Source organism: Priestia sp. VA7 (assembly GCF_055710015.1).
The window spans coordinates 922747-1153432 of sequence record NZ_JBVQPN010000002.1 but is presented as its reverse complement, the minus strand read 5'-3'; the positions used below and the strand labels follow the sequence as shown (position 1 = coordinate 1153432).

The following is a 230686-nucleotide window of genomic DNA, read 5'->3' as shown; positions in this document are numbered from 1 at the left end:
CTTTTCATATGGTCCATAAGACGTCCAGGAGTTGCTGAGATAATATGAGGCCTTTTCTTAAGGGCCTTGATTTGACGATTAATGTCCTGCCCCCCATAAATAGGTAATGTTTTAACTCCTTTTACCTGTCCAATTCGATTTAACTCTTCAGCTACTTGAATCGCCAGTTCACGCGTCGGCGCTAGCACAATCCCCTGAATTGCTTCTTCAGAAAGCTCAACTCGTTCTATAAGGGGGATACCAAAAGCTGTTGTCTTGCCAGTACCTGTTTGAGCTTGACCAATTAGATCTTTACCCGTCATAGCTATCGGAATAGCTTCAGCCTGAATCGGTGTAGCCTCTTCAAACCCCAAGTTATGAATGGCCTTTTCAATGTCCTTGCTTAAATGGAAATCAGAAAAATTTTTCAACTATTTCGTGCTCCTTCTCTTACTTAATTCAGAAATGAGAAAGGTACTCTTTAACCAGAGATTCTGCTTATTCATTCCTGTGTATGGTAAATCAGTGTTACTATCCACGAATATCTTGTTCTAACATATCTGTACAAGACGAACTCATGCCTTATTTTATCCGCGCTTACGTGTATTTATAAATTCTTATAGTACCTGTAAAGAGTAATGTAATTTAGAAAGATATGGTTCCTACTATTTCTTTTTTAAAAGGTATACTACTTAGGAGGAAGGATGATGTAGTTATGTATTATAACCATAGGAAGAAAGATCAAGAACCCTTACCAAAAGAACAAACAATGATTTGGGAATGTAAGTCAGAAGAGTGTAATGGTTGGATGAGAAAAAACTTCTCTTATGAAAATCGACAAAAGTGTCCTTTATGTGGCCATAAAATGAGAGTTGAAAAACGACTTTTAGATGCGTCACCTAATCCCCATCAAAAATAATTTATGGCTGCCTTTTGGATAAATCCCTAAAAAATTTCTGGCACTTCTTTAACTGAAATTAAACTTCTTACCAAAAAAACACGCGATATTTGCTTTATATTTCTAATATGTGGTATAACTAGTCCATACCTTGTACCGTTCGTTTTATCTAGAAACCAGACTTAAAACTCTGGTTTTTCTATTATATCTAGATTTTAAAAGTAGATATAATACGCTTTTTGCTAGCTAACGGAATCAAAAGTAAAAAAAGACTCCCAGGTGGAGTCTTTTTTACTCATTTTAATTATGCTACTTTATGAACGTTAGCAGCTTGTGCTCCACGTTGGCCTTGTTCGATATCAAACGTTACTTTTTGACCTTCGTCTAACGATTTAAAGCCTTCACTTTGAATAGAGCTGAAATGTACGAATACATCGTCTCCTCCTTCGATTTCGATAAAACCGAACCCTTTGTCTGCATTAAACCATTTCACTGTACCTTGTTCCATAATATTGCCTCCTAGTGTAGAATACTCCACACTTATATTACTACCCTTGTCCAACTATACTATCTTAAGATGAAAATTTCTATGGAAGAGATTTCTCTTCTCTTAATCCTACACCGAACAAAAATAATTAACTTAATCGTAACATATAAAACCGAATATAGCAAATACAGGAAAAATGACCCTTTCAAGCGTGAAATCCTATTGTAAAAAGATTAATTTAAGATCTACTAGGAGTAAATAAATTCAATTGACTTTCCACATATGTAGCTTACATACAAAATAGTAAGCGTGTTAAGAGACCTGCTGTTTTTGTGTAGATGAAATTTTTTATAAAATGGATATCTTGGGTACAATACAGGGTATATACGTGGTAGAGGGGGGATCGTTTGAGACTGAAGGATGGAGACTTTTATACAGATAGTAGAAACGGTAAGGTATATAGATTAAATGAAGATGACAAGGGCAGCTGGTATGTGAGTACACATGAAGATAATGATAAACTGTCTAGAACATCGGGGCGTGATATGATGAAATTGTTAAAGAGTTTTTATACCAAAATGAACAAAAGTTGAACATTCATAGCTCTGAAAAACTACCGGCCCTCGTCATCATTTAGAGGAGGTAGTTTTTTATTCGCAATATATTTAAAAAATAGTGGCTCAAAACCTGTTGGTAAGATACAGGCTTACAAGCACCATTACATAGCTAGGACTACAATAATCCTAATGCTTTAATCAAACTGATTTTTTCCCACACACTTTTTCCTTTTATTAAGAAAATACATTCACACATGTATGACAGTTGTCATACTAGTTACTTGACGTTTATATCTTTTGTTACCAGCTACTATGTTCTACTATAAATGTAAAGAAGAGTTGTATATTAAATATGGTAAAGATGTAAGGAGGAACACATGAGCAAACAAAAAACGACTGAATTAAGAAAAAATGTAGCACCTTTTGAAAAATCCAATACGAAATCGAGTATAAAGCAATTAATAAACACATTCCTACCGTTTTTACTACTTTGGTTTCTAGCTTGTAAAAGTTTGTCCGTTTCTTATTGGCTAACCCTGCCATTAGCTATTGTTACAGCCGGGTTCGTCGTCCGAATCTTCATTATTTTCCATGATTGTTGTCATCAATCATTTTTCAAAAGCCGCAAAGCAAATAATATCCTTGGTACAATCAGTGGGGTTATAACCATGTTTCCGTATGAACAGTGGAAACGAAGCCACTCGATTCATCATGCCACGAGCAGCAACTTAGATAAACGAGGAACTGGTGATGTGTGGGTCATGACAGTTGATGAATATGTTGCAGCTTCCTACTGGGGCCGGTTGGCTTACCGAGTTTACCGCAATCCAATTGTTATGTTTGGATTAGGTCCCATCTATCTTTTCTTCGTTTCTAACCGTTTGAACCGAAAAGACGCGAAACGAAAGGAACGTTTGAACACATATTTAACCAATTTCTCAATTGTTGCAGTGTATGCACTTTTATGTTGGGGCATTGGTTGGCAAGCTTTTCTGCTCGTTCAAGCTCCCATCCTCTTTGTAGCAGGATCACTTGGAATTTGGCTATTTTACGTACAGCATCAATTTGAGGATTCCTACTTTGAAAACGAAAAGGAGTGGGATTACGTGAAGGCTGCGGTTGATGGTAGCTCCTATTACAAGCTTCCTAAAGTTTTACAATGGGTAACAGGTAATATTGGTTTCCATCATGTACATCATTTGGCTCCAAGAGTTCCAAACTATAATTTAGAAAAGGCGCATGAGTCTACGCCACCATTACAGAAAGCAACAACCATTACACTAAGCACAAGCTTGAAGTCTCTTCGTTTTCGACTTTTAGATCAACAAAATAAACGTTTTGTAAGCTTCAAAGAAATTAAGCATCTACTAGACAATGAAAAATCGCGTGTGAATTTGAATAACAAAAGACCAAACCTCGATAAAAATTGAATATCCATACGATAAAATCATTCAATTTTAATAAAAAAATACCTGGATTAGCTGAACTATAACCCGAATAAGGGTCACTACATAAAAAGTGTCCCTTATTCGGGCTTTTTCAATTGAGCACTTTGTCAGATTTTCTTACTATTAAATCATTTCTTTTCGTCTTTTAGTATCATCACTCAGGAAGTTCTGGTTTTTGTACCAAGAGTGGAGGAGATAGTTGAAAAAGTACCGAGATATTGCTATTATAACTATTGTTTTTGCAAAAGACCCTGAAGGGAATCTTATCGAAATTCAAAATTGGAGAAAATAAATAGGATATACTTATTTTGTACGGGAACCATTGTAAATAGTGAAGTTGTTTTATTACCTAAAATTTCCTAGATAAGGTATAGTTAAAGCGATCCAATACAAAAGAAAGAAGTGCTAACATGCGTAAGCATACAAAATCATTTGAAGATCTAGTAAAAGAGAATAAAGAAGAATTGCTTAAAGATAAACAAGCAATTGAAAAGCTTGAAAAACTTATAGAAAAACGCCATGAAAATATAAAGCTAGCTTAACACAGCTAGCTTTATTTGTAGTTTATAGAGCTAGTTAACATAAAGCGAATTCTCAAAATTAAAGAGTTAATTAAAATGACTTTTACTACCTTGGGAACAATCTAATTATCTTAAAAAACTAATTATGTATCCATTATTTTAAATGTTAAAAATTACAATCGTATAATAAATAGCACCTTGAGCAAACTAATCCAGAGGTCAATATATGATTTCAAAAACAACTTCTAATTACTCACTACTCACAGAAAAAACTACTGGAGCATGGTCAGTAGTTTTTCTGTTTTTATGCTGTACATGTTTAGTTAACATAAGGTTAATAAAGTATAGAATCTCCTCAATAGGGCAGACTGCTAAAGTTCGTTGGATCATATACAATACCTGTTGTATAATTTCTTGTTGCAGTTGCAGACTTCCTAACAAGTCTGTTTCTTTTTATTTAATAATTATAAAAATGAATAATAAATAACATCATGAGCAGACTACTCATGATGTTACAAAACATCGTCCTAACAACAAATGTGTGTAGAGAAAACTACCTTAGTTAAAGGTAGTTTTTTCTCTTTTTAGGCCGTATATGGTATACAAAGTTAGTTAACATAATCAATGTTACCGGAATTAATGACTTTTGTTACCTTTGAAATCATCCAATTATCTTGCATACTTAATTACGTACTCTTTTTTAAAATGATAAAATAGTTAAAACAACTTTTTTACAGAAGTTAAGCCTGGAGGACAGACTACAATGGATAATCTACACTTTCTAGGAGAGAAAATTTTAGAAAAAAAATATGAAATTGCAAAAATGGTACACGTACATAGAAGGGCTGACCTTAAAGAAGTAAAAGACGTTAATCTTACAGATGAAGAGATTATTGAGTTGAGAGCAAACTTCATCAGCTATTTTGGACGGGCTATCATGGAAAAGCTCGATCAAAAAACACTGTTAGATCAGATAGTGAAATGGGGAAAGCAATCAGGAGAATTTGCATCAAATTTAGGGGTTTCTCTTAATGAGGCCTTAGAAGATACAACCTATTATCGAACATTCATATGGGAAATACTTAAAGAAGAAATAAAAAAGAATAATATGTCAATAGATACAGTATTTGAATTAAGCTCAATTATTGATCCCTTATTAGATAAAGCTGTTTTTGCTTTTAGTTTAACTTATGTGAATATTCATCATGAAACATTAAAAAAAGCAAAGAGTGCTTTCCTTGAATTATCAGTACCTGTAGTTCCAATTACAAAAGGCATTGCTGTACTCCCTCTTGTTGGAGAGGTAGATCCGGAAAGAGCCACGCTTTTATTAGAAGAAACATTAGAGAAAGCAAATATACTACAGCTATCACACTTGCTATTCGACCTCTCTGGCGTGATGATTGTAGATACCATGGTTGCCCATCAAATTTTTAAAATTGTAGAGGCGTTAGGTCTTCTTGGGGTAAAAACGATACTAATTGGTATCCGACCTGAAGTTGCTCAAACAATGATCCAACTTGGAATTGATTTTAGCAAAATAACTATAAAAGCAAACCTAGAACAAGCACTTCTTGGTTTAAATTTAACCATAGATTCCTTAGAGGACAAAGACTCTTGAGAGGATAGATATTCTTCAATATACAGCTTTTTATACATTGTTCATATGATAGCCTTTTACTATTCAAACGCACAAAAATGCCTGTTAAAAAAGCATTCTTAGGTAGTAAATAAATTTAGTGACAGCAAAAAAACATTAGATATAGAAGCTATCTAATGTTTTTTGCTGTAGTGTTATTTTGAGATTTTTCTTCTAGAAACTGTTTAAATTCTTCTTTGCTCACATTTAAATTCATTGCGTCTTTAACTAACCTCATCCACTCTTCTGGTAGAACTGCTGTAGACTTCTTCATAATTGAACACCTTCCCACATAAATAATTATTTATCATTCACCTGTTGTTTTCAACTTAAAATCTTGTTTTATAGTGACCAACCACTATATTACAACTAAATAGTTAATCCTCTTTACTTTAATCGACCATAGGTAGCTGTTGAAACAGTAGGTTTGGATCTGATTCTCTAATGGTTTAAAAGAGGCTGCCTTTAAGTGTTACATACTTAGAGAACAGCCTCTAAGTTATTATTATGGGATGGCATAAACCTCGACAGTGAAGCTTTCTCCATCGGTGTTTTCCGGTCTAGCGACGTAGAAATCTTCGCTCGTTTTGATTTCTGTCTCAGATCCGTCTGTAAGGTCATTAAAGATCGTTTCGTCAATGCCGAAGCTGATGTCTTTCATGACATCGAATTTCGCATTAGTAGGACCATCGACGATTTTCCATTGTAACTTGGTCGCATAAGAAGGAATGTTCCCGATCGTGAAGTTATCACTTGATCGGTTATCCTGTCCGTCCTGAGGCTGGCCTTCCGATCGGATCGTCGCTATTTTCTCAGGGGCTTCAACCTGCACATTGAAAGTATCCCCATCTAGAATCCTGTCATAGGCGTACCAGGCACCAAGCCATGTCCCTGCAGCACCGTTCGATTCGCTTGAAATCATTCTTACTGAAAAATTATCCGATCCATTGGTCGCCGAACCTTCCCAGGTGGAAGCAAACGGATATTCGTCACACTGTTTGCCGGTCCGATCCTCATCTCCGAATTCCCTGTCACAAGTCCTTCTTGTCTTGTTCCTATTGCGATTATATCCATCCTGATGACGTTTCGTATACATCCGTGTCAGTGTGCTGTCTCCCACAGCTCCCGGTATTTTCTTTCCAACCATTTGAGGCTTCGTCTGATCTGGATGATCCATCGCAAACTTCCAATGTTGTCCAGCTTCGGCTAACATCGAAAATTCTGGCTTTGTGACCGGAACATTGAAGATTGGTGTGGCTTTACTGAATACGGCTCCTTGCCAGAAATATTGATCAGGGAAAGCAAACATATATTTTGCAGAATCGTAACGAACGGTCTGTTTAATACCATCAATGCTCTTTTTGAATTTCCTTGGCGCATGTGTAAGGGTAAGTTTTGGCCAAAATTCCATGTACCCTAACTGATCAGGGTTTGCGTCAGTTGGTGGAGGTGCTTCTGATGTGAAAATTTCTGTGCTGAAGTTTGTGTTTTTCCATTGGGCGATTGTTCGTTCCGTCGGCGGAAAGTCAGGATCCTCTTTACAGTCACCTGCGTTCACCTTGGATTCACATACCATATCAATTTTCAACTTGGCTCCATTCAAGGATGGATGAGTAACGAGGATATCATCAAGTGTATAATAGACCCTCATTTTTCGGCTTTGGTTGGAGCCATAACCTATTTCAGTGAATTGAAATTGAACGCCTTCGTAAAAACAGAACCCACCAATGCATTTTGTTGGGACTTGATATGTGGCGACGTGGGACCAACAGAAGGAATACCGGTTCTTAATATACCCTGTTTCTGAACTGCTGTCTGGACTTCTCTGGCATTCTTCCGTAGTAAGGATATGGTCATAGTCGAAATCAGGGGGTGTCCATCCGGCTGCTGTCTTAATCGGAGGCGCTATGTTCGCTCTGTATGTTGTGTCACTTTGCTGGTCTTCCTCCATCAATTTATCTAATGTCTGGATGCCTTCTTTTTTCTGGATCTGATCTTGCTTGATCCCAATCTCTTCAACTGACTTGCCTTGCTTCATAAGTTTAGTTGCCTTTTCAATCTTCTCCTTGTTGTTTGGGAGCCAATAACCCCCGCCATTTGAATCAGACTGCGCTTGTGCCGGTGAAATCATTCCTGTAACCAAAAACAAAAAAAGTACAGATAAAACGATACGTCTATAAAACCTGGACATCTTATCCCTCCCTTATTTTTGATTTGGAATAAAATGTTGTCTTAGAAACAACTAGAGGAATTTTCTTTGCAAACAATAAACTAGGTTCATTACTTCGATGGCATCCAAATCGATGATAGGATACTACAAAAAAATTTTTCCCACAATATACTCTAAGGAAAATGAAACCAAAAACCTACAATAATTACCATGTTGGATAGCGTACTAGGAAAAATGGGTCATATAAAGAATTCTTTTATTTATAAAAATTCTCCACAATCGGGTGCCATTTTGGAACAACACAGACAGCTTGTTCAGCTAATTACATATATAGAATATTTGACTCTACTATCCTTCCTAATTTATCATTTTGTAAGTATACTAATCGCTTAATCGATTAGTATTAGAGTAAATAAATGAAGTGAAAGGAGAACAAAATTGAATCACAATGAACAGTTACGTACCTTTTTACTGGATAACGCTAAACGCCTAACGGAAGAATGGTACGATTCATTAGATAAAAAAAAGGCTGTAGGAGTTTATGCTTCTACTGATCCTGAAGTTATTCAAACCTTAAAAGAACAAGATTATGAATTTCGTCTATATATCTGTAATGTATTCGTAAGCAATACTGTGATTGTATAGAAGAGTTCGTAAGTACATATGAAGGATTTATTGATCCTAAACTGATAAACGCATGGAATGAAAATGTCATTCGAATTTTTGACATTACCATATTAAACTTTATAACAGCAGCTCAGGAAACCTCCTCCCTTCAATTAAAAGCACAACAAGAAATGATTCATGAATTAAGTTCACCGGTCATCACCATAAAAAAAGATATCGCGCTTTTGCCACTGGTTGGAGATATTGATACTACAAGAGCAAAAATAATCTTAGAGAGTACGTTACAGCAATGTGGTGATAAACGTATTGCTCACCTTTACATTGACCTATCAGGGGTTGTTACTGTTGACACAATGGTTGCGCATCAAATATTTCAATTAATTGATGCCCTTGGTCTACTTGGAGTGAAGTCTACCTTATCTGGTATTAGACCAGAAGTTGCCCAAACAGCTATTCAACTTGGTCTTTCATTTGAAAATATAAGAATTAAATCGAACCTTGCTCAAGCACTAGACTCTGATATTCAAATATCTCTCCAGTAAAAATTGGTCAAACGTCCTTCGCTCTTGGTTTGTCATGCTGGAAATAGATTTATTCTTATTACAGACTCTCTAACAAACTCTTTTCTGCATTTTATGTTTTTTTTATATAAAATAATTATGTTTTATTTCTTAATCGAAAGGGTAATGTATTAATCTGGATTGGAATTTTACAAGAAACAGTTTTTTTGATCTGTTTCTTTTTTTTATGATTATAAAACGAATAATTAATGATAGTTTAAAAAACTACTCAAGAAGTTCTAAGGCTTTCAATGCATTGGATGATATTGGAGTAAAATCTACTGTATAAGCAGTAGGTTTTTCTGTTTTCAGGCTGTATATGCTATAAAACTTTAGTTAGCATAGTGGGCATTATAAGAAACCAAATCCTTTATATATTAAGAATTTGGTTTCTGTGTTTATCAAAAAATGATTAATATGTTTATTTAATAACAAAAATCAAATTGAGTCAGTTTGGTTAGGAAAATAAAAATATGCAGCAACCATTATCATGTTAGTAGGATATCATTTAATAAAGCTAGCTCTACTTTGAAAGGGTCGTTAATTTTTCTAAGCTCACAATAACCAGAACTATAAATATGAATAATCTTAAATCTTTTACCACGATATAAAACTTCTTTATTAATTGACATACCTTCCCTCCAGATTCACTATCATAGTTTACTCAACATATTAATCATTTTTTTTATTCAAAATTCATCTGGAATAAAATCAAGTTACTTTTCCCTTTCTTGTATATTTCAAAACATAAATTTAAACAAAATTTAAAATACACTCAATTTTTTATGTATATACATATTTTTTACTACCTAGGGCAAATTAATCAAGATACAACAAAGCGTCAACACAACATTTCAATCACTGTTAGAAAAAGGCTGCCTCTTTGACTAGAAGAGGTAGTCTTTTTTCAGCATTTATATAAAAAAAGCAGAGATTCTAACCATGTTTTGATATAGGGTCTTTGTTTTTTTGTAATAAAAAGTATTTAATATATATATTACAAATAATCCTTCATAATACATATAGAAATATACACTAGACTACGTATAATTAATGCCATAAGAATTACTAAAAAAGAGGTAACTATAATGTTAAAAAACAAGCCGGAAAACCTACAAATGTTTAAGTTGGACTAATCAGTATTAAAAAATAATAAAATAGTTAATGGCTTTGCCCTGATAAAATCTGTTAAGGATACAGATAAAATTGTAAAATTAGCTAAATTAGATATATCTACAAAGGAAAGAGCATTCATTCAAGATGTGAAAATCTTAAAAATTAAGATCTTTTGATCTTAGACATATAACTTAAATACATAAGAAAAACCACTGATTAGGCCCAGTGGCTTTTCTCTTTTTACATATACAAAGTAAACTTAGTTTAAAGCGTTAGAAAAGACAGATTTTCACGAATGAGTTGTTAACCGTCGGAAATTTTGAAGGGCATCAAAACCTGCCTTAGTTCCGTTACCAACTAAAACTAAAGCAGTACATACTCCAAATGTTGCTAGATTTGAATGAGCAATCAATTGGGCAGAACAGATACGAATATTACTTCTTGCAAACTCAACGGCTTTTACCTCATATTTGAAATCACTACCTTTATAATTACCATAAGAGTGTCTCATTCTAGGTAGATCTCCTCCGTTATCTAAAAACATGTTAGTTGAACCAGAATAAGATTTCATATGTAAATTTATAAGCTTGTCTAAATCTTGACTACACTTAATTGTTCTTTTATCTAAAAATCCATAATTACTACCTAGATCAATTAATTCTTTTCTTTTTTTCACAATACACTTTAGTAAGTCTTCTTTTTGACCTACTGGATGAACTATCATTGACATAGTTTCTTCTCACCTCATCGAAATTTTTCAGTCTCTAGGAAATTTAGTAGGTCCATAATAAAAAGATAGAGCCAACAAAAGATATTATGAGCAATATAAGTTAAAATGAAAACGGTTTCTACAAAACATATCAAAAAATCACAATAAAATACAAAAATTGCAGACATTAATGAGTTATCTGTCCGAAAAAAGTGTACTTTCTAGTAGTAAGATGTCCTACTTATAATTCAGCATAAAGAGTGGGTTTTTCACCATATTTATAATAAGGATAAATTGCAACTATTAAGTAACAGTAACCTAAAGGTGGTGAGCTTTTATGAAAAACAGAGATAAAAGACGAAAAAAGAAACGTGATTTTTTAAAGGAGTACTTAAAAAATAAGTTAGGAAATTGGAAGCCTAGACTTGGCAAAGAACCTACCTCTAACTCTAAGACGACGACTCATGAAAATAGAAACCTTGATTAGATAATATGTAGGTGTAGGTATTCAGAAGTTTTTCACCATGAAAAATAGTCCCCTTTAGAAGTCTAGCTCTAGAGGAGACGGGGACTTGCTTATTAATGAGAGAATTCAATACCGATTTTAACTGTTCACTCGTTGTAGAATCTAAGATTTCGATTTTATTATTGATTTTGGTTCCTACAGCACCAATTCGTAAAGTGCTTTCTTTTGGGATTTTCGCTTCAATCATCTCTAATGTAAGTAAAATGGACTCGTGAGCTTTATCTCCACCTGAACTACGTGAAGAAGCACTAATAACAGCTACTGGTTTATTCACAAATTCTCCCGAGGATACAATCCAATCAAGAGCATTTTTTAGGGACCCTGGAACTCCCCTAGCGTATTCTGGTGTACATATTATTACACCATCAGCTAATTTCAGTTGGTTACGTAAGTCCTTAACAGGGTCAGGAGGACTATCAGTATCTATTTCAGGGTTAAAATGAGGAAGAAGTCCCAATCCTTCATAAAATTGAAAATCAATATTTTCAGGTCTTAGATTAGAAATAGCATACAGAACATTTGTATTGGAAGAATTTTTACGCAAACTCCCTGAGATTGCGAGTATCTTTATTCTGTTTTTATTCATGGTATCACCCTATTCCCTCATTATTTATACGGTTTTCATCATATTATTTAAAATATCATAAACCAATGGGAAAGCAATAAAACCATCATCTTCTAGAAAATGACCACCCTTTTCAACTGGATAAAATGATGTATCTAATTGGTTTGATAAACTTTGACTTAATTGAAAAGGAACAATATAGTCGTTTTTTGCAGCAATAACAGCACGTGAGTTAGTTGCAGAAATTATTTTTTGATAATCCACTTCTTTAACTGTAAAAGGATCTAGTGAAGATAAAGATGATAATCGTTCAGAAAAGCCAGAAACAAGAATAAATCCTCCAAACCCTGGTAACGGATTTAATTTTTCTAGATAGTTCAATAGCGTGATAGATCCTAAGCTATGTGCTACAAAATAAGTGTTGTCATCTAAATTCTTTATTTTATTAGCCAATGTTTCCAACCATTCTTCTTTCTTGGGATCGGACGAATTTGGCATGTGAAGAACCGAAACTTGATGATTATCTGCTATTAATTTTTCTTTTAGCCACGGAAACCAATGATTAGATGGTGAGGCTCCATATCCATGGATAATATATACTTGTTTTCTCATTGCTAATCCCCTTTTCTTTTTATAGATGTAAAACCAGTATATTACTAATCTAGACCGATATGGTAGGATAAGCATTTGAATGAGCAGTTAAAAGAATCTTTTAAACGAAGATCTTTTTCAGTGCCGACAATCTGAATTATGTTAAAATTTACTATATTGGATTTGATTTTACTTTTCAAGGAGGAAATGCATATGGTTGGAATCGCAAAAACCCCTGAACCACCTTATTTTGCAGTGATTTTTGCTTCGCAGAGAACTGAAGGAGATAAGGGATATGGAGTAATGGCAGATAAAATGGTAGAACTCGCTTCTAACCAGAAAGGATTTTTAGGAGTAGAAAGTGCCAGAGATAAAGATTTAGGAATCACAGTTTCATATTGGGATTCTTTAGAGTCGATAAAAGCTTGGAAAGAAAACTCAGCTCATATTGCACCACAAAACAAAGGGAAAACGGAATGGTATAAAAATTTTTCTTTTAGAGTTTGTAAAGTTGAAAGACATAGCTTTTTTGAGATGTAATTATTTTTTAGGTATAAAATATGGGAACGTCCGATTTGGATGTTCCCGTTCTTATTCCAATAAAGCCCTCCATAATGAAATAACTGTAAAGCTAATGAAGCTTTTTTAAAAGCTGCGTTTCGCTGCCCAAGCTCCTTGCATTTTACTTAGGAATACAATTTGCCCAATATGATATGCGTTGTGCATTGCTAAACTCTTCAGTTCAAGCACTAATGATCGTTCTCCAGGGATCTGTCTATACAAATCTTCATGTTCTGATTTTGCTAGTATTTTTTCAAGTTCACGATGAACATAAAAGTATTCTTGCTTTGTTTCCTTCCAATTTTGAACCGTCTCAGTTGGTAATCGAAATGTAGATCCATTATCTTCTGCCTGTGGTTCATTCTCTGTTTCACCAAGAAATCGCATCAGAAGTCTCTTTTCATAGAAAAGTAAATGACAAACTAATTCCCAAATGGAATTCATTGTCCCATCAGCTGGTTTCCAAACTGCCTGTTCAAGAGTAATATCCTCTAGCACTTTTTCAAGTGGTGGAAACCAGTCTTCTTCATCTAAGCAGCTTGCCCATTGTTGTAACAAAAGTGTCTTTGCATCCATTTTCTATTCCCTCCAATTTAATTTAATTCCTTTAAACTGGCCCTTTAACGGAACAATGGGAGTTCCATTATTCTGAAAATTCCGATAAGATTAGTTTATCATAAGTCGCGTTAACTGAGAAAGAACAACTGTCAAAAACCATTCCCCAAAAACGATGGTTTTTGACTAAGTTTAAATTCTATAGATAAACAAGAACCTACAATCATTACAACAGCATACTTCTTTTTAGTATGAGCGTATTTTAGAGATAATTCTTTTACATAATGATGATCCAGTAACAGAGGTTCTTTACTAAGTACCTTATATTGATGTCCTCCTAACAAAACCGCAGAAACGAGAGCGCCCACTCCTATAGTAGCAATTAGAATAATTAAAAATGTAGAAAGTTCTTTGTTTGGATCGAACAACCAATAAGGTATGGTCGATAGGATGAGCAAACTAACTCCCAAAGATACATATTTGTGTGTTTTCCCTTGAAAGGCTAAAAATCCTTCAGCCATTTCCTTACTTACATAATAGCCTTTTTCAGTGTTGCTTTCTTGTACGACTGTATCTTTTAACAAATAATCAATTGAGACTTCAAATATATTTCCTAACAACAACAGCTTTTCAGTCTCCGGAAAGCCCTGGCCATTTTCCCACTTGCTAATCGCCTGTCTTGATGTATTTACCTTTTCAGCTAAAGCTTCTTGTGAGAGACCTTTTTCTTTTCTTAATTTAAAAAGTTTTTCACCAAACGTCATATAGTAATGACCTCCTATCTTTTATTAGGTTAATCATCTCAAATACAACGCTCTTTTTCCATCTTATTACAGATGAACATTGTCAACTTACAGTTGCAATACTGTTATATAGGCAATTTTATATATTATTTCTTAAATAACCTACATAAAATGAGTTAACATAATTACAGTTACCGGTATCAATTCTTAATACAAAAACTGACTTTCTTTAATTATAATTAATAGTAAAATAATGTATATAAAAGGAGGGTTACAATGTATTCACCGGAAGAAGCCTTATTGGCTAGTTCTTTTTATTTTGTATTCATTGTTCTATCTTTTATAATCAGTTTCTTTATTGGAAAGATACTGATTATGAAATCTAATAGATCAATAGGAGAAGTTCAAGCAATTTCTCTCTTTATCCATCTCGTTTTGTTCGGAACAAATTTTAGATATTGGTGGTGGAGCCACTCTATGTCTATTCTTAATATATTCGAATTTTTAGCAACTACATTTATAAGTGTACTTATTTTTATTATCAGCGAATTCATTCTTTATTATTGGTTAAAAAAGCGCTATAAAATGAACCTACATAGAGATGCCTAAACCTAAAAAGTAAAAAATTAACTATATATACCATATAAATTTTTCGTTTACATAACAGGTATTATAAGAAGCCAAATCCTTACAAAGAGTTTGGCTTCTTATAATATCCATTACGTAAACTAAGGTTGTATATGATATATATTAAGTAAAATCTAAATTGCATAATTAATTTTTATTCTTGAACTATGTATTGAGCAGTTGGAGAACTAATTAAAGTACTGATGCCATTAGGATAATAAGGCATAAGTTTATCTGCAGTCTTTAAATCAACCCATTCCACCTTCAGGATGTTTTCTTCCAGAGGAATTTGGTTTGGCTCTTGGATGATTTGCCCTTTAAATACTATAAAAAGAATGTGATTATTATTTATAAATGCTTCATTCAAACTAACGATACCATCTACTTTGATATCATATCCCGTTTCTTCTTTTGTTTCTCGGATTGCTGCTTATTCTAGAGTTTCTCCTTTCTCTACCCCTCCACCTGGAAGGGACCATGTATTATTTCTGTTTAATACCACTAAGATTTTCTCTTTATCTTTGTCTAATAATAGACTGTAAGCTACATCTATCCGATTGAAATCCATTATATCTCCTCCTTTACCATTTCTATATATATATTATAAGTTAATGATTTCTACATTTGGTAAAATTATAGTGGAGGAGATGAAAAAATATGATTATATCTGCAATGGTTGCTGTAGGAAAAGGAAATGTAATTGGAAAGGATAACGATATTCCTTGGAGGCTCCCAAATGACTGGAAGTATCTAAGGAAAGTTACTATGGGGCATTCAATTATTTTAGGTAGGAAAAATTATGAATCTATTGGAAAACCTTTAGATGGACGTAAAAATATCATCATGACTACAAATGAAAATTATAAAGCTCAAGATTGTCATATAGCATATTCAATTGAACATGCTCTTTCCATGTGTGAAGGAGAAGAAGTATTTATCCTTGGCGGAGAAGAAATTTATCGCCAGTTCTTACCCTATACTCATAAATTATACATAACTAGGATCAATCATTATTTTAAGGGTGATCGCTTTTTTCCAGAAGTTGATCTCTCCCTATGGAAAGAGTTATCGGTTGAGAAAGGTACTGAGGATGAAAACAATCATTATGAACATTACTTTCATGTGTATGAAAAGGTAAACTAACTAAATTTGAAAAGATACCGATACAACTAATACATTACTTTAATTGATTTTGTATCTCATATCCATCAATAGTTTACAAATTTCACAAAACGAATAATACTTATATTGGAAGTTGTATAAGACATAAAAGGGGATTTAATTAATGAACAAAGTAATGGATTATTACTCAACATTTGACGAGTGGGGACGTCTAGATAGGGAACCGTTAGAGTTTCAAATTAACTGGCATTATATACAAAAGTATCTACCGGAAAACGGATGTATTTTAGATAATGGGGCTGGCCCAGGTAAATATGCAATGAAACTAGCCGAGAAAGGATTTCAGGTAACGCTAACTGATCTCACTCCTAAATTAGTAAAAGTAGCTGAAAATAAAGCAAAAGAGCTTGATCTTTTTAATCAATTTAATGGATTTCATATTATGGATGCAAAGGATTTAAATTTATTAAAAGACAAAGAATTCGACGCTTCCTTGATGATGGGGCCAATGTATCATCTACAGAATGAACAAGATCGTGATGCTGCTGTTAAAGAACTATATCGTGTGACAAAAAATGAAGGAGTTGTATTTGTTGCCTTTATGTCTAGAATTAGGCATACTCTCTCATCATTATTACATCCAGAAATGTGGAAACCAAATAATACAATTGATAACATCGAAGAGTTTATTGCTACTGGAGACTTTAATCATCAGGATGAAGGAAGATTTACAGGAGCTTATTACTTTGATATACAAGAAATTAATCCTTTTATGGAATCTAATGGATTTGAAACTCTAAGTGTAGTGGGATCATCTAGTATTGGTTCCCTTTTATCTAAAGAACAATGGGATTACTGGACAAATAAGGGACAAGCCGAAGTTGATCGATTAATTGAATTATTAAAGAAAACAGCAACCGACCCTTATACTTTAGGCATTTCATCACATTTACTTTATATTGGTAGAAAAAAGGATAACTAAATAGTTGTCCTTTTTTTCTACCGGTAACGGTGATTATGTTAACTGAGATCGTATGTGATATGCAGCTAAAAAACAGAAAAAACTACCCTGGTGTGTGATAGGGTAGTTTTTTCTGCTACATTATTTAACCAAAGGACTGAAGCCTCACGGCGTCTTGAGTAGTTTGCTCAAAAACAGAATTTATAATCCAATAAGAGTTGTATTCTTTAATTAAGGATTAACAACATGAATTACTTGAAGGTGATTTTTCATTTGGCCCAACGTTATCCTCAATCTTATGAACTTCGCTATCTGATTTTGTATAGAAGAATTCCCATTCGTTTCCGTCAGGATCTGTTACCCAAAACTTATCTTGCACAGCGTAGCAGCAAGTCGTATCCGTTTCTTCACGAGCAAAGAAGCCCTCTTTTTCTAATCGTGTTTTATGAGAAGATATTTCTTCCTGAGTATCTACTTGGAATCCAAAATGATTAACTTAGTTTCCACGTACCTCGTCACGTATATTTAATGTGAAGTTTAATCTTGGTTCATCTAATAAGAATTTTGCATAATCCTCTTTAACCTTTACAGGGCTAGCACCAAATACTTTTTGATAAAATTCAATGGATGCCTCTAGATTGGTTACATTAATTCCTACATGAACATATTTCATTTAAAATTCCTCCTTCGTCTTATACATACTATTAACTTGAATTCCTTAGATTAAGAGCATGAACAGCTTTTACTCGTATCTTTTCTAAATAAACAGCAAAGCTCTTCAGAAAGAATATGATTCACTTCTTTATCATTTAGATCGTAATAGCTCCATGTTCCTTTTGTTTCTTTAACAATGAGATTTGCATCTAATAAAATTTTTAAGTGATATGAGAGCTTAGATTGAGACATTCCAAAGAACTCAGTTAAATCACATACGCATGTCTGCCCTCGCTGACAAAGCTCATACATAATTTCTAATCTTTTTTGATCGGCAAGAGCTTTAAATTTTTTTTCATATTGCTTAAATGTTTGCTTTACCTCGTTGACTTTTTCCACCGTCATTCTCCTTAATCAATTTTTTTTGATTTAAAATTCAAAACTTTTGTATGCTTTTTCAAAGTTGATGTATGTAGTCTTCCCTCTTAACATAGGATCTTGATGAAAAAAGCGCTGAAAAATAAGATTTCTTGCTTCCTTATGATTCATACCTTGAGTATTCATAACTAAATAAAAATACGATTGAAAGTACTTAACAGATAAGTTTCCAGAGTTGTTGACTCTCACTGTTATAACCCTCATTTCTTATTAATCAATTTTTTTTGATGTATTCATCATATCTGGAAAATTTAGATAAATCAAGGAATTAATCAACTTTTTTTGATTAATGTTTAAAATGTATATTTTTGTTGAGTATATAATAAAATACTTATATAATTATATTTAAAGATAAGGAGGCGAGTCATAATGGATGTAAAAGCGCAGGTAGAAGTGGAAAAAGCAGTACAGATACTGAAGTTGCTTGGAGATAAGACAAGATTGTCAATGATGAAGCTGCTCCAAAATAACGAGTGCTGTGTTTGTGAGCTAGTTGAAATTTATAAAGCAAGTCAACCGGCTATTAGCCAACACTTGCGTAAATTAAGAGATATCGAACTTGTAAGTGAAAGACGAAAAGGACATTGGATCTTCTATTCCTTAAATAAAGAAAACAGCTATTATCAGTTTGTCCTTGATATACTCGATTCTTTACCAAGCGAAGATGAACGATTAAAAGAACTAGAAAAGCAAGGTTTACGTATTAATTGTTGCTAATAATAGGAGGTCTGTAAAGTGGTATCAGTTATAGTAGCCTCCCTCATCTTCTTAGTGACATTAATTTTTGTCATTTGGCAGCCAAAGAACTTGTCTATTGGTTGGTCAGCATGTGGAGGCGCAGTATTAGCTCTTTTAGCAGGTGTGGTTGATTTCCATGACGTGCTGGATGTAACTCAAATTGTATGGAATGCAACATTAACGTTTATTGCAGTTATTATTATTTCCTTAATTTTAGATGAAATTGGATTTTTCGAGTGGGCAGCTTTACATATGGCGCGTACTGCAGGAGGCAATGGCGTTCGCATGTTCGTTTATGTATCCCTCCTTGGAGCTGTAGTAGCAGCATTATTCGCAAATGATGGAGCAGCCTTAATTCTAACACCTATTGTACTTGCCATGGTACGAGCACTTAAATTTGAAGATAAAATGGTCTTTCCTTTTATTATCGCCAGTGGATTCATTGCAGATACAACATCGTTACCTCTTGTGGTAAGTAACTTGGTCAACATTGTATCAGCTGATTTCTTTGGTATTCGCTTTTCTGAATTTGCATCACGTATGATTGTGCCAGATCTGTTCTCACTTTTGGCAAGTATTGCTGTCTTATATTTGTACTTTCGTAAAAGCATCCCTAAGAAATACAATCTAGATGATTTACAGAAACCGGTTGAAGCCATTAAAGATAAGAAAATGTTCCGTTTATCAGGAATCGTTTTATTCATTTTAGTTCTTGGTTACTTTATTGGTGAGTTTTTCGATATTCCTGTTTCTATTATCGCAGGTATTATTGCGATTTTATTCTTAGGAATAGCAAGAAAGAGTCCCGCTGTTCACACTAAAAAAGTGTTAGCAGGAGCTCCGTGGGCGATTGTTTTCTTTTCGATTGGTATGTATGTTGTTGTCTATGGATTACGTAATGTAGGGATAACTAAAGTATTAGCAAGCCTCATTCAAGCAACGGCTGACCATGGATTATTTGCTGCAACCATTGGCATGGGATTCATTGCAGCCATACTTTCATCGATTATGAACAACATGCCAACCGTGATGATTGATGCTTTGGCCATTGATGCAACTTCTGCAACAGGTACAATTAAAGAAGCCTTAATTTATGCAAATGTCATTGGTTCGGACTTAGGACCAAAAATTACACCTATTGGCTCTCTAGCCACTCTCTTATGGCTCCACGTTCTTTCGACAAAAGGAGTTAAGATTTCTTGGGGAACCTATTTTAAAACAGGTATTATCTTAACCATCCCAACATTGTTTATTACGCTTGTTGGTTTATATATTTGGTTATCAATTATTTCTTAACACATCATAAAGGAGATTTTACACATGTCTAAAAAAACACTTTATTTCTTATGTACAGGTAACTCTTGCCGTAGTCAAATGGCTGAAGGATGGGCAAAAAAATATCTAAATAATGATGAATGGGATGTACGCAGTGCAGGATTAGAAGCTCATGGATTAAATCCTAACGCTGTAAAAGCAATGAAAGAAGCTGGTGTTGATATTTCAAATCAAACATCTGATGTCATTGATCCTGAAATTCTAAATAATGCGGATTTGGTCGTTACATTATGCGGCCATGCAGCAGATCACTGCCCAGTAACGCCTCCCCACGTGAAGCGTGAACACTGGGGATTTGATGACCCAGCAAAAGCTGAAGGAACAGAAGAAGAAAAATGGGCGTTTTTCCAGCGTGTACGTGATGAAATCGCTGAACGTATTCAACGTTTTGCTGAAACAGGTAAATAATTAATCAAGAAGCAGTCTATTTGTGTAGACTGCTTTATTTCTTCCTGAAATCTGTTTTATAGTAACTAGGAATGTAAGATATACTTTAGTAGTCTAACCAGATTTGTAGATTCATATACATACAAATTTAAAAATGCAGATTGTAATCGATTCTACTTATATAACAGTAAAAGCATACACTTACTTTTTATAAATATAAGATATTCTTTTAGCTAGTTTGTAGAAAAACTTTCGCCTTTACAATTAGATGCGTTTATTGTATGATTACACAACAGGAACATTTGTTCGATACTAAGGGTTTAGAGATGAATAAAGAAACACCAAAACAAACTAAGACAATTAAACATAAAATTTTCTCGCACGGAGCAAAAACATTTGAGCCAACTCTTATTCTTTATCGAAATACCTTGGCGTTTATTGTAAACGTAATAACAATCGGAGGTTTCAAATTATGAATGATAAAAAAGCAGCACTAGATATGGCTCTAAAACAAATTGAAAAACAATTTGGTACAGGATCCATTATTAAAATGGGAGAAGGCACACATACAAAAGTTGAGGCATCTAGCTCAGGCTCATTAGCTTTAGATATAGCTCTTGGAATTAATGGCTATCCCAAAGGAAGAATTATGGAAGTTTACGGGCCCGAAAGTTCAGGTAAAACAACCGTTTCCTTACACGCAATTGCAGAAGTACAAAAAAATGGAGGTCGCGCTGCCTTTATTGATGCTGAACACGCACTGGATCCAGTTTATGCAAGAAAACTAGGTGTAGATATTGATGAGTTACTGTTATCTCAACCAGATACTGGTGAACAGGCACTTGAAATTGCTGAAGCATTAGTTAGAAGTGGTGCTGTAGATATTATTGTTGTTGACTCAGTAGCAGCATTAGTTCCGCAAAAAGAAATTGAAGGAGAAATGGGAGATTCTCACGTAGGTTTACAAGCTCGTTTGATGTCTCAAGCTCTTCGTAAACTATCTGGAGCAATCAATAAGTCTAAAACCATTGCTATCTTCATCAACCAAATCAGGGAGAAAGTAGGCGTTATGTTTGGAAACCCGGAAACAACGCCAGGTGGAAGAGCACTAAAATTCTATTCTTCCGTTCGTCTTGAGGTTCGCCGCGCTGAACAACTTAAATTAGGGAATGACATAGTTGGGAATAAAACAAGAATTAAAGTAGTCAAAAATAAGATGGCACCTCCTTTCCGCATTGCTGAAGTAGATATTATGTATGGAGAAGGTATCTCAAAAGAAGGAGAAATCTTAGACATTGGTTCTGAAGTAGATATTGTTCAAAAGTCTGGATCTTGGTTTTCATATAATGAGGAGCGTTTAGGACAGGGACGAGAAAACGCTAAGATTTTCTTAAAAGAAAACCCTGAAATTAGAGAAGAAATTAGAAAAAGAATTATTGATTTCAAATATGGTGATAATATTAATAACGATAATGTTATAGATAACGATAGCGAAAACGAAAACCAATAAAGGCATAAAACACCTTTCTCACGGCTTGAACTGCACCCCATTATTAGATAAAAAAACTCTAATGATGGGGGTGTTTTTATGTCAAGGCTATTGAGTTGTACCTAAATAAACACTACTCATATAGAGAAACAGCATGAATCTTCTTGCAATCCATTGGTATACTTACAACGAACGCACCTTTCTCTTTGTTTCAATGAAATAAAAAGTATAATCAGCAGATAGTGAAGTGAATAATTTTTCGGCCTTAAATAGAATCCCAGCGAGCAACTAAATAAAGAATATCTTCTAAAAAGAAATTTTCATTAAAAAAGCCTAGGTGATACGATAGTAGAACTTTCTATTTCTTTCCCCTTCCATATCCATCGATTCGCTTTATCTCTACTTTTATTTAGGTACACATTATGATTAAGTTGATTATATTTATTTGAGTAATGAAGATTGGCCAGAAGCAAATTAGATTTTACTGAAACCATAACATTATTGTTAATAGTATTATGAGTTGCATGATATTGCATCAGTAATTGGCCACCATCCATGTTCATCATATCATTTCCATATAAAATATTATGTTCAATAAGAGTATTTATCGTCCCTCCACGTTTTTTATCATAGCCTCCAATTGAAATTCCTGTAAAACGATTCTTATAAATCATATTTCGTATAACTTGAACATTGCTAGTTTGTTTACCATAGTGTTCACTTGCGATTTCTATTCCTAGATCGTTATGACTTGAAACGTTATGCTCAATAATAACATCTTTTCCTCCGTCTATGTAGATTCCCCCAGCGGAGTATTCATGTTTGTAAGCAGGATTTGAATAACTGCTGACGTTGTAAATATGGTTCTCACTAATGAGTCCTCCACGAGCTCGGTCATATTTCTCAATAGGAGCTACTTTTTCAAAGCCAATTACGTCAATCCCAATATTATCAACGTTTCGAATTGTATTGGCATTGACGATAAAATCTTTAACATTTCCATTTAGAGTTAGTGCTTCACTAAAACCTAAGGTCAAGTTTTCAAGTAGGTTTCGCGATATTTCAATGTTTTCTAACGAACGCGGCGCTTTGGATCCATAAAAAGCTATTCCATGAGCGTTTCCATTTTTATGTGCAGTTTTAATATCGAAAATATGATTATTAATAATTCGAAGGTGCTTTCCACTTCCTTCTACTAAAATACCACATGGTGTATTTTGTGCCTTAGAAGTAGACGAATGACCTATATTCAAACCTTGAATTGTTATGTAGCTCTTATTTTTTATGCTAACTAGCCCTCCATCTGTAGAACGGCTTTTTATTTTTTCTCCACTAATAAGAGGCTTTTCACTTTTATAGTTCCTGAAGATAATAGGCTTTTGTTTAGTACCTGAATGGCTAATAATTAATTGTTCATAGTAGATACCGCCTCTGATGTAAACGATAGTTCCGGGCTGAGCTACTTCACTTGCCTTTCTTAATGTTCTAAAAGGTTTGCTTTTAGTACCCAGGTTTTTGTCATCCCCTGTAGGAGAAACATAAATTTCATGATGTATTATAGGAACTGCTGAAGGTTGATTAGCTGCCTCAACCCTTTGGTTTATACAGCATAGTAAAATAAAAAGAATACCAACTGCTTTTTTCATAAGATCCTCCTTAAAGTTAATGAATTTCACTTGCGAGATTTTTAAATTATACTATGGTTCTTTTAATAAGGATGTAAAACATCGCACCATGTCTTGTTATTTTTTAAAACTACAGCAACTTTTACATTTAAAACGGAAAGTGCTAAAGTAATGCTAGAATGTGGAGGTTTGAGAAATGAATAAGGAACTTAAGTTACGTCCTTTGGAAAGAGAAGATTTAAAATTTGTCCATGAACTCAATAATGATGCAAACATTATGTCTTATTGGTTTGAAGAGCCTTATGAAGCTTTTGTAGAGCTACAGGACTTATATGATAAACATATTCACGATCAAGGTGAGCGTCGTTTCATCCTTGAAAAGGACGGGGATATGCTTGGACTAGTGGAATTAGTCGAAATTGATTATATTCATCGTAGAGCAGAGTTTCAAATTATCATCGACCCTACGTATCAAGGTCATGGCTACGCAATGGTTGCCACAAACCTAGCAATGAATTATGCCTTTTCGGTATTGAATATGCATAAACTTTACTTAATTGTAGACAAGGAAAACGAAAAAGCAATTCATATCTATAAGAAGGTTGGTTTTTCTATCGAAGGCGAGTTAAAGGATGAATTTTTTGTTGATGGAAGCTATCATAACGCTATAAGAATGTGTATGTTTCAAAAAGAATATTTACAAACAAAAAATAAAAACTAAGGTTGAACTAGTATAAGAGTCCTGGTCACCAAAAAAAGAAGAAAGAATGAAATTGGACTTCTATTATAGGAGTAAAAAATCCTGAAGGAGAAATGTGCAAACCATTTAAATATGATAACATTGTAAATTGTAAATTATAGCAACCATAAGGATGGTATTATGAGTACATTTAATCCAACAGGATTGCTATTATTCTTAATAATTATTGGTTTAATAGGATTCCTAGCTTTTAAAGTTGTTAAAAGGTTAAAAAAGAAATAAGTAACAAGAAGGACCTGCTATCAAAACAGCAGGTTCTTTTTAATAAGAAGATACATAATACCAGTTTTTATGTACTTTTTTTATTTGTTTAAAATCCCCGTTAAAATCGCTTTTTGAAGGTTTGTTATCGTTTGGGTTATATACAAATCCCGAAAAATTGTCCAGCATCCCACGGTATGTAAAGAAAAGAATTGATTTAGCCTTTCCTTTCGTTTCTACTACGATGTCACCCCCACCTTTAGACAATTGAGTATACTTTTTAGGTAATTGAATAAGTGATGGACTATCAGATACATTAGGTTTAATAACACCATTTTCTATTTTAGTTGCAACCTCTTCTCTCTTATCTTGATGGATTTTAAAGTTGAAATCTAAGTTGACTTGATTGAATGGAAATAAAAACCATAATGAGATAGTAATGAGCTGAATAACAAACGGCTGCCACTTTCTCTTTTTAAAAAGATGAATTAATGTCCATATAGTCATTATGATAAAGAAAGCATATACAAATAACCAAATAGGTAACATTAAAAATTCTGTTATAATATCAACCATATCCCACTGGAACAAGGACACTAAAATAACGAACAAACTACTAATTAGCGATAAAAGCAACAATCGACTATGTTTCACACATTTTCCTCTTCCTAAAATAATTCTTTTTTACCTTAATTATATATTAAAATCCTTATAAAAGCGTATGTATAATGCGTACATAATTTGTTAACACAATCACTCTTCCAGAAAACATTATAAAAAAGGACCCTTGACGAAGGATAGTTCTTCCAAGGGCCCTTTTTCCGGAGTATGCAGCTTTTTATACATTGTTGACTGATCAACGTTTTCTCAGTAGGTGGATGAGAAACTAATGTATAAGAAGTGCACCTTTTATACATATGTTAATTTTAAAAAATATAGTATTTTCAGGTGAAATTTCCTCTTTTTTTAGTAAACCTTCATAAGATAGTCTGATAACATCCAAATTTGAGATGATATACAATTTTCTATTCTGCATGCTTATAAACATCCGGTCTCAGACTTTCAAATATTGGAATGTATGTTTGTTGTTCTGTAACTTTCTGTATATGAATTTCCGCTGTTATAATCTCTTCTTGATCTCCCCCCTCTTCTACGATGTTTCCATTTGGATCAATGACCATTGAATGCCCTGCGTAAGTGTTGCCGACATGATTTTCATTACTCACTTTTCCCACGCTGTTACATGCAATGACATAAACACAATTTTCTATAGCTCTTGCCCTCAATAGTGTTCTCCAATGGTCTATATTTCTGGTAGTCCATTGTGCAACGTAGAATATGACTTTTGCACCTTGAGACGTTGGGTAGCGTGTGATTTCTGGAAAACGTAAATCATAGCATATAATTTGACTGGCTTTGATATTGTTAATCTCAAAGACATCTGGGACTTCATCTCCCCCTGTTAAATAATGATGTTCATCCAACATCGGCACGAGATGTATCTTATCTTTTTGATAGAGCAGCTTACCCGTTTTTGATACAGCAAAGGCTGTATTATAAATATTTTCATTTCTTTTATTTGAAACTGAACCTGCAATGATATTCACTTGATGGTTAATTGCTAAACGTTGAATAAAGGGAAAAGTTCTCTTTAAATCAATATCTGCTTTTTCTGCTACATTTTTTAAATCATAACCTGTATTCCACATTTCAGGTATCACAACAATCTCAGTATCTATATGCAGCTTTTCTTCAAATAAGGACTCAATGCGGTTTTCGTTATGCTTAACTTCACCTTCTATAATCTCTGTTTGAAATAATTGTATTTTCATTTTTCTCCCTCTTCTTCATATATAAATTTATAAATAGGATATAAATCACAGTTGTATTTGACATCTTCGCCATGTGATGAAGAAATAATAGAAGGTTTAATTTTATCTATAATTCGTCCGCTATTAATATTTTCACCCATATCAACTGTAAACTTTCGAATCGGCGGATGTAAGGATTCAGCATTAGAAAAGAATAAGTCTCCAGTTAGCAGCACATTGTCATCTTTATGGTGGTATATCACATGTCCTGGTGTATGACCGGGTGTTAAATACACATCTACAGGTAACTTTTTAATGATGTTGTTACTTAGACTTTCGACTTGATGTTCCACCCCTGTTGTTTCTTTTTCTGCCTTATTTGGATATGGTTTTTCGCCATTGATAAAAGGCGCTTCAACTTCGTGGGCGTAAATAGGAATATTTAAATTATCTCTTAAATACTTGGCGCCATTAATGTGATCTAAATGGCCATGTGTGAGTAAAATACTTTTGGGGATACCTAAAGATTTTGCTATATTTAACTGAGTATGTGCATAGTCTTTCATTCCTGTATCAATGATATGAACACTCTCACCATCTAGCACGTACCATGTATTAATTTTTACAGGAATTCCCACAACAGTTTTGTAAGTAAGTTTGTAAATATGTCTAGAAATTTGGACAAATTCCAATTGATGCACCTTCTTTTGTTTTATTTGATAATATAAGTTTAGTAAGAAAAAATAGACGTAACAAGAAGGCACAATTTTGTTACTAGCCATTGAGGTGAAAAAATGTCAGACTTTAAAAGTGATCAATACGGTCCTTGTACGTTAACTGTAAAGCGTGCTTGTCCAATTGAGTTAACGATGCATATGATGGGTGGTAAATGGAAAGGTATTATTTTATCTTTGTTATCAAAATCACCCATGTATTATAATGCAATGCGCCGTGAAATACCGGGTATTACCCAGCGTATCCTTACACTGCAGCTTAGGGATATGGAAAAAAACGGATTGGTTGAAAGAGAAGAAACAAACGATAACCCTAAAAGGGTTTTATATTATTTAACAGATCTTGGAGAAAGCTTTGTTCCAATACTAAAATCTTTAGAGAAGTGGGGCAATGCTTATATAAGTCAGCAGGAAGAAGAATTAAAAAAATTGTAACCTTTTAAATAAACTCCTTAAATATATTTTACTTCTTTATTAATAACGCCTTGTTTTTTTATAATATAAGTACTTAATTAAGTAGTATCCGCGAAACTATATTAACTTGAAAATGCAAACTTATTCAATGAGAAAAACCTTTACCATGGCGGTAAAGGCTCTTCCTATGCTCTTCCCTAATGGGAATCTCTTGTTATCTTTATCTTTATTTTTAATTAAGGTCTATGAAAATTGACTGTTTTCTCGTCATCTCCTGTTCGTTCAAACCATCCTCTGAAAGCCCAGTTATCATAACCTCCATCGCCTTCATTAATAAATGTTCCTTCTTCAAATACCCAGACACCATAGGTAATACCATCATAATCTACGGTGTCAAAATATTGAACACCTTGTAATTGATCTGAATTATACCCTTGGCTCAAATTCATAACCATTACATTGTATTGTTGACCTGATTCAAAGAATGCTTTTTCCATTGCTCCCTTGACGAAACCATTTCGATTGTCGGCTGTTTTAGCCGCATCTGCAATCGCTTGTCCTATGGCTACGGGATCAACTGTTACGTCTCCTCCAACTTCTGCAGCTTCTGCGGAGCCTGCAGAACCTCCTAAATTCGGTAGAGCTAATGGCGTCGCTAACACAGCTAAACCTACGGCAGAAGCTACAACAGCTTGTTTCGCTTTTCTCATTTGATCTCCTCCTATTTTTAGGTGATTCTTAGAATATTTACCCTTTTTTTCCACGTTAAAACAAAAAATACTGTAATTAAAAATAGGAGGTAAACCATTTCATTCTTTTGAAGCATCTGTTCAACCAAAAATAGGCTTATAAGTTTTTTTCTAAAAGCTCGCCCACTTTTTCTGCCATTTCTCTCGGTGAACATGGCATCTCATTTTTGAGCCATTATTCTACTATGACGCCGTATTGGAAAAAGTTGAGGTAGCTCATTCAATATGATAACCAACTATTATTTAATAGATTTAGTCGCAATATAACAAGGCATATATTCAGTGATTTTCCCTTTGTGGTGATGATCTTCATAAAGATCTTGTAGAATGAATCCAGCTTTTAGCTGTCCCCCAATTTGAGTTTCTAAAGAATGACTAAACTGTACACCGCCATTCTTTATAAGTTCTTCATCATTTTCTACAGTGTTTTTAGTTCCGTCATAAGGTAATTTATTAACCACTTGCAATGCTTTCTCATCTTCTCCAAATAAATAAAGAGCAGGATTTGCAAAGCCAGATAGCAGAACGCCACCTTTTTTAAGAACTCTGAAACATTCTTGCCAAACGTGTTCAACATCTTGAATATAACAGTTTGATACAGGATTAAAAATCATATCGAACGTCTCATCTTCAAAGGGGAATGTCTTACTCATATCTCCTTTAACTAAATCAATGGAATAGCCTTCTCTAGTAGCCACCATTTTTTCTAATTCTAATTGCTTATCAGAGTAGTCAAAAACCGTAACTTCCGCATGCTGTGCTGCAAAGACTGGGCATTGCTGTCCTCCTCCGCTAGCAAGTCCCAATATTTTTGCTTTTTTAAATGGAATAAACCAGTTATGTGGAACAGGCTTACAAGGTGTTAAGTAAATATCAAAAATACCTTGAGTTGCATCTGCGAAATCTTGATGATTAATAGCTAATGACCATTCTCCTCCAGCTGAAGCCCACTCATCCCACATTTTTGAGTTGATTTTTGTATAATTAGCTTTTTGTGACATAGTTACTCCCCCTTTACCTCTTTTAGTATTTTGTTTAATTTTACCATGTCGCTAGAAGAATAATTTAGATATACTAATTTATTTTTTCCGTTTCAGATAATTAATCTGTACTGGAGAAGTACTTAATAGATATTTTTAAAAATAAAAACACCCTTTTTAAAAATTAAAAGGGTGTTTTTATCTTAAGTATAAAAGCTTGTATATAAACAAGATACGAGTTTTATTTTTAATGGCTTGTCTCGAAGCTTTCAGCCATCATTAGGTCATTTTTGTAGGCAGCCATTGCGAGTTCATATCTCACCTTTTGACTCGCTTCCACAAAATCAGCTTCCTTCACAAGGCCTGATAATGAATATTGGTGACCTTTAAAACCTACGTTCAGTTCAGTAATTTGATTGAAGTGAAAACTTTCTATAGGAATTCCATTCACATCTTTCAGCAAATACTGGCCATATTTCTCGTTACATGTTTGTGCTACTTGCTCCATTACTTTAAAAGCATCGTCCGGGTTTTGCCTATAGTTGAGAATAAGACTTTCATTTACCCGGCGTCTTCCTCGGGTTCCGTTCTGAAGTTCCGTAATGTTGCTATATGAGACGGTATAGAGGTAGCCGTCATACTGGCGAATCTTTAAGTAGCGCATGGTGATTTCTTCTATTTTTCCTTGGCGGTTTCCGTTGAGAATAACATAATCTCCGTGATGGATCTGGCGTTCAAACAAGTAAGTCAGTCCCATTATATAATCACGAATAATATGCTGGAGGATTATTGCCAGGGCACTGGCCAACACTACTGAACTAGTGAGAATCTTTCCGAAGTCAAAGAAATGGCTAAGCACATAAATAAAGAAAAAAGCCAGGCCTACTACTCTTGTCACCTGATTAGAAAAATGCATTAAGGTTTCTTCTCGTTTTTCATCTAAAAAGCTCGTTTTATCAAAGAAAAGCTTAATGAATTTGCGAATAAAATAAACGATAAGTATAATCAGCAGCGCTACCGTTAAAACCTTTACGGGAAACTGCTGGAAGAATTCAGTAAAAACCAACTTACCCACTCCTTATTTCTAACACTATACCAAAAGAATGTACGTAAAGACACAAATTTTCTGTTCTTTATAAACCTTAATGATAATAGCACGGTTTCATCAAAAAAAGAAGCGGTATCTATGCTTTTTGAAGGTCGGTATATTGATGATAATCTCTCAATTAATTGAGAGTAAAGAGGTAAGGTGAACTGTAATAGACTAATTTTCTTCGTTTTTTTGTAGACTATTCTTATATATCTTTTGACTTTTGCATGCTTTCTAATAAAGACATTCCTATATGTTCATCATTATTTCTACGTAGTCTATAATTAGCTAAAACGACGGACGCACCTTTATTTTCTTTATCAATCCCTAAAAATGAGCTGAAGCATCCTGTTCCACCGCCGTGCAACATTACATTATTATTTCTCTTTAAAAGCAACCATCCAAGACCCATATCAAATTTCTTTGTTCCATTACCGTGTTTTTTATGACAAGAAGAAAGATATGGTTTATCTTCGTACATATTTATTTTTGCGTATTCAAGTAAATCTTCAGCCGTTGAGGATACTGCCCCCGCCGGTGATATAAAGTTTTCTTTGTCCCACTGCCAGTTGCCGCAATCATTATTTTGGCGGTCATAACCTTGTAAATTATTATTTGAAGTACCTAAATAAGTATCCTTTAGTCTAAGCTCATTATGAAGAAAGTCATTCATAGTGTCCCAATATCCTTTGCCTGAAACAGTTCCTAACACATATCCAATAAGTGAAATACCGAAATTAGAATATTTCCACGAATAATCTACTTCTTTCAATTTAGTTCTTTCAATTAGCATTTTCATTTTGTTAAAATCCATGTGCAACGGATTATTTTTATTCAAATCGCTTCCTCCAAAAATCACACTTAAAATTATTTTAAAATATTCCCGTTTATTTAAAGGTAAGCTTCCTGAATATCCAGAAGAGTGAGTAGCGAGGCGGAGCAATGTAGGATAACACGTATCTTCTTTAAGTTCTTTTATGTATTTTTGTATAGAGTCGTTTGACGACACCTTGTTTTCAAATATGTATTTTGATAACAGCGATACAGTGAAAGTTTTCGTAATAGAACCAATTTCATAATGATATCTTTTTGCCGAGTCAATTTCACCGCTTTCATTATAGACTTTTATAATAGACTGATTGTCCGTTAAGTAGCCAACGGTTAGTTTCAAGTGCTTTTTTCCTTTGCAGGTTTTATTAATTAATCGTAATGTTTCTTCGCTGATTTCAAACATAATGATTGCTCTCCCTTATCCTTTATTTTTAAAATTTTAAAAGGATTAATCGATATGCTTTAAGTTAGATTAGCCTATCGAGTTTTTTTTATATTCTTTCTCATATTATCAATTGCTTGAACTCTTCGACTTTCAAGTTCTCCTATTACTCTCAACTGTAATTCATCGTGATCATCATCCATTTTGATGTTGCCTTCTTCTTCAAATCCATCATGTTCTTCCCCATCGAAGCTATAGAGTTTCTTCAAAAGCTTCCACATTATTTCCAACTCTTCAGTTGAGAACTTTTTAAAAAGTTCTTCCAAAAAGAAAATTCCTTTTTCTGAGACAACAAGCAGTGCTTCTTTTCCCGCTTTTGTAATTTTTACGTTAACTGCACGCTTATCTTTACTGCTAGGAACTACGTCAACATAACCCTTCTTTTCCATAATGGTAATTAACTGTTTGACGCTTTGTTTTGTAGTTCCTAATTTTCTAGCAATATTATTCAACGTTGTTTCATCTTCAGGTAAATGAGCAATTGCCACCATAGCCATATGCTGTCTTGATGTTAAAAGTTCAAGAGATTTATCACCTTTTACTTGAATTTTATTTGCCAGAGAAAATAAGGTAGCGTAAGTTTGCTGCATTAAGAAAAGCTCTTTATAAATATCCATATTCACCCTCCATTTTAGACAGTGTATTGTCTAAAATGAGAATAGTATATTTTGGTAATTAAGTCAATGTACTGTCTATTTTAATTTTGACTATTCTAAGGAGATTATTCTGTTACACTAAAGTAGGCAAAGAAATCATGATCGTTCGTAAGCAAAAGTTGTCCTTTCTTTATCCAATTAGATATACTAAAAAGGCACTCTAATTTAATACTACTCTTAAAAAATGTAAGAAAATCGATATGAAGTAAAGGAGAAAAGACATGAACCAACACACACAACCTTTAAGCCCTATCGCCTTCCATCTTGGTCCACTTGAAGTCCATTGGTATGGAATTATCATAGGAATAGGAGCTTTCTTAGGCTTCTTGTTAGCCTCGAAAGAAGGAAAGAAACGAGGGATCTCTTCAGAAACCATCTCTGATTTACTTCTGCTAGCACTACCCATTGCTATCATTACTGCTCGAATTTACTACGTACTTTTTGAATGGAGTTATTATAAAGACCACCCAGGCGAAATTATAGCAATTTGGCATGGAGGCATAGCTATTCACGGTGGAATTATTGGCTCTGTATTAACAGCTATATGGTTTTGCAGAAAAAAGAATCTTTCTTTTTGGAAAATGGCTGATGTTTTAGCTCCTAGCTTATTATTAGGCCAAGCTATTGGCCGGTGGGGAAACTTCATGAATCAAGAAGCACATGGCGGACCTGTTACACGTCAGTTCTTAGAAGCTATACATTTGCCTGATTTTATTATTAACCAAATGTATATAAATGGAACTTACTATCATCCTACGTTTCTCTATGAATCACTTTGGAACATAATAGGTGTGCTTGTTCTAATCGTACTAAGAAAATCCTTGTTAAAAAGAGGCGAAGTCTTTCTTACTTACCTGCTATGGTATTCGATAGGAAGATTTTTTATAGAAGGACTGCGTACAGATAGCTTAATGTTAATCTCTCATATCAGAATAGCTCAATTAGTTTCTTTCCTTTGTGTGCTAGGCAGCTTGATTCTGCTATGGTATAGACGCAAAAAAGGCTTGGCAACTAGTAAGGCTGTCTTTCTCTCATAAGAACCGATATTTTTATGCAGTTTTGTAAAATTAGTAGTTGATGGACTATGTTTCAGATATCAAAACGTGTAATGAGAACTAAAAAACCAATAAAAGCAGCAAGTTGATTTTCAATGAATCTGAAGATCAACTTGCTGCTTTTACGCATTAGTTATTAATATTTTTAATCGAAATTATGATTTATATATATTTTACTAATAATAAACCTTCTTTTATAGTTAAAGTATCCTCTTCTTGTGTGAAGCTGCACTTGATAAGAATTCATATTGGAGATGAAATGTATGTTAAATATAAATAAAGCCCAAAAACGGACTCTATTCTCACGAACAAATGCCCAGACGTCATCTAATGTTTCTTTATGGGCCGGAGGAATTGCTTTTACTTTTCTTTTTGCTTTACTGGCTTATGGATTAGCGAAAGTCCCGGGATTCGATCATATTGGTCCACTAGCCTGTTCAATTATAATAGCAGTCATTTATCGTCAAATTTGGGGGTACCCTGAAAAAATAAGATTTGGAATCGAGTTTTCTTCTAAAAAGCTGTTGCGCTATGCGATTGTTTTATATGGACTAAAGCTTAATATTGATGTTGTTATTCATCACGGGTTAGGATTGGTGCTTCGCGATGTGGGAACGGCTGTATTTGCGATTGTTTTAACGGTTTTTCTAGCCAAATGGATGAAGGCTGATAGCGGTTTATCCCTTCTTTTAGGGATAGGAACAGGAATATGCGGTGCTGCAGCTATTGCAGCTGTTTCTCCAATTGTAAAAGCAAAAGAAGAAGATACAGCTATCGGAGCTGGTGTTATTGCTTTAGTGGGAACCCTATTTGCGATTGGATATACCATTTTAAGACCTTATATACATTTAACAAATATTCAATATGGAATTTGGTCAGGCGTAGGTCTCCATGAAATTGCCCATGTAGCTCTAGCTGCAGCACCGTCTGGACGCGATGCTCTAGCTATTGGACTGTTGGCTAAGTTAGGCAGAGTGCTCTTACTTGTGCCATTAAGCTTTATCTTAATGTACTGGATGAAGCGAACAGGAAAAATTGAAAAGGATACCAAGATTGAATTCCCTTGGTTTTTAATAGGTTTTATAATCATGAGTATTTTTGGGAGTTATGTCGTTGGTAAGCACCTTATAATACCTAAGACGATCATGAATGATATTTCAACTCTAACTACCTTTCTTTTAACAATGGCTATGGTCGGGCTAGGGTTAAATGTAAGTTTGAAAGCTCTTCGAACAAAAGCATTAAAGCCGTTGATTGCGATGTTTATTACCTCTATACTCTTATCATTTCTTACGTTTTGGACGATGTAAAGACAAGTAAATTAAAATGATTAAGTAACAACTAATATTTCCTATACAACTGTTAATGCAAAAAAAGTTTCTTATTTCTCAGGTTTTAAATTTCTTCCCAAATTTATGGATTAATTATAGAGCAATCTAAACCTATAATCTAGATACTAATGGCAGTTCCCTCCCTAATAAACAGTTTCACTTAAAAAACAATCTTTATTGCAGTAAGTAGTGATGTAATAAAGGTTGTGTTTGTATATACTAGGGGTTGTAGTGCTGAACTTGGTGTTGTTTTAAGAGCATCAAGCGGATAAAAAGCCGAAGCATCTCCTACCATGAAATGCAGTAAAGCAGTGAAACATTTAGAAAATACATTGACGCCTCTGAATTAGTCATGGTATAAACACAATAGGAAAGTTTAACACTTAAAAGCATAAAAGCGATAAAGTTTAAAACAATATTTATATAAATAGAATACATAGGAGGAAACAACTACCATGGGACATAATAGCAAAATTATAGACTGTACCATTCGTGACGGAGGTTTAATTAATAATTGGGATTTTAGTGTTGAATTTGTGCAAGACTTATATAACGGCCTAAGCGCAGCCGGCGTTGAATATATGGAGGTCGGTTATAAAAATTCACCTAAGCTTCTTCAAGCAACCGAGCCCAATCCATGGAGATTTCTTGACGATAACTTTCTCAAAGAAATTATCCCTGAGAAAAAGTTTACGAAGCTATCTGCCTTAGTAGATATTGGGCGCGTAGATCCAAACGACATTCTGCCGAGTGAACAAAGTATGTTAGATATGATTCGAGTGGCATGCTATATTCGCGAAGTAGATAAAGGCTTAGAGCTTATAAAAATGTTTCACGATTTGGGCTATGAGACTTCACTTAACATTATGGCACTGTCTAGCGTACCGGAAAATCAGCTTATTGAAGCATTTGAAATGGTAAAGAAAAGCCCCGTAGATGTTGTATATATCGTTGACTCCTTTGGAAGCCTAGACCCTGCGGATATTGAGCATCAAGTGAAAAAGTTTCAAGCCATGATTCCTAGCAAACAGCTTGGGATCCATACGCATAACAACATGCAGTTAGCTTTTGCTAATACATTAACTGCGATGCGTAATGGAGTTACATTCCTTGATTCATCTGTTTATGGTATGGGCCGTGCAGCTGGTAACTGTAACACAGAGCTGCTTGTTAGCTACATCCCAAAACCAAGCTATGAGATGAAGCCGATTCTTGGAGTAATTGAAAAACATATGCTTGAAATGCGTCAAAAGTGGGAGTGGGGGTATATCATTCCTTACATGATTTCTGGTGTACTGAATGAACATCCACGTGTTGCTATGGCTTACCGTGATAGCGAGGATCGTGACAAATTCGTAGATTTTTATGACAAAGTAACGTCTCCAGAAGTTACTACGTCTCCAGCATCAAAATAAGTTAAAATGCTAAAAGTACCTCTGTTAATCGGGGTACTTTTTTGTTTTCGTACAAAGAGCCCGTGATTGTATAGCATCTACTTAAACTTTGATACCCTCGATCTCGACAATTAGCTAAATGTAAACAGTCACACTCTTCTTAAACTATTATTTATGTATGTAAACCGGCGTTCCAATGGGAACTACAGAGGAAAGTTCTAGAATATCTTCATTGTCCATTCTGACACATCCATGTGACATATCTCTGCCAATAGAAGCTGGATCATTAGTCCCATGTATTCCATATGTAGGTTTTGACAGTCCCATCCATAAGGGACCAAATACAGCTGGAGGGGTAGTATCTTTATTAATAATTTTAAATTTTCCGGTTGGAGTTGGAGTAATCATTTTCCCTACAGCAATCGGATATGTCTTTACTAATTTAGCTCCATCATATAGTTTTAATTGATGCTGCTTTATTGAGACATCTATCCTTTTTGCCATAGCACTACCTCCAATCTCTTATAAGTTAATATAAATAGAATTTTTTTATTGTTAACCACGTATATCGAATAACTGTTAACTGAAAAATATCTAAATTGATTCATAAAAATTAGTGCTATTTATACCGTTCTAATAGTGAAAAATTTCTTTAAAAGCCAAGGCCCTGGCGTAAATCCAAGTGTTAATTGCCAAGCTCCTATTGCTTGCAAACCAAATTTACGAACTAACACCATTTTTTCACTCATGCTTCTTACATCTTCAAACCATACTTCGTGCATCTGTCCCCCTTGATCTCTATACTGAAAAAATGGTGATTTATACTCCTTAGAATATTGGATGGGAGACTGATATTTCATCGCTGTTTTAATCGCATCTTGATTGGATATAGCAGATGCTACTGTGACGGGCTTGTAAGGAATTGACCAGTTATATCCATACAAAGGGACTCCAATGATAAGTTTTCTTCGCGGAACACTTTTTATCGCAAATTCTATTGTTTTTTTTACTTCAGTAATAGGTGCAACAGGCCCTGGTTCGCTGCCTGCATGATGCCAATCATATGCCATAATGAACATATAGTTAACAACGGCACCTATTCCCCCGTAATCATATCCTTTTAACCAAGGAATATCTTCGCTTGTCTTCGCTGGAACCGCTATGGTCAGTACGTACCCTGCAGGTTTTAAACGTTCACCCAGCTGACGTAAAAATCCTGTAAAAAAATCTCTATCCTCGGCCTTTACACGTTCAAAATCAATATTCACCCCGCCGTATCCTTTTCTAGATACTAAATAAAAAATATTATTAACAAGATTGTTTCTTGCTTGAGGATTATTTAAAACTTGATGGGCAAGATCAGAACTAAACCCTTCAGAAGTTAGATTAGTAATCGTAACTAACGGTGTAACTCGGTTTTTCCAAGTCGTTTCAATTGCTACTAAATCGTTTAAATCATTCATAATATCTCCATTGGTGCCAAAATGATATTCAAAGATAGAAATGGACGAGGAATAAGTTGCAAAATCAGTAATTAAATCGCGATCTAATTCTGGATTTCGAACGGCATAATACTCCAGTGTACCTGCAATATAGTCTGATATATTAGGGATTTTCATTTTCATTCCCACCTGCAAATAATTATAATGGACTGAAGGATTAGCTCCTTTTAATTGTTCTAAGGATACATAAGCTTTTTTAGCAATACTCCTCATCGTATCACCAGGTTGAACTGTGTACACGTAAGAAGCTATAAGTAAGGCTTGACCTGGAACAATATTTGTTTCTTCTAACCCATTTACCCTCCTAAGCTGCGCAATGGGATAATCATATCTACTGCTTATTGAAGACAGGGTATCACCAGGTTGAACTATATGAACAAACATGTTTTCTCCTCCTATGTAATCTTTATCAACTTATGTTTTATTTCGTGACAAGTTTAAAGAAGCCATTCAATAAATGTATATGAGGATTGTTTGTTTATATAACATAAAGAGGCAGGCGTTTATAAAACAATCTAAATGGTTACCTTACATACAGAAAACGATGGATCATTTCTTCTATACAGAGAAATACCGAATATGATCAAAGCTAGTATAACAACTGGGATTGGATCATAAAGTAGAGGTAATTAAAAGCATAGTCTAGTTGTGCGATTTTGCTAAAAAGGCAGCCAAATATTTGGCTGCCTTTTTAATCTTTTATTTTTTTAAAGGCTTTATATATATAACTTTATACATCCAAAACATCGCTTTTATCCTTAGATTGCTTGAAAGGCTGGTTAAAAATACTGAAATACATTGCTACTAGACTAATGGAAATTATTAACATTATCGAGATAGTTAAGGATGCATCTAATAACAAAATGAACCCTAATCCGGCTATGGAAGTAATAGTGGAAAGTATTGTCCATGTTGAAAATGTTTCTTTCATACTTAATCCAAAATATTCTTTAATCATCCAAAATCCTGCATCATTAACATGTGAGCAAATTGCACTTCCCGCTCCCGTTGCAAGAGTGACTAGGGCTAAATTAGCATCGTATTGAGACAGCATTGGAATAACTAATCCTGCAGTGGATATAGCCGCAACTGTGGCTGACCCTAAAGAGATACGTAATAACGCAGCAACTACCCAAGCAAGTATGATAGGTGACATTGAAGTTCCTTTAAACAATTCTGCTACATAATCTCCTACACCACCATCAATTAGTACTTGCTTGAAGGCACCCCCACCTCCAATAATTAATAGCATCATACCAATTGCAGCAATTGATGATGTACAAGAGTTCATAACTTCTTTTATAGGAGTATTTCTTGCTATTCCCATTGTATAAAATGCAAGAATTAAAGATATCAACATTGCAGATGAAGGGTTTCCTATAAGACGAATTATTTCAATCGTGGTATCATCTTCAAATCCTACTGATTTTTGAATCATATCTAGAATTGTAGATATAGACATTAATAAAACAGGAAACATTGCAGTTAATACGCTTATGCCGAAACCTGGTGTTTCGTTAAGTTTGAATGTTTTTTGTTCACCTAAAGAAGCTATATTACCCGTCTTCTTGAATGCATCAGGTACAATTTTTTTAGCCATCTTAGTATATAAAGGACCTGCTATGATGACGGTTGGTATTGCAACAATAATACCGTAGAGTAAAACTAATCCAATGTCAGCACCATACTCACCAGCTATGACTGTTGGTCCTGGGTGTGGGGGAAGGAAACTATGAGTTGCTAATAAAGCTGCAGCCATAGGAATACCTAAGTGCAAGATAGAGGCTCTTAATTCTTTCGCAATCGAAAATACAATTGGGATTAATAAAACTAATCCTACTTCAAAAAATAAAGCTATACCTACAATAAACGAAGCAACTACAACAGCCCACTGAATTCTTTTTTCTCCAAATTTGTTAATTAGAGTCATGGCGATACGCTGAGCTCCCCCTGCGTCAGCAATTAATCTCCCAAGCATTGCACCAAGCCCAAATATTAAAGCTATATGACCAAGTGTACCTCCTAATCCAGCTTCAATAGATGTGACAACCTTTTCCATAGGCATTCCAAGTGCTAAAGATACAACAAAAGATACAATTATCAATGAAACAAATGTATTTAATTTAAATCCAGTAATCAAAATTAGCAACAGAATAATCCCAATCGCTACTATAAATAATGGCATGATATACCTCCAAAAAATAATTAAAATATTTTTACTTGCTCCACTTATTGAAACACTAACTTTATATTTTAATTAGTAAGTAACTCTAGGACGCTTATGCTATTTTGTTTACTAGTCATAAAGTACAATTATTCGAAAAAACGCCCTTTGGTAAACGCTTTCAATTAAGTCCCTAAATTAAATTAATATTAATAGGTTAATTCTGTACTAATGTTTTTTCTTTGTCTAATGCTTCTACGCCTGCTTTTAGAACCTCAATAATTCGATCTGTGTCATAGATATTTCCACGCCACGTTCCTCCACTAACCGATTGAAGCGCAGCCCACAAACGAGTATCATCTGGAAGACCCGGATCCGGTTTTAGTTCTGGATGAAGGTCACGTTCTTGCAGGACTTTAGTTGCTTTTTCTAAAGAAAGTCTCGTATTCTCTGTTCCAACAAAATTAACTGAACCCACTAATTGATTACGGTCAATAATGATTTCAATTATGTCTCCATCACGCAATTTTCCAATTGGTCCCCCAGCTAATGCCTCAGGTCCAATATGTCCGATACATGCACCAGTAGAGACACCAGAGAAACGCGCGTCTGTAAGTAAGGAGACATGTTTTCCAAAAGACAAATGTTTTAGTGCCGATGTTAATTGATATGTTTCCTCCATTCCGGTTCCTGAAGGACCACCGCCCATAACCACCATTATATCTCCTGCTTCTATGCCTCCTGTTTTAATCGATTTTATGGCTGCTTTTTCTGAAGTAAAGACCTTTGCTTTTCCTATATGGCGATATACCCCATCTTCTCCTACCACAGATGGATCAATAGAAGTTGATTTAATTACTGATCCTTCAGGGGCAATATTTCCTTTCGGGAATGTAACTGTGGAAGTTAGACCTTTTTCTTTTGCTTTGGCTGGATCCATAATAATATCATCAGGATTGATTCCATCAGCTTCTAACAATTGTTTTTTCATAATTGCACGTCTTTCTGATTTTTCCCACCAATCGAGGTTTGAACCAAGAGTTTCTCCAGTAACTGTTAGTACATCTTCATGCAAAACACCTAATTTTCTCAAATGAAGCATCACCTCCGGTACTCCACCTGCTAAGAATACCTTAACAGTTGTATGGCCTACAGGACCGTTTGGTAGTACATCGACCAAACGAGGAACTTTTTTATTGATTCTAGTCCAATCTTCAACGGTAGGTATCTTACAATTAGCTGCATGAGCAATTGCTGGAATATGAAGTAATAAATTTGTTGAACCCCCGAAAGCTGCATGAATAACCATAGCATTCTCTATAGCTTTATCTGTAATTATATCTTTGGTGAAAATCTTTTTCTTCTCCATTTCTAAAGCTGCACGTGCTGATTGCTTAGCCATCTCCATCCATACTGACTGGCCTGAAGGTGCTAGTGCTGAGTGGGGTAAAGCCATTCCAACAGCTTCCGCAACAACTTGAGAGGTACCAGCTGTCCCAAGAAATTGGCATCCTCCTCCCGGTGTAGCACAAGCACGACATCCAAGGTCAGCAGCTTCTTGCAAAGTAATTTCGTTGTTTGCGTATCTTGCCCCAATTGTTTGAATCTTTCCTGCATCTTCTCCATTTGTAGGTGGAAGAGTAACACCTCCAGGGACAATGATAGTTGGCAAGTCATGCATTGATGCCAGAGCTACCATCATTGCTGGAAGACCTTTATCACATGTAGCTACTCCAATAACTGCCCTGCGAGTAGGCAGTGAGCGAATTAATCTTCGATAAACTATAGCCGCGTCATTTCGAAAAGGAAGGGAATCAAACATACCAGCAGTTCCTTGGGAGCGCCCATCACATGGATCGCTTACGAACCCTGCGAAGGGCACGCCACCTTGTCTACTGATCTCTTGGGCTGATGCCTTCATTAATAAACCTATTTCCCAATGCCCAGTATGATAGCCTAATGCAATTGGAGTACCATCATGATTCCTGATTCCACCTTGAGTACCGAGAATTAGAACTTGTTTTCCAAGTAGATTTGAAGGTGCCCAGCCCATACCAACATTTTGTGATAATCCAAAAAGGTCACCACTTGGTGAATCTAGCAACATTTCGGGTGTAAGTGGGAGTGAACCATCTGCTCCCTTCGCATGAGTTTGAATTTTATAAAGAGATACATCCTCTTCGCCAAATATGGATTGCAATGACATATGTATTCCTCCGTTAATAAGATTTTTTATAAAAAAGATATATTTTTATGTTGCACATACTATCTTCGATTAATTGGAGAATATAGGTTCCTCGAAAAAAACATCTTTCATTAATAATTTATGAAAATTTTTCTGTCCCTAGTGCCTGGCCTAGTATTTGTTCTACTTGTTCCTTCTTTCTTTCACTAAGTTCGCGAGCTGGAGCTATCATGTTTGTAGAAACTTTTATCCCCCTTAAAGAAAGAGCTTCTTTAATTATACTTACAAAAGGCTTATCTATTTGATATAAGGATAATAAACCTGACAATAGACGATGTGATTCAATTGCGCGAGCATAGTCTTTGTCCATAAAAGATTGATAAATATTTACAGAAAACTCTGGTGCAAAATTTGCAGTGCCGGGAATGGAGCCATCTCCACCGAGAGATAACGTGTTTAAAAAATGATCATCGTATCCTGAGAAAACAGCAAAATCAGGATGGGCAGCCTTTACAGTTAAAATCATTTCCCTTGTATGAGAGACTGCATCAACGGTTTCTTTAATGCCTACAACATTAGGATAAGATTCGACTAGTTTAAGAACAAATTCTGGCGATAAATCTTGGCCTGTTAATGCTGGGAAATTATATAAAAGGGTGGGCATATCTACTTTTTCAGCAATTTGAGCAAAATGCTGAAAGAGATTATCCTCGGATAACGGCCAATAATATGGGTTAATAACTACGATCCCATCTGCCCCTATTTCTTTTGCATGCATACTTAGTGAGATAGTCTCTTTTGTGCTTGGAGTACCAGTGCCAATTAAAACTGGCAAACGTCCATTTACATATTGAACTGCAAATTCTGCTACTTTCTTCCTTAAAGAAGTTGACATTTGACTAAATTCTCCGCCCGACCCTAAAAAAAACAGCCCATTTACTTTAGACTCAATTAGAAAGTCAATTAAATTTTTCATTCCTTTTTCATCTAAGCATTCATTTTGATCTACTATTGTAGAGACAGGCGGAATTACCCCATGAAACCTTGTTGTTTTTTTCATTATATTTCCATCCTTTTAAAATTTAATAAAAACAAATTTTTTAAGCTCATATAAAAACTTAACTTAATTGTTTAAATATAATTTTTTTGTATTTTGGCAAAAAGATAATAAGAGATTACTATATCTTCTATTTGTTAAGAATTGACTTTCTTCTAATAAAGGGTCTCTTTAGATACGTGTAGTAGCTAGAATTGTTTCTTTTTAAATGCTTTAATTAACCTAATAAGAATTTAGTTATTATGGGCTAAGCAATGTTATTATAAATCTTTGCTTAGCCTCCTTAATATCACATTATTTATAGTCATTTTATTATTCTACTCTCTCTTGAATAGGGTTTTTCACTAAAAACCAATAACAAAGTGCTGCACATCCTGCAATAATACCACCTGATATGAAGGCAAGAGAGTAAGATCCAGTCTTATCTACAATTAAACCTGCTATAAAGGGTGAGAGTGCACCTCCAAAATAACCTCCAAAGTTTTGTATAGCGCCTACAGATGCAACCATAGAAGGAGGGGCAATATCACCAGCAAGAGCCCAAGCACTTCCTGTAATTGCGGAAATAAAACAAAGTGCTAGTGTGAATAAAGTTATTTTCATAGCAAGACTATCCACAAAAGGAACAAAAATCACCACAATAGCAGCTAATATAGCACAGATACTAATTAGCGCACGTTTTGCCTTAACTGGAGACGTTATGCCCTTATCTACTAGTTTTTTTGTAAGATACCCTCCAAAAATAGCACCAAATATTCCACCCACCCACGGGATACTTGCATAAATGCCTAGCTCTTGAAGCGTAACCCCATGCACTTCAACGAGATATAGAGGAAGGAAGACTAAGAAGATATTCCAAATCCAAATGGTACAGAAGAATCCTAAAATCATTCCCCAAACAGTTTTGTATTTAAATAACGATCTCCATTTAATTTTTGAATTTACTAGGTTTTCCTCAAAGCCAGCACCTTCTGATTGAATATATTCGAATTCTTCTTTAGAAAGTTTTCTGCTATGTTCAGGGTTTTTATAAAAAATCCAAAAAGCAATACTAAATAACACTCCTGCAATACCGGTAATATAAAATAATGATCTCCATCCAAAAGCCAACATGATTGCGACTAAAAGAGGAGGAGCAATAGCAGGACCCCATTTCGATGACGAATCCCAGAGGCCTGTTGCAAATCCTCTTTCTTTTTTTGGAAACCAATAAGATGTTATTTTTGCACCTGTTGGCCAGCAAGGTGCTTCACCAGCCCCTAGTAGTAACCTTACAATAATAAATGAAGGTAGCTTATTAAAGAGTCCCATCATAAATGTAGCTCCACTCCACCACAAAACTGCAATTGAATATATCTTTTTTGTACCAAAACGATCAATTAGCCAACCAGCAGGAAGTTGCATTAAAGCATAAGACCATGAAAAAACTGTACCTAAAAGTCCTATATCTGTTTTTGTTAAATGTAACTCTTTCATCATTTGCGGAGCAGCAATGGATAGATTTGCCCTATCTAGGTAGTTGATAAACCCACCTATAATTAACCAGATTACAACCGTCCATCTCCAATTTTTTTTTGGTGCAGTAGAAAGCACGGGCTCTTTAGTTTCAATTTGCATTTGTTTATCTCCTAATCAATTAAAATAGATGAAAACAAACGAAGTGATAGTTATGCACCTCCTTATCATTATTTAATTTCATACAATGATTAAAGAATGGAGTTACGGTTTTACAAATACTGTTTTAATAGAAGTAAAGAATTCAATTGCAGCTTGACCTTGTTCACGAGAGTGAGAGCTAGATTGTTTCATTCCTCCGAATGGTGCTTGTAATTCTACCCCGGCAGATTCTGCATTGATACGCACAAGACCAGCATCCATCTCATTTACGAATGAAAGCATACGCCCAATTGATTTCGTAAAAATGGAAGCACTGAGTCCAAACTTTACATCATTTGCAACATTCAGTGCTTCTTCTAACGTTTCAACTTTCATAAGGGCAAGTACTGGACCAAAGATTTCCTCTTGAGCGATAGTCATACCACTAGTCACGTTTTCGAATATAGTAGGCTCCATATAGAAACCATCAGCCAAATTCCCTTCAACTAGACGTTTACCTCCATAAACTAACGAAGCCCCTTCTTCAACACCTTTTTCTACGTAGGCAAGTACCGTGTTAAGCTGGTCTTCACTTGCACAAGGCCCCATCCAAACATCTTTTTCAAGGCCATTTCCAACTTTTATTTCTTTCACTTGTTCAATCAGCTTTTCTTTAAATTCATCATAAATTTTACTTTGTACAATTACACGACTTGTAGCTGTACATTTTTGTCCAGTGGAACGCAATCCTCCACTAATAGTTGCCTCTACTGCTTGTTCAATATCGGCATCGTTAGCAACGATAACTGGATTTTTTCCGCCCATCTCTAATTGATATTTTGCACCACGTTTTAGTGCGCCTAAACCAACTTGTTTACCGACTGCATCAGACCCTGTAAACGTAATCCCATTAATATCTGGATGATCAATAATACCTTGTCCGATAACAGAACCAGAACCCGTTACCATATTAATCACACCACGTGGCAAACCTGCCTCTGCAAAACATTCCATAACTTTTGCAGCAGTAACTGCTGCTTCTCGAGCTGGCTTCAAAATAACAGTATTTCCATAAATAAGAGCAGGAGCAATCTTCCAAATAGGAATAGCTACTGGGAAATTCCAAGGTGTAATAACACCCACTACCCCAAGAGGAGCACGGGTTGTGTACATAAATGCTTCAGAGTCTGTTGAAGGTAGGACATCTCCTACTTTTCTTAGACCTTCTCCTGCATAGTAGCGAAGAATTGCGACCCCTCTTGCAGTTTCACCTTTTGCTTCTGGAAATGTTTTTCCCATCTCGCGGGTCATTGTCTTTGCTATTTCATCTAGGCGCTGCTCAAGCATATTTGCTACTTTATACAAATATTCACCACGAGCAGCCCCGGACAGTTTATTCCAGGAAACCTGAGCTTTTTTAGCAGAAGCAACAGCACGATCTAAATCTTCTTTTTCAGAATGCTGTACATAACCGACTACATCATGTCGATTAGCAGGATTGGTACTGCTATCCACTTGCTCCACAGAACCCGTTACCCAGTCTCCATCAATATAGTTTAAATACATTTTCTCTTCTGTTGTTATATTCATCATATTTCCCTCCATATTATCTGAATCAAAAGTTAATAAATTCATAAATTTCTGATATTTAAAATCAAAAAAATAATTTGAGTTTAATAATTAAGTTTGAAATCATTTAATTAGACCGAAATTTTGCTTAATAACCTTACACTATTTTTTAATATACCAATGCTAGGAATTTCAATTTCAATCTGATCCCCTTCTAATAATGTAAAGTCATTTGGTGGTACAATACATGTGCCAGTTAATAATACGGTGCCATCAAAAATTTCATTATCACGCACTAAGAACGAAACCAATTCTTCAAATTTTCTTTTTAATTGACGTGTACTAGCTGTTCCCTCTACTGCAAGGTTTCCATGACGATAAATACGGCATATGATATCAAAGTCATATGGATCTTTTACGGATTCGGTGAGGAGAATGGCTGGTCCAATAGAACAAGAATGCTTCCACATTTTTGCCTGTGGTAGATAAAGAGGATTTTCTCCCTCAATATCACGGCAGCTCATATCATTTCCAATTGTATAACCAAGGATTTTACCTTCCTGACTAATAATCAAACCTAGTTCTGGTTCAGGAATTTGCCATTTAGAGTCACTACGAATATAAACTTCCTGATTGGGTCCAACTGTGCGAGCAGCTGTAGATTTAAAGAAAATTTCTGGACGTTCTGCGTCATATACTTTGTCATAAAATGTGGTAGCGTCTAATTTTCCATCTGTAGCTTCATAGTTTCGAGCATCGCGGCTACGTTCGTAAGTAACTCCGGAAGCCCATACTTCTTGAGCAATAATAGGTACAAGTAATGAAAGTTCTTCAATAGATTGTGGGATAGGCTTAGACTTAGAAATCATATTTTGAACAAAAGAAAGAGGAGAGATCTTTTGTGCGTTCGCTTGATGAATTAGTTCTATAAACCCTTCCTGCTCAAGAGGGTAAACTGTTTCTTCTGATGTAAGGGCTGCCAAAACAGGTTTTGAATCTTCACTTAAATATCGAATAATACGCATATAAATAACCTCCATTTGTTTTATAATATAAAACTCAGTTTTTTAATATAGACAAAAGAGAAGGGAACCTCTTTATTAAATCGGTATCCCATACCCCATCTGCTCTGATAATTCGGAAGCTGCTTGTTTCAGTTGCTGAACAAAGATTCCTAACTGAATGTCATCTACTCCTGCGATAAGTGTCGAAAGACTTATAGCGGCAATAACCTTATTTTCGTGATTTCTAATAGGTGCTGCAATGCAACGGACACCAGGTTCATTCTCTTGATTATCGACGGCATAACCCTGACTTTGAACTTTTTCAAGTTCCTGCAAAAATTCAATTTCATTTGTAATGGTGAATTCGGTTTGCTCAGTATACTCATACCCAGATAAAATTTTCTGTAGTTCATCCTTTTCTTTAAAAGCAATCAAAGCTTTTCCTACTGCAGAACAGTGAAGTGGAATTCTTTTTCCTATTCGGGAATAAAGAATAACAGCCATAGGACCTTCAACTTTATCAATATACGTTCCTTCTTTACCATCTAAGATGACTAAATGTGTAGTTTGTCCTGTTTTTGCTGATAAATCCATCAGATATTTTTTAGCTAATTGTCTAATATCTAAAGACTGAATAACATAGTTTCCTCTTTCAAAAAGTTTCATCCCTAGTCCATACTTTCCATTCTCGAGGTTCTGATGAATGTAGCCACGTTGTTGAAGCGTTTTCAATAATGAATGAACAGTGCTTTTGTGAAGACCAATTTGATCACTTATATCTGTTATTTTCAATTCTGTCGTATGTTCATCAAATAGGTCAAGGATACGAAGGGCGCGATCTACTGATTGAATAATAGGCATGGAGTTTCACCCTTTTGTTTTATATTATAAAACTTGTTTTTATTATTACAAACAATTTTATAATATAACTATAATACTAATTATTCTGAAAAGTCAACCACTTTTTTATTCAAATGTAGAAGACTATATTACAAGTCATGATTTTTGAGAATTGATTATAATCAATTCTTTTCCTTCATAATCATATCTTATTCCTGTTTTAAAACTTACTCAAAATCTATGTATCATAAATGTGCGTTTTTGGTGTACTTGAAAAAGATCGTTTTTTGTCAAACAGGATTTATATATTAGGAAGTAAAAAGAGCAAGCTCTCTAGCATGAGAGTTTGCTTTTCACAATTATAGCGAGTGTACGTTTGCCTGAGTAAAAGAGAACATTAAACTTAGTCTTAAAACAGTTTTACATGGGGGGATTCACCAAACATTTCTTAAAAAAACACCTATTTTCAATGAATAATTGAAACCGAAAAACCTTCTACTCTGTTAGGTAGAAGGTTTTTCGTGTGATTGAAATGTTAGTGTATCGTCTGTAAGAAAGGTAACAAATTTATTGATTGCCGATAAGTTTATTATTTAAACGAAAGTGGAAGAATACAAGTAAACTTGAGTAACATCATTTATTTGAGAGCCAGGCTTCCATACCACAGATAAATTAAAGTCCTTGACCTACTTTAACTTTATTTTCACCTGTACTCCTATAAGCCCATATGATAACCGGAATTAATATCAAAGATAGAATTCCTCCACTTAATGATAAAACGGCATAACTTGATTGAGCCACAACTATTCCTGATAAGGCTCCTCCTGAAGCTCCTGCTAAAGCAATTAAAACGTCTATAGTACCTTGTGTTTTCGCACGTGTTAATGGTTCTGTAGCATCCACTATTTGAGCTGTCCCGCTAATTAAACCTAAGTTCCATCCTAATCCAAGCAACGATAGAGCAACCACTAGAAGAACCATTGAATCACTCGGTGCCATAGCTGCTACCAGCCCAGCTAAAAGAAGGATAATTCCTGAAGCAATTGTCATCGCCGTTCGTCCAATTTTATCAATTAAAACCCCTGTAAATAATGAAGGAAGATACATAGAACCAATATGAAAGCCAATTACAACTCCTACTTCAGTTAGCCCGTGGCCATGATGTTTCATGTGCACAGGTGTCATGGTCATTATAGCAACCATCACAATTTGAGTAAGGACCATAACTGTGGCCCCAACAGCCACTCCTTTTTTGTTCGTTGATTGCTGAGTATTTGTTAAATTTTTTTGAGCGTTACGTTCTTGTTTATTCGCTTCTATTGCTCTTGCAATCAGTAACGGATCCGGACGCAGTATAATATAAAATACAAGACCAGCTACTATATATGCAACTGCTGCTAAAATGAAAGGGCCTGCAAGTGCTGGGACACCAATAGAAAGAGCAAAATTTCCCATCACATCAACTAAATTCGGGCCTGCAACGGCTCCAAATGTAGTGAAAACCATGGCCATACTAACAGCGGTCCCCCGTTGTTTTGCTTTGGCTAAATCTGTTCCTGCATAACGCGCTTGTAGATTAGTAGCTGTTCCTGATCCATAAACGAGGAGCGAAAGAAAAAGAAGAAAAATACTATTAAGAATGGCAGAAAAAATAACACCAATCGCTCCAACTCCCCCTAGAATAAAACCCGTCGTAAGTCCTGCACGTCGCCCTTTTTTTTGAGAAAGCTTTCCTACTAACCAAGCAGCTCCTGCAGATCCTAAAGTAAATAGAGCCGTCGGTACTCCCGCATAGGCATCTGTACCAAGCATTTGTTGTGCAATAAGTGCACCGACAGTAACTCCTGCTGCCAATCCTGCACCGCCAAAGATTTGAGAAACACTTACAACGAATAAGGTGCGTTTATATAAAGCTTTTTGTTTCTCTGGTGAATTAACATATTCTTGTAAACAAGTTGATTGGTTGTCTAAAGCTTTTATATGATCCTCGTTTACCATCATAACCTTCCTTTCAGAAAACTCATTCTATTTTTGAAAATATTCTCACTAGATTTGGATTATCATAACATGGATAAAAAATCCATACAATATTATAATTGTATGGCAAACAATATTATAAATAGTCGTTAAGTAAACGTTTAAGGATAATCAATCCTTGCTCAAGCTCTCCAATCGTTTTTGGTGCACAGATAGCGATTCTTACAGCTCTTTCTGGACAACTGTTTCCAACTACAAAGCGTTCTGCTGCATACACTTGTACGCCCTGCTGCGCAGCTAATGTTTCAAATTCTGCACCTGTAATCTTTTCAGGTAATAGTAACCAACGAAATATACCAGTTTCCATACCTAAACACGTGTAATTTTCTAAATATTGATTTGCAATTCGATTTCTGAGAATAGCTTGTTCACGATGATTCTCTACTAAGGATTCAAATTGATTTGACACAATAATACGTGCTGTTAGCTCTGCTAATAATGGTGAAACTGATATATTTAAATTATAAAGTGCCTTTGAAATAGGCTCTTTAAATCGACTAGGTGCTGCTACATATGCTAGTCGTAATCCTGGTGCTATTGATTTTGATAAACTCGCAATATAGATGACTTGTTCTGGTGCATATGATGCCACTGCTGGCATTGGTCGCTCATGATGGAGATGATACGTTGCATCTTCAATAATAAATTGGTTATATTTTTTTGCAATCACAGCAAGCCTTTCTCGGTTTTTAACGGACATACAGCAAGCAGTTGGATTATGATAGTCGGGTATCAAGTAAATGCCTTTAATATTGTCATTTTTACATGCATATTCAAAAGCAGTTGGACTCATTTCATAATTCTTTGATTTTATCGGTACTAATTGCACACTAAGCATAGCTGCAACCGTTTTTAAACCTGGATAAGTGTGATGATCAACACCAATGCGATCTCCAGGCTGACAAAGACTCGCTAGTATTGCAGCAATTGCATTTTGTCCTCCATTTGCAAATAAAATATGATCAACTGTTGTTTTGAATCCACCTCTTCTCATTATCTTTACAGCTGCATCTTTTTGCCAAAGACTTTCACCTGGCCTCCCGTAACTAAACCACTTTTCGTAATCAGTCTCTTGTAGCATATCTTTTAGTTGAAGGAGAAGTGGCTCGTATGAATCATTGTCTGGCAGTGTCGCGCCCATTTCAATTAAGTGGCTAGGCTTTATATCTTCGAGTAAATACGCATTGGATAACGCATCATACGATACGAATGTACCGCTTCCAACAGTAGCACTTAATAAACCCTTTAGCTCGCACACTTTAAATGCTTTTGAAATCGTACTCAAATTTAAATCTAAATAATCGGCTAGCTCTCTCTGTGGAGGAAGTTTTGTTCCAGGTAATAAAACTCCCTTGATAATATCCTGTTCCAATTGTCCTGCAATGGCTTGGTAAATAGGCTTTCTTGTTTTATCAACAGATGGTTTCCAGCTCATCGGATAGTTTTCAAACGAATTAATCGGCATAGTATCCATCCTTTTTTCACACAATTATATACTTGCACTGTTTATATCACAATTATCATTATTAATAATTTCCAAGAATCTACGGTTTTTGAGGCTTGATTATGATCAATTATTTTAACGATTAAATACAATTGCTCATACTTTTCTACACCTTTTTTTCATGTTTCTAAGCCTCTTGTGACTACTACGAAGAAACATTTTTGTCCTACTGCTAAGAGTTAATAGAGGAGAAACACATGCTGAAGGTACCAACTCACGCATGTGAAATATCTTAACCTTATCCTAGAGCAGGATCATCAGGGGATGATGTTTTTAGAAGCTATCTCCTATTCAATAAAGGAGTCTTTTGTAAAGAGGAAGTCCGTTCTTTCTTAAACTTTTTAAAATTTTTTGACCTTAATAGTGCTTAATGAAAAATAGATTTTTCAGTCTGACTACTGATAAATCTATACAAATCTTTACCTACTGTTGTAGATAAATGTTTACAGTTTAACTTGTGTTCCTTTTACTTATTTCTTTTTTTCCATTTTATAACCTGGATGTTAACGCCATGGTCTTCTTGAGATGATATGGTGAATTCGTCCATTAATTTTTTCACCCCTGATAAACCAACGCCTAACCCTCCTGACGTTGTATAGCCACTTTCTAGCGCTTTTTGAATATTTTTAATGCCTGGTCCTTTATCTATAGCTATTATTTTGAGTCCTATTTCAGGTTTTTTCTCTATTATTTCCATTGTAATTTTTCCGTTAGTGGCATATTTATATATATTTCTGGATAATTCTGAAATAGTCGTAATAATTCGGGCCTGATCAAGTGCGCTGAAGCCTAAGCAGTTAGAAAACATTCGCCCTTTCTGACGCGCTTCTACTATATCCACTTCCGTGTGTATCTCAACAGTTAAAAGTTCCTTTCTTTCATCCGATTGAAATAGCATAATTATCACCACTTTCTTTATTTTAATAGTAGTAAAAAAACAATAGGCCAAAAAGAAAGGTTACATAACCTTTCTTTTTGGCCTACATCTAGTTCAGTGCCTAGCTTATCAATGCCGTTATGAAGTTGGGTTTAAAATCAGAAGAATTGTACTTTTATCTTTATGAAAGTCCCATGCTACTAGTATATCTGTTACCTTTGAATCTAAAATTACTTCTAACGATTGACTATGTTCATGAAGTAGCCTTTTTTCGAGATTTCTTTTAGCCAAAGTAAGGTTTTCTTCAAATCCTAATTGAACTAATTCTTTCTCTATAGTTACCATAATACCTTCCCTGATTATAAGAAGTGTTCTCTGATCTAATAGATAAGAAGAAACATTGTGAGGGAACTTTTCTGCTTTTTGAGTTACTTCCTCAACTTCTTTATGCAGCAATTTCTGATTTTTATAGGAATGATTAGCTATGTTTTCTTTATCCGAATGGATCATGATAAACATCCCAGACTGCAGCTCTAAATTCCAATCATAATAAAATTCTTCAATATCTAAATGTATATTTAATTGTATATATCCTTTTATCTCTTCAATTAGAGTCTCCATTAACAAATCACGTGTTTTTTGAACATAGATAACTTGTCCCTTGTCTAACAAAGTCTTTTCTAAAGGTAATAAAAAGGCTTTAAAATAAACGGTTATAAAAGGAGGAGAAATGATGGTGAATACACCTCCAGGACCTCTTCCAAAGTTTTCACGAAGTAACCTTCCCATATAGCTACTTAATTCTTTTTCCAGTTTCGTTTTATCCATAGATGGTGCACCTAGTTTCTAGTTTCATAAGGTATACTATTCGTGATGTTTTATGAAAAATCCTTCTTCCTCATAAGATCATTTTCGGCAATAAGAATTCACTTTTTATAAAGTGTAAACGAGGCATACTAGTATAACTTTAATAGATTGGTTTCTGTTTAGCTTTGTATTTCCTGTGTTTAAAGATTCTTCTTTTATTTAAAATTCCAATTTTACTTCCATAGATAATGGTACTTAAAAGTAGTATATCCTTGCTAATTTCTTCTTTGTGTAATTCATTGTCATACTTTTGGTAATCCTGCAACAATCGATGAAGCTCTTTCATAAACAATACAATCTCATGATTATCAGCCATCCCGACCAAATCCTTTCTGTTGGCACATCCTATTTTTAGGTGCTGTTTTAGGGGATTATTCCGTTACAAAAGGACTTACTCTTTTTAGACAACAAAAATAAGCCGAAAAAGAAAAGGTATGTCCTTTGCTTCCTCGGCTTATGTTTGGCACAGTGTGTCCAATTCATTACTGCCTCATTAATTTTTTGGTTTTAAGATAAGTGTAATAATACTATTATCCTTTTCAAAATCCCAATCTACAAAAATATCAAGAATGTCCGCATTTAATATCTCATCATAGTCATCGTTTTGTCGTAAGATTCCTTTTTCCAAAGGACGTTTAGAGATGCGTAAGGTGTCATCAAAACCTAACGAAATTAGCTGCTTTTCAATAGCCACCAGTATTCCCTCGCGTACGATGACCAATGTACGATCGCTTAATTTATATGAAGAAATTTTTTCAGGTCCTTTTTGGGCAATCTCACTCATCTTTATAATTCGATCATGAATTGCTTGTTTTCCTGGGTAAGGGTCCCCCTCAGTCAAATCGGCTTTCAAATCGTCCAGACACACTCCCACAAAAATTCCGGAGTGGTGATCTAAGTTCCAATCATAATATAAGTGCTGTATGTCGAGGTCTGTAATCCCTTTAATTTGCCCAGTGATTTGAGGTTCAAGAGTCTTTACCAACAGCTCTCTTGTAGTCATAACCTGAAGTTCTTCATTTTGGTTTAACAGTACTTGCTCCATAGGTGATACGAAGCCACTGACATAAATAACAACATAAGGTTCATATATCGTAACATGAACAGCCTCAGGGCCTTTTCCAAAGTTATCTCGTAACAATTTGCCCACATTATTCGCCAGCTTTGTTTGCAGAGTCTTAATATCCATATTTCTTCATCCTTTATTAAGAAAGAAGCATCATATCTTCTTTCCATCATTTTATTGTACCACTACGAACGAATAATTTAAATATACAGAATAAATAAAAAATAATTTGTTACCTTATGTTTAACCTAATTATAAACGTTCAAAACCTCTTCTTTCTATTGCTTGGGAAGTATTTTGAATGTCACTGGAAAATACGAATCCGTTAGATTCGTATTGCTGTTTTCAATAAAGAAATTTATTATAAGATGATGAATGGAATTTTTTTATTCAGTGGGGACAGATAACGAATTTTTTATTTCTTAGTAGAAATCTATATATTTTTAGAGCAAGGACAATTGTTTGTAAAAGAGAATTAAACTTTGGAAACGTATAAAAAAGCCAAAGCTTTCTTAAAAAAGCACTTGGCGGCTTGCTTATTTCTTGCTTTACTTAGATAAAAATCCACTAATCATTTAACACACCTTTATTAAGAAAGGAGGCCGTCCTCCCTGGCTACTTTCTTAATAACCCATCTATTTAGGATAGTAGCAGCACCGTTAGTATATCCGCTTTTGAAGGATTCCCTCATGAATGAACTGGCGCTATTTTGTTATAAATTTTTCAGCCTTCTCCCTTTAGCTGTAACAATTTTTTATTTAATTGAGGAGTGTACATAACTAGGAACCCTGATCGCCCCATAGTATAGATGATGAAAGCCAGCCATAGGCCATGATTATGCCAGATAGGAGTTGCTGTAATCTGTATAATGATATAGACAATCATCGCGTAAATCATAGAATTTCGAACGGGAGCAATTTCAGTTGCTCCTGTAAAAACCCCATAAAGGACAAGGCCAAAACAAGCAACAAAGGGATAGATGATAAGCCATACTCCATACGTAAGTGAAAGTTCGATCACATCAGGCAAATTCGTAAATAGCCCAATAACCTGCTCTTGAAAAAGTGCATATAAACTGGCTATAGTAACTGCTGTTATTACCGACCACTGTCTAGATAAAGTAAGTATTTTTTTATATAGCTCTTTATCATTTGACCCTACTGCTTTACCAACAAGAATACTGGAAGCATTAGCAAATCCATCAAAGAAATAAGCCATTATGTAGTGGATTTGAAATAATACAGCATTTGCAGCTAGAAATTCTGTGCCAAACGAAGCACCTTTTGCTGTGAACATATTAATAACGACCAGTAAACAAATAGTACGAATAAACAAATCCTTGTTAACATTAAACATCTTCTTCATAGAATTTGTATCCATAAGTGCCTGAATTGATGGCATTTTCCATTTAAACGGAGATGCTTTCAAAATAATGAATACTCCTAATATGAAGGCTGTAACTTCAGCAATCAAGGTTGCTGTAGCGACTCCTTGTACATCAAAAGAAAAAACATGGACAAAAAGAATAGCTAAAAGCATATTCAAAACATTTGTAAGTATCTGTAAACATAGAGATTCTTTAATCTTAGCCATTCCCATTAACCAACCAAGAATCACATAGTTCATCAGTGTAAAAGGTGCTCCCCATATTCTAATCCTAAAATATTCTACTGCAAACCTACTTACATCAGCATCAGGAGAAATTACTAAGAGAGCCGCATGTTCAATCGGCCATTGTAAAAGAATAAAAAGCACCCCTACTATTACAGCTAATAAAAATGGCCGGGATAAAGCAAGTACTCCCTGATCTGGATCACTTGCCCCATTTGCTTGTGCGGCAAAGGCGGATGTACTAACTCTTAAAAAACCAAATACCCAATATAACGTATTAAAAATAAGAGTTCCTACCGCAACTCCTCCAATATAAGCTGGAGCTGGAAGTTGCCCTACAACAGCAGTATCAACCGCACCTAATAAAGGCGTAGTCATCGTTGAGATTGTCAGGGGAATCGCCAAAGTAAGATACGTACGATGATTCATCCAACCGGCCTCCTTCTATCATTTTGAGTTAAACACAAAAGCAATAGCCTCGATTACGTGGATGAAATCGAGGCCTTTAAATACATGGGTACACCTTTAAATTAGATATGATTATTTCTTGCTCTAATTGAACGAAAACGCGGATGCTCTGCAAGTATAGAACCTCTCATCTCTTTTACCACAGGATTTTTTGAAGTAAAGAACTGATTTTTCGAATTATAGTATTCGATTAATTCTCCTTTTTCTAATACACCTAATGTATCGCTAATCATATAAGCAGCTTTGATATCATGTGTAATAAAAAAATACGACAGACCAAAGTCTTCTTTTAACTCCTTTAATAGTTCTAAAATGAGAGTTTGCGTAACCATGTCTAGACTGCTTACAGATTCGTCTAAAACAATGAGCTTTGGCTTAAGAGAGACTGCCCTTGCAATATTGATCCTTTGCAGTTGACCGCCGCTAAATTGATGCGGATATTTTTTTAAGTCTTTTTCATCAAGCCCTACTCTTTCTAATAACTCAATCACGGTTCGTTTTTGTTCAGCCAATGTTAATTTTTCATAGTTTTCTAACGGTTCTGCAATAATACGTTCAGCCGTCATTCGGGGATTAACTGCTGAGTACGAATCTTGAAAAACAACTTGAAGATCACGCCGAATTTTTTGGCGAGTATATTTATCTACAGTATAGATGTCATGTCCTTGAAAAAGAACCTGTCCATGCTGTGGCTTTTCCAAGCCGAGAATTACTTTTCCTAAAGTACTTTTACCGGCTCCACTCGTACCAAGCATTCCTAAGCATGTCCCTTCTTCAATAGAGAAGGAGATATCAGAAAGTACTTTCTTAGAACGATTTTGCCATTTGAAAAACGTTCGGTTTCCGTAGCTATGAGTGACTTCATTTACTTGTAATAAACTCACTTGTTCACCTCTTATAAAATGCTTTTTACATATCAAATTAAGTTGATCACAGGTTCTTCTAAATATAATGCTGGTCTTGCATTTAGCAGTTTCTTTGTATACTCATGCGTTGGTGAATCAAATAGCTGAAATACACCTGCTTTTTCTACTATTTTCCCATGTTGCATAACGGCTACTTCATCTGCCATTTCAGAGATAACTCCTAGGTCGTGAGAGATTAATAAAATTGCTGAACCATATTCAGAACGAATTTTATCTAAATGATGTAGTACATTCTTCTGATTGTTTACATCTAACGCGGTTGTCGGTTCATCTGCAATAATAATAGCTGGATGCAGGCTTGCGGCAATAGCAATCATTAATCGTTGAAGCATACCCCCACTCAGTTGAAAAGGATAGTATTTCAAAAGCTTGTCAGGGTCAGGTAAATTCACTTGTTTCATTGACTCAACGGCAAGCTCTGTTGCCTGTTTTTTATTCCAATGCGTATGAGAGCGAATAGTCTCAATAAATTGGTGTCCAATAGTAAAAACTGGCGTAAAAGCATTCATCGGGTTTTGCATAATAAAGGCTATATCCTTTCCACGAACCTTACGCATTTCTTTCTCAGCTAAACCATTTAATTCTTGGCCTTTTAGCGTTATGCTCCCTTCAATTGTTGTTTCCTTACGATTGAGGAGCTGGAGAATGGACATGCTTGTAACGGTTTTACCACAACCGCTTTCACCAATAAGACCAAGAATTTCCCCAGGCTTCAGTTCAAAATTTATATCTTGAACAAGAGTTGCAACACCATTTTTTGTTTTTATTTGAACACGTAAATCTCTAACTTGTAACACTTTTGACTCTTCTGTTCCCAACTTTCTTCATTCCTTTTCAAAATCGACGTTTGACACCGTAACGTTCTGATAACGCTTCGCCTAATAGATTGAATGTAACAATAACAAGCATAATAGACAAACCTGGATAAAGCATCAGTTCTGGATTCGTCCGAATATATGATTTTCCTTCGTGAATCATTGCTCCCCATTCAGGTGTAGGAGACTGGACGCCTAATCCCAGAAAAGACATAGCAGATATATCCATGATAGCCCATCCCATTTCCAACGTACCCATTACAACAAGCGGAGGTAACACATTGGGGATAATATGATTTTTAATGATCTTCCATTGAGAAGAACCGCTGATCTTCGCAGCGGAGATGAAGTTCTGTTCTTTCAAACTAAGGACCATTCCTCGGAACATTCTCGCGTAATAAACCCATTGTACAAGCATCAGCGCTAAGATTACTTGTGACAGTCCAGGTCCAAATATACCAACCAATCCTAGTACAAGAATAAGGCTTGGAAAAGCCATAACACCATCGCAAAATCTCATTAAAATATGATCAATCCAACCACCTTTATAACCTGAAAACGTTCCAATAATTAAACCAATTGCTAACGATGAAATGAAAATAAGTATAGCAAAACCTAATGAGATGCGTGCTCCATATAAAATACGTGACAAGTTACATCTTCCTAAATGATCAGTTCCTAATGGGAAATCCCAGCTTGGAGGCTGCAATTTATAAGCTAAATTGACGGCAATGGGATCATTTGGTGTAATCCAAGGGGCCAATATGGCGATGATAAAAAGAATACCTAATATTGTTGAACATATGGGAATTACTTTTTGACTTTTAAATATCGTACGTATACTTGTTATCATCGATGCTGTCCTTCTTTCCTGGAAATACGCGGGTCTATATACATTTGAACTATATCTACAATTAAATTACTCAAAATAAACAAACTGGCTGCTATTAGCACGTAGCATTGTATAACAGGTATATCACGATTAAAAATAGCTTCAATGAAATAACGCCCAAATCCAGGCCAAGAAAAAACCGATTCAACGATAATTGTGCCCGTAAGCAATTTTCCAAGATTCATTCCAAGCCCAGTTATCATTGGGGAAATAGCAATTCTCAGCACATGTTTTGTCATAATCGTTTTTTCTTTAAGTCCTCTAGTTCGAGCAAATAGCACATATGGTTGTTGCAAGTTTTCAAGAACACTCGCACGTAACAATCTTGTATACATTGCTATTAAAGGAAGAGCTAGCGTAATGGAAGGCAGTACAAGATGCTGCCATGTTCCGATTCCCTCTACTGGAAAAAGATTAAGCTTAACAGAAAAGAAAAAAACCAGTATGTAGCCTAGCCAAAAAGTTGGAATAGACGCACCAAAAAAGGAGAGTAAACGGCTAAAATGATCAATAACGCTGCCTTTCTTTACTCCTGCGAGAAACCCAAGAGGCACGCTGACAAACACCGCTATTAATATACTTGCTATGGCTAGTTGAACGGTAGCTGGTATTCGATATATAACTTCATTCCAAACGGGCTTATTTGAAACATAAGATATGCCAAAATCAAGTTGGCATATCTTCATAATAGAGTTTACATATTGAATAAAGAATGGCTGATCTAAACCAAACTCATGTCTTTTTTGAGCCAAGATCTCATCAGTCGGCTGGATGTGTGCTGCTGTTAAATAAGCTTCAGCTGGATCCACCGGTGAAAGATGAATCATGCCAGTCGTGAGAAGTGCAGCCAAAAGAAAAACTGGAACGATGGACATAATTCGTTTTAGTATATAATTGCCCATGAAAACCTCCTGCTATTTACTGTTTGATGCTAATTCCTGTGAATGGATTCTCGTCACGATTAGCAGGGAACTTAAAGTTTGTTACGTTTTTTTGATAAATGGCTGTTTTCTTAATATAAGAAACAGGAATAATAGCTCCTTGATCTTGTAGCGACTTTAAAATAGACGCATAAAGCTGTTGACGTTCTTTTTCATCTGTTGTTTGAGGAACCTTCACCATTTGTTTGATTAACTCATCTTTATTTGGATATGCTGAAATAGCTTCATTAAATCCATATCCTTTTGATGCGACAATGTTTAAAAATGTATGAGGATCATAAGGAGCTCCATAGTTACTAAAGAAATTAATATCAAATTTATTATCTTTAAATCTTTGAACTTGGTCTGCTAATTCAACGCCCACAATGTTTAATTTCACACCAATTGCCGCCCATTCAGATTGGAGAGTTTCTGCCATTGCCTTTTGAACGGATTCTGCTGAATCATACATTAGCTCAATTTCAAGCAATTTTCCATCTTTTTCACGAACCGTTTTTCCTTTAGGAAGTTTCCATCCTGCTTTGTCCAATAGTGCCTTTGCTTTTTCTACATCATAGCCTACTGACTTAACATCAATATCGTTAGTATAAGGTAGATTTGCAGGTAAGATATGGTCTGCTTCCTCTTCTAAACCTGAAGTAACTCCTTCAACCATTGCATCTTTATTAAAACCATAATGCAGCGCTTCACGTACACGTTCATCTGAAAGCTGTTCTGTTTTTGTATTCATAACAAGCTGTCTTGTTGCAATCGGTTCAGAAACGCTAGTTTCATATTTTCCAGTAGACTTTAATTGTTTAAACGTATCTAGACTGATAACTCCTTCTCCATAAATCATGTCCAAGTCACCTTTTTCAAATGCCAGCACTCTCGTTTCCGCATCCGGAATAACTTTCACTTTGATTTTTGCTACTTTTGGAAGCTCTCCCCAATAATTTTCATTGCGTTTGTAAATAGCATATTCGTCAGCTTTATACTTTTCTAAAATCCATGGACCTGTACCTACGGGTTTAACAATCCCTTTTGAAGTATCACCATCTTTAGGAAAACCAGCTTCACCTAAAAAGCGAACTGGTCGAACTACAGCTAGCTCCTGAATTGTTGGGTAATATGGTTCAGTCAACGTTAATTTAAAAGTATTTTTATCCACTACTTCTGTTTGAGATACTTTCGTAATGAAACCTAACCAACTATGTAATTTAGCATTATTCAAAATAGTATCAAAATTCTTTTTAACAATTTCTGCATTAAAATCTGTCCCATCAGAAAATTTTACACCTTCACGCAAATGAAACGTGTATACTTTACCGTCCTCAGAGATTTCCCATGACTTAGCTAGACTTGGTTTTATCTTACCGCCAGCTTGATAGCTTACTAATGGTTCATACACCATAGATTGAGCAAATAATTGTGAAGGGTTGTAGACATGTGGATTCATTTCCCCTACATCTCTCGGCCAAGCAATCGTAAGCATATTATCATGACTGCCTTTCGATGTTGATTCCCCATTATTATTATTTGAACAACCAACTAATAATGTTGACAAAATTAAAATAAACACAAATGTTAACTTAATTTTCAGACTAATTTTCCCCTTAGACATAACGGTGTCTCCTCCTACTTGATGTTGATAATCGTTTTCAATTGTAAGCAGGATTCGCATTCTTGTCAATGTAATATTGAAAACTTTATTTTCAATATTGTTATCTATCTGTGAAAGTAACTTTTCCGGACGGAATGCTTGCCCTTTTTAAAGAAAAACCCCTTGAGATTTAAGAAAAAATCAAAAGACTTAAGTATTTAAAAACTGTTATACAAACCAAAGTAACGTTGACTGAACAGCTATTGTTAATATGTTAACGAGATAAAAAGCTGCCTCGGAGCGTCAGGAGAGGCAGCTTTTTATAAAACTAGATATGAAATGTGCGTTAGTAAGTAAATCACACCATATTTTTTCGTAAAAGCGATTTATTATAAGAATAAGCATATGTATAAAAGCTGCATAATTCGTAATCGTAGCCTTTCTTAAATCCCTTGTTTTCAAGGGACTTTTTTTGTTCATATTCCCAAAAAAGGGATCCAGGTAACAAAAAATGTAATATATCTCTTTTCTCTGCTAATCACGTGCTTTTTCTTGAGTATAAATCAGCTCTTAAAATCATCTAATCTAGTGAAAAATTCCTGTAGGAAATCATAAAATAACTTTTCTGTTGGAAGTAGTGCTCGTTCCTTTGGGGTAATAACGCCTACAGTCCTTGTTACGTTTGGTTCAACCAGTGGTATTTTAACTGTTGAGCGCGGCAAGCTATCGACTAGCGTGACTTCTGGCATGAGTGTTACACCTAAACCAGCAGAAACTAACCCTTTCAACGCATCGATATCATCCCCCTCAAAGGCAACATTTGGTGTGAAGCCAAGGTTCTGACAAGCATTCACAACAATATCTCGAAAGACAAAACCCTTAGGTAATAAAACAAACGGTTCGTCTACTAGTTCTTGAAGTTTTACGGAGGATTCTTTTGCAAGGCGGTGGTGAATTGGCAAAAGAGCCACAATATTTTCCGTAAATAAAACTTTTTGTTGAAGTTTTTTTTCTTTAAGAGGAAGTGGACCTATCAGGCCAAGGTTAAAATCTCCTTTAATCACACCTTCAATTAATTCCAGGTAAAGCGCTTGTTTTAACTGAAATTTTGCTTCCGGATAGCGCAATCTAAATGCATAGATTACAGTTGGTAATGTATACGCTGCTAAACTTATCGGAAAAGTAATGCGTATTGTTCCTTTTTCAGGATCTAAATATTCCTTAACCTCACGTCTCGCATCGTCTATCACATTCATGGCATGTTTCATTCGTTCAAAAAATATTTTTCCAATTGGCGTTAAATGTACCCTCCTTCCTTCTCTGATAAACAAATCGACTTCTAATTCATTTTCTAAATTTACTATTTGTCGACTTACCGAGGATTGTGCTACATGTAAAGAATGGGCGGCTTCAGTTACGTGTTCGCGTGTAGCAACCTCCATAAAATAACGGATTTGTCTAAAGTCCATTTTATATCCTCCTTATTAGTTAATGCATAAAACGCATTGATATTATCGTTTCTTTATATTGATTCGATCATTATTTCAATTATAAAATATTTTATACTAACAACCCTAAAAATTACGACGAGTTTTTTAAATTTTCATTATAAATTAATAAATAGGAGACGGATAAGTATGATAACAATTGAAAAAAATCAATCGGCGAATACAGAAAGCGTGCAGAATTATGTTAATCAAGTATTTGAAACAGTAAAAAAACGAAATCCAAGTGAAAGTGAGTTTCATCAGGCAGTCAAAGAAGTATTCGATTCTTTAATACCTGTTCTTATTAAAAACCCTCAGTATATTAACCAAGCTATTCTGGAGAGAATCGTTGAACCTGAGAGAGTCATCTCTTTTCGTGTACCTTGGGTCGATGATATGGGAAATGTTAGAGTGAATCGAGGGTTTCGCGTCCAATATAGTAGCGCAATTGGTCCATATAAAGGCGGATTAAGATTTCACCCATCTGTCAACGCAAGTATTATTAAATTTTTAGGATTTGAGCAGATTTTTAAAAACTCTTTAACTGGTCAACCAATTGGCGGCGGTAAAGGCGGTGCTGATTTTGATCCTAAAGGAAAATCAGATGGAGAAATAATGCGTTTTTGTCAAAGCTTTATGCTAGAACTTAGCAAATATATCGGACCTGATACGGATGTTCCTGCGGGTGATATTGGTGTAGGAAGTAAAGAAATTGGCTTTTTGTTTGGGCAATATAAAAAAATGCGTAGCACCTTTGAAGCAGGCGTTCTAACAGGAAAAGGCCTTAGTTATGGTGGAAGTTTAGCTCGTAAAGAAGCAACTGGATATGGAACAGTTTACTTTGTTGAAGAAATGTTAAAAGATAATAATCTCAGCTTTAAAGGCAGTACAGTTGTTGTGTCAGGGTCAGGAAATGTCTCAATTTATGCAATTGAAAAAGCGATGCAGCTAGGGGCTAAAGTGGTCGCGTGCAGCGATTCGGATGGTTATATCTATGTCAAAGATGGTCTTAACTTAGAGACAGTTAAACGGATTAAGGAAGTAGAAAAGAAACGCATAAGTACTTATGTAAATGATCATCCCGAAGCGGTTTACGTGGAAAGTTGTAATGGGATTTGGACAGTACCATGTGATATTGCTTTACCATGTGCTACTCAAAATGAAATCGATCAAAACTCTGCAGAATTATTAGTTTCCAATGGAGTAAAAGCAATTGGTGAAGGTGCAAATATGCCATCTACATTAGAAGCTGTCGAGATTTTCTTAGAGAACAATATTTTATTTGCCCCTGCTAAAGCAGCAAATGCTGGTGGTGTTTCTGTATCAGCATTAGAAATGGCTCAAAATAGTACTAGGCTTTCTTGGACTTTTGAAGAAGTCGATAGTAAATTACATGCGATTATGAAAAGTATATACCAAAATAGCAAGAAAGCTGCTCAAGAATACAACGCTCCTGGTAATCTTGTCGTAGGTGCAAACATTGCCGGATTTATAAAAGTTGCTGATGCTATGATTGAGCAAGGTGTTATTTGATACTTCATTAGGAGAATATACTAGTATGGATATCTTGAATTTAAAGGCTGTTAATAATGGGTGACTTACAGATAGTTTCTACAATTATAATTGCTGGTTTAATTGTACTTTCATATGCACTCAGCAGAAAAAAACCTACTATTAAATATATAGCACCTCTAGTTGTAGGAGTGGTTAGTGTTGGCATTGTTATCTTAAGTTTCCTTATCGGAGGATGGATTGGTATGAGAGTAGGAACAATTAGCTTTACTGCTTTTATCTCATCACTTATCTCCCTACTAATTATATCTATAGCTGAGTCTGTAAAAAGAAAATTCAGTAAAAACATTCACCACTAAAGTATGTATAGCACATACAAAGTCAGTTTATATAATGCGGATGATTGGTAGAAAAAGAAGTCGTCAAATAATACCAAGTATAAAAGCCCTTATTAGTTTTAGGGGCTTTTTACTTATTCTAATCATAATTCTGGTGACTAAGAATAGTACTACATACAATCTAAAACAGAAAAGACTACTGACTCACCAGGGGAGTGACCCCAAGGTATCAGTAGTTTTTTTGTTCATGAAACTTTTGGACAGAAAGCTAATGAGCCTCTTAATACAAAATAACATTCCTATTTATACTATCTTAAACGTACTAATAAATAAAATATTAAACGATGCCAGTTAAACTATAGATTCCAATGATTATAAGGACAGTTAACGTTTTCAAAATAGTGATAGCAAAAATATCACGATACGATTGAACATGTGTCAAACCACAAACGGTAAGGATCGTAATGACTGCTCCATTATGGGGTAGTGAATCCATCCCTCCGGAAGCCATTGCAATTACCCGGTGCATGACTTCTGGAGGAATGTTATATTGGGCTGCCGCCTCCATATACTTTTCACCCATCACGCTTAGTGCAATCCCCATTCCTCCGGAAGCTGATCCGGTAATTCCCGCCAAAACATTAGTTGTTACGGCTCCGTTGACAAGTGGATTCGTAAATATATGCGAAACACCATCTCGAACAACGCTAAAGCCAGGAAGTGCAGCAATAATACCGCCAAATCCATATTCGGAGGCTGTATTCATGGTTGCTAGTAAAGCTCCACCAATGCTAATACTTATCCCTTCTTTAAATTTGGATTGTACTTCTCTCCAGTTATATAATATCGTAGAAATTATTCCAAATAATAAGGCAAGTTCTACTGACCAAATTCCAGTAACCTGGGAAAGTTCGACCTTCCCAAAAGAATCTAGGCCGATGGAAGAGAAATCAAATCCGTTTGGATACCACTTAGGAATAATCGTAGTGAAAAATTTATTAGTGACCCCAACAAGAATTAGTGGGACAAATGCAAGAAGTTCACGAGAACGGCTGTTTGAAGTCTTGAGGTTTATTGAATAATTCTCCTCTTCAGCCTGGATAGTGGCTGCCATTTCTACTTCATTACCTTCAAAACCTGAATATCCTTCTCCAGCTTTGCGAGCCTTTCGAGAACGTGATTCTAAATAAATCATTCCAACAGAAAAAACAATAACCCCACCAATTATCCCTAGCATTGGAGCAGCGTAAATATCTGTCTTAAAAAAGGTAGTAGGAATTACATTTTGTATTTGTGGCGTTCCAGGTAAGGCATCCATCGTAAATGTTGCGCCCCCTAAAATAATAGTTGCGGGGAGCAGGCGTTTGGGAATATTTGATTCACGAAATATGTTGGAAGCAAACGGGTAAACAGCAAAGGCAACAACAAACAAACTTACACCACTATAAGTCAGTATTGCACTTAGTAGTACAGTAGCTAAAATTGCTCGTTTAGGTCCCACCCAACTGATTATAGTTTGAGCAATAGATTTTGCCACTCCAGACATTTCAACTATTTTTCCAAATATAGCTCCTAAAAGGAACACCGGAAAATATAACTTAACAAAACCAACCATCTTTTCCATGAAAATATTAGAAAAGAAAGGGAGTACGTATGATGGCTCAGTCAACAAGACTGCAAACAACGCACAAAGCGGCGCAAAAAGAATTACTGAAAACCCTCGATAAGCAATAAACATAAGCAGTCCTAAAGATAAAAGAATAACAATAAGATCCATACAATCCTCCTTATTTTTAATAAATAGTTAGTTTTTACAATATAAAACGCATGAAAAAAGGACCGTTTACGAAATTTTCAGAAGCCTATAAGTGATCTAACATCTATTATTTAAAGTCCCATAGAATACACAATCTATTTATTGGTTGCTCCTCTTCCCTATTCTGTAAATCCGTGGAGGCTTTACTTCAGACTATATAGCACGCTATTCTCTGAAGCTCATTTTACGCATACTTAATAAATTGGGATTAAAGTGCTTTATATTATCTGTAAATCTTGGAGAACTACCTTTTTTTTCAGCTTCCTTCACTAATTTGACAACTAAATCATTATAAGGAGTTTTTATTCCTGCCTCCCTCCCCTTTCTACAAATAAAACCGTTGATAAAGTCAATTTCAGTTTTTCTTTTCTTTTCCAAGTCTTGTAACATGCTCGCTTTTGTATTACTATGTGGTCCCCAAACCTCTTGATAAAAATCCATTTTATTAGATATATCATTTTCATCTTGAAGTTCAAGAACCTTCATATCTTTTCCTTGAATCCTCTCTAATTTAATTCCATAAGCATGGGCAACCTTTATAGTTTCGTCTGCAATGTAGGCTAAGCTAACCATTGCTGGATCACTGGCTAAAACCTTCCCAAAACAACAGCCTAATGCAGCTGACATGCCACTAAATGTTGCATTCATTAATAATTTTGCCCATTTTATTCCCATGATGTTAGAAGAGATATCACAATGACCAACTAAATCTAAAATTCTTTTTACTTCCTTGAGTCGAGGAGTTATTGATCCATCTAATTCACCAATATCAAACGCATATTTTTTTAAAATTCGAGTTTCTGTTGCAAGTTCGGATACACCTGGACCAAGCCAGGTAGCACCAAATCCTACAACACCACCAATGGTTCTTTCATGTCCAATATAAGCAGCAACGAAGTCCTCAGGTATACCATTTTGCAACGTACAGACGATACTAGTAGAGTGAAGATGCGGAAGCAATTGTTCTAAAGAAGCCTGATTGTAAACCTGTTTAGTTAATAAAAAAACTAAATCATATTGACCAGTAATTTCATGGGGTAACATGGCCTTTACAGGAACGCAAAGATCCATAAAGCCAGTAATCTTTGCACCGGAATGATTGAGCGCGGATACATGTTCCTTATTGATATCGATTAAATCTACTTTTTGTCCTCCTGCAGTAATTAAGGCTCCTATTATAGTTCCTAAGGAACCTGAACCCATTATTGCAATTCTCATATGTATTCCTCCCTGGAGAATGATTAATTTATTGAATGAACTCAAGTTTATTAAGTGCATTTTCTTCTACTAAAATTGATAAATAAATAAAAAGGCTATTAAAATTTAAAGTTTCAGAATAATTATAATGCTCTCTTTTAATGCCTTTTTTGTGTCTTCTTCGATCCCACACGATGGGTCGAAATTATTCAATCTACAATATTACTTTATTCAGAGGTGCTCATCCTCTCCTTTTACTCATTTTAAGGAGAATTAAAAGAATCTGACCGGATTGATGCTTGGAAAAGCAAAGAGCAGCCAAGATTTCCTAGATTATTTACCAATGCTACTTAATCCCTTCAAGCGCTTTGAATTATCCAAACCTAAAATTTCTCTAGCTTGGTTCGGAGTAGCGACATCTCTTCCTAAAGTTTGAGATAAACCTACAATTCTTTCTACAAATTGAGCGTTGGTTTTCGCCAATTCACCCTGTCGATAATAGACACTGTCCTCCATTCCTACGCGAACATGTCCCCCCATTATAATACTCATTGTGTTGATAGCTAATTGATCTTTACTTGCTCCAATTGCCGACCAAGTTGAACCGGCAGGAATACTTTCAGCTAAAAATAATAAATTCTTGGGTGTAGCTGCCATCCCTCCCCTTATACCTAAAACAAACTGAAAATGAAAGGGGGAGTCGATGAAGCCCTTTTTAGCAATTCGCAAGGTATTATCAATCATACCGACATCGAATATTTCAATCTCAGGCTTTATCTCATACTCCTTCATTTTTTTTGCCAAGCGCTCCAGAAAATTAGGTGAATTAAGAAATACATCACTACCAAAATTCATTGAACCAGCATCAAAAGTTGCCAACTCAGATCCTAATTCACATACTCGAAGACGATCTTCATCGTTCATGGCCACTCCACCAGCTGTCGTTAAGTTAATAATAATATCGCATTTATCCTTTATGCGATTAACGACTTCTACATAGGTACCTAAATCAAGAGAATTATTTCCGTCTTCATCTCTTACGTGAATATGGGCTATAGACGCCCCTGCTTGCCACGCTTCATAAACAGAATCGGCAATTTCCTTTGGAGTAAAAGGTACATAAGGAGTATGTTTGCGAGTTGTCTGAGCCCCAGTTGGAGCAACAGTAATAATTAATTTTTCCAAAAAAACCCCTCCATTTGTTTAACATTACTGGTGTTTTAGCGAAACGTTTCGATGAAAACATAACATAAAAGTCACATAAATAATAAAAAATAACCAAATTTTATTATTAAATTCCTATTTTACAAGCTTTTAAAAAGTTTTAATTTAAATTTGATAAATATATTAGCGAAACGTTTCGTCAATACTTATTATAATTTGTTAGCGTTTGCAAAATCAAGAACTTTCTAAAGAAAATTCAGAATATTATTGGTGATCTACCCCCTACTATCGAAATAATAAGCAGTTACGTGCGATGATACTCTATATTTGTTTAACAATTTAGTTACTTATATTACATACTAATACTTAGACAACATTCAGAGTCTTAGAATCTATAAAAACAAGAAAATTAGCATGAAATTCTTCGGTATCACACCCACAAAATATTAAAAGAACCAGGACTATTAAATGGTTTAATAACCATAAAAAGATGAATGCATACGTTAGTATTGATTGATATTCTGTGGTTTGACTCTACGATACTCCTTTACAAAGAAAAAATTAATAAGCAAGCTGTTAAATATTAAGACAAATTAAAGACGCGTCTCTATAACGACTGTTATAGAGACGCGTCCATCAAATATGTGAATACGTTTTTGAAAAACAATTTTTAGCTTTTCAATGATGCCTGTGTTTTTACTTCTTAGTATCAATGACATTAAATTAATTTAACCCCTTTAACTTTCTTATATTGTTACCCTAAAGTTGATTTAATAAAGTTTATCAATCTTATTTTTTTTATATCCACAGCTTTCGCGAACTACTAAAGATGGGGTAAGTATGATTTGTCTAGCCCGAGTTTCATCTTTTTCTTTGATCATTTCCAATAGAAACTCCATGGATATTTTACCCATATCATATGTAGAATGGTCAATACTGGACAAAGGAACAAGGAAATTTTCAGAAAAGGAATTGTTATCATTTCCAATAACTGAAATGTCCTCTGGAACACGAATACCAGAATCTCTTAGCCCCTTTATCACTCCGAAAGCTATTATGTCACTTGCAGTACAAATGGCCTCTGGTAATACTTCCACTTGCTCAATCATCTTTTTTACATTGGTATATCCTGATTCTAAGGAATATTCTCCATCAAAGATAAGCATTGGATCAATATCCAATCCATTTAGAGTCATGCAACTCATAAATCCTGCTTTTCTTTCTCTCGCAGTATTGATTCCCAAATCACCTCCCAAAAAAGCGATTCTTTTATAGCCTTGTCTTACTAAATGATTAACTGCTAGCTCAGAAGAGAGTGGATTATTAACTCCGACAAAATTTTTATCATAAAATGAGGGTTTTCTATTGATTAAAACATATTTTAATCCTGATTTTTCAACTTCATTTAGATCCTCCGAATTAGCAATATTAGCTAATAAGAGACCGTCAACCTGCTTTTCCAGCATTAGTTCTAAATAAGTCAAAATCTTTTTATGTCCATTTGATACATTACACAGGATTACATTGAAATTATTATTAAACGATACATCTTCTATACCTTCGATCAATGGGGGATAAAAGGGATTTGAAAGATTTGAAACTATGACACCAACCGTGTTAGTTCTCTTTTTTTTCAAGCTTCGTGCTACTGCATTTGGTTTATAATTTAATTCTTTAATTGCCTGCATCACTCTATTGGTAAGTGCCGGACTGACATATGCTGATTGATTAATTACAGCTGACACGGTAGAAAGGGAAACATTAGCTTTTTTAGATATATCCTTCATTGTAGCCATTTAAAAACCTCCAGGCGAAACGTTTCGATATCTTTAATCTATAATAAGCTGAGAGCGATTGCAATTTAATAGTATTATTTCCAATTTAAAATAGCTTTTTCACTGCAAACATAGCAACGAGACTAGAAGGGGTAAATTTACAATTAATCTTTGTCATGTATAAATTAAGGGCAAGCTAATTTTCATTGGCTTACCCTTACCTATAGCATGAAGTACAAAAAAGGCTCGTTTATTACTTTCTATTGACAGGAGTCATGTCCACTCCTTCTTCATACTTATTTTAAAAACTAAAAAAGAAACTATTTATAAATAAAATCTGTTGCTTGTTTATTTATTAAATTCAGCAGGAGCTGAAATATTCTCAAGAACTTTTCCTGTTTCTTTATTTGAAGTATTACTTACCGCTAAATCTCCCAAAGAAACCATTCCAATGAGTTTTCCGTTTTCTACAATAGGAAGTCTGCGTATTTGATGCTGAGACATGAGATATGAAGCCTGCTCTACAGACATGTATTTTGTACCGGTAATGACATCAGTATTGATCATTTCAGATATTTGTGTGTTCGCATTAAAATTATTAGCTAATCCCTTGACAACTAAATCACGATCCGTTATTAAGCCTATTAGCTTATCATCTTCACAAATTGGAATAACTCCTACATCTACATTCTTCATCATATTAGCTATCTCACCACATGAACTTTTAAGGTTACCTGTCTCAATATTAGAAGTCATCACTTCTGTTATATTCATAGCAACTCCTCCTTTATTTAATCATTGTCTTACTTCACTTGATTCCCGCACCTCATCTTCTAAAACGTCCATTTGAGTTTTAGGATACAAAGCTTTAGGTTTTAATGAGAAGAAAATGGTGAATGGATTTGAAAAATTCATCGCATTTTATTGGACAGTAAAAAGGTGTAAGAATGATAGGAAACGAGGTTTTAATAAAAGAGCACAACCCTTTGGTTCGTAATAAATTTATACTTTTCTTCTTCTCATCTTTATACTTTTACAAAAGAGTTATTCGAAGCTATTTTTCATTAAATTGAAATATTAAAACTATTATATAAATTGTATAATTTAGTAGTATAAAAACTACTAGAAAGGAATTACACACTATGTTATGGTTTATATCTGCTTTAGGGACAGCTGTATGCTTCGGAGTAAACAATACTTTATTTAAATGGGGTGCTCTTCAACATTTATCTAAAGTGTGTATTCAACTTTTCTTTTATTGGATTTCTTTTTTTATCCTCTTATTATTTATTCTTATTAAAGGAAGTTTTGAATTTCACATTTTACCTATTTTAACGGGGGCACTAATCGGTATCTTAAATGCCAATGGCAATATCCAAATGTCGAAAGCCTTTGAGAAAGGACCTGCGAGTATTACATCTACCATTATTGCGATGAATACAGTCATTGTTGTTATAGCTACATCCTTATTATTTCCTCAATCCATTCCTTTAACAAATTGGATTGGTATCGTCATTATTATATTGGCAGCTTGTATTATTCAGTATCAACCAAACAAAACGGCACACATAGAGTATAAATTATGGATTTTGAGCTGCTGTTTAGCTCTTCTATCTATCGGCACAGTTGGTGTTATTATGAAATTCAGCACGTATCAGCACTTTAGTATGGGTGAAATGCTTGTTTCAATGTATGGCGGAGGAGCTGTCTATTTAAGTTTATTAGCTCGGAAAGAATTTAAAAAATTAACTGCATATAAAATTGAAATAAAGATAGGTATACTAGTTGGTATATTAAGTACGATTGGTTACAGCTGTTATTTATTCGCCCTAAAGGAAGGTCCATCCAGTGTGGTTTATCCAATCATTAGTTTAAATTGTATTGTTGTTTTAATTGGGAGCTTAATTATCTTTAAAGAGAGACTTAAAAAATATCAATTAATAGGAATTATTCTTACTCTATGCGGAATCGTGTTGACTAAGATATAAGTTCTTGCACCAATACCGACAGAAGAATGAACATATAGTGAAATGGGTCTCCCTCTGGATGGCAACTGAAGATGTATATAGTATACATACATAAAAAAACAGAAAAACTCCCCCAATGCGTTAAGGGAGTTTTTCTATTTTTAGAAGTTAGCTAAATGATGATTCATCCATCTTGAGCTTTGGGTACCAATCTTGCCTTAATGTATCGATTGAATCGGTCGTTTTAGCTATGCTCTCTCTCCTAACCTGTTTTTATTTATTTCAACAGGTAGCGTTAATGCCGCTAGCTTGCAGAACTTTTTCTAGTGCACTTTGCTCTTTATTACTTAAAGGAACCATTGGCAAACGAACACCGCCAACTTGTATTCCATTTAGATTTAATGCAGCTTTTACTGGTGAAGGACTTGGCGCAATAAATAATGCTCTCATAATTGGAAGCAGATTGCGATGTGTAGCAGCAGCTTTTTGGACATCGCCATTTTTGAAGGCATTAATCATTTCTTGCATATCATTGCCAATGATGTGGGAAGCAACTGAAATAACTCCTGCCCCGCCAATTGCTAATACTGGTATTGTTAACCCATCATCGCCGCTGTATAGTGTAAAGTCGCTAGGTGTTTTGCTAATAATCTCTGCCATGGCATCCAAGTTGCCACTTGCTTCCTTAATTGACACAACATTAGGGATCTCTGATAGACGAACAACTGTTTCAACAGAAATGTTAACTATGCTTCGCCCTGGGATATTATAAAGCATAACTGGTAGAGAGGTTGATTCGGCAATCGTTTTAAAATGCTGGTACAAGCCTTCTTGAGACGGCTTATTATAGTATGGAGCAACGAGCATAATACCATCGACTCCTGTTTCCTCTGCAAGTTTCGTTAAGCTCATCGAAGCTTGCGTGTTGTTTGAGCCAGTTCCAGCGATGACGTGGACTCTTCCAGCAGCAGCTTCTACAACACATTTGAATAATTCAATTTTTTCTTCTGTGGTTAATGTTGGAGACTCTCCAGTTGTACCAGCTACAACTAAGCCGTCTGTGCCATTTGTAATTAAATGCTCAACCAACGTTTTCGTCGCGTTAAAGTCAATTTCGCCATTCTGATCAAACGGGGTAACCATTGCTGTTAATACTTGGCCAAAATTCATAACTACACACCCTTTATAAAATTTTTAAAATTAGAGGGGTCAGAGCCATTCATAAGAAACGCAAAAAAGCAGCAACGAGGGATTCGTTGCTGCAGTAGAAACAATATTTATCAAAAATAGTTTCCGTGCGTAAGATAGCCCTCCATACAGTTTCCCATATGACAGTTCTGTATTTATTCAACAGCAGAACCAGCTTCAAGAACATGAGATTCTTTCAGCTTCGGCAAATACCCCTTTCCACAATTGTCATTGGATCTCATTCTCCTCAAATTGTATACTTATGATCTTTGCACCTCTATCCTCACTTCAAAAAATATTGAAATAAGAAAATATTTAATTGAATTTAATATAACAGTAAATTTCCTTTCACGCAAGAATCATTTAAGTATAATTTTATGGACACCATGTAATTAAGTCCTTACCCTTATTTTTGAGAGAATGCCTCCGGATTATTGACTCAAATCCAATCGACTACATTTAGTACTTTATAATATTCATTTTCTTTTGCGCTAATATAATAATCCTTTTGTTTATAGTTCATATCTCCAATCCTCTTTTGGTTATTTATGAACTATAAATTTTTTCATAAGATAGCATCAAATTTAGACTGTATCTCTTATTTCCTTATAACATCTACATTGGTTTAAATAGTTTATAATATCTTGGTTATTTACTTCTTTGATATTATCTCCAAAAAGTTCAACGGCACTTTCTAAACGTTCCCTTTTATTATCAATCGTTAGTACATATCGAAGTGCATCAACTACTGGTGCATTATGGTATGTACGACGAACGAAATATTCTTCGATTGCCTTATTTAAGTATTCTGACTCAGCCTTTCTAAATTTAGTTTCTGACCTTTGAAGGTTCTTTACCTCCATCTCTATCATAAATCCCTCATCCTCTCCGATTTAATTTACTATTTTATTCCCCTACTAGAAGTAAAATAAAACTTAGTTTGTATACAAATAATATATTTTCTCAAAATAAAAAACACCTGTGAAGACAGATGTTTTTTGTAAACTTAACATATTAAAGGAGAAACGATTCGTCAGCAAAAGGAGGAATCTGATTAGGTACAGTATGTGCTCATTTTTCGTATTTATACGTGTTCGAATTAAAGAATAAAATGAGGTTAAGCAAACCCATTGATGTTCGATTTTTGTAAGGTTAAAGGATAGATTAATTTTTGACGAAGTGAGTTATAGAATGTAGTCAAGTTATTGGTGAGGAAATATAGCTTTATCTTTTAATTGATGCATCACAAGGACATACTAAAAAATGAGGTGATAACATGGAAATAAATCGAGCTAAACAAATTCTTTCTTCCCCCAAGGAAATTGATGTTCATTACCACGGAGTTCCTATTTGGATTAAAAGTGTAGATGAAACATCAAGTATGGCTACCGTTCATGCGAGAGGAACACATGATGAAGCCCGTATGGTTCCAGTCCTTGATTTAGAAGAAAAATAAAAAGTCGGAAAGAAAGAATGTAGTTTTTTACATTCTTTTCTTCCATCTCCAAATAGAACCCAATAACTGATACCATATTTCTGTAAGCTTTATTTATAAGAAAAAAGAGGTGCAGCATGAAAGAGAAAAAAGAACCAAAACTTAGAAGTGGCGAGCTAGAAAATGCGGAACTAAAAGGCTATTATGGAATGGATCCTGAAACTAGCCTTCAATCTGTTAATTTTGCTACGACAGAGAACCCATACTTAAATGAGCATTATCAAGAAGATTCTAAAGAAAATGAATAAAAAGAGAAGAAAATAACCGACCCTTATTTCTTTTCTGTAGTTATGCATTTTTATTAAGTTGACAATAGAAGAGTTTTCAGATAACATATTTCGATTTCGGCTTATTCTTACTTTTGCAACGATATTACCTGACACCTAACCATTATAAAGAGCCACTTGTTTTACGCAAGTGGCTCTTTGCTACGTTGATTGAATACGCTTGACCCCCTAATAAATAATGGCAAAAAGCAATCTATAATTGATTTAGATTATTCTTTGACTAATTTAACAAGCATATGAGCAAGATGATGTTGTTCTTCCTCGTTTCCAACTTTCCATAACTCATGTAACAAGTATTGCTCTTCATTTTGTGGTTCTTCATGTGCTGCGAGATAGTCAGCTATTTTTTTAGCTGCTAGAGCTAATTGATTATCATTTAACCCTAGTTTCTCACCTTTTGTGACTTTATCTCCTAAGTAACTTTTAAATTCGTTAAAACTAGAAAGGATGTTGTCTTTCTTCTCTTGACTCATTTCATTTAGTTTATCCTCTACTTTATTTTCAACAGTTTCAGTATTATTGTTCATTTTTCATTCTCCTTCCAATTAAGTATCAATGTTCTTATATGGTAAATCCCCCATTTACAGGTATATAAACATTTCGTAGCCTACTCATATATTAAGTAGAATAGTTTAACGGGCTTCAAAATAGTGAACACTTCTTTTTTGATGAGTTTAAATGGAATATATTGGATATAAAAAAAGAAAAACTCCCCTAGTACGTTAAGGGAGTTTTTCTTTTTTTAAATATTAAGGGTGTAATTGCTTGTTACTTACATATCATTTAATATTTCTGTAGATATTTATTATAACCTATCAAATGATTTCGAGAAAGCAAAAAATGAAAGCGATTACTTCGAATTTAAAATAACAAATGAAACATAACTGTTTTTTATGAGATGTATTTTGGTTCTGAAAAAATACAGAGCTTAAGCTTAAATGGTCTAAAGTTTCTCTTATATATTAATATATAAGAAACTTTTATTCTTTATCGTTTCGTGGCACAGCATTAGAAACCATAGAAATGTCTCCAGTATAATATTTATGCGGATAAGGATCAGAAGACGACTTAGCAGGCTTTGTTACAAACTCTTTCTCAAGATCACCTAATTTGGTTTCATCTGTATTGTTCTCTGATACCTGTTCTAAATTATTTGATTGATTATCGACCATATAAAATTCCTCCTTTTAATTAAACAATGCTCATTGCTCATTAAGGATACATTTTTTAATAACCTGGATATAAATGCTGTTTTTATTCTATACTTTCCTGTGCTTTTTCTTCATTTAGTATATATTTGAAATAAATATTTATTACTTTTTTGAAATTGTGAACGATTTATTTATACCTTTAAAATCTATTATGTTAATTAAGAAAGTATGTTATATTCAATTCAAAAAGCAGAGACCGATTGGCCCTGCTTGTTATTTGACTATTACTTTCCCCACCATTCCACTATTAAAATGATACCTACATATCAGTTCATATGTACCAGGATTTTGTGGTTTTACGGTAATGGTTTTTTCTTTTCCAGGCTGGACTTCAGCGTCAATTCCGAGCTTTTCTACTGTGAAGGTATGCTCTTTCTGACCTTCATTTTTTAATATCAATGTTGTCGTTTTTCCACTCGGGATAGTGATGGTTTCTGGATTAAAGAAATCATCGTTCAACTGAACCTCCATGGTTTTCTGTCTTACCGCGTCGGATTCAGCCAAAACACCGAGTAATCCTGAAGTCATCACACTGATAACCATCGTAAACAAAACGACTAATCCCATTAACCAGTTTCTCACAGACATTTGCATTCACTCCTTTTATAAGCCATATTCTTTTCCAATTCATAAAATAATATCACTATTTTTTTAAATTAATCATTGTTTTTCCTTTATTTCTATTTATAGAAAGCACAAATTCCATTAAATTGCCTAACTTTATAAAATAGTATTGATACTAATAGAACAGTTACAATCATATTCTTATAAAAGAAACCATTAAAAAGGAGTGTCAAGTTAGTTGATAAAAGCTAAGGTTAGTTTACGGCCTATTGTTAGTAAAATAAATTTACCTACTGTGTTGAAAACAGCTATACTTCCTGGTGACTCATTTGAAAGTTTATTTATTGCAACCCAAGTAGGAGAGATCTTTTACATAAGAGACGAAGCTATACAGACTTTTTTAGATATTCGCTCACGAATCATAAAATTAGGTACGTCTGAACCAGGTGTTTCCCGCGGAGGATATGATGAACGAGGATTGCTAGGGCTAGCGTTTCATCCAGAATTTTATTATAATGGTCTGTTTTATCTTCATTACTCAGCTGCTGGAACACAAGGCCCAGGTGCACTTTCCGAACATTATAGGCCTAACCCGTGTGATCCTAAAACTTCAAACTTAAGGTGGATAAATAGAGAAACTAAATATGATCATATTGATACAGTGGAAGAATGGGTTTTCCAACCAAATGCTCAGCCTCAAAAAAGACGGACGTTACTTAACTTAAGAAGACCATTTTTTAATCATAATGGTGTCAACAGCTTAAATTTTTCACCTGAAACTGGAAAACTTATCTTTACAACCGGAGATGGTGGATCAGGCTATGACCCCTTTAACTTAAGTCAGGATGATATAGAAATTTACGGGAAAATAATTGAAATTGATGTAGGTAAGAATACATTTATCCATAATCCACCCGTAGTCACACGTTTTAGTGAACTCCCCTCACCTATTCAGGAAACTCTTACGCTCATTGCTAAGGGTGTTCGCAATATAACGGGTATTTCATTTCAAAAATTTTATAATCAGTACATCAAATATGTGGGAAATGTTGGACAAGACGTAGTAGAGTCGATTTTTTCATTTGTTCATTATAAGCCAATACCTGTTCCTCAACTTGTTCAAGCTTCTTTAATGAGAGCCAAACCCAGCCAAGAAGGATTTATTAACCTTGGCTGGCGGGGATGGGAAGGAGATTTTCCGACTTCGTTTATAAAAAGGTGTTCTGAAAATCCGGCCTTGGATGAGAAAATAATTGCTTATTACAATGAAGCGGTAAAAACTTCAGTGAGACGTATTCAGCCTTTAACAAGTTATTTTCACAAAGATCCCCGCCCCAATAAATTTGGAGGGACCTCCCTTACAGGAGTTCAGCCATATATGGGGAATAAAATCTCTAGCTTAACAGGAAGCGTTATGTTTACGGATATTGCACAGGTTAAAGAATCTCAATCCCCAATTAGAGGAGTTTTAGCTTATACCAGAGCAGGTACAGATTGTAAGCTAAATGATTTTAGTGTTGTGGAAGTTGATTATAATTTTGGTTCCCAATCAGCTTACTACGTTAGTTTGGGAACGAACCTGGATCAAACCAAGCTTTATTTAGGAGTTTATGGCTCTATGAAAGTGTCTGACTTTAATCAAGGTACTGTTTTTGAAATTGTTCCATGATTTATATTTATAAAATTCGAGTGGGTATTGATTTTCTCCTAAAAATTATAGCTTAATTTTTTTACCAGCTATTTTGTAGGAATGAACAAATGAACTTTCTAGAAAATAAAAAAGCCTTTAATCAGTAAAGCCCATAAAAGATTCATTTTATGGGCTACAGTACATACCTTTAGAAAGATAAAGAAATTTATCTTAACGGATATGGCCTATTCCTTTAAAAGTAAATGCGACTTATTAGTCCTCCCGCTTAATTTCTTTATATATTACATGTAAGAGTTGATATATCAGGCAATGATCTAAATCTCTCTTTAACCCCTTATAATGTAAAAACAGTTAACCGAGGTGAAATTCATGTACTTTTTAAAGTCTCTTTCAAGTGAAGTAAAATCTGCGCAGCTTTTTTTTAATAGACTATCTAAAACTAAGCAGCTTGTCTCAGGCGCTCTTTTCGCCAGCTTAGCAGCCCTTTTTCAATCAGCAGGAGGTTTCTTACCCGGAATAGGAGTTTTTATTAGTCCATTCTCTACTGCACCCATTCTTTTTTGTTTTATACTTTCGCTCCCTCTAGGGTTTATTACCTATATACTAACAAATCTGCTTCTTCTGATTATCCAGCCAAGTGAACTTATTATTTTTCCTTTTACAACAGGAATATTGGGAATGGGCATAGGAGCCGCTTTTTACTTTTTTAAAAAGAGATTGTACATTATTATAAGTGGGGCCACTCTATTAACTGTTGGGATTATTACCCTATTGTACGGTTTCAAATTCCCAGTACTAGGTCCCGTGATTTCTAAAAATTTTTCTCTTTCTACTACTGGTTTAATTTTTGTATTTACTTTCCTTTATAGTTGGATTTGGGTTGAACTCAGCTTAGCTTATTTCAAAAAATTAAAAACATTTATTTCCTAGTGAATCTACAAATTAATCCCTTAACAAAGATAACTCGTTAAAATAATGGAGAAATCGCAATCAGCTTTTTAGAAGAACGTCAATTAGGACAATCTCATCTAAACTTTGTAAGGCTCTTTTCATTATATTTTCAAATCCAACTAAACTATTTGCCTGTTCGCCTTTAATTCCAAAGCTTTTTGCCAGTTGAACAAAATCTGGGTTTGTAAAAGTTATTCCATAGCTCTTACCAAACTTTTTGTTCATCATTTCCTGCTCTATTTTTAATGTAGAGTCGTTTAAAACAATAATGATGAATGAAAGCCCTAAGCGCTTTGCCGTCTCTATTTCAGCAAAATTCATTAAAACTCCTCCATCTCCAGTAATACAAATAGCTGGATCATTAGGGCAGGCTAACTTAGCTCCAATTGAGCCTGGTAGAGCAATACCCATGGCAGCTAGACCATTTGATATAATGAGCCTGTTAGGGTTTTTAGGTTGATAAGTTCGGGCTACAGATACTTTATGAGCTCCCACATCTGAAATCACAATCGTTTTCTCTGAAGAGAGCTTGTCAATAATATGCAAGATATTCTCGATTGTCAAAGGCAGCAAATCGCTATCTATCTTTTTCTCTTCAATGTGATAAGATTGCTTAATTTGTTTCTGGAGATTACCAGAGGGAATCCATGGTTTAGAAGGAATATCAAGCTGATTGAATACTCGTAAAGTCTGCTTTATATCTCCAACCAATTCGACCTCTATAGGGTAATATTCATCTACTTCTGCCGGTAAAGTATCTATATGTAAAATTGGTGTTTTTTCTGTGTTCCATTCTTTGGGTAACCTTTCGACAAGATCAAACCCAATTACAATAAGTAGATCAGCTTCCTTTAAGCCTGCGAGCACTTCATCTTTTTCATTAAATCCAAACGTAAAGAAATTTTGTGGATGATCTTTAGACAGTACACCTTTAGCCATATAACTATGGGTAACCGGTGATTGAAGGCGTTCAATAAATCGTTGAAGCTCATCCACGGCTTCCTGTCTAATAGCGCCGTTACCGATAATAACAAAAGGTCTCTCATACTGCTCAATAAGAGTATTGGCAGCCTGAATGGACTCCATTATAGGTATACTTACGGGTATAGATGTAAGTGAAATAGGTTTAATGGGAACGATTTGAGTTGCTAAGTCTTCTGGCAATTCTACTACTACGGGTCCTGGCTTTTCCATTTGTGCAATTTTAAATGCTTTTCGAATAATCTCAGGAATCGTTTGTGCATCTTTTATCTGAACACCCCACTTCGTTGCCGGTTCCACCATTTTGATAATGTCCATATACTGATGCGAATCTTTATGCTGCCTTCCCAAAGCAGCCTGTCCTGTTAAAGCAACAATAGGAGAATGGTCTAGCTTTGCACTAGATATACCTGTCAATAAATTAGTAGCTCCAGGGCCTAATGTTGATAAACATACCCCTACTTTGTTTGTTAACCTTCCGTATACATCTGCCATAAAAGCAGCTCCTTGCTCATGCCTCACATTCACGAATTGAATCTGTTTAGAGTTGGATAAGGAATCAATAAAGTCCAAGGTCTCTTTACCGGGTATTCCGAAAATATATTCAACTCCCTCATTTTCTAAACATTGAACAAGTGTATCCGTCACTTTCATATTGTTCGACCTCTCTCTAGATAGTATTCTGACAAGCTTATGTGAAAGGAATAGCTCATTAATCTTTATCTCATTTTTTGAGTTTCAGCTCGCAAAAACCCCAAATTTATGCAAAGAAATCCTATTCACTAACTATTGTTTATAGTGTTGCCATTAGGTTCTTATGTTAAAGACATTTTTTAGAGAATGTATAAATAATTGAATGAGTCAAAAAACTTGGAAGGAAATTAGACCTCAATGATTGTTTCTTTGTTAGTGAACAAAAAAAGCTTTATTTTTTCTGCTCTAACCTTACAAAAAGGTATTCTCTCTCCCCCTTCCTCTATGTTGGCTGATTGAAAGTATGGAGATACCCTATAAAAAATCACTATTAGAATGTAACATTTTGAGGAATGTGAAAAATCCCATATACAAATAATAAGGCGCATACTCGTTTAAATTGGAGGGAGCGTTTTTATGAAAAGATTATTATTGATGGGATTTATGTTGTTATTTTCGCTAAACATGCTAGTTGAACCAAGTAGTGCTCGTGCTGAAACACAAGAACATCGTGTTAGTCAATCTCAGATAAAGTTTGAAAATGAATTCAGAAGACTTTGGATGGATCATGTACTGTGGACAAGCAATTATATTACAAGTGCAACAACAGCAGGATCAGAAGACCAAAAACAAGTGTTGACAAGGTTATTAAAAAATCAAGAAGATATCGGGAATGCTGTGAAGCCGATATACGGAGAAAAAGCTGGGAATAAACTTACGGATTTGCTCAAGGAACATATTGTGATTGCTGGCAAGATTGTAGATGCGGCTAAAACGGGAAAGAAAGCCTTGGTGAATCAATTAAACCAAGAATGGTATAGAAATGCTGATGATATAGCAGCGTTCCTTAGCCAGGCCAACCCTTATTTAAAAAATGAAGATTTGAAAAAATTACTGTATATGCATCTAAAATTAGTGACAAATGATTTATCTGCAAGCTTAGAAAGAGATTGGGAGGCGAGAATCGTTGCAATTGATGAAGGAGTATCACATATTATCTTAATGGCAGATACTATATCTGCGGGAGTTGTGAAGCAGTTTCCAAAGAAATTTAATAAATAATTTTAATAGGTAAACGTAGATATTCTGCATAAAGCATCATAACCAAAGGTTTAGTAAATTTAAACGCTGGGTATTATTAAATCAAGACGATGTGTTAAGAGTACCGCCCGTGCATAGGTGCATAGGGTGTGTCCTTCTCTATCCTATAAAAAATGGCGCCTCCAACGGCGTCATTTTTTATTTGGAAACAAGTTTATTGATTCTAGTACGAAGGTTGTATTTATATGAAAAAGGTATATAGATTTCTATCTAATCGAATGTATTTTTACACCACTATTCAAAAATTTTTGAGTGAACTTCCCTTTCTTTTGGACAGACAGCTCCCATTATGCTCTCGTATCTAATTGAGGTTCATATTTATGAATGCAATGCCCTTAATGATTGGGTGAACAGTGGCTAATACTCGACTTCTATCATTTCCATGTTTATTTGAAGTTTTTGCACGAGAACCTCACTATGATGTTATAGTCATACACTTGTTACATTTTAATGGAATGAGTGATGATAAAGAAAGTTAAAAAGATCAAATTAATTTAAGTTTAAGATGTCTCCATTGGGATAATATATAAATAAGCTAGATTTAATGATAATCTGGTTTATTTTCTACATTTTAGGAGGCAACAAAAAATGGAACATGGTAAAGTGAAATGGTTTAATGCTGACAAAGGTTTTGGATTTATTGAGCGCGAAGGTGGAGAAGATGTATTTGTTCACTTCTCAGCTATTCAAGGTGAAGGCTTTAAATCCTTGGATGAAGGGCAAGAAGTGACTTTTGATATCGAAGAGGGACAACGTGGACCACAAGCGACAAACGTAAATAAAGCATAAGAAACCATACTAAAAAACAGACTCTATTTTCAGAGTCTGTTTTTACTTAAAAAGATTTTTATATCAACACTTATTCATCAATAATTATAGTTCGTGTTTTTTTACATAATGACTTTTTAAAATTGTCACTAATTCATTCCATACTCTTCTATTTACTATTTCTCCATCACTAAATATTTTCTCACTCATAGCTCTTATCCTTTTTTGCGCCTGTGTATATTACTTACAAAATAATAAGCGTATTAAGAAATCTGCTGTTTTTGTGTATATGAATTTTTTCATAAAATTGATATCTTGGGCATAATACAGGATAACACTTGGTAGAGGGGGGATTGTGTGAGACTGAAGGATGGAAACTTTTATACAGATAGTAGAACGAATAAGGTATATAGATTAAATGAAGATAACAAAGGAAGTTGGTACCTGAGTTCTCATGATGATGAAGATAATAATCAGATGTCAAGAACTTCAGGGCGTAACATGATGAAAATGTTAAAGAGTTTTTATAACAAAGTGAACGATAGTTGAAAATTTACAGCTCTGGAAAACAGCATAAAAATATAAAGCTAGCTTAACACAGTTAGCTTTATTTCTAATTTATAGAGCTAGTTATCATAATGTTTTTTAGGGATTAAGCAACGATACTAACAAAAAATTTTTAGCCTTGCCATTGGGAATCACCTATTATTTAATTTCGGTTGCAGAAGCCTTGTTGTCCCTATCCGACGCCATGATACCATTTCTATATTGTTTTTTGAAAAATCATCTATAATTGATATTGTTTTAATCTCATATTGAGATATATAATAAAAACAAGAAAAAGAAAACGCTTTCTACATTTAAATACATTGTTACTTCTCAAACTATAAGGAGGATTTAAAATGAGCCAAGTGGAAAGAAATTCTAAAGTGCAGAAATTAGTTGAGTATCAAAAATTCAATGAAGAAGAAGTTTCGAAGATGACAGATCCGCAGGTTGAATATTATCACTGGCTCTATTTTGATGATTCCGCTTATGATTATATGTAACTCACTATAAAATAAGAAAAAAGCACAAAAACGTTCGTTTCCAACGGGTTTGTGCTTTTTTCATTTCTTTAATTATAGGATTACTCGTTTTTAAGACCATTTCCTGTGACAACAAAGTGAGAGCTGTCTTCCTTCTGTTTGAAAAGTCTCGAGAACTCGCTGTATTCATCGTCTTCTGACGTATCTGGAAACACCTCTAATAAATAACCTTGAGATAAAAAAATCTTTAGCCCTCCTACTTCGTCCGAGTCAACTCTTTCTACAATCGTGTGTTCGTTTATATCTTTTATAAAAAATGCAATTCGTTCATCAAATCGATTATTTCCTTGGATATCCCATTCAAAGTGCTCATTTTCATTCTCCAATCCTGTTCTTGGAGAATAGAAATCCCCTGACCCTACTACAATTTTATTACCTTTGGCAATACGCCAAGAACATTGAATATGTAAAGCATATTCAGCTGCCTCTTCCGTTCTCCCCCTTTTGAATACATAATCCAATTACCAATGCTTATTCTTTTACATGTAAATAATGTCTACTCTGCTGTTTTCTAGACGAACGCTAGGAAACGATTTTAGCAACAGTAAATAAGTGTAGCTTGATGCTTCAGCTTTGCTTGTTTATTAAGCCCGTTTTTAAATAATTAATACCAAAAGCTCTTAATTGTTTAAAAATAGTATTTAGTTACTCCGATCATTAGCATTAAATGTATCTTGTTTAACGTTTAATGTATGGTCACTGATTTCAACTGTTTCGTCATTTATCCATTTAACCGTGGCTGTTTCCTGAGGATAGTTCCGATAGATGTTTTTTCTTTTATAGTATATATAAGTTATAAGACTACTCGTTATTGTACTCCTCTAGGTCTTTCCATTTTGCAAACTTGTTTCTAAAATACCTAGATATTTCTTCGTCCTTGCTCAGAAGTAAAATTAAAGATGAGTCCCAAAAAACTAATTCTATAATTGCTTTAGGGTGCTGAATTATTGGTGCTTCAATCCAAAAATCTGGATTACCATCAGCATAAGGCTCTTCTTTAAGCACATCTAAATTTATAATTTCTTTCTTATCAAAGGCAGAGAAAACTCCCCATATAAAATAGATATCCTCTTTATTAGCAAGCTCCGTGAGCTTTTCACCTGTAATCCAGTATGTACTAGTGTTCGTTCTGTTGTTGTAAATTCTGTAGTCAGTAAAGTAATGAAGATACTTATCTGGAAAAGATCCATCTAAATCACTCAACAACCAATTGTACTTCTCATGGAGATTATTAAAAGAACTTACTATTTCCTTTAAATCATAAAAGCTCTCTAAGATAGTATTCATGCATGTTTCCTCCATATGTTTTACCATTTTCCTAAGTGATTTTTTTGTACACTATATACAAGAATAGTTAACATAACGCTCATTCAAATTCACTAGGACACCAAATAGCTATGTCACCGCCCGGAGTTGCAACTAAAAGCCAATCAACTCCTCCAAAAGGGTCTCCTAATTGCCAGCATTCGTAGGTAGGATCGTAGCCATTCACAAATAAAACTCTCCCCGATTCTAGAGAAATGATAAGATGAGGCGATACAGTATCTAGCTGAACGTTTACTACTTTTTGTCTCCTAATATCCCAAATATGCTTAAAATGTTGCTCCTCTGTATTAAAGGGCACTTCACCCTCTGATGATGGGTATGTATCACAGGCTTCAGGATATACAGTCCAATTTGTTTCGATGTTTAAAACAAAATCACCGTCATCTTTTCTATTATAATTAGTAAAATACAATAGAGTTGTAGAACTATTAATCCCAAATTTCAGGCCGTCTATTTGACTGCCAATAAGTAAGTGTTTCAGTACTCGTTCTGCAAATTTTTGGTCCTCTATTTTCACTGTGCTGGCTCCTTTAAAAGCATTTATGATTTATACTATATAAAAAGTGAGCTAAAAAACTCACTTTTACCTTTCTAGTTAACACTTGGTGCATTCATATTAAACATAGGGTAAATAAAAAAGCTCTGTATGAAAAAACCGTCTGTTTATTTCTGCTTTTTCCCTTCTCTTACTTCGCTGATTGTCTTTATAAATTCACCCTCAGTTACTCCTAGATAGGAGTCGGAGCGACGAACATACACAATCCTGAGGTTTCTGTAAGGCTCAGGTATTGGAAAGAGTTGTACTAACCCTTCCCGCTCATATCTTTCCGCTAATGACCGGGCTATAAGTGTCACACCAAGACCAGAAACTACTGTCCCCATAATCGTTTCAAGTGTAGCAAATTCCATGATTTTTGGTGATACTATTTGTTCGTCTTTTAACCACTGCTGTAGTCTTTCTCTATATTGGCAGCCTTCATTAAATAAAATGAATGGTAAGTGCAGCAACTCTTTGGCAGACTGAATCTGCTTCTTCCCTTTTTCATTTGCACTGCATACAAGTACAATTTCTTCATCAAAAGCTGGAATTTGATCAAGCGTTGACACATTTACTGGTTCTGCTACAAATGCCCCGTCTAACTGAAACTTAAGAACTTTCTCTATTAATTGTGTACTTACTCCTGACACTAGAGAAATATCCACATTTTTGTGCTTATTATGATAGGAAGAAATGATTTCAGGAAACCCTACTACCGTTTCAACTAATCCAATACATAATGATCCAACAAGGTTACGCTCATCTTGAAATGCTTTCTGTATTTCATCCATCAGCCGCATCATTTGTTCTCCATATGTTAAAAGTTTTCGACCTTCTACATTTAATGCCATTCCTCGTCTGTGACGATGAAACAATGGGTGTCCAATTTTTCGTTCAAGAGACCGAATACGTGCTGTTACATTTGGTTGGACATAGCCTAGCTTATCAGCGGCAAGGCTTACACTGCCGTATTCTGCTACAGCCATAAATATGCGTATATCTTCTACTTCCATAAACATCCTTCTTTCCACTTACATTGATTTAGGTATTAATAATAGTGATATCTATAATCATTTATCATTATTTTACAAGATATCAAGCTCTAGATAAAATAATGACATCCGAGTGCTATTGCAATTATTTAGTAGCAATTACGTAAAGTTCTTAAAATGAGGTGACTGAAAGGAGGAGATCTGATTGTTTTATTTACTATTGTTTCTTGCCATCATCTTGGAGGTAATCGCAGTATTTTTTCTTAATCTTACAAATGGATTCACAAACTTTGTTCCTACTGTTCTCGCCATACTATTTTATTGTTCTTCAATTGCTGCTTATATGCTACTTAACGCCAAAGGTGAAGTAGGAGTAGCAAGTGCTTTGTATGCAGGAGGAGCAACTGTACTTGTTGTTGTCACAGGTATTATCTTTTTTGATGAAACTATTTCTTTATCTAAAATTTTAGGAGTTTCTCTTATTATAATCGGTGCAGTTTCTCTTAACATTAAAGGGAGCTCTAAAGAAAGAAGGACAGCGTAATGGGATACGTATTTTTAACGATGGGCTTAGTTTTAGGCATTGCAGGCCAAATGTGTGTAAAACTATCTAAAGGCTTTAGACAAACTGTTCCCACGATAGGCGCATTTCTACTCTTCATTGCTTGTATTTATTTTATTTCTCTAACGACGCACTATTTTGAAATTGGAATCGTTTTTGCTATATGGGCAGGGCTGACGATTGTTAGTACAACGCTGTTAGGTATTTATATATTTGAGGAATCAAAAAACAAAAGAAAGATTATCTCGGTTACTCTTATTATTACAGGTGTTATTATACTGAAAGCTTTCTAATAAAAATAAGATAAATAAGGCCCTTACTTAACTTACAAGTAAGGGCACCATAGAAGGAGTTAAAAACAAGGAGGTATGGGTCATCGACCGTCCATTACTGTAGTTGGTTATTGGTAAATAGTAACAGTGTAATGGGTCATTGGATTATTGGTTTTATCACTTGCCATCACAATAGTACTTTGAGTACACTAAACATTCTCCTTCTATGCCTTGAAGGGAGTCTCACCTCTTCAAGGGTTAAAAATATTTATCTCCATCAAACTCTAACTCTATTTGATAGTTTTTAGCGTTAATTAAATTTGATAATCTATTTGCTTTTTTTTCAACCTCTAGCCCCCTTAGACGATATTCTTCAGGATCAAATGTAGCCACTTTAATAATGGATACCCCTTCTCCATAGTAGGGATATTCTTCTTTAGATGATGATCCAAACTCTTTGTATTTTCTTGCTTTAGCACGTAATTGAGTGGCATATTCAATCGCTTCTACAATTGTTAGTTTGTGTTCATTATAAGTAATATTATTTTGGATATTGGCCTGATACATTAATTTATCAAGTAGGCGCAAATCCTTTCGAATGTCCTCTAAATCCTGTTCAACATCAGATAGTGATCGAGCCTGAGGAGGAATCTTCTCCCCTTTTTCAATCTCTACAAATGCAACACGATCCATCTCTTCTTCTAATTCGTGTATTCGTTTTGATAATACACTTTTCAATTTCACAGCCTCTGCTAGGGAAATTTTAGACATAGATCAAAGCTCCTTTATTCATAAACTTAATTTTTACTATTTTATTGTTCTAATACCTTTTCATAATAAGGAGGTGTTGTACCACTTCCGCCATGCCCTGAGACACTGCTGCGATTTACTTTATAAGACATTACATAGTGTCCTTTTCGTTTCCCGTGGGTCCAGTTTTCCTCAAAGGTCACAAGGTATAACTCTTTATTTAACTTTTTAGCACGGGTGCTTCTTTGAACGTGATATCCCTCAAACGTTCCTTTCCACGTTCCCGCTTTATCAGGAAATAGATCAATATCCGTTCCTTCACCACTTGTCGCAAACTCTATGGCATCTTCTTTCGTAAATGGCGGAAGACTAGGTGATATTGCTTCTAGTATACTCCAACTGAGAAGTAAAAGAATAAGAGGTATAATTAGCAATACTTTTGTACTTTTTTCCCTGTCAATTCTTCTTTCTATCCACAAATCTATACATGCATATAACATAGCAGCTGCCATCCCGTAATAAGCCAAATATGTATCTTGAAAAAACAAGCCGTTAATTAAGCCTAATATGCCGTGGAAGAAGACAAATAGCCATCTCATGTTGGGAAGCCATTTCTTTCGAATAGCGTCCAGTATAACTGAGACAAAATTTCCGTATACAGCAATAACTGCCCCTACATAAAAAAGATATACAAGGAACCATCCTGCCATGTCATTTCCAGTATGATACGATAGTTCTTCTCCGTCAGTTAGCTATTGAACCAGACCTGTTATTGTCAAAAGGTAAGCTAAAATAAAGCTTGTAGAAAGAGTTGTTATCGTCTTTCTCAAAATCACATAATCTTTTTCGCTTTCCATAAAGGGTACCTTTTTCTACTTATTTCTATATATTTTATATTAAACCATATTTCTTCATATAAAGGTGACTTACAAACAAAAAATTGTGATTGATACTATTTATTTTAGTGGCTTTGTTATAGTAAGTCGTTAATCACAGAAGTACATATATTAAACTGATTTGTGTTAGACTGTTACAAGCTTAATACTTTGAAAAAGAAAGGCTGAAAAAACATGACACAAACGAATACAGCATTTCGTAATGCGCTTATCAAATCACTGCGAGGTGAAAGAGGCCATCTTCCGACGATTAACGCAATAACTGATATTAATATGGAGCTTGCTTCACATAAACAAGAAGAATTACCTTATTCTATTTATCAATTAGTGAAGCATATGAGCTATTGGCAAGACTTTTTACTTGCCCTTGCTAAAGGAGAAAACCCTGAAAGACCGAAAAGTGTAAGTGAAAGCTGGCCTGAACACCCTGCTCCGGTTGATGAGGAAGAATGGAAAAAGACAATCCAGCATTTTTGTGATGGAATTGACGAAGCTTGTCACTTAGCTGATACATTAGCAATCGAAGAACCTCTGGATACTTGGCCAAGTGAAACCCCAGGGGGATTACTGCGTAATATTGCTTCTCACAACAGCTATCATCTAGGTGAAATTGTCATTATGAGAAGGTTAAATGGAGCATGGCCACCGCCAACAGGAGGCTTTCCTGCTTAATAAAAACCGATTGATCCCCAATGATTGGCAGAAACAAAGCCCTAAGAATCGTCGATTAGACACTTTTAGGGCTTTGTTTTAGTTATGTGCTATTACCTTTTGTTTTATCTATAAATCAATTGATTACTGAATTCGATTTTCAGTACTCTAAAAATCTTTGTCTTCGTGCAATTAATTACCTATAAGAATAATATGTCAGACGAAGCAAGTCTTCTTTTGCATTTCTGACAATTGAAAGTGTGCAACATTGCAATGACCATGTAAACTTTCACTATGATGCTTTATAATTTGTTCCGTACTTAAACCTGTTGCGGCTCGCTGTTGAATGCCCACCTCATTGATAGTAGCTGTTTTGACTGCACTATCTATGTAGTGTTGCATCTAAATTCATGACAAGCTCAGTGAGCAACTTAACGAATGTTCTTTACCCCTTGGTCTTTTAACTAGTTCTCCTCCACAGTTAGGACAAATATACATCTCGTTTTCACTACATTTATCACAAAATGTACATTCATGTGTACAGATATAAGCAACAGAGCTATTATGGAGTTTCTTATTGCACTTTTCGCATGTATTTCTCATTTCTAAAGCCATTAAATCCCTCCTTTTGATATAATTAAATTGTATTCTATAAATTTCTATTTTTACATATGTTTCTTATTGTATTACTAAGTAATAACTTTAATATTAACGGAAAACCTATTATTTTAATTTATAATTTAAAGCGGGGTATGTTTTATGGATGAAATTGATAAAAATATATTACTACATCTACAAGAGAATGCTCGTTTGTCCGTTACACAGTTGGGAAAGCTGGTTGGTTTATCTACCCCTGCTGTTAATGAAAGAGTAAAAAAACTTGAAGAAAAAAATATAATAGATGGATATAGAGCAATAATTAATCCTGAAAATTTTAACAAACCTGTAACTGCTTTTATTTTATACAGCAATACAAACTGCAGACAATTTGTAGAATATTGCAAAGAACACCCTGAAGTTATCGAATGTCATCGTCTGGCAGGTCAATACAACTACTTAGTAAAAGTTTTAACTAATTCCGTTCAATCTCTTGAAACATTCATTGATGAATCTATGGCTTTTGGGCAGCCATCTACATTGATTAAACTTTCCTCACCAGTTGTTTATAAAGCCATAAAGTAGATTAATAATCTACTCTTTTTTATTACTGAATCTATTCAAGATAATTCTATTATAAGAAGAACATGTTCTGTTAATGGTCACCTTTTTAACTGACCAGCTAGCAAAATTAGAAGTGCATAGAATTTACAATTTCAGTTACCATACTGTCTGTTCTCGACAGGTATTTTTCTATACGTTCATATGTTACAATAGAGAAAGAACATAAATTAAAATTATATGGTCTCTTTGTACCCTAGGTTTCCTTATAATGGAAAGAGGTACTTTTATGAATATACTTGAAATAAAAAAGACGCTTTATACTCTGATTCAGTATGAGGATAGTGCTATTACTCATACCATTCCTCAAGTACTGGAACTGTCGTATTGTAAAACATCTAAGATTTTTCAAATCACTACACTTACGGATCAAAAAACCTTAAATTATAACGATTATGATATAGATAACGCTTCTGAAGCTTTATACAAGATCTTAAACTGAAGAAAGCGATTCAATGATTCTTCTATCTTTTATTTAACAAACGGGCGATTGCACAATATGTTATTTTAAACAAAAGAAACTCCTGGTATATGTTCAGGAGTTTCTTTTGTTTTTCTAATGTATACAAGATACAAATCTAATTTTAAAAAACCATTTAAAAATATTTAAAACAGCACGAAACCATAAAGACGATGCCACTATTTCTTTAATCAGAAACTTCCTCTGAAAGTAGCACTATCTAAAGATTTATATCATATGTATCTTTAAAAACGTAGAAGTTATTTTAGTTATTTTCATTTTACAGGTTATTTACTAGAAGTAATTCCCAAAAAATGAAGTGCGTTTTTTACAGTAGCCATTGTCCGGGTAGAATCTAAATTAATACCTAGCTGTACAGCAGAGCGAGATAATTCTGGCCTTAATCCTGTTAAGATACATTGCACTCCAAGTAGTGACATAACGCTATTAATTTTAAAAAGATGCTCCGTTACAATTGAATTCAATGTATAAATACCGGAAAAATCTATAATTAAACAATTTATATTTTGCGTCTGCACTTTTACTGGAACAGCCATTAAAAGTTGATTTGCTCTTTCCTCATCTATGGATCCTACTAAGGGAAGTACAGCGATTCCCTCTAAAAGAGGAACAAGGGTTGTAGACAGTTCATTTATTTGCTTTATTATTTCTTTTTGTCTTGTTTCACTCTCTTTTTTTACCGTAATATCTCTCACATAGGTTTGGATTACTTTTTTATCTCCCAGCAGCAAGGGATGACAATATAATTCAACATTAACAGTTGTCCCGTCCAATCTAAATATGGTTTCCTCAATAAGCTCTGCTGGACGTTCATAAGCAGATTGGATTCTTTTCCTTATTGCTGCTTTAGATGTTTCTTGAAATATATCTAAAGGACTGGCACCTATGATATCTTCCCTTTTTCCTCTAAAAAAATGTTCAGCTGCGTGGTTAACATATATAATCTTATGATTTGAATGAATAATGAGTGGATCTAACGCATATTCAATGACTTCTTGATAATCAATACCCGAAATGTTTTCATTCATAATTTTCACTCCTTAATATGAAGGTTAGACTACTATTTCAAATTTATCAAGGGTTCAATTGCTTGTTTAAGATCTTAAAAAACGATAATAAAGTTTCTTTTGAAGTTATAAATAAGAAATAGTAAGAAAATAAAAGATTAAAAGGTCGTCTGTCCTTTACAGAATACAAATAAAAACAGCCCTTCGAAATGAATTCAAGGGCCCTCTCTGCATTTATTTAAATCATACCTTCTCAAGGTTTAAATATGGTGTAAGGCTTATCAGGAACTGTAAGGTGAGAATGATTTACTTTCACTTCAAACTGAAATTCTTTTTGATGACGAAATATATTAATTCTTCTTTTAGATCATTTACAGAGTTTTATCTTTTCCTCTTTTGCCCTTTACCCTATTCTCATTTGAATGAATCGTTTGATCTCTGTTTCTTTTTCTTCTACTAAGAAAATAGATAATAAAACCTACTAAAACTAATAAAGTAATTAGAAGGATACTTGTAGGAAAGTATAACGTCCCTATGTGGATACCAAAAAATTGAATCATTATCCTTTCACCTCCATATGAGTAGTAAACGACTCTAGTAATATACTTTTCGTTCGGTATCTTTCCTATTCATGAACTCTTTGTACAGAAGAACAAATATTATATATAAAGCAACATGCTAGTATGATTTACTAATAGTTCTCGATCAGTTAGTGTCTTCGAAAGTTATTCCCAGGAAAAACCATTACATATCTTTTTTTGCAATAATGATTATACGTTCTTGTTTCATTTCCCCGACACACTGTTTAGCTTCTTCTTGGGTTAAACCTAACGAGGCCATTTTAGAATGAAGTTCATCTTCACGAGAAAATAACTTATTAACTGCGGATTCAAAAACTCCTTGTTCAGAAGCTCGATATTCTTTTGTATTTGTTGTATTTGTTAAATATTCCGAGCGCTCTTTATTATAGGTCAATAAATAAATTTCGTTTTTACTAAACCCGTTGGCAAAAAACTCTTCAATAAACTTATTTGCCTGACCACTATTTTCTGCTACTTTAATTTCCTTCACTATTTTCTCCTCCTCTATCCCCATAGAATATGTCGTTCTACTAATAGGTATATCCTTCAGCAGCCAATTAAAACCAATTTATTCGGATATGGGATAAAAGACTATAAAATATCATCTAAATATTGTATAAAGTGGGGTAAGTTATCTACTTCTAAGAGAATAAAATATAGACTTCTTTTCCTTTGTAGAAATATCAAAAGAGAACTTTTTATGTAACCTTAAAAAATTCCCCCTCTATTGTCAGAGGGGGAATTTTAGTTAACCTTTCGCTAAATCTAACGCTTTATCTGCCTTTTTTAAATCGTGATTTACTTGTTCTTCTACATCATAGGCGTGATACATTTCATTATCAATCATATATTGAGCAATCTTTTCATGAAGCTCGATGGTTTCATTTAATTGTTTTTTTAATACCTTTCGAACTTCCGGCGTCGCTGTTTCCGTAAGCGCTACAGCATATGTTCGTACACCACTCTTAGCTGATAATAATAAATCAGTCGCAATAGCAAGATCGTCTAACGTTTTAGTAAGAGTACTTTTAGTGGCCATTTTTCTACCCCTCCTATTTATTGAGCTTTCTTTAAGATTTTTTTCAATTCTTTAATCGCTTCAGTAGATGTTTGAACATCTTCTTCAAGAATCTTTTTTAATTCCTCATCCTCTACCAATTCCAACATCGCTGTTCCTTTTGTTACACATGATGTTTTAAGCGTTAAGATTTCATGAACTTCTAGCGTTTCGTGCATAGCTAGTCCCTTTGCCATGTTTTCATCCTCCTTGTCATTTTTTTGACTTGTAAATTATATTCCCAAATCATTTCCATTTAAACAAGTATTCGTTATTTTTTAAAAATTCCAGAAAAAGAAACAGGAATATTAAAACTAACAAAAATAATCACCTGTTTTTGCAATTGACCTTCTATTGTCTTGCAGAATAAATCCCTTTAGGTGTAATATGTAACCCTTCAATGAACCTTAAATTGTAAGTCTTTCTTTCTGGACCTTTTTAATCGTTTAAAATTGCGTAATAGATTTTGTAAAAGGTGCGATTTTATTAATTTTTTACATATTACCATCAAGGCTGTTGTTCTCTCTTTTGTTGATGTTATATTCAGGGTAATTTACGGTCAAATAATTGGAGGAAAAGATGTTCAAATAGAAAGTCTTATCGGTCTTTTTATTGGTTTTTTTATTGGGATTTTCTTAATTTCCTGCTTTACTGACTATCGTAAAAGGCACAAAAATCATAAATAAAATAACCAAGTTCGTTTGCGCAACCATTTCATTTAAAAAGTGCGTTAACCCAGCTTGGATTAACGCACTTGATAGTTACGCATGAATCACCAAAACTCACCTTTCTATAGAATCTAAGCATGCTTTTAAATATTAAAGGATCCGTTTGGAAGGAAAGAGTAAGGTTAATTGATGAATTCAGGGTGATTATCACACTCGATTCCTTCTAGGCCGATGATTTTTCTGATGACTTATTGCCAGGTGCAAACCAACCTAATAGAGCAATACCAACTAATACTCCATAGAAAATTAGAGTCCAGATGGTGCTATGAGGAAAATGGGGATCTAAGACACCAATATCTTTATGTGCAAAAGTAATAACAGCAAGTTTCACACCTACCCAGGCAACAATGGCGTATGCTGTCGTTTCTAGGGCAGGTCGTTTTTCAAGGAGTTTTACAAACCAGCTTGCTGCAAACTTGATTAAGATAAGGCCTGCAACTCCTCCAAGAACTACAACTGCAAACTGCCCTCCGTCCATCCCACCGATTTCTCCAAACTGTGAATCCGGAAGTCCAAGAGCTATGGCCACTGCAGCTAAAATAGAATCGATGGCAAAAGCAAGGTCAGCTAACGCAATTTTCCCAACTGTCGGCCAGAACCCCTTTCCAGCAGACTCCTTCTCATCATCATCATGAATATTCTCATTATGTTTCCCAAACCGCGCCTGAATGACATGCTTTAAACCTAAATACAGAAGATAAACTGCTCCTACGGCTTGTATCCACCAGACGTTGGCGATAAATGAAATGGCAAAAAGAGCTCCAAATCGAAAAATAAATGCCATAAGAATTCCGTAATTAATCGCTCTTTTTTTCTGATCCTCGGGCAAATGTTTAGCTATAACTGCTAGTACAAGAGCATTATCGGCTGATAATAACCCCTCTAACCCGATTAGAATCAATAGTGCCCACACATATTCAAGCCAAATAGATTCCATCCAATTTTCCCCTTTCCAAAATATAAGCTGTTATACTAAAGGTTTTGTTTACAATAGAATAACCATATATACTAAACGCAACTCTAAAAGCTAGGATTTTCATTATTTTAACACTAACCTTTTATAAAGTATTATTTAAAATACAAATAAAAACCAAATTATTAAATTTTTACGTTTTCATCATATAACTTCGCCTTGTTAGGTTGTTAATGAAAATGTTGAACCACCATTTATTTATAAGTTTGTCACTTAACATGTAATCGCTATCATTTACCGATTTCCACAAAGTACTTACAGCCAAATAAAAAGCGGCTAAAACATATTGATCAATATGTTTTAGCCGCTTTTTATTTCTTTTTTTTACGCTGGAATAAAAACGTCAATTAGGACTAATCCCCACCCAAAACAGGTCCACTAGAGCCTGAGCCGTTTTTTCAGGGCCTCCTAATTCTGTAATTAATTCTTTTTTGTTCCGAATCATTGTTACCGTGGAAAATGTATGCGCAAGCAATCTGGGACTTGCTACGACGATTTCTCCGCTGTTTGCAGCTTGCTTGAATACGTTCTCCAATGCCTCATGTATCGCTTTCTCCGCTTCACGAATTTCATGAATATGATCTTCTGTAAGCGAAGAAGTCGCTTCTTGCAATAATGTTTCAAAATCAATATGCGGTCTTTTTAAATGATTTAATGTTACCTCATATAATCTGTGTTTCAGCCCTTTGGAGTTTTGTAATAATTTCTCTGTCTGTTTTGTGATACGTTGGAACATGCTTGATACCGAAACGGTAAACAAAGTTGCCTTATTTTTAAAATAGTAGTAAACGCTGGCCTTGGTCACATCGCTTGCTTCAGCCACTTGCTCCATTGAAACTTTTTCGTATCCATATGCCGTAAAGAGATGGGCAGCTGTTTTTAAAATTTGCTCTCTTGTTATATTATTTTCAGTTGTTATTTTAGGTCTGCCAGGCTTTTTTTTCGGTGTCTTATCAGTATTCATAAGGGCCCTCCTTCTAGTTCAAGAAATTGGCACATTTAAACTAGTTGATTAATTAACCTTCTGGTATATATAATTATTGAAGGTTCTATATATATTGTAATAGAAACAAACAGATTTGGAAATGAGGGAGAATTAATGAAAGAATCACCTTTAGCAACATTCAGTCGATTGATGACTGGAAAAGTGAGTCGTTGGGTTGTTATTGCCGTATGGATTCTGGCAACTGCATTTCTAACAATTGCTTGGCCTGCCGTTAATAAAACGGAAGTGAACAATGCACCAAACTTAAGTAAGAATTCACCTTCCGTAGAGGCTGAAAATCTTATAAAGAAAGAATTCCCTAACTCTTCAGGGGTTCCTGCCCTGCTTACATGGCATAAAGATTCAAGTTTGAATACCGATGACTTAGAATCTATTCAGCAAGTGGCGGCAGATTTAGAAAAGAAACCATTAGAAGAACAAACGTCTACTCCGCCTTTGCACAAATTACCGTTAGCAGCTCTACAAAAAATGATATCAAAAGATGGTACCACGCTTGTACAGCCTATTTTCTTTAAAGAAAACGTTGAGACGGATGTACTAGAAAAAAATCTAGATACGGTTAAAAAACAAGTAAAAGAAAACGTTTCATACGATTCTTTTGCGACAGATATCGATGAAAAAGATAAATTAAGCACGCGCGTTACGGGTCCTGTAGGAATTCAAGTAGATGCAACGAGCTTATTTGAAGGAGCAGACATTTCGTTACTAATTGCGACAGTTTTATTGGTCTTAATTTTACTTCTTGTCATTTATCGTTCCCCAATTTTAGCGATTATTCCTTTAATCGGCGTAGGTTTTGCCTATGGGGTGCTGAGTCCAATTCTCGGTATTTTAGCAGATAAAGGATGGATTACAGTTGACTCGCAGTCCATATCCATTATGACTGTTTTATTATTTGGAGCCGGAACAGACTATTGTTTATTTTTAATTTCTCATTATCGCGATGAGCTTCGCAAAGTAAAAGACAAGAGACAAGCACTTATCAACGCCTTTAAAGGTGCTTCAGGTGCTATAGCGATGAGTGGCTTTACGGTTGTCATCTCTCTTTTAGCTTTAATCGTAGCAAAATACGGTGCTTACCATCGTTTTGCAATCCCTTTTAGCTTATCTATTCTGATTATGGGATTAGCAAGTTTAACACTTATTCCCGCCCTGCTTTCGGTTATGGGAAGAGGTTCTTTTTATCCTTTCGTCCCTCGTACTCCTGAAATGGAAGAGGAATTGGCGAAAAAGAAAGGAAAACCGGTGCGTGACCGAAAAGCGAAAAACCGTTTCGGGAATTGGATTGGTAATGTGGTTACGACTAAACCATGGACAATCATTGTAGCTTGTCTAGTCTTTTTTGGAGCTTTATCCATTTACTCTAGTCAAATCAAGTACACATATGATTTATTGTCTTCTTTCCCTGAAGATATGCCTTCTCGTGAAGGATTTACGATTATTTCTGATGCTTACTCTCCTGGTGAACTAGCACCAGCACAAGTAGTCATTGATACGGAAGGAAAATCGGTTGACCTTGAAAAAGCATTAAAGAAAAATGACCTTATTAGTACTGTTTCTGCACCTCAAAGTGGTACAAATAATGAGGATCTAAAAGTATATGACGTTATGTTTAATGTGAATCCATATAGTATAGAAGCAATGAAAGCTATTCCAGACTTGAGAGATGCAGCTGAAAAGGCACTGTCACAGTCCGGAGTTTCCACAGTCAAATCCAAAGTATGGATCGGTGGTCAAACAGCAACGCAATATGATACGATGACAGTTAGTGATAAAGACGACAGTATCATTGTCCCATTAATTATTATTTTTATATCGCTCCTGCTATTGGCTTACTTGCGTTCCATTGTGGCCATGCTTTACTTGGTTGGAACGGTTATCTTATCCTACAGTGCAGCCTTAGGATTAGGCTGGCTCATTATTCACAACATCATGGGGGCAGATGCTATCCAAGGAGCGATTCCTTTATATGCATTTGTATTTTTAGTGGCGCTTGGTGAGGATTATAATATCTTTATGATCTCAAGCATCTGGCAGAAAAAGAAGCACATGCCATTAAAGCAAGCAATTAAAGAAGGCGTAAGCGAAACAAGCGGTGTTATTACATCAGCTGGGATCATTTTAGCTGCTACCTTCGCGGTTCTAGCAACACTGCCTATTCAAGTTCTGGTTCAGTTTGGAATTATCACGGCTTTAGGTGTTCTGTTAGATACATTTATTGTGCGACCATTCCTTGTACCTGCGATTACTACGGTTTTAGGAAGATTTGCTTTCTGGCCAGGTAAAGTTGAAATGGTATCAGAAAAAGAGCAGTAAGTATTTGAACAAAGATGTCATATATATAATTTACTATGTAGCTTCTATGAATATGAAAACAAGAAAAAAGCAAAGAGAATATTCTCTTTGCTTTTTTACTTCACTTCCATCTATTCTCTTTTTTATCTGTTAGCTTTACGGTAAATGGAAACAAGTGATAACCATCCTTAAGTTTCTTGTCCAAGCGTTCTTAATAGATTAAAAAAGGGTGTGGGTTAGATTTAATCCACGCTTTTAACTAGTTCTACTCTATTAGAGAATACGAAAACTAACCATTTTTAGTCATCTTAGATTCGTTCAAACTAGCCTCTTATTGCCGAGTCGTTATATTCCCTATCCTCTGCATTAATAAAGATTCCTTTGTATGTTATGAATCAATTGAGCTTTCGCCTCTTCTAATTCTCTCTCGCTTTCATTATCATTATTTACTCAATTTATTACACGATTTTCAAGTTAACATACATATCATATAGAGAAATAATCAAGACAAATCTATATTCCATGCTATAACAAGTGTTACCAGTAAATAAGTGAAAGATCCAATCAAGTATCGAATGAAGTGATTCCTCAAAATTAAGAAATGTTTTTTATTAGCTATTCTTTTTCTCTCTATTAGTTGAAGAAGACTTTAATTTGGTAAAATATTGGAGAGGCTTTTCATTTTCTTATTCAGCTTCACTATCTAGATTTCTCATTTCCTTAATAAACAACTTTACAGCAATGGACGCTTCTTTTAACGCTGGAACTGCTAGTGCGATTTCTCTACAAAACCTTGGTTCTAATTTTTTTATAGCAATTCCTTCAGGTACACTTGTTAATGAAAATTTAGGAGCTATGGCCAAGCCTAAGTCTTCTTGAATCATTTTTAATAGAGTATTGATATGAGAAACCGTAAATTCAGCTCTTAATTTCACTTTAGCTTTATTAAACATATCTATAATGGGAGATTCAAACCCTCCTCTGCACAAAATTAATGGCTCATTATCTAAGTCATTAATACTAATAGAATTTTTTTCAGATAAAGCGTGAGTTTTTGGTACTAAAACTACCATTTCATCTTTAGCAATTGGCACAATATCCATACCTGTGCTTGGAAGAACGATAAACCCTATATCGATAGCTTTAGATTTGAGCCAACTTTTAATTTCATCTAATGTTCCTTCATGAACAATTAGCTGGAGAGAAGGATATTTTTGTTTAAAAACTTTAATGATTCCGGGTAAAAATTTCGTAGATGCACTAGGAAAACTTCCTATTCTTATTGTTCCTACTTCAAACCCCTTTTCAGCTGCTACTTCTTGTTTCACTTTTTCAATATGATTTAATACTGCTCGAATATGTACTAAAATACGTTCCCCAGTATCAGTTAAAAGTAGACCTCTTTTACGATCCCTTAGAAGCAATTTAACGCCCAAATCAGCTTCTAAGTTAGATATTGCATGGCTGACAGCTGGCTGAGTCATATTCAAAACATGACTAGCCTTTGTAAAACTTCCCGTGTCAATAGCTTTTACTAATACTTGAAGTTGTGTAATTGTTATCATAAGTGATTACTTATACTCCTTATAAAAAACATTCATTTTCTTTATTTATCTTCCTATCGTATCATGTTTAATGTAATCATAACAAGGAGGTTTTATTATGAAGCAATATTCTAAAACGCGAATTGGATTTTTTCTTGCATTTCTTGTTTTTATGTGGGGAATAAACTGGCCTCTAACGAAATTCGCGCTGCACTACTCTCCACCACTTTTATTTGCAGGTATACGATTGTTTATCGGCGGAATCATATTACTCATAATTGCCGTTCCTAGATATAAAATGCTTCGTTTTAAAGAGACATGGCCTATTTATTTTATATCCGCACTATTTAATATCATCTTATTCTATGGACTTCAGACGATTGGATTAAATTATTTACCGGCCGGACTTTTTACCGCGATTGTTTTCTTTCAACCAATCTTAATGGGATTATTTTCTTGGATTTGGCTTGGTGAATCAATGTATCCCTTCAAAATATTAGGTCTTATTTTAGGATTTGCGGGCGTTCTTGTCATTTGTCTTGGAGGTTTAAAAGGCCATATTTCTATTACAGGCATTTGTCTTGCATTAGGCTCTGCTTTAAGCTGGGCTTTTGGTACTGTATTTATGAAAAAATCCTCTAATAAAGTTGATGGAATTTGGCTTACTACACTGCACATTATTATTGGTGGATTATTTTTAATGGCTTCCGGAACACTTACAGAAAGCTGGTCATCTATTTCATGGAATCCGGCTTTTATCGCCGTATTGTTGTTCATATCTGTGTTCGTCATTGCTCTGGGTTGGCTTGATTTCTTTACACTTGTTAGTTCAGGAGAAGCAAGCAAAGTTTCCACCTATACTTTTTTAATCCCTATTATTTCTATTACAGCAAGTTCATTATTTTTAAAAGAACCAATTACAATGAATCTACTAGTAGGTCTCTTATTAGTCATTTTCAGTATAATACTTGTCAGTATAAAACCGAAAACCTCAAAGCCTCTTCTAGTATCAAAATAAAAGAAAAGGATGGCCTTTTGGATCATCCTTTTCTTTTTCATAACTTCCTCTCAAGGTTTACTTGCTCATTTATTCATTAAAGGAACTTATTTTTGTTCTTTTTCCTCTTCTAAATCTCTTTTCAGCCAATAAATAAGTTGTTGTTCACGTTCTTTGTTCATTTTTTTTGATTGCTGCTGTGACCATTCATAAAATCCTTTTCCCGTTTTTTGTCCGTAATTTCCCTCATCTACAAGTTTTTTTATCTTGCTAAACGATTTATTATGATTGCTTAAATCGGGGAATAGATAGGCTGATATAGAATCAAATACATCTAGTCCTCCCATATCAGCTGTCATAAATGGGCCTGTCACCGACAAACGTCTACCTATACTGTAACAAACAGCTTTATCAATATCCTCGATTGAGGCCACCCCTTGCTCAAGAATATATTGAGCCTCACGGAATAAAGCATACTGCAGTCGATTTCCAATTGAACCAAGGATATCTTTTTGAACCACAATAGGTTTTTTATTCAAGTTTTCAAGTAATTCAAGCGATCGATTAACAGTCTGTTCTGACGTCTGCTCTCCCCGTATTACTTCTACAAGAGGGATCAAATGTCCTGGATTCCAAAAATGTGTAACTACTGTTCTTTCCGGATATGATGTAAGAGCAGCAATATCAGTTGGACTCAAACCGGATGTGTTACTCGCAAGTATTACATTTTGGGAACATAATTCATCTAACTCTTGAAACATTTTTTGTTTTAAGTATAAGTTTTCTGGAATTCCTTCAATCACGAAACTCGCATTATTTACACACTCTCTTAATGAATTTGTAAAGTAGATACGTTCTTTTATATTTTTTATCTCATTAGAATCCACTACCTCATACGTTGTCAACAAATTCAATTTTTCATCAATACCTTGCTTCCCACGGTGAATATCATTATCATCTATTCCCCAAATTTTCACGTTGAAGCCTGCTATAGATGCAGATAAAGCGATAGAATGCCCCATTGTACCAGAACCTATAATTGCTAATTCTTCTTTAGAAACACTCATATTGCTGTCCACCCTCCATCTACTTTAATTGTTTCTCCTGTTATAAACTGAGCTAAATCGGAAGCTAAAAAAAGAACTGCTCCTGTAACATCGGAGGGCTGAGCCAATTTTCCTAAAGGGATACGGGAAACAACATCCTGATAAAATTCCTCATCTTCAAACATTTCTTTCGTAAAATCTGTCTCGATAAAAGTAGGAGCCACAGCATTTACTCTTACGTTATAGGGTGCCCACTCAACTGCAAGTGCTTTTGTTAACTGAACTGCGCCGCCTTTACTAGAACAATAGACAGAGCGCTTAATATACCCTACAAAAGCCATTTGGGACGCCATATTAATAATCTTTCCTCCTCCTTGTTCTATCATATGTTTGCCTACTCTTTGTGCACAGAAAAAGGTTCCTTTAAGATTGGTGTCTATGACTTGATTCCAATCTTTTTCGGTTACTTCTAGTGCTGGTTTTGCAATATTAATCCCTGCATTGTTTATGAGTATATCAATATTACCTAATGTAGAAACTGCGTTATCTACCATTTCATGCACACTTTGTATATCTTGTATATCTGCTTTTAAGTAGAAAGAATTGGGATGAATCCGCTTTAATTTATTTGTAGTCGACACTAAATCAGCTTCGTTACGCCCTGTAATGACTACGTCTGCCCCTTGTTTAGCTAGCGCCAAAGCAATATCCTTACCAATTCCTTTACTACCTCCAGTAACCAGCACTTTTTTTCCTTTGAGTTCAGAAAAATAAGTCACTATAATCCTCCTTTTATTAGATTCATAGATTCTATTATCAAACTAAACCAGTTAAACTATAAACAAGGATTACAAAGAAGCATGCGAGTGTTTTAAAAATAGTCACTGCAAAGATATCTCCATAAGCTTGTTTATGGGTTAATCCAGTAACAGCAAGTAGGGTAATTACGGCTCCGTTATGAGGTAAGGAATCCATCCCACCCGATGCCATCGCTACGACACGGTGCATAACTTCAGGAGGAATATTATATTGTGTAATAGCTTGTATATACTTATCTCCCATAGCACTCAGTGCTATCCCCATTCCGCCAGATGCTGAACCCGTGATTCCAGCTAATACGTTTGTTGTAACAGCTCCATTAATAAGTGGATTTGTAAAAGTATGTGAGATGCTATCCCGTACAGTTGCAAATCCGGGAAGAGATGCAATAACTCCACCAAAACCATATTCAGAACCTGTATTCATAGCTGCTAGCAGAGCTCCGCCAATACTGGCATTAATACCTTGTTGAAATCCACTAGTCACGCGCTTCCAGTCATAGGCAAGTGCTGTAATAATACCTAGCACTAAAGCTAGCTCTACCGACCAAATTCCTGTTACTGTTGCTAAATCTACTTTTCCAAATGCTTCTAAACCTAACTTAGAAAAATCAAAACCTTCTGGGTACCACTTTGGAATAGATATAGTGAAAAATTTATTGGCCACTCCAACTAAAATCAGGGGAACAAATGCTAATACCTGACGCCCAATACTAGCAGAATTAGTAGAAGGAGCAGCTGACATATTAACTGTTTCAGCAGCAACAGCTATCTCTTCCCCAGCACCATTAAAACCAAAATAACCTTCACCTGCACTTTGAGCTTTTTTACGGCGTCTTTCCAAATAAAGAAGTCCTAGGCAAAGTACAAAGAGCGATCCAGTTATTCCTAATATAGGAGCTGCATAAACATCTGTCTTAAAAAAAGAAGTCGGTATTACATTTTGAATTTGAGGTGTTCCCGGCATAGCATCCATTGTAAAAGATAAAGCTCCTAAAGCAATGGTTCCAGGAATAAGTCGCTTAGGAATGTTAGCTTCTCGAAAAAGGTTCGCTGCAAATGGATAAACGGCAAACGCTACTACAAACAAACTGACTCCGCTGTAAGTTAATATTGCACACATGAGAACGATAGCTAAAATAGCTCGTTTTCGACCAACTAAATTTATGATTGTTTTAGCTATAGATTCAGCAATTCCAGACATTTCAACTAACTTTCCAAAAACTGCTCCTAATAAAAAGACTGGAAAATAGTTCTTAATAAAGCCGACCATCTTTTCCATAAAAATATTAGAAAAGAAAGGTAAAGCATAGCTAGGTTCCGTTAATATAACCGCAAGTAATGCACATAGAGGCGCAAAAAGAATGACAGAAAAACCTCGGTAAGCAATAAGCATTAAGAGCCCTAAAGCAAGTATAATGATGACTAAATCCATTGTTTCTCCCCCTATATTTCTCGTCGCAACTTATTATATTTTCTTTCTTAGTTTAAATTTTTAGCCTTTAAACCATATTAAGCTCTAGTATTTCTACCGCTAGCCCTCCAAAAGCAAACGCTTTCAATATTTTAATAGGGATAATCAGTAATTCATCTAAAGAACAAAAGCTTACTGAAAAAGGATACATAAAAAGTTTATGCATCCCTTTTATTGGTTATTTTGCTGTTACTTTTCCATAACGACGTACGCGAAGTAAAGCTTGTTCAGCATGCCCAGAGAAGTTCTCTAGTTGACAAAGGCGTGCTGCATATTCCCCAATATGCGCGCTAGCTTCTTCTGTAACCTTTTGATAAGTACATGTTTTTAAAAATTTACCTACCCACAGTCCACCAGTATAGCGTGCAGCTCCTTTTGTTGGAAGCGTATGGTTTGTACCAATGACTTTATCACCGTAAGCTACATTTGTCTCAGGACCTAAAAACAAACATCCGTAATTATTCATGTTTTCTAAAAAATAATCTGGATTTTCAGTTAAGATTTCAACGTGTTCAAAAGCTAATTTGTCTGCTTCTATTAAAGCTTCCTGTTCATTTTCTACAATTATGATTTTTCCGTAATCCTCCCATGAAACACGTGCTACATCAGCTGTTGGGAGCTTTTCGAGCTGACGTTCAATTTCTTCTACAGTTTCTTGAGCTAACTTTTCAGATGTTGTAATTAATGCTCCCGGTGAAGTTGGTCCATGTTCTCCCTGTCCTAAAATGTCAGTGGCAATCATTTCTGCGTCTGCTGTTTCATCAGCTACAACTAATGTTTCTGTAGGGCCTGCAAAGAGATCAATTCCAACACGACCGTATAATTGACGTTTTGCTTCTGCCACATAAGCATTACCTGGCCCTACCAGCATATCTACAGGTTCAATTGTTTCCGTACCAACAGCCATGGCAGCCATTGCTTGAATTCCCCCAAGAATGTAGATTTCATCGGCTCCTGCTAAATGCATGGCTGCTACTGTAGCTGATGGAATTTCTCCTCCAATAGGCGGAGTACAAGCAATCACTCGATTTACTCCAGCTACCTTTGCTGTCAGTACACTCATATGTGCAGAAGCAACCATAGGATAACGTCCACCTGGAATATAACATCCAACACTTCCAACTGGAATATTTTTATGACCTAAAATAACACCAGGTAATGTTTCTACTTCAATGTCTAGCATAGATTTTCTCTGTTCTTCAGCAAATCTTCTTACATTATTTTGAGCAAATTTAATATCTTCAATTGTTTGCTCTGGTACACTATTCACGATCTCAATGATTTGTTGATTGCTCAATCTGAAATTTTCCGGAGACCAATTATCAAATTTTCTTGATAGTTCTCTAACTGCACTATCTCCTTCGTCCTCAATTTTTTTAATGGTTTGACTTACTGTTGCTGATACTTGCATATCATTTTGATTAATTTCTTCCTGACTTTTCCCCTGTTTAAAAACTTTCGCCATGACAAATCTCTCCCTTTATTTGCATACGTATGCATTAAATTCATGCTTCATTTAACAACATACCCAAAATGCATACGTATGCATTTTGAAACAGAATTTTAAAATCATAGTAGTATTAATTCAATTAATAGTAAGCTTCCTAACTTTAATAAAAAGCTATTTGCATACGTATGCATTTTTAGTTACAAAAGAGATATTATGTATCCCTTTTAGAAAAAACATATTATTTACACAATTCACACTATTGTGTCTACTAAATCATAGATGATAGCCCTTTCATTGTCAACTATTTTTGAGAAGTTTTACAGACTTTCTCTCAAGAAGCTTGCCTGAAAAAAGTAGAGATTGAGGCTTGGTCGCTTCTCCATCCACTGTGTTTAATAACATATTAATAGTTGCTTCAATCATTTCTTTTACTGGTTGCTGCCAAGTTGTTAAAGAATAAGGAGGCCAGGAGGCCATTGAAATATCATCAAATCCTACAATTGACAATTCATTTGGAATAGATATTCCTAATATTTTAGCAGCATCCATTACTCCTAAAGCTACAATATCATTTGCACAGAAAATAGCATCCGGACGATTTCTATTTTTTAGTACACGCATTGCTACAGTGTAACCAGCTTCATAAGTGTAATCACCTTCTTCAATTACCGGTTTTATTCCTTTTTGTAAAAGAAACTCAGCAAATCCCCTCTCACGATCACGACTCGTTGATGTATTGGTACGACCGGTAATATAAGTGAACTTTTGATGACCTTGTTTAAATAAATACTCCCCGATTTTCATGCCCGCTGAATAATTATCACAACATACAGAATGACAGGTAGAATCTTGGTTATATCGATTGAAAAGGATAATAGGTATATCATGTGTAGAAAGTTTGGAGACAACATTTGAAGATAGCAAAACGTCTGTCACTATCACACCCTCTACATTGTATTCAAGAAATTGAGATACTTCATCTTGGGTAATTGCATCATTCTTTGTATGAAAAAAAAGTACATGATACCCTTTTTCGTACAAACTTTTTGTGAATTCATCAAGGATTTCTGGATAAAAAGGGTTTTGAATATTACCCATTACAAGTCCAATCATATTAGTCTTATTAGTTATTAATCCTCTTGCTAAAGCATTTGGGCGATATCCTATTTTTTGAGCAGCTTCTAACACGCGTTTTTGTGTCCTAGGAGACACCTTGGCACCTGGAGTAAATACCCTAGAAACCGTCGATTGTGATACATTAGCTAACTTAGCCACTTCTATTGCATTAATTTGTTTTTTTTTCACATTTACCTCTCCCTGTTCCCTCTATAGTACGTTTTCTTAATATAAAAACTCGTTAATAACTAGACTAGATATATTTATATTATAGATATTTCTCTATTTTAACAATTGACTATTATATTATTATTATCATTTTTTGAGAAAAGGTATTAAAAAAGTGGTTTAATAAATACTAAGAGGAATTAAAATAATCCCGTGACATTTCAATTTTCAGGCAAATGTCTCTATAATATTATTAAAACACAAAAAAGTCGCAAAGCCTTAGTGGAAAAGGTCTTTGCGACTATGTGATTTTTATTTCCCTTGCATTAATATCAAACACATTTATTTTTGGAAAATATTAATGAGAATTACTTAAAGCTTCCCCTTTGTCTCTAAATATCTTTTTAGTAACGAGCCGTAACCATTTTCTTTCTTGTATAGAACTCTACGCCATCTGTGCCGTTTGCATGAAGATCACCGTAGAAAGAGTCTTTCCAGCCCGAGAATGGGAAGAACGCCATAGGAGCTGGCACTCCTACATTGACTCCTAACATGCCCGACTCAATATTTTCACGGAACTCGCGGACGCTCGCACCACTATCTGTGTAAATGCAAGCACCATTTGCAAATCGGGAATTATTCGCTACCTCAATTGCTTCTTCTAGTGATTTTACACGTACAATCGATAATACTGGTGCAAAAATCTCATCTTGCCAGATTTTCATTTCTTGTGTGACATGATCAAAAATAGTTGGCCCTACAAAATAGCCTTTATCTTTTACTGCACTATCTTCACGGCCATCCCGAACTAACCGAGCTCCTTCCTCTATGCCTGATTTTATGTAGCTAAGCGTACGCTCTTTGTGATTTTCACGAATAACGGGTCCTAAGAAGACATCTTTTTCTAGGCCGTTTCCAATGACGATGTTGTTTGCTTCTTCTACTAAACGATTGATTAATTTATCTGCAATTTCCTCTTGTACCGTTACAACAGAAGCGGCCATACAACGCTCACCTGCCGAGCCGAAGGCAGCACCAATAATTTGCTTTGTTGCTACGTCTAAGTCAGCATCATTTAGGACAATTGAGTGATTTTTTGCACCGGCTAAAGCCTGAACACGCTTTAAATTTTCTGTACCTTTTTTGTATACGTATTCAGCTACTGGCTGAGAACCAACAAAAGAAATAGCTTTCACTAATTTATGTTCAAGAAGACCATTTACCACATCATGCGCGCCGTTTACAATGTTTAATACGCCTTTTGGCAATCCAGCTTCTTCAAATAATTCTACTAATCTTGCAGCTAAAAGCGGCGTACGCTCAGATGGTTTTAAGACAAATGTATTACCGCAAGCAATCGCAAGAGGGAACATCCAGCAAGGAACCATCATTGGAAAGTTAAACGGTGTAATCCCTCCAATTACGCCAATTGGATAGCGGTACATGCCAGATTCAATGCCTGTCGCAATATCAGGAAGCTGTTTCCCCATCATTAAGGTAGGAGCGCCCGCAGCAAATTCCACGCATTCAATACCACGTTGTACTTCACCATGTGCTTCATTAAAGCTTTTTCCATTTTCAATCGTCACTAACCTTGCTAATTCATCCCAGTTATCTACTAATAGCTGTTGATACTTAAATAAGATTCGCGCCCGTTTTGGAACTGCTGTCTTGGACCAGCCCTTAAATGCTTCATTCGCAGCTCGGACAGCTTGATCTACATCTTCTTTTGTTGAAAGAGGCACCTCTGCAATTACTTCTCCAGTTGCAGGGTTATAGACTTTCTCTCTAATCCTTGTAGATGACTCTACCCATTCACCGGCAATATAGTTTTGAATTACTTTTGTATTAGTTGTAGTTTCCATTTTCCATTCTCCTTTTAGATAACTAGTAGATTTTTAAGATTCAACAGTACTTTTGCTTCTTGAAAAATTGTAGTTATAGCAGTAATAGTACAAATCCACTATCTCTTGATGAGTAGGCACTTTTGGGTTATTTCCAGGACTGCCGCTTGCTAGTGCATCCGTTGCCATTTTATCAACTACTTTTTGAAACTCTCGTTCATCTATTCCCCATGCTTTCATATTAGGAATATCTAAGTCACAACAAAGTTGCTTTATTTTCTCAATAGCCACATCAGCTAGCTCTTCTTTGTTTAATGATTTCGATTCTGGATAAATTAGATGTCCTATTTTTGCTAGCGAATCGATAGCAGCTTCCTTTGTAAATTCAAGTACCGCTGGAAGTAACATTGCATTTGAAATACCATGAGGTACATGAAATAAAGCACCAATTGGACGGGACATTCCATGAATTAGCGTCACAGAAGCATTACTAAAAGCAAGTCCAGCTTCCATAGAAGCAATGGCCATTTTTTCCCTTGCGTCTGAATCCTCTCCATCTTGATAAACTTTTCTTAAATGGTTCAAAATAGCTTCTATCGATGAAAGAGCCAATGTTTCCGTTAACGGTTGAGATAAACGTGATATATAAGCTTCAACAGCATGACAAAGTGCATCAATTCCCGTTGCTGCTGTAACTTGTGGAGGAGTAGAAATTGTGAAAATTGGATCTACAATCGCTACTTTCGGAAGAAATGCTTGATGTTTAATCATCATTTTTATATCTTCCTTAGTATTCGTAATTACGGTAACATTTGTTACTTCTGAACCCGTTCCAGCCGTAGTTGGAATTGCAATAAGCGGAAGAGGATCTTCTGTAATTGGAGACTTTCCGCCTGCAAAATCACCAATATAACCACCATTGGTTGCTACTACAGCTACAGCTTTGGCAGCATCAATGCAGCTTCCTCCACCTATTGCGATAATAATGCCGCATTGCTCTCTTAGACACAGGTTTAATGCTTCATTAACGTGTAAATCCGTAGGCTCTGTATTAACATCTAAGTATGCAGCATAAGAAACATTTAAATCCTCTAGTATTTTTTCGCAACTTCTTACATGTCCTATTTTTTCCATAACACGATCACTAATTAAAAGTACTTTCTTTCCATAAGCTCTCACTTGCTCTCCAAGCTGAGCTAAAGAATTTTCCCCATAAAAGACTGAGTTAGGCATACAAAATTTTGAATACCCTTTCATAAAATCCCTCCTTACATTAACGTCACTGTTATTAATGCAAGAACCGTGCCAATTATAAAAGCTTAATTCCAAAGGCTTCTTTTAGTTAAAGTGTCCATTTTTAAATACATAAGTGTTTGATATATGTCCGATTATACAGACACTTGAACTATAATCCGTATTTTTTTAATTTTATGTAAAGAGTAGAACGCTGAATTCCAAGAATTCTCGCGGCAGCAGCCTTATTACCGTTCACGTCAGCAAGCGTTCTCAAAATAGTGTCTTTTTCACTAGATAAAATATCTTCTCTTACCTTTTTTAAGAGTCTGTTTGTATCACTATTTTTTTCTGTTATAAAAGAGCTTGTATCTTTTTTTCGAAAATGAGCAGGTAAGTCTTCTTCCCTAATTTCTTGATTTTCTACTAGACTTACTAACATTTCCACCGTATTGACAAGTTCCCGTATATTTCCTGGCCATTGATATTCTTGTAAATACCGCATTGCTTCAAAAGAAAAGCTTTTTTTAATGATTCCAAACTTTTCACAAAAATTTTTAAGGTGGTGTATGAGTAATATTTGAATATCCTCTTTTCTTTCTATAAGTGGTGGAATACTCAAACGAATAATGTTTAAACGATAATATAAATCTTCACGGAACTCTCCCTTCTTAACTAGCTCTTCTAACCTTTTATTAGTAGCAGCAATAATTCGTACGTCTACATGTTGACTTTTCATTCCTCCGACTCGCTCCACTTCTCTGTCTTGTAATACTCGGAGTATCTTAGCTTGCATAAGTAGGGGCATGTCTCCAATTTCATCTAGAAATAAGGTACCTTTATGAGCTTGTTCAAATTTACCTGGCTTTCCTCCTTTGCGTGCTCCTGTAAATGCTCCTTCCTCATAGCCAAATAACTCTGCTTCAAGTAATTGTTCTGGAATAGCGGCACAATTGATACTAACAAAGGGTCCTTCTGAAAATGGGCTAGAATAGTGAATTGCTTTTGCGAATAATTCTTTTCCCGTGCCACTTTCTCCAGTAATTAATACGGTAGAAGGTGTTTTTGCTGCTTTTCTAGCAATCTCTTTTACGGTTTGTATTGCAGGACTTTCCCCAATAATTTGATCAAAATGATTGTTATTCTCTGTTTGTTCATGATTAGGCAAATGAGCCTCTGTTACTTTTCGGGACAATTCCTGCATACGTCCTAAAATATTATAAAGCTCACTGACGCCTTCGAAGATAAGCATGCCAATTGCTCCTACAATTTTCCCTTCCTTTCTAATCGGAATGCGATGAACAATCATGTCTTGACCTTGGATACGTTGAACATAACCCCTTTCATCTGTCCCCGTTTCACTAACGATATGCACTCGGGTATTTTCTATAATCTCTGTGACATGCTTTCCAATAGCTTCTTCACGTTTTTTCCCTAAAAAACGGCAGTAGGCCGCATTAAACTCCTTAATAATTCCATCCGTGTCAACAATAACAATCCCCTCGTAAGCGCTTTCTAATACAGCATCTAATGTTTCAACAGCATAAAGATTCTCATGCAGATGCTTTAGATAGTACGAATAAGAATGAAGAATATCCGTTTTAGTTAAGATCCCGACCAATTTTTCTTTTTCATCTACAACAGGTAAAATTTCTACTTGCATTCTCCAAGCTTTGTCAATAGAGTCATGAGGACTAACACTAATTAATGCAGGCTTCATAACTTCTTCAACTTTGGTATTTAGGGTGTGGCATTCAGTCAAGGATCTTATTAATCCCGAAGTTGTTAGCACCCCTACAACTTTCTGCTGTGGAGAAACCACAGGTAAACCCTCAATACCGTGCATATCTAGTAAATGAAAGGCTTCCTTTAATGTTTGACCTACTGCCAGGTTAGCAGAAAGAGGTCTCATCCATCTATGAACAAATTCGTTATTTTTTATTTGGTTATAATCAAGGGGCGTATATTTATTAAATTCTTGTATCATTATTTATACCTCCTAATCTTAGCTATTAATACAAATGTAGCATTTATTATACATAAAGTTTTTGAAATTGTCTGTGTCTTAGACATAAAAGAAATCTCTTATTATCTGTTTAGTAGTTCAACTTTAAACACGATTAAAATATTGCTGCATTGATAATATATAATGGTATATGAACAAGAAAAACGAGCTCTTATCTGCTAAGGGCTCGTTTTTTACATCTATTTCATCTGCCCTTATATACAAGCATTTAAAATAAACAAAAGACACAAGTAAACCTAAAACATATGTACATATTCTGACGTAAATGACATATTAATAGCTCGACAGTGCTAATAATAAAATTTAGAGGAGATGAGAGTGGGAATGGATAATTTTAATTCACAATCATCCACTGATCATTCAAACCCGCAAGTATGGAATTTTGTTTCGGCTTCTAATTTACACCCCATGAAGGTTACCATTAATGTTAATAAGCCTGGAACAGCTCCAGGCCTATTATTTGTTGCGCCCTATACGGTATATGAAGCAGCGATGGTTGGCCAAACTGGGGTACTAATTATGGATCAGACAGGGAATCCAATGTGGTTTAGACCACTTGCTAGTAGATATATCCAAAACACAGACTTTCGAGTACAAATGTACTGCGGGAATCCTGTTCTTACGATGTGGCAAGGAACAATTTCAGGAACTCAAACCGCAACCCCAAACCTTCCAGCAGGCGATCCTGAACCTGGTGCTTATTTTCAAATTATCAACCAGCATTATAAGCTCATTAAAAAATTATTTGCTAAAAAAGGATTTACAGCTGATGTGCATGAGTTTACAATCACCGAACGGAATACGGCTTTGTTTACGGCAGTAAAACAAGTACCTGCAGATTTATCTAAGTATGGTGGACCATTACGCGGGTATTTTGATGATTACTCTATTCAAGAAGCAGACATTGAGACGGGAGAGCTTCTCTTCTTTTGGAGTGCACTTGAACATATTAATCCAGCTGATTCAGTGGTACCTGCTTCATCCGCGACAAGTTCTAATAATATATGGGATTGCTACCACGTAAATTCAGTCGAAGAAGGGCCAAACAATACACTTCTAGTGAGTATGCGTAATATGTGGGCCATTTATAACATTGATAAAAAAACGGGAAAGGTAATTTGGCAACTTGGTGGAAAACAAAGTGATTTTAAGCTTGGACCGAACGCTACATTTTCTTGGCAGCATGATGCGCGCTATAGGTCCGAAAATAGGATAAGCTTGTTTGATGACGCCTGCTGTGCCTCTTCAACCTCTCCTCCTGAGGGACAGGCACGTGGTTTACTTCAGTAAATCAAGAAGTATCGGCGTATAAATAGGATTCGGACCATCATCAAAGGTAAAAGCAATTTTAGATAAATCCCTTCCTCTTTTAACTACGTTCACTCCTAGATTCAGTGAGTATAAAATACATATATGATTAAAGTGTTTGATATATATAATTTAAAAAGTTATATCTTTTAGACACAAAGAAGAACCCTCCATAAAAAGAGGATTCAAACAGGGCAAGTAAGAAAAAGAAATATACATGCATGTTCCTGGGGGGCACTACGCTTGTATAATCAACCTATACCCGCTATTCACTGATTGAAACAGTTAAAAACATTTCAAATAAAAATTAATAGTTAATCTATTAAATACAATCACAGTTTAATTAAGTTAGCCCTATAGATTCTTGAACTACTCCCCCATGGATGATAACCATCACCTATATATATATAAAGTCATACTTTTCATAGTATCCAACGTGGTTAGTGCATAAATAAAGATTATCAAATCCGGCATCTTTCGTATTTTCTTTCAACTTTAAAAGAAGTTGCTCACCTAAGGATTTACCTCAATAACTTTCTTCAATATAAAGAGCACACACCCAGGGCCATAAATCCATTCGACTTATAAAATCGTTGGTGATAAGCCCTGCACAGCCGATAATTTCTCCTTTATCTTCTAACAAGTACCAAACTGGAAGACAACTATTTGTCTTTAAGCTATGTATAATACAGTCTTCATAAAGTCTTAAATTCTCTTTACTCGCCCACTTACTCTGAATATATTCAATAGCTTTATCTTTGTACTCTACCTGTTCTCTAATATTAATAATTCGCATAACAAGTGCTCCTCTACAAAGAATAACAACCATCATTTACATAAAGGGTGTTATAGACATGCTTTTTAATAAAAGTGTGTTGTTTCTTTAATTAAAACTTATCCTTAAACCCATTCTTTCCTATGTTCACAAATGAATTTAATATCATTTTGATAATGTTCAAGATGCCCTTGGTGTATCATTTTCTGGAACGCACTGTCGCCTTCGCTGGCTTTTCTTGTAATTGTTTTACATAACCCCTCTAATCGCAGCGATACCACTTCCAAATAACCTTCTTGTAATTCTTCGCCGTAAGATTCAAAAAATAATTTCACTCTTCGGTTTATATGTTGAGCATGCTGCAATGAATTATAATAAATCCTCTCACCTGTGTAAGAAAGATAAAATCTACTTAAAGGGACGCACGTATAAAGAGTATAAGCAATGTCCCAAATTCTTGGACCAGGCCCCGCAACATCAAAATCAATGATGCCTACTGGTCTTTCGTGCTTGAAAATGATGTTGTATATGGCAAAATCATTATGACATAGTATCTCAAATGGTTTAGGAGTGTTATCTATTGATTTCCAGCTGTCATCAAATGAAAAATCACTCACTGAATCATGATAAAGACGGAGCATTTTCCCTATTTCTATTAAAACATCATCAGACCACATATATTTCTTCAAGGGATAATTACCAGCTTCACCTTCAATAAATGACAAGACCTCTCTCCCTTTTTCATCAATGCCTAAAAATTTTGGTGCATAACTAAAACCTTTGTTCTCTAAATGCTTTAATAGTTTATGAAATTTATGACTATCTGATTTTAATTCTCGTCGTACAGTATCTCCCGAGCGATAAACGTTAGAGACATTCCCTCCTGTTAGCACTTCTTCGTCCTCAAAGCTTGACATATAAACCTTCCCCCTGAATATATCCTATTTGTCGTCAATAAGTGAAAATGATAAAGCATTCGTCATAAATGAAATATCTCATTTTACAACTGATTTAGAAAAGCCCGTACTTTTTCTTTTGTAGCCCATCAACAATCCTTTGGGACTGACTAATAAAGTGGAGAAAATCGGTTATCGTCATATTACGTTACATTATAAAAAAGAATCTTCATTCGAAGATCCTTTTAACTGCTTGTTTCATGCAAAAATCCGCTAAAAAGTGGAAGACCGCTACTATGTTAAATCACCAAAAGCCTCCATCTGAGTGAATAATTTGTCCGGTAATCCATGCTGATTCTTCACTTGCTAAAAAGATAACTAATTTTGCGGCATCCCGGGGCTCACCAAGTCGACCCATTGGGAACTTTGGCAGTAGCTCTTCCTTTAATTCACTGCTCATCCAGCCAGTGTTAGTTGGTCCAGGATCTACAGCATTAACGGTAATTTTAAGAGGTGCTAATTCAATAGCAACTGATTTAGTAAACGTAGAAACAGCCCCTTTTGTTGCAACATAAGCCAAATTCCCAGGCTCAGGTGACTTATCTTGACCTGAAACCATATTAATAATTCGACCGCCATGCTTGCCTTCGATTAGACGTGCAAACTCAACAGTCAAAAGACATGTCCCTCTAATATTCACGTTATAATGAGCATCAAGCATATCAGCATCTATAGAACGAAAATCTACGTCCACGGAATGTGTTGCATTATTTACAAGGATTGATGGAGAACCTAGTTTGTTTTGAACTTCATCAAGCAGCTTTCTTGGTGCATCGGGTTGCGATAAATCCAATTCCATTGATTCACATCGCACTCCCAGACTGCGAATCTCTTCCATAAGATGTTTCGACCATTTAAAATCATCCTCATTAAAATAATCCATTAAACGATCATACTTTGACCAATGAGTGAAAAAAATATCTGCGCCTTCTCTAGCTAATTCCCTGCATATTTCAGTACCAATACCTTTTGCCCGACTAGCACCAGTAACAATCGCAATTTTATTTATTAACCGCTTCATAAAGCATCTCCTTATGAGAACGTTGAATTCATATGCTTATCAATAGCACACGAATTCAGCAATCCCGTATATGTATATTAATCTATCAAGTTGTAATAAATGAAAAAATGTAATTAAAGTTTAAAAGGTATTTTCTCCATAGTAATCATTCATTCTTATTTCACCTCACATAAGTATTTTTCCATACATGCATTCAACTTTCCTGCCTTATCAACATGTTTCAGACAGCAAAAGCTGAATCCCCCTAGTCTCCAACAAGTTTAGGCTCTTTCCTTAGTTACATTTTCAAGAACGCTATATTTTACTTTTTAGTAAAAAGGTAAAGAGATAGGTAGAATAACCGATTTCCTAAATAAAATTCTAAAAGGAAATATCCCTATGTTAGAGAACTGAATAAAGGACTGCTTTTCATTTCTCTAACACTTAAAAGGAGGTACACGAATGAATGAAGAGATAATAAAAATTGATAACGTTGAGATTTGTACAGAAAGTTTTGGAAACCCCAAGAATCCTGCTGTACTTTTAATAATGGGAGCAATGTCTTCGTTAGATTGGTGGGATGAAGACTTCTGTCTTCGCCTCGCTGAACATGAGAGATTTGTTATTCGTTACGACCATCGTGATTTAGGGCGATCTACCACTTATCCACCCGGTACGTCTAACTATACAATAACGGATATGGCTGACGATGCAATTGGTGTTTTAGATGCTTACTCTATAGACAAAGCTCATATTGTGGGAATGTCTTTGGGCGGGATGATAGGACAAATCCTTGCTCTTAGATATCCGGATCGCATAGACTCCCTTACTTTAATTGCATCAAGCGTATTTGGAACGGAGGCGGAAAAATTGCCCCCAATGGATCAGCAGATACTTGATTACCACACGAAGAGCACTTCCATAGACTGGTCAAATCAAGAGGAAACCGTTCCCTACCTTGCAGGTGGATGGAAAATTTTAAGTGGAACAAAACCTTATGAAGAGAAAAGAATGTATAAGCTAGCAGAAAGAGAAGCTGCCCGTGCTAAACAGCTGCCGAGTAGATTTAATCATGCTTTGCTTCAAGGAGGCGGACAATATTATGACAGGCTGAGTGAAATTACTATACCTACACAGATTATTCATGGAACAGAAGATCCGGCACTCCCATACGAACATGGACTTGCTCTTGCAAAAGCTATTGCTCATGCTAATCTAATAGCTCTTGAGCGTACAGGACATGAAGTCCATAGTGAAGACTGGGAACAAATCATCAAATCAATTGTAGAGATTAGCTCCTAAAATCAAAACATGAGATATGCAGACTTCAAAGCGCTTTTTTAAGAAAGCTTTGGGGTCTTTTCATGTTTCAAAGTTCCTTCCTTCTACTTACAGTAGAAAAAACTTTTCCTATAGCAAAGAGTATTTTGTACAAAAGTACCTACATCTTTTCAAAACATCATATTTACGATACACTGATAATTCGTGAAATATCCACATAAGGGTATTAAAGTAAGAAAATGGAGGTTTTTATGAAATGTTTTAAGGTGCTTTTTTGTTTGATCTTATTAATACTTGTAGGTATAACCGGCTGTTCTTCAAAAGAAGAAGTCACAAGCATTAACACTGTTGATGTAAAAGATCTTAAAGACCACAGTGGAACTTATGTTGGAGATAATTCTAACGTAGTAGCTATTGTAAGAGCATTGCCTGGAGGAGAAACGTTTAAAGAAATTAATTTACATAATAAAACACCAAAAATAATGTATGGTACTAAAGAGGACTCTTTATCAGAAGATGAAATATTAAAATATTGGCTCGACGGTAAGGATACACTAGAGAAAAACTTTCTTTATAATGCTATTTATTTAACGATACTAATACCTAATGCTGAAGGGTACAGTTTTAAAATAGATGATCAGAAATTCTCAGTATCTAGACAAGAAATGAAACAATTCATTTCCAAAAACATTCAAACTTTACCAAGTAGCAATGAGTTATTTGATAAAGAAAACGCACAGCAATTTATAGATAATAATAAAGAGAAGATTAATAAAGCAGTTAAATCGGCAACTATTCGAGAACAATTTTTTAAGAATGTTCCTATCGTAAAAGAATAAGAACAAATAAAGAGCCTTATTTAAGGCTCTTTATTTGTTTTCTATTTACTTAACCAAACTTTCAAATTAATAAAAGCTCCAGAAAGTCACGAATCAAGGAAGCTTTTCACAGCAGTTAAAAAAGCGGATAAGTTTCCTGCATGCACCTCATGTCCAGCCCCTTCTATCGTTACTAATTTACAATTTGGAATGCGCTTAGAAACTTCTTGCAATTTATCTTGAGGAATATGGCTGGATCCTCCTCCTATGATGAGAGTAGGTGCAATTATCTCTGTAAGACTTTCCCACCAGTTAGGATTGGGGTTATTTAACTGTTGAAGAATTGAAGGTACAACCTCCCAGTCAAACGGTAAAGGACCAGGCGCTTTGGCAGGAATTTCGAACTTTTCTCCTGTAAAAGGTGGAGGAGTGTCTTCAACAATCAATTGATCTACCCTTTCTGGAAATGTTTCAGAAAAAAGATAGGACACCGTACCACCCATAGAATGCCCAATCAACGTAAAGCTCTTCAAATTCATCGCATTTACAAACTGAAGCAAGTCATCGCACATAAGTTCAAACGTATAGGTGCCGGTTCTCTCACTTCCACCGTGCCCTCGCTGATCTAAAGCTAAAAACCAATATTCCTTCCCTAATACAGCTGCTACTTCATCCCAAGACTCTGCACTCATTCCCAAAGCGTGAAGTGCAATAATGGCGGGTGCCCAAGCTTCACCCGCCTCTCGATATTGAAATGTTAAACCATTTAGTTCAATTTGATTTACTCTCATTTCCAAATCAGATCAACTCCTAACTCAGATTTCACCAATTAAAATCTAGTTTATTAAGGTTCATCTATATATTAGTGAAGGAATGAAGATTTCCTTCACCTTTTATCTTATTGGGAAAGACATTAGATTATTTTATATATCCTGTGTAATTCTTTAGTCAGCATAATTAACGTACCTAGAGTTTTTCACTTTGGATACCTATATAATTTAAACCAAAAGTACTGCAAGCCAATTGAATAAAAGATTGTAAAGGAAGAGACATAAATTTATCTTTATGCCAAACCATTTGTGTATAAAGGGGCGTATCAACTTTAGTACAAGCCAATTCTTTTAATATGCCTTTCTCAAGCTCTCCTTTTACTACTACTTCGGGCAATATGGCAATACCTAAATCCAGCATGACGCATTGCTTAATAGCTTCCACGCTTGCAAATTCAAATTTAGTTGATGTACAAATACCTGCCTCGCGAAACAAGTTTTCCAATACTACCCGATATGAACAACCCGACTCAGTATATAAAAGAGTCTCATTTTCAAGCTCTTCTAAGTAGATATCCGTTTTATCAGCTAAAGGATGCTGAGGAGAAGCAATAATTTTTAAGTCTTCTGCAACAAGACATTGTGTATGTAAATTTGCATCATGATGCTGAATAGGCTCCATTGTAAAGGCGATATCAAGAGTACCGTCTAGTAGCTGCGCTCTTGTTTGTGTGTGAGAGTAAATGGGCTTAAAAATCATTTTAACCTTTGGAAATTGATCCTTAAACTCTTTTAATATTGGAGGTAACCTGTACGTGCACTGGCTTTCAGAAGATCCAATAATAAGTGTACCCGCAGGCTCCTCCACTCCACTTACAGCGTTTTTTGCTTCCTTAGTCAATTGAATCATTTTATCAGCGTATCTTTTAAATTCTCTACCCGCCTCTGTTAAAACTAAGCGCTTCCCTAAACGTTCAAACAAAGGCGTTTCAAGTTCATTTTCAAGCGCTTTTATTTGAGCGGTAACGCTTGATTGAGCAAAATTTAAAACTTTAGCTGTATAGGTAAAATTTAAATTTTCTGCAGCTGTTTTAAATGTAATTAGTTGTTTTATTTCGATTTTCCTCACCTCTATATAATCGGATATTTCGATTGATTCAATCGTAATGTTCATCTGTAATGATTGCTAATTTCATTATAAAATATGGTAAATCAAACCACAACATACTAAATATAAAGAGATAAGGGGAAATCATAATGTCTATAAAAAAAGAGAATACGAAGGAATCAATGAGTCTAGCGAAAAAAGATACCAGCGAAAAAAACTTCAAATACTATTGGAATGAAATTATTCGAGCGCTTATCGTGACTAAATGATTAAAACTAATCTCACACGTAAAAAAAGTTGTCACATAAAAGCGCTTAAATATAAAAGAATAATCCACTAACTCCGTATGTTGCCAGAGTAAGTGGATTATTCGCTTATTTACACTTGAAATCATGTTTATTGTCTTGAATCTAACCTGAACTCCGCAATGTCCTTGTCATCTTGAGAGATAATGAGTGTGCCTTTTAATGCATTAGCCTGTAGCTTTTTTAGTTTTTCTTCAGCTGGCAAAAGAGGTAATTCATTATTTTTTTGTTTTGCTCCTAAGGTATAACTAAGAGTAAATTCACTTGTTCCTTTAGATGGAATTTCTCCTATACTCATACCAATACCTAACTTATTGTTATCCATATTATAAATATTTGAACCAATTGCTTCTTTTACAGCTGATACTAACTCCTTATCTGGTTCTATGCGAAGTTTTGTTTTATCGAGATCAGAGAGAGCCATAATATTATTGGACGTGTTTTCCATCGTGAATGTATAGTATAACTCGGTTGGAACGATACGTTTACTTTTATTCTTTTTATCAGGTACTATCATCTCCCCAACGATTTTTTTATCATCTGTTAGCCTTACCTCTGTTTTTTGTAATTTTAAGTGCTCGACATTGTTTACATACTCTGTATTTGAACAAGCTGAAATTATAAATACTAGAAAAGCAATAAATAAACTAAGAGAGAACTTTTTCATAACGCAGCGCCTTCTTTATTCCAACTATATTTCAAGAGAAAAATAATAAATCCTCTTTAATTAACATAATGGATTTTGTAGACACTTTAGCCCCTTTATTGACTAGAATATAAAAACCACATAGGCATCTCTGTGTTTTCAACTAGCAGCACTTGTTTATGTTTAGGATCACCTTTAATAGCATAAACAATATCCCCATTTTGTGTTTTACCAAAGGCTCTAAAATATTTCTTAGAGTCATACTTTGTTTAATCAGCCATCTCCACGCACTCATAATTTCCATATGTATCACTTAAAAGCTTTGTGTTAAACATATTCTCGTCTTTTGTTACATAAAACTTATCGTAAGAAAAGAACAAAAAATATATACTTAACGCCCCTATAATTGTTATACAACTAGCTAAGCTCCATCGAATTTTTTTATTCACTTTCGACCTCTTAAATTTTTTTTGTTTTACTATAATTAGGTTTTGATATATGTAATACGCTCACATAGAACGTATTTTCTAAAAGATAAAGTAGTCAACTTAAATAATACTCACCTTTTTTGGGCTACCTTTTTCATTAACTGACTTTTATGATCTTTATCTTTAACTATAATATACTCCTCTGTTCCTTTTACTGAATAGATTTCTGAACCAACTGTAAAATAGTTTGATTGATTATTACCTGCCGGCATTTTAGTTGCTTTAGTTTTCTTTTCTATTGTTCCTATTTGGTCTCCTATTTCTTGTGTTTGATCTAATTTATCTTCTGTTCCGTTATATTCCTTATTTCCAACTATCACAATGATAGCAGAGCTCTCTATATTTATTCCTGTACTTTCTTGGTTACATGCAGTTAGAACGGTTAAATAAACTACTGACAGAAAACTAAGTGTTCTCTTCATAATAAGCAGCCTCCGCAAATCATTTTCCTTGCCCTTTAATTAAAATAGACATTAGAGGATATACCAAGTTCAGTAACGTATCATAATGTATTCGAAAACGAACAATCCTAAAAGTTCTATTAAACAAACTTTCCAGGCTCCTCCACATAAAAATCCACATAACCGCAGCTTGAACAAACATAAGGTATTAACTCACTGTAATTGTGATTGTTGTTTAATATGCTGCTCGGTGTTTTATTTACACCTACTGTACCAGGTGATGATTGAATACGAGCTTTGATTAGAGTTGAATCACATTTAGAGCACTTTTTGCTGTACATACACATCATCCCTCTCTATTCCATAACATCATTCCTAGTTTCTATAGTACATGCTTACTAGTTTTAAAATTAATAATTAGCCATATAACTTGAATAATCAAAGGGAAAATAAATACAATTAGCAACACTATAAATGCGAACAATTTTAGCTCTGGTGTTTGGGTAACACCCGCTCCATCCACTTCTCTTGTCCAGACAACAGCTGTGCCTACGACGAAAAGTATGATCTAAATTATATTAGCTATCCACCAGGAAATCCATCGTCTTTTCACATCATCACTCCTTCCATTTTTAAGCAGTATCTTTCTTTTTTAATTCCCAGATAAGAGTAATGGTGGAGATAGCTCCACCTACCGCAAAGAGGTAAGAAGAAAACGGTATTGTTTCATGTATGAATAAACCTCTTACTCCATAGAAACACAGGATAATAGTGCTGAGTAAACCAATCATAAGTCGAATATTTTTATTGATCTTTTTCTCCTCCTTAGACTTTTCCCTGCACCTGATCCTTTATCATAAGTCCAAATATAGCGAAGAAGTTTAATACAACCAGCAATCCATAATAAAAGCCAATCCCCTCAAAAAACAAAGAAAGAATGGGGAATATTATAGATTCAAAGCCAAATAACATAATAATAAGGCCAATTCCTTTAGCGAGCTGTTTTTCATCCTTAGGTGTGAATATCTTTCCATACCCAGCAATGAAATTAGTATTACCTTTTTTCCATACACGTTTCCCAATATAAATAATGAAGCAGCTTACTAAACATATAAATAATACGTTCAACATCAGATATTACCCCTTCTTCACACCCTCTAATTTAACAATATATAGTATATTTTACCATAAAATTCACAAATATTATGTGTTAAAGGTGGACTCATAAAATATAACACTATAAAATATATACATACTAATTATGGATATCTTAATTAAACAAGAACCCACTGAAGAATATAATAAAACTGAAGAAGTTGTGAAAAGCGCTTTTTTAAATGAAGAATACAGCGATAAGAAAGAACATTTTGACGTGCCTGAAGAATTCTTTATGACCTTAGAGTTAACAGAGGGATTATTAAAAAATATGCAAGGTGTTGTGCAGTACTCAAAAGCTTTTTCAGAGTAAGTACTAACTGATTAATTAGGTTTTACGTAAAGGCTGCCTAGAAAAAATTTTATAGTATTTTCTATGAACAGCCTCTTTTTTATTTACCTGATATTATTAAAGCGGTGGGTTTTCCACACCTAAATGAACCCAATCTTCTTTTGGAGGCCCATAAACTCCAGGGGGTTTTAGTCCTGCTTGACGCATCAGAATGGTAATTTGACCTCGGTGATGAACAATATGCTTGATTAGTCCCATTAAGATTGTGGCATTTGATTGGGTTCTTCCGAACGCTTCTTGAGTGCGTTCTAGGAATTCATCTGTCCATTGCTGTTCAATGATTTTAGCAGCGTGAGAACTTACATTTTTAAAGGTTATAGCGATTTCCTGGGCAGAAGATGGAACGCTTGCTGTACTTTCTATTCTGTCTATGCTCAGTCCAAATTCAGTTAGATAATCTGGAATATTGGTTGTAAAATGCCAAGCAATTCTTCCTAACGTACGTCCTTCAGGGTAAACTTGTTGTTTCAATGAATCATCTGTTAAGCTATCCAAAACTTTTTGAGTTAGCATAGCTTCGTTGTTCCATTCTTTGATAAAATCTGAAATGGTATTATACATGTAAAAGACCTCCCCATATAAATCTAATCTAAATTAACACTTAAATAATATCATAGAAAAAACCAGTTGGCTTATTTACTAAAGAAAGGAGATTCTATGTTATTTAAAGCTACTGCTCAAAAAACTATTACTTTCACTCTATTACCTTTAAATGCTTTATTATGCATTCAAGCAGTTCAATATAAAGCATTTGATTTTTTACTTCTTTTTGCTATCCTTTGTTCGTTTCTTTCCCCGTGCCTCAGATATGAATTTCAAATAGACAAAGATACTTTAACCTATAGAACATATATATTATGGTTTAAAGTATATGCAAAAACCGTTAAACCAATGGACATTAAAAGAATTGTATTTAAACGGTTAAGTTGGAAAACAAAATTGGCAGTAGTAAAAGTAAAAAACGGGTGGAATATGCGAATAGCATTATTTAATCCACCAAATGTTTTTAAGGAATTAGAAACATTTGCACATGAATATGATGTAGATATTCAAAAAACATCAGATTATAAAATTCTAGAGAAAATGTCTTGAATGTCACCGCGTTTGGAATACATTAACTTTACGTATGGGGGTGCATAATCAGCCGTTATTCATTTCTAATTAAGCAGCTTTTGAACCTCTTTACCGCTACAAAACATTAGTAAAGAGGCCTTTTCCTAAGCACCTTCAAGTTTAAACACTTTGTCCTCCTTCCTCGCATCAACCTCAAGCCCTACTTAAAAATAGGCTTCAAGACCATTCTATTTAACATTATTTGGATATACAATTCGTATATAATACTTTTTAAGAGGTGATGATTCTGTATATATCGAAAAAGCTTGGCATTTTAAGCTGGTTTGCTACTTGCTTGTATTTTTTAGTTGAACCTTTTTTTATTTTGACTTCAACTGCTCCCTACAGTTTTTTACATCACGCAATGAGTGATCTTGGCGTAACTTTTTGTGGAACCTACACCTATTCAATTGCACCTCATGAAATTTGCTCTCCTCATCATTTCTGGATGAATGTATTGTTTATTATAAACGGATTAACACTTTCAATTGGTGTTCTGTACATTTCACAAAACCTAAAGAAAACAAAAATAACCCAACTAGCAACAGCGTTTATCCTTATATTAGCTTTAGGCAATATTATTTCAGGCTTTATACCGGCTGATATAAATTTATTTTGGCATTCAATATTCGCTCAGCTTGGTATGGTTACTGTTTTAGCTGGTCTTTGGATGTATGCATCCTCTTTAACCAGCGGCAAGTATTGGACTTATGGCTGCTTAATCGCCCTACTAATCATTCTCATACTCATTATGCTTGTATTTTTCGTTCCTATGCCTACTGGTCTGCTGCAAAGATTATTCTATTTAGTAATCTTTATATGGGGCACCGTACTTTCCTGTATGTTAAACAAGTAATCCACTATCACTCCGTTTCATATGAGCTTACAAGATTATGTTAAACTAGCCGGAATTTCAAATAGCAAAAAGTCCATAGAGGCATCCCCTATGGACTTTTTATACGATTTTGTTAAATAAATTCTCTTAATAATTCTTTAGATTTCTTTCCGCTAAAACCAAAATAATTGCCAATCAGTTTGACGTATTCTGTGTAAGTAACTTTTCTAGTTAAAGCAGTTTCCCACCATCTCTGTGGATTATAATAATGACTTCCACTAGAACAATAGGTTAATTGTATTTGGGTATCCTTAAATTCTTTATTAAAGTTTTTTTCTACCCTTTTCATATGATAGTTTGAAGAAACAACGATAGCGGATTGAAAGTGATAGTTCATCATTAGCTTTTTTGTAAATTTAGCATTTTCCGTAGTACTTGTAGCGTGATTTTCTAATATAATTGAATCCTCAGGTACCCCTGATTCCTTGGCTTGATGATAAAAATTATTCTCTTGACCATTCGAAAGGATTAAATTAGCCGCATAGCCTTTTTTATATAATTCAATTCCTTTCTCCAGTCGATCATTATCACCACTTAACACAATAATCACGTCAGATTTTACAGGCTTTTCGTTTACCACAAGCTCTTTCCCCGCAAACAGAAAAAAAATAATCCCTAATCCCAGCATGAATATGCTGATTTTTACTCTTTTACCTTTAATTTTTTGCATATAGACCCTCATTTAAAAAGTTCACTTCATATCGTATCATAAAGCTCAATATTCATAAAAATAAAAAGGTGCTTTCAAAAAAACTTTGCATTCTGTAAGCAATCACAGCTTTTATATAAAAGTTAACATTAAAAATTTCAACGAACGTTCTTTCTCAATATTTTCGTGAATCAAATGAATTTTATACAAACTTAAATATTTTTTAACTTATTTGTATTAATATTGGTTTTTTCGCTTATTTTTCATTTTTTAATAATAAAATTACAATAGTAGATTCTGTTCCTTGCTTTAAGGAAAAAGGGAAAACAAATTGAAAGAGAGCTCTGTCTATCTTTTTTTCTTGAATATCAATTTGCTGCATGTGTTCTAATGTACTCCTTTCAATTATATATATCATTTACCATTTTGTATCATAACGATCCATAGTAAACCTAATATATTTTTTCTTTATAAGAGTACATTCAGTTTAAAAACTTAAAAACAATAAAACAGCTCCACATAAAAATAAGTATCCATACTATGATAATAATTGAACCTGCAACCCAGTTTTGAGGTTTTTCATTTTGAATGAGCTCTTCTGCTTTTAGTGTGCAGTCCTCTATTACATTTTTAGGCAGCATCTTCAAAGCAATCATAATTCCTAAAGGAACAATGATTATATCGTCAATATAGCCTAAAACCGGTATAAAATCAGGAATTAAGTCGATTGGACTGAAGGCATATGCAACAACACAAGCAGTAAATAATTTGGTATACCAAGATACTCGTTCATCTTTATAAGCTAAGTATAAGATAAATAGCTGCTTTTTTAACTTTTTAGCCCAAAGCTTTAATTGATTAAGCATGTTTCCTATTCTCCTTATGGACGGTTTAAAATAATGTGAAAATCGGTTTTATTTTTTGTTTAACTGCATGTTTCTTTTATGAGTAAATTCAAAACTATACGAATAACTGATTAATGCAGTCATCTTGATTTGCAGCTAGTTTAGGAACAGCTCCAACAGGAACCCAATAATAGAAAAAGATTAATCCTGCATCTTCCCCTTCAGAATTCACCTTATATTCCCACCGTTCTGCCGTTTCTTCTTGAACTTCTAAATGAAAAACATGTCGTTCATGATACTGACTTTTACTTTCATGATGATAGACGTATGTTTTTATTTTGATCACCGATAAAAACTCCATTAACCCAGATTCTTCTTTGACCTCTCTATATAAAGCTTCTTCAATTGTTTCTCCTTCTTCTACAGTACCGGCTGGAACTTGAACTCCTGCTTCTGGATAATCTTTGTGTTCGCAAACTAGTAACTCTGTATAGGGCTCATTGAATCTAGTTATGTAAGCCATAACTTTTGTTATCATCGTTTTATCCTGCATATTCGCTTCCTCCTATATTCCTATATATAGATACTAACCGTACAGATTTCTTCATCAGCAAACACACTTCTTTAACTCCCAAGCATAAATCAGACATATTTTATTACATCTATTTTGATTGCAAAAATAATTAGTCTCAGTGTTGTCATAATAAGCTGCTTTTACGGAAGGTTAACTGGTATGGGAATTGGAATGGTTAGTTTTGCTATTCTGATAGGATCTATAATCATCATATCAGTAAGTGAAATAATAGGAAAAGGCAAGAATCAAATTGATTCTTGCCTTTTCTGGTTTTATTTTCTTTCAAGAGAAGGTTCTGATACATTTTCGTATTCTGTAATTTTACCAATGCGATATTCATGACGGCCCCCAACAAATTGGGTGGTTAACCAAGTCTTCACAATTTCGCGGGCTAAACCTGGCCCAATTACTCGTTCCCCCATAGCTAAAATGTTCGTATCGTTATGGTCACGCGCCATTTCAGCTGAAAAAACGTCATGAACAAGTGCGCAACGAATTCCTTTTACTTTGTTAGCGGCAATACTCATGCCAATTCCCGTACCGCAGATTAAAATTCCAAAATCCGCTTCTTCATTTGCTACTCGTTGGGCAACTCGAATCGCATAGTCCGGATAATCGACTGAACTGCTGCATTCACAGCCTAGATCTTCATATATTATGGACATTTCATCTAATAGATTTATAATCTCTTTACGAATGTTTATCCCACCATGATCTGAAGCAATTATAACTTTCATAAGATTACTCTCCTTGTTCAGCTATAGTCTTAATTAAAATTCTAATGATTTTTGGAGTCTCTTTTTACCGATACGTTATTTCCTAGAACAATCTTCAGAACACTTCCCGTACCATGTTTTAACTCCTTCAGAGTTATCTACATTCTCAATAACTTTCCCACATACTTGACAAACGATAGTTCCCTGTTTTAAATTAACCTGCTTATTCATTTCTATTTCCTCCTTTTTATTAGAAAAATTCGTTTGTATTCAAATACCTTTTTTTAAAGATCAATCATTGTATGTTAGAAAAGATATCCTTAAGCTAGAATGGTATCCAGTAAGCTGTATTTATCATCGTTACTAGATAACTTCGAATGAACTTTTTCAATATCTACATTAATTAAGTCATTTTCTTTGATTCCTACAGCTCTACCAGAATACCCTTTGAGTAATAATTCTACTGCTGTGATCCCCATTTTACTTGCTAATATACGATCAAATGCGGACGGCTGTCCTCCTCTTTGAATAAAACCCAATATACTTGTCCTGACGCTAATATCTAATCGATCTTCGACATATTTTTGCAGGTCTTGAATATTGTACATTTTTTCAGTAATCAGGATTAGGTTATCTTTTTTGCCGCTTTTCATTTTCTCGTTCAGTTTGGAACATATCTCTTCAAGACTTAATTTTACCGAGGCATTCTAATATCGTATTTAATGTAGTATCAAATCCAATTGAATAATCTGTGTAAGATAAATCATTATCAATCGTTGCCGGTATACCAATGACATTTACACCTAATTGATGTAATTTATGTGTTCCTTTAAAAGAGCCTTCACCGCCGATTACCACTAAATGATTAATTCCATAATCCTTTAATACACTTAAGGCTTTCATTCTGCCTGACTCTTTCATAAATTCTGCGCAGCGGGAGGTTTTTAAAAACGTCCCTCCTTTATCCGCAATGTAGTCTACATCCGTAGAGGTTAATGTATGAAGTTTACCTTTTATTAAACCTTGGTAACCACCCTCGATTCCCATTACCTCGATGTTATGATAATCAGCTGTTTTTACTACTGCTCTAATAGCAGCATTCATTCCTGGAGCGTCTCCGCCACTTGTTAAAACTCCTAGCTTCATCATTGCCATACACCCCTGCTTATTCTTGTCCATCTAAGAAAGTTGGCTGACAGCTGCTAAAAAACCAGTTTTCAGCCTCTCCTAGTAGCACAAATTTTCTTTCCAACAAGAATTAACTAGTTTTTTCTAATTGATCGACTGTATTTTTTTTAATAGCTCTTCCTGATTGTTTTAATAAAAAAGCTACGATAAAGGACGCTATGAACATGCTAATACCTAGAAATGTCATACTAGCATTAAAAGATCCTGTTAGATCTTTAATGTATCCCACGATGTAAGGTCCAAAGAACCCACCCAGGTTACCAATACTATTGATAAGAGCAATCGCACCTGCAGCAGCAGCTTCCGTTAAGAAAGACGGTGGAATTGCCCAAAACGGAGAATATGCTCCGAACGCTCCGCAAAGACTGATCGTTAAGAATACAAATGATAAAACAATGTTCATATTTGCAACATAGCTACTGATAATTAATGCCACGCCACTTGTTACTAAACAAGCAACGACGTGAAAGCGTCTTTCATTTTTCTTGTCAGAGTGGTTACTAACCAACATCATGGTTACCATTGCACAAACATACATTAATCCTAAAATCCACCCCATCGCATGCGTACTAAGAGAAGTCGTTTTAGATAAACCTTCTGAAATTGTCGGTAAAAACATAACGATGCCATAGTAGCCAACCATCCAGAAAAAGTATCCTAAAGATAAGGTTAATACGTCACGATCTTTTAAGGCCTGAGCAAATGTATAGTGCTTGGCTTCCTGCTTTTCTAACTTTTCTTTTGTTGTAACGTCGATTAACCATTTTTTCTCCTCGTTCGTCAACCATTTTACATCCTCCAGCTTATCGTCAAGATAGAAGAAGCATATTACACCTAAGATCAAAGCTGGAATCGCTTCCAAAATGAAAAGCCATTGCCATCCAGCCATGTTTAACCAGTCAATACCTAATAAATAAGTAGAAAGAGGAGATCCTATTGCATTAGCACCAGGGATTGCAATCATAAATCCAGCAATTGCTTTTGCATGATGTTTTGTTTGATAAAAACCACTTAGATAAAAGACCATACAAGGGTAAAAGCTAGCTTCAGCAATTCCTAAAAGAAATCTTGCGGTATAAAACTGCCATGGTGTTTGGATAAAAGCCATTAAAATAGCAATTACTGCCCATGTAATCATGATTCTACTAATCCATCTTCTAGCTCCGACTTTCGTCATCATAGCACTTCCAGGTACTTCTAAAAGGAAATAGCCAAGGAAGAAAATCCCTGCCCCTAATCCAAAAACAGCATTAGAAAAACCTAAATCTTTATTCATTTGTAATGCAGCAAACCCAATATTTACTCGATCAAGTATCGATATGGTAAAACATAAAAATAGAAATGGAATGAGCCTTAACGTTACTTTTTTAGTAGTTGAACGTTCTAAGTTAATTGGATCCAAAATAATTCCTCCCTGGGTTACCATCCTTCTATTCTTCATACTCTTCGGTCTTTGACCTGAGTGTTTGCTCTAGGCTAATTGACAGTAAGAATTAAAAGTTCACATAAAAGATGATTGATCTATTTCTAAGTCTAAGTAAATCTAGTCACTACTTCTGTAATCCCTTTCATATGGAAATATAAAAAATGAAAAAGCGAAGTATCCCCCTGTATTATTTATCATTTAAAAAAGTAAGAACTATTAGAAAATATTATATACAAAAACCTTATTAACGATATGAAAACACTATAAATCTACTTTCTAATTTCTATCCTAATAATCCAAAACATTTGTAATGCACGGTAACGATAAAAAACGCTTACATTTTTGAAACCTTCTGCTAATCTCTTCAAAAAATATCGAGCTGTAAAGAATAATGAATTTTAAGATTTACATTACCTCCGTTTTATAGATTTAGCTACTTGTATACTAAGTTACCTTATATAAACAGTGTACTTACATACCTATAAATTGTCAATATAATTATTATATTTAATATTTTCTGAATTTAATTAAAAATAAAAAGAAATATACAGTTTGTATGGAAAGAAAACACTGAATCTTATTCATTTTATGCTGTCTTTTCAACAGCAAAAAGACAGCTACACTTTAGCTGCCTTTTACCTCTATATTTGGTATTGTCTTTATAAAAATTAGTTGGAATTAAGCTTTCCAATAACGATCATATAAATTTTGCATGTGAAAACTCATAATTCTCACAGCTTCTTCTTCATTATGCTGTTCAATTGCATTAATAAGTAATTTATGCTCATTAAAATTAACTTCCCGGTAGTCAGGTCTAGTGACAGTTCGATCTCTTATAAACTTCCACATTTCCTGCTGTTTCATCGCATTGCTAATAGCTGCCATAATACTAATAAATAAATCATTATGAGAAGCCTTTGCTATACCATTATGTAGGGCTTCATCTGTTTCAGGTACATACACGCCTGCGTTCGTTTCTTCCTCCATCTTATCAATTGTTGCACGCAGGTCCTTAATATCTTCTTCTGTAGCTCTCAAAGCTGCAAAACGTACAATAAGAGGCTCTATGTTCATTCTTGCTTCCACAATGTCTTCAGGGGAGGTAGAGTCCGTTAAAAGTGTTGATTGAGAATTTTCAGCTTCTGTTTGAAACTCTTTAACATATACACCTTCTCCTTGACGAGAATAGATAAAACCGTTCAATTCTAGGGCGCTAAGGGCTTGTCTAACAGGCACTCGACTTACACCAAATTGTTCACACAGCTCCCTTTCAGCAGGGAGTTTATCTCCTACTTGAAACGCTCCAGATTGAATTTCAGAAAGAATTTGATTATAAATTTGAATATATAATTTATTATTAGAAACTGGATTAAAACTAATGGAAATCACTTCTCTCTATAATTATTAGCTCATTTTATTCATAATTAAGTAGACATAATTATTATATACTGTTCTATTTTTAGGGGCAACAAGCCTAGTATCTTCTAGCAAAAAAATCCTTATTTATGTAGTCAGTTTACCATTTTACTATTGATTTTATTAATAAACAGCTATACAGGCATACCATAATGGCATGCCTGTATAACGAACCTGAATATTAATCCATATGTGAGCCACCGTTTATATCAATTTCTTCTCCTGTAATATAAGAAGCTTCTTTTGAAGCTAAAAAGGCAATTGTAGCTGCGATTTCTTTCACTTCACCTGGTCTACCCATAGGAATACTATCAATCACAGACTTTGCATCTTCTTCAGGAAGTGACTTCCAAATTTCTGTATTAACGAGTCCAGGAGCTACACAGTTAACTGTAATGCCATCTAAGGCTACCTCGCGTGCTAAGTTCTTTGAAAAACCTAGTACTGCGGCCTTAGATGCCGAGTAGTGCGGTCCTCCAAAAACTCCTCCACCTCTTTTAGCCGAAACAGAAGACAGGCTTATAATTCGACCATACTTTTGATCTTTCATTGTTTCTAATACTGCTTGCGTACATAGAAACAATCCAAACATATTGACGTTAAACACTTTTGTAATGTCTTCGAGCGTCATATCTTGAACTGTAACTTTTTGAGAAATTCCTGCATTATTAATCAAAATATCAATTCTGCCGAATTCTTCAAGTGTTTTTCTAACCATCGCATCGCAAGAATCTTTACTTGTTACATTTAACTCTATTCCTAGGGCTTTGCCGCCCCCTTCTTTTATTTCATTTACGGTATCCTGCACGCCATCAAAATTGATATCTGCTATAACAACAGCTGCTCCTTGCTCTGCAAGTGTCAGGGCGATTGTACGTCCAATTCCTTTTTTGGAACCGCTACCAGTAATGATTGCTACTCTCTCTTTTAAATCAAACATATTATATTTCCCCCATCTTATTAGCTTCTTCTATTTAATTTAGTTAGTCTTAAATCAGTTCTTTAGCTGTTTTGATAATATTTTCTACAGTAATTCCATTTAACTCTAACAGTTTTTCATAAGGTGCAGATTGTCCAAATTGATCCTGTACACCAATTCTTCGAACCGTACCTTTTCCCTCTTCCGCAACTACTTCACATACGGCACTGCCAAGGCCATTTAGAATATTGTGATCTTCAACCGTAATGATTTTTCCGATATTTAAGCAATCAACCACTGCTTCTCGATCTAAAGGCTTAATCGTATGCATGTCTAGTAATTTCACAGATATGCCTTGTTTCTCTAATTCTTTCGTTGCCTCTAAAGCGAGTCTTACTGTATCGCCGTTGGCAATAATAGCGATGTCGCTTCCATCTTTAATTTTCTTCGCTTTTCCAATTGTAAACTCTTCATTTTCATCGTAAATCATTGGAACCTTATCGCGAGTAAAACGAAGATATACAGGTCCGTACACTTTAGCAGCTTGTTCTACTAGCTTTCTAGTAGAATAATAGTCAGCTCCCATAATGACGGTCATATTTGGAACCGATCTTAATACACCCATGTCTTCTATAGCTTGATGACTTCCGCCATCATTAGCTGGCGTTAACCCCCCGTGTGAACAAGCAATCTTTACATTTAAGTTAGGATAGCAGACTTCTTGTCTAATTTGTTCAAGCATTCTTAACGAACCAAAAACCGCGTAAGTGCTTACAAAAGGAATTTTACCAGTCGTAGCAAGTCCAGCTGCTAACCCAGCTGCATTTTGCTCTGCAATTCCTACATTAATATGCTGGTCAGGTAATTGCTTGATAAAGTTTACTGTTTTACACGACTTTGCGATATCTACATCAATGACATAAATATTCTTATTTTCTTTCCCTAATTTTACGATTTCATCTCCAAAGGCCTCTCTCGTAGCTTTTTTTACAGTAAGATCTTTTTCTAGTATGCTCATTATCTTAAACCTCCTGCTACTTCTTCTATTGCTTGATGATATTGTTCTTCATTAGGAGCAACTCCGTGCCAATCAGCCACATCCTCCATGAACGAAACGCCTTTACCTTTTACCGTGTCACAAATGATACATTTTGGTCTTCCATTCTTCGCTACTCTTACTTCATCCAATGTTGCTACAATCTCTTCCATGGAGTGTCCATTAATTCGCTTTGTTTCAAAACCAAATGCATCAAATTTTTTCTCTAAATCTTGCAATGGCATAACTTCATCACAAAATCCATCGATTTGAAGTCTGTTATTATCTACAAATACAACTAAATTATCTAATTGGTACTTAACTGCTGTTTGAGCAGCTTCCCAAATTTGTCCTTCTTGACATTCTCCGTCTCCTACTAAAGAAAAAACTCTATAGTCTTTAAAATCTCGTTTACCTGAGATTGCCATACCTACGCCACACGAAAGTCCTTGTCCTAGTGAGCCTGTTGAAATATCAATACCTTTGCACTTTTTCATATCTGGATGCCCTTGAAACGGAGAACCGTATTCTCTTAACGTGTATATCGTTTCATAGGGAACGAATCCTCGTAAAGCTAAAGCGGAATACTGAATGGGACAAACGTGACCTTTAGAAAGTACAAATCTATCGCGATCTTCCCAGTTAGGGTTGTGCGGATCAACATTCATTTCTTTAAAATAAAGCGCTGCCATAATATCAGCCGCAGAAAGTGAACCTCCTGGATGGCCAGACTGTGCTCCATAAATCATTGTAAGAGCTGTTTTTCTTAATTGAATGGCTTTTTCTTTTAATTCTTCAATACTAATTTCTTTCATTTTAGTCACCTCATTAATTTATGACTTGCTGTTTTCTAAATGATATATCCATTAACATATAATTTAGTACACTTAGGTAACTTGTATACTAAGTAGCTTTGTGGCTTAAGTGTACATCTGAAATGCGAGTTCGTCAATAACAAGATTGAATTATTAGAATTTTTTATTTAAAACAAGTCATTTTGTAAATTCGTATGTTGTTTTCTCTAAGATTTCAAGCAAAAAAAGTACTGCTCCTATTTTAGAAGCAGTACTTTTTTTATTGATTGATTGGTAAATTGTGTATATAAACAAAATCTTTATCAAAAAACGACTATGCTTTTGCACGAGAATTATTGCTGCTTATTACATCTTGGCTACTAGATTTAATGCTTCTAGCTACTAGTATACCTACTATCCCCGATATCCCTAAAATAATGAAGATGTAGTTATAACTTGTAACAAGAGCAATAAGCGTGGACGAAATAATACTTCCAAAATAACGAAACGTTGAATAAATGCCAGAGGCTGTACCAGACTGTTCTTTGCTTACGGAGTCCAACGAGGCAACCTGCATGCTTGTTAAACCTATTCCGGTCGAAAAACCTCCAATAATTAAAGCCACTATAAGAAAAAGAATAGATCCAATGTTCTCTAAAGATAGAAAAAGAATATTAGAGACAATAATCATAGCAAAAGAAAACCCAATCACTTTTTTAGAACTAAACTTATTGTTTAATAATCCACCTATCCAGCCGCTTAAAGACATTGAAATCGAAAAAACTGATAAAACAAGCCCTGTTTGCGCTGTAGATAAATGAAATTGAGACTTCATTAACAGAGGCATAATTAATAAAATCACATACATAACAAAGTTGCTAAGCATAATAGATAAATTAGCGCTTGTAAAGGTGGGATTTTTAAATAAAGAAAAATCGATAATTGGGTTTTCTGCCGTATTCTCTCTTTTGATAAACAAAATTGTAGATAGAATAAATATTATTCCCATTATTAAAGCCTTAGTAAATTCCATACCGTGTGTCAACAAGATTAATAAAGAAATGCTAATTGCTAAATAAATGGAACCTTGAATATCTAAAGTACTTGTTTGCTTTTTAACATTAAATTTAGGAATCATAACTATTCCGCTGATCAAAGCTAAGAAAAGAAAAGGAACGTTGACCCAGAATATAGCTTCCAAATTGAAGTTTTCAAGCAGGACAGACCCTAATAAAGGTCCAATTGCAGCACCCAAACCCATCCCCATTCCAAATATACCTAAAACTTTAGGGAGCCGTTCTTTTGGTACCACATATCTAATGATTGCTATAGTGTTTGGAGTAAGTAAAGCTCCTCCTACTGCCTGCAGTGATCGAAAGATAATAAGGGAAATGAGATTGGTTGAAAATATACAGCCTAAAGATGCTATAAGAAAGAACACTACGCCCCATAAATAGATATTTCTGTTTCCGTACAAATCTCCTAGCTTTCCAGCGATAGGCTGAGTAACAGCCATTACAATTAAATAAATAGTTACTACCCACGAAATATTTGCAAGTGGTTCATTAAAATGAGCTGATATGGTTGATAGAGCAACAGCAATCATGGTTGAATTAATTGGTACAAGAAATGTCCCAATTAGTAATGAAATAATCAAGATAAGCTCTTTATGTTTACCCAAACATTATTGCCTCCTTTTAACGGAGAGAAATTCCTTTTATAAACGTGTTTATACTGTTTTTTATCATATCTTGATAATCTGCATGTAAGGCTTTGTCTCCGAAATTTAGTTTATACATAAAATATCCCCAATACGTACTTAGGAAAATCTCTGCTTGTGTGCAGCAATCTAATTCTTTGATATATCCTTTCTTTTGCATTTCTTCAAAGTATTCTTTTAGTATTTCTTTCGTATCATTAATTTTTTTTAAAATTTCTTCGTGCGCCTGTGAGAAAATTAAAGGATCTTTTAAAGCAATTGAAATCATGTCTCGGTTATTATCAAAGTCTTTTAGTAACAGGTAACCGAAATTCGTCAAATCTTTTTCAAGCTCCCACTCAATTGATTTATCAAAAATTTCAAGCGAAAAGCTTGTTGTTTTGACAATAGCTTGAATAATGCCTTCTTTATTGCCAAAGTGGCGAAAAACAGTTAATTCATTAACGCCAGCTTGTTCTGCAATTTCTCTAGTGGTAGTACCTTTGTAGCCTTTTTCTTTAAGCAGTTCTATTGTAGCTTTTGTTATCTTCTTTTTTGTTTCATCTTTTTTCATATTGATCATCCTTTATGCTTCCTGAATGTAAGTATTTACTTTCCATTAGGCAGTATATAAAGGAAAAAGAGCTGTTGTCAAATGGAAGCGAAGAGAACTATTTATTCATTTAAAAGCGTGACAATTCCATTGGTACCATCCACCATAACCATATCGCCATCCTTTAGCTTATCCGTACTTATTTTCGTACCAACTACTGCAGGAATTTCATATTCACGTGCAATTATCGCCGAATGAGAAAGAATACCTCCAGCGTCAGTAATAACAGCCCCCGCAGTCTGAAATAAAGTAGTCCAAAGTGGAGTAGTGGTCTTACATACCAAAACATCACCTTTTTCCAGCTTGGAAAATTCCTTCGTATTTGAAATGACTTTTACTTTTCCGGTATATGTTCCCGAGGAAGAGGCTAACCCTTTAATAGAATGTTCGCTGTTAGCGTCATTTTCTTCAATAGCTCCCATATATTTCTCAGCTTCTTTTAGGTGAGCTGGCTCAGGGACTCCGAAGTATCTAGGCAAATTAGACATTTGTTCATGTTCTGCGTGTTCTTTTTTACGTTTCTCAACTAATTCTGTCACGTCTACTGGATTTTCTAAAAGAGACTCTACCTCATCAAGATATAAGAAGAAAATATCTTCTTTCATTAGAAAAACATGATGATGTACTAGTAAATCACCTAGCTCGAGTAGGAATAAACGAGCTTTTGCATCCAACATTGCATCGATATAAAAATGATGGTCATCTCTTATAACGGATGCATCTAATGCCCACTGATAATATTTTTTAAACTCTTCTTTGTGTGTGCTATCCGCTATCTGTTCCAGAAATTCATTATAGTTCTGTTCACGTTTTTTGACCGTCTGTTTGAAATTCTCATCAAAGTTGTAACCGTCATTAACATATCCTTGAATAATCGATAACGCGTGAAGAGGATTCTCTAGCCAAGTTTCCCCTACAAAATCGTGACTTACGACGCTTCGATATCCATACTGTTTTAGAAAGGTATCTACTTCAGCCATAAAGCTTTTTGCTGCTTTATTTTCCTCTAATTTCTTTAATAAAGTTTCTGTACATTCTTCTTCAAAGATCTTAGTAAGTTCCGCATCGTCTTTAACTGTTAAAGCAAGTCTAGAAAGCTGTTGATCCGTTTCCAACGATTTGTTCATTTTCCCGGTCAATAGCTCATAAACATCATGTCCGGATTTTTTATTTGTAAGGTTTTTATAGTATTCTTCAACCTTAGTATTTAAAGACATTTGAGGCATAACAATGTCAAAATGCAAGTCATATGCCGTTTTATAAAAATCAGTCAAACTTTGAAGAATCTCTTTTCCTCTCTGAAGATGGAGATTTCCCCCGGTAAAGCTATCTAACTTGTTATAGTAAGGCAGGAATTGTTCTTTAATCATTTGATTCATTCGTTTTGTTAGGATTGGATAAATACTTTCCATCAATTCTTTATTTGCTTGGAATCTTTTATTAGAATCTCCTTTAAAAGGCTCCGTTTTTGTATAGATATGACCTTTATAAAGTTTTAAATTAAGTCTATTAAACATAAACTTTAACTTTCTAAAACTAGCAGCTGTTCCTTCAGAAAATGCCGGAATAATAAATGAAGCGTACAAAGGACTAACAGCATGAGAAAAACTTGTGTCATTTAAAATCCAAAACTCTTCCATATCCTCGAAACTTAAAGATATATCTTTTTGGAAAGGAGTTAATTTTTTGGCCTCTGTTAATGTGGTAATCGCTCTTGCCTGTAATAGATATACTTGATTGTCTTGAATACCAAACTCTATGTCTACGGGATGTTGGTAAAGAGCTTCTACTTCTTTTGTTATTTCGCCCAATTCAATGATTTTCTCGTCTGTTAAACAAAACTTTTGCTGCTCATCTTCCGTTGTTTCGATTTCTTCAACGCCTTCATCAAGTGGAATTATTTTTACTTCCTTTAGCCCTTTTTCTTTCTCTATCTCAAAGGTTTGTTTATTAATCAGGTAAACATCAGGTGTTACTAAGCCTGATACGATTGCTTCTCCTAGTCCATAGCTGGCATTAATCATCATTTCTTTTGTATTATGAGTAACGGGGTTTTGGCTGAATATGACTCCCGATACTTCGGACTCAATTAACCCTTGAACAACAACTGCCATTGAAATTTCATCAAAATCAGCATACATATTTTGAGTATATTGTTCGACTCTTTCAGTAAAAAATGAGGCCCAGCACGCTTTCACTTTACTTAAAAAATCCTCAGGGCTTTTCACATTAAGATAGGTTTCATACTGGCCTGCAAACGATGCACCTTCTAAATCTTCAGCACTGGATGATGACCGAACAGCTACTGATGTATAAGAGCACTTTAGATTTCGAAATGCCTCTATAAGATCCGATTCAATTTCAATAGGAATTTCCCCTTGCAAAATTCTCTCGTGAATATTATCCGTGTGACGCTCAATCCCATTCCATTCAATATATCGCTTTAAAGCTTCTGTATGAATAACAAAGCCATCTGGAATCGGTAAATTTTCTTTTTTCATTTTTATAAGGTTTAAAGCTTTTGCTCCAACTTTTTCGTTCGCCTCGTCCACCTTTTGAAAACTTAAACTATACATTAAAAATATTCATCCTCCTAAAAACTAGTTTTAAAATGTAAGTAACTACTTACTTTATGTTTATTTTTATTTTAATTCTTTTAAATTTTTATGGTCAATAAAAAGTGGTAAAACATTTAAAAAATGCATATTTAGTTGTGCTTTATTTTAATTTCACTTAAATAATATTCCTCTTTTTTATTACATTTTTTAACTTTTATTAGTCTTTTTTATTATAAAGTCTAAATAGTTAACCAATTAAAAGGTTAATAGAAGAAATGCAAAAAACCCCACCTAAATTAAGGTGGAGGTTTCCTTTTTTATAGTTGGGTTAACCATTATCTCTGAGTGCTTACAAGCTTCCACTGGCTGAGTGTCAATTTTATCTTATATCCTCTAATATATAACTGAGCGCTATCAGATTTACGAATCATATGCGAAGTCATAATCAAAAATCTCCTTTCTCATAGAATTATTTTTAATATAAAAATAATTTGGAAATCTTAACCTAAGCATAGCTCAGTATTGTAAACCATTTATTAATGACAAGAAAAGATTATGTAAACATTTTAAATTACGGGAGAACCGCTCATTATTTATGTTTCAACTTCAGTAGATTTAGGTCTATAATTGAGACATTAACCATCTATAATGGTTATGTACAAAGATCAGTCTATTAGATTGACAAGCTACTATTTATGTTAGATATAATCCTTTTTAACTCCTTCAAATCATTTATTACCACATCAGCCTGCGCAAGCTCAGCTTCTTGAGCAAAATCAAAATTACACCCCACTGCCATTAAACCATTATCCTTTGCAGCATTGATATCAGATAGGCGGTCTCCTACTACTGCAGCGTATTTGATATCATATTTTTTTATAATCGTTTTGACTAACTCTCCTTTATCGAGGGTTTGGATTTGTTGAATACTAAATGTTTCTGTCACCCAATTATTCAAATCGTAATGATCTACAATTGCTTGTAAATACTCTTTTAAACCGTTACTTGCTATGTAAATGGAACAATTATTTTCTTTTAAATAGCTAAAGACCTCTTTTACATTGGGATATAAAGCACCTTTCCCTTTTTTTATGTTTGCAACTAAGCTTTTCAAAAAATAGTCATCCGTATACTTTCTGATTTCATACGAATGAGTAGGTAATAAAGCTTCCCATACTTTGGGTAAAGGTACACCCATAATTTCACGATACTTATCAATAGGAGTACTAGCGTCCCATTGGTTAAGTGTACGCAAATGGTTAAAGGTATCATCAAGTGATAACTCTAAAATTTTATCTGTTTGAAACAGCGTTCCATCCATATCAAAGATTAGTGATTGCAACATTCATTATCTCCTTCTTTCGGCAGTATTGAATAGGTATCTATATATAATACCATAAAAAGGAAAACCTACAGTTGTTAAAAACCATAATGAATGTTCTCAGCACAAAAAAGCACCTAATCATTTATAGGTGCTCTTTTTAACTTTACATACTTTCTTTGAAATAATAAATGAAAAAGTCGCTGCTATAATAGAACTTAAAAATGGATAATTAAAAGAAAAAATACTGATCGTTGAGCTACTCAAATGCTGTGAAGTCTCAGGTACATATGTAAGTGTAAGAAATAGCCCAGAAACAATTTGAAAAGCAAACAGTAACACTATAAAACTACCAATAAACACTGCATAATTTTTCAAAATGGCTCCTCCAGTACTCTTAATTTATAAACCTCATATTATTTTAAAAATAGGGACACAACGATAAAGCCTATAATCAGTACAGTAATAAGTATACCTAGCCCCTTCCATCCTAAGCTGCCTGCTAAACCAGATAAGTTTCCAGCTTCATTTCTATTAAATGCATCGTTCATATTCCCTGCAGGGTTTCTTTTTACCTCTTCGTGTTTTAATCTCTCTCTTCTTCTTTCAGGTGTTTCTTTATCTTCGTTCATTGTTACACCACCATTTTTAAAATACTATAACATATTATGGTTAAAATATAAATTAATGGTTTTTGTTAGATCCCTTTTCTTATACTAACTGTACACATTTCTTTTTTTAATAAGTATGAAACACCACGTTGTAATGAAGAAGTATACAGATCTATTTAATATAATTACTATTACAAAAACCTACACCAAAGAGATCCTCTTTATTTAAGGGATCTCTTTAATAACCTTATACTAGATACACATTCTTCAAGTTTTTTGTGTAAGCTTATTTATGTAAAACATCTTCTTTTGTGATTACTTTTTCATAAATTAATGGTTTAGTTCCTGCTTCTGGAAAAAGATAAATAAAGACAGTAAACGTAAGTTGGAGGGTTGAAACTACACTCAAAAATAGAAAAAGACGTTCCTTGTCCTTAAACCATATTACTAAACATAAGACTAGAGATATTAACGACAAAAATAAAAAAAGAAAAAAGCTATATGAATAAGGAACACCATAATGATAAGAAATATCTAAAAAGAAAAATACTATATAGAGAAGTATAAAAGCTGACGGTACTACTTTAGTAAACGTACTCAATAGGAAAAAAACCTTTCTGTTTATTTGTTTTAGATTTATAGCTCAAACATACTCAATTTACATAAATGAGTACATATTAAAAGCTACAGCAAAAATGATTATTACTCATCTTAATTATTCATTTTTTGAACCAAAATGCCTCCAACTTTATCCTTGTCATCTAAAGAAAACTCAATATTGAGTTTATGATTTTTATCAAAATACCCTACTATTGTTGCTCCGGTATCTTCTCTTTCGTAATAATTTTCTCCATACGCCCTAATAACATCTTTTTTGCTGTCACCAGTATGTATTCCCTTTTCCGTACTATACTTGCTGCTAATCAAGTCATACCTGCTGACTTTATTATCTACTATTTTAAATTCAACATCATACTTTTCTGTACTTTTTCCATAAATGTAGGTAGTGTACGGAAGCTGCTCAGTAACCTCTATAAATTTTGGTTTCTTCCTCAAACAACTTGCTACGTCATATTTAGACCTTCCTATTGATACTGCCTTAACGTTTTCTAATTCAAGATTTGTGGTTTTGGTGCTTGAATAATATTTTTCTTTAGGTGTAGAAGATGGATCGCAGCTTGCTAATAATAGTAAAATGAGTGGGAAAATAAACAAAAAATAGCTCTTAATGCGCACTGTTAGACTCCTTTATATCGTTTGTTTTTACTCTGACTCTCAGCATTTTCTAATCTATTAACTATTTTTCTTTTGCATATACAAGTCAATCGAATAGAAAACACTAACTGCAAAGTAATACATGGCAAGTATAGCTAACGTCTCATAGACAGATTCCGCAGCGCTATTTTTCACAAAAGAAAAAACAGTACGCACTACAAAGAAACCGATAGGATAGACTATAAATAGAGAATTAAATTTACGATTCATAACAACATAATGTTCCTTTATTTGGATATTTATGATTATTATAACATATGATTTTCTTTTTTATTTCTTTACTACATATTCTTTAGGTTTTTCATTTACATAATTATCAAAGGTACAACCTCAAAAGAAATTCTTATTAGTAGGTCTTCTTTTGATTATCCGTTGTTTTCGATTTCTTATCTAAGATGAATTTTAAATGGCTACTAAAGATGAATAAACCGCAGATGACCATCAACCAGCGCGTAACCCCTTGATGTATAGGATCAAAAAGGTTTAATAAAACGCTTCCTAATCCTGATAACATAGCTAGATAACGAAAAATCAAGCCCCATCCCCCATTCCAGAAATGAAGAAGATCTCCCCTTCATACTTAAGTTAAATCTTCTTACCACACCATGGGCAAAATGAAATTCCAATGATGGATGAACCATCATCATGGATAATTAAACCGTATTCCTTATTTGTTTTATCAAATAAGATAAGATTATCTGGACAATCAAACGGATCACTATGAATATCACACGTAAAGTTCGCATGATAATTCATATAATCGCAGCAATGCTTTTTCATTCGTTTTCTCCTTAACTATATGGTCACTATTACTTTTCTCGGTAAACTGAACAGTGTTCATCGGAAATACGATAATTTTCCTTACCGGTTGGGGCCGCTACCTCAACTAATTTATGTCCTAGCCGGTCCCATACCGCTACTGTATGCAAAGATACCCATTTCAGATCTCCTCTAGCAAGACGAAAAGAATAGTACCAGTTTTCAGTCCTTACTAATAAACTTCTATAAGAAAGTTCCTTTTTCTTTAAATTTTTGATTTCTAGCATAAAATCTAACATATTTTCTTCCTTAGGCACTTGAATAATTCGCGCTATAAATGTTCCGTTAGGATTTTTTTTCGTTTTATAAACTTTTTCCCTTTCTATTTCTAACTCTGGCCGCCCCCTCATATTCCTTCCCCCTGTGTATTAACAAATAATCTCAGTGCTAAATAGAAATCTATAATTGGTTTAGTAATTCTTCTAACTTTTCTTCAATATCAGCTTCTAAATGATTTTTTGACAAATCATACAAAGTGCCTGTCCCTTTAAAATACCCACCAAAGTAATACCACAACTGGATGTAATAAACGTATGCATCTTCTTCATCTGTAAATCCATCAAAGTTTATTGCAATCTGGGAACGATATTCTTTTTCTAAACACTGCTTCGAACTTAGATTTGGCAGTTGGTCGCCATCAATATCTCGGCACACCCATATTTTTAAGTTCTGCTTACCATCACATTCAAATTTACTTCTATATTTGTGCTGAAGACTTTTGCAGTATGCCTCTCCTACTTCTTCCAACTTCACTATATCTCTTTTTAAAGTCTCATTTATTTCACTCTCAGGGACTAAAATGTATTTGTCATCTGCTTCCTGATCCTGTTTATCCATAAATAGCTTTTTCAATTTATCAAACAAGCTTTTCCCACCTATCTAAAAAAAGAATATAAGCATGTTAAATTCGACTAAAGGAATCTCGTTTCCTTCCCTGAACTGCGTTTAGTCGCCATAACTAATATAATATCAGCTACTTCCTTACAAGTAGATTCTTTTCCTAGAGTGCTGATTTTCTGACATACTTGTAATTCGATATTTTTTACAGTGAGCACATATGTTAAAGTGTAAAGTAGTGAAGCGAAAGGAGTAACGACAACATGGCTCAACGAATCGTCAATATGTTTTTATCTGTCTTAGCTGCTTATGGAACGTTAATTTTAACGAAACACATGAGTATTGCAGATAATATCTTTGTGACACAGATTGTTCGTCTGATCATTTGTGTTGTAGCTGTTATCATTGTGACAGGAATTACTACATACATTTTCAGAAATAAATCTTCTAATAAATAAAAGGGCAGCTATTTAAATAGCTGCCCTTTTTATTTTCCTTAATTCCTATTTTATTTCACCCTATTTAAGGTCATGCATACTTTTACGCGTTTAAAGCACGTACAGATTCTTTTGCGAGGCTGATAGTAGACTGTGGATTTTGTCCTGTTAAAAGTTTTCCGTCTACTTCAATATGATCTGTCCAATTATCTTTTGCAATAAACTCAGCGCCTAGCTCACGAAGCTTTGTTTCAAGAAGAAACGGCATGTATTTATCTAACGTTGTATCTTTCTCTTCTGAATCAGTAAACGCTGTAATACGTTTTCCTTTTACAATCGGCTCACCGTTTTTAAGCTTTCCGCCTACAAGAGCTGCCGGTCCGTGGCATACCGCTGCAATTAGCTTGTCGTTTTCAGCAAATTCTGTTAGCAAACGATGTAAGTGCGTATCGTCTGGAAAGTCAAACATTGTCCCGTGCCCTCCAGGTACAAACATACCTGCAAATTCTTGTGAACTTATATCAGCTAATGATTTTGTATTCTCTAAAAGCTTTCCTGCTTCTTTGTCTTCGTCCGTCACATCATCTGTTAAGCTGTTAGGATCCACAGGCGATGTTCCGCCTTTTGGACTTGCTACGACTACTTCGTATCCTTCTTTTTTAAATTCTAAATATGCTTCAGAGAATTCTGTAAGCCAAATACCAGCAAGCTCTCCGTTTTCCATTGTATGTCCATTTGTAACATGTGACATTAATTTCATTCTCCTATATGCTGGCACAGCAGCCATAGTAGTTTGCTTACTGCTTACCCTAAAAGCATCTGCTTTGAAAAAAATCATAAAATCTCTGTATGCAATAAGGATTATCCTCTACCAGTTAAATTAGTGAATAATCCTTATCATACTTTATTTATCTTTTAAAAAACTATAAAAGTGTTTTAACCATAATAAAGTCTATTTGTTCTTCGTCTCCCATATAAAACGAGTGAGATCCAGTTTGAACAAATCCCTGTTTCTTGTAAAAAGCAATCGCATTTTTATTTTTTTCCCACACGCCTAACCACATTTTCTTTTTATTAAGTGTCGTTGCTATCTCTACTGCTTTATTAAATAAATGTTTACCAAGCCCTCGTTTTTGAAAGCTGTTACCTATATAAATTCTTTCAATTTCAAGCGCTTCTTCCCCCATCTCTTCAGATTGAGCATCCTCCGTATTAACCTTTAAATAACCTGCAATTTCATGATTAACATACATAAAAAAGAATTGCGAGGACGTATTTGATAGTTCTTTTTCTAACTGTTCGACTGTAAATGCTTTTTCTAAATAAGCTTTCATGTTTTCAGGTGAATTTTGATCTTTAAACGTTTCATTAAATGTTTTGTAGCTAATATTTTGAAGGTGATTTACATCTTCAAGAGTACATTTTTTTATATCCATCATCACTGACATGCGCCTCTCCTTTATATCCTCAATAATTTCTCTTATTTCCTTTTTTGACAAACTCCCAGTCTGTTTCTATATTTTTCCTTACTCTTTGAACCAGCTTAAGAATGGTATCTGCTTCTTCCTGGGTAAAACCTTCTAATGCCACTTTATCAGAATAATCATTTTCTCTTTTTATAAACGGATATACGTTCTTGCCCTTTTCAGTAGGAAAAAGGTTTTTATTTTTTTTATTGTGGAGATCGTCTTTCTTCTCAATAAAACCATTCATTTCAAGCTTTTTTATAGCCCGAGCCGCTGTTGTTCGATCTACTTTTATCATCTCAGCTAACTTTTCTTGAATGATTCCGGGATTTTCACATATTCGCACTAAATACAAATACTGCCCCTTAGACAGGTCATACTCTTTAAATTCTATATTACTAATCGAATCCAATGCTCTTGCTATCATTCCAATTTCACGCAGAATTTCACTCATAAATATCTCCTTTGCACATATTTTTGTTGCAAATACAATAAAAATAATATACGTTTAATGTACCTGAAAATAGTTGCATTTGCAACAAAAAATAATGAATAAAGGATCTGATTACAGTGAAATATGTTGTTTATGCAGGAGGAATTTTACTATTAACTCTGGGAATTGCTTTGACGATCCAATCCAACCTAGGAGCTTCACCTTTTGATGCACTTTTAGTTGGACTATCCCTAAACGTAGGCCTTAGCGTTGGAAGCTGGGAAATGATACTTGCCAGTGTTTTAATTTGCGTCAATGCTCTTTTAAGCAAACAAAAGCCGGAAGTACTGGGACTGTTGACCGCATTCATTACGGGTCTTGGTATTGATATATGGCTTTTTTTATTAGAGAGTTGGGCTCCCTTTGAGATATGGTACAGCAAATTATGTTGTTATGGAATTGGTTTAATCATTATAGGTGTAGGAACCTCTGCCTATTTACATACAAATTTTGCACCCATTCCAATTGATCGCTTAACATTAATCATACAAAAACTAGTTAAAACAAATTTATTTCTCGCAAGAACATTGATTTACTTCACATTTTTACTAGCTGCAATGATTTTAAACGGACCAATTGGTGTTGGAACGTTATTAACCGTGTTTTTAGGCGGCGTGCTGCTTAATTTTTTTATGCCCATTACTAAAAGAGCATTAGACTGCATTTTAACAAACTCTCGTATATCACAAAATCATACTAAAGATCATAAACGCTCCATTACATAACTGAAATAGAACGTTTATGTACAATCATCATTCACATATAAAAATCGGATCTCCAGTTAGAGATCCGATTTTTATATGTGATTAGTTTACACTATTTACTTTGCTTCAGCTTTAATAATAAAAGGCAAGCGCTCCAATATCATAAAATCTCTGTACAGGAAACTCTTCTTTGCAAGAGATAATGTTAAAAGAACTTTGTTTAAGCTCTTCTATTGCTTTCTTTAAATTTCAATTACAAAACTCTTTATTTATTGGAACCCCTATACATTCATTGATTCGTGAACAGTCTAACCCTCCCACTTGCTGCGTGAAAAACGTGCCTTCCTTTGACAAAATCCTTCTTACTTCTGAAGCATAAAAAGATTCGTGCTGGTTCAAAATCAAATCAAATGTATCATCTTTAAACGGTAAGTTTTCGTCTTCAGTTCGTTCAACAACTTTGACACCAAGCGGTTCTAAACGTTTTTTAGCGATTGGAACGTTAGGTTTTTATCCTTCTGTAGTATACATAACGCGAGGAAAAGGCTGTAACAAAGATAAAAATTCTCCTCCTCCTGTTCCCATATCTAAAGCGACATTAGAGTTTTGAATAAGACGAAAAGCTTCACTTCCGTATGACCACGAAAGCATGTCGCTATCCATATGACCAGTACGAGTAATAATAGAAAAATCCCATCCAGTAAAATCAACATTTGTATTGTTTACAGCGTTTAAAAAATGTTTGTCCGTTATCATATTAAACTCCTCCTTTTTATAGCTAGCATTAATCATCTATCTTAAACTCGTAAAAGGCGGACCACGGACATATAGACAGCATTGTTATGTTTCATGTGCTAACGTATTCACACTAACCGCTCCTTTATTAAAATTACGTATGCTTCATTTGCTTGTCCATTCATATGTAATATCGGGTAATTGCTCTTCGTTTTCACATCCTCTTTTTATAATACTGAAGCCGTGTTTCTCGTAAAACCTCTGGGCATTTTTATTTCGTTCGAATGTACGTAATATTAATTTTCCATTTGATTCTGTCTTGGCTCTTTCGAGTAAAAGCTGTCCGATTCCTCTTCCTTGATAATCTACATGAACGTACAGCTGGCTAATTTCATCAGCATGATAAGCAATCATTCCTACTATTTGTTCATCCATTAACGCTAATTCAATTTTATAGTGTGCTGACAATATATGATTTAAAAAATAGACATGACAGTCAAAACTGTGCATTTCCATTTGTTCAATCGCTTTTTCTTTACTATCTCTCCACATTTTTACCGTTGCCTCAGCAAATTGAGGATGATAGTGAACAATATCAACATTAAAATGGGCCATACATTTTCCCCCTTCTCTGTCATAGTGCTATTTGTATTTTTAATGTCGTTATCTAAGCTTGAAGCTTCTCAAAGTCTTGCTTTAATAAAGAATACATATACAAATCATCAAATTTCCCACCCGTAAATTCGTAGCTTCTTAATAGACCTTCTTTTATAAAGCCATGCTTTTTTATTAATTTTTGTGAAGCAGCATTAGCGGGCTCTATTAATGCTTCAATTCTCCGCAAATTTAAATGTGTAAAACCATATTTTATAACGGCGCCCAATGCCTCATTAGCAATCCCATTCCCCCAGTAATCTTTGCTTAGCTCATATCCAATTTCTGCACGGTAATGGTTATGAACTCTATTAAGAAATCCGCAGCTGCCAATAATGTCATCCTGTTCTTTAAGAGTAATACCCCATCTTATTCCAGATTTTTCGTTTAAGATTGATTTATACCACGCAATCTCATTTAAAGCATCTTCAACCGTTTTAAAAGGCTCTAGTCCGTAGTGTTTCATTACTTCTTTATCAGATAAGTATTTTAAAATATTGCTTGCGTCTTCTGTTTCAAATTCCCTTAGGGTAAGCCTTTTTGTTTTAATGACGGGAAAATAATTTGACACCTGTACCTTCCCTCCTATTATCCATTCATTAACTAAACGGATCTTTTCTCACAGCTTTATCTAATTTAAATAACCGCTAGTAAGAAATTTCTTTTATTATTACTGAATTCCTTTTTAATACTAAATATTTGTCGAGAAATGAGTAAAAAAAGCACGTATAACTTCATTTTAAAATCAGAACCTTCATTTCTTTTATATTTGTTAGTTATAAAAATTAAAGGAATGAAAGCTAATAATGAAGAATTCTTTTCTAACTAGTCTAAATGAGATAATAAGGAGAAAAAGATGAAGCTGTATGGTAATTTTAAAAAAGAAGATTGGCTAAATGTATTAAAGCTATCAGAAAAAGAGCTGCCTAATGCATTTATTATTCATGGTGAGTGGGTATTTCAAGATAATATAAATTTATGGAAAGAGATCTTATCCACTGATGTGCATATGCCTAAATGGAACACGGTAATAGGTAAGTTAAATAACAGAAATATAGGATTTGCAAATGTGTATGGCAGTCCGATGGCGTCAAACATCGTACATCAATTTGCCGGCAGCGGAACCGACTTATTTATTCAAACGGGCTATTTTGGAGGCTTATCTTCCACTGTACAATATGGAGATATCTTAATTGTATCTGCAGCAAAAATGCAGGATGGCGTATCAAACTGGTATTTACCAGAACAAACGCTTGTGGAAGCTGACAAAGAGCTAGTGGAAGCCGCCTGTAGATATTGTGAACAAAAAGGCTACAGCTATATAAAAGGACATACGGTCAGTATGGGTGCCATGCTGATCGAGACGCATGACATGGTAAAGGAATGGTCGCTTGCAGGTTTTCTCGGCGTGGATATGGAGACAGCTACTACTTTGGCCATTGCTCATAAATTTAATAAGCGCGCTGTCGGCTTGTTAAATTTATCAGACCACCTTCTTCACGGCGACACTCTTTATTCGTATACAAAGAACAGAGAGTTAATGGAAAGTGAAACTGATAAAGCAATTCGCGATGTAGCTCTTTATTTAAGCAGTACATATTAAAATAGTACAAAGAAAACAAGATAACTGGGCAGTTATCTTGTTTTCTTTGTTTCCTAGCTTTTCACATCTGAGGTCTATAGCTTGTGTATAAAGAGGAGCCTCTTTGTTATCAGCATTTAGATTTTTATTTGTTTATTGTTTAAACCGGCTTCCAACGTATCACACAGCGCTAATTTATAATTGATTCGTTCTAAATGCAGATAGGTTTGTGCCATGTCTGCTTCCACTTTCTTTTTATGCTGAAGCATCATGTTTCTACGTTCGCTAATTGTACTTTCGCCTTTTTTATATGACTCTATATACTGCTTAATCTCGGCAAGCGGCATCCCTGTTGCACGTAAAGCTAAAACAAACTTGACCCACTCGATATTCTGGTCGTTGTATAGAAGCTGATCATGTTCATTTCGTTCGATAAACGGTAAAATACCTTCCTTTTCGTAGTATCGCAGAGTGGGCGCAGACAGCCCCGTTTTTTTGCGTGTCTCTCACTCTCATTATATAAGACATTAAGAAGCATTCAGCACTTTCTGCTCCTTTTTTTCCTTCTCTTTAATTAGTAAGACACCTAACAACCCCATCATTGAAAACAAAATGGGAATCATAAAAGCATAATGATAACCAACATGCAGTGAACGCTCGGGGAATAAATCCAGGACATTTCCGAAAATACTAGGTAATAATACGGCGCTTAAAAAGCCTCCCATATTGGCAAAACCTGATACAACTCCTACTTCTTTTAGTGAGAAAGATTGACGTACTACGGCAAAAGTCAAAGCACTTGCGCCGTTTCCGAAGCCGATGATAAAAAGCAAAATAACGACTAGCATGAATGAAGGTTTTATGCCGGATAATAATAATCCAGTCCAGCTAAGCACCACAATAAGATGAATAAGTGAATAAATTTTTTTAATGGAATTTAACCTGCTTGATATCCAGCTGATTAAAGGTCCGCCAATCATAGCACCAAACAGACCATACATAATAAGCTGACTTGCATCAGCGCGGGATAAATGGAACACATTCATTCCATAAGGAACTCCCCAAGAACCAATAAAACCGATATATGTACCAACTACACCAAAATGACAAAGAAATGTTGCCCAGGCTTGGCGAGTCGTCATCACTCTCCTTAGGATTGCCCATACACTTTCCGGAGTCTTAACAGAGGATTTATTTGCTTTAGCATCATCTACAAATAATCGTTTAGGCTTTACGACTAAAACGACATAAAGCAGATAAGATACCGCCATTAAAACCAGACCTATGCTAAGGAAAGGAACTCTCCAGCCTGAAAAGGAAATCCACATAGATAAAGGCACAGTAGCTGATAATGACCCCACACTTCCTACCAGCCCGATTAAACCTAATAGCTTTACAAACTCATTTCCTTTGAACCACTGACTTAAAATTAACACTAAATTGACAAAAATCATGGAGTCTCCGGTACCGACTAGCAAACGAGAGAAAATTAAGATATATTCGTTGGGAGACGTACTGTAGATGAGACTTCCTATTCCGGTTAAAAGGGATCCAATGATGAGAAATCGATTTGGGCCGTACCGATCAGAAAGTAAGCCAACAGGAATCTGAAGGCCTGCATAGGCTAAAAATTGTATACTCGTCATCAATCCTATAACGGATGCTGAAACGTGAAAATCTTTCATTAACTGTTCTGTAATAAGTCCAGGGGCTGTTCGTTGACTGACAATCAAATAATACGCTAATAAAGCGGTTCCAAAAACAACCCATCTGTAGCTACTTTCCTGTTTGTTCATTTTGACAGATCCTCTCATGTATAATTTTTCTGCGTAGAAATGCTGGTGGAAAATGTTTAAGAGATAAAGATATTGATAGAATGAAGGTCTGTTTGATAAATAAGTCGCTATTGCGGACAGCTCTTCTTTTTATCCTTGTTTTTCCTTTCTATTACAATTTTAAGTTTTTAAAGATTATTTTTCAATGAGGGATGTAATCTTGTAATATACCTTTTGCAATTTCTTTTCACTATTAGATATCCAAGTTAGAGTCGTTCTCGCCATTTTTCGGGTGTGAAAAACCTTAATAATGACCCATAAATAACCTATATTACACATAGTGCTTTTAAAAAAAGCCTTCTTTCACTATTTTGCCGGTGTTCAATAAGTTGGTATAAAACTTGCATGTTCATTTATGAACACTTATTAAAGGAGGAGAACTTTATGAAAAAAGCTGAACGTAAGAAAAGTATTAAAAAGCAGGTCATTACTTGTGCTGTTCTCGCGGCATCTCTTTTACTTCCAATCTCCACTTCCGCTGCTTCTGCACCTTATACGCTTTATCAAGTCGGAAGTACCGCAGACAAAGCTACTAGTACAAGCTTCGGACAAGTCTATATGGGCGGCAGCATCGATGTAGATGAAGCATTCAAATGGATGATTCAAAAGGCAAACGGCGGAGATTTCTTGGTTATAAGAGCGACGGGTACTGACGCCTATAATTCATATATCTATGACCTCGCCAAAAGCATAGGTAAGCCCCTTAACTCTGTTAGCACAATTGTCGTTGATGATTTAATAAGAGCAGGTTCAGACTCTTCTTTAATTGACAAAATTAACAAGGCAGAAGGCATCTTTTTTGCTGGAGGCAATCAAGCTGATTACGTAGATTTCTTAGAAGGATCCCCAGTTCTTACAGCCTTAAATAATCGTATTAATCAAGGCATTCCTTTTGGAGGAACAAGTGCCGGCACCATGATTCAAGGTGATCACGTTTATGACTCTATCTCAGCAGGCTCTACAACTTTAGATTCGAAAACAGCGCTAAACAATCCCTATAGTTCTCTTATTTCTTTTACAGATTATTTGATTCAAACCCCGCATAATAATAACATTCAAACAGACACTCATTTTGAACAACGAGATAGAATGGGACGCTTTTTAACATTTCTTGCACGTAATATCCAAGACGGAGAAGAAACTGGAACAAGCGCCAAAGGAATTGCTGTTAATGAACAGTCAGCGCTTCTGGTAGAAAAAGATGGTTCAGCTAAAGTAGTAACACAGCCAGGCTCTACAAACGCAGCTGTTTATCTAGCTAAAACGAATAAGGCGCCTGCTACTTGTATAAGCGGTCAGCCGCTGACGTTTAATAACGTTTCTATCTATAAACTATTTAATGGCAGCACTTTTAATCTTTCCACTTGGATGGGTTCTGGAGGGTTAGCTTATACTTTAAACGTAAACGGCGGTGTTATTACTTCCTCTACAGGAAAAGTATACGGAGGAAATCAGCCGTAAACGCCAAGTCTATGACGACACTATTTTATAGAAAAGGGAAACTTGATTAGTGAAGTTTCCCTTTCTTCCGTATATTAAGGATTGATTAAGTGCTGTTTTGTTTTTAAATGATATAGATAATGCAGTCCTTTTTCTGTTATTTTCGTTCCTGCTCTGCCTCTGCGTTTTATAATATACTCTCTTTCTTCTAGTACATCCAAACGATTTCTCACCTGCTGTTCTGTAAGAGTAAAGCCTTTTAAATGCTGTGTAATCCACTTTCTGCTTGCTGCTTTTCCTGTATCATTACACTGCTTTATCGTTTCTAACAGAGCGTGATTTTCTTGAAGTTCGATCAAGTCAACCGATTCATTTTCAATTTCATGTAAAGTATGCTCCTCCTTTTGACTACTAAGCCTATACTCTACGTCTTTTGCTTTCACTTCGTTTTCATCGCAGACAGTAAGCAAATATTCGATGACTCCTTTTAATTCTCTTATGTTTCCTAGCCATTCGTATTCGATAAGCAGCTTCATCGCTTCTGGATGGATATGCGTCCACGTTTTTGATTTAGAAATAAAATGATGAATCAGTAAAGGAATATCGGTTCTTCTATATCTTAAAGGAGGAATCGTTAAAGATAATACGTGTAAACGATAGTACAAATCTTCTCGAAACAACCCTTCTTTCATTTTATGTAGTAAATTGTTGTGAGTAGCTGCTATTATTCTTACATTGATCGGAATAACTCTTGTCCCTCCTACCCGTCTAATTTCTTTTTCTTGAAGCACTCTTAAAAGCTGAGTTTGTAAACGCGGACTGATATCACCAATTTCATCCAGGAAGATCGTACCTTTATCAGCGCTCTCAAACAGCCCTTTTTTGCCACCTTTTTGGGCTCCTGTAAAACTGGCTTCTTCATACCCAAACAGCTCACTTTCTAGCAATGTATCGGTCATGGCACTGCAATTCACGGCAAGAAACGGTCCGTTTTTACGTGTAGAATGATTGTGGATAGCCTGAGCAAACAGCTCTTTTCCTGTACCGGTTTCTCCTTGAATTAAAATAGGGTACTCAGTAACCGCCATTTTCCGGGAAATTTCAATCGTTTTAAGCAAAGCTGGGTGTTCTCCGATAATATCTTGATAATTATACTTAGCAGAAAAGCCGTTTTTTCTAAGTTCTGACTGCGCTTTTCCTTCTATTTCAACAGCTTGATTCACACTTTTAAACGTTGCTACCGTAGTATTGCTTTCCTGAATCATAGACTTATAGATAACCATTTCGTATCCGTTTACGTTAAAGTACTGACTTTTCTCGTCGGACGATGTAATAAACTCCACAAGGCCTTCGTTAGAAATGACATGTTGAATTTCACGATCTACAACATCAGAAGAAGATAGCTGAAACAATGATTCTAACCTTTTATTAAATAACGTAATTCTTTTATTGAAATCCACGGCCAGGATCCCATCTTCTACTACATTTACAACACTCTTTACATGGAGGTGAAGTTCTTTCATTTGCCCTTCTGCTTCTATTAGCTTTTTTTGCAGCTCAATAATATTTCGTAAATAGCGATCCCAAATAATTGAATGATTAGACTGATTAAAACCAAATGATTTTATAAGTTCAAAAATGGTCGCCATATCAAAAAGCCTAACGCCTATATCAATTACATGTTTTACATATGGTGGACATAAGTGAATCTCACCTGGAGAAACAGCAACTTCCACACCTTCGTAATAGGTTTTTTGCTTTTTAAAAGGAATAAACTGAACATGATTAATACCTACTTGATAGAGAGATTCTATTAATTTAAGGGTTTCTTTATCGTCATCGTTTACAATTAATACTTTTGTATGGGCGGGGATTTGCAGCAATTCATTTATATGTTTATGGTGAATCGTTCTATTTCCTACAATTTCATGTGCATGCTGAACGTCTAATCTGTCCTTCATTTCGTGCTTTATACTCTCTGATGAGTAGAGGACAACATCGCCATCAATTTCCCCCGGTAATTCTTCGTCAATCGCAAAGCATTCAATAAAAATGTAATCGTCTAGCAACTCTTTTAATTGATCGTGCAAAATGATTCTAGTTTGCTTGCTTCCTGTTATTAAAACTAATTTCTTTTTCATCGTATGAACACCTTTCTACAGGCCTTTAAATTTGCTTGCCTTCAGAGATTAGTCTTGGAATACTGTACCTATCATTTTATACGTTGCCCTGCATTTCATCTAGCGGACGTTTGTCCCTATTGTAAATAAAAACAAGTAGAAAAAAGTGCCTCCGCTTTAATAGGTGGAGGCACAATATGCTAAAGTGCTAGATGCATTGAATTACTTTCTTTTCATCTAATATCTACATCTATTGGTTTGATATCTAAGGCTACCTTTACAATGGAGTAATCGTCTTTTTGACCGTCTGTATAAGCCCAATAACCATTGCTTTCAGCACTTTTTCGGAAGGTAAGCTCAAAACCTTTGTTTTGGTTAAACGCATAGCTCTTTATTTCTTTACTCTGAGCGTTATCAACAAGATCGTAAGCTAAAAACTTTCTTAGTACACCGTGCGGAGAGAAAAGACCTGTATTTGGTCCAACTTTTTCACTGTAGTATTCATTTTTTCTAGTAGATGTTTTAGCTGGGTTTATGACGATTTCTTTTGTTGTGAGATTTACTTTGTCGCCTGGAGTGATACAAGAGATAAGAATATTTTTATAATCACTCGGAAATTTGTCATTTGCCTGTACCTTCGCTAAGTCAACTAGCGTAATACCCCCTCTTCCCACAACTTCTATTTGTTTTTCTTTATTATTTACCACCATAGCAGTATCTTCATCAATTCCGTATGAAAGCTGATTTTTATTTCCTTTTTCATATGCTGTTGCAATAAGACGTCCGAGTCTTGCTTTGTTGTCAAAATGCTGATCTACAAGACCGTATTGGAAAAAGCCAAGACCTTTTTCCAAATAAGCAGGCCCGCCTTCTTGCTGATTCATATCATCATATGTGTTTGTAAATCCGTATGAAAGCGCTCCGTAGCTATCTCCGCCTGCGAGCATAGTATTACTCATAATTGCCGCGCCGGCGCTCGTACCGCCAAGTACTGCCCCGTTTTTATACGTATGCCATATAGCTTGTAAAACTTTTGAGTCCGAACCATTTTCATTACGCAAGGAGCCCGTAATCAAGGTTTGATCTCCTCCTACAAACCAAATGCCCGTTAGCCCTTTAACTTTTTGCGCTAGTTTATCACTGTTCATATTTGTTTTCCAAGTCGACTCATTTTCAGAAGTTCCTTTAAAGTCATGGTTCGAAATAGGTAAAATCTCTATATTTTCTGCTTTCACTCCGTATTTAATTAAATCACTTTTAAACTGATTAGAAGAGTCGAACTTAGTACTCGCTGCAGGCACAATTCCTATTTTGGCTTGTTTTCCTCCTGCAAGATTAATAAACTTGTTATACACGCTTGAATTGCTGCTGCCAAGCGCTCCTCCTGCAATTAAGAGATTACCTTTAATCGAATCGTATGCAGGACTTTCAGATGAAGAAAAAGTAGGTTTTTTATACGTTAAACTAGTTTTTCTATCCGGTTGGAATTTGAAGGTTTTGGGCGTAATATCCATTTTGACATTTACAATGGAATAGTCATCTTTTTGTCCGTCAGTATATCTCCAGTAACCGTTTGTGTCATTATCCTTTTGAAAAGCAATTTCATATCCCGACCCTCTACTGTCATAAACATAGCTGCTAGCAGATTTCATCGATTTATTGTCAACAAAAGAATATGATAAATAAGCCTTTAATCTTCCATAGGGTGTAAGAACACCCGTAGCAGGCAGTGCATTAAAAGAATTATATTCAAATCCCTTCGTTTCTACTTTATCTTTTGGAAATTCAAATGATTTTAAATGATAGTCAATTTGATCTCCAGGAGATAAGTAACTAACTTTTATGTTCGTTAAGCCTGAAAGCGCTTTTTGCTTAGATGTATAGTTTGAAGCTGATTTTAGCTTAGCTTCGCTCATATCCAAGACAGCTACTCCGCTTCGTCCAACAACTTCAATTTTTTGATCTTTATTATTAACAACCATAGCTGTATCTTCGTCCACACCGTATGCAAAGTTTTTTTCTTTCTCACGTTCAGAATTATACGCAGCTACTGCAAGTCGCCCAAGTCGTGCTCGTTCATCCATATGCTGATCGATTATGCCGTGTTGGAAAAAACCCAGCCCCTTTTGAACTGATAAAGGCTCGTACTCTTTTTTACCATCTTCCCCTTCATTTACATGCTTATTTACCTTGTTTCCTATACTTTCTTTTAAAGCTCCTAGACTGTCTCCGCCCGTAATCATGACGTCACTCATAATCGCAGCTCCTGCACTTGTACCTCCGATTACTGCACCTTTACGGTATATATCCCAAATAGCTTTTAACGCTTCGGAATCGCTTCCATTATTTTGCCGAAGGGAATCTACAATTTTTGTTTGGTCTCCTCCAACAAACCAAACTGCCGTTAATCCTTTAATTGTACTGGATAACTTCTTATCGTTTACTTGACTCTTCCAAGTTGATTCATCTGTTTCTGTGTCAGAAAAATCGTGATTTGAAACGGGAAGTATTTGAATAGAATCTGAGTTTACTCCGTATTTCACGAGGTCTTCCTTAAACTTTTCAGAAGACTGCAGCGTGGTGCTAGCAGCTGGAATAATCCCTATTCTGGCTTTTTCTTTTCCTTCAGCAAGCGAGAGGAATTTTTCATATATGTCGTGATTGGATGTTCCTACACCTCCGCCTGCAATAACAAGGCTGCCTTTAATGTCTTCAGTATTTTCTTGTGCTTTTGCAAGCAGCGGTGTACTTAAAGAAGAAAGTAATGTAAAGCTGATAAGACATGAAACAAGTTTCTTTTTCATTTGAAAGATCCTTTCCACGCAAATTTTAATATCTTTCTCTGACTAGCTCGTATCCTTTCTCGATACTTTCGTTAAATGATGTTTAAAACCTGTTATTCAAACGTTCCTTTCACAACAGGGACACCGTCTTTTACCATTACTTTACCTTGAGCAAAAACTGTTTTAATTGTTAGTGTCTCTTTGTCTAAAAGGACTAAATCTGCATCTTTTCCAGGTTGAATATGCCCTTTATTGGACAGTTTTAATACTTTGGCAGGATTAGAAGTAATGACTTGAAGAGCTGTTTCTAACGGTACTGATTCTTCTAGTACTGCATCTCGTACTTCTTGAAATAAAGAAGACACCTTTCCAACTTGAAGCCCTTTATAATCTCCGTTATCATCAAAAAACGGCAGGCTCGCGTTTCCATCGGATGAAAACGTAATACTTGAGATCGGAACTTCTTCTTCAAGCATGATGCGTAACCCTTTGCTGCACTTAACTTCGCCTTCTTCTAAAAAATATGGAATGGTGCTAGTTGTAAAATCTACATAGCCACCTCGTTTTGCAAATTGAATTCCTTCTTTAAACAGTTCTTCATTTCGATTAATGTGTGTAGGATGAAACTGACGAATTGGCAGATCTGTTTCATCTGCGATTTGATTTAATAAAGATAATTTCCGTTTTCCATCCCCTACATGAACTTCTAATATTCCGGCTTTCCCTGATAAAATCCCTCCATTGCGGGCAGCAGAAGCCGCCTTTACCAGTTCTTCAAATGTCGGTTCAGAGGAACGGTGGTCAGAAATGGCAATTTCACCTACTCCGATAATTTTATCAATTAAAATAAGATCTTCTTCGATGCTGGTAGTTAACGTTTTTACTGGTATTTGATAAGAACCTGTGTGAATAAAGCAGCTAATTCCTTCTTCTTCTAATCCTCTTGCTTTAGCAAGAAGACTTTCCATTCTTCTTGTTGTACCGTCTGTTCCAAGTACACCTACAATAGTTGTAACACCGGCAGTCGTTGCATCGGTTAACATTAGTTCAGGAGTGCGTGTTTTATATCCACCTTCTCCTCCTCCGCCAATAATATGAACATGTGAGTCAATGAAGCCTGGAGCTATAATGTGATTAGCGGCGTCTACAACATCAATAGGAATGGACGTATTTAAATGCTCAATATAATCTTTTATAAGGATGATTTTGCTGTCTGCAAGTAATACGTCTTTTTTTCCTAAGTGCTGTGGTGCATATACTTCTGCATTTTTGATTAAGGTTAACAACGTCTATTCCTCCTACTAGTAAGCTCGACTTGCGAATAATATTTTTCTATATAATTTTAATGCTTAAAATGGTCCGTAATTGATAAAATAAGCAATCACAACGGCTATTAGACCAATCACATATTGAATAAGGACTAACGGCAGCACCCATTTTGCCCACTTTGTCCATGAGATTCCCGCAATCGCTAAACCAGCCATCAACGTTCCAGCCGTCGGGAAAATAATGTTTCCGATGCCGTCTGCAAAAGAAAAAGATAATACTGCTGTTTGTCGCGTAATATCAAGCAAATCTGCAAGCGGTGTCATGATTGGCATTGTCAGCATCGCATGACCTGTTCCAGATGCTAAAATAAGGTGAATCAGCGCTTGGAAGTTGTAGATTCCGATGACGCTTAAATATCCTGGAATATGTTGAATAGCTCCAGATACTTGATGAAGCATAGGGTCTACAATATGACCTTCATTCAAAACAACAAGAACAGCACGAGAAACTCCGATAACTAGCGCTCCTCCAACTAATGCTGCTGCCCCGTTTGTAAACGACTTAACTGTATTTTCAACAGACAGTCTCCCAATAACCCCAATCACAATAGTCAAAATGACAAACAGAGAGGCAATTTCGGTAATGTACCACTTATACTTAATAACCCCAAAAGCAAGAATTACATAGTTAACAAGAAATGCTGCCATAATCCATTTATGCTTTCTAGTTAACTTGGCATCGGAGTTTAAAAGTTTATTTGCATTAGTTATGCTGTATTTTCCGTACGTTCCAATCGAAGGACTTTTTTTAACTTTCATCGCATATCGATAGACAAACCATACTGAAACAGCGTAAACAACTACGAATAAGATAAGGCGAAAGCCCATTCCAGAAAACATAGGAAGCTCTGCTACTCCTTGTGCAACACCCACTGTAAACGGATTCATAACTGCCGTAGTAAAACCAGCTGATGCTCCAATTAACACAATAGCAGTTCCCGTTAATGCGTCGAATCCAAGAGCAAGTGCCAGGGGAATTAAAAGAGGAATATAGGCTAGCGTTTCTTCCGCCATTCCCATTAAAGATCCTCCCACCGCAAAAAATAGCATCATAACAGGAATTAATAACTTTTCTCGGGTAGCAAGCTTTTTAGCCATCGTTGTAATTAATACATCTACTGTACCCGTAGCGCTTAGTACACCAAAGAAACCGCCGATAATTAATACAAAAAAGATAATGTCGGCTCCTTCTACCATTCCTGTATGTATTGCCTTGACCATATCAAAGAATCCAACAGGTGTAGAATCAATCCATTTAAACGATTGAGGATCTACCGTTGTTCTCCCGTCTACTTCTACACGCGCATATTCTCCAGCTGGCAAGATATACGTTAAAATGGTAGCAATCACAAGAAAGCCTAACAATAAAGCAAAAACGTTTATTTTCCTCTCTTTTTTCCTTACCTGATTTAATGAACTCATTTCTTTTTGCGGTTCACTCATTCTTCTTCTCCCCTTCATTGTGAAATAATAACTTTAAACAGACTTCTCGTTCTTTAAAAGCAGCTTCCTTATCTGCAACTACATATTGCTCCTTTCTTTTGTATTCCTCATATACAGTACAAGCAATTTTCGTGCCAACGTAGAACCGTTTAATTTTCTGAATTATGATATAATTAAATCATGTCTTAGGTGGTAATTGGGTGTTTTTTAAAATTTAATATCACCAATTAAGAAGCTGTTTGATAGAAAATCTGGAGCATGAAGCATTAGCTAATTCTTTTTAAAAAAAGCAGCAAAAAGAAAGATAAAAGAATTTAATCTATAAACATAAAAAAATACTATTTTATTATTGTCTTTCCTTTAAGTAGATTAATACTATAAAAATTCAATCTATTTATAAAAGCATTGCGCATAATGAAAGGGTGTTCAAAACAATGACTGTTTATCGTATCGGGGTATTGGGGGGTGATGGCATCGGGCCGGAGATTGTCGATGCCGCAGTTAAGGTAGTTAAAAATGCTTCTTGCAAAGCAGGAGCAAAAATGGAATGGATTTATCTGCCGATGGGATGGGAAGGAATTAAACAATATAACGATCCTCTTCCAGAAGTAACGATAGATGCTTTAAAACATACGCATGGATGGATACTTGGCCCGCACGATTCTGCGGCTTACCCTCTCGAGCACAAAGAAAAGCGTAATCCTAGCGGAGAGCTTCGTCACAGTTTAGATCTTTACGCAAATATTCGCCCTGCTAAAACAATGCCAGGTATTAAAAGCGTCGTGAAAGCAGCTGATTTAGTGATTGTCCGGGAAAATACGGAAGGATTCTATGCTGACCGAAATATGTTTTCTGGACACGGCGAATGGCAGATTACAAAAGACGTCGTTGTGACATCAGGCGTATTTACGCGAAAAGCCGTGGAAAGAATTGCGCATGAAGCTTTTGCATTGGCTATGCAGCGTCGTAAAAAAGTGACAATCGTACATAAAGCAAATGTTTTACGATTAAGTACCGGACTATTTCTAAACGTTTGTCGAGAAGTAGCTGAGCAATATCCTGAAGTAAAAGTGGACGACTACCATATCGATGCCATGGCTGCTCATCTCGTACGTCGTGCAGCCGATTTTGATGTCATTGTAACCGAAAACATGTACGGTGATATTCTTTCAGATTTAGCCGGCGAGCTTGTAGGAAGCTTAGGATTAGCCCCTTCTCTTAATGCAAATGAACATATCGCTATGGCACAAGCAGCTCATGGTTCTGCGCCAGATATCGCAGGTTTGAACATAGCAAACCCAACCGGTATTATTTCTTCAGCAGCCATGCTACTGAAATGGCTGGCTGAAAAACATGCGGATCACAAACTTACAGAAGTGGCTGCTACAGTAGAACACACACTTTATCAAACGCTCCAAGCTGAAGTGAAAACGAAAGATTTAGGCGGACATGCCTCTACGTCGGAGTTTACAGAAGCTATTTTAGAAAAAATAAAATCCATGTAAAATTAACAGGAATTTATCCATTCTATAGAGGTGATCATAATGAAAAAAAGAAAGATTATTATGGACTGTGATCCAGGTCATGATGATGCTATTGCTATTATTTTGGCTGCTGCACGACCGGAATTAGATATTTTAGCGATTACAACTGTTTCAGGAAACGCAGAAATTGAAAAAACGACGCTGAATGCTTTGAAAGTGTGTGATTTAGTATCGTTACATAACGTAATTGTTTCAAAAGGAGCAAGCGAACCAATGATGCGCAGACGTGAAAACGCGCCTAGTATACACGGGGATTCAGGATTAGACGGCCCTGAGTTCCCGGCTCTCTCTCGCAGCTGGAGCGAAGAACACGGAGTAGATACTATTATACGAATGGTCAAAGAGTCAGAAGATCCCGTTGCGCTTTTGCCTACCGGTCCATTAACGAACATTGCTTTAGCTTTAATAAAAGCTCCGGAAATTAAAGAAAATATTGAAGAGATTATCCTTATGGGCGGCGGAACCTTCGGGAACTGGACGCCAACAGCTGAGTTTAATATTTGGGCAGATCCAGAAGCGGCTAAAAAAGTGTTTGATAGCGGCATTCCACTGATAGTAATGGGGTTAGATATTACGCATCAAGCCGTTGCAACAGATAATGTTATTAACCAAGTGATGAACATTGATAATAACGTAGCAAAAAAGGTGTGTGAATTATTAGCATTTTTTAAATCTGCCTATAAAGAAACGTTTGGCTTTGATGGTCCTCCTGTTCACGATGTATTAACCGTTGCTTATTGCATAGCTCCAGAACTATTTACGCTAAAGGAAGTTAATATTGTGGTAGAAACACGCGGAGAATACACGGCTGGAACGACTTCAGTTGATTTGCTTGGAGTTACAGGAAGGAAAGCAAATGCGAAGTTTGGTTTAACCCTTGATGTGGATGGATTTTGGGATCTGATGCTTGAAGCTCTTAAATCATATTCAGCTTCGTAATGTTCATTTAGAAAATAAACTTTATAAACGAGAGGCAGCACCATAGCTGAGTTGGTGACTTGCTGGTGCTGTCTTACGTTTATTCATACTATCTAGCTGTTCTTTTCGCTTTTTGATTGAGCATTACCGTAATGATTGAAGCGACAATAACACTTCCTTACTTTCTGTTTGCAACGCCCGCTAAAAAATTCAAAAACACGTGTACGCCTGCTTTCACGGTAATTTCTCCTACATCACGCAGCGGATCTAGACATACAATATCCATTGCTTGAACAAGCGGATGACTCCCGGCGGTGTATACTGCTTCAAACAACTCATCTGTCCTCATTCCGCCGGTCGTTCCTGCTGGCACTCCCGGTGCGTAAGCGATATCTAACACGTCCATATCAACGGTTAAATAGATCATGTCTACCTCTTTGCTCAGCTGTTTTAATGCTTCTTTCACGGTATGATTTATTCCTGCTTTTCTTGCTTGCAGTAACGTTACATAATGAACGCCTTTGCTATCCGCATATTCCTTTAACGATTTTGAATTATAAAACCCGTGAAGTCCGACATTCCATACATGTCTTGCATCAATCGTGTTGCTTTCAATTAAATTTCGTATAGGGGTTCCGTTAGAAGGACCGTTATCTTCTAAGCTGCGTAAGTCAAAGTGCGTATCAAACTGTAAAATCCCTATCTTCTGTTCGGGATGTGACGCTTTCCACCCTTTTACTAACATAGCTGTAATAGAGTGGTCTCCTCCAAGCATAACAGGCAGCGCATGCGGATGATATTTCCGCATAGACATCATCGCTTCTTTTATATGCTGATGGGATTTCTCTATATCCGTGACGTTCTGCTTGACGTCTCCTAAATCCAACACTGACAAGGAAGTCAAATCCGTATCATACTCAATATGATACGGATTAAAGAATTTCCAGAGCTTCCTCATGGCCATTGGCGTCTCACTGGCTCCAGAAGCGCTAATGGAAGACCTTGAAAGAGGCACCCCTAAGATCGTAATATCTATTGGTGTAAAATCAAAGTCGCTCCCATCTTCAACTGTTTGAATCCAGTCGCTTACTTTTGGGTCATGAGTGCTTTGACGCTGCCAGCAAAAAGGTGGACGATCAAGCTGTGGGTACGGATAGTTCATGCAAAACACCGCCTTCAACCACTACTTTTCCATCTTTTAATACCGTGTCTACAAGATTTACCGCATAGTTATATTGTAGCGTTTGATAATTTGGAGCGTCAAATAGCACCAAATCGGCTTTTTTCCCTACTTCAATACTTCCAATTTGATCGCCTTTGCAAATGGCGTGAGCTGCATTAATTGTACAGGCCGTTAACACTTCTGCTGGCGTCATCTTCATCGTTAAACAAGCTAAATTCATAATAAACGGCAGCGATTCCGTAGGAGAAGACCCTGGGTTTCTATCTGTTGATAACGCAACCGGCACTCCTGCTTCGATCATTTTTCTAGCACGCGCCGGCTCTTCCATTAAAAAGAATGCAGTACCCGGCAATAGGACGGCTATAACTCCGCTTTCAGCCATTTGCTTAATTCCTTGATCCGATGCTTTTAACAAATGATCTGCTGACACAGCTCCCACTTTAGCCGCTAATTCTGCCCCGCCAAAAGACACAATTTCATCGGCGTGGATTTTAGGTTTTAGTCCGTATGCTTTTCCAGCTTGTAAAATACGATCTGACTGTTCAACTGTAAACACGCCTTCTTCACAAAATACATCACAAAACTCCGCTAGCTCTTCTTTTGCAACGATTGGTATCATTTCTTCGATAACGTAACGAACAAACTCATCCTCATTTCCTTTGTACTCAACTGGCACCGCATGAGCTCCCATAAAGGTTGAAACAACATCTACCGGATGCTGTTCATTCAGTTTCTTCGCTACTTTTAATTGTTTGATTTCATCTTTGAGATTTAAACCGTACCCGCTTTTGGCTTCGACAGTTGTAACTCCGTACTGCAGGAATTTATTTAAACGTTTTGTAGATTGCTTGATTAGCTCCTGTTCTGTTGCTTGTCGTGTACTAACGGTTGTTTGTAAAATTCCTCCTCCCGCTTTTAAAATATCAATATACTTTGCCCCGTTTAAGCGCATTTCTAATTCTTTTTCACGACTGCCGCCAAACACAAGGTGAGTGTGTGGATCAATCAACCCAGGCGTTACGATTTTTCCTTCGGCATCAATTATATTAATAGGTTCATGAATATGCTCAAGGTATTCCTGCGCTTTGACGTCAGGCCCAACAAATACAATTCTTCTATTTTTCACGAGTACGCTGCCATTTTCAATGATTCCTAGATCTGACATTTCCTCCGATCGTCTAGGCTGACTTCCTCCTTTAACCGTAATGACTTGTGCAGCACATTTGATATACGTAATAGTCATACGTATCCCTCCTTTTTTATTCATTTAACGCCGGAATTTGTATTCCTTTTTCTTTTGCAGTTTGAATGGCCTTATCATAGCCGGCGTCTACATGACGAACTACACCCATGCCTGGGTCTGTTGTTAAAACACGTTCTAGACGTTTGGCTGCTTCTTCCGTCCCGTCTGCTACTACAACCATCCCAGCGTGAAGAGAATACCCCATGCCTACTCCTCCTCCGTGGTGAACAGATACCCAGCTTGCGCCTGCTGCCGTATTTACTAATGCATTCAAAATCGGCCAGTCTGCTACTGCATCACTGCCGTCTTTCATCGCTTCAGTTTCACGGTTTGGCGACGCCACAGAACCGGCATCTAGATGATCTCTGCCAATAACGATAGGCGCTGACAGTTCTCCGTTTGCTACCATATCATTAATAATTTTTCCAAAGCGCGCTCTTTCTCCGTAGCCTAGCCAGCAAATACGAGCCGGCAATCCTTGAAACTCAATTTTTTCTCTCGCCATTTTAATCCAGTTGCAAAGATGCGTATTATCCGAAAACTCACGTAAAATGACTTCATCTGTTTTATAAATATCCTCTGGGTTTCCTGACAAAGCGACCCATCGAAACGGTCCTTTTCCTTCACAGAACTGCGGACGGATATATGCTGGGACAAATCCCGGGAAATCAAATGCATTCGTGATGCCTTCATCAAGCGCCACTTGGCGAATATTATTGCCATAGTCAAAAGCAACCGCGCCTTTTCTCTGCATCTCTAACATGGCTTGAACGTGGATAGCCATACTTGCTTTTGATTGTTTTATATATTCATTTGGATTTGTATTCCGCAATCTTTCTCCTTCTGCTAAGCTGACTCCAATCGGCAAATATCCGTTAAGTGGATCATGTGCCGATGTTTGATCCGTCACAATATCTGGGATAAATCCTCGCTCTATCATTTCAGGAAGAATCTCGGCTGCATTTCCAACTAATCCAATGGAAAGCGCTTTGCCCAATCTTTTTGCATCTTCAGCTAACGTGATTGCATCATCTACACTTTCGACTACCGTATCGCAATATTTTGTTTCGATACGTTTTTCAATACGCGTGCGATCGACATCAATTCCAATTACAACGCCGCCTGCCATCGTAACGGCTAGTGGCTGTGCACCTCCCATTCCTCCTAATCCAGCTGTTACCGTAATCGTTCCTTTCAAAGTTCTGTTAAAATGCTGGTTGGCACACTCAGCAAATGTTTCATACGTTCCTTGAACAATGCCTTGGCTTCCGATATAAATCCAGCTTCCTGCAGTCATTTGTCCGTACATCATTAACCCTTTTTTATCAAGCTCATGGAACGTCTCCCAATTTGCAAAAGCAGGAACAAGATTCGAATTCGCTAATAAAACACGCGGTGCATCACTGTGGGTTTTAAAAACCGCAACAGGCTTACCGGACTGTATGAGAAGCGTTTCATCTTCTTCTAACTCTTTTAACGCTGCGACAATACGATCGAACGCCTCCCAGTTACGGGCTGCTTTTCCGATTCCTCCGTATACGACTAACTTTTCCGGATGCTCCGCTACTTCAGAATCTAAATTGTTTAGAAGCATGCGAAGAGCAGCTTCTTGTACCCAGCCTTTTGTCGTTAGTTTCGTCCCACGAGGTGCTTTCATTCCACTTTGTTTTGTCTCCATTTTGTTTTCCTCCTCTATAAAAATGAAAAACTGTTAAACGAACATTTTTATTACAGCGCTAGTTCATAATTAGTATCTTGCACAAAGGTTTTGAAATCAGCTGCTAACGCTTCAATATCACGTGAGAAAATGCGATCTTTAGTAATGGTTGGTACGGTTTTTCTAATTCTGGAATAAATTTTTCTTGTTTCCGAAGCCAGTTTATCCACCCCTTGAATATCAGCTGCTTGAGCCGCACAAATTGCTTCAATTGATAAAACTCTTCGTGTATTTTGGATAATTTGATAAGCATGACGTGCAGCAGTCGTTCCCATGCTGACATGATCTTCTTGATTCGCTGAAGATGGGATGGAATCGACACTTGATGGATGCGCTAATACTTTATTTTCGGAAACTAATGAAGCAGCAGCATATTGAGTAATCATGAGCCCAGACTCTAAACCAGGGTCTGCACTTAAAAATGCCGGCAGCCCGCTAAGCTGAGGGTTTACTATTCGTTCGATGCGCCGTTCAGAAATATTCCCAAGCTCCGCCAGTGCAATTCCTAGAAAATCCATAGCAAACGCAATGGGCTGCCCGTGAAAGTTCCCTCCAGAAATTACTTTGCCGCTGTCGGCAAAGATGAGCGGGTTATCGGTTGCTGAATTAATTTCAATTAACAGCTTTTCTTTTACATAATTTAAAACTTGATAAATAGCACCATGAACTTGAGGAATGCAGCGCAATGAATAAGCATCTTGCACTCTTATTTGACCTTGAGAAGTAGTTAATTGACTGCCTTCTAAATACGAAAGAATTCGAGCAGCTACCTGCTGTTGTTCCGGATAAGGTCTTACTGCATGAGACCCGGGCATGAATGCATCTAAAATGCCTTGCAGGCCTTCTAACGTCAGTGCTGCAATCCCGTCAGCAAGATCACCTAGCTTTTGAGCTTCAAGGTATGAAACTACTCCTACAGCTGTCATTGCCTGAGTGCCGTTGATTAAAGCTAGCCCTTCTTTTGCTTGTAATTGGATAGGCTCAAGCCCCGCTAGCTTTAAAGCTTCTCCTCCCTGCATTCGCTGACCATTATATACAGCTTCTCCTTCTCCAACTAACAGCAGCGCTAGATGTGATAATGGAGCTAAGTCACCGCTAGCTCCAAGTGAACCTTGACTTGGGATAACCGGCACTACATTTTGGTTTAAGCAATCGATAAGCAGCTGCAAGGTTTCCAGTCGTATGCCTGAATACCCTTTAGCTAATGCGTTCGCTCGTAAAAGCAGCATCACTCTGCTTATCTCTAACGAGAATGGCTCTCCTAGTCCGCAGGCATGACTGCGAATCAAGTTAATCTGCAGCTCAGCTAAGTCTGTTTTTGAAATAACCGTATCGCTAAACTTTCCAAATCCCGTGTTGACTCCGTAAATGACGTTGTTGTTCGTAATGCTCTCTTCAACTAACGTTCTGCTTTTTTGTATATGTTCAACTGCGTGATCGCTAATTTTCACGGAGTATCCTTGGTAAATAACTTTGTAAATTTGGTCGAACGTCAGTGAATTTCCATCAATTTGAATAAACATCATACCCGCTCCCTTGTTAAACTGTAGACTACCTTTTCTTTTTGAACACAAAAAGGGGCTATATCAAAGAGGAAACAAGCTCCTTTTGATATAGCCCCCTATAAACTAACCTACTTACACTATGGGCTTTTATTAATAATCAGTATTTCACTTATACATACAATCGCTAAATGACTAAATCACTATACACTTTAAGCTGTACATCTTAAAGCAACTAGAGTATCTACACTAAGTATTACGCTGAATTAATCATTTGTCAATCATTATTTAAGAAAATTTTAAATAATCTGAAATAAAATGGTTTTTTCTTATAGCAGCGATGATTCACGGCTGCATAATTTTATTTTTTAAACGTTATCGGACGTTCATGTCACTTGGGTGCGGACCTTTGCGGCGGTTGCTGTTTAACCCATTAATCTCTGCCATATCATCAGCAGTTAGTTCAAAATCAAACACGTTAAAGTTTTCTTCTATTCTAGACGGTGTAACTGATTTAGGGATGACAATTGTGTTGTTCTGTAAGTGCCAGCGCAATACAACTTGAGCGGGAGTTTTGCTATGTACTTCAGCAATTTTTTGAATAACCTCGTCTTGTAACACTTCTCCGCCTTGATCAAGAGGACTCCATGCTTCCACAAAAATATTATGTTTAGCGCAAAACTCTTTTAATTCGTTTTGAGCAAGATACGGATGGCACTCAATTTGGTTTAAAACCGGTGTTACATCACATTCGTTTAACAAGCGCTCTAAATGCTCAATTTCAAAGTTGCAGACGCCAATTGCTTTTACTTTTCCGTCGTGATAAAGCTTTTCTAATGCTTTATACGTCTCCACGTACTCATCATATTGAGGCGTAGGCCAGTGAATTAAATATAAATCGACATAATCAAGTCCTAATCGTTCTAAGCTTTCATCAAATGCACGTAATGCATTTTCATAGCCTTGGTCGCTGTTCCAAACTTTTGTTGTAATAAACAGCTGTTCTCGAGGAACAGAAGATTCTTTAATCGCCTGGCCTACTCCTTCTTCATTTTTATAAATCATAGCTGTGTCAATAGAGGTATACCCAACCTCAATTGCTTTTGACACTGCAGCTGCTGCTTTGTTGTCTTCTACTTGCCATACGCCAAATCCAAGCTGAGGCATTTTTAAACCGTTGTTTAATGTAACAATATTCATTTTACACGTCTCCTTTTTTGTTAAAAAGTTCAAAGTTTTAATGATGGTGCCAGCCGATCAGCATAGCAACCTGGCCCATTATAATGCCGACTGGGATTCCTATAACCATGACTCCAAATCGAAATTTAAAAGACCATGCCCGCGGCACAAGGGGTTTGCGCCTTTTCAATTTCATCATTTATCTTTTGTTCTAATGCCTATGTTTTCGCAGCCGACATAGTTACATTCGTCAAAGGGTTCTGTAATCCTGCTTCAATCGGCTAAAAATACTTTACCTACGTAACTTTTTTAATTAAAACGAATATGTGCTTTTAACTTCAAAGTTGTGTATAATTTCTGTATATTAAAATAATAAGATTTTTTCACTGTAAAGAACAACTGCACGTTCTCTGTAAGGCAATCATACATATTTTCAAGAGTTAACGAAAGGAATGGATATAAAAAATGGCGATTGAAAAAGTAAAAGCATATTTTAAACAATACGGTATGGAGAATCGAATTATCGAAATGGATGAGTCCAGTGCTACTGTAGAACTAGCAGCGCAAGCTTTAAAATGCGAGCCGAAACGGATCGCAAAAAGTCTTTCTTTTAACGCCGAAGGAACTGTTCTATTGATTGTGGCAGCAGGAGATGCGAAAATTGATAACCGAAAATATAAAGAAGAGTTCGGAACCAAAGCAAAAATGCTTGGAGCAAGTGAAGTAGAAACGCTGATTGGTCATGCTGTAGGCGGAGTATGCCCGTTTGCTGTTAATGAAGGTGTTAACGTATATTTAGATGAATCTCTGAAACGGTTTGTTACCGTTTTCCCTGCCTGTGGAAGTGGAAATAGTGCAATCGAATTAACAATACCCGAACTAGAAGAATTTTCGAAATCCTTAAAATGGGTTGATGTGTGCAAAGGATGGAACGAATAATCTATGTGAATGACGGTGCAGATATAATTAATCAAAACGCCAACAAGCTGAAACAATTTTTTGTTTCAGCTTGTTGGTGTATCTAAACGAATTTATGAAACAGCTTAACCCAACCTAGGTAAGAAACCCCTAAGAGAAATACAAAAAGGAATAGTAAAGGAATGTTCCTAGGGATAAAAAGCCAGCCGTCTAACGTATTCCACAGAAATTCACTTTTATTTGCTTTTCTCATCATTTTCACCTCAAGCAGATTTACTATTTTGTCTTCAAAAATTCTTTTACATAGTTATATACAGTATCTTCAACTTATGACCTTTTTTCAAGAAAAACGTGCACGGAAAATTGATTGAATGTGAATCTTTTGAATTCATACCCGCTATGTACTCATTCGTCATCTTAGTTTCATCTGTAAAAAAGAAGAAGCCTACATTTTTAGATGCAGGCTTCTTCTCGTTGATTCAGTCTTTCCTTTGTTTGCCTATTCAGGCCCTTTCGTTACGTATATCGGTTCATAACCAAAGTGCCTTGTGTCAGATACGAATATCTGCTTTCAATTTGCGGTAATACATTTGCTGAAGTCGCTGTTAAGCCTTTCAAAACTAATCAGTCCCTTCAAACGCTAAGTATTTAACCTTTCACAACAACCATTTGCATGATAGCTGCTGTACTATATGTGTACCCCGTATTTATATAGTAAAACCTAAAAAAACAATTTTTCATTATATAATTTTCTAGATTTCAAAGCAAAGAAAATTTAGATAGTATAGATGAAAGACACCCGTTACCTATTAGCGCTTCTACTGCTCGTACTCAAGCGTTCAAAGAACAGCATCCGCAGTGAAATTTATCGAATTTATTTAATGTATGATTTCATCAATTTTTTGAAACGCATTTTCAAGCGAAGCATATCCATTTGTTTCTCCTTCGTTATCTTGAATGGTCCATTCTTGCTTTTCTACTGCTAGTTTCCCGTCTTTATCTTTTAGATAAGGTCTGTTAAGCATAAACACCTGATCATTCTTTTTTACTGTGTAGCCAAGATAATAGTGATTACCTTCTCCTTCTTCTTCATATACGGAGACGCCTTGAAGGTTATATTTGTTTAAAATGTCATCCATATGATGCGTCAGTTCACTTATAGCCGTTTCTCTTTTTACATATTCCACATTTTATACCCCTTTTCATTTTGATTTATGTTTAGCATTCCCTTGAGCATATTCAATTACACTACCTTTCAAACGTTATCTGAATAAAGCAAATTAATATGATCATCATTGATTGCATAATAAATCAAAAAAGCCACCTCACTATAACACAATAAAAAAACATTGCTAAGTGAAGTAGCTTTTTATTAATTTAATTAATGGAATCCATAAAAATAAGAAGACGTGTGGAACTTGATTATAGTTCAGTTAAAATAATCGGTTCACCGTTTGTTACAACAATCGTATGTTCACATTGTGCTACAAGACTATTATCAGGTGTAACAAACGTCCAGCCGTCGTCTCCGCGTTCAATGATATGATCAGCTTTCATAGAGATAAACGGTTCTACAGCAATAACAAGACCTTTTTTCAAAAGTGCTTTATCCATTGGATCATAATAGTTTAAAATGTGGTTAGGAGCGTCATGCAAGCTGCGGCCAACACCATGACCCGTTAAGTTTTCAATAACCGCGTATCCGTTTTGGTGTGCAAAGTTAGAAACAGCACGGCCAATTTGGTTTTGTTTTGAACCAGCTTTTACTTTTTTCATAGCTGCCCAAAATGCATCTACTGCAGCTTGACACAGCTTTTCTTTTTCCTCGTCTTGCCCAATAACAAATGAAATACCAGTATCTGAATAATAGCCATCAAGTACGGCAGATACATCCACATTTACTAAATCGCCCTCTTTTAATACGCGGTCTCCCGGAATACCGTGAGCCACTTCTTCGTTTACACTAATGCACGTTACACCTGGGAAATCATATTCTTTTTCAGGTGCAGAAATAGCACCATGTTCATCCAATATTTTTTTACCGATCATATCAAGTTCTTTTGTTGTCATACCTGCTTTTGCTTGGTTTTTCATCTCTTCGCGCGCAAGTGCAACGATGCGTCCAATTTTGCGTAAACTTTCTAAATCTTGTTCGTTACCAATAATCATAAAAAACACTTTCCTTCCTCGAAATATATATCCTATCCGATTTTATCATATTTTTATGAGGATTTTTCAAAAGACCTTTTAAGAACTAAAATGTATGATTAATTAGATTAGTAAGATATTTATCATATGTAAAAATCCTCTTCATTAACCTATGAAATTCAAAAAAGCATGCTACTTCACCGCAGCATACTTTTTTATGTTATATAAAAGCTGCCTTAGTAAACGGCAGCTTTCACAATCCCTTAATCCACTATTTCAAGCTTCACTTCATTAAACAAACTAGTAGAATTCCACACATTCAACCCCGCATAGCCTTCTGAAAAGGTATGGTCCACTGCATCAATCACAAGCTTATCATCGAGATAAACTTGAATGTGTTCTCCTTCAGCCGTTACTTTCAAGTGATAATCCGTATTTGTCTTTAAATCCAACTTTCCCCCATCATCGTAAATAATGAGATCCTTGCCTATTCCGTCTCTAAACGCAATGAGTTTTACTTGATTATTAAGCACATCTACATTCGCAGCATAAGCGTTATTTGCCTGTTCATCCGAACGGAATACTAGCGCTCCTGCTCCTGTAGAATTTGAAACAGAATCGGCTAACACCTTTATCTTTGCCTCATATATAAAATTCTTTGCTTTTTCTGATGATAAAGCAAAGGCATCTTCTTTGCTTCGTCCTTGTTTTCCATTAATCGTATCGGCCCATAGTCCGCTAATGCTTTTCCACCCTGATAAGTTTGTCTCAACAGGACTTTTATTCCAAATTGATTTTAACGGATACATCTTAAGAGAATTTAATTTTACAGCGCCTCCTTTGCTATAAAGCCTTATTTTATTGCTTGAAAGCGTTGGAAAGAGCTGATCTGTTATTACTTCCGTGCCGTCATTACCAAATACTTCTACAGACGACTGGTCTACAAACATATGAAGCTTAACCTTTCCGTCTTTTGGAAGCATGGAAGCAGAGTGTTTGCCTTTCACATTTTCACCAAAATCAAAACTTCCAGAGTTTGTTCGATCAACAGATAATCGCTGTTTGTTTATGTTATAGCTGACTTTTGTATTTTCACTGCCTTCTTTTTGAATTTGAAAACCAAATTCTTGTGCATCTGTATTTGAAACATCGAATTCTGCCATAATTTCATATTTGTTTTCCTGTATGCCTGAAAGAAGATTTTTGTTTTCAGTAACCATCAGATTCTTCAACACCTTTTTTTCTTGCTTATTGCGAATTGAATCAATTGAAACAGGTATTTGTTTTAAACGAAGCCCTTTTGCTGTGTTGGTGAGTTCTATTTTTCTTGGGATTGACATAGAGCTTCTCCAAGTAGTAGTGGGAGTATTGTTTGCATATTGCCAGTTGCTCATCCAGCCTAGCCAATACTTTTCTCCGTTATCTCCTTCAACTCCGCTCCAATCTACAGCAGCATAAAAGTCGGCACCATAATCTGTCCAAAGCACTTCCTCTGGCGGGTTTTCATTTTTAAATGTTTTTCCGTCAAAATCACCAACAAAGTACTGCATACCTGAACCTCCAGCTGCCGATCCATCATTGATGCTGACCTGCAGCACCCATTTTTTCTTTGTGCTGTCTCCATCAACCGGCAGTTCGAGTAAAGTAGGACACTCCCAAATCCCTCCGTTGCTTCCATGAGTTGATTTCACCCATTCTCCTGACACTGTGTTCCAATCTGAAAGCTCTCCGCTTTCCCTTTGTTTAACTTCCTCCGGTTCTTTTGCTACACTGTCTACTTTATCCGGCATTTTTTCTGTATTAAATACATTCACATCATCTAGATTAATATGCCCCCATCCGCCTACAGCTTGATCAACGGCTTTAATGTACAATACTTCTCCTATATACTTAGAAGCATCCCATACATAGCGCTGATACTTTTCATCTGCAAACTTTGTATTCGCTTGACGAATCAATTCTTTATCGTCAGAGGCCCTGACTAAGGCTACATAGCGGTTTGCGGGGTCGTTTCCGCCTCCCATTAACAAATTGATTTCACCTGAGCCGCTCAATTTAAAATAAGATGAATGTAATTCTCCAGTGGCATTATCGCCATCTTGCTTATCGGAAAACCCCCATAAATGATATTTTCCTTTTTGTTCAAAGAGACCGCTCCAATTTGCGGTTGCATCCGTTACATGATCGTTTGTGAATGCATTTCCTTTTATCGTTTTCCAGCCGGTGAGATCGCCTGTTTCAAAACTTTTATTTTTAATTTCCTTTTCATCTGTATCAATAAACTTGGTCATGTTAACATCTTGAAACCGGACTGAAGATTGATGAACATGTAATCCAAACAATCCTTTTGAAAAAGTTTCATCTTTTGCAGTAAGGGTGAAGTTATCGTCTATATACAAATCAAGTTTATTTCCCGATGCAGTTACTTTTACTTGATGTGATTTGCTCGTATCAATTTTTTCGTTTGTTTCGGCAAGGACAGTTGAAATGCCATTTTGAAGCTTTACTAGTTTGATTGTATCCTTAGAAGCATCCACGCTAGCTATATATCCGTTTTTGGCTTCCGCGTCTGCCCGAAAGAGTAATGCACCTGAACCAGGGTTTTCATCTAAAAATGTCATATTTGACTTAAAAATGAACTGATCTCCCTGTTCTTCACTCATGGTATATCCGTCGCTGTCAGATTTACCGGTTTTTCCATCAGCAGTATCATTCCACGTTCCCGTAACAGGTTTCCAGTTAGATAGATTGGTTATAAAATTAGATTGATTCGTAAATTTAACATGACGAAAGACAGCTGTGGAATTCCATGCTGTTAATCCAAACTGACCATTTTCAAAAGATGCATCACTGCCTTCTAGAACTTGTTTTCCATTTAACAGTACCTTAAAGTAGTGACTGTTTGCCTCTACTTTTACATGATATGCTTGTGATGTATCAAGCCTTATCGACTTTGAAACAACGGTCGTTACGTTTCCTTTCTCTACTTTGTTAAGTGTTAAGAGGTTCTTTTCTGCATCTAAATTGACGGTATATGCGTTTGTTGCGTCTTTATTAGAACGAAAAACAAGACCGCCTGCGCCTGCGCGTCCATTCTTTTCTACAAGCGTAATTTCTCCCTCCAGAGTAAAGGATTGACCTTTTTGTTCGGATAAAGTATATGAATAGGCACCAGTTTGACCGTTTGCTTGGATGCCTCCATCAGGTCCGAACTCACTTGTGTATTTCCAATTTTTCAAGTCAGGTGATGTATAAAACATAATTTTATCTTTAGCAGCTAAAGACATCACCCACTGCTTGGTTTGGTCATGCCAAAACACTTTTGGGTCGCGCCAGTCAGGAACTGGGGGATTCGGCATAACAGGATTTCCTTCATACTTGATCCACGTTCTTCCGCTGTCCTTGCTGTATGCTAGACTTTGCACTTGTCCTTTTCTGCCCGAGTGTGTAAAGATAGCTACCATTGCTTCTTTTCCAAACCCTGCGGTATTATTCCAATCGATAACGGCACTTCCTGAAAAAATCTCTCCGTTCTCATCTGGAGAAAGAGCAATCGGCAGGTGTTTCCATTTCACTAAATCTGTACTAACTGCATGCCCCCAGTGCATAGGTCCCCAAGTGGTACCGTAAGGATAATACTGATAAAAAAGGTGATACTCTCCGTTATAATAGACCATTCCATTTGGATCGTTCATCCAGTTCGCTTCTGGAGAAAAATGAAATTGATTCCGGTATTTTTCTTGATAATACCCTGTATTATCAGCTAATACAGGGCATGCAGAAAACAAGCTTATGGAACAAGCGACTCCAATCATCAATAACTTTTTAACGGTTCTTTTCATCTTCCTTTCCTCCTTTATTTGCATACTGGTTATATAAAACATTTTCACCAGCAGATGCTAGAAGAATAGATGACTCCTCTTATTTATCATCCTAAAAAGCCTATCCAATAACCCCCTATACCAATTAAGAAAATACCGAAAATAATAAGCAGCGGATTTGTACCTTTTCGAAGCATCCATGCTACTAATAGAGTTAGTGCTAAAGGAAGCAGCCCCGGTAGAATACTATCAAGTACGTCTTGCACGGTTTTTACCACAACTTTACCAGAATCATCTTTGATCCTAGAAACAACCACTGGTATATTAATAGTGGTCCATTTCGAAACCAACGCTCCCATTACGAAGAGTCCTAAAATGGATGCACCTTCCGTCAGTTTTTGAATCCGATTGCCTACTAAATCTTTTAAAATTTCTGTTCCTTTTAAGTAGCCATATTTTAATCCATAATATTTTGTACTTAATCGAATGGCATTAATTAAGATGAAAAACAGCAGTGGCCCGGCAATATTACCGCCTAACGCAAGCGAGGCGCCTAGGGCTGCGAGAACTGGTCGAAGCGTTCCCCAGAAAATAGGGTCTCCTACACCAGCAAGCGGGCCCATTAATCCAATTTTCATTCCGCTGATAGCTTTTTCATCAAAATCTTTTTTGTTTGCCATTTCTTCTTCCATTGCTGCCGTGACGCCGAATATAGGTGCGGAAATCCATGGGTGTGTATTGAACCATTCTAAGTGACGCTTTAATGCTGCATTTCGCTGAGCTCCTGGTCCATATAAGCGTTTGATTGCTGGAATCATAACATAACAGTAGCCCATTGCTTGAACACGTTCAAAGTTAAATGAACCAAGTAAAAAATTCGAACGAATGAACATGCTAAAGATATCTTTTTTCGTTAATCTTTTTTCATTTTCCATCTCTATCCCTCCCTTAAGTTCGCCGTTTAGGCATCTAAATCATCGTCATCATCATATACCTGTTCGCTCCCTGTAGCTGCGGGAACGCCTGCCGGCTGCATTTGATTTCGCTGCTGCATTACTTGCTGATAAAGAAGTGCTAAACAAAGACCCAGCGCTCCAAATCCTACCAGGTTAAACCCTGTAAATGCCGCCAATAAGAACCCGATATAGAAAAAGGGCTTTAAATGAGGAATGTTCATCATATTGATAACCATGGCATATCCTACGACCACGATAATGCCTCCTCCAATTTGCAGGCCTTTTGTAATAACTTCCGGAATATTTCCGAGGAAAGTTTGCACGGCGCTTACGCTGATTAATGTAACAATTAAAGTTGGAATCATAACGCGGAGAGCCTGAAAACCCATAGCAGTAATATGCATAATTTCAATTCCTTTAAAGTTTCCTTCTTCCGCGTACTTATCAGCTCGATGAATTAAAAATACCGTAATGGTACGAACAAAAATGGTGAGTACTTGCCCTGCAGCTGCTAAAGCTATGGCTACCGCAATGCCTTCACCAATCCCTTGACCAGCTGTGATAACTAAAATAGTTGAAATAACAGAAGCAATAGCCGTATCTGGTGCCATCGCCAATCCAACATTCATCCATCCAAGAGCCATTAATTCCAGTGTTCCACCTAAAATAATGCCGGTTTTTAAATCTCCAAGCACCAAGCCTACTAACGTGCAGGCAATGAGAGGACGATGGGATTGCCCTTCGTCCAACACGCTTGCGATGCCAGTTACTGCTGCAATGACTAATAATAAAATAATTTGTATGGAAGACATAAACTCATCTCCTTATTTGATTTTTGTTTCGTTTCTCAGTAGTTGAATAAAATTTTCACTAGAATCTGAAGGTAATTGGCGCAGCTCAAGCTTTACGCCTAGTTCCTGCAGTTTCTCAAAAGCATCGATATCTTTTTCGGTAACGCTTACAGATTTAGTGATTTGCTTTCGGTCATTAGCAAAACGCATGCCCCCTACGTTTACTGTCTCAATAGGTACGCCCGCTTGAACAAGAGCGACAATGTCTGCGGGGTTTTCAAACAGCAGCATGGCTGTTGTATCTTGATAACGAGGGCTGTGAAATGCTTTTGTCATTTTAGAAATCGAGACAGCGCTCGCTTTTACATTCGAAGGAGCCACAGAAAGAATAAGCGTTTTTCGCATTTCATCCGCTGCCACCTCATCTGAAACAATGATAATTCGATCTGCTGCATTTGTTTTGATCCATCTTGTTAATACCTGCCCGTGAATAAAGCGGTCATCAATTCTTGCTAAAACGATTTTCATAATAATCCATCCTCTCCGATTTGGTTCGCTTGCTGGATTTTCTTCAAATGTTCACTGCACACTTGAAAACTTTCTTCATTTACCTGCTTTAATCTTCCTAGCATCTCTTTTAATGTAACATGTTCCCTCATGGCTAATACTTCTAATAACATAGGCAAGTTAACTCCGGATACCATATCCGCTGTTTTATTTTTAAGGATATATGGAGTAGCCGCATTGTAGGGTGTACCTCCGAAAATATCGACTAGAAAAAGCACTTCATTTTCTAAGGGCATTTCCTCTAATGCCTGCTTATATTTTTCTTCAAGGGTTTGGATACCCTCTCCTTTTAGAAAAGGTACGGCTACTACGTGATTCTCTTCACCAAATATCATTTTGGAAGACCCCTCTAACGCTGGCGCGAAATCACCATGTCCACTAATAATGACTGAAATCATGTACACTTGCTCCTCTCTTTTACGTTCTACACTTATTTATTGCAAGTATCGTGCCAACAAAGAGTATTAAGCGCTTTCATTTATTTTTCAATACCTTTTTCTGTGTTGTTGATACAGGTTCCTTAAAATAAACAAACCTGTATCAAAACGTCATGCGTTTTAATACAGGTTTTTCTGTTATTTAAAAAATGGGATAAAAAAAGAAACTAGTGGCATATAAATCAAACTAGTTTCTCAGAATTATAATATGATTTTTACATTTCATCCGCAAAAATGGTGGCAATAAATAATTTTTCATCTCTTGTTAAGGTAAGTTTCAGCTTTTTTTCGACGGCTTGTAATGTTTTTTCCGTTTTTTGATAAATGTTTTCTAACTGGTGAGTGATTTCTTCATCCTCGGGAAAAGTAAGAGGTTCATTTTTTATCATTCTTTCTAAAGCAAAGGCTGTATGCATCACAATTCGAATCATAACAGTGTTGCTTAATTCCATTTCTAACTCATCTTGTACATGACTTAACCACTCTAACAGAATTTCACTTATGAGGTACGGATTAATAAATAGAAGGTACTTTCGCAAGTTTTCTTCGCAAAGTTCACGCACCACAATATTCGCTTCGGTTTTCTCGTCATCATAGCTTATCGTTTCTTTTGTAATTGCCTGTTGAAGTATTCGCTCTCCCTGCCCTTCAATGAGAACTTCTAATGATACATGAGGCGCATCAATCCTTGGATTTTTAGTGCCTGCCGTTGCAACAATTTCATATTCTTTTTGAATTTCTCGAATGTTTGCTGCTAATTTAATAGAAGAAACGGTTAGAATTTTAATAGGTTCTTGAGATACTTTGCGTGAAATAATCGTTAAGATTTTTTCTAATTGTTTTGCTGTACCGCTTCCTGTTGTACAAATAGAAACAAGTGCTTTCTTTTTTCCAAACACGTGCTGCTGCTTATCTATAAATTCCATAAAGTCTTTTTGCACCGAATCAAATATGGCATATAAATTTAAATCTAAATAATTTACTTTTCTAACGGTGTCTAACACCATAGACGTCGTCACATTGCTGATGGTCTTAATTTTAGTCCCTGTTTTTTGTTCCAACTTGCTTTCTAACATGGCAAGCGAGCCCATGTCCACAAGCATTAATACGCCTTCTCCTTCATCTACTTTCTTAATTCCTTGGATTAACCTGTCTACAATTTCAACCGGAGATACCGTCAAAGGCACATCAATAGCTATAATAGGAGTGCTTCCTAAAAGCTCCGTAGCAACTTCAACCATAGAAGTTGCCGTGCTGTTTCCATGGGCAGCAACTACAATCCCTACTCGTTTATTTTCTTCTAACGTTCGAATTGATTGAATAACCATTGTGAGATAAATGACTTCTATTTCTGGCACGCTAATGTTAAACCACATTTCAATTCGATTTTTAAAAAGCAGTGCTACCGCATATTCTTTTGGATATGTTTCGCGAATTTCATCTATCTCCTTTGTATTTAATACGTCTACTTGTTTTTTTCGCTTTAAAAAGGATTCCATATGCATACTTAAAAAATGAATAAACCTGCGATCAAATTTACAGTTCAATTCTTTTTCAGCCAACTGTTTTAATTCTTTTGTAAGCTGCATCACATCGTCTTCTACGAATTTCATTAAATTAGAGCTCTGGCCATTTTTTTGATTAAAAAAGCTTCGAACATTCAAATGAATGTCGGTAAGAATATACTGATTGATATCTTCTTGAGATAAACCTTCTTTTGTTAAAACATCTACTTTTTCTTCTATTAACTGATATAAATTAAATGATACGTCTTCCTCCATTTTTATTTCTTGGCTCTCCATAGCCGGGGAGATAATCGTTTTAAGGTTTACATATTCAGAAATTTTTTTGCTGCGCTCCATATTTTTACTATTTGAAATCCAATCTCGTTTAATATCGTCAGGCAGATCTCGCACTGTAAGTTCCACCATATGTTTACTATCAAGGTTATTTAAAAATCCGTGTGCGCAAACGAGCTGCACATTCGACTTTAACTGCCCTACATTCCCGAATTTTTCAGTGTGGATTAAAGCATTTAATACATCAATGTGGACACTTAGCTTTTTATTAATTCGCTTAGCCTCTTGTTCTAAAAGAAACGTGGTGAGGCGAATTTTTTCTTTTAAAGACCTCTCTTCTAATGAGGGAATATGGATAGTCATCGGAATTCTTCTTAAGAAAGTTTGCAGTAAGGCTGAACCGGGATTTTCAGTTGTAGCACAAATAATTAATACCTTAGACGTTCGCTTATGATCTGTTTCCCCTAGGCGATTGTACGTACCTTGATCAATGAGGTAAAAAAGCATTTCTTGGCCTTCAGGAGGAAGCCGGTGTACTTCATCCATAAAGAGAATCCCTTCATTTGCTTGTTCTACTAAACCTACTTTACTTTCAGTTGCTCCGGTGAAACTCCCTTGCTTATGACCAAATAACTGAGAAAGAAGTAATTGAGGATTATGGTAATAATCAGCGCAGTTAAAGGTAATGAACGGAGCATCTGTTTTTAGCCTCTCTGAATATAAGGCAAATTGATAGATTCGTTTTGCAAAAAGAGATTTTCCCGATCCCGTGGGACCTAATAGCAGCATATGTAATCCATTAGGCGGGTAAAGAACAGCAGCTTTTGCTTGAGAAATCGATTTTTTCAAACTTCCGGTAGCTCCAATCATTAATTCAAAAGGATTAGCAGGAAGAGCTTCTTCTTTACCCCCATTAGATAGCTGCTCTAGTTTTTCTACTTCCATCTTATTCGTATCCCACTTGTGACGGCAAATGGTTTCAACAACCTCTAGCGGAACGTAGCGAACGGGGAACATTTTAATTTTGATTACTTTTTGCAGGCGGACAAGTTTGTTAAGTTCAAGGCTTACATTAGATCTCTCTAAATCTAACTGTTCAGCAATTTCAATCGCTGAGCTTCCTTGTTTATGTAAAAGTTCCACTTCTGTAAACTCTTGAAAATTACTCAACAGCTGATTGTATACCTTATCAATTCGTTTCATTAGAAGCACCTTCTTTATTTTCAGTTCACGATTGGAATTTTCTCTTTCAAAGAAATGATCATTCCCTACTACTACAAGCTATTTCATCTACAAGTACCCTCATGTGATACTAATCTATGAAAACGTTTCAAACCATTATATGTAAATATATTAAGTTAGTCAAACTTGCATGTCAACCGGTTTCATTCTTGAAATTATAGTCTGTCTGAATGTTTCATTTTCTTTAAATAACTATTAATTTATATACTGCTTTTTTATTTTAATCAGCACTGCGTTTACAGCACATTTTTGATTAAATAATAAAACGAAAGAAAACAGCAGCAGTTACCGCCATCTTCTTTCGTTTTTAAAAATTATTTATCCGTACTTAATTGCCCTTGTGGTAAAATACTGTTTTTCACAACAGCTGTTTTTGATCCTTTAATATTTAACAAGAAGCTAGGAGCAAAAGTAGAATGTTCCTCTGAATAAAAGCCTCTGTTTGTCATGTAACTTGTGATTACGACATTGTCTCCTTTCACTTGTGGAACTGCAAAATGTGAATACGTAAACGTTTTGTCATTAGGATCGAGGTCCATATGTAAAACAAGTCCTGTATCATTTAGCGGCTTGTATTTTCCTGTCAGCGTATTTGATACGTACCCTAGCATATATACGTCATCTTGGCCGATACCATCAATCGTCATTTTAGATCCGCGAGAATCTGTGAATAAGTACCATTTCCCATCTTTTTTAAATACATTTGCGCGTTCAATTTCATCTGTCACCGTGTTTGAAGTAATCAGTGGATCCATTACTTTTTTCAAGGTATAATCGTTATTTAGTTCAACAATGCCTAATGCACCGTTTGCTAAAGAGGCTTTCTTTTTATTAGAGCTCTGAAGTAATTTCTCTTTTTCTGATTGGAAAAATGGATTATTTCCACCGTAGTAAGCTCGATTGTAAAGGGAATCTTCACCTTGATAACCATCTTCAGTTCCTGTGTTTGCTTCAAATACAAGGTATTTATGCCCTTTATCCTCTACATAGTGAGGATCTCTCAACGTATGATTATCTCCTGAACCATATGCGCCTTCGTCAATAAACTGCTGAATATTTTGATACTTTTTACCATCACCATCAAAAATGGATTTATGATCTTCAACACCATCAATTTTTAACGTATCTCCACTTGGCTGGGATACATTTACTTGAGCCGTTGTTATGGTTTGTTTTCCATAGTTTGCACCTGAAAAGTTAGTATAGAATAAGCGTATTTTTCTGTCTGATGTTAAAGTAGCAGATCCTGACCATTCTTGTGTTTGCTTTTTCAAATGAGGATCATTCGGTACAAATTTGTCACTGTCTTTGAACACTCTTCCTGCATTTTTCCAACTGTCAATCGAATCTTCACCGATTTTTTGATAAAACACATAAATAGATGTATCATCAGCATCTTTCGGATCGCCTGCTAGTGCAAATACAACTTGGTAACCATGATAGTTGGCTACTGTTCCGTCAGCATTTTGCAGAGGCCAGCTGTCCCATACGTCTAAATCAATTAAATTGCCCGATTTATCATACCCTTTTGCAGAGGCAATATTTTTGATTGTTGATTTATCAAAAGCTGGAACTTTAAACTGTTCGCTTTTTTGCTGCTGAGGAATTTTCAGCATGTTATCACGTGTAATATGGGAAACTCCATAATTATTGTTGGTATCTTTATGATTGCTTTCAGCAGCCCATGTTTGAGATCCAGCACCTACTAACAGAGCTGTAGCAAAAGATAAAGCTGTAGTTTGCTTTGCGATTTTCTTAATATTCATCTGTTTTTCTCCCTTTTGTATAATACCTTTTCTTGTGTCACTCACAAGCAATTCATTTTCTATGTATCGAGAAGTCATATCAATCTGGCGAAATAACAGAACCGGTTCCATTACCTTTCCAAGATTACTTGCATAATATTGAAAAGTCAAATAGGTAAAATGGAGTAATTATCTCATTTTTCTTCTCTTATATCTTTCATTTGGTTATAAAGTCTTAAACCTTCAACTTTTTAATTAAATGAGCAAATTCACCATCATATTTAACCTGCTATTTTTTATAAGCTCTTCTACAATTGTTAAAGTAAGCCATTTTCAAAAAAATATTGTTAATGTATTTTTTGTGAATTAGTGGAATAATTTATTATATAATAGTTCCTATTGGGAATAATGAGGGATAAAAGAATTAGATAATTGCTTTTCAATTTGATTCTTTTATCCTGTTAAATTTTATGTAGCTTTTCACGAGAAATCGCTATCATTTTAATGAATCAATAATACATTTTTCAGAAAATCAAAAAGAGCTCTTTATAAAGAGCTCTTTTTGATATCATTTGTGCTGTTTTTAAATAGCAGTTCTTATTTAAGAATCAAGTTCCGCAGTACGTTTGATAAGGCTGCTTAGACGGAGCAGACGGTGTACAATACTCTGGCTGACCCGGAGATTCATATGGGCTAGAAATCACTTCAAGAAGGGTTTCCATGACGCTGTAGTCTTTTTTTTGTGCTGCGTCTAACGCTTCTTCCACTCGGTGATTTCGAGGAATGACAGCCGGATTATTATTTTTCATAAGCTCTTGTGACTCCGCTTTAGATTGTTTTTGTCTACCTAATCTTTTCTGCCATAGCTCATGCCACTGTGCAAATTCTTTGCTTTCAAACAGATCACTGTTTTCTAACTTTTCAGCGGTTAATGCACGAAACGTATTTGTGTAGTCAGCTTTATAGGTTTTCATTATTGTAAGAAGGTCTTGGAATAATGCTTCATCTTCTTTTTCTTCGTTAAAAAGACCAAGTTTAGCCTGCATACCTGTCAGCCAGTTTTCCCGATAGAATTTTGGGAATTCCGTCACAGCGCTTTGCGCTATTTCAACTGCTTTTTCTATATCTTGATCCAATAGCGGTAATAAAGCCTCGGCAAATCTCGCAAGATTCCACCCTGTAATGCCTGGTTGATTTTGATAAGCGTAGCGCCCTTGTACATCAATTGAACTAAATACAGTTTCTGGATCATAGGTATCCATAAATGCACATGGCCCATAATCAATTGTTTCTCCACTAATTGTCATATTATCCGTATTCATGACGCCATGAATAAAACCAATAAGCTGCCATTTAGCAACTAGGGTAGCGTGACGCTTAATCACTTCTTGAAGCAATGATAAATATTTTTTTTCATTCTTTTCTATGTGGGGAAAGTGACGTTCTAATGCATAGTCAGCTAAAGCTTGAAGGTTTTCGACCGTTCCCCATTTTGCAGCGAACTGAAATGTGCCAAAACGAAGGTGACTGGAAGCTACACGCGTCAAAATCGCCCCCGGCAGTTCTTTTTCACGAACAATGGATTCACCTGTTGTTACGACTGCTAGGCTCCGAGTAGTCGGAATACCAAGAGCATGCATGGCTTCACTAATAATATACTCACGCAGCATAGGTCCTAGAGCTGCCCGGCCGTCTCCTCCGCGGGAATATGGAGTTCGGCCTGAGCCTTTAAGCTGAATGTCTACTTTCTTACCCGAAGGCGTAACTTGCTCCCCTATCAGCAAAGCCCGGCCGTCTCCTAGCATGTTAAAGTGGCCAAATTGATGCCCCCCATAAGCTTGTGCAAGCGGGAAAGCACCTTTTGGAAAACTGTTTCCAGCCAAAATACTAACTCCTTCTGGGCTTTGCAGCTGTTCTTTTTGTAACCCTAGAGATGCGGCTAAAGAGTCGTTAAATTTAACTATTTTAGGTGAACTCACTGGATTAGGATCAAGAGGGGTAAAAAAGATGTTTGGTAACTCCGCATAGCTATTACGTAAATTCCATCCTGTTTCTTTTTGATTAGTCATCGTATCTCCTTTTCTTTTTGTGTCTTAAAACATAATTCTTTCTTTACTGATCGTTGTTTTATAAGCGCAGTAGCCTTGCTCTATCCTGCTTTCTTCTGGGCATCTTAGAGCAGGACAGTTGCTCTTTCATTCATTATCTCTTTTACTATTATATCGTATTTGCCCGTACTTTTAATCTAAAGTGCCTTGTCCATTTATATACCTCCACTTTGTTGACGAGCTATTAAATGCTCAAAAAAGGAAGAAGTATTAATATACTTCTTCCTCTGTATTTTACCCCCAAATATCTTTTAAATTCCAATACGTTAACTCTTTTACGATTACGTTTCCTCCTTCAGTAAATAACTCAATTCCAAGCCTGCTTTCTTTTGGATAAATACGGCTCGTCATGGTCGCTTGTCCTTCGTTTGCAAATACTTCAACGGAAGAACGGTCCACAAATATTCGTAAAGCTAGTGTCTCACCTGCTTGTAGCGCTACTTTCCTCACTCCATCTTCTTTTCCCGAGTGAGTACAGTCAAGCAATAACTTTTGCTCATTAAGGTTGTAACACATAAGCGTTTCTTCGTTGTTTATTCCACGAATTTTTATTCCTACCGATGAAGCTTGGCAGTCCGCTAAATCAAATACAGCTTGTATCTCTAGCAAGTCTTCATTTACTTCTACTACATAGCTGTTAGAAAGAGCTTTATTGGTTAGCATATTATACTGAGTTTTCCGAAGTGATGTAAGCTCTTGGACGGGGTTCATTAACACTTTATCCTCTCTTAAAGTTAGTTCTCTCGGGAGCGTTAGCGCACCGCACCATCCATCCTCTTTCGTTGGCATATTAGCTTCCCACATGTCCATCCAGCCAATTGCAATTCGCCGTCCTTTATCATCTAAAAGTGTTTGAACAGCATAAAAATCGTGGCCGTAATCTAATTCAGTAAATGACCCATGATGAAATGTATTGGTTCCATAATTATATTCTCCAACTAAATATCCCGTTTGGAAAAGGTTGTGATAGGAATCACCTTTTGCTTCTATCCCTTGAGGAGAAATCATTAACACATGCTTTCCGTCTAACTCAAAGAAGTCTGGACACTCCCACATGTATCCTAGATCTCCATCGCTTTTAGCAAGAACACCAACATATTCCCATTTTTGTAAATTTGAAGACCGGTATAAGATAACACGGCCCTCTTGTTTCTTTGTTGAGTTTCCTAGAATCATATACCAGAAACCTTCGTGCTTCCATACTTTAGGATCTCTAAAATGATGAGAGCTATCTGCTGGCGGCTCAGCAATAACTGGGTTGGCCTCTGCTTTTTCAAAGGTAATGCCGTCTTTACTAACAGCTATATTTTGGTTTTGAAAAAAAGTATCCAGCTCTTTGTCTATATAATTATGTCCTGTATAAATTAACGTAAGCTCTCCTTCGTTATCCACGGCACTTCCAGAAAAACATCCATCTTTATCAAATGAATCTCCAGGAGCTAAAGCAATCGGCAAGTGCTGCCAATGAACAAGATCTTTGCTTTTGACATGTCCCCAATGCATTGGCCCCCAATTTTCGTCATAAGGATGATGTTGATAAAAAACATGATATTCTCCTTTATACTGAACCAACCCATTCGGATCATTAATCCAGTTCGCTGGCGCCATAATATGATACCCTAACCGATATTGATGATTCACCTTTTTCTCTGCTTCATTTAATGAATGTTGAGCTTGCTCGATTTTATTTATCGTTAACATCATCATATCCCCCTATATAATCTGCGTGTTTTCTTGTACATCTTTTCTTATAAATCTATGTTTTTTAGAGTTTAGTAGTGTAAACATCGAAATAACGTTAAATACCAAAACCATACCTCCCATAATTAAATAGGTACGGGAAAAACCTACGCTATCATATAATCCTCCCGCTATGGGTGAAAGAACTGAAGCACCTATTTGCGAAGCAAATTGGAATCCAACCAAATAAAGGATGGAAGATAGGCGCGTGTCAAAGTTAGCTGCCAAATATTTAAAGATGGCAATGAGCATAATAGGAAGTTCTAATGCATGAATGAGTTTCATTGAAGATATTCCGATTGGACCAACAACAAGCCCTGACCCAATAATACGAAATCCCATTAGAAATCCTGCTAAAATTAAACTATTTTTTGCACCGATCTTATTTACAATAAACGGTGCTGCGAACATCATTCCAGCTTCTAAAAATACTTGAAACGAATTTAAGTAGCCAAATACTTGGTTACCTATCGATTCAGTAGGAAACAAAGATGCATAATAGATAGGAAATTGCTGATCGTATACCCCATATACGCATGTAACACCAACAACATAAATCATAAAAAACCAAAATTCCTTCAATAAAAATAAACTACCTACATCTCTTAGCGTGACGGATTCAGCTTTTTCCATTTCATAACTGCTCATTTCTACTTTTACAGAAAAAATAATAGCCACTAGGATAACCGCTGAAACAGATGCCACCCAAAAATTAATGTGAGGATTAATATTAAATAATTGTCCTGCAAAAAACGTAGCTGCAGCCCAGCCTAATGACCCCCACATTCTAGATTTTCCGTACTCAAATTTATATTTTCGGCTGACTTTCTCTATGTATGTTTCAATCGCTCCGATGCCCGCCAAAAACGCTACTCCTAAATATAAGCCTCCAATAATAGCCCCTATCAACACATTGTATTGAAGCAAAGGTCCATAAACAAAAATATAAAATGGTCCTACAAACACTAAAAGACAGCTAATAAAAAATAAAACGTGTTTCTTTAAACCTATCCTGTCAGATATATATCCGTACAAAGGCTGCATACACAAAGCAAAGATAGCGTTCACAGAAAAGATTAAGCCTGTTGCTGATCCGTTCAACTTAATCTCTTGCCCTAACCAGATAGAAAATAAAGAGTAGCTGGACGACCACGTAAAAAAGAAGAAGAAAAAATATGCACTCAGCTTCCAATATAAACTTTTTGAACTTTTCATTTTAGTTACCCCTTTAGCTTAAGATATAAAATCTTTTATCTAACAAAATGAAAGCACTTTCAATTTGATTTTATGTCAACCGGTTTCACATGTCAACCGGTTTCACATTTTATATTTTAAAAAAAGATTGTATTAGGTGTAAAAGTGGGCTTTGTGGTATGTTTAAATTGTTTAATAAACCGTTTACAATCTTTACATAGATTTTTATTGGTCAAAAGAAAACGTAACGACTGAAAGCTATTTGCTTAATTGCAATTTATTTTAAGGCTTTTACATGTCTGATATATACTATAAAAGCAATGTTTTGGAGAAATTAGGAGGAAATTAGATGAAAGCCAAGATTAGTGATGTAGCAAAAATTGCAGGTGTTTCACCGACTACCGTTTCTCGTGTATTAAATAACCGTGGTTACATAAGCAAAGAAACGCGAGAAAATGTTTATAAAGCAATGAAAGAAATTAATTATTTCCCAAATGATATTGCACGTTCATTATTTAATAAACGAACAAATTTAATCGGTATGATTGTCCCGCAAACGAGCAACCCTTTTTTCGGAGAGTTAGCCTTTCACATTGAAAGTATATGTGCTTCTCTTAACTACAAAGTACTTCTTTGCAACAGTCTTAATCGAATTGATAAAGAAAAAAAATATGTAGAGATGCTCATCAGAAATCAGGTAGATGGTGTGATTGCCGTTACTTATAATAGAGGTATTTTTGATTCAGAAAGTCAAAGTCTCCCTGTAGTTGCAGTGGATCATTATTTATCAACAGATATTCCTACCGTATCTTCTGATAACTATTCTGGAGGAAAACAAGCCACGGAATTGCTCATTTCAAAAGATTGTAAGCATATTATTCATATTAACGGCCCCCTTAAACTCGAAACTCCAGCTAACTTAAGAAGGAAAGCTTATGAAAACGTGATGAAAAAGTACGGAAAACAGCCTATCACGTATGAAATTTCAAATACCTTCGACCGCAACATCCAGAGAGAAACTATTTCTAAGGTTTTTGAAGAAAATCCGGAAGTAGATGGTATTTTTGCAAGTGATGACTTACTTGCAGCTTTAGTAGTTGCAGAAGCACAAAAAAGAGGAAAAAACATCCCAAGAGATTTAAAAATTGTGGGCTATGACGGAACGGAGGCCAGTCAGACTTTGTTACCTGGTCTAACTACAGTTCAACAGCCCATTGAATCGATTGCTCAAACAGCCATTGATATTTTAATAAAAGAAATTGAAGGAGAATTCAGCAATATACCTCGTGAAATCTGCCTTCCCGTTAAGCTTCTAGAAGGACAAACAACGTAAAAATACGTTTTTTATAAAATAAATATCAGTTTATTGCATATTCTTCTTCCTTTATTCACACCTTAACGTTACAGAAAGGAGTTGAATACAATGGCGAACAACAAAAGCAGCAATAATAATGAATTATTAGTATACGGGGCTGAACAAGCAATCGATCAAATGAAATATGAAATCGCTAGCGAGTTCGGAGTAAATTTAGGAGCTGACACTACTGCACGTGCAAACGGATCAGTAGGCGGCGAAATCACAAAACGTCTTGTACAATTAGCTGAGCAACAACTTGGCGGCGGACGTTTCTAAGACAATTTCATACACACCATGACTTAAGGAAGAATGGATATCCATTCTTCCTTTTCATATATTTACTTTCCATTTTTATATAAAAATTATTATTCTTCCTCCTCTTTACTGACTGATTTTGTTTTTTCTTTCTTTAGTACAGCGCTGATTCCTAAACAACAGACGGCTGCTATCCATCCGGAGATGAGAAAATAAACGGAAGTATTTGCAAAGAGTGTGCCTATTAAAATAAACAGACCTCCGAGAATAATAAAAAGGACGTGGCCTTCACCATTTTTTTTCACCTTCATCACCTCTCCCCTACGTATACAAACTACTGTTCAGATACAAAAGAAACTTCTTGATAAACAAGAAGTTTTCTTACGTCCGTTTCTTTTTCAATAAAAAATAAAGGTGTTTTCTTTTTATTTATTCAACAAAACCACTCAATATTCTTCTCAATTACATGCTATTCAATAATTTCTCCTGTTTTATACTCTTTCATAAATACATCAATAACATCTCCTGCTTCCTCGTTCTCCTCCTGCATTTGAACGAGTATTTCGTTTTGTGCATTTACCGAAAAAATTCTGACATCCGACATTCGGTTTATATCCAGCTGCAGTTCCAAATCCTTGGCAACTTCATCAGCTTTTAGTGAATCTTTGATAATATATCTGTGGCTTCTCATAACATTCGCTCCTTTACGTTATATGAACGAATATAGTTTATCCAAACTATCAGCACACAATGACATTTTTCTTGTATCTTTCATTTAAACAAAACAAAAAAACGGCTTTTCTCAGCCGTTTTTTGTTTTGCCTTTCACTTATGAAAAAGCATATTTATTTCTTTATTTGACCGTTCTCTGTATCAGGTATCATACGCTTATTTATTCCAAATGCGTAAAAACTAATGACAACAAGAGCAAGGAAAATAATTCCTACGATAAGTGAAATACGCGTTTCATCATTAAACCACATGCCTACAAGCACCATTAGTAGAAAGGCAATAGTTACATAATTCGTTACAGGTGCAAAAGGCATTTTGAAAGGATGACTATCCATTTCAGCACCTTTAGCTTTACGGAAACGAATTTGGCTGATAAGAATGATGAACCAAGGAATCATTCCCGGAAGCACGCTCGCACTGTATACATAAACAAATACATTCGGGGGAGCGATGTAGTTTAAAACAACACCAATTACCAATCCAATCATAACAGCGAGTGTGCTATAAATTGGAACGCCGTTACGAGAAATTTTTGTGAAGAATTTAGGTGCTTGACCGTTTACGCCAAGCGTATAAAGCATGCGTCCTGCACTAAAAATTCCACTGTTACAGCCTGACATAGCTGCTGTAATAACAACAAAGTTAATGATACCTGCAGCTGCCGTAACACCAACTTTAGCAAATGTAGATACAAATGGACTCCCTAAAGAATCTAATTCATTCCACGGATATACCGTCACGATAACGAAAATAGCTCCAATATAAAAAATTAAAATGCGCCAGATGATGCTTTGAATTGCGTTTCTTAACGTTTTTTTAGGGTCCTTTGCTTCACCAGCTGTAATACCAATTAGCTCGACTCCTTGATAAGCTGCAACAACAAGAGATAGTGCAAAGAAAAAACCTGACCATCCGCCTGCAAAGAAGCCGCCGTGTGCCCAAAGGTTTGATAATCCAATAGCGTCTCCCCCGTTTCCAAATCCGAAGAAAATCAACCCGAGCCCTGCAATAATCATCAAAATAATCGTTACAATCTTAATCATCGCAAACCAAAATTCAAACTCTCCAAATGATTTCACTGAAACTAAGTTGGCTGTGCCTAAAATCAACATGGCAATAATACCTGGTACCCAAGCAGGTAGATGTGGGAACCAGTAATGCATATATGCTCCTACCGCTATAATTTCAGACATCCCTACGATTACAAATTGAAACCAGTTGCTCCACGCAGCCATATAACCTGCTAATGGATGAATATATTTGTGGCCAAATGTAGCGAATGAACCTGTGCTTGGTTCCATGTACAGCATTTCGCCCATGGCACGCATAATAAAGAAAATAAACATTCCGCAGATTGCGTAAGCAAGCAATACCGATGGACCTGTCCATTGGATGGTGCTTGCTGATCCCATAAATAATCCAACGCCAATTGTTCCGCCTAGCGCGATCATTTGAATGTGACGGGATTCTAAGCCTCTTTTTAGCTGTTTGTCTGCCATTCCATTTCCTCCTCCTAAACTTGTTATAGCTCTGTTAGGAAAGATACTTTTTGTGTCTGATGGAACAGCTATCGTTTTTAAAACCTTCCATTTTTATCTAGTACCTTTACAACTAAACTATTTTTTCTATTTTTAGCTATTCGACTGTATAATTACTTATTTTATAATAATAAATTTCCCTCAGAAATACAATTGTTTTTTTCAGAAAAACACTTAACAAAACCTTTTACCTTTATTAAATCAATCATCTTAGTGAAATATTTTTTTATTTCAGTATAATTTAAATTTTATGAATATTTAAAATAAATATAGACTCAGGGTGCTAGAACACTCTATTTTTTAAGTCGAACGAAATGAAACCACTACTTAATCGAAAAAAATCCTTTCTTCTCCTTTTACGTTTCTTCTTTCTCTTCTTAGGGAAAGTATCCATAGAAAATAGAGATGAGGAGGGATTTTTCATGTGGCAAGCTGCGATGTGGGGCGGAATTTCAGGATCAGCTGTCCTTCTTGGTGCTTTGGCAGCAGTTTTTTTGCCTATCGGCAAAAAGATAATTGGTTATATTATGGCTTTTGGGACAGGTGTATTAATCGGAGCATCTACCTATGAGCTGCTTGGAGACTCGGTTCATAACGGCGGGTTAAAAGCTACTTCTCTTGGTTTTCTTGCCGGGGCTGTTGTTTTTACTTTTTTAGACTATCTAATTTCACGTCAAGGAGCGAATAAAAGAAAGCGGTCTACCAAACAAATGGCTGCGAGTAGTTCTGGAATTGCTATATTTATAGGAACCGTAATGGATGCAATCCCAGAGTCCATTATGATTGGAGCTAGCTTAATTGAAAATGCAACCGTTAGCTGGCTTCTTGTTATCGCTATTTTTATAAGTAATATTCCTGAAGGACTGTCCAGTACGACCGGTCTAGTGAAAAGCGGATTCTCTAAAAAGAAAATTTTTTTACTATGGGCAGCTGTTTTGTTCATTTCAGCTTTTAGTTCATGGACAGGATTTGTTTTTTTAGACCATGCATCTGAGACATTTATGGCTGCTATTGCTGCTTTTGCCGGCGGTGGTATTATTGCTATGGTAGGTTCTACAATGATGCCAGAGGCCTATGAAGAGGGAGGGTCTATTACAGGATTGATTGCTGCACTTGGATTACTTGCTTCACTCATACTGGATCATTTTTCTTAATCGTCTTCATACTACTTCTATCGTTTCCAAGTAGAAAACAGACAGCCTTCTACTTGGAGACATTTATCCTCATCACATTATTATGAATGTGTCTTATTTAATAAGTAAAGTCGTAGTTTTCTTTTATTTCCTGAGTAAAAGTTTTCCAATCCGTAGCTTCAAATTCTGCATTGCGTGCTTTTAACTCTTTTTCCATTCCTTGAATCTCTTGAACAGCTTCTATAGTTCTTTCACTTCCTGGCCCTACTCTCCAAATTAATTCTTTGTATTCTTGTATTTTCCGTCGCAGCGAAGCGGTATCCATTTCTACATATTTTGACATGTTTCTAAGCTCCTTTTTCTTATTTCTCTTAACCATATCATATTTCATATAAAATTTTTTAAGATTAATTTCAACTTAATAAATACTGCTATACAGGGCTTCGTGGTCTGATAATTTTGAGAAAAATCTAATTTTTAGAAAAAATATAAAATAACCAGTTTAATCCTTTTTTGACCGGGAAGACAGACTATGAATTCAAATTTATTAGGAGGGATGCAAGATGGCAACTAATAAAAAGAATGAAAAAATGAGTCGTGAAGAAGCAGGAAGAAAAGGCGGAAAAGCTACTTCCAAAAATCATGACAAAGAGTTTTACCAAGAAATTGGTGAAAAAGGCGGAGAAGCTACTTCCAAAAATCAAGGTAAAGAATTTTACGAGGAAATTGGAAAAAAAGGCGGCAGATCCAGCAGCCAGCGTAATAATTAACTAGTATTTGAAGTAATAAACAACTCGAAGAAGAAAAGTTCCTTATAGTACAAGTCACAGGAACTTTTTTTCTTCTAACTAATCTTCTCCATCTCTTTATGGTAATGGGCTAACGATTGATCTTTTATGAATGAGAATAGTTCTGAATTAATAAAAGGAATCAATTTCTCTCCTATCTCCCAAGCATTACATTCAATTCGATACAAAAGACCTATATCGTCTGTTTGATCAAACTTTGCACTCAAAGATAAAAGGTCTTCATCTAGCGCATGACCTAATTCGTGAGCTAAAATAATCCATTGATAAGATTCTAAACACTCATTTGAACCAAATAAGTGCTGACACTGTATGTTAATATCTTTTTCATATAAAAAAATAGAATGTGTGCTAGGAACGTACTTTCCACCTACACACCGCGTTCCAGGAAACTCATCTTCAATAACTAGCTTTATTGTTGGATCTACTCCATGAACAAAATCATGTAAATTCATAAAATCCCCCACTTCTTTTCTCAAAAAATACATGTACAGGTTTACCATTATACATACGTTTATCTAAAATACCGTATGTATGTTTTTTTTTCAATATGTATAAGGCTATACATACAAAAAAGCAAGCATAGCTGCTTGCTTTTTTGTATTAAAGCGGTGCTTCAACTTTTATATTGCCCGCTTATCCTTACAGTTTTATATGTAGAATTTTATTAACGATATCGACTCGAATATTCGAGAATGCTGCGCAGCATTTGACGTGTACTCTGTGATTGATTTGTGCGTTCTTTATATTCAAGAGGACGACTAGGCGTTGACTTATTTTCTTCTTTATATTGAGAACTTTTGTTTTCTGACACGTTTTTTCACTTCCCTATCTCTATTTTATCAAGAGCAGCTCAAAGCTGCTCTTTTGGTTGTCATTCTTTTATTTGTTATGACGGCTTACTTTTGCTTTTTGAAGCTCATCTGTATGAATATCGTTTGATAAAATACTTTTATTCACATTATCGACAGCAGCTGCACTGCTGCTGACTCCTTGGTTTTTGCTTTTATTTTGTTTACTCATTCCATCCACCTCCATGTGTAACGTCTATATTTTATGGAGTTATAAAAAGAAAATAAGAGGTAGTATCAGGAAAATGACCTTCTTTTCTTTTTACTTGCATCCCTCTTATTAAATAAAAATAAAATCTCCATATTTAACAGAATGCACCAGAAATAAATGTTCATACTAAGAGTAGAAATTCTGCATATTGATTTTGAAAATATAGGAGGAAATAAGTGTGAGTACAAATAGAAACACACTATCCATTTTTGCTTTAGGCGGCATTAATGAAATAGGAAAAAACATGTATGCCGTTCAATATGATGATGACATCATTGTAATTGACTGCGGCTCTAAATTCCCTGACGAAAGTTTATTAGGAATTGATTTGATTATACCTGATATTACATACCTGCAAGAGAATCGAGAAAAAGTTCGAGCACTGGTTGTTACGCATGGTCATGAAGATCATATTGGAGGTATTCCTTATCTTTTAAAACAGTTGAACCTTCCCATTTATGCAACAAGCCTTACCCTTGGATTAATTGACATTAAACTCCAGGAACATCAATTATCTGCAGAGACGGAGCTTATTGAAATCAACGAAGAGTCAGAAATTATATTAGGCAATATTCCACTTTCTTTTTTTAAAACGAATCACAGCATTCCAGATTGTCTTGGCATTGTCTTTCATACGCCTGAAGGAGCTGTTGTGCATACCGGGGATTTTAAGTTTGATTTAACTCCTGTTAACGACCAATATCCAGATCTTCATAAAATGGCGAAAATCGGCAGTGAAGGTGTACTGGCTTTAATATCCGAAAGTACAAATGCTGAACGCCCTGGATTTACGCCTTCAGAAAAGTTAGTTGGCAAACATGTAGAAGAAGCTTTTCGTAAAGCAAAGAGAAAAGTGATTATTTCTACTTTCGCCTCGAATGTTAACCGCGTACAGCAAATTGTAGATGCAGCGATTAAAACGAACAGAAAACTTGCGCTGCTAGGAAGAAGCATGGTTAACGTTGTATCAGTTGCGTTAGAGAAAGGGTATTTAACCATTCCTGAAGGGATGCTAATTGAACCTTATGAAGTACATTCACTTGCACCTGAACAAGTCGCTATTCTCTGCACTGGAAGCCAAGGCGAGCCGATGGCCGCTCTATCTAGATTAGCCAGCGGAAATCACCGACAAGTAGAGATTCTTCCTGAAGACACGGTCATTTTATCAGCAGGGCCTATTCCTGGCAATGAACGTAATATCTCTCGTATTGTCGACAGCCTTTTCACACTCGGGGCTCATGTGATTTACGGTTCAGGAAGCGCAACAGGTATGCACGTATCAGGACATGGCTATCAAGAAGAGCTAAAATTAATGGCTACATTGATGAAGCCAAAGTATTTTATCCCTATTCACGGTGAGTTTCGAATGCTCCATCACCACAGCTTATTAGCAGAATCCGTCGGGGTGGAAAAAGAGAACATTTTTATTATAAATAACGGTGATATTGTTGATATCAAGGGCGGAGCAGCTGTTCAAACAAGAAAAATCCCTGCAGGTAATGTATATGTAGATGGGTTTGGCATTGGAGATGTCGGCAACGCGATTTTACGTGACCGCAAACAGCTTTCAGAAGATGGTATGCTGGTTATTGTTATTACTCTGAATAAAGCGGAAGGGAAAATTGTGTCTGGCCCAGATACCATTTCACGAGGCTTTGTTTATACCAGAGATTCAGAGCAGTTATTAAAAGATGTTAACCGACAAGTGACTAAAATTGTAAATCAATTACAAAAAGCTCATGTTCACCAATGGAGCATTATGAAAAAAGAAATCAAGACAACGCTTGGCCAATTTTTATATAACCAAACCAAAAGAAGACCTATGATCCTTCCTGTCATTATTGAAGTTTGATTACTCCACTAAAAAACTGCCTTAGTCCCCACTAAGGCAGTTTTACTTTATAAATCCGAAGCTTAACCCAAAGTTAGAAGTTGCCCTTTATAGTTTATGAATAGGCACTCCCTTTATATGTATGGTTAAAAGTGTTAGGTGTATTTCTTCTTTTTTATCCCATTCTATAAGAGAGATATTTCACCGTAAATATCTTGTGAAAGTATCCTATCCTTGAGGTGATTATGATGAATGATAAAAATCAAGTAGATCAGCATTCAGAACTATTCCGCCACAACTGGACGAGACCGAAGCGTTCAAAGTCCCAAGTAAATGGACATACAGAGATGTCTCAAACGAACATCATCTTGCGAAGTAATGCAAAAGCTCATCGTTGGTAAGGATGATACACTTCAACAAAAAAAGACGCGAACGCGTCTTTTTTTGTTATTGGCCGTCTGCTCCGCTTTGAGTTATCTTGCGAATATGACCATCTTCATAATTATTTTCTCGTAGCGCTTTTGCTTTGTCATCTACTACTTGTTTTTGATCTACTTGTGAAGAAGGAGTCTGCTTGTTTTTTGGCATAATCATAACCACCTTTTATTTTTGTAATTGTACAACGTGCATAGTGTCCCTCATAAAGATTAAATATATGTTAGCTAGCGGCTTCTTCTTCTTTCCACTTATGGCGCAGTTTTAAAATAACAAGGCTTATAACAATTAGAAAGCCTAAGCTTGCAAAAAAGCCCGGCCTGCTTGCAGATTCTAACAGCGTACCGCTTACTGCTAGCAGGATTAATAAGAGGCCAACAGCTTGTTTTACTTTATCCCAAACGGTTTGTTTGATTAAGCGATGAAAAGAAATTAAAATAAAGAACCAGTTATAAATCAGCATCAGTCCCGCTGCTGTTGTAATGTACTCATAAATTTTCCCAGGCAATAGCAAGGAAAGAACAATAGAAACAACTAATCCTGCTGTTGTTAAAAGTAAAGCCGGTAAAGGAAACTGCAGCTTTTTCTTTTTTTGTTTTGAAAACAATGCCGGGGCATCTCCATCTTCTGAAAGAGTGACAATCATTGTCGTTACAGAAAAAAAAGACGCTGACATCGTTGAGAAACCAGCAACAATCATTGCTCCATTAAACACATGAGGAAAAAATGGAAGATGATATGTTTCCAAAGCCGTTATAAAAGGGCTTTGATTTCCATGAAAATCATGAAATGGGACAATTAAAATAGCTAAACTCAGTGAAACAATATAAATAACTCCAAGGAGAATAAGCATACTTCTTCCCGCTTTCGGCGCGTCTTCTTTGTTTTCTAAACGAACCGTCATGATCCCCATGACTTCGATGCCTCCAAAAGCATAAAAAGCATAAAGCAAAGCCCCCCATAAACCTAAAAACCCGTGGGGAAATACTTCACTCATCGTTCGTGGCATCCCTTGTTTGGCACCTTCGTCTAGAAATCCAAATAAAGCGAGACTAGCTAATACAATAAACATTAAAATGGCAGCCACTTTTGTGACAGCAAATACATTTTCCATTCGTTCAAAGCCTTTTGTTCCGATTAATACAACAGCAATGCCTAAAACAGCATAAATAGAGGCAAATACCCACAGCGGAATACCGTCAAACCAAAAACGTGTAAAAAGAGATAAAGCCGTGAGCTGACTCCCCATGATCAACATCTCTGAACTCCAGTATACCCATCCGCTGCTAAATCCTGCCCATCTTCCATAAGCCTTTTTAGCATAGGAGCGAAACGAACCTTTTTGAGGATCTTGAGCACTCATTTTAGCAAGAGCGTCAAATACAATAAATGTACATACTGCTGCTAGTAAAAAAGCAATTAATACAGAGGGACCCGTGGCTTTTATTGCAATACTTGATCCTAAAAAATAGCCTGTACCGATGATGCACCCTACTCCGATTAAAGACAGCTGCCACCATTTTAATTTCCCTTCAACCTGACTTCCGCAGCCTATTTTCTTTTTCATACTATCACTCCTTACGCCTCGATGTAGTGTGTGATAGTTTGAAAAATTTATGCGTAAAAAGAGGCAGCTTTCTACTATTTTTCAACAGATAGAAAACTCTTTAAATTCAGTTCTGCTTTTTCCCCTCTTAAATAATCAATTGCTGTACAGCTTGCCAGCCGAAATATATACCAAATCCTATTAGAGAAAGGCCGGATATAACAGAAACTGCAGTCAAAAATGTCGCTGCTAAGTACCTTCGAAAAGTGCTTGCTAATGCTGCCATCGCAATATCCCAGCATAAAATCCCTGTAAAAATAGCACAGCTGTATAAAATGAGCTGTTCTGTTTCGTATGTATTAGCTGTTTTGGCTAAAACAGAGCCATAAATACCGAGCCAAAAAAGAATAGTAAGCGGGTTTGTTAATGAAATTAAAAAACCTGAAAAAAAACACTTTACTACAGAATCTCCTTTTGCGTTCCGATGCTGTGTAATTTTCCCTGCGCTCATTAACCCTTCAATACCGGTATAAATTAATACGAAGCATCCAAACGAAAAAAGAAACGTTTTCATAAAATCGCTGCTTAAAAAATGAACGGATCCAAAATAAACTACAAGCATATAAAGAGCGTCAACCGAGGTTGCTCCTATCCCTAAGAACCAAGCATGTAAAAAACCATTTTTGATTCCTTTATCAAGCTGCGCTGCATTTATTGGACCAATTGGTGCCGCCAACGAGAGTCCTAATAATACATAGCTAAAGAAAGCTCCCACATACATCCCTTCTTCCATTACTTTTGAGATTTTATAAATTGAACTATGATAAATGTATGCAGCCTGCTTAGCTTGTACTACGTAATTTTTATTTTATTTCTAAATCATTTGTATAGCTGCGAAAAACCAGCGCATGTTAACTGTAAATACTATACAGAAGGATGAGAGGCATGAATTCATACACTCATATTAAAGAAGCATTACAATTAGCTGAACAGGCTGTTTATCAAGGGCAGATGAATTTGAATGGAGCTAATTTTCAAAATGCTCAAATGCATTTGACTATCGTTCAGCAGCAAATTAACGAACAAAAAAAACAGGCGTCTAGTGATAAAGAATTAAAACGAATGGAAGAACACCTAAGACATTTACGCGAAGCGCAGCAGGCTATTCAGCAAAATTTTTAATAAAGGAAGTTATAACTTTTTTTACTTTTATACGAAAAACTAAAAAAGCTCTACGAACTCACTGAGTTCGTAGAGCTTTTGATCTTCACCTGCAGCTTTTAAGAGCTGCGTAAAGAGTAATATTTTTTCTTTAGCCTTATACATACTTGCCGTAATCAGGACGAGCAATTTCATCGAAATTCTTCGTAAGCTTCAATAAATTGGTTGAAAGCCATTCTCCGGAAACTGGTTTTCCATGTCCGGTCACCGCCACAGACGGATGCAGTGACTGAAGCACTTCAACTGATCTTTTGGCAGATGCCCAGTCCGTAGTTAAATAACGAGGAGGACCGCTAATTTCCAATTCTTGCTCTAGTACATCCAGTAAATATTCTTGCTTAGTGGTAACAAAAGCATCTCCTGCGATAAGCGCCAGATCCTGCTTTCTAAAAAGAGAAATATGTCCTGGAGAATGACCGGGGGTGTGAATCCATTCCCATTCCGGCATATGAGGTACAGAGCCGTCGGCTGGTAAAGCTTGCACGTGAGAGCCTAAATCAATGGCTTCCGTTGGAAATAACGGAGAAAGCTTTGCCACGAGCCCGCCTTCCACTGTGCCATCTGGTGTAGGATAATTTTTTTTACCCGTCACATATGGAAGTTCAAGTGGATGTACATATACCGGTATGTTCCACTTCTCCACTAGTTCAATAATAGATCCAATATGATCAAAATGTGCATGTGTAAGAATAATTGCTTTTGGTTTTTTTTCTTTTCCAAACCTTTCTTCTGCCTCTTTGATAATCATAGAAGCCGAATTAGGCATTCCCGCATCCACAAGTACAAAACTATTTTCTTTGTCTGGATTTCCTATAAAACATACGTTAACAATCTGTGTAGTGTAGCTGTAGATATCCGGTGCCACTTCGACTCCTTTTCCACTGGCTATAGAGCTCATGGGAATGAAACTTTCCGTTGATGAACTTCCGTGCATCTCTCTATTCAATTTATAATTCCCTCCTTTAACGTGTCACTTCATATATGTGATACACGTTTATGCTATCCACCTTTGCTTTGGTTATTCTTTTTTTAACTGGCTCTCTTTTATGTATCCATAAAAAAAGAAAGGAGAAAAACTCCTTTCTTTTTTACATCAATTATACTTTTGCCGGAACTTTAACGCCCATGATCGCTTTTGGCTCTAGATATTCTTCAATACCAAATGCTCCCCACTCGCGTCCAATACCAGATTGCTTAAATCCACCAAATGGTGCAGCTCTGTCTTGCTCGGCATCGTTGACGATGATTTGACCAGCTCTAATATTTTTAGCAACATAGTCAAGTGTTTCTTGATCTTTTCCGACCACATAGCCTGCAAGTCCATAAATTGTATCATTTGCGATTTCAAGAGCTTGCTCTAGATCATCATACGTAATAATAGTTGTTACAGGTCCAAAGATTTCTTCTTGTGCAATAACCATATCATTTGAAACGTCAGTAAAGACTGTCGGTTTAACAAAGTATCCTGTCTCTAAGCCGTCTGGTTTGCCCGTTCCGCCAGTAAGAAGTGTTGCACCTTCGTCCATTCCTTTTTTAATATAATCCTGTACACGATCCCACTGTTTTTCCGCTACGAGCGGTCCAGTTACGTTGTCTTTATTTAATGGATCACCAACTGGGAATGATGGGAGAACCTTCTTCACTGCTTCTTCAAATTTTTCTTTCATAGAGGCAGGAATGATAATGCGCGTTGCTGCCGTACATACTTGCCCCGTATTCATTGCAATGTGTGAAACTGCTATTTTAGCCGCTTCTTCTACATCCGCATCCTCTAATACAACTAGCGGTGATTTCCCGCCTAGCTCAAGCGCTACTTTTTTGATTGTTTTAGCCGCATTTTGCATAATTTTCTCGCCTACAGCACCTGATCCTGTAAATGATACAAAATCAATGTCCGGGTGAGAACTAATACCGTCACCGATTGTGCTTCCCGTTCCGTTTACAAGGTTAAAGGCACCTTTTGGTACACCAGCTTCATCAATGATCTCTGCTAATATCATCGCTGCATACGGTGTAAGTTCTGATGGTTTTAATACCATTGGACTTCCTGCTGCAATAGCTCCTGCAATTTTAGTAGAGGTCTGATTTGTTGGGAAGTTCCATGGTGTAATAAGTCCGCTTACTCCAATAGACTCTTTCACGACCTTGTAGCTTCCATGATCTTTTTCAAATGTGTAATCTTCAAGTGCATTAGCTGCTTCTTTAAAGTGGCTAAGTCCCATTTCATAGTGAACTTCTTCTGAAACCTTTAAAGGAGCGCCAAGCTCTTCAGTCATAACTTCAATAAGCTCCTGTTTACGCTTTTCATATCCTTTTGCAATATTGCGAAGCATTTTAATTCGCTCTTCTTTTGTTGTTCTTGAAAATGTGGGAAGAGCTGCTTTAGCTGCTGCCACGGCTTTATCTAGATCTTCTTTTGTACCTAAGCTAATTTTACCAATTGATTTTTCAGTAGCAGGATTGATCACATCTGACGTTTCGTTTCCTGTTGATTCAATCCATTCTCCGTTAATAAAGTGTTTTAAATTTGTACGCATTGATTTGATCTCTCCTTTTAGTTTGTTAATTGTTGAACTATGTCATCTAATTTTTATCTACCCGCCTGTCTGCTTCTCAAACACCGCTTCTATTATTTGTTGTTTCCTTCACTGCCTTACCCCTTTTCGAATCCGCTTTTCGCAGCTGAAATTATTTTTCCTCTGCAGCTTTTTAGTTCTTTATAACAAACAAAGATTGAGTCATAACGAAATCAATTCCATCTAAAGATGAACAAGTGGGATAAAGGAGCTAGTATGGATTATTTGTTATACCGCTGTTGATTTCCGTGCAAGCCTTCGCTTTCCGCGGGCGATCGATAAGTCTCCTCATCGCGTAGGTTTCAGCGTGGTCTCACTAAATGAAACCTACGTTTACCATAACCACAAAAAATCCGAACGAGTTTGATTCTCCATCAAGAATCTCGGTTCCTCATTCGGATCTTCTTTCCACTAAAACACTTTTGGTCCAGCCACTTTTTGTATTAACGTACTTCTTGTAAACGATGTACCGCTCTGCTTTCAATTAACGGTTCTGTTTGCTGTCTGTATTGTTGATAGTGAGGTGTTTCAATGTGAGCTTTAACATCTTCTTTGCTTTTCCATTTCTCATAAAAAACAAATGTGCCTTCCTTGTCTGTATCCTGGTGGAGAGTATATTGAATACATCCTTTTTCTTCTCTTGATGGTTCAATAACTTTTACTAACTCTGATCGAAGCTCTTCTTCTTTTCCTGGCTTGGCTTGCAAAATGGCGTTAATAATAATTTCTGACATCGTTTTTCCTCATTTCTCTAAAAAATATTCTCCATAAAAAGCTTCCCTCTTTTTGAATTTATTACACTGACCATCATATTTTTTGTATGATGATTGATTTCTCTAGTCCAAGACAGCAAAACATCCATGCTATACACATCGGTCTTTCTTGATGTGTTGATAAAAAAAGCCTGTAGGCTTGTAGCCTACAGGCTTTTTTATATCTTATTTCAATAAGTGCTGCACGACTGCTTTTGCTACACTGATTGTTGACTGAGGATTTTGCCCTGTTATTAGGTTGCCATCCGCTTGTACATTATCTGTCCAGTTTGGAGCAGTTACTACATTTGCCCCAAGTTCACGCAGACGTGTTTCCAAAAGAAACGGCATGAAGCGGTCCAATGTTGTTTCACGTTCTTCATCATCTGTAAACGCAGCGACATCCTTTCCTTCGACCAACGGCTTTTCATCTGATAATGTAACACCTACTAAGCCTGCGGGTCCGTGGCATACAGCGGCTACTACTTTGTCTCCTTCGTATAGTTCACGAATTAAAGCGTGGAGCGTTTGATTATCTGGCAGATCAAACATTGTGCCGTGACCGCCTGGTAAGAAAACAGCATCGAATTTAGCACTGTCTGTAATTGTATCAAGTTTTAGGGTATTCTCTAGATGCTTAGCTGTATTTAAGATTTCTTGAGAAGTCTCCCCTTCAAGGCTGCGAGCATCCACCGGCGCTTTTCCTCCTACAGGACTTGCTACAGTAATCGTAAATCCAGCTTTTTCGAACTCTACGTACGCTTCACCAAATTCTGAAAGCCAAAGGCCTGTTGGATGATTTTCTTTCATTTTGTCAGCCGTTGTTACGACCATTAATATATGTTTAGACATAGTAACGTCCTCCTGTAAATAAAGATAGTATTTTCTGTTTCCGCCTTACACACCCTATTGTAAGAGAGGAATTACTATAATACAAATTAGAAAATATATGCTTATCCATAAATATTTTTATAGTTAATGTGTCTTTGTTAATAAAGCATCTGCGAAAAAACAACCATATAACATCTGAATTTATTTTTTATACACTCAAAAAAACCGCCCTTTTGAATAAGCGCGGTTTTTTCCAGAAAAGCATAGAATCTATCTTTTATTTTAAAGAGCAGATTGAGCGTTCATTTGTTTCACTTTCTTTTCTCCCGTTCTTTTAAGACTTACCATAAAAATAAACGAAATACAGTACAGCCCCGCCAAGTACGTCATCGCTACTGTCATATCGTAGCTTTGCAAAAGATAGCCGACAAGAATGGGTGATAACCCTCCGAGCGCTCGCCCAAAGTTAAAAATGGTGTTCGTTGCAGTGCTACGCACTTCTACTGAATAGTGGCTGCTGATCAACGCTCCGTATCCCGCGAACATTCCGTTTGAGAAAAATCCGACCACAGCTCCTCCTATAAGCAGCCCTGCACTTCCTTCGGCATACGAGTATAAAAATACCGCACAAGCTGAAGCAAGAAGAAAGATTCCAAAAGTACGTTTCGATCCAAAACGGTCCATAAATTGACCAAATGTTAGCATGCCTATAATCATTCCAACGGCTGTACTGATTGTCCAAAGAGCTGAACTTGAAACAGAGAGGCCTTGTGATTGCTGAAGCATAGATGGAAGCCATATCATAAGTCCGTTATAGCCTGCAATTTGGACTGTAGCCATCACTGCCAGCGAAATAGTCGTCATCGCCGTCCTAGGCGTAGCGAATAATTGACGAAGCTTACCATTATTTTTAACAACCGCTGTTTTCTCTTTTTGAGCTTGTAGCCACTCAGGAGATTCGTTTAAATTTTTTCGTACGATAAAAGCAAAAATGACGGGGATGATTCCGACAAAAAACAGCGCTCTCCATCCGAAAATCGGCAGGATCAGAGAACTTAAAAGCGCCGCAAGGATCACTCCAAATTGTGCGCCAATACTAACATAGGATGAAGCTCGTCCTTGCTTATGTTTCGGCCACGCTTCTGCTACAAGAGCCATACCGATCCCATACTCTCCTCCAGCCCCAATTCCGGCAATAAATCGCGAAGCATACACTTGTTCAACATTTGCTGCAAAACCTGTTAATGCCGTTCCGACTGCAAATAGAAGAACCGTGTAGGTAAAAACCCGCACTCTTCCAAATTTATCTGCTAAAATTCCGAAGATGACTCCACCTATCAGCATTCCTATATTCGTAATAGAAGAAATAAGTCCACCTGTTGCTAAATCAATGTGAAATTCAGCAATAATCATTGACATAGCAAACGAGATAAACATAATGTCCATCCCTTCTAACGTCAAACCTGCTACTGATGCTACAACTGTCTTGTTACGATAATTCATGTTGTTCCACCCTCCAGTGTATTCTTTCTGTATCAACGCTCTTTCTTTTTTGAAGGAATGGATAAATAACATATCTCCATTCTCTTTTGAAGCCTCTCTGGACTTCGTTTAAAAGAGGTAAGTAACACATAAAAGCCCTTTTGTCGCAGAGGGCAAAAGGGCACAGATAGGCATAGAAGCAGTAAATGAGTGATCCGTCCTTTTCGGCCTCTCTGGACCGTCTTAAAGGCAGTTATTATATTAATCATTATGTTAACACGCCGCACAGAACCTTTCAATAAGAAAAATATCTTCTTTAAAGCAGCTATGTACATCTCTCACTTTTTACATTCATACTATTTCGTTCATTATTTTTTAAATGTGGTTAAAACCAAAGCCTAATGTATCATGTTCAAAGCCTTTTTTAGGCGCACCTATCGTTCCATACACACAAACGCTAATCCATTCGTCGCTTGATCCTGAAAACTCAATTTTTCCGCGCACGATTGAAAATGTGAGTCCTACCGTTCGTAAAATATCACCCAACTGAAGCGTTCCTCGACTAACTCCTTGAATGGCTTCAAGTATAGCATGATAAAGAGCGTGAACTTCCCGGTACGACTGGGCATTAATAATTTTGTTTGTCTTGGCGCTCGTTTCAATTGCCGCCACGACTTTAGACAGCTCCATCGCTCCGACTTTTCCTACTGTATAGCTGTATCCTCTCTCATTAATTTCCTTTTCAATACCTTCAGCTAGTTCCGTATTATGTAAAAGAACGAGTAAAGATGTTAATCTTCCCATTGAAAAATCATTAACTTGTTGAAATTTATTGCTCAACTGTCATTCCCTCCCTTCTATCCCCTTATTATTTTAACAGACGGCACCTAAAAAGGTGCTGATTATTCAACGAACGAGCGCTCACTTAAAGGATCAGGAGATCTATGTGTACTGTCCACCACTGTTACGAAGTAGAACTTGCATAAACAATTAACTTACCTTTTAGTAAGCGCTTACTTTATTTTCAAGGAAGAAATCATTTTTCTCTACTTACGTTAAGACAAGCTGCGATTCAACTTTTAACTTTCCCAGCATCTCTCTCGTCATTTTTTCTAGGTTATATTCTGTTTTAAATCCCCACTCTTCTATCGCACAGCTGGAATCTATATGGTTAGGCCAGCTTTCAGCAATTGCTTGTCGAACAGGATCTACTTGGTAATTCAGAACAAATTCCGGAATCGTTTTTCTGATTTCAGTCGCCATTTGTTCTGGATCAAAACTCATGGCAGAAACGTTAAATGAATTTCGGTGCTTAAGCTTAGAACCGTCTGCTTCCATTAGTTGGATAACAGCATTCAATGCATCAGGCATATACATCATATCCATATATGTTCCTTTGTCAATATAGGACGTATATCGCTTATGCTTAACGGCTTCATAATAAATTTCAACAGCGTAGTCCGTTGTTCCTCCACCTGGAGGCGTTACGTATGAAATTAAGCCTGGAAAACGCAACCCTCGTGTATCTACTCCGAATTTATGGTGGTAGTAATCGCAAAGTAATTCACCCGCTACTTTATTAACACCATACATCGTGGTAGGACGTTGAATTGTATCCTGCGGCGTCCAGTCTTTTGGAGTCGTTGGACCAAATGCACCAATTGAACTTGGAGTGAAAAATTGACACTGAAGCTCGCGTGCTACTTCGAGCGCATTTACTAATCCGCCCATATTTAAATTCCAAGCTAGAAGCGGTTTTTGCTCGGCTGTCGCTGATAACAGCGCAGCCAAGTGAATAATCGTATCAACTTTATGCTTTTTAGCGATCGTAAATAACGCAATCTGATCCGTTACATCTAAAATCTCGAATGGACCTGAAGTCACGACATCACTCGTCGTTTTGCGAATATCGGTGGCAATAATATTTTCTGAACCATATATCTCTCTCATTTTCGTCGTTAACTCAGAACCGATTTGCCCTAAAGAACCCGTTATTAATACTTTTTTCATGTCAATATCCTCCTCGTGTACTGCCTAGATTAAACGTTTAGATTAATTTCATTTCCTTGCCTACTTTTTTGTAGATACGAAGTGCTTCATCTAACATTTCTTTCGTATGAGCAGCCGTCGGCATATTGCGAACGCGTCCTGTCCCTCTTGGAACGGTTGGGAAAACAATTGATTTAGCGTATACCCCTTCTTCTATTAATCTCTCACTAAAAATCTGCGTTTGGTTTTCATCTCCTATGATGCACGGAGTGATAGGTGTTTCACTTTCTCCAATGTTAAAGCCTAGTTCTTTTAATCCTTGCTTTAAATATCGACTGTTTTCCCACATTTGCTGCTGCAGCTCTGTACTTGTGCTTAGGATTTCAATTGCTTTCATACAGGCAGCAGCCGTGCCTGGTGTAATAGCAGTCGAAAACAAAAACGGACGGCTTCTTACTTTTAACCAGTCGATTAAGTCTTTTTTTCCGGCTACGTACCCACCTACAGCTCCAATCGCTTTTGATAATGTTCCAATCTGGAAGTCTACTTTTTCAGATAAGCCAAAATGTTTGACTGTGCCCATGCCGTTCCCTAATACGCCCGACCCGTGAGCATCATCTACGTATGTGATTAAGTCAAATTCCTCTGCGATTTCTACAATTTCCGGAAGCTTAGCAATGTCTCCATCCATTGAGAATACACCATCGGTAATTACCATTATTTTATTATATAAACCGGATTTTTGTGCTTCGCCTGCTTTTGCACGAAGATCTTCCATATCTGAATGCTTAAAAGGAATAATTTTTGCTTTTGATAGCCGGCATCCGTCAATAATTGAAGCGTGATTCAGCTCATCTGATAAAATCGCATCATGTTTATCCATAACCGCGGAGATGGCTGCCATATTACAGTTAAAGCCAGACTGATAAGCTATAGCTGCTTCTGTATGCTTAAACTCGGCTAGCTTTTCCTCTAGCTTAATATGAATATCTAGAGTTCCATTAATCGTTCGGACAGCTCCAGCCCCCACTCCGTATTTTTCAGTAGCTTCGTTGCACGCGTTAATAAGCCTCTCGTCTGTAGCAAGACCCAAATAATTGTTGGATGATAAATTAATTAATTGCTTTCCCTCAATTTGAATCACAGGTCCGTTTGGCCCCTCTACCGGATTAATGACATTGTATAATCCTTTATCTTTTAAATCTTCTAAATTACTATTCAAGAATTCTTTTAAACGTCTGCTTGTCATCTTCCATACCCCCTCATCGTTGTTCAATACGTCTTATAAACCTCTCTTTTCCCCATTAAAAGATTAATCTAAGCACTTACAGTATATGAATTAAAAATTAAGTGTATTCCTGAGAAAGACAAATGTTTCTTTTGGAAGCGCTTAAAATCCAATACTTATAGAATTCATAATAATAAACAACTAGGTAAATGTCCATACTAAAAAAACAAAAAATAAGAAATTTTCGTCAATAATAAAAATTCTTCCTCCTGTTAACGATTTTTCCGGAACGTTATTAGACAATATCTTTTTTTCTCTCTTTGATAATTCTTTTAAAAAAGAGACTGATACATAACTGAATCAACAGCTAAAAGCACCTCCATACATGAAACCTACATTCACCATACCAATAAAAAAATCCGAACGAGTTTGGTCCTTAATCAAACTCGTTCGGATTGTCCTTCAATTAAAATACTTTTGTAGCAGTCTCTTCCGTTACTTTTGCATAGAGATGTTCTTTATTTTTTTATGTCCGTTTTTTACTAATAAGCATGAAACAGCAAAGCTTAGTAATGCAGCTAAAAACGTTCCACTGTAAATAATGTGAACACCTGATGCAAGAATTTCATGCAGCTTTGACAGTTCTTCTGCTGGTACTCCGCCTGTCTCAAACGAAGCATTTAAATTTTCTTGCCCTAATTTCTTTGCTTGTGAAAGTGTCACTAAATTAAAGATTGTACCAAACACCGCAGAACCTAGCGTTTGACTAAATGTATTTGTAAACGTATTAAGAGCCACCGCTACTCCTCTTTTGCTAGCCGGGACCGCTGATTGAATAACTAGCATAAAAATAGGCGTAATAATTCCCATTCCTAACCCAAGGACCCCAACGGCTACATAAATTAAAAATACGGGTGAGTGGGTGGAAACTAAAAACAGCATAAAACAAGCTGTACTTACAATTGCCGTGCCCAGCGTAAGGATAGAGTGCGTTTTAAGACGCCCTACTAAATTCCCTGAAAGCAGTGAACCAATCGTCCAGCATACTGGCATAGGCATTAATACAAAACCAGCAGCGGTTGCACTTTTCCCCAGCACTCCTTGACTCCAAATTGGAAGGTAGACCGTAATACTAATAACTACTGATCCCACAAGAAGTGTTAATAAGTTTATAACAGATACACTTCGAATGGAAAACAGTTCAAGCGGGATAAGAGGTTCGGGAGATTTCTTTTCTATATAAATAAAGCCAATGAATGTTAGAACAGCTAGAACAAATAACCCTATAATGGTCGGATCTCCCCAGTTTTGATGCTGACTTCCGGTTAAAAGCGCGTATAAAAACGCAATTGTTCCCACTGAAAACGTCACCGCTCCAATATAATCGATATAGCGTTTTTCTTTTACCACTTCTTCTTTATAGTTTACTAAAAGAACAAAAAAAGCCATTAGTCCAAACGGTATATTTAAAAAGAAAATATAGCGCCAAGACAGCGTATCCACTAAGAATCCCCCAAGAAGAGGCCCAAGAACTCCCGCAACTCCCCAAACTGCGCTAATCCACCCTTGCGCTTTGGCTCTTTCTTTTGCTTCTTCATACAAGTCCCCAATAATAATCATTGTAAGCGGCATAACGACCCCGGCGCCCAGCCCTTGGATAGCTCTATAGACAATTAATTGTTGCATCGAAAAGCTAAGTCCGCAAAGTATCGATCCGATTAAGAAAATAATGATTCCAACAAGCATAACTTTTTTGCGGCCGAATAGATCCGCTAACTTTCCGTATATAGGTGTAGATACAGCAGTTGTCAGCATATAAATGGCATATACCCAGCTAACTAGCTCAATGCCCGACAAATCACTTGTAATTCTTGGAACAGCCGTACTGACAATGGTTCCTTCCATTGCAGCTAAAACAGTGACAAGCAGCAGCGCTGTCATGATTCGTTTCCTCATCTTTCTCTCTCCTTGCAACTGCGGGCATACCATGGTTTTTCTTATAGAAGATAAAAGCGGTTTCAATATACGGATACCCTTTTAGCCTTTATATGTATGTGATGCCCCGCATATAGTTGCTGCCATATGCAGCCAAATAATTATTTTACTATAAATTTTTTCAAAGCGATAGATAATTTCAAAAATATGACTTTCATCTCATTGATAGAAACATGCGTACATGATGTTTTATTTCCTTTTTAAATTGCAAAAAAGCACCCCGTAACACCTGGTACGGGATGCTTTTACGTATTTTGTATGATCAACTTAATCGGGGATCTTTTAATAAACGTTCCATTTCTTCCATATGATTTGTTTCATCTGCAATCATATCTTCAAGCTTTACAACAAGCTCTGTTAAACCTAACTCTTCTGCTTGCTTCTTACGCTCTTCGTAGCGCTGGATAGTTTCTTTTTCAGCCTTGCTCGCTTCTTTAAGCATTTCCGTCACGTTTGAGACGTGCTTCACCTCAGCCGGCTTTGTTGTTGGCTCACCGCCAAGGTTTTTGATTTTTTCTGATAAATAAAGGGCATGTCCTTGCTCATCAGGAATTTCTCCTTCAAAGAAAGGTTTTAAAATTTGATATTCTAGGCCGGTTACTGTAGACGCATAGTAAGTGTACTGAATAACCGCCGAATATTCACCCGCTAAATCGGTATTAAGTCCCTCTATTAGTTGTCTCATTTTCTCTTCCATTTGAATAAACACCCTTTCATTTGCTGTTAGTAGACATGTACCCTTTCTATCTAGTCCTAAACCACAATAAGGCGATATTCTGCTCCTTCTTTTTAAAAGTAGGGAAATTACTGAAAAGAGCGAAGATGTTTGATTTCTATATTTTTAAAGAGAGACGTTCCTCCTTGAGAGAAAAGCGTAATTCCTTGGTCGTTGTGACGCGGAAACACTTCGCTAGAATGCACGGTTTTTCCATCATCAACAAAAACTTCAATGCTTGTTTTATCTACCAATATCTTCAAATGAACATTCTTCTTGCCTGCATCAAAGTAATCACGGCTTTCCACATACTTTTTGCTTTGATCAGGCTGATTGCTATAGCTTCTGTTCACATATGAGACGTTATCTTTTGCAAAAATGCCCACATCAATGTGCCGCTTTTGATCTGCGGACTCTCGAAGTCGTAAGCCTACATTTTCTGCATCTGACCATAAAATATCTGTATCAAGCTGATAAGCTTCACCTTTTATCTTTAACTTTTTCTCTCCGTTTACTTCTACTTGTTCAACAGAGTTTGTTGAATCAGTTAGCTGATTTAATTCTTCGACAGGCTTTGATAACAGGCTGTACTGATCGTCGTTTTGTTTTGAAAGCGTAATTTCACGGGTTACTGAATCGAAGCCGTTAAACCCTTCTTTCATCGTTGGCGTCTTATCTGGATAATCCCAGTTGTTCATCCATGCAAAAGCGTAGCGCTTTTCTAAGGAATCTTTATTTTTACCGTCTTCAAACGTGACTCCTCCGTACCAATCGAAGCCATGATCGAGCCATTGCGGCTCGTCCATATCGGGAGTGAATGTTGTTCCATCGTAATTTCCTGTCCAATAAGCATAGGTGTTTGGCTTTCCGCTTTCTTTTCCATTTGCACTTGTCCCGAGAACCCACTTAACTGTCCCGTCATCTGCCTTCATTTGAAAAAGATCTGGACATTCGGTAATGCCAATATCTTTAGTTACAAATCCTCCCGTATACGTCCAATCCTTTAGATTAGAAGATTCATAAAATCCAATTTTTTCACCTTCTGACATGACGAGAACCCACTTGTCATGTTCATTATCCCATATGACTTTGGGATCTCTAAAATCTTTGGTGCCTGGATTAGGCATGATAGGATTTTTGCTATATGATTTAAAGGTTTTTCCTCTATCGGTACTATACCATAGATACTGTTCTTGCTTTTGTCCATCGGCAGAAGGCTGGGTCATAATCGCTACAATTGCGTCTTTACCAAAGCCTGCTGTGTTATCTTTATCCTCTACAACGGATCCGGACCATATATCGCCATTTTTATTTGTATACTTTGGAATAGCTACTCCTTCATCTTTCCAATGAACCAAATCTTTAGACGTTGCATGTCGCCATTCCGTCCCGTTCCCTTTAGGATAATCATGATTGTATAAGTAATAGTAATGATATTTCCCGTCAAAATAAATGGGCTTTTGAGGATCATTTTTCCATTTATCAGGCGTACTAAAGTGATACACCGGACGATAAGTGGATTCACTTTTATTCTCTTTTTCTTTTCCTTGGTCTTTTGTATCCTCTTTTTTGGATACGGCTGCTATAATGAGTCCGGCTATTACAACTAAAACAACGGCAAGCGTTATCCATTTATAAGCACCTTTTTTCTTCAAACAAACCCCACCTTTCTCTTTTTTGTCTACATCGAATAAAACAAAAGAAAATGGTGATTACAATCACCATTTTCTTTTGTTGCTATTGCAAAGCGCTCAGTCTTCATCTACTGTTAACTGACCTTGCTCAAGAACACTATCTTTTACAACAGATGTTTTTGAACCGTCAATGTTCACTAAGAAGCTTGGTGCAAATGTAGAGTGGTTGTCTTCATAAAAGCCTCTATTTGTCATGTAGCTTGTAATAACGACATTATTGCCTTTTGTTTGAGGTACAGCAAAGTGAGAATACGTAAATGTTTTATCATTAGGATCTAAATCCATATGAAGAACTAATCCTGTATCATTTAAAGGCTTATATTTTCCTGTTAACGTATTTGAAACATAGCCTAGCATATACACATCATCTTGTCCGATTCCATCAATCGTCATTTTAGATCCGCGAGAATCGGTGAACAAGTACCATTTTCCTTCTTTTTTGAAAATGTTTGCACGTTCAATTTCGTCTGTAACTGTGTTTGATGTAATAAGTGGCTTCATTACTTTTTTGAGCGTATAGTCATCATTTAACTCAATAATGCCCAAAGCCCCGTTTGCTAAAGAAGCTTTTTCTTTATTAGATCCTTCAAGAAGCTTTTTCTTTTCAGATTGGAAGAAAGGATTGTTTCCTCCGTAGTATGCTCTGTTATATAGAGAGTCTTCGCCTTGATAGCCATCTTCTGTTCCTGTGTTAGCTTCGAAAACAAGGTACTTATGTCCGTTGTCTTCTATGTAATGAGGGTCTCTTAGCGTATGGTTATCCCCTGTGTCATAACCGCCTTCATCAATAAACTGCTGAACCGTTTGATAAATCTTTCCGTCACCGTCAAAGATTGACTTGTAATCTTCTACTCCATCAACTTTTAACGTATTATCGTTTGGCTGAGACATGTTCACTTGAGCTGTCGTTAACGTTTGTTTTCCGTATTGTTTACCTGAATAATCCGTGTAGAACAAACGAACTTTACCATCTTTTGTTAACGTGGCAGAACCAGACCATTCTTGTGTTTGATTTTTAAGATGCGGGTCATTGGGAACGAATTTATCACTGTCTTTAAACACTCTTCCAGCGTTTTTCCAGCTGTCAATTGATTTGTCTCCAGCTTTTTTATAGAAAAGATAAACAGACGTGTCATTCGAATCTTTTGGATCACCTGCTAGGGCAAACACAATTTGATATCCATGATAAGTCGCTACTGTTCCATCAGCATTTTGTAATGGCCAGCTGTCCCATACATCTAAGTCAATTGTATTTCCTGATGCATTTTTTCCTTTAGCAGAAGCAATGTTTTTAATAGTTGATTCATCAAAAGCAGGAACTTTAAACTGATCACTGTTTTGCTGCTGTGGAATTTTCACCATATTATCGCGAGTAATATGCGAAATTCCGTAGCTATTATTAAAGTCTTTGCTGTCGTTTCCTTTAGCAAATGTTTGGTATCCCCCTCCTACTAGTAGGGCTGCAGCCAATGTAGCAGCAGTTGTATGCTTAGCAACTCGTTTCATTTTCATATGTTTTCTCCTTTTGTGTTAGTAAAGAATATAAATTTATTAATTCAATTAGCTATCAAAAATCCGAAAACAGAACCGGTTCCGTTCAACCAAAAGATTACTTGGATAAATGACGAAAGTCAAACATGCCAAATGTAGCTATTTCTCATTTTTATCTTTTTCATTGAGCTGTAACTAGGACCAAAGTTTACGTGTAAGAGCCTTTTTTATGTAACCGTTTTTCCAATAAAAGTGTACGGCTTTTTTTACATTTCAAACCACGATTTCCAGACGTTGCGTTTGATACTTTCTACATGGTTAAACACTTTATCTTTCCAGCATTGAAAACGCTATTCCGTTTTTTATACTTTCCGACCATTCTGTTTTTATCAATCTCTTGAAAAATCAGTACCTTTTTTTTATTAGCCGGACATGAAAACGTTCTATTCTTTTTCCTTTCTAAAGATTAGGATGATAATAATAAAGGTCTAAAGTATGTTTTCAGAAAAAAATATTCCTTCTTTTTACCTACTCATTTTTATCTTTTTTAATGCATTATACGCTCTCCCTTTTGTAAAAAGAGAGAGCGTATAATGCATTTTTTGAATATTAAGAGTCTAAACCAGTTGCTTTTCCTTCACGGCTGGAATCAGCTGCTCCAAATAAACGGCCGGTTTCTTTATCAATTTGAATACCTTGAACATTTCCGATTGGAAATGGCTCATCTCCAAAATTAAAACCCATAGCTTCTAGCTCTCCTTTGGCATTCATATCCACTCCGGCTTCCCAACCGATAAGTGATCCTGTACTATTAAAAATTCTTGGTTCTTCAATCGCTTCTTTTATATTCATTCCATAGTCTAAGGCATTAATAAGCGTTTGAAACACAGACCCTACAATCGTTGGTCCGCCTGGAGACCCTAAAGTGAGTACCGGTTCGCTGTCTTTAAAAACGATGGTTGGGCTTTTACAGCTAACCGGACGCTTTCCTGCATCCGCTTGATTTAACCCTCCAGGAATAGCATCAAAATCAGTAAGCTCGTTATTGAGTAAAAACCCATGGTCTTTAACCATAATTCCTGTACCAAAAGGATGTTCCACAGTTGATGTACAAGCGACAATATTGCCCCAGCGGTCAACTACCGTAAAGTGAGTTGTTTCACTAAGCTCACGTTCAGGTTCATAAGGCTGACGTACAACATTCACTTTTTGGCCTTTCTCGTAATTCCACGGGTTGCCAAAATCAACTTTCTCATTTTTATGCTTCCAATTAATCAATTTTTGACGTTCCTTTATATATTCATCATTTAAAAGCCCTTTTAATGGAATATCACTGTAGGCTGGATCTCCAGAGAATGCAATTTTATCTGAAAATGCAATACGCATAGCTTCTGCAAACAAATAATACTTTTCCCAAGATTTCACGTCGTACTGGGACACATCAAAGTCCTCTAATAGCTTTAAGATTTGCAGCACGGTGGTTCCTCCTGCACTAGGCATGTTGGAAGAAGCAATTCGGTATCCTTTATAATCTCCCCACACTGGCTCATCAATCTTAATCTGGTATTCTTTCAAATCCGACAGTTCCATAAAACCGCCGTGCTCTTTGATCGTTGAAATAATGGCTTCTGCAATTTCACCTTCATAAAAAGCCTCAATACCTTTTTCTTGAAGAATGCGAAAGGTTTTAGCAAGATCTTTTTTATTAATTGTATCTCCTTCTTGCATAGGCTTGCCGTTTGGAGAATATAGCTGCTTAGCATGTTCTCCTAGTCGATAGGCGTATGTTTTTAAAATATCTCCAAGAACCCAGTTTGTTTCCACACCTGCTTCTGCTGCTTTGGCAGCCGGTTCAATCAATTCAGCAAGGGGTTTTGTTCCATACTCTTTACGAGCTGCTTCCATCGCCTTTAAAATCCCTGGAATTCCAATTGCCGTTGCATGAGTAGAACGTTTTCTAAACGGAATAACTTCTTTATTTTCATCAAGAAACATTTCAGGATAAGCTGCTTTAGGAGCCTGAGAATGCCCGTCAAAAATTTTAGTTGTTTTGCTTTCATTGTGGTATACCATAAAAAAGCCGCTGCCTCCAATACCGGTCATCATCGGTTCTCCAACATTGAGCCCAAACTGAACGGCAATTGCTGCATCAATTGCATTACCTCCCGCTCTTAGTACCTGTTCTCCGGCGTCGGTTGCAATTGGATGGGCACTGGCTACCATTCCTGTTTTTCCAACCGCTGTTTCTCTTCTATATGAACTCTTTCCTGAACGAGATAAACTTTTTCCATTAATCATCTTTTACGACCTCCTAGTTACTTACTTTATCTGGGATATTGGTAAAATACCCTATTGCTTTTGAGATAAAACTGTTTAAATTTGTATTGATTACTTTAACCATCCTATTTATAGACCAATATCCCTAGCAGATTTTAAGCCTTTGAAAGCCGTAAAATAGAAAAAGTGCCAACCCTTTTTGTTTAAAGAAAAGGTTAGCACTTTTTGCGTTTTCTAACGTTTATACACTTTTACACTTGTACCGAAGCTACTTCATTATTTACGTTCAGCAGGATATAAAGCTCTTGAAGCCATCCTATTTCATGGGTAGAATTCCAATTTGTATCATTCTTTTTTTTCTGCGGATTAAACCAACACGTATCAATACCGGCTAGCTGCCCGCCTTGAATGTCTGCACTCAAAGAATCTCCAATAATTAATGTTTCATGTACGGACAACTCTGTTATACGTGAAAAAACATAATCAAAATATTCCTTCATAGGCTTTTGAAAGCCCGTATCTTCTGAAACAAATACTTCTTTAAAATAAGGATATAGACCTGAGTCCTGAAGGCGTTTATATTGCGTAGCCGATACGCCATTTGTAACAACATATAACTCATAGTGACAGCTCAGGTTTTTAATTACCTCAAATGCTCCGTCAATTAGCTGATGGCCATTGTTCAAATACGTTCGGTACTCTGCTTCGAGTAGCTTTCCGTCTTTTTCTATTCCATATTCTTTACATAGAGTAGAAAAGCGAGTATTTACAACTTGCTCACGGCTTATTTTATTTTCTTCAAAAGCTGTCCATAACCCCTGGTTTATCAAACTATAACGTTTTTTGCTTTCCTCAGTCAACGGAATATCGTGGTTAGCAAAAAGAAGCTGTAAAGCCTGCTCTTCGGCTGCGTTAAAATCTAAAAGCGTATTATCAATGTCAAATAGAAGCGTTCGGTATGTTTTCATTCTTCTCTCTCTCCTTCAACTAATCTATTACTTTGTCTACTCGTATATATTGTCGTTTGCTAGACAGCTCAGTTTTTCTTTATCTTTAAGAATAATGGAGCCTTTCTTTTTTTCAATAACTCCTTGCGCTACGAATTTCTGAAGAACACGATTTAAATGCCGGTAAGTCGTTCCGATTAAATTAGCTATATCTTTTAGGCTTTCTGTTTTTTGGTTCATAACCAAATGTGATTCTTCACAAAAAATAGAGAGCAAGTAGCTAGCCAGCCGCACTTCAACTGGGTACATTAAATTAAAGCTTAGCGAGTTCGATTTTGCGCAAAACTTTTTTGTGAGCATTTCCAGTAAAAACGTCAGCAGCTGTGGATCATTGCTCGCATGCTGCTTTAATCGTTTGTATGATATACCGATAACAACTAAAGGTGAAACGGCTTCAACCGTATTCATAATATCAACATCTTGTATATACTCAATATCGCCTATTACTTCAAGGGGCTGCTTAAAGGAAAGAACAAGCGTCTTGCCTTCGGGCGATATGGTATAAACTTTAACCTTGCCTTTCACCAATATGTACAAACAGTGAGACGCGTCTCCTTGAGAACAAAGACGTTCTCCTGCCTCAACATCATACAGTGACAAATGCGGTAGTAACTCTTTTTTGAAAACCGACTCTAATTTATAAGTATTTATATACTCCATCAGCTTTTTCTCACTCGTAATTTCCCTCATGTTTTCCTCTCCATCATAACGGTTTCTTTTATTAAACAATAACATTTCCTAAAATAAAAAGGACATATGTCTCAAATAAATTTTTACGTTATATTCATAGCTCACTTTCAAGATAAATATATACACAAAAAGACTCTAGCTTGTTCGCTTAGAGTCTTTTTTTTGCTAAACGCTCTTTTTATTTCTACCGTATCCAACGTAAATAAAGACGCCAATCAGCATCCAGCCGATTGAATACATCCACGTTTTCATTGATAAGTTGAACATAAGAAAGATACAGCAAAGAATAGCAATAATCGGAATAAATGGTACAAAAGGTACTTTGAAACCTCGCTTTAGGTTAGGATGAGTTTTTCGCAGAACCAAAATCGAAAATGAAACGGCAGCAAACGTGACAATCGCTAGCATATTCGCTAAATCTGCCAGCTGTTTTAAATCAACAAAACCAGCTACAACAGCGCCTAACGCGCCCACAAGCCATGTGGATATGACAGGTTCGCTGTTTTTTCGGTTTACTTTCGCAAAAAGAGACGGCAATAATCCATCATGGCTCATTGACATCAGTATGCGAGGCACGACAAACAAATAAGCAAATACGACGGCCATAATACCAATAACCGCTCCTATAGATACAATGAGCGCTGCCCATTCTTGTCCTACACTATTGAGCGCATATGACAACGCATCGCCTACGTTTAGCTCTTTATAAGAAACCATTCCTGTTAATACTAATGCAATTACTACGTAAATGACTGCACAAACACTTAGTGCAATCAAAATGCCTAGCGGCAAGTTTCTTTGCGGATTTTTCACTTCTTCTGCCGAAGTAGAAATGGCATCAAATCCGTTATATGCAAAAAAGACGGAAGCTGCGCCTGCAAAGATTCCTTTCACACCAAAAGGAGTAAATGGATGCCAGTTATTTGTATGAATAAAAAAGACGCCGACGGCTGCAAATAACAGAACAATACCTATCTTGATTAAAACCATTAAGTTATTTATTTTTTTACTTTCTTTTACCCCTCTTGTTAATAAAAACGACATGCACAGGACAATAAATACCGCAGGAAGATTAATAATACCTCCACCGCTTGGTATGGCCGTGAACGATTCAGGAAGTCTAATACCAAATTCAGTAAGCACATTATTCACATAAGATGACCATCCGCCCGCTACGGAAGCTAAAGATACCGTATAGCATCCTACGATGGACCATCCTATCAAATGCGCTACAAATTTTCCTAGTGAAACATATATGTATGTATATGCGCCTCCCGAACTTGGAATAGCTGAACCAAATTCTGCATAACACAGCGCAACAAGAATACAGGCTACTGCAGAAATAACAAAGGAAATGGAGACCGAGGGCCCTGCATCCCTCGCGGCAACTAACCCTGCTATAACCAGAACTCCTGTCCCAATGGTTGCTCCTACTCCCATCAAAATCACATCAAATAACCCTAGTGTCTTAGTTGATTCTTTTGCCGCATTTTCCTCTAATAGCTTGTTAACATCTTTTTTTGCAAACAGATTACTCATGATGACTAACCTCTCTTCATCTCATTACGAATGACTACTTTTTAGTGGTAGATCTTTCTATATATGTAACAGTGAATTATTTTACTACATTTAATTTTCTGTGTAAAATAATTTAGTTTTTTAACTTTTTAATGATTAAAATAAATTTGCTAGTGATGTTTTTTATAACATCATTATGATGTAATCGAACAGACTAAAAATATGTGTTAACAACTTTCTCAAAATTGGCTTCATTCACGATTGCTTTTGTACTATACTAAAGAAAAACTTCTTAGGAGCAACTTAAAAGATGAACTTATTTTATTTTCTAAAGGGGTTAGTGATCGGCTTTTCCGTTGCTGCACCCGTCGGTCCCATCGGTATTTTATGCATTAATCGCACGTTATCTAAAGGGAGATTGCATGGGTTTGTATCCGGGCTGGGGGCAGCTACAGCAGATGCTCTTTATGGATGCATCGCTGCGTTTGGCCTAACGTTCATTACAACCTTTTTACTAACCCAAAAGATTTGGCTTCAGCTGATTGGAGGATTATTTTTATGTTATTTAGGTGTACAAACTTTTCGTTCTCAACCTGCAGAGCACGCTGCTGCTGCTAAAGGAGAAGGTTTGCTTCGTTCTTATACATCCGTTCTTTTTTTAACGGTTACGAATCCAATGACGATCTTATTTTTTATTGGCGTGTTTTCTGGTGTAGGCATTAGTAAATCAGCATTTGATGTTGCTTCTGCGTTGACAATGGTTGCAGGCGTATTTTTAGGATCGGCCTGCTGGTGGCTTTCGCTCAGTTTTGCTATTAGTCTTGCCCGGTCGAAGTTTACGAATAACAGCTTGATTTGGGTAAATCATATTTCGGGAGCGGTTGTACTGACTTTCGGGATATTTGCGTTATACAAGTTGCTATAAAAAGTAATTTATCTCCTTTTCTGGGGACAAGTTGCTTTTTAAATAGAAAAGAATAATCTTAAAAAATACCCTAAACGCTGTGTTTTCTGTATAATAGATAAATAGAAAAACAGAAAAAGTATAAAAAATGCTTGAAAACTACATACTCAATCATTAGTCTTCAAACATAATAAGGGGAAATAAAGCATGACCATTCTTCTAGTAGATGACAATCAAGTCAATCTATTTGTGATTGAAAAAATTTTAAAAGGCGCTGGCTACGATAACTGTGTGTCTCTTACGTCTGCCCATGCCCTTTTTGACTATCTTAACCTGGACGATGAGAACTCAAAAACGAATTCGGTCGATTTAATTTTACTTGATATTATGATGCCCGAAATCGATGGAATCGAAGCCTGCAGGCGAATCCAGCAGGTAGAACGCTTAAAACATATTCCAATTATCTTTGTCACAGCTCTAGAAGACAGCAGCAAATTAGTAGAAGCTCTAGACGCCGGTGGAACAGATTACGTCACAAAGCCGATCAATAAAGTGGAACTGCTGGCTCGTATGCGGGTAGCCTTACGCCTTAAAGCAGAAATTGACTGGCACACGGAACATGAAAAGAAAATTCAAACTGAGTTAGATTTAGCTACGCACGTACAGCAAAACTTACTTAGTCCCCCTTTACGAGAGAAAGATATTCAAATGGAAGTTTCTTATTATCCTTCTTTTAAATTAGCAGGTGATATGTACTATTGGCACAAAATTGACGAGCATCGGTACGGAATTATTCTTTTTGATATGATGGGGCACGGCATCTCTGCCTCGCTTGTTTGTATGTTTATTTCGTCTGTGCTCAGAGAAGCTATCAAGTCCCTCGTAGACCCTGAGCAGGTTATTACAGAGTTGAATCGCTACATGGAATTATTGCACAGCGAAAAAGATGAAATCCCTTACTATTTCACTGCTATTTATTTAGTGATTGATACGGAAGCTAAGACAGTAGAATATGTGAATGCCGGGCATCCAGAAGGTTATATGTTAGTGGATGAACATATGCTCGTTCCTCTTCAACGAGGAAGCTGCCCTGTAGGGTTTTTTGAAGAAATGGACGTTCAGAAATCTGTTGTCAGCTTTGAGAACGATGTGCAAATTTTGCTATTTACAGACGGAGCTCTTGAATCAATGGGCCCTTGCGAAAATGAATCTGCTCTTCGTCTTCAAAAGCTTACTGAACAAAAATGGACAAATCCGCAGACATTTATGAATGAAATTTTTTCAGAAGAACAAAAGTTAAATCAGCCTGATGACATGTGCGTGCTTATGATTCAAGCACAAGCACAATAAAGAAAGACCTCACCAATGAGGTCTTTCTTTTTTTATTGCTTTTGATAAATGCGCTCGTTCCCTGCAAACTCGATATAAGAAGCTCCTCCTTCAGCAAAGCGAAGCGTTTCTTTATCACCAAGCCCAAGAAATCCTTTTGCACACAGGCTTTCTGAAAATAAATTATACACTTGATTTTGCAGCTGAGCTGTAAAATAAATAAGGACGTTTCGGCAAATGATGACGTGAAATTCATTAAATGACTGATCCGTGACTAAATTATGCTGAGCAAAGATAATATTTTTTAACAGCGACGGATGAAAATATGCATAGTGATGGTCCGTCTGATAATATTCTGAGAAGGCGTTCTTTCCACCGGCTTGAATATAATTTTTTGTATATGACTTCATTTTACGTAAAGAAAAAGCACCTTGTTTTGCTTTTTCTAATACATCTTCGTTCATATCGGTTGCGTAAATGACCGTTTTATCCATTAACCCTTCTTCTTCTAAAAGAATCGCCATAGAAAATACCTCTTCGCCCGTTGCACAGCCAGCGTGCCAAATGCGAATTTCTGGATAATCCTTTAATACCGGAATCACTTTTGTGCGAAATGCTTTAAAAAAGCTTGGATCGCGAAACATCTCTGTTACATTTATCGAAAAATCATTTAAAAGCTGATTCATAAATTCTTCTTCATGAATCGCTTTTTCTAACAATCGAGATACAGTTGGAATACGTTCAATTTTCATTCGATTATAGACCCGACGACAGATAGAAGATTTAGCGTACTGCCTGAAATCGAATCCTGTTAATCGATAAATAGCCGTCAGCAGTAAATCAATCTCTAAATCTGTTTTTTTATTCATAACTAAGTCTTCACTTAAATCTAGGTGCTTCATATCCATTTATGTTTCATACCCCGCTTAATTTACTAGCCATACACGCATAACGGAGAACAGCTGATTTAAATCTAAAGGTTTGCTGATATAATCTGATGCTCCAGCTTCCAAACATTTTTCACGATCATTTTTCATCGCTTTAGCGGTTAATGCAATAATAGGCAAATCAACAAGCTTTAGCTCTCCTCTAATTTTCTGCATCGCTTCATATCCGTCCATTTGCGGCATCATAATATCCATTAAAATGAGATCAAATGGTTCACTATCCTTCATCATTTCAAGACACTCTATTCCGTTATGAGCTGTCATAATGGTCATACCTTGTTTAGCTAGCGCAGTTTTTAAGGCAAAGATGTTGCGCTGGTCATCATCTACGATGAGCACTCGCTTATCCTGAAACACATTTTCATCATCTTGCAATGAAAGTTCAACTGGTTGTATAGGATGGTCAATTTCAGTTATTTCTGCTTCAGGTTCAGCTTCTTCTACAGATACTGCTACTTCTTCATATGCAAAATTTACTTTTTTATAGTCAACAAGACCGTTAGAGAGACTAGGAAGATAGAGTGTAAACGTACTTCCTTTTCCTACTTCACTGCTTAGGGAAATCCAGCCGCCCAATAATTTTGCAAACTCACTGCAAATAGATAAGCCAAGTCCCGTTCCTCCGTACTTGCGAACCGTAGCTCCATCCGCCTGCTGAAACGCTTCAAAAATAAGCTGATGCTTTTCTTTTGGTATACCAATCCCTGTATCAGCTACAGCTATTTCTAGCCAGCAATCCGTATCCACTGTACGCATAGCTGTTGTAAGACGATGGTCAGCTACTCGTTGAATGGATACTGTGACAGATCCCGATTCCGTAAATTTAAATGCATTTGATAAAAGATTTTTTACAATTTGCTGGAATCTCTTTTCATCTGTGTGAATGATGTCCGGTACATCTTGTGCTTTATTAATTTTTAATTGTACTTTTTTCTGTTCAGCAACGTGGCTGAAATTACGTTCAATTTGATCTGGAAGCTCACTCATATTCATCTCAGCAAGCAAGACATCTAGTTTTCCAGACTCTACTTTTGATAAATCCAAGATATCGTTGATTAACGCCAACAAGTCTTTTCCTGAAGAATGGATAATACGAGCATATTCTTCTTCATCTTCAGATAGCGTTTTAGCCGCATTTTCCTCAAGCATTTCAGACAGAATAAGAATGCTATTAAGCGGTGTTCGAAGCTCGTGCGACATATTAGCAAGGAATTCAGATTTGTATTGAGAATTCAATTCCAGCTGATGCGCTTTTTCTTCTAAATCTTCTTTTGCAGCCTCTAATTCAAACGATTTTTCTTCTGCATCTTTTGTTCTTTCTTCTAGCTGTTCATTAATCATACGCAGCTCTTCAGACTGCATTTGCAGTTCTTCTGATTGTGTTTGAAGTTCTTCAGACTGAGCCTGGAGCTCTTCTGTCATCGCCTGAGATTCTTTTAATAGACGGGCAATTTCCATACGTCTGATTACACCATTGATAGTGAGACCAAACGTTTCAATCACTTGACTAATAAGTTCTTGCTCTAAAACTGTAAATTCGTGCAGCGATGCCAGCTCGATAACTGCAATTACTTCATCTTCAAACAAGACGGGTACAATAAAAATACTCTTAGGTTTTACGTCTCCTAATCCTGAAGCAATGAGCTGGTATGTGTCAGGTACATCGTTTATGACAAGGGTTCTTTTTTCTAAAGCAGCTTGTCCAATGAGCCCTTCGCCTATTAAAAAGCTCTCTCTTCCCGCGTCGCCTTTTCTATCTGCAAAAGCAGCTTGTTTGACGAATAGATCTCCTTTATCATTTTCTTCTCGAACATAAAATGCTCCGAAAGAAGCTCCTGTCATTTCTGAAACCGTAAAGAGAAATTTTTCCGCAAGCTTGTCTACAGATGCTATGCCTTGGTACATCGTTACAGCGTGAGCAATGTTCGTTTGCAGCCAGTTTCGCTCTTCAATATTTTCTAACAACGCGTTCGTGGCTATCCCTAAATCTTTAATTTCATCATTAGATCGAACTTTAATTCTTCCTTTTAGCTCGCCTTTTGCAGCCGTAATTTGTTTGATCGTTTGCGTAACTTCTTTAATCGTATTCACAATGGAATTGGACAAAACAATAGCGATAGCAAGTGAAATAAGCGTAACAAATAACAGCAAACCGTAAAGTCCAATTTTAATTTTTTGATTTTTCTCGTCTAACTCTGTTGCTCTTGTTTCAGTCGATTTTTTCTCTACATTTCTAAAAGAAGTAAACTGGCTGCGTATATTATCCATATACTGGCGCCCAGGATCTTTCTCAAAAAACTGCTGAAGCTCTTTTGTATTATTTTCTTTTTTTAATGCAATGGTCGGTTCACCAGCGGCTTCAATCCAGTCTTGAATGCTTCCTTTAATCTTCTCCAGTTTCTCCTGCTGATTTGGATTATTATTTATAAGCTGATACAGTGCATTATAATCTTTTTCCCAACTTGATGCTGCGCTGTTATAAGGTTCTAAGTAACTCGCTTCTCCTGTAATAATATAGCCTCTTTGTCCGGTTTCCATATCGAGCAGGTGTTTTTCAATTCGATTGGTCAGATCATGCACTTCAATATCATGATCAATGATAAAATTTCGTTCTTTTTGCAAAGATGAAATTTGACTGTTTAAAACAATAAATGCAATAAATAAACAGACAATAACAATTAAATACCCAATAATAATTTTGGATTTGATGCCAAACCTTATTTTCTTTTCCATAATGTTCCTACTTTCATTCTAGATATTCTTCTAGAAGCATTCAAAAAACATGTTTATTTTTGCCGCTGGACAATTTTACTTTCAGTACACACTCTCCACTCCATCTTCCTTTACTTGATAGGGCTTCTCTCTTTTTCCTATCAATTCAACATTCCTATTATACACTCTATTTTTGTGCAGAAGAATATTTATTGTACAAGAGGGAAAGATTAATTTTCCAGTTTGGAAATATCTATTTTCAAGCTGTCTATAAAAATAGGCCCATGCTGTTAAAAGCATGAGCCTATCTTACAATATTTTTGTACACAATA

At 35.8% G+C, this 230686-nt stretch carries 218 protein-coding genes, 10 pseudogenes and 1 riboswitch (1 of these 229 cut by a window edge); of the genes and pseudogenes, 58 read left to right on the top strand and 170 right to left on the bottom strand.

Annotated features, from left to right (window positions below; genetic code table 11):
- Positions 1-410: part of a DEAD/DEAH box helicase coding region (locus AC0C45_RS12350; protein WP_472928161.1), annotated on the bottom strand (this coding region is incomplete at its 3' end). The annotated region extends 2 nt beyond the left edge of the window; the window shows 410 of its 412 annotated nt.
- Positions 411-694: 284 nt separating this feature from the next.
- Between AC0C45_RS12350 and AC0C45_RS12345 the strand changes: the two genes are divergently transcribed.
- Complete coding sequence (locus tag AC0C45_RS12345; protein WP_047934554.1) at positions 695-898, top strand: cold-inducible protein YdjO-related protein; 204 nt, start codon at positions 695-697, stop codon at positions 896-898.
- Positions 899-1181: 283 nt separating this feature from the next.
- Here AC0C45_RS12345 and AC0C45_RS12340 read toward each other — a convergent pair whose 3' ends face one another.
- A complete protein-coding gene (locus AC0C45_RS12340; RefSeq protein ID WP_047934552.1) occupies positions 1182-1385 on the bottom strand; it encodes a cold-shock protein in 204 nt (67 codons plus the stop codon).
- 913 nt (positions 1386-2298) lie between these two features.
- Here AC0C45_RS12340 and desA point away from each other — a divergent pair.
- The 3 genes from desA to AC0C45_RS12325 all read left to right on the top strand — a co-directional run bounded on the left by desA (position 2299) and on the right by AC0C45_RS12325 (position 5511).
- A complete protein-coding gene (gene desA, locus AC0C45_RS12335; RefSeq protein ID WP_047934550.1) occupies positions 2299-3351 on the top strand; it encodes a Delta(5) desaturase DesA in 1053 nt (350 codons plus the stop codon).
- A 428-nt stretch (positions 3352-3779) separates the two neighbouring features.
- Complete coding sequence (locus AC0C45_RS12330) at positions 3780-3911, top strand: FbpB family small basic protein (protein ID WP_074684494.1); 132 nt, start codon at positions 3780-3782, stop codon at positions 3909-3911.
- Positions 3912-4653: 742 nt separating this feature from the next.
- A complete protein-coding gene (locus AC0C45_RS12325; RefSeq protein WP_034652969.1) occupies positions 4654-5511 on the top strand; it encodes an STAS domain-containing protein in 858 nt (285 codons plus the stop codon).
- A 148-nt stretch (positions 5512-5659) separates the two neighbouring features.
- Here AC0C45_RS12325 and AC0C45_RS12320 read toward each other — a convergent pair whose 3' ends face one another.
- Positions 5660-5803, bottom strand: a complete 144-nt coding sequence (locus AC0C45_RS12320) for an anti-repressor SinI family protein (protein WP_080743179.1) — start codon at positions 5801-5803, stop codon at positions 5660-5662.
- 231 nt (positions 5804-6034) lie between these two features.
- Positions 6035-7720, bottom strand: a complete 1686-nt coding sequence (locus AC0C45_RS12315; protein ID WP_051975617.1) for a NucA/NucB deoxyribonuclease domain-containing protein — start codon at positions 7718-7720, stop codon at positions 6035-6037.
- A 417-nt stretch (positions 7721-8137) separates the two neighbouring features.
- Here AC0C45_RS12315 and AC0C45_RS12310 point away from each other — a divergent pair, with 417 nt between their 5' ends.
- Positions 8138-8344, top strand: coding sequence for a hypothetical protein (locus AC0C45_RS12310; RefSeq protein ID WP_047934108.1), 207 nt, complete (start codon positions 8138-8140; stop codon positions 8342-8344).
- A gap of 77 nt (positions 8345-8421) precedes the next feature.
- Positions 8422-8868, top strand: a pseudogene (locus AC0C45_RS12305) (STAS domain-containing protein); the annotation flags it as partial.
- Positions 8869-9374: 506 nt separating this feature from the next.
- Here the strand turns inward: AC0C45_RS12305 and AC0C45_RS12300 are convergent.
- The 4 genes and pseudogenes from AC0C45_RS12300 to AC0C45_RS12285 form a co-directional block, all read right to left on the bottom strand.
- Positions 9375-9518, bottom strand: coding sequence for a hypothetical protein (locus tag AC0C45_RS12300; protein WP_168797090.1), 144 nt, complete (start codon positions 9516-9518; stop codon positions 9375-9377).
- A 773-nt stretch (positions 9519-10291) separates the two neighbouring features.
- Entirely contained in the window at positions 10292-10732 is a 441-nt protein-coding gene (locus AC0C45_RS12295; RefSeq protein WP_307597222.1) for an aspartyl-phosphate phosphatase Spo0E family protein, read from the bottom strand.
- Positions 10733-11289: 557 nt separating this feature from the next.
- Positions 11290-11823, bottom strand: a pseudogene (locus AC0C45_RS12290) (NADPH-dependent FMN reductase); the annotation flags it as partial.
- Between the two features lie 24 nt (positions 11824-11847).
- Positions 11848-12414 (bottom strand): RBBP9/YdeN family alpha/beta hydrolase, encoded by a 567-nt coding sequence (locus AC0C45_RS12285; RefSeq protein WP_257063210.1) that lies wholly within the window; start codon positions 12412-12414, stop codon positions 11848-11850.
- Positions 12415-12606: 192 nt separating this feature from the next.
- Here AC0C45_RS12285 and AC0C45_RS12280 point away from each other — a divergent pair, with 192 nt between their 5' ends.
- A complete protein-coding gene (locus tag AC0C45_RS12280) occupies positions 12607-12933 on the top strand; it encodes an antibiotic biosynthesis monooxygenase family protein (protein ID WP_047933402.1) in 327 nt (108 codons plus the stop codon).
- Between the two features lie 105 nt (positions 12934-13038).
- Here AC0C45_RS12280 and AC0C45_RS12275 read toward each other — a convergent pair whose 3' ends face one another.
- Positions 13039-13530 (bottom strand): DinB family protein, encoded by a 492-nt coding sequence (locus AC0C45_RS12275; RefSeq protein ID WP_171777417.1) that lies wholly within the window; start codon positions 13528-13530, stop codon positions 13039-13041.
- A 188-nt stretch (positions 13531-13718) separates the two neighbouring features.
- Positions 13719-14273, bottom strand: a pseudogene (locus tag AC0C45_RS12270) (helix-turn-helix domain-containing protein); the annotation flags it as partial.
- A gap of 255 nt (positions 14274-14528) precedes the next feature.
- On the opposite strand from AC0C45_RS12270, the gene AC0C45_RS12265 reads away from it, so the two are divergent.
- Entirely contained in the window at positions 14529-14861 is a 333-nt protein-coding gene (locus AC0C45_RS12265; RefSeq protein WP_047933400.1) for a hypothetical protein, read from the top strand.
- Positions 14862-15033: 172 nt separating this feature from the next.
- Here AC0C45_RS12265 and AC0C45_RS12260 read toward each other — a convergent pair whose 3' ends face one another.
- Together AC0C45_RS12260 and AC0C45_RS12255 are read right to left on the bottom strand one after the other, a co-directional pair.
- Positions 15034-15303, bottom strand: a complete 270-nt coding sequence (locus AC0C45_RS12260; protein WP_472928166.1) for an NUDIX hydrolase — start codon at positions 15301-15303, stop codon at positions 15034-15036.
- A 6-nt stretch (positions 15304-15309) separates the two neighbouring features.
- Positions 15310-15447 (bottom strand): NUDIX hydrolase, encoded by a 138-nt coding sequence (locus AC0C45_RS12255; RefSeq protein WP_472928160.1) that lies wholly within the window; start codon positions 15445-15447, stop codon positions 15310-15312.
- 89 nt (positions 15448-15536) lie between these two features.
- On the opposite strand from AC0C45_RS12255, the gene AC0C45_RS12250 reads away from it, so the two are divergent.
- Positions 15537-16022, top strand: coding sequence for a dihydrofolate reductase (locus AC0C45_RS12250; protein WP_047752035.1), 486 nt, complete (start codon positions 15537-15539; stop codon positions 16020-16022).
- 142 nt (positions 16023-16164) lie between these two features.
- Positions 16165-16983 carry a class I SAM-dependent methyltransferase gene (locus AC0C45_RS12245; protein WP_216874796.1) on the top strand — a complete coding sequence of 273 codons (819 nt, stop codon included), beginning with the start codon at positions 16165-16167 and terminating at the stop codon, positions 16981-16983.
- 217 nt (positions 16984-17200) lie between these two features.
- On the opposite strand, the pseudogene AC0C45_RS12240 reads toward AC0C45_RS12245, so the two are convergent.
- Both AC0C45_RS12240 and AC0C45_RS12235 read right to left on the bottom strand, forming a co-directional pair.
- Positions 17201-17635, bottom strand: a pseudogene (locus AC0C45_RS12240) (ArsI/CadI family heavy metal resistance metalloenzyme).
- A gap of 50 nt (positions 17636-17685) precedes the next feature.
- Positions 17686-18021, bottom strand: a complete 336-nt coding sequence (locus tag AC0C45_RS12235) for an ArsR/SmtB family transcription factor (RefSeq protein ID WP_047933394.1) — start codon at positions 18019-18021, stop codon at positions 17686-17688.
- A gap of 402 nt (positions 18022-18423) precedes the next feature.
- On the opposite strand from AC0C45_RS12235, the gene AC0C45_RS12230 reads away from it, so the two are divergent.
- The 5 genes from AC0C45_RS12230 to recA all read left to right on the top strand — a co-directional run bounded on the left by AC0C45_RS12230 (position 18424) and on the right by recA (position 22024).
- Positions 18424-18771, top strand: coding sequence for an ArsR/SmtB family transcription factor (locus tag AC0C45_RS12230; RefSeq protein WP_080743177.1), 348 nt, complete (start codon positions 18424-18426; stop codon positions 18769-18771).
- A gap of 18 nt (positions 18772-18789) precedes the next feature.
- Positions 18790-20088 carry an arsenic transporter gene (locus AC0C45_RS12225; RefSeq protein WP_237893823.1) on the top strand — a complete coding sequence of 433 codons (1299 nt, stop codon included), beginning with the start codon at positions 18790-18792 and terminating at the stop codon, positions 20086-20088.
- A gap of 24 nt (positions 20089-20112) precedes the next feature.
- Positions 20113-20535: an arsenate reductase (thioredoxin) gene (gene arsC, locus AC0C45_RS12220; RefSeq protein WP_013056447.1), complete on the top strand. Its 423-nt coding sequence runs from the start codon at positions 20113-20115 to the stop codon at positions 20533-20535.
- A gap of 260 nt (positions 20536-20795) precedes the next feature.
- Complete coding sequence (locus AC0C45_RS12215; RefSeq protein WP_016766416.1) at positions 20796-20990, top strand: hypothetical protein; 195 nt, start codon at positions 20796-20798, stop codon at positions 20988-20990.
- Positions 20987-22024, top strand: coding sequence for a recombinase RecA (recA, locus tag AC0C45_RS12210; protein ID WP_013082635.1), 1038 nt, complete (start codon positions 20987-20989; stop codon positions 22022-22024). Before AC0C45_RS12215 ends, recA begins: the two co-directional genes overlap by 4 nt.
- Before the next feature lie 302 nt (positions 22025-22326).
- On the opposite strand, the gene AC0C45_RS12205 is transcribed toward recA, so the two are convergent.
- Positions 22327-23649 carry a DUF1565 domain-containing protein gene (locus AC0C45_RS12205; RefSeq protein ID WP_472928159.1) on the bottom strand — a complete coding sequence of 441 codons (1323 nt, stop codon included), beginning with the start codon at positions 23647-23649 and terminating at the stop codon, positions 22327-22329.
- Between the two features lie 175 nt (positions 23650-23824).
- Between AC0C45_RS12205 and speG the strand changes: the two genes are divergently transcribed.
- The gene (gene speG, locus AC0C45_RS12200; protein WP_013056444.1) at positions 23825-24349 is read left to right on the top strand and encodes a spermidine N1-acetyltransferase; all 525 of its coding nucleotides are present in this window, start codon (positions 23825-23827) and stop codon (positions 24347-24349) included.
- A gap of 300 nt (positions 24350-24649) precedes the next feature.
- Here speG and AC0C45_RS12195 read toward each other — a convergent pair whose 3' ends face one another.
- From AC0C45_RS12195 to AC0C45_RS12185, 3 genes are all read right to left on the bottom strand, one after another.
- Positions 24650-25243 carry a hypothetical protein gene (locus tag AC0C45_RS12195; protein WP_257063206.1) on the bottom strand — a complete coding sequence of 198 codons (594 nt, stop codon included), beginning with the start codon at positions 25241-25243 and terminating at the stop codon, positions 24650-24652.
- Positions 25244-25614: 371 nt separating this feature from the next.
- Positions 25615-26421 (bottom strand): carbon-nitrogen family hydrolase, encoded by an 807-nt coding sequence (locus AC0C45_RS12190; RefSeq protein WP_257063204.1) that lies wholly within the window; start codon positions 26419-26421, stop codon positions 25615-25617.
- Positions 26418-27092, bottom strand: a complete 675-nt coding sequence (locus tag AC0C45_RS12185) for an MBL fold metallo-hydrolase (protein WP_034653010.1) — start codon at positions 27090-27092, stop codon at positions 26418-26420. Before AC0C45_RS12185 ends, AC0C45_RS12190 begins: the two co-directional genes overlap by 4 nt.
- A gap of 102 nt (positions 27093-27194) precedes the next feature.
- Between AC0C45_RS12185 and AC0C45_RS12180 the strand changes: the two genes are divergently transcribed.
- Positions 27195-27569 carry a winged helix-turn-helix transcriptional regulator gene (locus AC0C45_RS12180; RefSeq protein ID WP_013082630.1) on the top strand — a complete coding sequence of 125 codons (375 nt, stop codon included), beginning with the start codon at positions 27195-27197 and terminating at the stop codon, positions 27567-27569.
- Between the two features lie 215 nt (positions 27570-27784).
- Here the strand turns inward: AC0C45_RS12180 and AC0C45_RS12175 are convergent, their stop codons facing one another.
- The 5 genes from AC0C45_RS12175 to AC0C45_RS12155 all read right to left on the bottom strand — a co-directional run bounded on the left by AC0C45_RS12175 (position 27785) and on the right by AC0C45_RS12155 (position 32257).
- Positions 27785-28258 carry a hypothetical protein gene (locus AC0C45_RS12175; RefSeq protein ID WP_034653014.1) on the bottom strand — a complete coding sequence of 158 codons (474 nt, stop codon included), beginning with the start codon at positions 28256-28258 and terminating at the stop codon, positions 27785-27787.
- Between the two features lie 278 nt (positions 28259-28536).
- A complete protein-coding gene (locus AC0C45_RS12170) occupies positions 28537-29298 on the bottom strand; it encodes a class I SAM-dependent methyltransferase (RefSeq protein ID WP_257063198.1) in 762 nt (253 codons plus the stop codon).
- Positions 29299-29524: 226 nt separating this feature from the next.
- On the bottom strand, positions 29525-30352 hold the full coding sequence (locus AC0C45_RS12165) for a mechanosensitive ion channel family protein (RefSeq protein WP_233335099.1): 828 nt from the start codon (positions 30350-30352) through the stop codon (positions 29525-29527).
- A gap of 220 nt (positions 30353-30572) precedes the next feature.
- Entirely contained in the window at positions 30573-31601 is a 1029-nt protein-coding gene (locus tag AC0C45_RS12160) for a serine hydrolase domain-containing protein (protein WP_257063197.1), read from the bottom strand.
- A gap of 74 nt (positions 31602-31675) precedes the next feature.
- Positions 31676-32257 carry a MarR family winged helix-turn-helix transcriptional regulator gene (locus tag AC0C45_RS12155; protein ID WP_034653019.1) on the bottom strand — a complete coding sequence of 194 codons (582 nt, stop codon included), beginning with the start codon at positions 32255-32257 and terminating at the stop codon, positions 31676-31678.
- Between the two features lie 260 nt (positions 32258-32517).
- Between AC0C45_RS12155 and lgt the strand changes: the two genes are divergently transcribed.
- The 3 genes from lgt (at position 32518) to AC0C45_RS12140 (ending at position 36097) form a co-directional block, all read left to right on the top strand.
- Positions 32518-33333: a prolipoprotein diacylglyceryl transferase gene (lgt, locus tag AC0C45_RS12150; RefSeq protein WP_047933371.1), complete on the top strand. Its 816-nt coding sequence runs from the start codon at positions 32518-32520 to the stop codon at positions 33331-33333.
- A 281-nt stretch (positions 33334-33614) separates the two neighbouring features.
- Positions 33615-34661, top strand: a complete 1047-nt coding sequence (locus AC0C45_RS12145) for a YeiH family protein (protein WP_034653024.1) — start codon at positions 33615-33617, stop codon at positions 34659-34661.
- 476 nt (positions 34662-35137) lie between these two features.
- Complete coding sequence (locus AC0C45_RS12140; protein WP_016766402.1) at positions 35138-36097, top strand: aldolase catalytic domain-containing protein; 960 nt, start codon at positions 35138-35140, stop codon at positions 36095-36097.
- A gap of 147 nt (positions 36098-36244) precedes the next feature.
- Here AC0C45_RS12140 and AC0C45_RS12135 read toward each other — a convergent pair whose 3' ends face one another.
- The 23 genes and pseudogenes from AC0C45_RS12135 to AC0C45_RS12025 all read right to left on the bottom strand — a co-directional run bounded on the left by AC0C45_RS12135 (position 36245) and on the right by AC0C45_RS12025 (position 63048).
- Positions 36245-36580 carry a L,D-transpeptidase gene (locus tag AC0C45_RS12135; RefSeq protein WP_013082624.1) on the bottom strand — a complete coding sequence of 112 codons (336 nt, stop codon included), beginning with the start codon at positions 36578-36580 and terminating at the stop codon, positions 36245-36247.
- A gap of 119 nt (positions 36581-36699) precedes the next feature.
- Entirely contained in the window at positions 36700-37962 is a 1263-nt protein-coding gene (locus tag AC0C45_RS12130) for a glycoside hydrolase family 18 protein (protein ID WP_205662607.1), read from the bottom strand.
- A gap of 346 nt (positions 37963-38308) precedes the next feature.
- A complete protein-coding gene (locus tag AC0C45_RS12125; protein ID WP_051975619.1) occupies positions 38309-39763 on the bottom strand; it encodes a GntP family permease in 1455 nt (484 codons plus the stop codon).
- A 196-nt stretch (positions 39764-39959) separates the two neighbouring features.
- A complete protein-coding gene (locus AC0C45_RS12120; RefSeq protein ID WP_047933360.1) occupies positions 39960-41948 on the bottom strand; it encodes a YjhG/YagF family D-xylonate dehydratase in 1989 nt (662 codons plus the stop codon).
- 118 nt (positions 41949-42066) lie between these two features.
- The gene (locus AC0C45_RS12115) at positions 42067-42987 is read right to left on the bottom strand and encodes a dihydrodipicolinate synthase family protein (protein ID WP_280169010.1); all 921 of its coding nucleotides are present in this window, start codon (positions 42985-42987) and stop codon (positions 42067-42069) included.
- Positions 42988-43296: 309 nt separating this feature from the next.
- Positions 43297-44601: an MFS transporter gene (locus AC0C45_RS12110; protein ID WP_047932996.1), complete on the bottom strand. Its 1305-nt coding sequence runs from the start codon at positions 44599-44601 to the stop codon at positions 43297-43299.
- A gap of 102 nt (positions 44602-44703) precedes the next feature.
- Positions 44704-46170 (bottom strand): alpha-ketoglutaric semialdehyde dehydrogenase GucD, encoded by a 1467-nt coding sequence (gene gucD / locus AC0C45_RS12105; RefSeq protein ID WP_034653029.1) that lies wholly within the window; start codon positions 46168-46170, stop codon positions 44704-44706.
- A gap of 110 nt (positions 46171-46280) precedes the next feature.
- Positions 46281-47174, bottom strand: a complete 894-nt coding sequence (locus AC0C45_RS12100; protein ID WP_472928158.1) for a fumarylacetoacetate hydrolase family protein — start codon at positions 47172-47174, stop codon at positions 46281-46283.
- Between the two features lie 75 nt (positions 47175-47249).
- Entirely contained in the window at positions 47250-48014 is a 765-nt protein-coding gene (locus AC0C45_RS12095; protein ID WP_047932989.1) for an IclR family transcriptional regulator, read from the bottom strand.
- A 651-nt stretch (positions 48015-48665) separates the two neighbouring features.
- Positions 48666-49991: an MFS transporter gene (locus AC0C45_RS12090; protein ID WP_372588397.1), complete on the bottom strand. Its 1326-nt coding sequence runs from the start codon at positions 49989-49991 to the stop codon at positions 48666-48668.
- A gap of 115 nt (positions 49992-50106) precedes the next feature.
- Complete coding sequence (locus AC0C45_RS12085; protein WP_257063188.1) at positions 50107-51495, bottom strand: aminotransferase-like domain-containing protein; 1389 nt, start codon at positions 51493-51495, stop codon at positions 50107-50109.
- Positions 51496-52000: 505 nt separating this feature from the next.
- Positions 52001-52432 (bottom strand): anti-sigma regulatory factor, encoded by a 432-nt coding sequence (locus AC0C45_RS12080; protein ID WP_034653039.1) that lies wholly within the window; start codon positions 52430-52432, stop codon positions 52001-52003.
- 117 nt (positions 52433-52549) lie between these two features.
- Positions 52550-53239, bottom strand: coding sequence for a Na-translocating system protein MpsC family protein (locus AC0C45_RS12075; protein ID WP_237893810.1), 690 nt, complete (start codon positions 53237-53239; stop codon positions 52550-52552).
- Positions 53240-53378: 139 nt separating this feature from the next.
- A complete protein-coding gene (locus tag AC0C45_RS12070; protein WP_034653043.1) occupies positions 53379-53594 on the bottom strand; it encodes a hypothetical protein in 216 nt (71 codons plus the stop codon).
- A gap of 177 nt (positions 53595-53771) precedes the next feature.
- On the bottom strand, positions 53772-54467 hold the full coding sequence (locus AC0C45_RS12065; protein ID WP_472928157.1) for a Na-translocating system protein MpsC family protein: 696 nt from the start codon (positions 54465-54467) through the stop codon (positions 53772-53774).
- A 358-nt stretch (positions 54468-54825) separates the two neighbouring features.
- Positions 54826-54912: pseudogene (locus AC0C45_RS12060) on the bottom strand (IS6 family transposase); the annotation flags it as partial.
- 155 nt (positions 54913-55067) lie between these two features.
- Positions 55068-56384 (bottom strand): MATE family efflux transporter, encoded by a 1317-nt coding sequence (locus tag AC0C45_RS12055; RefSeq protein ID WP_237893809.1) that lies wholly within the window; start codon positions 56382-56384, stop codon positions 55068-55070.
- Positions 56385-56485: 101 nt separating this feature from the next.
- The gene (nikE, locus tag AC0C45_RS12050; protein WP_013082617.1) at positions 56486-57307 is read right to left on the bottom strand and encodes a nickel import ATP-binding protein NikE; all 822 of its coding nucleotides are present in this window, start codon (positions 57305-57307) and stop codon (positions 56486-56488) included.
- A gap of 32 nt (positions 57308-57339) precedes the next feature.
- Positions 57340-58167, bottom strand: coding sequence for a nickel import ATP-binding protein NikD (gene nikD / locus AC0C45_RS12045; protein WP_034653050.1), 828 nt, complete (start codon positions 58165-58167; stop codon positions 57340-57342).
- Between the two features lie 16 nt (positions 58168-58183).
- The gene (gene nikC, locus AC0C45_RS12040) at positions 58184-59017 is read right to left on the bottom strand and encodes a nickel ABC transporter permease subunit NikC (protein ID WP_034653052.1); all 834 of its coding nucleotides are present in this window, start codon (positions 59015-59017) and stop codon (positions 58184-58186) included.
- The gene (gene nikB, locus AC0C45_RS12035; protein WP_472928156.1) at positions 59014-59958 is read right to left on the bottom strand and encodes a nickel ABC transporter permease subunit NikB; all 945 of its coding nucleotides are present in this window, start codon (positions 59956-59958) and stop codon (positions 59014-59016) included. The genes nikC and nikB overlap by 4 nt, the downstream gene beginning before the upstream one ends.
- Positions 59959-59974: 16 nt before the next feature.
- Entirely contained in the window at positions 59975-61600 is a 1626-nt protein-coding gene (gene nikA / locus AC0C45_RS12030) for a nickel ABC transporter substrate-binding protein (RefSeq protein WP_472928155.1), read from the bottom strand.
- A 542-nt stretch (positions 61601-62142) separates the two neighbouring features.
- Positions 62143-63048 carry a LysR family transcriptional regulator gene (locus AC0C45_RS12025; RefSeq protein ID WP_328252789.1) on the bottom strand — a complete coding sequence of 302 codons (906 nt, stop codon included), beginning with the start codon at positions 63046-63048 and terminating at the stop codon, positions 62143-62145.
- 168 nt (positions 63049-63216) lie between these two features.
- Between AC0C45_RS12025 and gdhA the strand changes: the two genes are divergently transcribed.
- Positions 63217-64599: an NADP-specific glutamate dehydrogenase gene (gdhA, locus tag AC0C45_RS12020; RefSeq protein WP_472928154.1), complete on the top strand. Its 1383-nt coding sequence runs from the start codon at positions 63217-63219 to the stop codon at positions 64597-64599.
- 56 nt (positions 64600-64655) lie between these two features.
- The gene (locus AC0C45_RS12015) at positions 64656-64937 is read left to right on the top strand and encodes a YesK family protein (protein WP_034653056.1); all 282 of its coding nucleotides are present in this window, start codon (positions 64656-64658) and stop codon (positions 64935-64937) included.
- Between the two features lie 316 nt (positions 64938-65253).
- Here the strand turns inward: AC0C45_RS12015 and AC0C45_RS12010 are convergent, their stop codons facing one another.
- From AC0C45_RS12010 to AC0C45_RS11990, 5 genes are all read right to left on the bottom strand, one after another.
- A complete protein-coding gene (locus AC0C45_RS12010; protein ID WP_165573181.1) occupies positions 65254-66693 on the bottom strand; it encodes a GntP family permease in 1440 nt (479 codons plus the stop codon).
- A gap of 204 nt (positions 66694-66897) precedes the next feature.
- Complete coding sequence (locus AC0C45_RS12005; protein ID WP_412035849.1) at positions 66898-67950, bottom strand: ketopantoate reductase family protein; 1053 nt, start codon at positions 67948-67950, stop codon at positions 66898-66900.
- A 312-nt stretch (positions 67951-68262) separates the two neighbouring features.
- Complete coding sequence (locus AC0C45_RS12000) at positions 68263-69114, bottom strand: beta-keto acid cleavage family enzyme (RefSeq protein WP_034653062.1); 852 nt, start codon at positions 69112-69114, stop codon at positions 68263-68265.
- 749 nt (positions 69115-69863) lie between these two features.
- Positions 69864-70889: a LacI family DNA-binding transcriptional regulator gene (locus AC0C45_RS11995; RefSeq protein ID WP_034653063.1), complete on the bottom strand. Its 1026-nt coding sequence runs from the start codon at positions 70887-70889 to the stop codon at positions 69864-69866.
- A 327-nt stretch (positions 70890-71216) separates the two neighbouring features.
- On the bottom strand, positions 71217-71642 hold the full coding sequence (locus tag AC0C45_RS11990; protein ID WP_472928153.1) for a CBS domain-containing protein: 426 nt from the start codon (positions 71640-71642) through the stop codon (positions 71217-71219).
- A gap of 368 nt (positions 71643-72010) precedes the next feature.
- Between AC0C45_RS11990 and AC0C45_RS11985 the strand changes: the two genes are divergently transcribed.
- A complete protein-coding gene (locus AC0C45_RS11985) occupies positions 72011-72856 on the top strand; it encodes a DMT family transporter (RefSeq protein ID WP_472928152.1) in 846 nt (281 codons plus the stop codon).
- 261 nt (positions 72857-73117) lie between these two features.
- On the opposite strand, the gene dapA is transcribed toward AC0C45_RS11985, so the two are convergent.
- The gene (dapA, locus tag AC0C45_RS11980) at positions 73118-74005 is read right to left on the bottom strand and encodes a 4-hydroxy-tetrahydrodipicolinate synthase (protein ID WP_016766392.1); all 888 of its coding nucleotides are present in this window, start codon (positions 74003-74005) and stop codon (positions 73118-73120) included.
- A gap of 127 nt (positions 74006-74132) precedes the next feature.
- Positions 74133-74311: riboswitch (Lysine riboswitch) on the bottom strand.
- Positions 74312-74607: 296 nt separating this feature from the next.
- A complete protein-coding gene (locus AC0C45_RS11975) occupies positions 74608-74895 on the bottom strand; it encodes a hypothetical protein (protein ID WP_034653069.1) in 288 nt (95 codons plus the stop codon).
- Between the two features lie 404 nt (positions 74896-75299).
- On the opposite strand from AC0C45_RS11975, the gene AC0C45_RS11970 reads away from it, so the two are divergent.
- Entirely contained in the window at positions 75300-75479 is a 180-nt protein-coding gene (locus AC0C45_RS11970) for an H-type small acid-soluble spore protein (RefSeq protein ID WP_047932972.1), read from the top strand.
- Between the two features lie 116 nt (positions 75480-75595).
- Positions 75596-75766 carry a hypothetical protein gene (locus tag AC0C45_RS11965; protein WP_013082601.1) on the top strand — a complete coding sequence of 57 codons (171 nt, stop codon included), beginning with the start codon at positions 75596-75598 and terminating at the stop codon, positions 75764-75766.
- Between the two features lie 248 nt (positions 75767-76014).
- Here the strand turns inward: AC0C45_RS11965 and AC0C45_RS11960 are convergent, their stop codons facing one another.
- The 3 genes from AC0C45_RS11960 to AC0C45_RS11950 form a co-directional block, all read right to left on the bottom strand.
- Positions 76015-76332: a DUF3243 domain-containing protein gene (locus AC0C45_RS11960; protein WP_013082600.1), complete on the bottom strand. Its 318-nt coding sequence runs from the start codon at positions 76330-76332 to the stop codon at positions 76015-76017.
- Between the two features lie 453 nt (positions 76333-76785).
- On the bottom strand, positions 76786-76977 hold the full coding sequence (locus tag AC0C45_RS11955; RefSeq protein ID WP_013082598.1) for a hypothetical protein: 192 nt from the start codon (positions 76975-76977) through the stop codon (positions 76786-76788).
- 252 nt (positions 76978-77229) lie between these two features.
- Positions 77230-77604, bottom strand: a complete 375-nt coding sequence (locus AC0C45_RS11950; protein ID WP_257063179.1) for a cupredoxin domain-containing protein — start codon at positions 77602-77604, stop codon at positions 77230-77232.
- Positions 77605-77818: 214 nt separating this feature from the next.
- Here AC0C45_RS11950 and AC0C45_RS11945 point away from each other — a divergent pair, with 214 nt between their 5' ends.
- Both AC0C45_RS11945 and AC0C45_RS11940 read left to right on the top strand, forming a co-directional pair.
- The gene (locus tag AC0C45_RS11945; RefSeq protein WP_034653073.1) at positions 77819-79249 is read left to right on the top strand and encodes a PQQ-dependent sugar dehydrogenase; all 1431 of its coding nucleotides are present in this window, start codon (positions 77819-77821) and stop codon (positions 79247-79249) included.
- Between the two features lie 351 nt (positions 79250-79600).
- Entirely contained in the window at positions 79601-80161 is a 561-nt protein-coding gene (locus tag AC0C45_RS11940; protein ID WP_034653074.1) for a hypothetical protein, read from the top strand.
- Positions 80162-80221: 60 nt separating this feature from the next.
- Here AC0C45_RS11940 and AC0C45_RS11935 read toward each other — a convergent pair whose 3' ends face one another.
- Positions 80222-81817, bottom strand: coding sequence for an acetolactate synthase large subunit (locus tag AC0C45_RS11935; protein WP_257063174.1), 1596 nt, complete (start codon positions 81815-81817; stop codon positions 80222-80224).
- A gap of 456 nt (positions 81818-82273) precedes the next feature.
- Here AC0C45_RS11935 and AC0C45_RS11930 point away from each other — a divergent pair, with 456 nt between their 5' ends.
- The 3 genes from AC0C45_RS11930 to AC0C45_RS11920 all read left to right on the top strand — a co-directional run bounded on the left by AC0C45_RS11930 (position 82274) and on the right by AC0C45_RS11920 (position 84774).
- On the top strand, positions 82274-82918 hold the full coding sequence (locus AC0C45_RS11930) for a hypothetical protein (protein WP_047932965.1): 645 nt from the start codon (positions 82274-82276) through the stop codon (positions 82916-82918).
- Between the two features lie 627 nt (positions 82919-83545).
- On the top strand, positions 83546-83746 hold the full coding sequence (locus AC0C45_RS11925) for a cold-shock protein (protein WP_016766383.1): 201 nt from the start codon (positions 83546-83548) through the stop codon (positions 83744-83746).
- An 881-nt stretch (positions 83747-84627) separates the two neighbouring features.
- Entirely contained in the window at positions 84628-84774 is a 147-nt protein-coding gene (locus tag AC0C45_RS11920; RefSeq protein ID WP_013056404.1) for a BH0509 family protein, read from the top strand.
- Between the two features lie 80 nt (positions 84775-84854).
- Here AC0C45_RS11920 and AC0C45_RS11915 read toward each other — a convergent pair whose 3' ends face one another.
- The 5 genes from AC0C45_RS11915 to AC0C45_RS11895 all read right to left on the bottom strand — a co-directional run bounded on the left by AC0C45_RS11915 (position 84855) and on the right by AC0C45_RS11895 (position 87690).
- Positions 84855-85274, bottom strand: a complete 420-nt coding sequence (locus tag AC0C45_RS11915; RefSeq protein WP_047932963.1) for a hypothetical protein — start codon at positions 85272-85274, stop codon at positions 84855-84857.
- Between the two features lie 180 nt (positions 85275-85454).
- Complete coding sequence (locus AC0C45_RS11910) at positions 85455-85580, bottom strand: DUF5412 family protein (protein ID WP_165572901.1); 126 nt, start codon at positions 85578-85580, stop codon at positions 85455-85457.
- Positions 85581-85614: 34 nt separating this feature from the next.
- Positions 85615-86100, bottom strand: coding sequence for a hypothetical protein (locus tag AC0C45_RS11905; protein ID WP_016766379.1), 486 nt, complete (start codon positions 86098-86100; stop codon positions 85615-85617).
- A gap of 79 nt (positions 86101-86179) precedes the next feature.
- Entirely contained in the window at positions 86180-86656 is a 477-nt protein-coding gene (locus AC0C45_RS11900) for a hypothetical protein (protein WP_034653081.1), read from the bottom strand.
- A 146-nt stretch (positions 86657-86802) separates the two neighbouring features.
- On the bottom strand, positions 86803-87690 hold the full coding sequence (locus AC0C45_RS11895) for a LysR family transcriptional regulator (RefSeq protein WP_257063170.1): 888 nt from the start codon (positions 87688-87690) through the stop codon (positions 86803-86805).
- Between the two features lie 184 nt (positions 87691-87874).
- Here AC0C45_RS11895 and AC0C45_RS11890 point away from each other — a divergent pair, with 184 nt between their 5' ends.
- The gene (locus AC0C45_RS11890) at positions 87875-88213 is read left to right on the top strand and encodes a DMT family transporter (RefSeq protein WP_016766376.1); all 339 of its coding nucleotides are present in this window, start codon (positions 87875-87877) and stop codon (positions 88211-88213) included.
- Positions 88213-88524 (top strand): DMT family transporter, encoded by a 312-nt coding sequence (locus AC0C45_RS11885; RefSeq protein ID WP_257063169.1) that lies wholly within the window; start codon positions 88213-88215, stop codon positions 88522-88524. Before AC0C45_RS11890 ends, AC0C45_RS11885 begins: the two co-directional genes overlap by 1 nt.
- A gap of 237 nt (positions 88525-88761) precedes the next feature.
- Here AC0C45_RS11885 and AC0C45_RS11880 read toward each other — a convergent pair whose 3' ends face one another.
- Together AC0C45_RS11880 and AC0C45_RS11875 are read right to left on the bottom strand one after the other, a co-directional pair.
- The gene (locus AC0C45_RS11880; protein WP_016766374.1) at positions 88762-89274 is read right to left on the bottom strand and encodes a DIP1984 family protein; all 513 of its coding nucleotides are present in this window, start codon (positions 89272-89274) and stop codon (positions 88762-88764) included.
- 41 nt (positions 89275-89315) lie between these two features.
- The gene (locus AC0C45_RS11875) at positions 89316-89963 is read right to left on the bottom strand and encodes a hypothetical protein (protein ID WP_257063167.1); all 648 of its coding nucleotides are present in this window, start codon (positions 89961-89963) and stop codon (positions 89316-89318) included.
- 360 nt (positions 89964-90323) lie between these two features.
- Here AC0C45_RS11875 and AC0C45_RS11870 point away from each other — a divergent pair, with 360 nt between their 5' ends.
- Positions 90324-90821, top strand: coding sequence for a DinB family protein (locus AC0C45_RS11870; RefSeq protein ID WP_257063166.1), 498 nt, complete (start codon positions 90324-90326; stop codon positions 90819-90821).
- A gap of 387 nt (positions 90822-91208) precedes the next feature.
- Here AC0C45_RS11870 and AC0C45_RS11865 read toward each other — a convergent pair whose 3' ends face one another.
- Positions 91209-91415: a DUF1272 domain-containing protein gene (locus AC0C45_RS11865; RefSeq protein WP_016766371.1), complete on the bottom strand. Its 207-nt coding sequence runs from the start codon at positions 91413-91415 to the stop codon at positions 91209-91211.
- Between the two features lie 144 nt (positions 91416-91559).
- Here AC0C45_RS11865 and AC0C45_RS11860 point away from each other — a divergent pair, with 144 nt between their 5' ends.
- Positions 91560-91982: an Lrp/AsnC family transcriptional regulator gene (locus AC0C45_RS11860; protein WP_016766370.1), complete on the top strand. Its 423-nt coding sequence runs from the start codon at positions 91560-91562 to the stop codon at positions 91980-91982.
- 783 nt (positions 91983-92765) lie between these two features.
- Here the strand turns inward: AC0C45_RS11860 and AC0C45_RS11855 are convergent.
- The 6 genes from AC0C45_RS11855 to AC0C45_RS11830 all read right to left on the bottom strand — a co-directional run bounded on the left by AC0C45_RS11855 (position 92766) and on the right by AC0C45_RS11830 (position 97809).
- Complete coding sequence (locus AC0C45_RS11855) at positions 92766-93527, bottom strand: PAS domain S-box protein (protein ID WP_043980783.1); 762 nt, start codon at positions 93525-93527, stop codon at positions 92766-92768.
- A 723-nt stretch (positions 93528-94250) separates the two neighbouring features.
- A complete protein-coding gene (locus tag AC0C45_RS11850) occupies positions 94251-94577 on the bottom strand; it encodes a YflT domain-containing protein (protein ID WP_016766366.1) in 327 nt (108 codons plus the stop codon).
- A 258-nt stretch (positions 94578-94835) separates the two neighbouring features.
- Complete coding sequence (locus tag AC0C45_RS11845; protein WP_016766365.1) at positions 94836-95126, bottom strand: spore coat protein; 291 nt, start codon at positions 95124-95126, stop codon at positions 94836-94838.
- 17 nt (positions 95127-95143) lie between these two features.
- Positions 95144-95341, bottom strand: a complete 198-nt coding sequence (locus AC0C45_RS11840) for a hypothetical protein (protein ID WP_016766364.1) — start codon at positions 95339-95341, stop codon at positions 95144-95146.
- A 694-nt stretch (positions 95342-96035) separates the two neighbouring features.
- Entirely contained in the window at positions 96036-96809 is a 774-nt protein-coding gene (locus AC0C45_RS11835) for a TerC family protein (RefSeq protein ID WP_016766363.1), read from the bottom strand.
- Between the two features lie 379 nt (positions 96810-97188).
- On the bottom strand, positions 97189-97809 hold the full coding sequence (locus tag AC0C45_RS11830; RefSeq protein WP_257063163.1) for a TetR/AcrR family transcriptional regulator: 621 nt from the start codon (positions 97807-97809) through the stop codon (positions 97189-97191).
- 135 nt (positions 97810-97944) lie between these two features.
- Between AC0C45_RS11830 and AC0C45_RS11825 the strand changes: the two genes are divergently transcribed.
- Positions 97945-100167, top strand: a complete 2223-nt coding sequence (locus AC0C45_RS11825) for an MMPL family transporter (RefSeq protein WP_472928151.1) — start codon at positions 97945-97947, stop codon at positions 100165-100167.
- 665 nt (positions 100168-100832) lie between these two features.
- Here the strand turns inward: AC0C45_RS11825 and AC0C45_RS11820 are convergent.
- Entirely contained in the window at positions 100833-101708 is an 876-nt protein-coding gene (locus tag AC0C45_RS11820) for a LysR family transcriptional regulator (protein WP_047932779.1), read from the bottom strand.
- A gap of 100 nt (positions 101709-101808) precedes the next feature.
- On the opposite strand from AC0C45_RS11820, the gene AC0C45_RS11815 reads away from it, so the two are divergent.
- Entirely contained in the window at positions 101809-102708 is a 900-nt protein-coding gene (locus AC0C45_RS11815; protein WP_047932761.1) for a DMT family transporter, read from the top strand.
- Positions 102709-102794: 86 nt separating this feature from the next.
- Here the strand turns inward: AC0C45_RS11815 and AC0C45_RS11810 are convergent, their stop codons facing one another.
- The 8 genes from AC0C45_RS11810 to AC0C45_RS11775 form a co-directional block, all read right to left on the bottom strand.
- The gene (locus AC0C45_RS11810; protein ID WP_047932758.1) at positions 102795-103754 is read right to left on the bottom strand and encodes a 3-hydroxyacyl-CoA dehydrogenase family protein; all 960 of its coding nucleotides are present in this window, start codon (positions 103752-103754) and stop codon (positions 102795-102797) included.
- Positions 103751-104512: an SDR family NAD(P)-dependent oxidoreductase gene (locus AC0C45_RS11805; RefSeq protein WP_257063160.1), complete on the bottom strand. Its 762-nt coding sequence runs from the start codon at positions 104510-104512 to the stop codon at positions 103751-103753. Before AC0C45_RS11805 ends, AC0C45_RS11810 begins: the two co-directional genes overlap by 4 nt.
- 37 nt (positions 104513-104549) lie before the next feature.
- Positions 104550-105986 carry a GntP family permease gene (locus tag AC0C45_RS11800; RefSeq protein WP_257063159.1) on the bottom strand — a complete coding sequence of 479 codons (1437 nt, stop codon included), beginning with the start codon at positions 105984-105986 and terminating at the stop codon, positions 104550-104552.
- Between the two features lie 217 nt (positions 105987-106203).
- Positions 106204-107490: a histidinol dehydrogenase gene (hisD, locus tag AC0C45_RS11795; protein WP_251442718.1), complete on the bottom strand. Its 1287-nt coding sequence runs from the start codon at positions 107488-107490 to the stop codon at positions 106204-106206.
- Between the two features lie 282 nt (positions 107491-107772).
- On the bottom strand, positions 107773-108780 hold the full coding sequence (locus AC0C45_RS11790) for a LacI family DNA-binding transcriptional regulator (RefSeq protein ID WP_257063157.1): 1008 nt from the start codon (positions 108778-108780) through the stop codon (positions 107773-107775).
- 383 nt (positions 108781-109163) lie between these two features.
- Positions 109164-110624 carry a CoA-acylating methylmalonate-semialdehyde dehydrogenase gene (locus AC0C45_RS11785; protein ID WP_016763678.1) on the bottom strand — a complete coding sequence of 487 codons (1461 nt, stop codon included), beginning with the start codon at positions 110622-110624 and terminating at the stop codon, positions 109164-109166.
- 33 nt (positions 110625-110657) lie between these two features.
- Positions 110658-111860, bottom strand: a complete 1203-nt coding sequence (locus AC0C45_RS11780; protein WP_257063156.1) for an iron-containing alcohol dehydrogenase — start codon at positions 111858-111860, stop codon at positions 110658-110660.
- 148 nt (positions 111861-112008) lie between these two features.
- Positions 112009-113823 (bottom strand): sigma-54-dependent Fis family transcriptional regulator, encoded by a 1815-nt coding sequence (locus tag AC0C45_RS11775; protein ID WP_257063155.1) that lies wholly within the window; start codon positions 113821-113823, stop codon positions 112009-112011.
- A 363-nt stretch (positions 113824-114186) separates the two neighbouring features.
- Between AC0C45_RS11775 and AC0C45_RS11770 the strand changes: the two genes are divergently transcribed.
- Positions 114187-115152: an arylsulfotransferase family protein gene (locus AC0C45_RS11770; protein WP_257063154.1), complete on the top strand. Its 966-nt coding sequence runs from the start codon at positions 114187-114189 to the stop codon at positions 115150-115152.
- Between the two features lie 544 nt (positions 115153-115696).
- Here the strand turns inward: AC0C45_RS11770 and AC0C45_RS11765 are convergent.
- The 3 genes from AC0C45_RS11765 to AC0C45_RS11755 all read right to left on the bottom strand — a co-directional run bounded on the left by AC0C45_RS11765 (position 115697) and on the right by AC0C45_RS11755 (position 117922).
- Positions 115697-115966, bottom strand: coding sequence for a hypothetical protein (locus tag AC0C45_RS11765; RefSeq protein WP_233335092.1), 270 nt, complete (start codon positions 115964-115966; stop codon positions 115697-115699).
- Between the two features lie 104 nt (positions 115967-116070).
- The gene (locus AC0C45_RS11760) at positions 116071-116862 is read right to left on the bottom strand and encodes a phosphotransferase (protein WP_237893782.1); all 792 of its coding nucleotides are present in this window, start codon (positions 116860-116862) and stop codon (positions 116071-116073) included.
- 283 nt (positions 116863-117145) lie between these two features.
- Positions 117146-117922 carry an SDR family oxidoreductase gene (locus AC0C45_RS11755; RefSeq protein ID WP_047932733.1) on the bottom strand — a complete coding sequence of 259 codons (777 nt, stop codon included), beginning with the start codon at positions 117920-117922 and terminating at the stop codon, positions 117146-117148.
- Between the two features lie 441 nt (positions 117923-118363).
- Here AC0C45_RS11755 and mle point away from each other — a divergent pair, with 441 nt between their 5' ends.
- Positions 118364-119203: an alpha/beta fold macrolide esterase gene (mle, locus tag AC0C45_RS11750; RefSeq protein ID WP_047932730.1), complete on the top strand. Its 840-nt coding sequence runs from the start codon at positions 118364-118366 to the stop codon at positions 119201-119203.
- Positions 119204-119433: 230 nt separating this feature from the next.
- On the top strand, positions 119434-120021 hold the full coding sequence (locus AC0C45_RS11745; protein WP_171777455.1) for a DUF4825 domain-containing protein: 588 nt from the start codon (positions 119434-119436) through the stop codon (positions 120019-120021).
- 86 nt (positions 120022-120107) lie between these two features.
- Here AC0C45_RS11745 and AC0C45_RS11740 read toward each other — a convergent pair whose 3' ends face one another.
- The 7 genes from AC0C45_RS11740 to AC0C45_RS11710 all read right to left on the bottom strand — a co-directional run bounded on the left by AC0C45_RS11740 (position 120108) and on the right by AC0C45_RS11710 (position 124849).
- Complete coding sequence (locus tag AC0C45_RS11740) at positions 120108-120797, bottom strand: alpha/beta fold hydrolase (protein WP_237893780.1); 690 nt, start codon at positions 120795-120797, stop codon at positions 120108-120110.
- Between the two features lie 169 nt (positions 120798-120966).
- Entirely contained in the window at positions 120967-121890 is a 924-nt protein-coding gene (locus AC0C45_RS11735; RefSeq protein WP_170943818.1) for a LysR family transcriptional regulator, read from the bottom strand.
- A 384-nt stretch (positions 121891-122274) separates the two neighbouring features.
- Complete coding sequence (locus AC0C45_RS11730; protein ID WP_237893779.1) at positions 122275-122850, bottom strand: hypothetical protein; 576 nt, start codon at positions 122848-122850, stop codon at positions 122275-122277.
- A 538-nt stretch (positions 122851-123388) separates the two neighbouring features.
- Positions 123389-123739: a hypothetical protein gene (locus AC0C45_RS11725; RefSeq protein WP_047932724.1), complete on the bottom strand. Its 351-nt coding sequence runs from the start codon at positions 123737-123739 to the stop codon at positions 123389-123391.
- Positions 123740-123858: 119 nt separating this feature from the next.
- Complete coding sequence (locus AC0C45_RS11720) at positions 123859-124059, bottom strand: hypothetical protein (protein WP_152669680.1); 201 nt, start codon at positions 124057-124059, stop codon at positions 123859-123861.
- Between the two features lie 41 nt (positions 124060-124100).
- A complete protein-coding gene (locus AC0C45_RS11715) occupies positions 124101-124286 on the bottom strand; it encodes a DUF3923 family protein (RefSeq protein WP_472928165.1) in 186 nt (61 codons plus the stop codon).
- A 257-nt stretch (positions 124287-124543) separates the two neighbouring features.
- Positions 124544-124849 carry a hypothetical protein gene (locus AC0C45_RS11710; RefSeq protein WP_047932722.1) on the bottom strand — a complete coding sequence of 102 codons (306 nt, stop codon included), beginning with the start codon at positions 124847-124849 and terminating at the stop codon, positions 124544-124546.
- A 130-nt stretch (positions 124850-124979) separates the two neighbouring features.
- Between AC0C45_RS11710 and AC0C45_RS11705 the strand changes: the two are divergent.
- A pseudogene (locus AC0C45_RS11705) lies at positions 124980-125084 on the top strand (GNAT family acetyltransferase); the annotation flags it as partial.
- Positions 125085-125282: 198 nt separating this feature from the next.
- On the opposite strand, the gene AC0C45_RS11700 reads toward AC0C45_RS11705, so the two are convergent.
- Entirely contained in the window at positions 125283-125786 is a 504-nt protein-coding gene (locus AC0C45_RS11700; RefSeq protein WP_047932721.1) for a DinB family protein, read from the bottom strand.
- 96 nt (positions 125787-125882) lie between these two features.
- Between AC0C45_RS11700 and AC0C45_RS11695 the strand changes: the two genes are divergently transcribed.
- Both AC0C45_RS11695 and AC0C45_RS11690 read left to right on the top strand, forming a co-directional pair.
- Positions 125883-126317, top strand: a complete 435-nt coding sequence (locus AC0C45_RS11695; RefSeq protein WP_047932720.1) for a hypothetical protein — start codon at positions 125883-125885, stop codon at positions 126315-126317.
- A gap of 262 nt (positions 126318-126579) precedes the next feature.
- Positions 126580-127194, top strand: a complete 615-nt coding sequence (locus tag AC0C45_RS11690; protein ID WP_257063152.1) for a DUF998 domain-containing protein — start codon at positions 126580-126582, stop codon at positions 127192-127194.
- 112 nt (positions 127195-127306) lie between these two features.
- Here AC0C45_RS11690 and AC0C45_RS11685 read toward each other — a convergent pair whose 3' ends face one another.
- The 22 genes and pseudogenes from AC0C45_RS11685 to AC0C45_RS11580 form a co-directional block, all read right to left on the bottom strand.
- Positions 127307-127903: a YdcF family protein gene (locus AC0C45_RS11685; protein WP_237893776.1), complete on the bottom strand. Its 597-nt coding sequence runs from the start codon at positions 127901-127903 to the stop codon at positions 127307-127309.
- A 235-nt stretch (positions 127904-128138) separates the two neighbouring features.
- Positions 128139-128264 carry a hypothetical protein gene (locus AC0C45_RS11680; protein ID WP_016763647.1) on the bottom strand — a complete coding sequence of 42 codons (126 nt, stop codon included), beginning with the start codon at positions 128262-128264 and terminating at the stop codon, positions 128139-128141.
- 100 nt (positions 128265-128364) lie between these two features.
- A complete protein-coding gene (locus AC0C45_RS11675; protein ID WP_237893775.1) occupies positions 128365-128748 on the bottom strand; it encodes a YkvA family protein in 384 nt (127 codons plus the stop codon).
- 94 nt (positions 128749-128842) lie between these two features.
- Positions 128843-129280 carry an NUDIX hydrolase gene (locus AC0C45_RS11670; RefSeq protein ID WP_237893774.1) on the bottom strand — a complete coding sequence of 146 codons (438 nt, stop codon included), beginning with the start codon at positions 129278-129280 and terminating at the stop codon, positions 128843-128845.
- A gap of 293 nt (positions 129281-129573) precedes the next feature.
- Positions 129574-130038, bottom strand: coding sequence for a ribose 5-phosphate isomerase B (gene rpiB, locus AC0C45_RS11665; RefSeq protein WP_237893773.1), 465 nt, complete (start codon positions 130036-130038; stop codon positions 129574-129576).
- Between the two features lie 75 nt (positions 130039-130113).
- The gene (locus tag AC0C45_RS11660; RefSeq protein WP_237893772.1) at positions 130114-130248 is read right to left on the bottom strand and encodes a GapA-binding peptide SR1P; all 135 of its coding nucleotides are present in this window, start codon (positions 130246-130248) and stop codon (positions 130114-130116) included.
- An 89-nt stretch (positions 130249-130337) separates the two neighbouring features.
- Positions 130338-131121: pseudogene (locus AC0C45_RS11655) on the bottom strand (6-phosphofructokinase).
- Between the two features lie 154 nt (positions 131122-131275).
- Positions 131276-132607 carry an MFS transporter gene (locus tag AC0C45_RS11650; RefSeq protein WP_257063150.1) on the bottom strand — a complete coding sequence of 444 codons (1332 nt, stop codon included), beginning with the start codon at positions 132605-132607 and terminating at the stop codon, positions 131276-131278.
- Between the two features lie 702 nt (positions 132608-133309).
- The gene (locus tag AC0C45_RS11645; RefSeq protein ID WP_028409967.1) at positions 133310-134020 is read right to left on the bottom strand and encodes a FadR/GntR family transcriptional regulator; all 711 of its coding nucleotides are present in this window, start codon (positions 134018-134020) and stop codon (positions 133310-133312) included.
- A gap of 208 nt (positions 134021-134228) precedes the next feature.
- Positions 134229-134987, bottom strand: coding sequence for an SDR family NAD(P)-dependent oxidoreductase (locus AC0C45_RS11640; RefSeq protein WP_075420477.1), 759 nt, complete (start codon positions 134985-134987; stop codon positions 134229-134231).
- A gap of 49 nt (positions 134988-135036) precedes the next feature.
- Positions 135037-135984 carry a transketolase family protein gene (locus AC0C45_RS11635; protein WP_257063149.1) on the bottom strand — a complete coding sequence of 316 codons (948 nt, stop codon included), beginning with the start codon at positions 135982-135984 and terminating at the stop codon, positions 135037-135039.
- Positions 135984-136835, bottom strand: a complete 852-nt coding sequence (locus tag AC0C45_RS11630; RefSeq protein WP_472928164.1) for a transketolase — start codon at positions 136833-136835, stop codon at positions 135984-135986. Before AC0C45_RS11630 ends, AC0C45_RS11635 begins: the two co-directional genes overlap by 1 nt.
- A gap of 295 nt (positions 136836-137130) precedes the next feature.
- Positions 137131-138477, bottom strand: a complete 1347-nt coding sequence (locus AC0C45_RS11625; protein ID WP_237893768.1) for an MFS transporter — start codon at positions 138475-138477, stop codon at positions 137131-137133.
- 16 nt (positions 138478-138493) lie between these two features.
- Positions 138494-139069 (bottom strand): TetR/AcrR family transcriptional regulator, encoded by a 576-nt coding sequence (locus tag AC0C45_RS11620; protein ID WP_237893767.1) that lies wholly within the window; start codon positions 139067-139069, stop codon positions 138494-138496.
- A gap of 101 nt (positions 139070-139170) precedes the next feature.
- Complete coding sequence (locus tag AC0C45_RS11615) at positions 139171-141684, bottom strand: PEP/pyruvate-binding domain-containing protein (RefSeq protein WP_237893766.1); 2514 nt, start codon at positions 141682-141684, stop codon at positions 139171-139173.
- Between the two features lie 655 nt (positions 141685-142339).
- Positions 142340-143011, bottom strand: a complete 672-nt coding sequence (locus tag AC0C45_RS11610) for an HAD family hydrolase (protein ID WP_472928150.1) — start codon at positions 143009-143011, stop codon at positions 142340-142342.
- A gap of 392 nt (positions 143012-143403) precedes the next feature.
- Complete coding sequence (locus AC0C45_RS11605; RefSeq protein ID WP_047932695.1) at positions 143404-143619, bottom strand: DUF6366 family protein; 216 nt, start codon at positions 143617-143619, stop codon at positions 143404-143406.
- Between the two features lie 690 nt (positions 143620-144309).
- On the bottom strand, positions 144310-144834 hold the full coding sequence (locus AC0C45_RS11600) for a hypothetical protein (RefSeq protein ID WP_237893764.1): 525 nt from the start codon (positions 144832-144834) through the stop codon (positions 144310-144312).
- Positions 144835-145219: 385 nt separating this feature from the next.
- On the bottom strand, positions 145220-145408 hold the full coding sequence (locus AC0C45_RS11595; RefSeq protein ID WP_047930831.1) for a hypothetical protein: 189 nt from the start codon (positions 145406-145408) through the stop codon (positions 145220-145222).
- A 50-nt stretch (positions 145409-145458) separates the two neighbouring features.
- Entirely contained in the window at positions 145459-145653 is a 195-nt protein-coding gene (locus tag AC0C45_RS11590) for a DUF6980 family protein (RefSeq protein WP_047930832.1), read from the bottom strand.
- 29 nt (positions 145654-145682) lie between these two features.
- Entirely contained in the window at positions 145683-146042 is a 360-nt protein-coding gene (locus AC0C45_RS11585; RefSeq protein ID WP_047930833.1) for a hypothetical protein, read from the bottom strand.
- 49 nt (positions 146043-146091) lie between these two features.
- Complete coding sequence (locus AC0C45_RS11580) at positions 146092-146556, bottom strand: hypothetical protein (protein WP_047930834.1); 465 nt, start codon at positions 146554-146556, stop codon at positions 146092-146094.
- 236 nt (positions 146557-146792) lie between these two features.
- On the opposite strand from AC0C45_RS11580, the gene AC0C45_RS11575 reads away from it, so the two are divergent.
- Positions 146793-146987, top strand: coding sequence for a hypothetical protein (locus tag AC0C45_RS11575; RefSeq protein WP_047930835.1), 195 nt, complete (start codon positions 146793-146795; stop codon positions 146985-146987).
- Between the two features lie 82 nt (positions 146988-147069).
- Here the strand turns inward: AC0C45_RS11575 and AC0C45_RS11570 are convergent, their stop codons facing one another.
- The 3 genes from AC0C45_RS11570 to AC0C45_RS11560 form a co-directional block, all read right to left on the bottom strand.
- Positions 147070-147726, bottom strand: coding sequence for a type 1 glutamine amidotransferase domain-containing protein (locus AC0C45_RS11570; protein ID WP_047930836.1), 657 nt, complete (start codon positions 147724-147726; stop codon positions 147070-147072).
- A gap of 163 nt (positions 147727-147889) precedes the next feature.
- On the bottom strand, positions 147890-148414 hold the full coding sequence (gene paiA / locus AC0C45_RS11565; RefSeq protein ID WP_047930837.1) for a spermidine/spermine N(1)-acetyltransferase: 525 nt from the start codon (positions 148412-148414) through the stop codon (positions 147890-147892).
- A gap of 19 nt (positions 148415-148433) precedes the next feature.
- Positions 148434-148886 carry a MarR family winged helix-turn-helix transcriptional regulator gene (locus AC0C45_RS11560; protein WP_034653178.1) on the bottom strand — a complete coding sequence of 151 codons (453 nt, stop codon included), beginning with the start codon at positions 148884-148886 and terminating at the stop codon, positions 148434-148436.
- 116 nt (positions 148887-149002) lie between these two features.
- Between AC0C45_RS11560 and AC0C45_RS11555 the strand changes: the two genes are divergently transcribed.
- Complete coding sequence (locus AC0C45_RS11555; protein WP_034653180.1) at positions 149003-149650, top strand: YczE/YyaS/YitT family protein; 648 nt, start codon at positions 149003-149005, stop codon at positions 149648-149650.
- Positions 149651-149767: 117 nt separating this feature from the next.
- Here AC0C45_RS11555 and AC0C45_RS11550 read toward each other — a convergent pair.
- From AC0C45_RS11550 to AC0C45_RS11540, 3 genes and pseudogenes are all read right to left on the bottom strand, one after another.
- Positions 149768-150385, bottom strand: a pseudogene (locus AC0C45_RS11550) (class I SAM-dependent methyltransferase); the annotation flags it as partial.
- Between the two features lie 144 nt (positions 150386-150529).
- Positions 150530-150979 carry a GNAT family N-acetyltransferase gene (locus AC0C45_RS11545; protein WP_095379936.1) on the bottom strand — a complete coding sequence of 150 codons (450 nt, stop codon included), beginning with the start codon at positions 150977-150979 and terminating at the stop codon, positions 150530-150532.
- Between the two features lie 52 nt (positions 150980-151031).
- Entirely contained in the window at positions 151032-151589 is a 558-nt protein-coding gene (locus AC0C45_RS11540; RefSeq protein WP_034653182.1) for a GNAT family N-acetyltransferase, read from the bottom strand.
- A gap of 285 nt (positions 151590-151874) precedes the next feature.
- Here AC0C45_RS11540 and AC0C45_RS11535 point away from each other — a divergent pair, with 285 nt between their 5' ends.
- A complete protein-coding gene (locus AC0C45_RS11535; RefSeq protein WP_237893762.1) occupies positions 151875-152621 on the top strand; it encodes a phosphorylase family protein in 747 nt (248 codons plus the stop codon).
- A gap of 116 nt (positions 152622-152737) precedes the next feature.
- Here AC0C45_RS11535 and AC0C45_RS11530 read toward each other — a convergent pair whose 3' ends face one another.
- Positions 152738-153085: a MerR family transcriptional regulator gene (locus AC0C45_RS11530; RefSeq protein ID WP_074897067.1), complete on the bottom strand. Its 348-nt coding sequence runs from the start codon at positions 153083-153085 to the stop codon at positions 152738-152740.
- A gap of 42 nt (positions 153086-153127) precedes the next feature.
- Complete coding sequence (locus AC0C45_RS11525; RefSeq protein WP_013082523.1) at positions 153128-154396, bottom strand: MFS transporter; 1269 nt, start codon at positions 154394-154396, stop codon at positions 153128-153130.
- Positions 154397-154819: 423 nt separating this feature from the next.
- On the opposite strand from AC0C45_RS11525, the gene AC0C45_RS11520 reads away from it, so the two are divergent.
- Positions 154820-155896 (top strand): cyanophycinase, encoded by a 1077-nt coding sequence (locus AC0C45_RS11520; RefSeq protein ID WP_472928149.1) that lies wholly within the window; start codon positions 154820-154822, stop codon positions 155894-155896.
- Between the two features lie 74 nt (positions 155897-155970).
- On the opposite strand, the gene AC0C45_RS11515 is transcribed toward AC0C45_RS11520, so the two are convergent.
- From AC0C45_RS11515 to AC0C45_RS11500, 4 genes are all read right to left on the bottom strand, one after another.
- Entirely contained in the window at positions 155971-158016 is a 2046-nt protein-coding gene (locus AC0C45_RS11515) for a sigma 54-interacting transcriptional regulator (protein WP_095379933.1), read from the bottom strand.
- A 212-nt stretch (positions 158017-158228) separates the two neighbouring features.
- Complete coding sequence (locus AC0C45_RS11510) at positions 158229-160799, bottom strand: cyanophycinase (protein WP_237893759.1); 2571 nt, start codon at positions 160797-160799, stop codon at positions 158229-158231.
- A gap of 92 nt (positions 160800-160891) precedes the next feature.
- On the bottom strand, positions 160892-162064 hold the full coding sequence (iadA, locus tag AC0C45_RS11505) for a beta-aspartyl-peptidase (RefSeq protein ID WP_237893758.1): 1173 nt from the start codon (positions 162062-162064) through the stop codon (positions 160892-160894).
- 63 nt (positions 162065-162127) lie between these two features.
- On the bottom strand, positions 162128-163549 hold the full coding sequence (locus tag AC0C45_RS11500) for a YfcC family protein (protein ID WP_016763618.1): 1422 nt from the start codon (positions 163547-163549) through the stop codon (positions 162128-162130).
- 434 nt (positions 163550-163983) lie between these two features.
- On the opposite strand from AC0C45_RS11500, the gene AC0C45_RS11495 reads away from it, so the two are divergent.
- Both AC0C45_RS11495 and AC0C45_RS11490 read left to right on the top strand, forming a co-directional pair.
- Positions 163984-165054, top strand: coding sequence for an isocitrate/isopropylmalate dehydrogenase family protein (locus AC0C45_RS11495; RefSeq protein WP_047930849.1), 1071 nt, complete (start codon positions 163984-163986; stop codon positions 165052-165054).
- Positions 165055-165093: 39 nt separating this feature from the next.
- Positions 165094-166032 (top strand): nucleoside hydrolase, encoded by a 939-nt coding sequence (locus AC0C45_RS11490; protein WP_257063141.1) that lies wholly within the window; start codon positions 165094-165096, stop codon positions 166030-166032.
- Positions 166033-166189: 157 nt separating this feature from the next.
- On the opposite strand, the gene AC0C45_RS11485 is transcribed toward AC0C45_RS11490, so the two are convergent.
- From AC0C45_RS11485 to AC0C45_RS11465, 5 genes are all read right to left on the bottom strand, one after another.
- Positions 166190-167173, bottom strand: coding sequence for an agmatinase family protein (locus tag AC0C45_RS11485; protein ID WP_257063140.1), 984 nt, complete (start codon positions 167171-167173; stop codon positions 166190-166192).
- Positions 167148-168437: an imidazolonepropionase gene (hutI, locus tag AC0C45_RS11480; protein ID WP_047930853.1), complete on the bottom strand. Its 1290-nt coding sequence runs from the start codon at positions 168435-168437 to the stop codon at positions 167148-167150. The genes AC0C45_RS11485 and hutI overlap by 26 nt, the downstream gene beginning before the upstream one ends.
- A gap of 16 nt (positions 168438-168453) precedes the next feature.
- Entirely contained in the window at positions 168454-170115 is a 1662-nt protein-coding gene (hutU, locus tag AC0C45_RS11475) for a urocanate hydratase (RefSeq protein WP_047930854.1), read from the bottom strand.
- A 50-nt stretch (positions 170116-170165) separates the two neighbouring features.
- Positions 170166-171677: a histidine ammonia-lyase gene (gene hutH / locus AC0C45_RS11470; protein ID WP_257063239.1), complete on the bottom strand. Its 1512-nt coding sequence runs from the start codon at positions 171675-171677 to the stop codon at positions 170166-170168.
- A gap of 354 nt (positions 171678-172031) precedes the next feature.
- On the bottom strand, positions 172032-172856 hold the full coding sequence (locus AC0C45_RS11465) for an aldo/keto reductase (RefSeq protein ID WP_016763609.1): 825 nt from the start codon (positions 172854-172856) through the stop codon (positions 172032-172034).
- Between the two features lie 444 nt (positions 172857-173300).
- Here AC0C45_RS11465 and AC0C45_RS11460 point away from each other — a divergent pair, with 444 nt between their 5' ends.
- A complete protein-coding gene (locus tag AC0C45_RS11460; RefSeq protein ID WP_047930858.1) occupies positions 173301-173774 on the top strand; it encodes a YbaK/EbsC family protein in 474 nt (157 codons plus the stop codon).
- 857 nt (positions 173775-174631) lie between these two features.
- Here the strand turns inward: AC0C45_RS11460 and AC0C45_RS11455 are convergent.
- The 12 genes and pseudogenes from AC0C45_RS11455 to AC0C45_RS11400 all read right to left on the bottom strand — a co-directional run bounded on the left by AC0C45_RS11455 (position 174632) and on the right by AC0C45_RS11400 (position 192322).
- On the bottom strand, positions 174632-174940 hold the full coding sequence (locus AC0C45_RS11455; protein WP_016763606.1) for a DUF5634 family protein: 309 nt from the start codon (positions 174938-174940) through the stop codon (positions 174632-174634).
- Between the two features lie 235 nt (positions 174941-175175).
- Positions 175176-175971: pseudogene (gene map, locus AC0C45_RS11450) on the bottom strand (type I methionyl aminopeptidase).
- 193 nt (positions 175972-176164) lie between these two features.
- Complete coding sequence (locus AC0C45_RS11445) at positions 176165-179743, bottom strand: glycoside hydrolase family 32 protein (RefSeq protein ID WP_472928148.1); 3579 nt, start codon at positions 179741-179743, stop codon at positions 176165-176167.
- A gap of 86 nt (positions 179744-179829) precedes the next feature.
- A complete protein-coding gene (locus AC0C45_RS11440) occupies positions 179830-180657 on the bottom strand; it encodes a mannose/fructose/sorbose PTS transporter subunit IID (protein WP_013056298.1) in 828 nt (275 codons plus the stop codon).
- A gap of 26 nt (positions 180658-180683) precedes the next feature.
- Positions 180684-181490, bottom strand: coding sequence for a PTS mannose/fructose/sorbose transporter subunit IIC (locus AC0C45_RS11435; RefSeq protein ID WP_013056297.1), 807 nt, complete (start codon positions 181488-181490; stop codon positions 180684-180686).
- 12 nt (positions 181491-181502) lie between these two features.
- Complete coding sequence (locus tag AC0C45_RS11430) at positions 181503-181997, bottom strand: PTS sugar transporter subunit IIB (protein ID WP_013056296.1); 495 nt, start codon at positions 181995-181997, stop codon at positions 181503-181505.
- Entirely contained in the window at positions 181994-182434 is a 441-nt protein-coding gene (locus AC0C45_RS11425) for a mannose/fructose/sorbose PTS transporter subunit IIA (protein WP_237893754.1), read from the bottom strand. The genes AC0C45_RS11430 and AC0C45_RS11425 overlap by 4 nt, the downstream gene beginning before the upstream one ends.
- A 254-nt stretch (positions 182435-182688) precedes the next feature.
- Entirely contained in the window at positions 182689-185475 is a 2787-nt protein-coding gene (locus AC0C45_RS11420) for a sigma 54-interacting transcriptional regulator (protein ID WP_047930861.1), read from the bottom strand.
- 353 nt (positions 185476-185828) lie between these two features.
- Entirely contained in the window at positions 185829-187280 is a 1452-nt protein-coding gene (locus tag AC0C45_RS11415; RefSeq protein ID WP_472928147.1) for a glycoside hydrolase family 68 protein, read from the bottom strand.
- A 587-nt stretch (positions 187281-187867) separates the two neighbouring features.
- Complete coding sequence (locus AC0C45_RS11410; RefSeq protein WP_237893750.1) at positions 187868-189328, bottom strand: protein adenylyltransferase SelO; 1461 nt, start codon at positions 189326-189328, stop codon at positions 187868-187870.
- 273 nt (positions 189329-189601) lie between these two features.
- Entirely contained in the window at positions 189602-191059 is a 1458-nt protein-coding gene (locus AC0C45_RS11405; protein ID WP_034655246.1) for a glycoside hydrolase family 32 protein, read from the bottom strand.
- Positions 191060-191080: 21 nt separating this feature from the next.
- Positions 191081-192322, bottom strand: a complete 1242-nt coding sequence (locus AC0C45_RS11400; protein WP_043979132.1) for an MFS transporter — start codon at positions 192320-192322, stop codon at positions 191081-191083.
- Between the two features lie 328 nt (positions 192323-192650).
- Between AC0C45_RS11400 and AC0C45_RS11395 the strand changes: the two genes are divergently transcribed.
- Both AC0C45_RS11395 and AC0C45_RS11390 read left to right on the top strand, forming a co-directional pair.
- Positions 192651-193634 (top strand): LacI family DNA-binding transcriptional regulator, encoded by a 984-nt coding sequence (locus AC0C45_RS11395; RefSeq protein WP_237893749.1) that lies wholly within the window; start codon positions 192651-192653, stop codon positions 193632-193634.
- 90 nt (positions 193635-193724) lie between these two features.
- The gene (locus AC0C45_RS11390; RefSeq protein WP_013058452.1) at positions 193725-193934 is read left to right on the top strand and encodes an alpha/beta-type small acid-soluble spore protein; all 210 of its coding nucleotides are present in this window, start codon (positions 193725-193727) and stop codon (positions 193932-193934) included.
- An 89-nt stretch (positions 193935-194023) separates the two neighbouring features.
- Here AC0C45_RS11390 and AC0C45_RS11385 read toward each other — a convergent pair whose 3' ends face one another.
- From AC0C45_RS11385 to AC0C45_RS11375, 3 genes are all read right to left on the bottom strand, one after another.
- Positions 194024-194224, bottom strand: a complete 201-nt coding sequence (locus AC0C45_RS11385) for a hypothetical protein (protein ID WP_016763597.1) — start codon at positions 194222-194224, stop codon at positions 194024-194026.
- 158 nt (positions 194225-194382) lie between these two features.
- Positions 194383-194604, bottom strand: a complete 222-nt coding sequence (locus AC0C45_RS11380; protein WP_472928145.1) for a hypothetical protein — start codon at positions 194602-194604, stop codon at positions 194383-194385.
- A 154-nt stretch (positions 194605-194758) separates the two neighbouring features.
- Entirely contained in the window at positions 194759-196144 is a 1386-nt protein-coding gene (locus AC0C45_RS11375; RefSeq protein ID WP_047930864.1) for an amino acid permease, read from the bottom strand.
- 461 nt (positions 196145-196605) lie between these two features.
- Between AC0C45_RS11375 and AC0C45_RS11370 the strand changes: the two genes are divergently transcribed.
- A complete protein-coding gene (locus AC0C45_RS11370; RefSeq protein WP_047930865.1) occupies positions 196606-197337 on the top strand; it encodes a ZIP family metal transporter in 732 nt (243 codons plus the stop codon).
- A 97-nt stretch (positions 197338-197434) separates the two neighbouring features.
- On the opposite strand, the gene AC0C45_RS11365 is transcribed toward AC0C45_RS11370, so the two are convergent.
- Positions 197435-197659, bottom strand: coding sequence for a hypothetical protein (locus tag AC0C45_RS11365; protein WP_016763593.1), 225 nt, complete (start codon positions 197657-197659; stop codon positions 197435-197437).
- A 220-nt stretch (positions 197660-197879) separates the two neighbouring features.
- Between AC0C45_RS11365 and AC0C45_RS11360 the strand changes: the two are divergent.
- Positions 197880-198083 (top strand): annotated as a pseudogene (locus AC0C45_RS11360) (KGG domain-containing protein); the annotation flags it as partial.
- Positions 198084-198160: 77 nt separating this feature from the next.
- Here AC0C45_RS11360 and AC0C45_RS11355 read toward each other — a convergent pair.
- From AC0C45_RS11355 to AC0C45_RS11345, 3 genes are all read right to left on the bottom strand, one after another.
- Positions 198161-198577 carry a hypothetical protein gene (locus AC0C45_RS11355; protein WP_013082479.1) on the bottom strand — a complete coding sequence of 139 codons (417 nt, stop codon included), beginning with the start codon at positions 198575-198577 and terminating at the stop codon, positions 198161-198163.
- Positions 198578-198789: 212 nt separating this feature from the next.
- Positions 198790-198936 carry a hypothetical protein gene (locus AC0C45_RS11350; RefSeq protein ID WP_155276310.1) on the bottom strand — a complete coding sequence of 49 codons (147 nt, stop codon included), beginning with the start codon at positions 198934-198936 and terminating at the stop codon, positions 198790-198792.
- 68 nt (positions 198937-199004) lie between these two features.
- Positions 199005-199145 (bottom strand): hypothetical protein, encoded by a 141-nt coding sequence (locus AC0C45_RS11345; protein WP_013082478.1) that lies wholly within the window; start codon positions 199143-199145, stop codon positions 199005-199007.
- A 217-nt stretch (positions 199146-199362) separates the two neighbouring features.
- On the opposite strand from AC0C45_RS11345, the gene AC0C45_RS11340 reads away from it, so the two are divergent.
- Together AC0C45_RS11340 and AC0C45_RS11335 are read left to right on the top strand one after the other, a co-directional pair.
- The gene (locus AC0C45_RS11340) at positions 199363-201036 is read left to right on the top strand and encodes a ribonuclease J (protein ID WP_171777484.1); all 1674 of its coding nucleotides are present in this window, start codon (positions 199363-199365) and stop codon (positions 201034-201036) included.
- 227 nt (positions 201037-201263) lie between these two features.
- On the top strand, positions 201264-201416 hold the full coding sequence (locus tag AC0C45_RS11335; RefSeq protein WP_013056278.1) for a YpzG family protein: 153 nt from the start codon (positions 201264-201266) through the stop codon (positions 201414-201416).
- A gap of 46 nt (positions 201417-201462) precedes the next feature.
- Here AC0C45_RS11335 and AC0C45_RS11330 read toward each other — a convergent pair whose 3' ends face one another.
- The 3 genes from AC0C45_RS11330 to AC0C45_RS11320 all read right to left on the bottom strand — a co-directional run bounded on the left by AC0C45_RS11330 (position 201463) and on the right by AC0C45_RS11320 (position 203771).
- Positions 201463-201603, bottom strand: coding sequence for a hypothetical protein (locus AC0C45_RS11330; protein ID WP_013082476.1), 141 nt, complete (start codon positions 201601-201603; stop codon positions 201463-201465).
- 70 nt (positions 201604-201673) lie between these two features.
- Positions 201674-203017, bottom strand: a complete 1344-nt coding sequence (locus tag AC0C45_RS11325) for an amino acid permease (RefSeq protein ID WP_047930868.1) — start codon at positions 203015-203017, stop codon at positions 201674-201676.
- Between the two features lie 127 nt (positions 203018-203144).
- The gene (locus tag AC0C45_RS11320) at positions 203145-203771 is read right to left on the bottom strand and encodes a LysE family transporter (protein WP_080743096.1); all 627 of its coding nucleotides are present in this window, start codon (positions 203769-203771) and stop codon (positions 203145-203147) included.
- 170 nt (positions 203772-203941) lie between these two features.
- Between AC0C45_RS11320 and AC0C45_RS11315 the strand changes: the two genes are divergently transcribed.
- Entirely contained in the window at positions 203942-204178 is a 237-nt protein-coding gene (locus tag AC0C45_RS11315; protein ID WP_034653238.1) for a hypothetical protein, read from the top strand.
- Positions 204179-204314: 136 nt separating this feature from the next.
- Here AC0C45_RS11315 and AC0C45_RS11310 read toward each other — a convergent pair whose 3' ends face one another.
- The 16 genes from AC0C45_RS11310 to AC0C45_RS11235 form a co-directional block, all read right to left on the bottom strand.
- Entirely contained in the window at positions 204315-205163 is an 849-nt protein-coding gene (locus AC0C45_RS11310; protein ID WP_034653240.1) for an MBL fold metallo-hydrolase, read from the bottom strand.
- 151 nt (positions 205164-205314) lie between these two features.
- Positions 205315-206754, bottom strand: a complete 1440-nt coding sequence (locus AC0C45_RS11305; RefSeq protein WP_047930869.1) for an aldehyde dehydrogenase family protein — start codon at positions 206752-206754, stop codon at positions 205315-205317.
- 482 nt (positions 206755-207236) lie between these two features.
- Positions 207237-207527 (bottom strand): putative quinol monooxygenase, encoded by a 291-nt coding sequence (locus AC0C45_RS11300; RefSeq protein WP_034653244.1) that lies wholly within the window; start codon positions 207525-207527, stop codon positions 207237-207239.
- Between the two features lie 204 nt (positions 207528-207731).
- Positions 207732-208397: a type 1 glutamine amidotransferase domain-containing protein gene (locus AC0C45_RS11295; protein WP_034653246.1), complete on the bottom strand. Its 666-nt coding sequence runs from the start codon at positions 208395-208397 to the stop codon at positions 207732-207734.
- A 261-nt stretch (positions 208398-208658) separates the two neighbouring features.
- Positions 208659-209879 (bottom strand): MFS transporter, encoded by a 1221-nt coding sequence (locus tag AC0C45_RS11290; protein WP_013082468.1) that lies wholly within the window; start codon positions 209877-209879, stop codon positions 208659-208661.
- Between the two features lie 354 nt (positions 209880-210233).
- The gene (gene hutP, locus AC0C45_RS11285) at positions 210234-210698 is read right to left on the bottom strand and encodes a hut operon transcriptional regulator HutP (protein WP_013056267.1); all 465 of its coding nucleotides are present in this window, start codon (positions 210696-210698) and stop codon (positions 210234-210236) included.
- A gap of 210 nt (positions 210699-210908) precedes the next feature.
- Positions 210909-211868, bottom strand: a complete 960-nt coding sequence (locus tag AC0C45_RS11280) for an L-threonine 3-dehydrogenase (RefSeq protein WP_047930870.1) — start codon at positions 211866-211868, stop codon at positions 210909-210911.
- Positions 211869-211905: 37 nt separating this feature from the next.
- A complete protein-coding gene (locus AC0C45_RS11275; RefSeq protein WP_013082466.1) occupies positions 211906-213096 on the bottom strand; it encodes a glycine C-acetyltransferase in 1191 nt (396 codons plus the stop codon).
- A gap of 474 nt (positions 213097-213570) precedes the next feature.
- Positions 213571-215031 (bottom strand): MDR family MFS transporter, encoded by a 1461-nt coding sequence (locus AC0C45_RS11270; protein WP_016763581.1) that lies wholly within the window; start codon positions 215029-215031, stop codon positions 213571-213573.
- Between the two features lie 301 nt (positions 215032-215332).
- Positions 215333-215767, bottom strand: coding sequence for a ferritin-like domain-containing protein (locus AC0C45_RS11265; protein WP_013056263.1), 435 nt, complete (start codon positions 215765-215767; stop codon positions 215333-215335).
- Positions 215768-215874: 107 nt separating this feature from the next.
- On the bottom strand, positions 215875-217440 hold the full coding sequence (locus AC0C45_RS11260) for a glycoside hydrolase family 32 protein (protein ID WP_280168990.1): 1566 nt from the start codon (positions 217438-217440) through the stop codon (positions 215875-215877).
- A gap of 96 nt (positions 217441-217536) precedes the next feature.
- Complete coding sequence (locus AC0C45_RS11255; RefSeq protein WP_415761651.1) at positions 217537-218991, bottom strand: glycoside hydrolase family 68 protein; 1455 nt, start codon at positions 218989-218991, stop codon at positions 217537-217539.
- Positions 218992-219579: 588 nt separating this feature from the next.
- Entirely contained in the window at positions 219580-221268 is a 1689-nt protein-coding gene (gene ggt, locus AC0C45_RS11250) for a gamma-glutamyltransferase (protein WP_472928144.1), read from the bottom strand.
- 230 nt (positions 221269-221498) lie between these two features.
- Entirely contained in the window at positions 221499-222215 is a 717-nt protein-coding gene (locus tag AC0C45_RS11245) for a YjjG family noncanonical pyrimidine nucleotidase (RefSeq protein WP_047930874.1), read from the bottom strand.
- Positions 222216-222251: 36 nt separating this feature from the next.
- Positions 222252-222944, bottom strand: a complete 693-nt coding sequence (locus AC0C45_RS11240) for a Crp/Fnr family transcriptional regulator (protein WP_047930875.1) — start codon at positions 222942-222944, stop codon at positions 222252-222254.
- Positions 222945-223109: 165 nt separating this feature from the next.
- On the bottom strand, positions 223110-224483 hold the full coding sequence (locus AC0C45_RS11235; RefSeq protein WP_415761649.1) for an amino acid permease: 1374 nt from the start codon (positions 224481-224483) through the stop codon (positions 223110-223112).
- Between the two features lie 289 nt (positions 224484-224772).
- Here AC0C45_RS11235 and AC0C45_RS11230 point away from each other — a divergent pair, with 289 nt between their 5' ends.
- A complete protein-coding gene (locus AC0C45_RS11230) occupies positions 224773-225387 on the top strand; it encodes a LysE family translocator (protein ID WP_016763573.1) in 615 nt (204 codons plus the stop codon).
- Positions 225388-225573: 186 nt separating this feature from the next.
- Complete coding sequence (locus tag AC0C45_RS11225; protein ID WP_016763572.1) at positions 225574-226716, top strand: SpoIIE family protein phosphatase; 1143 nt, start codon at positions 225574-225576, stop codon at positions 226714-226716.
- Between the two features lie 32 nt (positions 226717-226748).
- Here the strand turns inward: AC0C45_RS11225 and AC0C45_RS11220 are convergent, their stop codons facing one another.
- Together AC0C45_RS11220 and AC0C45_RS11215 are read right to left on the bottom strand one after the other, a co-directional pair.
- Entirely contained in the window at positions 226749-227603 is an 855-nt protein-coding gene (locus tag AC0C45_RS11220; protein ID WP_016763571.1) for a CheR family methyltransferase, read from the bottom strand.
- A gap of 18 nt (positions 227604-227621) precedes the next feature.
- Positions 227622-230375 carry a CHASE3 domain-containing protein gene (locus tag AC0C45_RS11215; protein ID WP_472928143.1) on the bottom strand — a complete coding sequence of 918 codons (2754 nt, stop codon included), beginning with the start codon at positions 230373-230375 and terminating at the stop codon, positions 227622-227624.
- Positions 230376-230686: the final 311 nt, after the last annotated feature.

Bases quoted from the DNA above. Each gene is read 5' to 3' on its own strand.
- AC0C45_RS12345 (WP_047934554.1), top strand. From the start codon at position 695: ATGTATTATAACCATAGGAAGAAAGATCAAGAACCCTTACCAAAAGAA.
- AC0C45_RS12340 (WP_047934552.1), bottom strand. From the start codon at position 1,385: ATGGAACAAGGTACAGTGAAATGGTTTAATGCAGACAAAGGGTTCGGT.
- desA (WP_047934550.1), top strand. From the start codon at position 2,299: ATGAGCAAACAAAAAACGACTGAATTAAGAAAAAATGTAGCACCTTTT.
- AC0C45_RS12330 (WP_074684494.1), top strand. From the start codon at position 3,780: ATGCGTAAGCATACAAAATCATTTGAAGATCTAGTAAAAGAGAATAAA.
- AC0C45_RS12325 (WP_034652969.1), top strand. From the start codon at position 4,654: ATGGATAATCTACACTTTCTAGGAGAGAAAATTTTAGAAAAAAAATAT.
- AC0C45_RS12320 (WP_080743179.1), bottom strand. From the start codon at position 5,803: ATGAAGAAGTCTACAGCAGTTCTACCAGAAGAGTGGATGAGGTTAGTT.
- AC0C45_RS12315 (WP_051975617.1), bottom strand. From the start codon at position 7,720: ATGTCCAGGTTTTATAGACGTATCGTTTTATCTGTACTTTTTTTGTTT.
- AC0C45_RS12300 (WP_168797090.1), bottom strand. From the start codon at position 9,518: ATGTCAATTAATAAAGAAGTTTTATATCGTGGTAAAAGATTTAAGATT.
- AC0C45_RS12295 (WP_307597222.1), bottom strand. From the start codon at position 10,732: ATGTCAATGATAGTTCATCCAGTAGGTCAAAAAGAAGACTTACTAAAG.
- AC0C45_RS12285 (WP_257063210.1), bottom strand. From the start codon at position 12,414: ATGAGAAAACAAGTATATATTATCCATGGATATGGAGCCTCACCATCT.
- AC0C45_RS12280 (WP_047933402.1), top strand. From the start codon at position 12,607: ATGGTTGGAATCGCAAAAACCCCTGAACCACCTTATTTTGCAGTGATT.
- AC0C45_RS12275 (WP_171777417.1), bottom strand. From the start codon at position 13,530: ATGGATGCAAAGACACTTTTGTTACAACAATGGGCAAGCTGCTTAGAT.
- AC0C45_RS12265 (WP_047933400.1), top strand. From the start codon at position 14,529: ATGTATTCACCGGAAGAAGCCTTATTGGCTAGTTCTTTTTATTTTGTA.
- AC0C45_RS12255 (WP_472928160.1), bottom strand. From the start codon at position 15,447: ATGGATTTCAATCGGATAGATGTAGCTTACAGTCTATTATTAGACAAA.
- AC0C45_RS12250 (WP_047752035.1), top strand. From the start codon at position 15,537: ATGATTATATCTGCAATGGTTGCTGTAGGAAAAGGAAATGTAATTGGA.
- AC0C45_RS12245 (WP_216874796.1), top strand. From the start codon at position 16,165: ATGAACAAAGTAATGGATTATTACTCAACATTTGACGAGTGGGGACGT.
- AC0C45_RS12235 (WP_047933394.1), bottom strand. From the start codon at position 18,021: ATGACGGTGGAAAAAGTCAACGAGGTAAAGCAAACATTTAAGCAATAT.
- AC0C45_RS12230 (WP_080743177.1), top strand. From the start codon at position 18,424: ATGGATGTAAAAGCGCAGGTAGAAGTGGAAAAAGCAGTACAGATACTG.
- arsC (WP_013056447.1), top strand. From the start codon at position 20,113: ATGTCTAAAAAAACACTTTATTTCTTATGTACAGGTAACTCTTGCCGT.
- AC0C45_RS12215 (WP_016766416.1), top strand. From the start codon at position 20,796: ATGATTACACAACAGGAACATTTGTTCGATACTAAGGGTTTAGAGATG.
- recA (WP_013082635.1), top strand. From the start codon at position 20,987: ATGAATGATAAAAAAGCAGCACTAGATATGGCTCTAAAACAAATTGAA.
- AC0C45_RS12205 (WP_472928159.1), bottom strand. From the start codon at position 23,649: ATGAAAAAAGCAGTTGGTATTCTTTTTATTTTACTATGCTGTATAAAC.
- speG (WP_013056444.1), top strand. From the start codon at position 23,825: ATGAATAAGGAACTTAAGTTACGTCCTTTGGAAAGAGAAGATTTAAAA.
- AC0C45_RS12190 (WP_257063204.1), bottom strand. From the start codon at position 26,421: ATGAAAATACAATTATTTCAAACAGAGATTATAGAAGGTGAAGTTAAG.
- AC0C45_RS12180 (WP_013082630.1), top strand. From the start codon at position 27,195: ATGTCAGACTTTAAAAGTGATCAATACGGTCCTTGTACGTTAACTGTA.
- AC0C45_RS12175 (WP_034653014.1), bottom strand. From the start codon at position 28,258: ATGAGAAAAGCGAAACAAGCTGTTGTAGCTTCTGCCGTAGGTTTAGCT.
- AC0C45_RS12170 (WP_257063198.1), bottom strand. From the start codon at position 29,298: ATGTCACAAAAAGCTAATTATACAAAAATCAACTCAAAAATGTGGGAT.
- AC0C45_RS12160 (WP_257063197.1), bottom strand. From the start codon at position 31,601: ATGTTTGAAATCAGCGAAGAAACATTACGATTAATTAATAAAACCTGC.
- AC0C45_RS12155 (WP_034653019.1), bottom strand. From the start codon at position 32,257: ATGGATATTTATAAAGAGCTTTTCTTAATGCAGCAAACTTACGCTACC.
- lgt (WP_047933371.1), top strand. From the start codon at position 32,518: ATGAACCAACACACACAACCTTTAAGCCCTATCGCCTTCCATCTTGGT.
- AC0C45_RS12145 (WP_034653024.1), top strand. From the start codon at position 33,615: ATGTTAAATATAAATAAAGCCCAAAAACGGACTCTATTCTCACGAACA.
- AC0C45_RS12140 (WP_016766402.1), top strand. From the start codon at position 35,138: ATGGGACATAATAGCAAAATTATAGACTGTACCATTCGTGACGGAGGT.
- AC0C45_RS12135 (WP_013082624.1), bottom strand. From the start codon at position 36,580: ATGGCAAAAAGGATAGATGTCTCAATAAAGCAGCATCAATTAAAACTA.
- AC0C45_RS12130 (WP_205662607.1), bottom strand. From the start codon at position 37,962: ATGTTTGTTCATATAGTTCAACCTGGTGATACCCTGTCTTCAATAAGC.
- AC0C45_RS12125 (WP_051975619.1), bottom strand. From the start codon at position 39,763: ATGCCATTATTTATAGTAGCGATTGGGATTATTCTGTTGCTAATTTTG.
- AC0C45_RS12120 (WP_047933360.1), bottom strand. From the start codon at position 41,948: ATGTCATTGCAATCCATATTTGGCGAAGAGGATGTATCTCTTTATAAA.
- AC0C45_RS12115 (WP_280169010.1), bottom strand. From the start codon at position 42,987: ATGAAAAAAACAACAAGGTTTCATGGGGTAATTCCGCCTGTCTCTACA.
- AC0C45_RS12110 (WP_047932996.1), bottom strand. From the start codon at position 44,601: ATGCAAATTGAAACTAAAGAGCCCGTGCTTTCTACTGCACCAAAAAAA.
- gucD (WP_034653029.1), bottom strand. From the start codon at position 46,170: ATGAATATAACAACAGAAGAGAAAATGTATTTAAACTATATTGATGGA.
- AC0C45_RS12100 (WP_472928158.1), bottom strand. From the start codon at position 47,174: ATGCGTATTATTCGATATTTAAGTGAAGATTCAAAACCTGTTTTGGCA.
- AC0C45_RS12095 (WP_047932989.1), bottom strand. From the start codon at position 48,014: ATGCCTATTATTCAATCAGTAGATCGCGCCCTTCGTATCCTTGACCTA.
- AC0C45_RS12090 (WP_372588397.1), bottom strand. From the start codon at position 49,991: ATGGTAAACGAGGATCATATAAAAGCTTTAGACAACCAATCAACTTGT.
- AC0C45_RS12085 (WP_257063188.1), bottom strand. From the start codon at position 51,495: ATGCCGATTAATTCGTTTGAAAACTATCCGATGAGCTGGAAACCATCT.
- AC0C45_RS12080 (WP_034653039.1), bottom strand. From the start codon at position 52,432: ATGCTATTTCAATCGGATGAAAGAAAGGAACTTTTAACTGTTGAGATA.
- AC0C45_RS12075 (WP_237893810.1), bottom strand. From the start codon at position 53,239: ATGGATAAAACGAAACTGGAAAAAGAATTAAGTAGCTATATGGGAAGG.
- AC0C45_RS12070 (WP_034653043.1), bottom strand. From the start codon at position 53,594: ATGGCTGATAATCATGAGATTGTATTGTTTATGAAAGAGCTTCATCGA.
- AC0C45_RS12065 (WP_472928157.1), bottom strand. From the start codon at position 54,467: ATGGATATTAAGACTCTGCAAACAAAGCTGGCGAATAATGTGGGCAAA.
- AC0C45_RS12055 (WP_237893809.1), bottom strand. From the start codon at position 56,384: ATGAATCATCGTACGTATCTTACTTTGGCGATTCCCCTGACAATCTCA.
- nikC (WP_034653052.1), bottom strand. From the start codon at position 59,017: ATGATAACAAGTATACGTACGATATTTAAAAGTCAAAAAGTAATTCCC.
- nikB (WP_472928156.1), bottom strand. From the start codon at position 59,958: ATGGGCAATTATATACTAAAACGAATTATGTCCATCGTTCCAGTTTTT.
- nikA (WP_472928155.1), bottom strand. From the start codon at position 61,600: ATGTCTAAGGGGAAAATTAGTCTGAAAATTAAGTTAACATTTGTGTTT.
- AC0C45_RS12025 (WP_328252789.1), bottom strand. From the start codon at position 63,048: ATGGACTTTAGACAAATCCGTTATTTTATGGAGGTTGCTACACGCGAA.
- gdhA (WP_472928154.1), top strand. From the start codon at position 63,217: ATGATAACAATTGAAAAAAATCAATCGGCGAATACAGAAAGCGTGCAG.
- AC0C45_RS12015 (WP_034653056.1), top strand. From the start codon at position 64,656: ATGGGTGACTTACAGATAGTTTCTACAATTATAATTGCTGGTTTAATT.
- AC0C45_RS12010 (WP_165573181.1), bottom strand. From the start codon at position 66,693: ATGGATCTTATTGTTATTCTTTTATCTTTAGGACTGCTTATGTTTATT.
- AC0C45_RS12005 (WP_412035849.1), bottom strand. From the start codon at position 67,950: ATGAGAATTGCAATAATGGGTTCAGGTTCCTTAGGAACTATAATAGGA.
- AC0C45_RS11995 (WP_034653063.1), bottom strand. From the start codon at position 70,889: ATGGCTACAATGAAGGATATATCTAAAAAAGCTAATGTTTCCCTTTCT.
- AC0C45_RS11990 (WP_472928153.1), bottom strand. From the start codon at position 71,642: ATGAATATAACAGAAGTGATGACTTCTAATATTGAGACAGGTAACCTT.
- AC0C45_RS11985 (WP_472928152.1), top strand. From the start codon at position 72,011: ATGTTATGGTTTATATCTGCTTTAGGGACAGCTGTATGCTTCGGAGTA.
- dapA (WP_016766392.1), bottom strand. From the start codon at position 74,005: ATGAATTTTGGCCAAGTATTAACAGCAATGGTTACCCCGTTTGATCAG.
- AC0C45_RS11975 (WP_034653069.1), bottom strand. From the start codon at position 74,895: ATGATAGAGATGGAGGTAAAGAACCTTCAAAGGTCAGAAACTAAATTT.
- AC0C45_RS11970 (WP_047932972.1), top strand. From the start codon at position 75,300: ATGGAAATAAATCGAGCTAAACAAATTCTTTCTTCCCCCAAGGAAATT.
- AC0C45_RS11965 (WP_013082601.1), top strand. From the start codon at position 75,596: ATGAAAGAGAAAAAAGAACCAAAACTTAGAAGTGGCGAGCTAGAAAAT.
- AC0C45_RS11960 (WP_013082600.1), bottom strand. From the start codon at position 76,332: ATGAACAATAATACTGAAACTGTTGAAAATAAAGTAGAGGATAAACTA.
- AC0C45_RS11955 (WP_013082598.1), bottom strand. From the start codon at position 76,977: ATGGTCGATAATCAATCAAATAATTTAGAACAGGTATCAGAGAACAAT.
- AC0C45_RS11950 (WP_257063179.1), bottom strand. From the start codon at position 77,604: ATGTCTGTGAGAAACTGGTTAATGGGATTAGTCGTTTTGTTTACGATG.
- AC0C45_RS11940 (WP_034653074.1), top strand. From the start codon at position 79,601: ATGTACTTTTTAAAGTCTCTTTCAAGTGAAGTAAAATCTGCGCAGCTT.
- AC0C45_RS11935 (WP_257063174.1), bottom strand. From the start codon at position 81,817: ATGAAAGTGACGGATACACTTGTTCAATGTTTAGAAAATGAGGGAGTT.
- AC0C45_RS11930 (WP_047932965.1), top strand. From the start codon at position 82,274: ATGAAAAGATTATTATTGATGGGATTTATGTTGTTATTTTCGCTAAAC.
- AC0C45_RS11925 (WP_016766383.1), top strand. From the start codon at position 83,546: ATGGAACATGGTAAAGTGAAATGGTTTAATGCTGACAAAGGTTTTGGA.
- AC0C45_RS11920 (WP_013056404.1), top strand. From the start codon at position 84,628: ATGAGCCAAGTGGAAAGAAATTCTAAAGTGCAGAAATTAGTTGAGTAT.
- AC0C45_RS11905 (WP_016766379.1), bottom strand. From the start codon at position 86,100: ATGAATACTATCTTAGAGAGCTTTTATGATTTAAAGGAAATAGTAAGT.
- AC0C45_RS11895 (WP_257063170.1), bottom strand. From the start codon at position 87,690: ATGGAAGTAGAAGATATACGCATATTTATGGCTGTAGCAGAATACGGC.
- AC0C45_RS11885 (WP_257063169.1), top strand. From the start codon at position 88,213: ATGGGATACGTATTTTTAACGATGGGCTTAGTTTTAGGCATTGCAGGC.
- AC0C45_RS11880 (WP_016766374.1), bottom strand. From the start codon at position 89,274: ATGTCTAAAATTTCCCTAGCAGAGGCTGTGAAATTGAAAAGTGTATTA.
- AC0C45_RS11875 (WP_257063167.1), bottom strand. From the start codon at position 89,963: ATGGCAGGATGGTTCCTTGTATATCTTTTTTATGTAGGGGCAGTTATT.
- AC0C45_RS11870 (WP_257063166.1), top strand. From the start codon at position 90,324: ATGACACAAACGAATACAGCATTTCGTAATGCGCTTATCAAATCACTG.
- AC0C45_RS11865 (WP_016766371.1), bottom strand. From the start codon at position 91,415: ATGGCTTTAGAAATGAGAAATACATGCGAAAAGTGCAATAAGAAACTC.
- AC0C45_RS11860 (WP_016766370.1), top strand. From the start codon at position 91,560: ATGGATGAAATTGATAAAAATATATTACTACATCTACAAGAGAATGCT.
- AC0C45_RS11855 (WP_043980783.1), bottom strand. From the start codon at position 93,527: ATGAATGAAAACATTTCGGGTATTGATTATCAAGAAGTCATTGAATAT.
- AC0C45_RS11845 (WP_016766365.1), bottom strand. From the start codon at position 95,126: ATGGCCACTAAAAGTACTCTTACTAAAACGTTAGACGATCTTGCTATT.
- AC0C45_RS11840 (WP_016766364.1), bottom strand. From the start codon at position 95,341: ATGGCAAAGGGACTAGCTATGCACGAAACGCTAGAAGTTCATGAAATC.
- AC0C45_RS11835 (WP_016766363.1), bottom strand. From the start codon at position 96,809: ATGGAATCTATTTGGCTTGAATATGTGTGGGCACTATTGATTCTAATC.
- AC0C45_RS11830 (WP_257063163.1), bottom strand. From the start codon at position 97,809: ATGAATACTGATAAGACACCGAAAAAAAAGCCTGGCAGACCTAAAATA.
- AC0C45_RS11825 (WP_472928151.1), top strand. From the start codon at position 97,945: ATGAAAGAATCACCTTTAGCAACATTCAGTCGATTGATGACTGGAAAA.
- AC0C45_RS11815 (WP_047932761.1), top strand. From the start codon at position 101,809: ATGAAGCAATATTCTAAAACGCGAATTGGATTTTTTCTTGCATTTCTT.
- AC0C45_RS11810 (WP_047932758.1), bottom strand. From the start codon at position 103,754: ATGAGTGTTTCTAAAGAAGAATTAGCAATTATAGGTTCTGGTACAATG.
- AC0C45_RS11800 (WP_257063159.1), bottom strand. From the start codon at position 105,986: ATGGATTTAGTCATCATTATACTTGCTTTAGGGCTCTTAATGCTTATT.
- hisD (WP_251442718.1), bottom strand. From the start codon at position 107,490: ATGGCGAAAGTTTTTAAACAGGGGAAAAGTCAGGAAGAAATTAATCAA.
- AC0C45_RS11785 (WP_016763678.1), bottom strand. From the start codon at position 110,624: ATGGAAACTACAACTAATACAAAAGTAATTCAAAACTATATTGCCGGT.
- AC0C45_RS11780 (WP_257063156.1), bottom strand. From the start codon at position 111,860: ATGAAAGGGTATTCAAAATTTTGTATGCCTAACTCAGTCTTTTATGGG.
- AC0C45_RS11775 (WP_257063155.1), bottom strand. From the start codon at position 113,823: ATGATACAAGAATTTAATAAATATACGCCCCTTGATTATAACCAAATA.
- AC0C45_RS11770 (WP_257063154.1), top strand. From the start codon at position 114,187: ATGGATAATTTTAATTCACAATCATCCACTGATCATTCAAACCCGCAA.
- AC0C45_RS11765 (WP_233335092.1), bottom strand. From the start codon at position 115,966: ATGCGAATTATTAATATTAGAGAACAGGTAGAGTACAAAGATAAAGCT.
- AC0C45_RS11760 (WP_237893782.1), bottom strand. From the start codon at position 116,862: ATGTCAAGCTTTGAGGACGAAGAAGTGCTAACAGGAGGGAATGTCTCT.
- AC0C45_RS11755 (WP_047932733.1), bottom strand. From the start codon at position 117,922: ATGAAGCGGTTAATAAATAAAATTGCGATTGTTACTGGTGCTAGTCGG.
- mle (WP_047932730.1), top strand. From the start codon at position 118,364: ATGAATGAAGAGATAATAAAAATTGATAACGTTGAGATTTGTACAGAA.
- AC0C45_RS11745 (WP_171777455.1), top strand. From the start codon at position 119,434: ATGAAATGTTTTAAGGTGCTTTTTTGTTTGATCTTATTAATACTTGTA.
- AC0C45_RS11730 (WP_237893779.1), bottom strand. From the start codon at position 122,850: ATGAAAAAGTTCTCTCTTAGTTTATTTATTGCTTTTCTAGTATTTATA.
- AC0C45_RS11725 (WP_047932724.1), bottom strand. From the start codon at position 123,739: ATGAAGAGAACACTTAGTTTTCTGTCAGTAGTTTATTTAACCGTTCTA.
- AC0C45_RS11720 (WP_152669680.1), bottom strand. From the start codon at position 124,059: ATGTACAGCAAAAAGTGCTCTAAATGTGATTCAACTCTAATCAAAGCT.
- AC0C45_RS11710 (WP_047932722.1), bottom strand. From the start codon at position 124,849: ATGTTGAACGTATTATTTATATGTTTAGTAAGCTGCTTCATTATTTAT.
- AC0C45_RS11700 (WP_047932721.1), bottom strand. From the start codon at position 125,786: ATGTATAATACCATTTCAGATTTTATCAAAGAATGGAACAACGAAGCT.
- AC0C45_RS11695 (WP_047932720.1), top strand. From the start codon at position 125,883: ATGTTATTTAAAGCTACTGCTCAAAAAACTATTACTTTCACTCTATTA.
- AC0C45_RS11690 (WP_257063152.1), top strand. From the start codon at position 126,580: ATGATTCTGTATATATCGAAAAAGCTTGGCATTTTAAGCTGGTTTGCT.
- AC0C45_RS11685 (WP_237893776.1), bottom strand. From the start codon at position 127,903: ATGCAAAAAATTAAAGGTAAAAGAGTAAAAATCAGCATATTCATGCTG.
- AC0C45_RS11680 (WP_016763647.1), bottom strand. From the start codon at position 128,264: ATGCAGCAAATTGATATTCAAGAAAAAAAGATAGACAGAGCTCTCTTT.
- AC0C45_RS11675 (WP_237893775.1), bottom strand. From the start codon at position 128,748: ATGCTTAATCAATTAAAGCTTTGGGCTAAAAAGTTAAAAAAGCAGCTA.
- AC0C45_RS11670 (WP_237893774.1), bottom strand. From the start codon at position 129,280: ATGCAGGATAAAACGATGATAACAAAAGTTATGGCTTACATAACTAGA.
- rpiB (WP_237893773.1), bottom strand. From the start codon at position 130,038: ATGAAAGTTATAATTGCTTCAGATCATGGTGGGATAAACATTCGTAAA.
- AC0C45_RS11660 (WP_237893772.1), bottom strand. From the start codon at position 130,248: ATGAATAAGCAGGTTAATTTAAAACAGGGAACTATCGTTTGTCAAGTA.
- AC0C45_RS11640 (WP_075420477.1), bottom strand. From the start codon at position 134,987: ATGTTTGATTTAAAAGAGAGAGTAGCAATCATTACTGGTAGCGGTTCC.
- AC0C45_RS11635 (WP_257063149.1), bottom strand. From the start codon at position 135,984: ATGAGCATACTAGAAAAAGATCTTACTGTAAAAAAAGCTACGAGAGAG.
- AC0C45_RS11620 (WP_237893767.1), bottom strand. From the start codon at position 139,069: ATGAAAAAAGATGAAACAAAAAAGAAGATAACAAAAGCTACAATAGAA.
- AC0C45_RS11615 (WP_237893766.1), bottom strand. From the start codon at position 141,684: ATGTATAGTTTAAGTTTTCAAAAGGTGGACGAGGCGAACGAAAAAGTT.
- AC0C45_RS11610 (WP_472928150.1), bottom strand. From the start codon at position 143,011: ATGTTGCAATCACTAATCTTTGATATGGATGGAACGCTGTTTCAAACA.
- AC0C45_RS11605 (WP_047932695.1), bottom strand. From the start codon at position 143,619: ATGAACGAAGATAAAGAAACACCTGAAAGAAGAAGAGAGAGATTAAAA.
- AC0C45_RS11590 (WP_047930832.1), bottom strand. From the start codon at position 145,653: ATGAAAAAGCATTGCTGCGATTATATGAATTATCATGCGAACTTTACG.
- AC0C45_RS11585 (WP_047930833.1), bottom strand. From the start codon at position 146,042: ATGAGGGGGCGGCCAGAGTTAGAAATAGAAAGGGAAAAAGTTTATAAA.
- AC0C45_RS11575 (WP_047930835.1), top strand. From the start codon at position 146,793: ATGGCTCAACGAATCGTCAATATGTTTTTATCTGTCTTAGCTGCTTAT.
- AC0C45_RS11570 (WP_047930836.1), bottom strand. From the start codon at position 147,726: ATGAAATTAATGTCACATGTTACAAATGGACATACAATGGAAAACGGA.
- paiA (WP_047930837.1), bottom strand. From the start codon at position 148,414: ATGTCAGTGATGATGGATATAAAAAAATGTACTCTTGAAGATGTAAAT.
- AC0C45_RS11560 (WP_034653178.1), bottom strand. From the start codon at position 148,886: ATGAGTGAAATTCTGCGTGAAATTGGAATGATAGCAAGAGCATTGGAT.
- AC0C45_RS11545 (WP_095379936.1), bottom strand. From the start codon at position 150,979: ATGGCCCATTTTAATGTTGATATTGTTCACTATCATCCTCAATTTGCT.
- AC0C45_RS11535 (WP_237893762.1), top strand. From the start codon at position 151,875: ATGAAGCTGTATGGTAATTTTAAAAAAGAAGATTGGCTAAATGTATTA.
- AC0C45_RS11525 (WP_013082523.1), bottom strand. From the start codon at position 154,396: ATGAACAAACAGGAAAGTAGCTACAGATGGGTTGTTTTTGGAACCGCT.
- AC0C45_RS11520 (WP_472928149.1), top strand. From the start codon at position 154,820: ATGAAAAAAGCTGAACGTAAGAAAAGTATTAAAAAGCAGGTCATTACT.
- AC0C45_RS11515 (WP_095379933.1), bottom strand. From the start codon at position 158,016: ATGAAAAAGAAATTAGTTTTAATAACAGGAAGCAAGCAAACTAGAATC.
- AC0C45_RS11510 (WP_237893759.1), bottom strand. From the start codon at position 160,799: ATGAAAAAGAAACTTGTTTCATGTCTTATCAGCTTTACATTACTTTCT.
- AC0C45_RS11500 (WP_016763618.1), bottom strand. From the start codon at position 163,549: ATGAGTGAACCGCAAAAAGAAATGAGTTCATTAAATCAGGTAAGGAAA.
- AC0C45_RS11495 (WP_047930849.1), top strand. From the start codon at position 163,984: ATGACTGTTTATCGTATCGGGGTATTGGGGGGTGATGGCATCGGGCCG.
- AC0C45_RS11490 (WP_257063141.1), top strand. From the start codon at position 165,094: ATGAAAAAAAGAAAGATTATTATGGACTGTGATCCAGGTCATGATGAT.
- AC0C45_RS11485 (WP_257063140.1), bottom strand. From the start codon at position 167,173: ATGAACTATCCGTACCCACAGCTTGATCGTCCACCTTTTTGCTGGCAG.
- hutI (WP_047930853.1), bottom strand. From the start codon at position 168,437: ATGACTATTACGTATATCAAATGTGCTGCACAAGTCATTACGGTTAAA.
- hutU (WP_047930854.1), bottom strand. From the start codon at position 170,115: ATGGAGACAAAACAAAGTGGAATGAAAGCACCTCGTGGGACGAAACTA.
- hutH (WP_257063239.1), bottom strand. From the start codon at position 171,677: ATGTTTATTCAAATTGATGGAAATTCACTGACGTTCGACCAAATTTAC.
- AC0C45_RS11465 (WP_016763609.1), bottom strand. From the start codon at position 172,856: ATGAATATTGTTACATTAAACAACGGTTTAAAAATGCCTCAGCTTGGA.
- AC0C45_RS11460 (WP_047930858.1), top strand. From the start codon at position 173,301: ATGGCGATTGAAAAAGTAAAAGCATATTTTAAACAATACGGTATGGAG.
- AC0C45_RS11445 (WP_472928148.1), bottom strand. From the start codon at position 179,743: ATGAAAAGAACCGTTAAAAAGTTATTGATGATTGGAGTCGCTTGTTCC.
- AC0C45_RS11440 (WP_013056298.1), bottom strand. From the start codon at position 180,657: ATGGAAAATGAAAAAAGATTAACGAAAAAAGATATCTTTAGCATGTTC.
- AC0C45_RS11435 (WP_013056297.1), bottom strand. From the start codon at position 181,490: ATGTCTTCCATACAAATTATTTTATTATTAGTCATTGCAGCAGTAACT.
- AC0C45_RS11430 (WP_013056296.1), bottom strand. From the start codon at position 181,997: ATGAAAATCGTTTTAGCAAGAATTGATGACCGCTTTATTCACGGGCAG.
- AC0C45_RS11425 (WP_237893754.1), bottom strand. From the start codon at position 182,434: ATGATTTCAGTCATTATTAGTGGACATGGTGATTTCGCGCCAGCGTTA.
- AC0C45_RS11420 (WP_047930861.1), bottom strand. From the start codon at position 185,475: ATGAAACGAATTGATAAGGTATACAATCAGCTGTTGAGTAATTTTCAA.
- AC0C45_RS11415 (WP_472928147.1), bottom strand. From the start codon at position 187,280: ATGAATATTAAGAAAATCGCAAAGCAAACTACAGCTTTATCTTTTGCT.
- AC0C45_RS11410 (WP_237893750.1), bottom strand. From the start codon at position 189,328: ATGACTAATCAAAAAGAAACAGGATGGAATTTACGTAATAGCTATGCG.
- AC0C45_RS11400 (WP_043979132.1), bottom strand. From the start codon at position 192,322: ATGAAAAGTTCAAAAAGTTTATATTGGAAGCTGAGTGCATATTTTTTC.
- AC0C45_RS11395 (WP_237893749.1), top strand. From the start codon at position 192,651: ATGAAAGCCAAGATTAGTGATGTAGCAAAAATTGCAGGTGTTTCACCG.
- AC0C45_RS11390 (WP_013058452.1), top strand. From the start codon at position 193,725: ATGGCGAACAACAAAAGCAGCAATAATAATGAATTATTAGTATACGGG.
- AC0C45_RS11385 (WP_016763597.1), bottom strand. From the start codon at position 194,224: ATGAAGGTGAAAAAAAATGGTGAAGGCCACGTCCTTTTTATTATTCTC.
- AC0C45_RS11380 (WP_472928145.1), bottom strand. From the start codon at position 194,604: ATGAGAAGCCACAGATATATTATCAAAGATTCACTAAAAGCTGATGAA.
- AC0C45_RS11375 (WP_047930864.1), bottom strand. From the start codon at position 196,144: ATGGCAGACAAACAGCTAAAAAGAGGCTTAGAATCCCGTCACATTCAA.
- AC0C45_RS11370 (WP_047930865.1), top strand. From the start codon at position 196,606: ATGTGGCAAGCTGCGATGTGGGGCGGAATTTCAGGATCAGCTGTCCTT.
- AC0C45_RS11365 (WP_016763593.1), bottom strand. From the start codon at position 197,659: ATGTCAAAATATGTAGAAATGGATACCGCTTCGCTGCGACGGAAAATA.
- AC0C45_RS11355 (WP_013082479.1), bottom strand. From the start codon at position 198,577: ATGAATTTACATGATTTTGTTCATGGAGTAGATCCAACAATAAAGCTA.
- AC0C45_RS11345 (WP_013082478.1), bottom strand. From the start codon at position 199,145: ATGAGTAAACAAAATAAAAGCAAAAACCAAGGAGTCAGCAGCAGTGCA.
- AC0C45_RS11335 (WP_013056278.1), top strand. From the start codon at position 201,264: ATGAATGATAAAAATCAAGTAGATCAGCATTCAGAACTATTCCGCCAC.
- AC0C45_RS11330 (WP_013082476.1), bottom strand. From the start codon at position 201,603: ATGCCAAAAAACAAGCAGACTCCTTCTTCACAAGTAGATCAAAAACAA.
- AC0C45_RS11325 (WP_047930868.1), bottom strand. From the start codon at position 203,017: ATGAAAAAGAAAATAGGCTGCGGAAGTCAGGTTGAAGGGAAATTAAAA.
- AC0C45_RS11315 (WP_034653238.1), top strand. From the start codon at position 203,942: ATGAATTCATACACTCATATTAAAGAAGCATTACAATTAGCTGAACAG.
- AC0C45_RS11305 (WP_047930869.1), bottom strand. From the start codon at position 206,754: ATGCGTACAAATTTAAAACACTTTATTAACGGAGAATGGATTGAATCA.
- AC0C45_RS11300 (WP_034653244.1), bottom strand. From the start codon at position 207,527: ATGTCAGAAATTATTATTAACGCCATTTTGCAAGCCAAGCCAGGAAAA.
- AC0C45_RS11295 (WP_034653246.1), bottom strand. From the start codon at position 208,397: ATGTCTAAACATATATTAATGGTCGTAACAACGGCTGACAAAATGAAA.
- AC0C45_RS11290 (WP_013082468.1), bottom strand. From the start codon at position 209,879: ATGAATTATCGTAACAAGACAGTTGTAGCATCAGTAGCAGGTTTGACG.
- AC0C45_RS11280 (WP_047930870.1), bottom strand. From the start codon at position 211,868: ATGAAAAAAGTATTAATAACGGGTTCTTTAGGGCAAATCGGTTCTGAG.
- AC0C45_RS11275 (WP_013082466.1), bottom strand. From the start codon at position 213,096: ATGACAAGCAGACGTTTAAAAGAATTCTTGAATAGTAATTTAGAAGAT.
- AC0C45_RS11270 (WP_016763581.1), bottom strand. From the start codon at position 215,031: ATGAGGAAACGAATCATGACAGCGCTGCTGCTTGTCACTGTTTTAGCT.
- AC0C45_RS11265 (WP_013056263.1), bottom strand. From the start codon at position 215,767: ATGGAAGAGAAAATGAGACAACTAATAGAGGGACTTAATACCGATTTA.
- AC0C45_RS11255 (WP_415761651.1), bottom strand. From the start codon at position 218,991: ATGAAAATGAAACGAGTTGCTAAGCATACAACTGCTGCTACATTGGCT.
- ggt (WP_472928144.1), bottom strand. From the start codon at position 221,268: ATGATTAATGGAAAAAGTTTATCTCGTTCAGGAAAGAGTTCATATAGA.
- AC0C45_RS11245 (WP_047930874.1), bottom strand. From the start codon at position 222,215: ATGAAAACATACCGAACGCTTCTATTTGACATTGATAATACGCTTTTA.
- AC0C45_RS11240 (WP_047930875.1), bottom strand. From the start codon at position 222,944: ATGAGGGAAATTACGAGTGAGAAAAAGCTGATGGAGTATATAAATACT.
- AC0C45_RS11235 (WP_415761649.1), bottom strand. From the start codon at position 224,483: ATGAGTAATCTGTTTGCAAAAAAAGATGTTAACAAGCTATTAGAGGAA.
- AC0C45_RS11230 (WP_016763573.1), top strand. From the start codon at position 224,773: ATGAACTTATTTTATTTTCTAAAGGGGTTAGTGATCGGCTTTTCCGTT.
- AC0C45_RS11225 (WP_016763572.1), top strand. From the start codon at position 225,574: ATGACCATTCTTCTAGTAGATGACAATCAAGTCAATCTATTTGTGATT.
- AC0C45_RS11220 (WP_016763571.1), bottom strand. From the start codon at position 227,603: ATGGATATGAAGCACCTAGATTTAAGTGAAGACTTAGTTATGAATAAA.
- AC0C45_RS11215 (WP_472928143.1), bottom strand. From the start codon at position 230,375: ATGGAAAAGAAAATAAGGTTTGGCATCAAATCCAAAATTATTATTGGG.